Annotated in this window: 215 protein-coding genes, 3 tRNA genes, 3 rRNA genes, 1 other RNA gene and 2 pseudogenes (2 of these 224 cut by a window edge); 87 read left to right on the forward strand and 137 right to left on the reverse strand. The window is 46.4% G+C overall.

All coding sequences use genetic code 11. From position 1 onward, the window contains the following. The 3 genes from aceE to lpdA form a co-directional block, all read left to right on the forward strand. Positions 1-498 carry the end of a pyruvate dehydrogenase (acetyl-transferring), homodimeric type gene (aceE, locus tag ZMTM_RS10200; protein WP_221763750.1) on the forward strand. The gene continues 2157 nt to the left of window position 1, outside the view, so only the last 498 of its 2655 coding nucleotides appear in the window; its start codon lies off the left edge, out of view; it ends in the stop codon at positions 496-498. A 60-nt stretch (positions 499-558) separates the two neighbouring features. Then, positions 559-1896, forward strand: a complete 1338-nt coding sequence (gene aceF, locus ZMTM_RS10205; protein WP_221763751.1) for a dihydrolipoyllysine-residue acetyltransferase — start codon at positions 559-561, stop codon at positions 1894-1896. A 75-nt stretch (positions 1897-1971) separates the two neighbouring features. Next, positions 1972-3738 carry a dihydrolipoyl dehydrogenase gene (gene lpdA, locus ZMTM_RS10210; RefSeq protein WP_221763752.1) on the forward strand — a complete coding sequence of 589 codons (1767 nt, stop codon included), beginning with the start codon at positions 1972-1974 and terminating at the stop codon, positions 3736-3738. Between the two features lie 38 nt (positions 3739-3776). Here lpdA and ZMTM_RS10215 read toward each other — a convergent pair whose 3' ends face one another. From ZMTM_RS10215 to birA, 4 genes are read right to left on the reverse strand one after another with little or no spacing between them, the layout of a single operon-like run. After that, positions 3777-4109, reverse strand: a complete 333-nt coding sequence (locus tag ZMTM_RS10215; protein WP_221763753.1) for a hypothetical protein — start codon at positions 4107-4109, stop codon at positions 3777-3779. 8 nt (positions 4110-4117) lie between these two features. Beyond that, entirely contained in the window at positions 4118-4798 is a 681-nt protein-coding gene (locus ZMTM_RS10220) for an SPOR domain-containing protein (protein ID WP_221763754.1), read from the reverse strand. Beyond that, positions 4795-5595, reverse strand: coding sequence for a type III pantothenate kinase (locus tag ZMTM_RS10225; protein WP_221763755.1), 801 nt, complete (start codon positions 5593-5595; stop codon positions 4795-4797). The genes ZMTM_RS10220 and ZMTM_RS10225 overlap by 4 nt, the downstream gene beginning before the upstream one ends. Further along, on the reverse strand, positions 5592-6572 hold the full coding sequence (gene birA, locus ZMTM_RS10230; RefSeq protein WP_221763756.1) for a bifunctional biotin--[acetyl-CoA-carboxylase] ligase/biotin operon repressor BirA: 981 nt from the start codon (positions 6570-6572) through the stop codon (positions 5592-5594). The genes ZMTM_RS10225 and birA overlap by 4 nt, the downstream gene beginning before the upstream one ends. Positions 6573-6699: 127 nt before the next feature. On the opposite strand from birA, the gene ZMTM_RS10235 reads away from it, so the two are divergent. Genes ZMTM_RS10235 through ZMTM_RS10245 form a run of 3 tightly spaced genes read left to right on the forward strand, consistent with a single transcriptional unit; the run spans position 6700 to position 9828 of the window. After that, positions 6700-8466 (forward strand): glutamine--tRNA ligase/YqeY domain fusion protein, encoded by a 1767-nt coding sequence (locus ZMTM_RS10235; RefSeq protein ID WP_221763757.1) that lies wholly within the window; start codon positions 6700-6702, stop codon positions 8464-8466. A gap of 52 nt (positions 8467-8518) precedes the next feature. After that, the gene (locus tag ZMTM_RS10240; RefSeq protein WP_221763758.1) at positions 8519-9217 is read left to right on the forward strand and encodes a hypothetical protein; all 699 of its coding nucleotides are present in this window, start codon (positions 8519-8521) and stop codon (positions 9215-9217) included. 29 nt (positions 9218-9246) lie between these two features. Beyond that, complete coding sequence (locus ZMTM_RS10245) at positions 9247-9828, forward strand: flavin reductase family protein (RefSeq protein WP_221763759.1); 582 nt, start codon at positions 9247-9249, stop codon at positions 9826-9828. A gap of 33 nt (positions 9829-9861) precedes the next feature. Here the strand turns inward: ZMTM_RS10245 and ZMTM_RS10250 are convergent, their stop codons facing one another. Continuing rightward, entirely contained in the window at positions 9862-12051 is a 2190-nt protein-coding gene (locus ZMTM_RS10250; RefSeq protein WP_221763760.1) for a type IV pilus assembly protein FimV, read from the reverse strand. Positions 12052-12467: 416 nt separating this feature from the next. On the opposite strand from ZMTM_RS10250, the gene corA reads away from it, so the two are divergent. After that, entirely contained in the window at positions 12468-13535 is a 1068-nt protein-coding gene (gene corA, locus ZMTM_RS10255; protein ID WP_221763761.1) for a magnesium/cobalt transporter CorA, read from the forward strand. A gap of 5 nt (positions 13536-13540) precedes the next feature. Here corA and msrA read toward each other — a convergent pair whose 3' ends face one another. Further along, positions 13541-14080, reverse strand: a complete 540-nt coding sequence (gene msrA / locus ZMTM_RS10260; protein WP_221763762.1) for a peptide-methionine (S)-S-oxide reductase MsrA — start codon at positions 14078-14080, stop codon at positions 13541-13543. Positions 14081-14197: 117 nt separating this feature from the next. Between msrA and ZMTM_RS10265 the strand changes: the two genes are divergently transcribed. Together ZMTM_RS10265 and ZMTM_RS10270 are read left to right on the forward strand one after the other, a co-directional pair. After that, positions 14198-15463 (forward strand): DNA polymerase Y family protein, encoded by a 1266-nt coding sequence (locus ZMTM_RS10265; protein WP_221763763.1) that lies wholly within the window; start codon positions 14198-14200, stop codon positions 15461-15463. Then, on the forward strand, positions 15460-16248 hold the full coding sequence (locus ZMTM_RS10270) for a ParA family protein (protein ID WP_221763764.1): 789 nt from the start codon (positions 15460-15462) through the stop codon (positions 16246-16248). Before ZMTM_RS10265 ends, ZMTM_RS10270 begins: the two co-directional genes overlap by 4 nt. On the opposite strand, the gene ZMTM_RS10275 is transcribed toward ZMTM_RS10270, so the two are convergent. The 14 genes from ZMTM_RS10275 to ZMTM_RS10340 all read right to left on the reverse strand — a co-directional run bounded on the left by ZMTM_RS10275 (position 16209) and on the right by ZMTM_RS10340 (position 27929). Beyond that, positions 16209-16421, reverse strand: coding sequence for a hypothetical protein (locus ZMTM_RS10275; protein WP_221763765.1), 213 nt, complete (start codon positions 16419-16421; stop codon positions 16209-16211). The genes ZMTM_RS10270 and ZMTM_RS10275 overlap by 40 nt on opposite strands. A gap of 190 nt (positions 16422-16611) precedes the next feature. Continuing rightward, a 5S ribosomal RNA gene (gene rrf / locus ZMTM_RS10280) occupies positions 16612-16725 on the reverse strand. A 261-nt stretch (positions 16726-16986) separates the two neighbouring features. Beyond that, a 23S ribosomal RNA gene (locus tag ZMTM_RS10285) occupies positions 16987-19877 on the reverse strand. Positions 19878-20267: 390 nt separating this feature from the next. Next, positions 20268-20343: transfer RNA gene (locus ZMTM_RS10290), tRNA-Ala, on the reverse strand. Between the two features lie 26 nt (positions 20344-20369). Next, positions 20370-20446: transfer RNA gene (locus tag ZMTM_RS10295), tRNA-Ile, on the reverse strand. Positions 20447-20539: 93 nt separating this feature from the next. After that, positions 20540-22079: ribosomal RNA gene (locus tag ZMTM_RS10300) — 16S ribosomal RNA — on the reverse strand. The 16S, 23S and 5S rRNA genes sit together here with 3 tRNA genes alongside, the layout of an rRNA operon. Positions 22080-22411: 332 nt before the next feature. Beyond that, positions 22412-22488: transfer RNA gene (locus tag ZMTM_RS10305), tRNA-Met, on the reverse strand. Positions 22489-22724: 236 nt separating this feature from the next. After that, complete coding sequence (gene kdsB, locus ZMTM_RS10310) at positions 22725-23486, reverse strand: 3-deoxy-manno-octulosonate cytidylyltransferase (protein ID WP_221763766.1); 762 nt, start codon at positions 23484-23486, stop codon at positions 22725-22727. Between the two features lie 2 nt (positions 23487-23488). Next, positions 23489-23668 carry a Trm112 family protein gene (locus tag ZMTM_RS10315; protein WP_221763767.1) on the reverse strand — a complete coding sequence of 60 codons (180 nt, stop codon included), beginning with the start codon at positions 23666-23668 and terminating at the stop codon, positions 23489-23491. Positions 23669-23685: 17 nt separating this feature from the next. Next, a complete protein-coding gene (gene lpxK, locus ZMTM_RS10320) occupies positions 23686-24717 on the reverse strand; it encodes a tetraacyldisaccharide 4'-kinase (RefSeq protein ID WP_221763768.1) in 1032 nt (343 codons plus the stop codon). 3 nt (positions 24718-24720) lie between these two features. Continuing rightward, positions 24721-26475, reverse strand: coding sequence for a lipid A export permease/ATP-binding protein MsbA (gene msbA / locus ZMTM_RS10325; protein WP_221763769.1), 1755 nt, complete (start codon positions 26473-26475; stop codon positions 24721-24723). A 109-nt stretch (positions 26476-26584) separates the two neighbouring features. Then, complete coding sequence (locus ZMTM_RS10330; RefSeq protein WP_221763770.1) at positions 26585-27007, reverse strand: ExbD/TolR family protein; 423 nt, start codon at positions 27005-27007, stop codon at positions 26585-26587. Positions 27008-27026: 19 nt separating this feature from the next. Continuing rightward, entirely contained in the window at positions 27027-27632 is a 606-nt protein-coding gene (locus tag ZMTM_RS10335) for a MotA/TolQ/ExbB proton channel family protein (RefSeq protein WP_221763771.1), read from the reverse strand. Positions 27633-27773: 141 nt separating this feature from the next. Then, a complete protein-coding gene (locus tag ZMTM_RS10340) occupies positions 27774-27929 on the reverse strand; it encodes a hypothetical protein (RefSeq protein ID WP_221763772.1) in 156 nt (51 codons plus the stop codon). Positions 27930-28157: 228 nt separating this feature from the next. Here ZMTM_RS10340 and ZMTM_RS10345 point away from each other — a divergent pair, with 228 nt between their 5' ends. After that, positions 28158-28691, forward strand: a complete 534-nt coding sequence (locus ZMTM_RS10345; protein WP_221763773.1) for a hypothetical protein — start codon at positions 28158-28160, stop codon at positions 28689-28691. Between the two features lie 6 nt (positions 28692-28697). On the opposite strand, the gene ZMTM_RS10350 is transcribed toward ZMTM_RS10345, so the two are convergent. The 4 genes from ZMTM_RS10350 to ZMTM_RS10365 form a co-directional block, all read right to left on the reverse strand. Further along, on the reverse strand, positions 28698-29594 hold the full coding sequence (locus tag ZMTM_RS10350; RefSeq protein WP_221763774.1) for a reverse transcriptase family protein: 897 nt from the start codon (positions 29592-29594) through the stop codon (positions 28698-28700). Beyond that, the gene (locus tag ZMTM_RS10355) at positions 29587-29892 is read right to left on the reverse strand and encodes a helix-turn-helix domain-containing protein (RefSeq protein ID WP_221763775.1); all 306 of its coding nucleotides are present in this window, start codon (positions 29890-29892) and stop codon (positions 29587-29589) included. The genes ZMTM_RS10350 and ZMTM_RS10355 overlap by 8 nt, the downstream gene beginning before the upstream one ends. A 635-nt stretch (positions 29893-30527) precedes the next feature. Continuing rightward, positions 30528-31154 carry an AAA family ATPase gene (locus tag ZMTM_RS10360; protein ID WP_221763776.1) on the reverse strand — a complete coding sequence of 209 codons (627 nt, stop codon included), beginning with the start codon at positions 31152-31154 and terminating at the stop codon, positions 30528-30530. A gap of 2 nt (positions 31155-31156) precedes the next feature. Further along, positions 31157-31825, reverse strand: coding sequence for a hypothetical protein (locus ZMTM_RS10365; RefSeq protein ID WP_221763777.1), 669 nt, complete (start codon positions 31823-31825; stop codon positions 31157-31159). A gap of 144 nt (positions 31826-31969) precedes the next feature. Between ZMTM_RS10365 and ZMTM_RS10370 the strand changes: the two genes are divergently transcribed. Both ZMTM_RS10370 and ZMTM_RS10375 read left to right on the forward strand, forming a co-directional pair. After that, positions 31970-32743, forward strand: a complete 774-nt coding sequence (locus ZMTM_RS10370; RefSeq protein WP_221763778.1) for a hypothetical protein — start codon at positions 31970-31972, stop codon at positions 32741-32743. Between the two features lie 164 nt (positions 32744-32907). Continuing rightward, the gene (locus tag ZMTM_RS10375) at positions 32908-33396 is read left to right on the forward strand and encodes a hypothetical protein (protein ID WP_221763779.1); all 489 of its coding nucleotides are present in this window, start codon (positions 32908-32910) and stop codon (positions 33394-33396) included. 116 nt (positions 33397-33512) lie between these two features. Here ZMTM_RS10375 and ZMTM_RS10380 read toward each other — a convergent pair whose 3' ends face one another. Further along, a complete protein-coding gene (locus tag ZMTM_RS10380; RefSeq protein WP_221763780.1) occupies positions 33513-34547 on the reverse strand; it encodes a hypothetical protein in 1035 nt (344 codons plus the stop codon). Between the two features lie 167 nt (positions 34548-34714). Here ZMTM_RS10380 and ZMTM_RS10385 point away from each other — a divergent pair, with 167 nt between their 5' ends. Next, entirely contained in the window at positions 34715-35284 is a 570-nt protein-coding gene (locus ZMTM_RS10385; RefSeq protein ID WP_221763781.1) for a tyrosine-type recombinase/integrase, read from the forward strand. Between the two features lie 97 nt (positions 35285-35381). On the opposite strand, the gene ZMTM_RS10390 is transcribed toward ZMTM_RS10385, so the two are convergent. Next, complete coding sequence (locus ZMTM_RS10390; protein WP_221763782.1) at positions 35382-38420, reverse strand: STAND family AAA ATPase; 3039 nt, start codon at positions 38418-38420, stop codon at positions 35382-35384. Positions 38421-38570: 150 nt separating this feature from the next. Here ZMTM_RS10390 and ZMTM_RS10395 point away from each other — a divergent pair, with 150 nt between their 5' ends. Beyond that, positions 38571-39014 carry a DUF6641 family protein gene (locus ZMTM_RS10395; protein WP_221763783.1) on the forward strand — a complete coding sequence of 148 codons (444 nt, stop codon included), beginning with the start codon at positions 38571-38573 and terminating at the stop codon, positions 39012-39014. 54 nt (positions 39015-39068) lie between these two features. Here ZMTM_RS10395 and ZMTM_RS10400 read toward each other — a convergent pair whose 3' ends face one another. Together ZMTM_RS10400 and ZMTM_RS10405 are read right to left on the reverse strand one after the other, a co-directional pair. Then, on the reverse strand, positions 39069-39299 hold the full coding sequence (locus tag ZMTM_RS10400) for a hypothetical protein (RefSeq protein ID WP_221763784.1): 231 nt from the start codon (positions 39297-39299) through the stop codon (positions 39069-39071). A 31-nt stretch (positions 39300-39330) separates the two neighbouring features. Continuing rightward, positions 39331-40287 (reverse strand): HNH endonuclease, encoded by a 957-nt coding sequence (locus tag ZMTM_RS10405; RefSeq protein WP_221763785.1) that lies wholly within the window; start codon positions 40285-40287, stop codon positions 39331-39333. A 95-nt stretch (positions 40288-40382) separates the two neighbouring features. Between ZMTM_RS10405 and ZMTM_RS10410 the strand changes: the two genes are divergently transcribed. Then, positions 40383-41198 carry a ScaI family restriction endonuclease gene (locus ZMTM_RS10410; RefSeq protein WP_221763786.1) on the forward strand — a complete coding sequence of 272 codons (816 nt, stop codon included), beginning with the start codon at positions 40383-40385 and terminating at the stop codon, positions 41196-41198. Here ZMTM_RS10410 and ZMTM_RS10415 read toward each other — a convergent pair. The 5 genes from ZMTM_RS10415 to ZMTM_RS10435 form a co-directional block, all read right to left on the reverse strand. Then, complete coding sequence (locus ZMTM_RS10415) at positions 41143-42003, reverse strand: DNA-methyltransferase (protein WP_221763787.1); 861 nt, start codon at positions 42001-42003, stop codon at positions 41143-41145. The genes ZMTM_RS10410 and ZMTM_RS10415 overlap by 56 nt on opposite strands. An 84-nt stretch (positions 42004-42087) precedes the next feature. Further along, complete coding sequence (locus ZMTM_RS10420; RefSeq protein WP_221763788.1) at positions 42088-43845, reverse strand: recombinase family protein; 1758 nt, start codon at positions 43843-43845, stop codon at positions 42088-42090. A 45-nt stretch (positions 43846-43890) separates the two neighbouring features. Continuing rightward, entirely contained in the window at positions 43891-44703 is an 813-nt protein-coding gene (locus tag ZMTM_RS10425) for a ComEC/Rec2 family competence protein (RefSeq protein ID WP_221763789.1), read from the reverse strand. Between the two features lie 22 nt (positions 44704-44725). After that, on the reverse strand, positions 44726-45409 hold the full coding sequence (gene lolD / locus ZMTM_RS10430; protein WP_221763790.1) for a lipoprotein-releasing ABC transporter ATP-binding protein LolD: 684 nt from the start codon (positions 45407-45409) through the stop codon (positions 44726-44728). After that, positions 45402-46664: a lipoprotein-releasing ABC transporter permease subunit gene (locus ZMTM_RS10435; protein ID WP_221763791.1), complete on the reverse strand. Its 1263-nt coding sequence runs from the start codon at positions 46662-46664 to the stop codon at positions 45402-45404. Before ZMTM_RS10435 ends, lolD begins: the two co-directional genes overlap by 8 nt. Before the next feature lie 130 nt (positions 46665-46794). On the opposite strand from ZMTM_RS10435, the gene ZMTM_RS10440 reads away from it, so the two are divergent. The 7 genes from ZMTM_RS10440 (at position 46795) to ZMTM_RS10470 (ending at position 52412) form a co-directional block, all read left to right on the forward strand. Further along, entirely contained in the window at positions 46795-47400 is a 606-nt protein-coding gene (locus tag ZMTM_RS10440) for a riboflavin synthase (RefSeq protein ID WP_221763792.1), read from the forward strand. Between the two features lie 21 nt (positions 47401-47421). Beyond that, positions 47422-48507 (forward strand): bifunctional 3,4-dihydroxy-2-butanone-4-phosphate synthase/GTP cyclohydrolase II, encoded by a 1086-nt coding sequence (ribBA, locus tag ZMTM_RS10445; protein ID WP_221763793.1) that lies wholly within the window; start codon positions 47422-47424, stop codon positions 48505-48507. A 63-nt stretch (positions 48508-48570) separates the two neighbouring features. After that, entirely contained in the window at positions 48571-49131 is a 561-nt protein-coding gene (locus ZMTM_RS10450; RefSeq protein ID WP_221763794.1) for a YqgE/AlgH family protein, read from the forward strand. Between the two features lie 38 nt (positions 49132-49169). Beyond that, a complete protein-coding gene (gene ruvX / locus ZMTM_RS10455) occupies positions 49170-49688 on the forward strand; it encodes a Holliday junction resolvase RuvX (protein ID WP_221763795.1) in 519 nt (172 codons plus the stop codon). Next, complete coding sequence (pyrR, locus tag ZMTM_RS10460) at positions 49685-50188, forward strand: bifunctional pyr operon transcriptional regulator/uracil phosphoribosyltransferase PyrR (protein ID WP_404804665.1); 504 nt, start codon at positions 49685-49687, stop codon at positions 50186-50188. The genes ruvX and pyrR overlap by 4 nt, the downstream gene beginning before the upstream one ends. Beyond that, positions 50188-51138 carry an aspartate carbamoyltransferase catalytic subunit gene (locus tag ZMTM_RS10465; RefSeq protein ID WP_221763796.1) on the forward strand — a complete coding sequence of 317 codons (951 nt, stop codon included), beginning with the start codon at positions 50188-50190 and terminating at the stop codon, positions 51136-51138. The genes pyrR and ZMTM_RS10465 overlap by 1 nt, the downstream gene beginning before the upstream one ends. After that, positions 51138-52412, forward strand: a complete 1275-nt coding sequence (locus tag ZMTM_RS10470; RefSeq protein ID WP_221763797.1) for a dihydroorotase — start codon at positions 51138-51140, stop codon at positions 52410-52412. Before ZMTM_RS10465 ends, ZMTM_RS10470 begins: the two co-directional genes overlap by 1 nt. A gap of 3 nt (positions 52413-52415) precedes the next feature. Here ZMTM_RS10470 and ZMTM_RS10475 read toward each other — a convergent pair whose 3' ends face one another. Next, positions 52416-53552 carry a PilT/PilU family type 4a pilus ATPase gene (locus tag ZMTM_RS10475; protein ID WP_221763798.1) on the reverse strand — a complete coding sequence of 379 codons (1137 nt, stop codon included), beginning with the start codon at positions 53550-53552 and terminating at the stop codon, positions 52416-52418. 44 nt (positions 53553-53596) lie between these two features. Continuing rightward, positions 53597-54640 (reverse strand): type IV pilus twitching motility protein PilT, encoded by a 1044-nt coding sequence (locus tag ZMTM_RS10480; protein ID WP_221763799.1) that lies wholly within the window; start codon positions 54638-54640, stop codon positions 53597-53599. 52 nt (positions 54641-54692) lie between these two features. On the opposite strand from ZMTM_RS10480, the gene ZMTM_RS10485 reads away from it, so the two are divergent. The 4 genes from ZMTM_RS10485 (at position 54693) to ZMTM_RS10500 (ending at position 59253) form a co-directional block, all read left to right on the forward strand. Next, the gene (locus tag ZMTM_RS10485) at positions 54693-55385 is read left to right on the forward strand and encodes a YggS family pyridoxal phosphate-dependent enzyme (RefSeq protein WP_221763800.1); all 693 of its coding nucleotides are present in this window, start codon (positions 54693-54695) and stop codon (positions 55383-55385) included. A gap of 61 nt (positions 55386-55446) precedes the next feature. Next, positions 55447-56256, forward strand: a complete 810-nt coding sequence (gene proC, locus ZMTM_RS10490; protein WP_221763801.1) for a pyrroline-5-carboxylate reductase — start codon at positions 55447-55449, stop codon at positions 56254-56256. Between the two features lie 5 nt (positions 56257-56261). Continuing rightward, positions 56262-56837, forward strand: a complete 576-nt coding sequence (locus ZMTM_RS10495; RefSeq protein WP_221763802.1) for a YggT family protein — start codon at positions 56262-56264, stop codon at positions 56835-56837. A gap of 388 nt (positions 56838-57225) precedes the next feature. Beyond that, positions 57226-59253 carry a dynamin family protein gene (locus tag ZMTM_RS10500; RefSeq protein WP_221763803.1) on the forward strand — a complete coding sequence of 676 codons (2028 nt, stop codon included), beginning with the start codon at positions 57226-57228 and terminating at the stop codon, positions 59251-59253. Positions 59254-59293: 40 nt separating this feature from the next. On the opposite strand, the gene rng is transcribed toward ZMTM_RS10500, so the two are convergent. Together rng and ZMTM_RS10510 are read right to left on the reverse strand one after the other, a co-directional pair. Continuing rightward, on the reverse strand, positions 59294-60769 hold the full coding sequence (gene rng, locus ZMTM_RS10505) for a ribonuclease G (RefSeq protein ID WP_221763804.1): 1476 nt from the start codon (positions 60767-60769) through the stop codon (positions 59294-59296). Further along, positions 60766-61371, reverse strand: coding sequence for a Maf family protein (locus tag ZMTM_RS10510; RefSeq protein ID WP_221763805.1), 606 nt, complete (start codon positions 61369-61371; stop codon positions 60766-60768). Before ZMTM_RS10510 ends, rng begins: the two co-directional genes overlap by 4 nt. Positions 61372-61548: 177 nt before the next feature. Between ZMTM_RS10510 and ZMTM_RS10515 the strand changes: the two genes are divergently transcribed. From ZMTM_RS10515 to mnmA, 3 genes are all read left to right on the forward strand, one after another. Next, positions 61549-62184, forward strand: a complete 636-nt coding sequence (locus tag ZMTM_RS10515; RefSeq protein WP_221763806.1) for a YchE family NAAT transporter — start codon at positions 61549-61551, stop codon at positions 62182-62184. Between the two features lie 82 nt (positions 62185-62266). Then, positions 62267-62716, forward strand: coding sequence for an NUDIX hydrolase (locus tag ZMTM_RS10520; protein WP_221763807.1), 450 nt, complete (start codon positions 62267-62269; stop codon positions 62714-62716). A 19-nt stretch (positions 62717-62735) separates the two neighbouring features. Then, positions 62736-63821, forward strand: coding sequence for a tRNA 2-thiouridine(34) synthase MnmA (gene mnmA, locus ZMTM_RS10525; protein WP_221763808.1), 1086 nt, complete (start codon positions 62736-62738; stop codon positions 63819-63821). 3 nt (positions 63822-63824) lie between these two features. Here the strand turns inward: mnmA and ZMTM_RS10530 are convergent, their stop codons facing one another. Continuing rightward, positions 63825-64430, reverse strand: a complete 606-nt coding sequence (locus tag ZMTM_RS10530) for a glutathione S-transferase family protein (RefSeq protein WP_221763809.1) — start codon at positions 64428-64430, stop codon at positions 63825-63827. An 83-nt stretch (positions 64431-64513) separates the two neighbouring features. Between ZMTM_RS10530 and nadC the strand changes: the two genes are divergently transcribed. From nadC to asd, 6 genes are all read left to right on the forward strand, one after another. Next, positions 64514-65395: a carboxylating nicotinate-nucleotide diphosphorylase gene (gene nadC, locus ZMTM_RS10535; RefSeq protein WP_221763810.1), complete on the forward strand. Its 882-nt coding sequence runs from the start codon at positions 64514-64516 to the stop codon at positions 65393-65395. 44 nt (positions 65396-65439) lie between these two features. Further along, the gene (locus tag ZMTM_RS10540; protein WP_221763811.1) at positions 65440-67224 is read left to right on the forward strand and encodes a GspE/PulE family protein; all 1785 of its coding nucleotides are present in this window, start codon (positions 65440-65442) and stop codon (positions 67222-67224) included. Between the two features lie 219 nt (positions 67225-67443). Next, positions 67444-69168, forward strand: coding sequence for an acetolactate synthase 3 catalytic subunit (locus tag ZMTM_RS10545; protein WP_221763812.1), 1725 nt, complete (start codon positions 67444-67446; stop codon positions 69166-69168). A gap of 13 nt (positions 69169-69181) precedes the next feature. Further along, positions 69182-69673, forward strand: coding sequence for an acetolactate synthase small subunit (gene ilvN, locus ZMTM_RS10550; protein WP_221763813.1), 492 nt, complete (start codon positions 69182-69184; stop codon positions 69671-69673). Between the two features lie 54 nt (positions 69674-69727). Further along, positions 69728-70744, forward strand: a complete 1017-nt coding sequence (ilvC, locus tag ZMTM_RS10555) for a ketol-acid reductoisomerase (RefSeq protein ID WP_221763814.1) — start codon at positions 69728-69730, stop codon at positions 70742-70744. Between the two features lie 93 nt (positions 70745-70837). Continuing rightward, on the forward strand, positions 70838-71680 hold the full coding sequence (gene asd, locus ZMTM_RS10560; RefSeq protein ID WP_221763815.1) for an archaetidylserine decarboxylase: 843 nt from the start codon (positions 70838-70840) through the stop codon (positions 71678-71680). A 36-nt stretch (positions 71681-71716) separates the two neighbouring features. Here asd and ZMTM_RS10565 read toward each other — a convergent pair whose 3' ends face one another. Next, positions 71717-72244, reverse strand: coding sequence for an RNA pyrophosphohydrolase (locus tag ZMTM_RS10565; protein ID WP_221763816.1), 528 nt, complete (start codon positions 72242-72244; stop codon positions 71717-71719). A gap of 204 nt (positions 72245-72448) precedes the next feature. On the opposite strand from ZMTM_RS10565, the gene ZMTM_RS10570 reads away from it, so the two are divergent. The 4 genes and pseudogenes from ZMTM_RS10570 to ZMTM_RS10580 all read left to right on the forward strand — a co-directional run bounded on the left by ZMTM_RS10570 (position 72449) and on the right by ZMTM_RS10580 (position 74722). Then, the gene (locus ZMTM_RS10570; RefSeq protein WP_225907012.1) at positions 72449-73444 is read left to right on the forward strand and encodes a YVTN family beta-propeller repeat protein; all 996 of its coding nucleotides are present in this window, start codon (positions 72449-72451) and stop codon (positions 73442-73444) included. A gap of 101 nt (positions 73445-73545) precedes the next feature. Then, a complete protein-coding gene (locus tag ZMTM_RS10575) occupies positions 73546-74082 on the forward strand; it encodes an SRPBCC family protein (RefSeq protein ID WP_221763817.1) in 537 nt (178 codons plus the stop codon). 187 nt (positions 74083-74269) lie between these two features. Next, a pseudogene (locus ZMTM_RS13585) lies at positions 74270-74375 on the forward strand (pilin); the annotation flags it as partial. Positions 74376-74407: 32 nt separating this feature from the next. Next, a complete protein-coding gene (locus ZMTM_RS10580; protein ID WP_404804709.1) occupies positions 74408-74722 on the forward strand; it encodes a pilin in 315 nt (104 codons plus the stop codon). A gap of 91 nt (positions 74723-74813) precedes the next feature. Here ZMTM_RS10580 and ZMTM_RS10585 read toward each other — a convergent pair whose 3' ends face one another. Then, positions 74814-78359, reverse strand: a complete 3546-nt coding sequence (locus ZMTM_RS10585) for a tetratricopeptide repeat protein (protein WP_221763819.1) — start codon at positions 78357-78359, stop codon at positions 74814-74816. Between the two features lie 122 nt (positions 78360-78481). Between ZMTM_RS10585 and ZMTM_RS10590 the strand changes: the two genes are divergently transcribed. Further along, complete coding sequence (locus ZMTM_RS10590) at positions 78482-80308, forward strand: O-linked N-acetylglucosamine transferase, SPINDLY family protein (protein WP_221763820.1); 1827 nt, start codon at positions 78482-78484, stop codon at positions 80306-80308. A gap of 14 nt (positions 80309-80322) precedes the next feature. On the opposite strand, the gene ZMTM_RS10595 is transcribed toward ZMTM_RS10590, so the two are convergent. The 4 genes from ZMTM_RS10595 to ZMTM_RS10610 all read right to left on the reverse strand — a co-directional run bounded on the left by ZMTM_RS10595 (position 80323) and on the right by ZMTM_RS10610 (position 84860). Beyond that, positions 80323-80619 (reverse strand): hypothetical protein, encoded by a 297-nt coding sequence (locus tag ZMTM_RS10595; RefSeq protein ID WP_221763821.1) that lies wholly within the window; start codon positions 80617-80619, stop codon positions 80323-80325. A gap of 30 nt (positions 80620-80649) precedes the next feature. After that, positions 80650-81765 (reverse strand): cyclic nucleotide-binding domain-containing protein, encoded by a 1116-nt coding sequence (locus ZMTM_RS10600; protein WP_221763822.1) that lies wholly within the window; start codon positions 81763-81765, stop codon positions 80650-80652. A 25-nt stretch (positions 81766-81790) separates the two neighbouring features. Then, a complete protein-coding gene (locus tag ZMTM_RS10605; RefSeq protein ID WP_221763823.1) occupies positions 81791-82555 on the reverse strand; it encodes an MBL fold metallo-hydrolase in 765 nt (254 codons plus the stop codon). A 70-nt stretch (positions 82556-82625) separates the two neighbouring features. Then, positions 82626-84860, reverse strand: coding sequence for a CHASE2 domain-containing protein (locus ZMTM_RS10610; protein WP_221763824.1), 2235 nt, complete (start codon positions 84858-84860; stop codon positions 82626-82628). Positions 84861-85034: 174 nt separating this feature from the next. Here ZMTM_RS10610 and ZMTM_RS10615 point away from each other — a divergent pair, with 174 nt between their 5' ends. The 5 genes from ZMTM_RS10615 to folE2 all read left to right on the forward strand — a co-directional run bounded on the left by ZMTM_RS10615 (position 85035) and on the right by folE2 (position 89726). After that, positions 85035-85685, forward strand: coding sequence for an alpha/beta hydrolase (locus tag ZMTM_RS10615; RefSeq protein WP_221763825.1), 651 nt, complete (start codon positions 85035-85037; stop codon positions 85683-85685). Positions 85686-85823: 138 nt separating this feature from the next. Continuing rightward, positions 85824-86093, forward strand: a complete 270-nt coding sequence (locus ZMTM_RS10620; RefSeq protein WP_221763826.1) for an exodeoxyribonuclease VII small subunit — start codon at positions 85824-85826, stop codon at positions 86091-86093. Between the two features lie 9 nt (positions 86094-86102). Continuing rightward, a complete protein-coding gene (locus ZMTM_RS10625; protein ID WP_221763827.1) occupies positions 86103-86999 on the forward strand; it encodes a polyprenyl synthetase family protein in 897 nt (298 codons plus the stop codon). Positions 87000-87017: 18 nt separating this feature from the next. Beyond that, positions 87018-88859: a 1-deoxy-D-xylulose-5-phosphate synthase gene (gene dxs, locus ZMTM_RS10630; RefSeq protein ID WP_221763828.1), complete on the forward strand. Its 1842-nt coding sequence runs from the start codon at positions 87018-87020 to the stop codon at positions 88857-88859. Between the two features lie 60 nt (positions 88860-88919). Next, a complete protein-coding gene (folE2, locus tag ZMTM_RS10635) occupies positions 88920-89726 on the forward strand; it encodes a GTP cyclohydrolase FolE2 (protein WP_221763829.1) in 807 nt (268 codons plus the stop codon). A gap of 69 nt (positions 89727-89795) precedes the next feature. Here the strand turns inward: folE2 and ZMTM_RS10640 are convergent, their stop codons facing one another. The 5 genes from ZMTM_RS10640 to ZMTM_RS10660 form a co-directional block, all read right to left on the reverse strand. Continuing rightward, a complete protein-coding gene (locus ZMTM_RS10640; RefSeq protein WP_221765689.1) occupies positions 89796-90431 on the reverse strand; it encodes a retropepsin-like aspartic protease family protein in 636 nt (211 codons plus the stop codon). A gap of 36 nt (positions 90432-90467) precedes the next feature. Continuing rightward, the gene (locus ZMTM_RS10645) at positions 90468-91637 is read right to left on the reverse strand and encodes an MFS transporter (protein WP_221763830.1); all 1170 of its coding nucleotides are present in this window, start codon (positions 91635-91637) and stop codon (positions 90468-90470) included. A 41-nt stretch (positions 91638-91678) separates the two neighbouring features. Continuing rightward, positions 91679-92752 carry a chorismate synthase gene (gene aroC, locus ZMTM_RS10650; protein ID WP_221763831.1) on the reverse strand — a complete coding sequence of 358 codons (1074 nt, stop codon included), beginning with the start codon at positions 92750-92752 and terminating at the stop codon, positions 91679-91681. An 82-nt stretch (positions 92753-92834) separates the two neighbouring features. Further along, on the reverse strand, positions 92835-93542 hold the full coding sequence (locus tag ZMTM_RS10655; RefSeq protein WP_221763832.1) for a type 1 glutamine amidotransferase: 708 nt from the start codon (positions 93540-93542) through the stop codon (positions 92835-92837). Between the two features lie 80 nt (positions 93543-93622). Beyond that, the gene (locus ZMTM_RS10660; RefSeq protein ID WP_221763833.1) at positions 93623-94159 is read right to left on the reverse strand and encodes a pseudouridine synthase; all 537 of its coding nucleotides are present in this window, start codon (positions 94157-94159) and stop codon (positions 93623-93625) included. A 41-nt stretch (positions 94160-94200) separates the two neighbouring features. Here ZMTM_RS10660 and icd point away from each other — a divergent pair, with 41 nt between their 5' ends. Beyond that, positions 94201-95439, forward strand: a complete 1239-nt coding sequence (gene icd / locus ZMTM_RS10665) for an NADP-dependent isocitrate dehydrogenase (RefSeq protein ID WP_221763834.1) — start codon at positions 94201-94203, stop codon at positions 95437-95439. Positions 95440-95546: 107 nt separating this feature from the next. Here icd and ZMTM_RS10670 read toward each other — a convergent pair whose 3' ends face one another. Next, positions 95547-95750: a cold-shock protein gene (locus ZMTM_RS10670; RefSeq protein ID WP_011480361.1), complete on the reverse strand. Its 204-nt coding sequence runs from the start codon at positions 95748-95750 to the stop codon at positions 95547-95549. 394 nt (positions 95751-96144) lie between these two features. Here ZMTM_RS10670 and pilB point away from each other — a divergent pair, with 394 nt between their 5' ends. Continuing rightward, complete coding sequence (pilB, locus tag ZMTM_RS10675; protein ID WP_221763835.1) at positions 96145-97872, forward strand: type IV-A pilus assembly ATPase PilB; 1728 nt, start codon at positions 96145-96147, stop codon at positions 97870-97872. 27 nt (positions 97873-97899) lie between these two features. Further along, positions 97900-99111 (forward strand): type II secretion system F family protein, encoded by a 1212-nt coding sequence (locus ZMTM_RS10680; protein WP_221763836.1) that lies wholly within the window; start codon positions 97900-97902, stop codon positions 99109-99111. Between the two features lie 2 nt (positions 99112-99113). Here ZMTM_RS10680 and ZMTM_RS10685 read toward each other — a convergent pair whose 3' ends face one another. The 6 genes from ZMTM_RS10685 to ZMTM_RS10710 form a co-directional block, all read right to left on the reverse strand. Beyond that, entirely contained in the window at positions 99114-99851 is a 738-nt protein-coding gene (locus ZMTM_RS10685; RefSeq protein ID WP_221763837.1) for a DsbC family protein, read from the reverse strand. 30 nt (positions 99852-99881) lie between these two features. Next, on the reverse strand, positions 99882-101063 hold the full coding sequence (locus ZMTM_RS10690) for an FAD-dependent oxidoreductase (RefSeq protein WP_221763838.1): 1182 nt from the start codon (positions 101061-101063) through the stop codon (positions 99882-99884). 3 nt (positions 101064-101066) lie between these two features. Then, positions 101067-102248 (reverse strand): FAD-dependent monooxygenase, encoded by a 1182-nt coding sequence (locus tag ZMTM_RS10695; RefSeq protein ID WP_221763839.1) that lies wholly within the window; start codon positions 102246-102248, stop codon positions 101067-101069. Continuing rightward, positions 102245-103537 (reverse strand): aminopeptidase P N-terminal domain-containing protein, encoded by a 1293-nt coding sequence (locus ZMTM_RS10700; RefSeq protein ID WP_221765690.1) that lies wholly within the window; start codon positions 103535-103537, stop codon positions 102245-102247. Before ZMTM_RS10700 ends, ZMTM_RS10695 begins: the two co-directional genes overlap by 4 nt. Positions 103538-103605: 68 nt before the next feature. Beyond that, positions 103606-104313 (reverse strand): N-acetylmuramate alpha-1-phosphate uridylyltransferase MurU, encoded by a 708-nt coding sequence (murU, locus tag ZMTM_RS10705; RefSeq protein WP_221763840.1) that lies wholly within the window; start codon positions 104311-104313, stop codon positions 103606-103608. Then, positions 104314-105354: an aminoglycoside phosphotransferase family protein gene (locus tag ZMTM_RS10710; RefSeq protein ID WP_221763841.1), complete on the reverse strand. Its 1041-nt coding sequence runs from the start codon at positions 105352-105354 to the stop codon at positions 104314-104316. A gap of 214 nt (positions 105355-105568) precedes the next feature. Here ZMTM_RS10710 and ZMTM_RS10715 point away from each other — a divergent pair, with 214 nt between their 5' ends. The 10 genes from ZMTM_RS10715 (at position 105569) to nadD (ending at position 117995) form a co-directional block, all read left to right on the forward strand. Further along, entirely contained in the window at positions 105569-107974 is a 2406-nt protein-coding gene (locus ZMTM_RS10715) for an LPS-assembly protein LptD (RefSeq protein WP_225907013.1), read from the forward strand. Positions 107975-107979: 5 nt separating this feature from the next. Next, on the forward strand, positions 107980-109290 hold the full coding sequence (locus ZMTM_RS10720; protein ID WP_221763842.1) for a peptidylprolyl isomerase: 1311 nt from the start codon (positions 107980-107982) through the stop codon (positions 109288-109290). A gap of 21 nt (positions 109291-109311) precedes the next feature. Continuing rightward, entirely contained in the window at positions 109312-110316 is a 1005-nt protein-coding gene (gene pdxA, locus ZMTM_RS10725) for a 4-hydroxythreonine-4-phosphate dehydrogenase PdxA (protein WP_221763843.1), read from the forward strand. Continuing rightward, entirely contained in the window at positions 110313-111077 is a 765-nt protein-coding gene (gene rsmA, locus ZMTM_RS10730) for a 16S rRNA (adenine(1518)-N(6)/adenine(1519)-N(6))-dimethyltransferase RsmA (RefSeq protein WP_221763844.1), read from the forward strand. Before pdxA ends, rsmA begins: the two co-directional genes overlap by 4 nt. Before the next feature lie 37 nt (positions 111078-111114). After that, the gene (adk, locus tag ZMTM_RS10735) at positions 111115-111768 is read left to right on the forward strand and encodes an adenylate kinase (protein ID WP_221763845.1); all 654 of its coding nucleotides are present in this window, start codon (positions 111115-111117) and stop codon (positions 111766-111768) included. A 149-nt stretch (positions 111769-111917) separates the two neighbouring features. After that, a complete protein-coding gene (gene leuS, locus ZMTM_RS10740) occupies positions 111918-114470 on the forward strand; it encodes a leucine--tRNA ligase (protein ID WP_221763846.1) in 2553 nt (850 codons plus the stop codon). 5 nt (positions 114471-114475) lie between these two features. Further along, entirely contained in the window at positions 114476-114997 is a 522-nt protein-coding gene (locus ZMTM_RS10745) for an LPS-assembly lipoprotein LptE (protein ID WP_225907014.1), read from the forward strand. Positions 114998-115018: 21 nt separating this feature from the next. Then, positions 115019-116044 carry a DNA polymerase III subunit delta gene (gene holA, locus ZMTM_RS10750; RefSeq protein ID WP_221763847.1) on the forward strand — a complete coding sequence of 342 codons (1026 nt, stop codon included), beginning with the start codon at positions 115019-115021 and terminating at the stop codon, positions 116042-116044. Positions 116045-116084: 40 nt separating this feature from the next. Continuing rightward, the gene (locus tag ZMTM_RS10755) at positions 116085-117341 is read left to right on the forward strand and encodes a glutamate-5-semialdehyde dehydrogenase (protein WP_221765693.1); all 1257 of its coding nucleotides are present in this window, start codon (positions 116085-116087) and stop codon (positions 117339-117341) included. A gap of 3 nt (positions 117342-117344) precedes the next feature. After that, positions 117345-117995, forward strand: coding sequence for a nicotinate-nucleotide adenylyltransferase (gene nadD / locus ZMTM_RS10760; protein ID WP_221763848.1), 651 nt, complete (start codon positions 117345-117347; stop codon positions 117993-117995). 5 nt (positions 117996-118000) lie between these two features. Here the strand turns inward: nadD and ZMTM_RS10765 are convergent, their stop codons facing one another. From ZMTM_RS10765 to ZMTM_RS10795, 7 genes are all read right to left on the reverse strand, one after another. Next, the gene (locus tag ZMTM_RS10765) at positions 118001-119935 is read right to left on the reverse strand and encodes a putative bifunctional diguanylate cyclase/phosphodiesterase (protein WP_225907015.1); all 1935 of its coding nucleotides are present in this window, start codon (positions 119933-119935) and stop codon (positions 118001-118003) included. Positions 119936-120033: 98 nt separating this feature from the next. Continuing rightward, positions 120034-120708 (reverse strand): dethiobiotin synthase, encoded by a 675-nt coding sequence (gene bioD, locus ZMTM_RS10770; protein ID WP_221763849.1) that lies wholly within the window; start codon positions 120706-120708, stop codon positions 120034-120036. 19 nt (positions 120709-120727) lie between these two features. Continuing rightward, entirely contained in the window at positions 120728-121633 is a 906-nt protein-coding gene (bioC, locus tag ZMTM_RS10775) for a malonyl-ACP O-methyltransferase BioC (protein WP_221763850.1), read from the reverse strand. 10 nt (positions 121634-121643) lie between these two features. Further along, entirely contained in the window at positions 121644-122459 is an 816-nt protein-coding gene (gene bioH / locus ZMTM_RS10780; protein WP_221763851.1) for a pimeloyl-ACP methyl ester esterase BioH, read from the reverse strand. Continuing rightward, the gene (gene bioF, locus ZMTM_RS10785) at positions 122456-123631 is read right to left on the reverse strand and encodes an 8-amino-7-oxononanoate synthase (RefSeq protein ID WP_221763852.1); all 1176 of its coding nucleotides are present in this window, start codon (positions 123629-123631) and stop codon (positions 122456-122458) included. The genes bioH and bioF overlap by 4 nt, the downstream gene beginning before the upstream one ends. 10 nt (positions 123632-123641) lie before the next feature. Next, a complete protein-coding gene (bioB, locus tag ZMTM_RS10790; protein ID WP_221763853.1) occupies positions 123642-124640 on the reverse strand; it encodes a biotin synthase BioB in 999 nt (332 codons plus the stop codon). A 51-nt stretch (positions 124641-124691) separates the two neighbouring features. Continuing rightward, positions 124692-125078: a hypothetical protein gene (locus tag ZMTM_RS10795; protein ID WP_221763854.1), complete on the reverse strand. Its 387-nt coding sequence runs from the start codon at positions 125076-125078 to the stop codon at positions 124692-124694. A gap of 68 nt (positions 125079-125146) precedes the next feature. Between ZMTM_RS10795 and ZMTM_RS10800 the strand changes: the two genes are divergently transcribed. Both ZMTM_RS10800 and trmL read left to right on the forward strand, forming a co-directional pair. Continuing rightward, on the forward strand, positions 125147-125839 hold the full coding sequence (locus ZMTM_RS10800) for a ComF family protein (protein WP_225907016.1): 693 nt from the start codon (positions 125147-125149) through the stop codon (positions 125837-125839). Positions 125840-125860: 21 nt separating this feature from the next. Next, positions 125861-126325, forward strand: a complete 465-nt coding sequence (gene trmL, locus ZMTM_RS10805) for a tRNA (uridine(34)/cytosine(34)/5-carboxymethylaminomethyluridine(34)-2'-O)-methyltransferase TrmL (protein ID WP_221763856.1) — start codon at positions 125861-125863, stop codon at positions 126323-126325. Positions 126326-126352: 27 nt separating this feature from the next. On the opposite strand, the gene ZMTM_RS10810 is transcribed toward trmL, so the two are convergent. From ZMTM_RS10810 to ZMTM_RS10830, 5 genes are all read right to left on the reverse strand, one after another. Beyond that, complete coding sequence (locus tag ZMTM_RS10810) at positions 126353-127342, reverse strand: NAD(P)H-dependent glycerol-3-phosphate dehydrogenase (RefSeq protein WP_221763857.1); 990 nt, start codon at positions 127340-127342, stop codon at positions 126353-126355. After that, entirely contained in the window at positions 127343-127795 is a 453-nt protein-coding gene (locus ZMTM_RS10815) for an SH3 domain-containing protein (RefSeq protein ID WP_225907017.1), read from the reverse strand. It abuts the gene before it with no gap. A gap of 18 nt (positions 127796-127813) precedes the next feature. Continuing rightward, complete coding sequence (gene secB / locus ZMTM_RS10820) at positions 127814-128284, reverse strand: protein-export chaperone SecB (RefSeq protein ID WP_221763858.1); 471 nt, start codon at positions 128282-128284, stop codon at positions 127814-127816. 101 nt (positions 128285-128385) lie between these two features. Continuing rightward, positions 128386-128652: a glutaredoxin 3 gene (grxC, locus tag ZMTM_RS10825; RefSeq protein ID WP_221763859.1), complete on the reverse strand. Its 267-nt coding sequence runs from the start codon at positions 128650-128652 to the stop codon at positions 128386-128388. A 2-nt stretch (positions 128653-128654) separates the two neighbouring features. Continuing rightward, positions 128655-129080, reverse strand: coding sequence for a rhodanese-like domain-containing protein (locus ZMTM_RS10830; protein WP_225907018.1), 426 nt, complete (start codon positions 129078-129080; stop codon positions 128655-128657). Positions 129081-129334: 254 nt separating this feature from the next. Between ZMTM_RS10830 and gpmI the strand changes: the two genes are divergently transcribed. Next, positions 129335-130900, forward strand: coding sequence for a 2,3-bisphosphoglycerate-independent phosphoglycerate mutase (gene gpmI, locus ZMTM_RS10835; RefSeq protein ID WP_221763860.1), 1566 nt, complete (start codon positions 129335-129337; stop codon positions 130898-130900). Continuing rightward, positions 130893-132368, forward strand: coding sequence for a murein hydrolase activator EnvC family protein (locus tag ZMTM_RS10840; protein ID WP_221763861.1), 1476 nt, complete (start codon positions 130893-130895; stop codon positions 132366-132368). The genes gpmI and ZMTM_RS10840 overlap by 8 nt, the downstream gene beginning before the upstream one ends. Before the next feature lie 18 nt (positions 132369-132386). Here ZMTM_RS10840 and ZMTM_RS10845 read toward each other — a convergent pair whose 3' ends face one another. Further along, positions 132387-132806, reverse strand: a complete 420-nt coding sequence (locus ZMTM_RS10845; RefSeq protein ID WP_221763862.1) for a secondary thiamine-phosphate synthase enzyme YjbQ — start codon at positions 132804-132806, stop codon at positions 132387-132389. A gap of 218 nt (positions 132807-133024) precedes the next feature. On the opposite strand from ZMTM_RS10845, the gene ZMTM_RS10850 reads away from it, so the two are divergent. Next, a complete protein-coding gene (locus tag ZMTM_RS10850; RefSeq protein ID WP_221763863.1) occupies positions 133025-134569 on the forward strand; it encodes an AI-2E family transporter in 1545 nt (514 codons plus the stop codon). 82 nt (positions 134570-134651) lie between these two features. Here ZMTM_RS10850 and ZMTM_RS10855 read toward each other — a convergent pair whose 3' ends face one another. Further along, entirely contained in the window at positions 134652-135167 is a 516-nt protein-coding gene (locus tag ZMTM_RS10855; RefSeq protein WP_225907019.1) for a hypothetical protein, read from the reverse strand. 41 nt (positions 135168-135208) lie between these two features. After that, complete coding sequence (clpB, locus tag ZMTM_RS10860; protein WP_221763864.1) at positions 135209-137794, reverse strand: ATP-dependent chaperone ClpB; 2586 nt, start codon at positions 137792-137794, stop codon at positions 135209-135211. 344 nt (positions 137795-138138) lie between these two features. On the opposite strand from clpB, the gene ZMTM_RS10865 reads away from it, so the two are divergent. Both ZMTM_RS10865 and ZMTM_RS10870 read left to right on the forward strand, forming a co-directional pair. Next, positions 138139-140262 carry a sensor domain-containing protein gene (locus ZMTM_RS10865; RefSeq protein ID WP_221763865.1) on the forward strand — a complete coding sequence of 708 codons (2124 nt, stop codon included), beginning with the start codon at positions 138139-138141 and terminating at the stop codon, positions 140260-140262. A 112-nt stretch (positions 140263-140374) separates the two neighbouring features. Beyond that, entirely contained in the window at positions 140375-141628 is a 1254-nt protein-coding gene (locus ZMTM_RS10870) for an HD-GYP domain-containing protein (RefSeq protein WP_221763866.1), read from the forward strand. An 8-nt stretch (positions 141629-141636) separates the two neighbouring features. On the opposite strand, the gene ZMTM_RS10875 is transcribed toward ZMTM_RS10870, so the two are convergent. Further along, positions 141637-142155, reverse strand: a complete 519-nt coding sequence (locus ZMTM_RS10875; RefSeq protein ID WP_221763867.1) for a hypothetical protein — start codon at positions 142153-142155, stop codon at positions 141637-141639. Between the two features lie 189 nt (positions 142156-142344). Here ZMTM_RS10875 and ZMTM_RS10880 point away from each other — a divergent pair, with 189 nt between their 5' ends. Both ZMTM_RS10880 and ZMTM_RS10885 read left to right on the forward strand, forming a co-directional pair. Next, positions 142345-143670 carry a hemolysin family protein gene (locus tag ZMTM_RS10880; protein ID WP_221763868.1) on the forward strand — a complete coding sequence of 442 codons (1326 nt, stop codon included), beginning with the start codon at positions 142345-142347 and terminating at the stop codon, positions 143668-143670. A gap of 221 nt (positions 143671-143891) precedes the next feature. Further along, entirely contained in the window at positions 143892-145382 is a 1491-nt protein-coding gene (locus tag ZMTM_RS10885; protein ID WP_221763869.1) for a catalase, read from the forward strand. A 61-nt stretch (positions 145383-145443) separates the two neighbouring features. Here ZMTM_RS10885 and ZMTM_RS10890 read toward each other — a convergent pair whose 3' ends face one another. Genes ZMTM_RS10890 through murJ form a run of 5 tightly spaced genes read right to left on the reverse strand, consistent with a single transcriptional unit; the run spans position 145444 to position 151952 of the window. After that, the gene (locus ZMTM_RS10890; protein ID WP_221763870.1) at positions 145444-146094 is read right to left on the reverse strand and encodes a sulfite oxidase-like oxidoreductase; all 651 of its coding nucleotides are present in this window, start codon (positions 146092-146094) and stop codon (positions 145444-145446) included. A gap of 14 nt (positions 146095-146108) precedes the next feature. After that, the gene (lspA, locus tag ZMTM_RS10895; RefSeq protein ID WP_221763871.1) at positions 146109-146585 is read right to left on the reverse strand and encodes a signal peptidase II; all 477 of its coding nucleotides are present in this window, start codon (positions 146583-146585) and stop codon (positions 146109-146111) included. Then, positions 146578-149418: an isoleucine--tRNA ligase gene (ileS, locus tag ZMTM_RS10900; RefSeq protein ID WP_221763872.1), complete on the reverse strand. Its 2841-nt coding sequence runs from the start codon at positions 149416-149418 to the stop codon at positions 146578-146580. Before ileS ends, lspA begins: the two co-directional genes overlap by 8 nt. A gap of 36 nt (positions 149419-149454) precedes the next feature. After that, complete coding sequence (locus ZMTM_RS10905) at positions 149455-150393, reverse strand: bifunctional riboflavin kinase/FAD synthetase (RefSeq protein WP_221763873.1); 939 nt, start codon at positions 150391-150393, stop codon at positions 149455-149457. 2 nt (positions 150394-150395) lie between these two features. Further along, positions 150396-151952 carry a murein biosynthesis integral membrane protein MurJ gene (gene murJ / locus ZMTM_RS10910; RefSeq protein WP_221763874.1) on the reverse strand — a complete coding sequence of 519 codons (1557 nt, stop codon included), beginning with the start codon at positions 151950-151952 and terminating at the stop codon, positions 150396-150398. Between the two features lie 196 nt (positions 151953-152148). Between murJ and rpsT the strand changes: the two genes are divergently transcribed. Next, a complete protein-coding gene (gene rpsT / locus ZMTM_RS10915; RefSeq protein WP_221763875.1) occupies positions 152149-152415 on the forward strand; it encodes a 30S ribosomal protein S20 in 267 nt (88 codons plus the stop codon). Positions 152416-152491: 76 nt separating this feature from the next. Here rpsT and ZMTM_RS10920 read toward each other — a convergent pair whose 3' ends face one another. From ZMTM_RS10920 to rplU, 6 genes are all read right to left on the reverse strand, one after another. Continuing rightward, positions 152492-153634 (reverse strand): 5-(carboxyamino)imidazole ribonucleotide synthase, encoded by a 1143-nt coding sequence (locus tag ZMTM_RS10920; RefSeq protein ID WP_221763876.1) that lies wholly within the window; start codon positions 153632-153634, stop codon positions 152492-152494. Continuing rightward, positions 153631-154143 carry a 5-(carboxyamino)imidazole ribonucleotide mutase gene (gene purE / locus ZMTM_RS10925; protein WP_221763877.1) on the reverse strand — a complete coding sequence of 171 codons (513 nt, stop codon included), beginning with the start codon at positions 154141-154143 and terminating at the stop codon, positions 153631-153633. The genes ZMTM_RS10920 and purE overlap by 4 nt, the downstream gene beginning before the upstream one ends. Positions 154144-154199: 56 nt before the next feature. Continuing rightward, on the reverse strand, positions 154200-155318 hold the full coding sequence (gene proB, locus ZMTM_RS10930) for a glutamate 5-kinase (protein ID WP_221763878.1): 1119 nt from the start codon (positions 155316-155318) through the stop codon (positions 154200-154202). Next, positions 155299-156360, reverse strand: a complete 1062-nt coding sequence (cgtA, locus tag ZMTM_RS10935; protein ID WP_221763879.1) for an Obg family GTPase CgtA — start codon at positions 156358-156360, stop codon at positions 155299-155301. The genes proB and cgtA overlap by 20 nt, the downstream gene beginning before the upstream one ends. Positions 156361-156472: 112 nt before the next feature. Then, positions 156473-156730 carry a 50S ribosomal protein L27 gene (gene rpmA / locus ZMTM_RS10940; RefSeq protein ID WP_221763880.1) on the reverse strand — a complete coding sequence of 86 codons (258 nt, stop codon included), beginning with the start codon at positions 156728-156730 and terminating at the stop codon, positions 156473-156475. Positions 156731-156762: 32 nt separating this feature from the next. Then, positions 156763-157131 (reverse strand): 50S ribosomal protein L21, encoded by a 369-nt coding sequence (gene rplU, locus ZMTM_RS10945; RefSeq protein WP_221763881.1) that lies wholly within the window; start codon positions 157129-157131, stop codon positions 156763-156765. Between the two features lie 301 nt (positions 157132-157432). On the opposite strand from rplU, the gene ZMTM_RS10950 reads away from it, so the two are divergent. Beyond that, positions 157433-158362 carry a polyprenyl synthetase family protein gene (locus tag ZMTM_RS10950; protein ID WP_221765698.1) on the forward strand — a complete coding sequence of 310 codons (930 nt, stop codon included), beginning with the start codon at positions 157433-157435 and terminating at the stop codon, positions 158360-158362. Positions 158363-158368: 6 nt separating this feature from the next. Here ZMTM_RS10950 and ZMTM_RS10955 read toward each other — a convergent pair whose 3' ends face one another. Continuing rightward, positions 158369-158716 (reverse strand): hypothetical protein, encoded by a 348-nt coding sequence (locus ZMTM_RS10955; RefSeq protein WP_404804710.1) that lies wholly within the window; start codon positions 158714-158716, stop codon positions 158369-158371. A gap of 131 nt (positions 158717-158847) precedes the next feature. Between ZMTM_RS10955 and ZMTM_RS10960 the strand changes: the two are divergent. The 5 genes and pseudogenes from ZMTM_RS10960 (at position 158848) to ZMTM_RS10980 (ending at position 161899) form a co-directional block, all read left to right on the forward strand. After that, positions 158848-159730: pseudogene (locus tag ZMTM_RS10960) on the forward strand (prepilin peptidase). A gap of 3 nt (positions 159731-159733) precedes the next feature. Continuing rightward, positions 159734-160342, forward strand: a complete 609-nt coding sequence (gene coaE, locus ZMTM_RS10965) for a dephospho-CoA kinase (protein WP_221763882.1) — start codon at positions 159734-159736, stop codon at positions 160340-160342. A gap of 47 nt (positions 160343-160389) precedes the next feature. Continuing rightward, positions 160390-161148 (forward strand): cell division protein ZapD, encoded by a 759-nt coding sequence (zapD, locus tag ZMTM_RS10970; protein ID WP_221763883.1) that lies wholly within the window; start codon positions 160390-160392, stop codon positions 161146-161148. Between the two features lie 26 nt (positions 161149-161174). Further along, complete coding sequence (locus ZMTM_RS10975; RefSeq protein WP_221763884.1) at positions 161175-161375, forward strand: DNA gyrase inhibitor YacG; 201 nt, start codon at positions 161175-161177, stop codon at positions 161373-161375. 41 nt (positions 161376-161416) lie between these two features. Next, positions 161417-161899: a copper chaperone PCu(A)C gene (locus tag ZMTM_RS10980; RefSeq protein WP_225907022.1), complete on the forward strand. Its 483-nt coding sequence runs from the start codon at positions 161417-161419 to the stop codon at positions 161897-161899. Here ZMTM_RS10980 and ZMTM_RS10985 read toward each other — a convergent pair. The 4 genes from ZMTM_RS10985 to argJ form a co-directional block, all read right to left on the reverse strand. After that, positions 161856-162332 (reverse strand): hypothetical protein, encoded by a 477-nt coding sequence (locus tag ZMTM_RS10985; protein WP_221763885.1) that lies wholly within the window; start codon positions 162330-162332, stop codon positions 161856-161858. The two genes, ZMTM_RS10980 and ZMTM_RS10985, sit on opposite strands and share 44 nt — an antisense overlap. Further along, positions 162325-163278 (reverse strand): Nudix family hydrolase, encoded by a 954-nt coding sequence (locus ZMTM_RS10990; protein WP_221763886.1) that lies wholly within the window; start codon positions 163276-163278, stop codon positions 162325-162327. The genes ZMTM_RS10985 and ZMTM_RS10990 overlap by 8 nt, the downstream gene beginning before the upstream one ends. Next, complete coding sequence (locus tag ZMTM_RS10995; RefSeq protein ID WP_221763887.1) at positions 163275-164201, reverse strand: ATP-binding protein; 927 nt, start codon at positions 164199-164201, stop codon at positions 163275-163277. Before ZMTM_RS10995 ends, ZMTM_RS10990 begins: the two co-directional genes overlap by 4 nt. A 62-nt stretch (positions 164202-164263) precedes the next feature. Continuing rightward, positions 164264-165499 carry a bifunctional glutamate N-acetyltransferase/amino-acid acetyltransferase ArgJ gene (gene argJ, locus ZMTM_RS11000; protein WP_221763888.1) on the reverse strand — a complete coding sequence of 412 codons (1236 nt, stop codon included), beginning with the start codon at positions 165497-165499 and terminating at the stop codon, positions 164264-164266. Between the two features lie 193 nt (positions 165500-165692). Between argJ and ZMTM_RS11005 the strand changes: the two genes are divergently transcribed. Beyond that, complete coding sequence (locus ZMTM_RS11005; protein WP_221763889.1) at positions 165693-168062, forward strand: GspE/PulE family protein; 2370 nt, start codon at positions 165693-165695, stop codon at positions 168060-168062. A gap of 20 nt (positions 168063-168082) precedes the next feature. Here ZMTM_RS11005 and ZMTM_RS11010 read toward each other — a convergent pair whose 3' ends face one another. The 6 genes from ZMTM_RS11010 to ZMTM_RS11035 all read right to left on the reverse strand — a co-directional run bounded on the left by ZMTM_RS11010 (position 168083) and on the right by ZMTM_RS11035 (position 175240). Further along, positions 168083-168259 carry a DUF1289 domain-containing protein gene (locus tag ZMTM_RS11010; RefSeq protein WP_221763890.1) on the reverse strand — a complete coding sequence of 59 codons (177 nt, stop codon included), beginning with the start codon at positions 168257-168259 and terminating at the stop codon, positions 168083-168085. A gap of 59 nt (positions 168260-168318) precedes the next feature. Further along, positions 168319-168678 (reverse strand): hypothetical protein, encoded by a 360-nt coding sequence (locus ZMTM_RS11015; protein ID WP_221763891.1) that lies wholly within the window; start codon positions 168676-168678, stop codon positions 168319-168321. A 2-nt stretch (positions 168679-168680) separates the two neighbouring features. Continuing rightward, positions 168681-170183 (reverse strand): ammonium transporter, encoded by a 1503-nt coding sequence (locus ZMTM_RS11020; RefSeq protein ID WP_221763892.1) that lies wholly within the window; start codon positions 170181-170183, stop codon positions 168681-168683. 193 nt (positions 170184-170376) lie between these two features. After that, entirely contained in the window at positions 170377-171156 is a 780-nt protein-coding gene (locus tag ZMTM_RS11025; protein ID WP_221763893.1) for a hypothetical protein, read from the reverse strand. A 300-nt stretch (positions 171157-171456) separates the two neighbouring features. Continuing rightward, positions 171457-174183: a preprotein translocase subunit SecA gene (gene secA, locus ZMTM_RS11030; protein WP_221763894.1), complete on the reverse strand. Its 2727-nt coding sequence runs from the start codon at positions 174181-174183 to the stop codon at positions 171457-171459. 124 nt (positions 174184-174307) lie between these two features. Then, complete coding sequence (locus ZMTM_RS11035) at positions 174308-175240, reverse strand: M23 family metallopeptidase (RefSeq protein ID WP_221763895.1); 933 nt, start codon at positions 175238-175240, stop codon at positions 174308-174310. Positions 175241-175268: 28 nt separating this feature from the next. Here ZMTM_RS11035 and ZMTM_RS11040 point away from each other — a divergent pair, with 28 nt between their 5' ends. The 4 genes from ZMTM_RS11040 (at position 175269) to ZMTM_RS11055 (ending at position 178188) form a co-directional block, all read left to right on the forward strand. Further along, the gene (locus tag ZMTM_RS11040) at positions 175269-175685 is read left to right on the forward strand and encodes a DciA family protein (protein WP_221763896.1); all 417 of its coding nucleotides are present in this window, start codon (positions 175269-175271) and stop codon (positions 175683-175685) included. 117 nt (positions 175686-175802) lie between these two features. Further along, on the forward strand, positions 175803-176603 hold the full coding sequence (locus ZMTM_RS11045) for a sulfite exporter TauE/SafE family protein (protein WP_225907023.1): 801 nt from the start codon (positions 175803-175805) through the stop codon (positions 176601-176603). Next, a complete protein-coding gene (locus ZMTM_RS11050; RefSeq protein WP_225907024.1) occupies positions 176600-177376 on the forward strand; it encodes an ABC transporter ATP-binding protein in 777 nt (258 codons plus the stop codon). Before ZMTM_RS11045 ends, ZMTM_RS11050 begins: the two co-directional genes overlap by 4 nt. Next, positions 177376-178188 carry an ABC transporter permease gene (locus tag ZMTM_RS11055; protein ID WP_221763898.1) on the forward strand — a complete coding sequence of 271 codons (813 nt, stop codon included), beginning with the start codon at positions 177376-177378 and terminating at the stop codon, positions 178186-178188. The genes ZMTM_RS11050 and ZMTM_RS11055 overlap by 1 nt, the downstream gene beginning before the upstream one ends. 61 nt (positions 178189-178249) lie before the next feature. Here ZMTM_RS11055 and ppa read toward each other — a convergent pair whose 3' ends face one another. The 4 genes from ppa to ZMTM_RS11075 are packed head-to-tail and all read right to left on the reverse strand — an operon-like array spanning position 178250 to position 180823. Further along, positions 178250-178774 carry an inorganic diphosphatase gene (ppa, locus tag ZMTM_RS11060; protein ID WP_221763899.1) on the reverse strand — a complete coding sequence of 175 codons (525 nt, stop codon included), beginning with the start codon at positions 178772-178774 and terminating at the stop codon, positions 178250-178252. A gap of 56 nt (positions 178775-178830) precedes the next feature. Further along, on the reverse strand, positions 178831-179457 hold the full coding sequence (locus ZMTM_RS11065; protein ID WP_221763900.1) for a carbonic anhydrase: 627 nt from the start codon (positions 179455-179457) through the stop codon (positions 178831-178833). A 35-nt stretch (positions 179458-179492) separates the two neighbouring features. Further along, complete coding sequence (locus ZMTM_RS11070) at positions 179493-180392, reverse strand: phosphoribosylaminoimidazolesuccinocarboxamide synthase (RefSeq protein WP_221763901.1); 900 nt, start codon at positions 180390-180392, stop codon at positions 179493-179495. Between the two features lie 14 nt (positions 180393-180406). Continuing rightward, the gene (locus ZMTM_RS11075; RefSeq protein WP_221763902.1) at positions 180407-180823 is read right to left on the reverse strand and encodes a phosphate-starvation-inducible protein PsiE; all 417 of its coding nucleotides are present in this window, start codon (positions 180821-180823) and stop codon (positions 180407-180409) included. A gap of 149 nt (positions 180824-180972) precedes the next feature. Here ZMTM_RS11075 and ZMTM_RS11080 point away from each other — a divergent pair, with 149 nt between their 5' ends. Further along, on the forward strand, positions 180973-181761 hold the full coding sequence (locus ZMTM_RS11080; protein WP_221763903.1) for an SDR family NAD(P)-dependent oxidoreductase: 789 nt from the start codon (positions 180973-180975) through the stop codon (positions 181759-181761). A gap of 36 nt (positions 181762-181797) precedes the next feature. Here the strand turns inward: ZMTM_RS11080 and fba are convergent, their stop codons facing one another. The 7 genes from fba to ZMTM_RS11115 form a co-directional block, all read right to left on the reverse strand. Next, positions 181798-182868 carry a class II fructose-bisphosphate aldolase gene (gene fba, locus ZMTM_RS11085; RefSeq protein WP_221763904.1) on the reverse strand — a complete coding sequence of 357 codons (1071 nt, stop codon included), beginning with the start codon at positions 182866-182868 and terminating at the stop codon, positions 181798-181800. 35 nt (positions 182869-182903) lie between these two features. Beyond that, positions 182904-184337 (reverse strand): pyruvate kinase, encoded by a 1434-nt coding sequence (gene pyk / locus ZMTM_RS11090; RefSeq protein WP_221763905.1) that lies wholly within the window; start codon positions 184335-184337, stop codon positions 182904-182906. Between the two features lie 154 nt (positions 184338-184491). Further along, positions 184492-185673 carry a phosphoglycerate kinase gene (locus ZMTM_RS11095; protein ID WP_221763906.1) on the reverse strand — a complete coding sequence of 394 codons (1182 nt, stop codon included), beginning with the start codon at positions 185671-185673 and terminating at the stop codon, positions 184492-184494. Positions 185674-185690: 17 nt separating this feature from the next. Then, positions 185691-186689, reverse strand: coding sequence for a type I glyceraldehyde-3-phosphate dehydrogenase (gene gap, locus ZMTM_RS11100; RefSeq protein ID WP_221763907.1), 999 nt, complete (start codon positions 186687-186689; stop codon positions 185691-185693). A 150-nt stretch (positions 186690-186839) separates the two neighbouring features. Further along, the gene (tkt, locus tag ZMTM_RS11105) at positions 186840-188825 is read right to left on the reverse strand and encodes a transketolase (RefSeq protein WP_221763908.1); all 1986 of its coding nucleotides are present in this window, start codon (positions 188823-188825) and stop codon (positions 186840-186842) included. A 368-nt stretch (positions 188826-189193) separates the two neighbouring features. After that, the gene (locus ZMTM_RS11110) at positions 189194-190189 is read right to left on the reverse strand and encodes a GGDEF domain-containing protein (RefSeq protein ID WP_221763909.1); all 996 of its coding nucleotides are present in this window, start codon (positions 190187-190189) and stop codon (positions 189194-189196) included. Positions 190190-190326: 137 nt separating this feature from the next. Beyond that, positions 190327-190890, reverse strand: a complete 564-nt coding sequence (locus ZMTM_RS11115; protein WP_221763910.1) for a thioredoxin family protein — start codon at positions 190888-190890, stop codon at positions 190327-190329. A 146-nt stretch (positions 190891-191036) separates the two neighbouring features. Here ZMTM_RS11115 and ZMTM_RS11120 point away from each other — a divergent pair, with 146 nt between their 5' ends. After that, a complete protein-coding gene (locus ZMTM_RS11120) occupies positions 191037-191768 on the forward strand; it encodes a 16S rRNA (uracil(1498)-N(3))-methyltransferase (protein ID WP_221763911.1) in 732 nt (243 codons plus the stop codon). A 4-nt stretch (positions 191769-191772) separates the two neighbouring features. Here the strand turns inward: ZMTM_RS11120 and ZMTM_RS11125 are convergent, their stop codons facing one another. After that, the gene (locus tag ZMTM_RS11125; RefSeq protein WP_221763912.1) at positions 191773-193104 is read right to left on the reverse strand and encodes an Nramp family divalent metal transporter; all 1332 of its coding nucleotides are present in this window, start codon (positions 193102-193104) and stop codon (positions 191773-191775) included. A gap of 194 nt (positions 193105-193298) precedes the next feature. On the opposite strand from ZMTM_RS11125, the gene argA reads away from it, so the two are divergent. Further along, a complete protein-coding gene (gene argA / locus ZMTM_RS11130) occupies positions 193299-194882 on the forward strand; it encodes an amino-acid N-acetyltransferase (RefSeq protein WP_221763913.1) in 1584 nt (527 codons plus the stop codon). 57 nt (positions 194883-194939) lie between these two features. Here argA and ZMTM_RS11135 read toward each other — a convergent pair whose 3' ends face one another. From ZMTM_RS11135 to ZMTM_RS11155, 5 genes are read right to left on the reverse strand one after another with little or no spacing between them, the layout of a single operon-like run. Continuing rightward, positions 194940-195329, reverse strand: coding sequence for a hypothetical protein (locus ZMTM_RS11135; RefSeq protein ID WP_221763914.1), 390 nt, complete (start codon positions 195327-195329; stop codon positions 194940-194942). Between the two features lie 35 nt (positions 195330-195364). After that, complete coding sequence (locus tag ZMTM_RS11140) at positions 195365-195853, reverse strand: Csu type fimbrial protein (RefSeq protein ID WP_225907149.1); 489 nt, start codon at positions 195851-195853, stop codon at positions 195365-195367. Beyond that, entirely contained in the window at positions 195853-198225 is a 2373-nt protein-coding gene (locus tag ZMTM_RS11145) for a fimbria/pilus outer membrane usher protein (RefSeq protein ID WP_221763916.1), read from the reverse strand. The genes ZMTM_RS11140 and ZMTM_RS11145 overlap by 1 nt, the downstream gene beginning before the upstream one ends. Continuing rightward, positions 198197-198937 (reverse strand): fimbrial biogenesis chaperone, encoded by a 741-nt coding sequence (locus tag ZMTM_RS11150; RefSeq protein ID WP_221763917.1) that lies wholly within the window; start codon positions 198935-198937, stop codon positions 198197-198199. The genes ZMTM_RS11145 and ZMTM_RS11150 overlap by 29 nt, the downstream gene beginning before the upstream one ends. 2 nt (positions 198938-198939) lie before the next feature. Further along, positions 198940-199440 (reverse strand): Csu type fimbrial protein, encoded by a 501-nt coding sequence (locus tag ZMTM_RS11155; RefSeq protein WP_221763918.1) that lies wholly within the window; start codon positions 199438-199440, stop codon positions 198940-198942. Positions 199441-199907: 467 nt separating this feature from the next. Between ZMTM_RS11155 and ZMTM_RS11160 the strand changes: the two genes are divergently transcribed. After that, positions 199908-200066, forward strand: coding sequence for a DUF3309 family protein (locus ZMTM_RS11160; protein WP_221763919.1), 159 nt, complete (start codon positions 199908-199910; stop codon positions 200064-200066). Positions 200067-200069: 3 nt separating this feature from the next. Here the strand turns inward: ZMTM_RS11160 and ZMTM_RS11165 are convergent, their stop codons facing one another. Beyond that, a complete protein-coding gene (locus ZMTM_RS11165) occupies positions 200070-201758 on the reverse strand; it encodes a formate--tetrahydrofolate ligase (RefSeq protein WP_221763920.1) in 1689 nt (562 codons plus the stop codon). 126 nt (positions 201759-201884) lie between these two features. Here ZMTM_RS11165 and argB point away from each other — a divergent pair, with 126 nt between their 5' ends. The 4 genes from argB to ZMTM_RS11185 are packed head-to-tail and all read left to right on the forward strand — an operon-like array spanning position 201885 to position 204265. Further along, positions 201885-202769, forward strand: coding sequence for an acetylglutamate kinase (gene argB, locus ZMTM_RS11170; protein WP_221763921.1), 885 nt, complete (start codon positions 201885-201887; stop codon positions 202767-202769). Then, positions 202770-203417 carry a pyrimidine 5'-nucleotidase gene (locus ZMTM_RS11175; RefSeq protein WP_221763922.1) on the forward strand — a complete coding sequence of 216 codons (648 nt, stop codon included), beginning with the start codon at positions 202770-202772 and terminating at the stop codon, positions 203415-203417. It begins immediately after the preceding gene. Between the two features lie 42 nt (positions 203418-203459). After that, positions 203460-204023: a nucleoid occlusion factor SlmA gene (gene slmA / locus ZMTM_RS11180; protein ID WP_221763923.1), complete on the forward strand. Its 564-nt coding sequence runs from the start codon at positions 203460-203462 to the stop codon at positions 204021-204023. Between the two features lie 44 nt (positions 204024-204067). Further along, complete coding sequence (locus tag ZMTM_RS11185) at positions 204068-204265, forward strand: DUF2283 domain-containing protein (protein WP_221763924.1); 198 nt, start codon at positions 204068-204070, stop codon at positions 204263-204265. Positions 204266-204351: 86 nt separating this feature from the next. Here the strand turns inward: ZMTM_RS11185 and ZMTM_RS11190 are convergent, their stop codons facing one another. The 25 genes from ZMTM_RS11190 to rsmI all read right to left on the reverse strand — a co-directional run. Further along, positions 204352-204801, reverse strand: coding sequence for a hypothetical protein (locus ZMTM_RS11190; RefSeq protein ID WP_221763925.1), 450 nt, complete (start codon positions 204799-204801; stop codon positions 204352-204354). A gap of 198 nt (positions 204802-204999) precedes the next feature. Beyond that, positions 205000-206214, reverse strand: a complete 1215-nt coding sequence (locus ZMTM_RS11195; RefSeq protein ID WP_221763926.1) for a multifunctional CCA addition/repair protein — start codon at positions 206212-206214, stop codon at positions 205000-205002. Positions 206215-206220: 6 nt separating this feature from the next. Beyond that, the gene (locus tag ZMTM_RS11200) at positions 206221-207168 is read right to left on the reverse strand and encodes a complex I NDUFA9 subunit family protein (RefSeq protein WP_221763927.1); all 948 of its coding nucleotides are present in this window, start codon (positions 207166-207168) and stop codon (positions 206221-206223) included. A gap of 102 nt (positions 207169-207270) precedes the next feature. Next, positions 207271-209208, reverse strand: coding sequence for a lytic transglycosylase domain-containing protein (locus ZMTM_RS11205; protein ID WP_221763928.1), 1938 nt, complete (start codon positions 209206-209208; stop codon positions 207271-207273). 67 nt (positions 209209-209275) lie between these two features. Beyond that, positions 209276-209458, reverse strand: a complete 183-nt coding sequence (locus tag ZMTM_RS11210; protein ID WP_221763929.1) for a hypothetical protein — start codon at positions 209456-209458, stop codon at positions 209276-209278. 20 nt (positions 209459-209478) lie between these two features. After that, entirely contained in the window at positions 209479-210408 is a 930-nt protein-coding gene (gene lpxC / locus ZMTM_RS11215) for a UDP-3-O-acyl-N-acetylglucosamine deacetylase (protein ID WP_221763930.1), read from the reverse strand. Positions 210409-210571: 163 nt separating this feature from the next. Continuing rightward, complete coding sequence (gene ftsZ, locus ZMTM_RS11220) at positions 210572-211735, reverse strand: cell division protein FtsZ (RefSeq protein WP_221763931.1); 1164 nt, start codon at positions 211733-211735, stop codon at positions 210572-210574. A gap of 92 nt (positions 211736-211827) precedes the next feature. Further along, positions 211828-213066: a cell division protein FtsA gene (gene ftsA / locus ZMTM_RS11225; protein WP_221763932.1), complete on the reverse strand. Its 1239-nt coding sequence runs from the start codon at positions 213064-213066 to the stop codon at positions 211828-211830. Between the two features lie 103 nt (positions 213067-213169). Further along, on the reverse strand, positions 213170-213907 hold the full coding sequence (locus ZMTM_RS11230; RefSeq protein WP_221763933.1) for a cell division protein FtsQ/DivIB: 738 nt from the start codon (positions 213905-213907) through the stop codon (positions 213170-213172). After that, entirely contained in the window at positions 213897-214802 is a 906-nt protein-coding gene (locus ZMTM_RS11235; RefSeq protein WP_221763934.1) for a D-alanine--D-alanine ligase, read from the reverse strand. Before ZMTM_RS11235 ends, ZMTM_RS11230 begins: the two co-directional genes overlap by 11 nt. Continuing rightward, a complete protein-coding gene (gene murB / locus ZMTM_RS11240) occupies positions 214795-215691 on the reverse strand; it encodes a UDP-N-acetylmuramate dehydrogenase (protein ID WP_221763935.1) in 897 nt (298 codons plus the stop codon). Before murB ends, ZMTM_RS11235 begins: the two co-directional genes overlap by 8 nt. Beyond that, positions 215691-217088 (reverse strand): UDP-N-acetylmuramate--L-alanine ligase, encoded by a 1398-nt coding sequence (murC, locus tag ZMTM_RS11245; RefSeq protein WP_221763936.1) that lies wholly within the window; start codon positions 217086-217088, stop codon positions 215691-215693. The genes murB and murC overlap by 1 nt, the downstream gene beginning before the upstream one ends. Beyond that, positions 217085-218182, reverse strand: coding sequence for an undecaprenyldiphospho-muramoylpentapeptide beta-N-acetylglucosaminyltransferase (murG, locus tag ZMTM_RS11250; RefSeq protein ID WP_221765702.1), 1098 nt, complete (start codon positions 218180-218182; stop codon positions 217085-217087). Before murG ends, murC begins: the two co-directional genes overlap by 4 nt. Continuing rightward, positions 218182-219336 carry a putative lipid II flippase FtsW gene (gene ftsW / locus ZMTM_RS11255; protein ID WP_221763937.1) on the reverse strand — a complete coding sequence of 385 codons (1155 nt, stop codon included), beginning with the start codon at positions 219334-219336 and terminating at the stop codon, positions 218182-218184. Before ftsW ends, murG begins: the two co-directional genes overlap by 1 nt. Before the next feature lie 2 nt (positions 219337-219338). Then, positions 219339-220742 carry a UDP-N-acetylmuramoyl-L-alanine--D-glutamate ligase gene (murD, locus tag ZMTM_RS11260; protein ID WP_221765703.1) on the reverse strand — a complete coding sequence of 468 codons (1404 nt, stop codon included), beginning with the start codon at positions 220740-220742 and terminating at the stop codon, positions 219339-219341. 5 nt (positions 220743-220747) lie between these two features. After that, positions 220748-221851, reverse strand: coding sequence for a phospho-N-acetylmuramoyl-pentapeptide-transferase (mraY, locus tag ZMTM_RS11265; RefSeq protein ID WP_221763938.1), 1104 nt, complete (start codon positions 221849-221851; stop codon positions 220748-220750). Further along, positions 221852-223225 (reverse strand): UDP-N-acetylmuramoyl-tripeptide--D-alanyl-D-alanine ligase, encoded by a 1374-nt coding sequence (locus tag ZMTM_RS11270; protein WP_221763939.1) that lies wholly within the window; start codon positions 223223-223225, stop codon positions 221852-221854. Further along, positions 223222-224679 (reverse strand): UDP-N-acetylmuramoyl-L-alanyl-D-glutamate--2,6-diaminopimelate ligase, encoded by a 1458-nt coding sequence (locus tag ZMTM_RS11275; protein ID WP_221763940.1) that lies wholly within the window; start codon positions 224677-224679, stop codon positions 223222-223224. Before ZMTM_RS11275 ends, ZMTM_RS11270 begins: the two co-directional genes overlap by 4 nt. A 94-nt stretch (positions 224680-224773) precedes the next feature. Continuing rightward, complete coding sequence (locus tag ZMTM_RS11280) at positions 224774-226504, reverse strand: peptidoglycan D,D-transpeptidase FtsI family protein (RefSeq protein WP_221763941.1); 1731 nt, start codon at positions 226502-226504, stop codon at positions 224774-224776. Continuing rightward, positions 226501-226815, reverse strand: a complete 315-nt coding sequence (gene ftsL, locus ZMTM_RS11285) for a cell division protein FtsL (protein WP_221763942.1) — start codon at positions 226813-226815, stop codon at positions 226501-226503. The genes ZMTM_RS11280 and ftsL overlap by 4 nt, the downstream gene beginning before the upstream one ends. 27 nt (positions 226816-226842) lie before the next feature. Continuing rightward, positions 226843-227826 (reverse strand): 16S rRNA (cytosine(1402)-N(4))-methyltransferase RsmH, encoded by a 984-nt coding sequence (gene rsmH / locus ZMTM_RS11290; RefSeq protein ID WP_221763943.1) that lies wholly within the window; start codon positions 227824-227826, stop codon positions 226843-226845. Beyond that, a complete protein-coding gene (gene mraZ, locus ZMTM_RS11295; protein ID WP_221763944.1) occupies positions 227823-228269 on the reverse strand; it encodes a division/cell wall cluster transcriptional repressor MraZ in 447 nt (148 codons plus the stop codon). Before mraZ ends, rsmH begins: the two co-directional genes overlap by 4 nt. A gap of 482 nt (positions 228270-228751) precedes the next feature. Continuing rightward, an RNA gene (rnpB, locus tag ZMTM_RS11300) (RNase P RNA component class A) lies at positions 228752-229071 on the reverse strand. A gap of 52 nt (positions 229072-229123) precedes the next feature. Then, complete coding sequence (gene pyrC / locus ZMTM_RS11305; protein ID WP_221763945.1) at positions 229124-230158, reverse strand: dihydroorotase; 1035 nt, start codon at positions 230156-230158, stop codon at positions 229124-229126. A gap of 2 nt (positions 230159-230160) precedes the next feature. Beyond that, positions 230161-230686, reverse strand: partial view of a 16S rRNA (cytidine(1402)-2'-O)-methyltransferase gene (rsmI, locus tag ZMTM_RS11310; RefSeq protein WP_221763946.1) — the 3' portion only. Its footprint extends 332 nt past the window's final position; 526 of the gene's 858 nt are visible here — the last part of the coding sequence; its start codon lies beyond the right edge, outside the window; its stop codon occupies positions 230161-230163.

The raw sequence follows: 230686 nt of genomic DNA on the forward strand, positions 1-230686 counted from the left end.
GGCCCCAAGGTACAGTTAATGGGTAGCGGCGTGATCCTGCGCGAAGTGATTGCTGCTGGCGCATTGCTGGAAAAAGACTGGGGCGTATCCGCCGATGTCTGGAGTGCTACCAGCTTTACCGAGCTGCGCCGCGAAGGCATGGATGTAGAGCGCTGGAACTTGCTCAACCCTGAGAAAAAACAGAAAGAAACCTATGTTGGCAAGTTGCTGAGCAAGGCTGAAGGCCCAGTGATTGCTTCTACTGACTATATGCGCTCATTTGCCGACCAGATTCGCAACTTCATCCCCAACCGCTTTGTTGCACTGGGTACTGATGGCTATGGCCGCTCTGATTCACGCGAAGCGTTGCGTAGTTTCTTTGAAATTGATCGCTACTACATCGTATTAGCCGCATTGAAGGCGCTGGCAGACGACGGCAAACTGCCAGCGAGCAAGGCGACTGAAGCTATCAAGAAATATAATATTGATATTAACCGTGCTAACCCAACCACTATTTAGTGCTGAACCACGCTAGTGGCTTGGTTTAACCTTTAGTTGAATACTGGAAACGATAAAAACATGGCAATTAAAGAAGTTCTCGTCCCCGATATTGGTAATTTTGATAGCGTTGATGTGATTGAAGTGCTGGTGAAAGCTGGCGATGTCATTGCTAAAGATGACTCGCTGCTAACATTGGAGTCTGACAAGGCATCTATGGACATCCCTGCGCCATTTGGCGGCACGGTGAAGGAAGTCAAAATCAAGGTAGGCGACAAGATCAAGCAAGGCGTGTTGATCCTGTTGCTGGATGCTGCAGAAGGCGCAGCAACAGCAGGAAAACCTGCGGCACAGCCATCAACCACACCTGTGGTCTCTGCGGTCAAAGTTGATGACAAACCAGTTGCCATTCCAGAGCCTAGCCTCAAGGTCGCTGAAGTACCTCAGGTCATACAGCCAAAAGCAACACCAAATCCAGTCGCGGCAACTGCAGTAGGCGCTTCAGGCAAGCTCGCTCATGCGAGCCCTTCAGTGCGCAAATTTGCACGTGAACTGGGCGTGAATTTGGCGCTAGTCAGTGGTAGCGGCAGCAAAAACAGGATTCTGCAAGCTGATGTACAAGCCTTTGTTAAAGGCGAGCTCGCAAAACCGCGCTCCGAAAACAGTGGTTCAGGCCTTACAACATTGCCGATGCCAGTGATTGATTACAGTCAGTTTGGTGGTACCGAGATCAAACCATTGTCACGCATCAAGAAACTTTCTGGTGCTAACCTGCATCGGAACTGGGTCACTGCACCGCATGTTACGCAGTTTGATGAGGCTGACATTACCGACCTGGAAGATTTTCGTAAATCCATGGTGGCCGATGCTGAAAAACGTGGCGTCAAACTGACACTGCTGGCTTTCCTCATGAAAGCCGTAGTGAATGCATTGCGCACCTATCCTAACTACAATGCCTCACTTTCACCAGAAGGCGATAGCCTGATCTTAAAGCAGTATTACAACATAGGCTTTGCCTGCGATACACCAGATGGCTTGGTAGTGCCCGTGGTGCGTGATGTGAATACCAAGGACGTAATGGATATTGCACGTGATTTGGCTGACCTCTCCGCCAAGGCACGCGAACGCAAACTTAAAGTGGAAGAAATGCAAGGCGGCTGCTTCACCATCTCCAGCCTCGGTGGTATCGGTGGCACCATGTTCACGCCGATTATCAATTGCCCAGAAGTGGCGATTCTAGGTGTGTCACGCTCCAGCTTCCAGCCAGTTTATGATGCAAAAACCAAGAGCTTTGAGCCACGCCTGATCTTGCCGCTATCGCTCTCTTATGACCATCGCGTGATCGACGGTGCAGATGGCGCGCGCTTTACCAGCCACTTGCGGATGATGCTATCCGACGTTCGCCGCTTGCTGCTCTAAAGTATTAATAACTCAAGCCATTACAAATAAATGCAGATAAAGCCTGAAAGCAGGCTTGTTTGTTAAGGATAGAACATGAGTAATTTAGTTGAAGTATTAGTGCCAGACATCGGCAATTTCGAGAGTGTCGATGTGATTGAAGTACTGGTAAAAGCTGGCGATGTGATCGCAAAAGAAGACTCTCTGATTACGGTAGAGTCTGACAAAGCGTCGATGGATATCCCCTCTTCCCAGTCTGGCACTGTAAAAGAAGTTAAGATCAAAGTAGGCGATAAAGTGGCTAAAGGGTCATTAATTCTGCTGGTTGAAGCAGAAGCCTCTGCAACAGCTACTCCTGCAAAAACAGAAGCTCCAGCGCCTCAAGCTGCAGCAGTTGCCGCACCTACGCAAGCAATCGTGGCAACTGGCAGCAGCGATATCAATACCCAAGTCGTTGTCTTAGGCTCAGGCCCTGGTGGCTACACTGCTGCGTTCCGCGCCGCAGACTTAGGTTTACAAGTTGTTCTGATTGAGCGTTACGCCACGCTAGGTGGTGTTTGCTTGAACGTAGGCTGCATTCCCTCCAAAGCGCTATTGCATACAGCCAAAGTGATCACAGAAGCTGAAGAAACCGCACATCATGGCGTGAGTTTTAGTGCACCCAAGATTGACTTAGATACCCTGCGCAACTGGAAAGCTAACGATGTGGTTGGAAAGCTCACTGGCGGCTTGGCAGCAATGGCCAAACAACGCGGCGTAACCGTAGTTACTGGCCTAGGTAAATTTACCAGCCCGAATCAAATTGCCGTTACTGGGGCTGACGGCAAAGTCACCACTGTAGGTTTTGAGAATGCAATTATCGCCGCAGGCTCACAAGCCACCAAATTTCCAGGTGCGCCAGAAGATGATCGCATCATGGATTCCACTGGTGCGCTGGCGCTGGCCGACATTCCTAAACGTATGCTGGTGATTGGCGGCGGCATCATCGGCCTAGAAATGGGCACAGTATATGATGCTCTTGGCACTAAGGTCAGCGTGGTTGAATTCATGGATGGCCTGATCACTGGTTGCGACCGTGACCTAGTGCGCCCTTTGCAGAAGCGCATGGAGAAACGCTTTGAAAGCATCATGCTTTCAACCAAAGTCGCCAAGATCGAAGCCAAAAAAGACGGCATTCATGTCAGCTTTGAGGGCCAAGGTGTTGAAAATGGTTCTGCACCTAAAGATGCTCAACTTTATGACCGTGTACTCGTGTCTATAGGCCGCAAACCAAATGGCAAGAATATCGGTGCGGAATCAGCTGGAGTAGCAGTCGATGACCGTGGCTTTATCGCCGTGGATAAACAGATGCGCACCAATGTGCCTCACATCTTTGCCATCGGTGACATCGTCGGACAGCCTATGCTGGCACACAAAGCCACTCATGAGGGCAAAGTTGCCGCAGAAGTGATTGCTGGCCACAAGGTTGAGTTCCAGGCTATGGTGATTCCATCTGTGGCTTATACCGACCCTGAAGTGGCATGGGCAGGCATCACGGAAACTGAAGCCAAAGCTAAAGGTATTGAGATTGAAAAAGCCTCATTCCCTTGGGCCGCCAGCGGTCGTGCCCTTTCGATTGCGCGTACCGAAGGCAGCACCAAGCTGATTTTCGATAAAGAAACTCATCGCGTGATTGGTGCTGGCATTGTTGGCGTAAATGCTGGCGAATTACTGGCAGAAGCCGTACTTGCCATTGAAATGGGGGCAGATGCGCATGACTTGGGTTTAACCATCCACGCGCACCCTACCTTGTCTGAAACGATCTGTTTTGCTGCCGAAATGAAGGAAGGTACGATTACCGACCTGTACATCAAGAAGCGCTGAGAAATTACCCAGCATTACATCTTAAACCCCAGGGACTACTAAGTTGCTGGGGTTTCTGTTTTTACAGGAGCTGCTTTGACCACTTTAGGTTTGGCAACTTTTTTAGCAGCTGGTTTCGGCTTTGTAGCAGCAGCGACTTTAGGTTTAGCGGGTGCTTTGGTAGCAGGCGCTTTTGTTGTTGCGGCTTTTGCTGGTGCTTTAGGTTTAGCTGCAGCCTTTTTGGCTGGCGCTACCTTCGCGACTTTTGGTGCAGGAGTTTCAACAGCAGGTTTTGCCTCAGCGCCCTCTAATACTTTAGTAATCACGCGTTTGCCAACAATCACGGCGGCGGCTAGTGCTACTTTTTTTAATACTGTCTTAAAAATTCCCATGCTAACTCCTATTGGCAAGATACCGGTTTAAGTTCACTACCTGCAAAATCTGGCTTGAGTTTATTAATCTCCGACGCCATCTCTGGCGACACATGATTGATTAACAAACTGGCCTGACTTTTTTCGTTGTTACGCACGCCTTTGACTGCTGACCTGACACCACGCGCTTTTAAATCTTCTAACAGTTTAGCTGCTAATTGCTCATCCTTAAAGACACCCAGTGAAATGGCATTACGCCATTGCGGCTCTTTTACGATAAAACTCTCTTGCACGCCCAAACCAGTCAACTCTTCCAGCTTGGCCTGCGCGGCCTCTGGCGACTTCAGCGGTGGCACATAAATCCAGTATCGCACAGATTCAATTGAGGTCACTTGCTTCATAGTAGCTTCTAGTGAAAACTTGGTCAAAACATTGCGCGCTCTTGGCAGGTTGGCTGGCGAGAAACTGCCCCATTCATAACAGCTATAGACCACTGGGGGCGCTTCTGTAATTGGCATTGATGGTTTGATTTCGACACCCATATCACCCTGCTTAGGCATGTCATCCATCTCTTTCTGCGTCAGCAGAATGATTTTTTCGGGATGTAAATCAGTGCCCTGACTGTGCACAACCGCTGGTGTTTGGCTCAAATTGAAATAAGCCAACATGAGTACATTGAGTAATAACAGTATCCATAACAACCACTTCATACAGGTAAACCCTCAGCAAAAGAGCGCTCTAAAAAATACAAACCTTTTAATACCAAATGCTCGGCAAGTACCAGCTGCTTTGCGTCGATGAGCAATTCTGATTGCAAACATTCAATCAATATTGCTGCATCGCCCCCGCTCACAATGCAGAGTGGCGCGAGTCCAACATGCTGCTCTAACTTGTTATACATAGACTTTACAGCCCCTGCCATTGCACTAAGCGCACCCGAGTAGATTGCACTATGGGTATTCAGGGGAAACCTTTGTAAATCGCCAGATTGCACATCTAATGTCGATAAATCTGCCGCCTTTTCAAGCAGGCTTTGTTGCATTAAATGCAGGCCGGGTAAAATTAAACCGCCCAGGAATACGCCTTGCATCGTTTTATCTATATCGAGTGCGTCCAATGTCAATGCCGTGCCTGCGTTAATCACCAATGCTGGTAATACATAGTCATGTCTCACTGCAATCATCGCCAGCCAGCGGTCACTCCCAAGCTTTTCTGGCGACTCATAACGATTAAGCAAATTAGCTGCTTGTTTGGTCGGCACTACCCAACACTGACTGATACTAAGTTGCGCGAGCTTAGCCTTGATTACGGTAGCAAGCCTTGTGCCTGCGACATTAGATATGACTGCCTGTTTGCACGCCTGCCATTCGTGCGGAATACATGCCATCAGGTTCTCATATTGCATCAGCTCACTATTGAGCCAAACGCCGTTTGACTGCATAGCGCCTTGAGCATCAAACACACCCCATTTAGTGCGCGTATTTCCTGCGTCGATAGCTAATATCATATGAGCCCTCGCAGGCTGATCTCACCTGCAGAAAAGCGCTGCTCACCGCTATCAGTATTCACTAGCAAAATGCCATCTGGCGCTACACCATTTACTACACCATGCAACTCGCTACCATTTGGTAAAAGCAAGCGCACAGGCTTATTCTGGTAGGCATGATATTGCGTCCACTCGGCACGCAGATTGGCAAAACCATGGTGTTCAAAATCATGCAAAACGTGACTCAAAGATTGCAATAGCAACGCCAGTAATTCATTTGGATTCACATCTTGTTGCGTAGCGCTTTCCAGATCAATGACTGGCTGATCTATGCAGTTGCGTAGCTCCTGTGGCATACGCAGATTGATGCCAATGCCAATCACTGCGGCGCTCGGGCCATCCATATCGCCCTGCAACTCAATCAAAATGCCTGCCAGTTTCTGGTGGCCGATCAATACATCATTCGGCCATTTCAATTGAGCAGACGCTATACCCAAACCATGTAATGTGCGGATCAACGCCACACCAACAGCCAAGCTCAGACCAGATAAAGCAGCAGCGCCAGACTGAAATCGCCATAACAAAGAGAAAGTCAGGCTGTTGCCAACCCCTGATTGCCAGAGTCGCCCACGCCGACCACGGCCGCGCGTTTGCAACAAAGCAGCAATGCAGGTGGCGCCTGCTATATTTTGCGCAGCTTTTTCCATGAGGTAGGTATTGGTCGATTCCAACTGGTCGTGAATCTCAATATTAAAAGCGCTTTGCTGCTCGCCCAGCGCAGTGATGACACTTGCCCTATCCAGCAAGTGCACTGGTGCTGGCAAACGATAGCCTCGGCCGCGTACAGAGAAGATCGAGACACCCAAAGTCTCAGCTTCTTGCAGCGCATTCCATATGGTTGAGCGCGTTACCTTAAAATGCTTAGCCAACGCCTGACCTGAATGAAAACGGCCATCGGATAATCGACGCAAAATGGGGAATGTGAGGCTGTGTGTCATCTATGCAATGCTTAAAAATTACTTTTATTCGCTAATGTTTTTCAAACCAGATATTAGCACAGCAGCAAGCGCCCACTCATGGGGCTGCACGGTGTAAAATGATGTAACTTCATTTATGCATATTGATATGTCAGCCGATAAAACCCCGATTCCTCCAGCCTCAAATTTCATTCGCAATATTGTTGAACGTGACCTTGAACATGGCACCTATGCTAATCGTCCGTGGGCAGGTGCGCCAGGGGATGCAGCACAACAGACAACGGGCACGACAGACCCGGCGAAAATACGCACGCGCTTTCCCCCTGAGCCTAATGGTTATCTCCACATCGGCCACGCCAAATCCATCTGCTTGAATTTCGGCTTGGCGCGTGATTATAACGGCGTGTGCCACATGCGGTTTGATGACACCAACCCAGAAAAAGAAGAACAGGAATACGTTGATAGCATCACTGATGCCGTACGATGGCTGGGCTTTGGCTGGAATGCCTTTGGCAGTTCACACCTGTATTACGCCAGCAATTATTTTGACTTCATGTACCGCGCGGCTGAATACCTGATTGAATCTGGCAACGCTTATATTGACCAACAAACCGCCGATGAAATGCGCGCCAATCGCGGCACGCTCACCGAGCCAGGTAAAGATTCGCCTTGGCGCAACCGCCCTGCTACGGAGTCGCTACAATTATTCCGCGAAATGCGCGATGGCAAACACGCAGATGGCAGCATGATTCTACGTGCCAAGATCGACATGACTTCGCCCAACATCAATATGCGCGACCCTGCCATCTACCGCATTAAACGGGCTACGCACCACAACACTGGCGACAAATGGTGCATCTACCCGATGTACACCTTTGCCCACCCAGTAGAAGATGCACTGGAGCGCATCACCCACTCCATCTGCACGCTGGAGTTTGAAGACCAACGCCCATTCTATGACTGGCTGCTTGAAAACCTGCGCGATGGCGGCCTGATTGCTGACCCACTGCCTAAACAATACGAATTCGCCCGCCTCAACCTCACTTACGTTGTGCTATCAAAGCGCAAGCTGATTGACCTAGTAGAAGGCCATTACGTCTCGGGCTGGGATGACCCACGCCTGCCTACGTTGGCTGGCGCACGCCGCCGTGGCTACACACCGGAAGGCTTCAGGCTGTTTGCAGACCGCATTGGCGTGAGTAAAGCAGATTCATGGATTGAATACACCATCCTCGAAGACTGCATGCGCGAAACACTGAATGAAAGTGCCGAACGTCGCATTGCTGTGCTCGATCCGATCAAACTGGTAATTGATAACTACCCTGAAGGTCAATCAGAAGATTGCTTCGCTCCCAACCATCCACTCAAACCAGAGCTGGGCAAGCGCACTGTACAACTCTCCAAAGAACTCTGGATAGAGCGCGAAGACTTCATGGAAGAGCCCACTAAAGGCTATTTCAGGCTAGTCCCCGATGGCTTGGTGCGCCTGCGCTACGGCTATGTAGTCAAATGCACGGGCTTTGAAAAAGACGCCGCAGGCAATGTCACCACAGTACATTGCGAATACCTGCCAGACACCAAATCTGGTACACCAGGTGCCGATGCAATCAAGGTTAAAGGCAATATTCACTGGGTTTCAGCCGCCCATGCCTATGCTACTGAAGTACGCCTGTATGACCGCCTGTTCAAAGAAGCACACCCCGGCGCCGGCGATAGGAACTATCTTGACGACATCAACCCTAACTCCATCAACACCATCACCGCACAACTAGAGTTGGCGCTGAAAGATGCAAAACCAGAAGATCGTTTCCAGTTTGAGCGTCATGGGTATTTTGTAGCGGATCAGAAAGACAGCGTTGCGGGAAAGCCTGTGTTTAATCGTACCGTGACTTTGCGGGATGCTTGGCAGAAATGATCTATCAACCATGTTAATAATTTAGAGCTTTATATCTTCTAAGGCGCTATGTATGGCAATCACTAAATGGTTACATTTAGAAGAACGCAGAGGCGACCAATGGCTATTGCCGATTTATTCAGCAATCAGTAATGCTCAATTTGAAGGAAAATGCAAAGCTATTGATATAGATACAAGAGAAATGGGTGTGTACATTTCCACAAAGCTCAACATAATTACTCATGTAATTATTAGGATGAATGAGGGTGTCAGCAAAATTCATGAAAAAATAAAAGATCATGAAGATTTACATGTATTCACAAAATTACAACAAGGATATGCATTCCCTATAGATGATCCTCTCAAATATCAGTTAATAGCAGATATTGAAACATTCTTGTTCCAGATGAATGCCACTTGGGAGTTGATAAAAAAATTTATTGCAAAAATCTATACTCATGCAGGTTATGCAACATCGAGAAAAAACTCTGCCCCTATAATAAAAGTAGTTCACGAAAATAATAATCAAAATACAGATTGGTTTCCTTTATTGGATAAAAATAGAAATTTTATTGCGCATGAAGGAGCAATCTACTTAGCCGTAGATGTATCAGATCAGGACAATTGGGATTTGTTAATAATTAAGAAAAACTTGATGGACTTTGAACTGAAAGATTTATTCTTCACTCAATCTGATCTAGTCAATATCTACCAAGGATTCTTAATAGCAAAGTCATTAATTCAAACAGATTTAATTGAACTGTATCAATAATTAACCCAGCTAGATAACGAAACTTACCAATGATCAAACATATAGAACTAAGTAAAGCCTATCGCCTGCTTAACCATGGCCCAGTGGTATTACTGTCAGCAGCACATGAGGGTAAGCGCGATATCATGGCCGTAGCGTGGAATATGCCGTTGAATTTTAACCCTGCGCAATTATTGGTCGTGCTGGATAAAACCAGCAGTACACGCAAGCTGGTAGAGGCTTCAGGAACCTTTGCGATTTCGCTGCCTACGCGTTCGCAAGTCGACGTGATCATGAATGTGGGCTCAATCTCGGCTAGTCAGTTGCCGTCACAGGATAAGTTTTCACACTGGAATTTATCAGTCACGCCAGCCACGCATATCAATGCGCCATTGCTTGATGGCTGCGTAGGCTGGCTGGAGTGCAAGGTGATACCCGAGCCGCATAATCAAGAGACTTACGATCTGTTTATTGCTGAAGTCGTGGCGGCCTATGCTGATGAGCGTGTTTTTTCAAACGGGCGCTGGCATTTTGATGACCATGATCAACTGCGTACGGTGCATTACACCGCTGGCGGTGCTTTTTTTGCGACGGGCGAGAGTTTTAATGTAGAAAAGGCTGCGACAAGTTAAGCGCAAGTGATCCAATAGCCAGCTTTTAGCTGGCTATTTTTTTGTGCTGGTTTTGCCAGACTTTTTAACAACGACCAGTTCAGGCTCTGGCAGCGTAAACTCCAGAAGATGGTCTTTAGCTTCAATATGTTGCTCGATCGTTGGCAATTGATCTGTGGGTGCCAGTTGTTGGAACCGCTTGGCTGGCGGCGTATTCATTTCTAATGGTGGGAACTCCAACGTTTCTGCCGTGGCTATGGATGCCTCAGAAAATGGGTCTGTATCTTCGTCAGCACTGATATCAGGCTGTACTACTACATTGCTAGCTGGCAATGCTGGCTCGGCATCTGGCGCGTCTGAATGCATGTGTTCAATATCGTAAAGTGGATTTTCTGAATCAAGTTGTGAGCCAAGAATAGCTACCTTGCCCCAAATCACTACATCTTCTTCAGCGCCGCGCTCAGCGGCCTCTTTAACCGCTTTTGCGTAGCGCTCAAACGAGGCAAGATCGTGTCGGCCAGCATAGATCACCAATAATCGATATGAGAGCTCATGGCGCTCTGGCGTGCTTTCCAAAGCATGGGTCAATATGCTTTCGGCTTGCTCGTCACGGCCGTAAGAAATATAGATTTCTGCCTCGACTAATGGGTCGATCTCATCAATATCAATGATGGTTTGATCATGCGGATGCACAGCTTGTGGGAGCGACTCATGCTGAGTATTGACGGCATCTTCATCAGTAGAAGTGACTTCTTGGCCGAATATCGTATCTGCATTTTCTAGCGTGGATTTTGAGGCTTGAATACTGCCAAATACACCCTCTTGTAAGCGCCGCATTTTAGCTTGGCGGCGCTTATTCAATAAAAACACCAACAGAAAGATGCTCACTGGAATCAACATGCCGATGAATATCCACTGCAAATTGCTGAACAAATTTTGGGTAAACGATGGTGGTGTGATGACGGGTGCAATAGCTGGCACTGGAACTTGTGGCGTCGCGACAGATAGCGCAGGCGGAGGTGTTAAGGGGTCTGCTGGTGGAGGCACTTCACTAATAGCAGACTCTACAGGAACCGCCGCAACTGGAGGCTGTGCAACCGAGATGGCGCTTTGTGCATTTGGGGCGGACTGGTTGATACGCGCCTGATTGTTATCCTGCTCATCGCTTTTTGGGTTTGCATCACCTGGCGATATTTTGAGCACATAACCAGCATTAGCATCTGCTGGTTTAGTTGAAATATTTGAGGTATTTTTTGCTGTTGGCTTCACTTCATTACTATGCGCATCAGTATCCGCACGGGTTAACTGTGTGCCCGAAATATCGGGAATACGCAGCACTTGCCCCGCTTTAAGCTGGTTAATATCACCATCTAGGAACGCATCAGGATTCGCTTTATATAAAGCGGCCATGACGTGTTTAAGGCTGATACCTGCAGGCTGGTATTGCTGAGCGACTTTACCGAAAATATCGCCTTTTTGTGTCAGGTAAGTCTGGGCATCACCCGACGCGACTACTACTGACTTGGTTTCTACTGGCTCTGGCTGAATGGGCTGCACATGGCGCTTGGCTTTTACTGGTTTTTCTGCGAGCTGCTCTGTAACTTGCGAGCCTTCTGTAGCCTTATTTGAACCGCTAGTATCTGAACCACCAGACTCCTCACGGGCAGCTCTTTTTCTGGCTTTAGCTGATGCTGCTGGCTGGGCAGCAGATGGGGCTATAACATTCGACGCACCAGATGGATTAATCATCTCGTAAGTACGCGATGCAACAGCTGGTTGATTGGTGCTGGTTGGTAATGGATTACCATCGTCACCTAGCTTGCTGTTAGGCGGATCAAGCAACATGGTGTATTGCCTGACCAAGTGCAAAGTTTCAGAGTTAACACTGATTAAGAGCTCAAGAAATGGCTCATTGATTGGGCGTGTGCTGGTTAAATGCAGAATCCTCACACCATCTGCACGCTGTACTGCGTTGATTTTAATACCTGTGGGAACAACACTGTCTTGCAATCCGGCCGCTACATATTCATCATTATTAGCGATGCGTGCTGTTAACGAAGGTAGCTCATCTGCACTTGTCTCGACTAGTTCGATGTCGGCATCCAGCGTTTCACCCAGATAAGACTTCACTTTTAACTTACCTAAGCCTGCAGCATCTGTGATGGCAGGAATGAGCAAACACATAAACAATACGATATGTAGTTGTTTACCCAACTTTTTGGCAAAAATGTAGAGCGAGATCATGAGTCGATTAGTTCTTGTTTATAGATCTTTTGTTGTTTTAATAGGCACTCATTCAATACTGACAAGTGGTTAACTATTTAGTTTAAGTCATCAGTATTACTAATATTCTAAGGCTTATTACGATATTGCTGTAAGGAATATGTGCTGAAGCCCTGTAATAGCAGCATAGAACATGCCAGAAGGCACGGTTGAACAAACTTGCTATTGTTAGGTCAAGCTTTCTATAAACTGGCACGAATTACTATCAAACTACGATAATTTTGATAAATTTTGTAGTAAATGAATGGCTTTCCTGAGAAAACGTCAATATATCGAATAATCCATGCTGGGAAATCGACAATCATGTTGAAAAGCACGCCAGCAGAAACGCGCTATTATTCAAATATAGACACAACCCTTATAGACGATGACTAAAGATGAAAAAAAGTAAAAAACATAAAATCGGCATGGCTCCAGGCTCACTCGTTTACATGGGCGATATCACTACGGAAAAACCGACATTGAGCCTGATTGATTACTGCGAAGACCATCTGCACGAAAAAATGATAGAAATTGCTGACCTCGCCGACATCAAACCAGATGAAAAAAATAAAATCTGGCTGAATTTATCAGGCATTCAGGATCCCAACTTTATTAGTGAAATAGGCAAACAGTTCAATCTGCACCCTTTGGTACTTGAAGACATTTTAAATACTGACCAGCGACCAAAAGTAGAGAGTTATGGTGATTACTTATACATCGTGCTGCGCAATTTTGAGTTTAAACGCTCTGGCAATTTGTCTTCCAGGCAAGTGAGCTTGATATTGGGCAAACATTTTGTGCTGACATTTCAAGAGCAAGTGACAGAGTGCTTTGAACCTGTATGTGAGCGTCTGCGCAATGGCCGAATCCATATTCGGCAGGCAGGAACGGATTATCTGGCCTATGCGCTGATTGACGTGATCGTGGATCAGTATTTCAGTATCATTGAAGATATTGGCATCCATTGCGAAACGCTTGAAGAGAAGCTACTACGCAAACCATCCCCTACTCTGCTACAAAAAATACAGGTACTGAAGCGTGAAAGCATGGAGCTGAGGCGTGGCGTGTGGCCTACACGTGAAGTCATCAACAATCTGATTCGTAATGATGAAGGCTTTTTTGAGGCCAGCACCGTACTTTATCTGCGCGACATATATGACCATGCCGTGCATGTGATTGAATCGCTAGAGGCCGTGCGTGACCTATTGGCGGGCATGCTCGATATCTACCTCTCAACCATTAGCAATCAGTTGAACAAAGAAGTGCGCGCGCTGACGGTAGTGACCATGATGTTCATGCCAGCCACGCTGATTTCAGGCATATTTGGCATGAATTTCGACAAAATGCCATTGCTTAAAGATACCTTTGGTTTTTGGATTGCAATCGGCATCATGGCCTTGATTGCTATTGTTATGGGCTTACATTTTTTCCGTATGCAGTGGCTAAGCCGTCGTGGTATCTAACCAGCTCAGGCAGGCTTAATCTTTTCAGCATATTTTGCACGTATCTTGGCCACCTTGGGCGCCGCCACTGCCAGGCAATAGGGTTGGTTAGGATTCTTGGCAAAATAATACTGGTGATAATCCTCTGCTGGATAAAAAGTCTCCGCACCATTAATTTGCGTGACAATAGGCCTCGGCCATAGATGTTCTGCATCAACGCGAGCAATCACCGTTTTGGTGATTTCGCGTTGCTCTTCATCCTGACAAAAAACGGCTGAGCGATATTGTGTGCCAATATCGTTCCCTTGCCGATTAGGGGTTGTTGGGTCATGTGCCAGGAAAAATATCTCGAGTAATTCTTCAAATGATATTTTTTCATCATCAAACGTAATCTTGATGCCCTCCGCATGGCCGGTATCACCATTACATATCTCTTTGTAAGTAGGGTTTAAAGTATGGCCGCCGATATAGCCAGAGGCTACACTCTTAACGCCTATTAATTGTGTAAATACAGGCTCGGTACACCAGAAACAACCGCCTGCAAATATTGCGACTTTTTCACTCATTTCATTACTCTCCAATCATGTGCATACAGGTATGATATTAGTCAGACCGATTAGTGCAATCCTTACGCTTTTAATTTTTATTATTCGTCATTCACTATTATTTGAATCCATATATACATGCAGCTAGGCGCTTTATACGTTGATTTTAATTCTTACTTTGCTTCGGTAGAGCAGCAGGAAGTACCACAGTTACGTGGCAAACCAGTTGGGGTTTTACCAGTGATGGCTGAAACCACTTGCTGTATCGCAGCGAGTTATGAAGCCAAAAAGTATGGCGTAAAAACAGGCACTAAAGTGCATGAAGCCCGCAAACTTTGCCCCGAGATGATATTTGTGCAAGCTCGGCCGGAGCTATATGTAAGGTATCACCATAAGCTGATTGATATCGTTGAATCGTGCACACATGTTGAAAAAGTTTTATCCATTGATGAAATGGTGTGCAAACTTACAGGCAGCCAGCAGATATATGAGAATGCCCTAGCGTTAGCGCAGAAAATAAAATCTGCATTGCGACAGCAAGCAGGGGAATATATTCGTAGCTCCATCGGCATTGCGCCCAATACATTCTTGGCCAAACTAGCCTCTAATATGCAAAAGCCTGATGGATGTGTCGTTTTACAAGCGCATGATCTGCCAGAGAAGCTTTACCAGCTACCGATACGTGCTTTAAGCGGTATAGGCAGCAAGATGGAGCAAAGACTACAGGATTTTAAGATTGATTCCATGCAGGCATTATATTCAGCGAATCGCCAACAACTACGCGCAGCCTGGGGCAGTATTGAGGGTGAGGTGATGTATGAAAAGTTGCGTGGATTCGAACCAACTGAACGTAAAAATCCTAGGCGTAGCTTAGGGCACTCTCATGTATTGCCTCCTGACTTGCGCAACCCAGAAGCATCAATTGCCGTACTCCACCGCTTATTACAAAAGGCATGCATGCGCCTCAGAAGTTATCAGCTGCAAGCAACCACTGTTCAAGTGCATATTAGATTTATCAATCGTGAAAGCTGGGCTAACGAAAGTGCGATTGCACCTACAGACGACACATTAATACTCACACAGGCGCTAGAACAGATATGGAAGACCTACCCTGCCAATAGATTTATCCCACTTAAAATCGGTGTTGTACTTAGCGGATTGGTAGAAGAAGGCGTTCGTGCGCTAGATTTGTTTTCACCACAATTTCACGCTCCGCAATTGCCTGCAAAATCAAAATCGTCACTAAATAAAGCATTAGACAAGCTCAATATGCGCTACGGCAAAAATACGGTATATTTTGGTGGTGCCCACAATGCTATTGGTGATGCTCCTATGCGTATTGCTTTCAATCATATCCCTGACCTTGCCATTGAAGATGATGGTGTAGGGACACGTAAACAATGACAAGAATCGCCGTATTCAATCAAAAAGGCGGGGTAGGCAAAACTTCTACTGTACTTAATTTAGCAGCGGCTCTGAACATCAGTGACAGCCCTCCCTTAGTCATTGACATGGATCCTCAAGCGCATCTCACCAATATGCATGCGCAAGCACCACAGAGCCCAAATCAAAGCCTGTTCTCGTTCTATCAAGATAATAAACCCCTGTACCAGCTTGAAATAGACTGGAGTCATTTGGGTCGACTGATCCCATCTCACCGTGAACTCATCAAGGTGGACTCTATATTTGGCAAGGGCCCAGCGGTTCTGAATAAGCTTAAACTAGGTCTTGAAGCATCTGATAAGCAATGGTCACCACGTATTACCTTGATTGATTGTTGCCCTTACCTTGGCGTGCTTTCACTTAGTGCTATCTTTGCTGCAGACCTGCTGATCATCCCTATCGCTTCAGACTTCCTGTCACTACAAGGCGCGCAAAAAGTTGAGCAAACATTGAAAGCTTTAGAGCCTGTCCTAAAGAAACGGGTAAACAGGCGATATTTGATGACTTGCTACGATAGAAGACGAAAAATGACATTTGATGTGCATGAACAAGCCAAAGTCAGCTTTGGTAATGACGTGTGTGAAACTGTGATTTCAGAAAATGTGGCTGTTGCAGAGAGCCCGCAATACAAGCTAGATGTGTTTCGTTACAGCGCCTATAGCACTGGCGCGCAAGACTACAAGGATTTACTGAATGAACTCATCAATCAAGAATTGTTGGATATCAGACTAAGTATATCTTCGTAGCTTGAAGTCGAATTGCGCTCTGGGCTTACGACGCGGGTCTCAAGAATTTCACAATGCCGATACATCTGCTGCAACTTACGTTGCGCATCTTCTTCATCACGGCCATAAATCTGCAAGTTATCTACAATCGCACCGTTACGGCTACGAATCTGATAAATGTATTTTGTAATCAAAGGAGCATGCATAAATATGATTCTCTATAAGACCTTACAATCAATATAGAATAAATAGTTTACAAATACAAGCTATCTCATTGTATTTAATAATCTCATCATATAAGTGTCAATTTTGAGAACTTACATCTCTAAGTCCCGAAAATGAAAAAACCCTATCAGATCACTGATAGGGTTTTTTGTATAAGAAGCCTGGCGTTGACCTACTTTCGCATGCGAAGAGCATACTATCATTGGCGCAGAATCGTTTCACGGCCCTGTTCGAGATGGGAAGGGGTGGTTCCAATTCGCTATGGACGCCAGACATAACCGGTAAGTGCCTGAGTGTTCACGAGAGTTATCCCGCTTAGGCCTCAAGCCCAATTAAGCTGTCGCTTTGACTGAACAATTTGTTCAATCTAGCGTGAAGCTGTATCACCATCACTGGTTGCGCATTAAAACGCGGATACAACTGTCTGTAACAAACAGAAGAAGTAAAGTTTTTGTATTGCAATTGATTGCGTTGCTTTAGAACAACAACCTTAACTTTGCGATTCATTTACATGAACTCAAGTCTTAAGGTTATAGGATCAAGCCTCACGAGCAATTAGTATCAGTTAGCTTAACGCATTACTGCGCTTCCACACCTGACCTATCAACGTCCTGGTCTCGAACGACTCTTTAGCGAGCTTAAAGCTCGGGGAAGTCTCATCTTGAGGCGAGTTTCACGCTTAGATGCTTTCAGCGTTTATCTCTTCCGGATTTAGCTACCCGGCTATGCCATTGGCATGACAACCGGTCCACCAGAGATCCGTCCACTCCGGTCCTCTCGTACTAGGAGCAGCCCCCCTCAAACTTCCAACGCCCACGGCAGATAGGGACCAAACTGTCTCACGACGTTTTAAACCCAGCTCACGTACCACTTTAAATGGCGAACAGCCATACCCTTGGGACCGGCTACAGCCCCAGGATGTGATGAGCCGACATCGAGGTGCCAAACTCCCCCGTCGATATGAACTCTTGGGAGGAATCAGCCTGTTATCCCCAGAGTACCTTTTATCCGTTGAGCGATGGCCCTTCCATACAGAACCACCGGATCACTATGACCTGCTTTCGCACCTGCTCGACCTGTCCGTCTCGCAGTCAAGCAACCTTATGCCATTGCACTATCAGTACGATTTCCGACCGTACCTAGGTTACCTTCGCACTCCTCCGTTACTCTTTGGGAGGAGACCGCCCCAGTCAAACTGCCCACCATACACGGTCCCCGATCCAGATAATGGACCTAGGTTAGAACCTCAACAACATCAGGGTGGTATTTCAAGGTTGACTCCACGATATCTAGCGACACCGCTTCAAAGTCTCCCACCTATCCTACACAAATCTTGTCAAAGTCCAATGTAAAGCTACAGTAAAGGTTCATGGGGTCTTTCCGTCTAGCCGCGGGTAGATTGCATCTTCACAAACATTTCAACTTCGCTGAGTCCCGAGAGGAGACAGTGTGGCCATCGTTACGCCATTCGTGCGGGTCGGAACTTACCCGACAAGGAATTTCGCTACCTTAGGACCGTTATAGTTACGGCCGCCGTTTACCGGGGCTTCAATCAAGAGCTTGCACCCCATCATTTAACCTTCCGGCACCGGGCAGGCGTCACACCGTATACGTCCACTTTCGTGTTTGCACAGTGCTGTGTTTTTATTAAACAGTCGCAGCCACCTTTTCACTGCAACCCCATCGAGCTTCGAGAGCAAGTCTCTACACTCTACCGGGGCGCACCTTCTCCCGAAGTTACGGTGCTAATTTGCCGAGTTCCTTCTCCCGGGTTCTCTCAAGCGCCTTAGAATTCTCATCCTGCCCACCTGTGTCGGTTTGCGGTACGGTTTTTATGTAACTGAAGCTTAGTGGCTTTTCTTGGAAGCTTGGTATCAATCACTTCGTGCACAAGTGCACTCGTTATCACGCCTCAGAATTGACCCTCCGGATTTGCCTAAAGGATCTCCCTACACGCTTGAACCACCTATTCCAACAGATGGCTGACCTAACCTTCTCCGTCCCCACATCGCATTACATAAAAGTACAGGAATATTAACCTGTTTCCCATCAGCTACGCATTTCTGCCTCACCTTAGGGGCCGACTCACCCTGCGCCGATGAACGTTGCGCAGGAAACCTTGGGCTTTCGGCGAGGGTGCTTTTCACACCCTTTATCGCTACTCATGTCAGCATTCGCACTTCTGATACCTCCAGCATTCCTCACAGAACACCTTCGCAGGCCTACAGAACGCTCTCCTACCATGCATACATTCCGAAGAATGCAGCATCCGAAGCTTCGGTTACGTGCTTAGCCCCGTTACATCTTCCGCGCAGGACGACTCGACCAGTGAGCTATTACGCTTTCTTTAAAGGATGGCTGCTTCTAAGCCAACCTCCTGGCTGTCTGTGCCTTCCCACTTCGTTTTCCACTTAGCACGTCATTTGGGACCTTAGCTGTCGGTCTGGGTTGTTTCCCTCTTGACCACGGACGTTAGCACCCATGGTCTGTCTCCCGTAATTGAACTTCTCGGTATTCGGAGTTTGCAATGAGTTGGTAAGTTCTTATGAACCCCCTAGTCATAACAGTGCTCTACCCCCAAGAGTTATATACGAGGCACTACCTAAATAGTTTTCGGAGAGAACCAGCTATTTCCAAGTTTGTTTAGCCTTTCACCCCTATCCACAGCTCATCCCCTAATTTTTCAACATTAGTGGGTTCGGACCTCCAGTACCTGTTACGGCACCTTCATCCTGGCCATGGATAGATCACTTGGTTTCGGGTCTACACCCAGCAACTATCGCCCTATTCGGACTCGCTTTCGCTGCGCCTCCCCTATCGGTTAAGCTTGCTACTGAATGTAAGTCGCTGACCCATTATACAAAAGGTACGCAGTCACGGAACAAGTCCGCTCCCACTGTTTGTATGCATACGGTTTCAGGATCTATTTCACTCCCCTCCCGGGGTTCTTTTCGCCTTTCCCTCACGGTACTGGTTCACTATCGGTCGATTACGAGTATTTAGCCTTGGAGGATGGTCCCCCCATGTTCAGACAGGATTTCTCGTGTCCCGCCCTACTTGTCGTTATCCTAGTTCCACAAACGGGTTTTCGTATAAGGGGCTATCACCCTCTATGGCTGGACTTTCCATTCCATTCTACTAACGCGTCTGCTAAAAATAACAGGCTTTTCCGGGTTCGCTCGCCACTACTTCCGGAATCTCGGTTGATTTCTTTTCCTTCAGCTACTTAGATGTTTCAGTTCGCTGAGTTCGCTCTATTTATCCTATGTATTCAGATAAAAGTACCCTTGCGGGTGGGTTCCCCCATTCGGACATTCCCGGATCAAAGCTTGTTTGCCAGCTCCCCGAGACTTTACGCAGGCTACCACGTCCTTCATCGCCTGTAATCGCCAAGGCATCCACCATATGCACTTATTCGCTTGATCCTATAACGTTAAAACCTGAGCCCTTTTACGGGTCCGCTAAACAACGGTGAAGTTGCTAACTCGCCTTACTCAGTTTCGCGGCAGGGAGTAAATCTGCCAGCTATAGGTTTTCTAAAGCATTACTTCCAACAATACCAAGCAGATATTGTTGAACTTGAAATAACCGTCTTATTACCAGCCTAGTTAGAGAACTAGGCCAGAACTTAACGCGTTAAAACATTTCGATTTTGCAATCAATTACTACCCATTTTGAACACACGAATCTCATCACAAGTATTCATGTGCTCACTTTACTTCTTCCATTTTGTTAAAGATCAGACTAACGCCCTAAGACGTTAGTGATCAATGCTCATCACAAGCATTGATCACTAACTACTTACACTAATTGAATGGTGGAGGATGACGGGATCGAACCGACGACCCCCTGCTTGCAAAGCAGGTGCTCTCCCAGCTGAGCTAATCCCCCATTTGAGGCTATCTTCATGAGGAATCTGGTGGGTCTGGTTGGGCTCGAACCAACGACCCCCGCCTTATCAAGACGGTGCTCTAACCAGCTGAGCTACAGACCCTCGAAGTCTTGTCTTTGAGGACCAATCTTTTAGTGTTGCGCTATTTAAACAACCGATAAGTGTGAATGCTTGCAGCCAAGGATTTTTCTCTAGAAAGGAGGTGATCCAGCCGCACCTTCCGATACGGCTACCTTGTTACGACTTCACCCCAGTCATGAATCCCACCGTGGTAATCGTCCTCCTTGCGGTTAGACTAACTACTTCTGGTGAAACCCACTCCCATGGTGTGACGGGCGGTGTGTACAAGGCCCGGGAACGTATTCACCGCGACATGCTGATCCGCGATTACTAGCGATTCCGACTTCATGTAGTCGAGTTGCAGACTACAATCCGGACTACGATCGGCTTTCTGAGATTGGCTCCCCCTCGCGGGTTGGCAACCCTCTGTACCGACCATTGTATTACGTGTGAAGCCCTGGCCATAAGGGCCATGAGGACTTGACGTCATCCCCACCTTCCTCCGGTTTGTCACCGGCAGTCCCATTAAAGTGCCCAACTAAATGATGGCAATTAATGGCAAGGGTTGCGCTCGTTGCGGGACTTAACCCAACATCTCACGACACGAGCTGACGACAGCCATGCAGCACCTGTGTTACCGTTCTCTTTCGAGCACTAAGGAATCTCTCCCAAATTCGGTACATGTCAAGGCCAGGTAAGGTTTTTCGCGTTGCATCGAATTAATCCACATAATCCACCGCTTGTGCGGGCCCCCGTCAATTCCTTTGAGTTTTAATCTTGCGACCGTACTCCCCAGGCGGTCTACTTCACGCGTTAGCTGCGTTACTAAGAGATTTTACTCTCCCAACAACTAGTAGACATCGTTTAGGGCGTGGACTACCAGGGTATCTAATCCTGTTTGCTCCCCACGCTTTCGTGCATGAGCGTCAGTGTTAACCCAGGGGGCTGCCTTCGCCATTGGTATTCCTCCACATCTCTACGCATTTCACTGCTACACGTGGAATTCTACCCCCCTCTGCTACACTCTAGCCTTGTAGTTTCAAACGCAGTTCCTAGGTTGAGCCCAGGGATTTCACATCTGACTTACAAAACAGCCTGCGCACGCTTTACGCCCAGTAATTCCGATTAACGCTCGCACCCTACGTATTACCGCGGCTGCTGGCACGTAGTTAGCCGGTGCTTCTTATCAAGGTACCGTCATCCTCACCCCGTATTAGGAGATAAGTTTTCTTTCCTTGCGAAAGAGCTTTACAACCCGAAGGCCTTCTTCACTCACGCGGAATGGCTGGATCAGGCTTTCGCCCATTGTCCAAAATTCCCCACTGCTGCCTCCCGTAGGAGTCTGGACCGTGTCTCAGTTCCAGTGTGGCTGGTCGTCCTCTCAGACCAGCTACTGATCGTCGCCTTGGTAGGCTTTTACCCCACCAACTAGCTAATCAGATATCGGCCGCTCTATTAACGCAAGGTCCGAAGATCCCCTGCTTTCCCCCTCAGGGCGTATGCGGTATTAGCTAACCTTTCGGCTAGTTATCCCCCATTAAAAGGTACGTTCCGATATATTACTCACCCGTTCGCCACTCGCCACCAGGAGCAAGCTCCCGTGCTGCCGTTCGACTTGCATGTGTAAAGCATTCCGCCAGCGTTCAATCTGAGCCAGGATCAAACTCTTCAGTTTAAACCTAACTATTACTTAATTTTGACCCTCTTGCGAAGGTCTGTATGTCGCTTTTGCTTAATTCACTCAAATGAATCTTCAGTTCGTCGCTTTGGCTATTGCTAGCCCAAGCTTCTTACAAAGTTCATTCAAGGTGTTAAGACTTGTATCTTGAGTGCCAAGTAACGCAAACTCTCCTGTTAAACCTGCACAGCGCCCTTTAACAAGCACCGCACAAATAACATCAAGCCGTTAAATGACTGCCTCAACTACAAGCACTCACACCTATCGATTGTTCAATTTTTTAAAGAGCGGTTATTACTATTTCAAGCGTGACTTATGTCAGAACAGTTTGGTTGCGGGGACAGGATTTGAACCTGTGACCTTCGGGTTATGAGCCCGACGAGCTGCCAGACTGCTCCACCCCGCGTCCGCTTCGTTATCTAGTTAAATACCTAGCGCCGAGAAGTGAGACTATAGCAAGGAAGCTTGAATATCGTCAAGCCTAATTTGTGAATTTCATTAGGCTAAGGAGTAGATTTTCTTGCGAATTCAGAGCAAAAAACCAAAATAAATTCATTAAAATCAACCCACTTAAATAAGTTAAAAAGTAATGAATAAAAGCATCAAATTATTGCAATTGAACAAGGGCAAAACTTAATGTCTTTAATTTATCCCGGCAAAGTGCTGACGTACTTGTATCAAGTCATGCTCAGTATCAACACCCGTGGCTGGCGCATTATCTGTAATTGCAACGCTGATTTTGTAGCCATGCCATAAGGCACGTAGTTGCTCAAGAGACTCTAGCTGCTCGATATTGGCAGGCTGAAGGGTTGCGTATGTGTTGAGGAATGAAGTGCGGTAGGCATAAATGCCAATGTGTCGATAATGCTTTGCATCTACAGGTAAAGGTTGATTCCCTGCAAAAGCATCGCGTGGATATGGAATCGGCGCGCGGCTAAAGTAAAGTGCATAACCTGCTTGATCCATCACCACCTTCACCACATTAGGGTTAAGCAACACCACATGGTCATGCAGTGGATGACTTGCCGTTGCAATAGAAGCATGAGGATGTTCTTCAAGGTTGGCAGCGACTTCCCTTATCAGATCAGGATCGATTAAGGGCTCATCACCTTGCACATTCACTACAATTGCCTCATCTGGCCAACCAAAAATCTTGGCGACTTCCGCAATACGATCTGTTCCTGATGCGTGATCTTGGCGTGTCATCACAGCAGAAAATCCGCAGGCATGTACTTGATCAGCAATTGCCTGATGATCAGTGGCTACCGTCACCGAGGCTGCCCCGCTAGATAAGGCTTGTTCGAACACGCGTACCACCATCGGCTTACCAGCAATGTCGAGCATTGGCTTGGCTGGCAAACGGCTATTGCCGTAACGTGCGGGAATGACTACATGGAAGTGCAAACCTACACCTCTTCTTCAGCAGCCAATTTTCTGGCTTCGTCTTCCAGCATCACTGGAATACCATCACGTATAGGGTAAGCCAAGCGTGCAGAGCACGAAATCAACTCCTGCGCTTCCTTTTTATAAATCAATGGCCCTTTTGTGACCGGGCAGACCAATATTTGAAGTAATTTTTTATCCATAGATTCTATCCTGCTTGTTATTTACTTAAAGCCTTAAACATGGCTAGTTTACTCATAATCAACGCAGTCAGACGATCTTCCACAATCGCCTCTACTGGCAAAAACCACCAGTTATCTTTTGCAAAGGGTTGACATTTTACAGCGTCTTTTTCCGTCATCAGTATTACTTCAGCGCCTTGAATTTGCAAATCCGCCACCTTAAAAGCGTGATGATCTGAAAATACATGGCGATCAAACCGCAAACCAAGATTCTCAAGTTGCTGAAAAAAGCGTTGTGGATTACCGATGCCAACGACCGCATGTAATTTTTTTCCTGCAAAATCCTTTGCAGTAGCAAACTGTGTATCATCGGCTAAAGATTGAAACTGCTTGCCCTGCAACGACATACCAAAATGATTGGCTGCAGAATCCTGGGTAGGTTGACCACCATTAAAAATCACGGCATCCACTTTTTTCAATCGATCCACCAATTCGCGCAACGGCCCTGCAGGTAACAAATAGCCATTACCAAAACCCCGACTGGCATCAACCACAACCAGCTCAATATCGCGCTTCAACCGATAGTGCTGCAATCCATCATCGCTAATGATCACATTACATTTCGGGTGAACTTGAAGCAGCTTTTGCGCAACCGCAATACGGTCGCCCCCCACCCACACTGGGCATGACGCACGCTTAGCAAGCAGAACAGGTTCGTCGCCTACCAAGCCAGGATTGCTATCTGCATAGACTGGGGAAATTTTGCTGTGGCTGGCCCCATAACCGCGACTGATAATCGCAGGAGAGTATCCTGCATGAATTAGCTGCTCTGACAACCATAGCACCAGCGGTGTTTTACCTGTGCCGCCAATATTGATATTGCCGACAACAACAACAGGCACAGGGAGTTTGTAAGATTTAAAAAGCCCGAGCTTATAAACTACTCTTCGAAAATATGAAAGAAATCCAAATATCCACGAGAGTGGTATTAATAGAACATGCCAGACGCTAAGGCCATACCATCTGCGCTGCAAAGCCTCTTTAAACCATGCGTTGATGGAGGTCGCCATAATTTAATGGAATTGTTTTTGATACAGCTTTGCGTAATGCCCATGCGCCTCAAGTAGCGAAGCATGTGTACCGCTTTCGATGATTTCACCTTGCTCTAGCACCAGTATGCGATCTGCATTCTCAATAGTTGAGAGTCGATGTGCGATAACGATAGTGGTTCGATTGTGCATCAAGGTATCTAGCGCGGCCTGCACATGTTGTTCGGACTCTGTATCAAGCGCTGAAGTGGCTTCATCGAGCAAGAGTATGGGTGCATCTTTCAAAATGGCACGGGCAATCGCCAATCGCTGCCGTTGACCACCAGAGAGGCGTACGCCGCGATCACCGATCTGGCTATATAGCCCATTTGGTAATTGCTGAATGAACTCCCAAGCATGTGCAGCTTTGGCCGCCGCAATCACTTCAGCCTCACTCGCATTACGCAAAAGGCCATAGGCGATATTATTAAATACTGTGTCATTGAAGAGAATGACATCCTGGCTGACCAGCGCAAATTGCTGACGTAGATTTTTGAGAGTTAAAGTACGTACATCAACACCATCAAGCAGCAAATCGCCAGCTTGCTGCTCATAGAAACGTGGCAACAGATTCACCAGGGTGGTCTTGCCGCCGCCGGATCTGCCTACCAATGCAAGCTTTTCGCCTGGTTTAACGCTAAAACTCAATTGATTCAGCGCTGGGCGTTTTGCGTTTTCATATTGCAGCGTCACATGGCGAAACTCGATTTCACCTTTAGCACGGTCGACTGTTTCTTCACCGCCATCAACCTCAGGCACGCTATCCATTAGAGAAAATATACTCTTAGCCGCAGCGAGACCGACTTGCATATCTTCATTCAAGCCCGTCAGGCTTTTAATAGGTGAAATCAACATTAGCAAAGCACCAATAAATGCAGCGAATTCACCCGCAGTAAATTTGCCGACTGCATAATAGACGACAAAGCCCAGAGCCAGCGCGGCTAGAAGTTCTACAACCATACTATTGATGCCCGAGATTCGTGCCAATCGTATTTGCATGTGACGATTTTTACCTACCGCATGACTAAATCGCTGAAACTCATAGTCAGAACCGCCAAATATTTTCACCATGCGCTGGCCTGTCACAGCCTCTTCAGCGACTTGGGTCATCTCCCCCATAGACTCTTGTACCGTGGTACCAGCCTCTCGGAGTTTAGGTGACATTTTCTTGAGATACACCGTCATCAGCGGCGCCATAATGGCGAAAATCAGCGTCAAGCGCCAATCCAGATAAAGCATATAACCGAGCATACCGATAATCGTCAGGCTATCTCGTACTGCGCTGACAGCCGCACTGGTGCTCGCTCTGGCCATTTGCTCGGTATCAAAAGTAAGCTTGGAAGTCACAATCCCAGCTGAATGCGCATCAAAAAAACTCACAGGTAAGCTCATCAACTTGGAAAATGCATCACGACGTAAATTTTCGACAACTCGACGCCCTACCCATCGCATAGCAAAATTGGATAAGAACCCAGCGACCGCGCGAATCGCCAATAGACCGAATAACATAAGCGGCAGGATACTGAGCTTGGCTGAGTCTTGCTTCACAAAGCCTTCATCCGTCACCATTTTGATGGTGGCGAGAAAACCAGTATTAGTAGCCGATAAAATTACGAGTGAAACAACACTCAATGCAAAGACCACCCAATAGCGGGTAGCATATTTGATTAGACGCAGATAAAGCGTCTTTGCGTCTGAGATTGGGGCATTCATTTCAGGTTGGGATGTTTTCTTTGACATACTTTTTAGTGGTTATTAAAACGACAAGAACACATCATTTTGATGTGTTCTTTCAATGCGCAAGTGATTCAAGAACAAACAAAGCCAAGTAATAACATGGCTTTGGATATTAAGAGCCCGATTTGATTTGAGTAGCAAAAGTGATGTGAGTGAAGTTTTCCTGACGGGCTGCTTCCATCACATTCACTACAGACTGATGAGTGCTATTACCATCTGCATTAATCACGATAGTTGGATCTTTACCATCAGGCACGGCACGGCGCAATGCCTCGCCTATGCTCGCCACATTGGGGTCAGATAGTGCAGTGCTGTTCACCGAATAATGTCCTGATGCATCAATATCTACTGTGATTATCAGCGGCTTTTCCTGTTGCGGATTAGCTTCAGCCGTCGGCAGATTAATCTGTAGTTCGCTCACACGTGAGAAAGTCGCGCTGACGACCAAGAAGATGATGATGACCAACAGAACGTCAATCAGTGGCACTAGGTTCATTTCCAGATCTTCGTGCTTTTTTCCGCGTTGAAAATTCATGTCTAGATGGCCTTAATAATTATTTACGAACGCCGTGGATGATTTCAACCAGCTTGATTGCCTGTTGCTCCATTTCGATGATTAAACCATCAACCTTGCCGCGGAAATAACGATAGAAAATCATCGCTGGCACAGCCACCACAATACCGCCGGCTGTGTTGTAGAGCGCAATTGAAATGCCGCGAGCAAACTGTGCAATATCATGGCCTGTAGAAGTGAAGGCGCCGAACAATTCCACCATACCGATGACGGTACCAAGCAAACCAAGCAAAGGGCTAACTGTAGCAATAGTTCCCAGAGCCGTAAGATAACGATCCAATTTGTGAGCAACTGAGCGACCAGACTCTTCAATGGCCTCTTTCATGACTTCGCGTGGCGCATCTATATTGCTCAAAGCACTGGCAAATATTTCACCGAGTAAAGAATGCTGCGCCAATTTGTCACAGGCTTCTTTGGTAATGCTGCCTTGGCTTAAGCCTTTTTGTACTTCTGGTAGTAAATTACTTGGGGCGACGATGTCTTCGCGCAAAGCCCAAAAACGCTCAGCGATAATCGCCAAGGTCACTACAGAAGCGAATATCAGAGGCCAGATTGGCCAGCCAGCCGCTAGAATAATTTCCCACACAGAAGTGCTCCTAAAGGTTCTATAAATTGCCGCTACTTTAGCGCGCGGGCAGATTTTCAGCAAGCACGCCTTATATTAATCGCTGGCATTTACCTTTCTTAACAATCGGTGACCATTCACAACCATAGTGTTCTTCGGTAACTATTCGCTTTGAGCAGTCCAGTAGTGTTTTGCCTGTTGCCGCCATCGTTGAATGATGATGCCCTGCTTTTCAGTAAAATCGAGCAATACCGCGCCATCTTGGTCTGAGCGATATATATGACTACCTATCGCCTCATATTTATCTACGATTTGCACTTTAGGATGCCCAAACCGATTAAGGTAACCGACAGTAAAAACTGCAATTGCTGGCTCAACTGCGGCAACAAACTATGCCGTAGGCACTGCGAAGCAGTCTTAAACAACATTGAGAGACAATATTATTTAATTGATTAAGTGCTACCGTAGGTATGTCATTAAGAGTGTTAATAGGCTTTGCTATTATTAATGCTCAATCAATAGTCTTTTTGAATTAAGGTTTCGATAATGAAGAAAAATAATAATTTGATGCTTTACTTAATAGCACTTTATTTGCTGTTTACATTAGTTGGATGCACGACATTTCCGACAGAAGCACCCACGTTTAATGCTGATTCAATAGCTAACTTAGGGATCAAGTCAGCAGAAATTAAAGCACAAGAAAAAGCATTGTTCGGTGTGACATCACTTGATTCGACTGTCGCAGACCTAAGACCAAGTTATGTCATTCAAACAGGTGATGCACTTTATTTTGTGACTTGGAACGAAGGGCTTAAGCAATATAAGAAAGAGCTATCTTTGCCGTTAGGTCGTATCAATAGTGTTGCTTTGGTTAGATATGGAACGTTCGGACACATAAGGCAGGTTCACATAACGACTGATTCAGAGCTGGTCGTAATGAGTTTTACTGTGGGTGAGAATGAAATCGCTGAGAAGGCATTTTCGACACTAGCTGATGCTGGTGTGAAAGTGTCGGAGAAGAGTCAGTTTGTCAGGGGTGCTAATGATAGCTTAGTTATACCTTTATTTATTTCGAGATAGTAAGAATCAGCTATAAATGAGGGTAGGCTGGTAATCTATCAAACCAGCATTTACCTTTTCAATTTGTTTGGCCTGTTGCAAAGAGCCTTTTAAGGACTTCTTTAATATGACTTTATCAGCTTCTGACACTGCATTTTGAATAGCAATTTTTTTATCACGTATTGTTTTATGCTGTTCATTGGGTAGTAAACATTGATTATATTTGACAATTACGCCTGTGAGTTTTTTGGGTGCATAAGCCGAATAAGTTATGGTTTTTTCAACAGACATGCTCAACCCATAACTAAGAATCATTTTACGAATTTCATACAAGAATGCTCTATTTGCTTGTGAGCCAGATATGGTTAAGTCGTCGACATACAAAGTAAAGCTGCAGCCTGCGGAATTTGCATGTGAGTGAATTTGGTCAAAGAGTTTTTTGCAGGCAAAGAAAGCAACATAACCACTAATCACGCTGCCTGTAGGTAAATGCTTTTGTTGAAAGCAACAAATATTTGCCAATATCTCCGCAATATCTTTGGCACATTTAAACTGTTCGACAAACATTTGTTTAACCATCTGTTTGCTGATACTAGGGAAATATTTTGATATGTCTGTCTTAGCGACTGGATGAATGCCTTTATGTTCATAAGCATTATCTACATATGATCTAAACTTCTGAGAATAGACATAATCAGGAACTCGAATTCGAGCTAAGTAGTAGGCGATTTTGCCGTGCACTACATTAAGCAATCCAACTGGATGCTGTATTGGTCTATTTTTTTTATTTAGAAAAGTACGGTAACTTCCATCTTTCAGTAGCCTATCAAGTCTGTTTAACTTGATATTTAGGCGTTTCTCAAGTTGATTAAGCCCAACAATACGATATAGAGGCGACTGATCAATTGAGTATTGCTTATGCATTAGTCACCAGATCAGTTTCTTCGATCCATTCTAGTAGCTTCAGAACCTTGTCTGCAGCAGCCACTTTTAATTTATCGGTTGGCTTGTAAGGTTTCGCCATTTCTTCTGAAAATAACAAAATGGTAGACACTGGCATTTTGAAAGTTTCGGAATATTTAGTGAGAAGCTCTATCGGCGGAGTTTTGACACCCTTTTCAATTTCGCACAAGTACGTATTCGAAATCTCAAACTTTTTAGCTAAATCAGTTTGAGTATATTGGTGGTATGTTCGAAGCAATTTTAAAGCACGGTTTAACAAAACGTATCCTTTTAGAGAGTTGGGGTGCTGACTAATGCAGTGAATCAATAATACGTAAAACTAAAACAACAAAACGTAATAAAAGTGCTAAAACTTGAATTGTTGTCGGACTACGTAAAATCGACTTCAGTTTACTAATCAACCAATGCCAAACGGTATGCTTCAAATTACACATGGTAATTCTCCTTGTTGTGCCACTGACAACAGTTGCCAGTGGTCGTTGTCCACAATAAGGAAGAGCTATTGGCAAATTTTTACCCCACTACTAACAGCACGTTTGAATAGTTGTCTTCAAACGTGCTTATGCCGACTCATATATCGTATTACATACTGCAATCTGCGTAATGCGACATGTGAGGGACATACATTAGAGTCAAAGACTCCACAGTCAGTTACCTGACCCATACAACACAACGAGTTATGCTCTTTAGCTACATGAGCATTAAAACTCAATTAAGATAGAATGTCAAAACATTATTCGCTATTAGCGAAATATATTATATTTATAGCGAGAAATATTAAGATTTGGGGAAATCAGAAAGCTGGAGAATCGCCCAGCAAATGGCAAAATATTTGAGAAGCCATCAATCAATTTCCCTAAACAAAAAACCCCAAAGAATGGGGTTTTTTGTTTATTACGCTAAAGCAATTTCAAACTGCAATTGTTTAAGCACTTTACGCATATCGGGAAAACAATTACGTACTATTGACTGAATTACGCTTGTATCAGCAGACAGACCCTCGTTCTCAAGTATTTGCTGCGCCCTAACAACCATTTTTTGTCTCAGTAAGAGATCACCACTGTTAAATGTGAAATCAATTGGATGAAGACGTGAATGCAATGCGGCAGACAATTTTTCAGGATTATTTGCAGTGAACACAAACATATTACCGAATGACATTTTTTCAATAGTATTACGCAGACTATTTTGAGCATCAGGTGTTAGTGCATCACTTTCATCCATTACTATTACTCGGAAGTCACTGTAAATAGACGGTGTCATAGCAATTTTTTCAAGCGTTTTTATTGAATCAATGCCTCTGAACATAGAACAATTTGTTTCATAAAAATTGTCATGTAATAAACGTGCAGCAGTTGTTTTACCAGTGCCAGGATTTCCGTGAAAAAGAAGGCTTAACCTTTGTTTTGAGTCACGCATTTTGATTAATCGAGACATAGTGCTGTCAGGCAAAATCATGTCTTCGAGCTTTTGTGGGCGATATTTCTGCGCCCAGTCAGTTTGATTAACTAGGGCGTCCATGTTTAAACCACGCTTTCTGCAGTTAGTTGAAGTTCAGCCAACATATTTTCGAGTATTTTGCTAAAAGCGACACTGCACTTTGCACGTTGCTGGTAAGCATCTACGAATGTTTTAAGTTCCAGTACTTCATGTGAGGTTGGCGTATTTTCGAAGTGAATTGCAATGCAATAACGATTGTCAGCTAATACAGTTTGGTTGCTAGTTGGTAAAGCTGGAGAATCAACAGGCGGCTTTGGGTTCTGAATGGAACTTGAAGGCTTATCGGTAGTTGCATCCACAAGTTTTTGCGCTTCTGCGCCAGTTAGTGAAGTGCTGAGCTTTTGTTGTAAAGCGAGGCTAGTAAAAGCGTCATCGCTAAGTGCTGCAAGTATGTAAAGGGTGGTCCAATTACTTGGTAAATTTACTGCGTGTTGCATAAATAAGTCGGCTTTTGAGCCAATTTTATTTAATTTAACTAAAGCTTTTGACTGGCTATCAAAGCGAATCTGCGAACAGAAAACTTGGTAGTCGGCAGCAGGTAGCTTTTTTGCAGCAACGACAATCTTAGCCATTTCAATGACTGATTCTGTTGATTTTCGCGAAAAATTATTGAAGCTGGTAGCTAAATTTTCTGGGCTATGAATTGGTGATTCGGTTGGTATTGTTACAATTTTATCACTAGTGTTTAACATAAGTTTCTCTCTATAAATTAGTAAGTTACATTTTATTAGTTATTGAAAATTGACTTGAGTTACAAGCCAACTGATATTTTATATGTTTGATATATAAACACTATTGCACTTTGAAACGTAACATATCAGGTGTTAATATTACTTATGACTTGGATACCTGCCTTTTCTTATCCGCCACCTGATTTCTCTTTAACTGACCCTGCGGAACGTTTGAAAAATTGGGAAAATTGTATTTACTATTGGTGGTATGAGTATCTGAAGTGCAACGATGCATATGAAAAATGTTGCGCCCAAAAACGAGACCCATTTTCTCAATCAAAACGACATAAATTGGATAAGCTTTATCATCATATGGGGGACGTTCATTCACTGACATTTGAGGATTGGTGGAATTTAACTCAACGTGGTAATGAGTTGTTTTCGGAACGTGGTTTTAATGACTACTTCACTGTGATTGATGACTACGATGATCTTCTGCCACATGAATTTAACGAAAAAGATGACTTAGTTTTTATTAGAGTTCCACTTAGAACGCAATCGAAGCGCTCATTGAAACAGAGCTTTAGTCAGCTATTAGATGAGCTGCACAGAGGGAAACAGGGGAAACGTACACTAAAGACATCTCAGGCTCTGTATAAGGTGCTGGGAAGACCTAAGATTAAAGCTTTAAAGCTTCATTTAGATATATATAAATTCTGGACGGAAAATCATAAACCTTATGGTGAAGGTATGCCTGATTGGCGGATTTTTCAGGAGTTTGATTTATACACTGAAGATAATAGAGAAGAATACTCAGTTGAAGACCCTGATTCGACAAGTAAATTAGTGATGAGCGTGATAATTAGTCGGCATTTGAAACGCGCAAAAGCCTTAATTAAAAATACTGCGTTGGGGCGTTTCCCTGACTATCAAAATTAAAACTGAAGCAGGCTCATATTGTGAACATGGTTCTATTTGGAACCATGTTCTAAGTATCACGAATTGCATAATGATCTATTGAACGATATTAAAACTTCTTAGGGTCTTAATTAACGGCTGCATTTGCGTCTATTGTTCATATTCATAGAATAGGTAATAAAAAAATGACTTTGAAAATTCAAGGTGGGCGATATCTACTACTAAGCAGTCTTTTAGCATGTCATTTAGCCTTTGCTGGTGATCTACCTGACCCTTTAATTACACCTGGTGCAATTGATTCAAGTATTACTCAGGAAAATATACAAGAGACAGTATGCGTCAAAGGTTATACAAAGACGGTGCGACCACCCGCGTATTACACCAACAAGCTGAAGAAATCGCAGCTAAGAGAGTATGGCTTTGCTGATCAAAACCCTAAACACTATGAAGAAGACCATCTCATTCCACTGAATATCGGTGGTGCACCAGAAGACAGATTGAACCTGTGGCCTCAGACTCGCATAAGTGAATGGAATGCATCTAAGAAAGACGTATTAGAACTGAAGTTGTATAAACTGGTTTGTGATGGCAGAGTGCCTTTAGCAGAAGCGAGACAGGCTATGGCAACCGATTGGATAAAGGCATACAAGCAATACGTACAGAAAACTGATTGAGATAGTCTAATAGGATGTTGTAGAATAAAATCATAACAATTCCCTTGTTATGATTTAAATTTAGAAGTTTAAGACCCCGTAATTGGGGTCTTTTTTTATTCGATAATCATAAAACACTATAGATCATTTGCCTTCGTTTTGCCCTTTTGAGCTTCTGCCGATAATTTACTAGTATGGGCTGCATCGACATAAACCAGTTTCATAAAGCGATCCAGTGTTGGCACAGCAGAGCTAATGTCATTCGTCAAAAAGAAAACAGAGCTATGGTTGGTCGCATAAAGACCAATTTGTCCCGCTGCAAAGGTTATGACAACTTGATCCAATTGCGCTTTATTAAACGCTGAAATTTGTTCATCAGAAACATTCTGGGTCATCCCATACTTATCTGCTAAACCTTTACCCAGAGAAACGTAGCGCTCGTTATTAAATTGCCCCAAATTTAATTCGACGGCGACAAGTTTGCCGTTTTCAACGTAAGGGATAAGTGTTCGCTTCTCAGACATAAACTCAATAGTGCATCCGCCACCAATCAAAGGATTCGCAGAGTTTGCTAACCATTGGTCAACTATACCTGAATCGAAGGTAGCTACTTTGTCGTCGAATGCTTTTCCGTCTGCCTTCACTTGAACGAGTTGTTGCTCTAACTCTGCGGCGTTTGGATGTGCATTAGGGGCTAACTGATTTAACTCTCTTTGTTGCTGCTCATAATCTATAAAATCCTGTCCACCTAAAGCTACTTCGTTATTATGTGCATTGATTAAACATCTATCATGTAAGTAAGTAGGCTTTGAATCGCAATCGTTAGGAATTGGTGGGTGGTTATTTTGATACTCAGTAATCGATTTCTGTAATTCGGCGATTCTGATTTCCTTATTGGTTCGCCCTTGTAAATCAGCTTCTAATTGCTTTACTTTGCGTTCAGTAAAGTCGGATGTAAAAGTCGCTTTATAGTTATCAATACATTCAGGTAGTTTTGCAACATCACTTTTCGACATGCCAAACACAAAATCTTTATAGCCAGATATGGCGCTCGATGCTGCACTCGCAGGTTCAGCAGGCGAGCCAGTTTCATTATTCGCTTGTTCACTCGCTTTATTACACCCCGTCAAACTAGCCAATACCAGTATTGGAAACACTACATTATTAATCATTTTTCGCCCTTTTTATTAGTCTTATTACCTGTATGAATAGTTAAATTCTTAGGTATTGCAGTAGGCCAATGAAATCAAAGGGAATGTGTTGAGCAAAGTTTCAGTAGGAAAGGTATTACCTATGAAATTACACTCAACAAACGAAAAATACGTGTATTGGGGTCAATATGGCACAGGCAAAGTCACTATCAGAAGTTGAGTTAAAACGCGTTTTGGCAGTAGCGGCAGCAGGTCGAAATGCAGCGCGTAACAAGGCAATGGTATTGCTAACGTTCTACGCAGGGATGCGAGTTGGTGAAGTCGCAGCGCTTAAATGGAAGGACATTAAGGACGGTGACGGCTCAATCAAAAACGAGATACGGCTCAAAGCGGAGCAGACCAAAGGCAAACATGGCCGCACGATTATGGTCGGTGAAAAACTCAGAAAAGAGCTTTCGACATACGCGGAGCTAGTTAAATCAACGGACGATACTAAGCCAGTGATTTACTCGCAACGTAATAGAGACGGGTTCAATTCAAATACGCTGTCACAAGAGTTTAAAACGCTCTATAAAAAGGCAGGTATCACAGGTGCGACAAGCCACAGTGGGCGCAGAACGTTTATTACGACATTGGCAAACAAGGGGGTTGGTGTTCGAGTGCTGATGTCTTTAGCTGGGCATCGCAGTATTACAACAACCCAGCTTTATATCGACATTAACGATGAGATGAAACGCAGCGCAGTGAATTTGCTATAGCTGCTTGTGATAGCCAGCGAAACTCGTGTAACGTTTGGCTTATGTTGTTGTAGGGATTCAAACAGTTATCTCGTTACAACGACTATTAACTATTTTCTTAGGTATTTTGTTTACCAATCATTTTCGTTTTACTGTGTAATAAATCAATAGATAGTGATGAGTCCATACTGATCTTCAAATATTTACACAAGTTTTGTTTTTCTTCGAAACTTGTATGAAATAAGTACAAGTGGAATACGCCCAATGATTGAAGAATAGTAAAAGCAAAGGCATTTGGTTGAAGGTCTTCGGATAACTTTCTTATAGTATCCATTGGAATCTTTCCTGCCTGTGTGAGCTTAGTTGCGGCATAAAGAAGTTTTTTAGCATTGGTCGGGTCTTTTTTTACATATGCATCTAAATCTTCTTCTAAAGATTCAGTATTAATATTTTGTGCGGATTTGATTATGAAGTTAGTAGAAACTAATCCTAATAATCTAAATGCAAATTTTCGTGCGGCCTCTTTTTTTCTTGCTGCGTCTAATTTTTCTTCAGGGTCATCAATTAAACCTTCGATTGATTTAACAAGAGCCTCAGGGTCTTCCGTCATTATTTCTATAATTCCTCGGATAAGCCTTAATGGCCCACTTACCACTTGATGCAATAAGTCAGATTTAACCGTTTTTTCTAGTGATCCATAATAATTCTTCAGTATTTGACCCAAAATTTCTGCAGTGCGAAGCATAAGATTAATTTTGCCTATGAATTTCAAATCGTTTGTGTCTGAATCTTCATAGTCATGTTGTTCATTTGTATCCTGCATTTCTCGCAGTTGCATTTGATTCAAGTGAACATTTGGAGCTTCTATCAATATCCCTGTAACTGAATCAATCAAACTATTTAATACATCAGTATCCCCGTTAAACTCCATTGCCTTGTATTCAGGGAAGCAATTTTTTAAGACGTTCGCTACTTGATCGATTACCCATGTGTCATTGCTATGATGTGTTAGAAACAATACCGAATGCGCGTTTGCTCTACGATTTAAGTTTGAACACCAATCCCCAACAATTTGTTTGACCTTGTTGTCAGGATGGCTTAAATGCTCTGCTGCATACATACCTACAAAGTAATAATAAATATAGGGGTAGGTAAAACTATAATAATCATCTTGTCTGGTTAATATTTTTGCTGCCGTTAGTAAATCTAATCGTTCTTTAAGTTGTACCGTAATATATTTATCGGAAAAGATACGGTTGAACTCATTTAACTCGCTCAGAGAAGCCTGATGTATTTCGGTTGTTGAATAAAGCCACGCCAGATTTGCCAAATAATTAAAAAGCTCGTTAAATTTATCAGGCTTCAGCCCGACATCTTTAAGACTTTTGGTAATTAAATATTGGTAATAATAGGCAAAACTACTGTTCTGCAATTCGCTCTGCTGGTGCTGGTCTGCGCTCAATAACAGAATGAGTAAATAAATTGGTTGTGAAGGAACTAGGTTTTTACCAACGACAGTATTTAAGATACTTTCTACTTGATGTACTTTCTTGTCGTAATCCTGAAGATTTGAAATGTCACTGCATTTGCACCATTTCCTCACTAACTGAAGTCTTAAACGTAAGTTAAATCTCAATAACTCATATGTATCGTATGGTTTTAGAATTTCTGCTGCATCTGGGGTTAAGAGTTCTGTTACTTCAAAGCCAATGTCTGCAGTTATGACAAATGCAGAAAAATGTTTCTCTAAATACTGTAAAAGCTTAGCTACAAATTTAGGGCCGCCTTTTAGACGGTCTAAATCGTCGATTAAAATTACCCGTTTTGATTTCTCTGACTGCTCGAAACAATTTACGTCAACATATTGTTGTGCTGCACAGCTTCTTAATGCCTTTAAAATGTCTGTGTCTGTGAATGCATTAATTGATGAAGCTCTTAAATATAATGGGAACAAACCTTTCAAATGACATTCTTTGAACATTTGATAAAGTAGAACTGTTTTTCCAGCCTTCTCTTCTCCGATAAACAATAACTTTGTGCCATCATCAATTTTACTGATTAATTTTTCAGTTGATGTAATAACAGCGGTATTGCCAGGATGACATCTATTTCGGGCATCTGGATATACAAATACATCGTCTAAATTGATTTTTTGTGTGAGGTGAGAGAAGTTACCGCCAGGGTCATTAACTTGAGCTAAAAATTCTTTAGAAACTTTACTTTTAACGACAATATTCTTTTTGTCATCTGTAAATTCCCGAATTTTAGGATTGTCTACCTGAATAATGTTCCCATTAATTATTTCAAACTTATTCTCAGTTACTATTTGCTCTGCAGATTTAAAATCTAAAATTGAGAAAGTTGGAATTGCGCTTCCATGTGGTTGCAATGCTCCCGCTTCAAAATAAACTGTGTCTCCTGAGTCATTATCTAAAACAGAGATGTTAGTTACGTGCTCGTGTCCAGATAGAACAAAATGCGCTTTGCCCTGAAGGCATTTCCTAAAATTTTGGTATGTATTTTGTTCATACCAATTAAACGGCTGATGTAATAGTACAAATCTTAGGTCTGCTGGTTGCTCAAATAGCTGTTCATAGTCATTTACAGGATAAATTAACTTACCTTGTTCCTCTGGTATTTGTGACATCCAGGCGCCGTTTAAAAGAGAAAAACGTATTTTTTGGCCTGTTATTTCAACTTCAATTTCTTTCCATAACTGATCACTATAAATTGGAACAATTTCCAAAATAGTTGATTCAAAATCAAAATAATTTTTTTGTGCTTTGGTACAGTTAGCTACGATTTCGCTATCTTTTGCCAATTCAGGATTTGCAATTATTGATCCAATAATTGTTTCTCTTACAGAATCTATAGGTTTTAATACACAATCGTGATTCCCAGGCACAACTAGAATATTTACGGGTACTTCCGTTTCTGCGGAAACTAGTTCTTTTATTCTTGTAAGAAATTCCAGAGCTATTAAATATTGTGAATGTGAACCACTATAAGCAATATCTCCTGTAACTATAATAAAGAAAGCATCACATTCTCGAGCTGATTGATAGCAAATCCTGGCTATCTCATCGTTAAAGCCTATTATGAAATTTTCTTCATCTGAGAAGTGTATATCGCTTAGGTGAAGTATCGAAATTTGCATTTCGTTTCCTTATTATTGTTCAATCTGTTATTAAGTTTCTGATTCTACCCGACTTTTTATTCGATAGACTGACTAGGAATGTTTAACCTATGAAATTAACATTTGTTCAGGTACAGCCTGCTATGGCTGAATTACCTGAAGGAATTGTAAATGTCATTACTACAAGCATTAAAGATCGTAACAAGCAAACGACCTACCCAATTAACTCCAATTCAACATCGCCGTAACAAGCTAATCAAAAAGCTACATGAACAGTCAGAATGCGCTAAAGCGAGGGCTGAAGGTCGCGATTGCTCATTTAAACGTTATCGCACACTAAAAAATAAAGAAACTGGTGAACGTACGCAAGTTGAACAGCAATATAGTATTAAACAATGGTGGTACACCAATGATGAGGGTAAGACTATTTTTGAAATTCGATATGGCAGTCGTTTAGTAGAAATTGCTAAAGGCAAAACAGGAGTGGAAATTGATAGCCCTGAAAAGCTAGTTGAAACAATTGACCTGCTGAAACGAGCTATTGAAGCAGGTGAATTGGATGAGGGCATCAATGCTTTGGTTGGTGCTTTTGGACGGCAGATTAAGAAGAAATGATGCGTGCAGGAAAGTTGCATTGAAAAGAGCTTTCCTGCCAAATGTAAATCATCTTTAAGTTTCAAAAAATACGGCAACAGCCAGAGTGACTCCAGCACCAGCAGCAAAATAAGCAGCCCATAAATTTTCATTCGCTGAAAGAATTGCGAAAGATTTATAATTTTCTGGAGTCAAATTCTCTAATAGTCTTAACTGACTCTCTGCTGATACTTTCCAAAGCACACCAGAAAGTACGCTCATAGATGCCGATATTGCAATAAGGCTTTTCCTTATTCCTTCATTCATTATGTGTTCCTAATTGTTGATATAAATAAATTCAAAATTTGAATAACTCAATAGATACCTTTGGGTGTAATTCAATTAAAAATTCAAGTAGTGTTTTACGCATTTCTTTTTGGTTATCGGCGTAATGTGCCTTTCGATGATCATTAGGACAAATTGCGACTACATTCCATTCTTCATCTGCTCCATTTTCCGATAATGGAACAACGTGGTGAGTCTCTAAATATATTGAATCCGAAGCAGTCTTAAATCCTTGTTCACCACAATACTCACAAACTCCTTTTGCGCGTTTTAAAACGACATCCCTAACTAATGCTGACCTAACGAAAACTGATCCGACTGCTTCTAGTTTCTTCGGGGAAGTGAATTGATCGATATATTGAATATTGTTTAATGAGTCAGCTGCAATATCAGTGTTTACGTCAGGCTCATCAGATAATGGCAATACATTACGCACTAGTCGAATGGAGCCTGAATCATCATAGCTATGCATGTACCAAAATGCTGTGTCTAATTTTCGGAAATCAACTTCAGAGCGGTCAACTCCGACTTCACTTTTGGATCGGGTTTTGCCTTCTAGTATGATGACTCTTACAGGTTGATTCGTTCGAAAAGCCCTTTGAAGAACTGAATCAAAACGGCGAGCTCTTTTGGCTTGTTGTCTCGCACGAGATTTAACATCTCTGGGTTTCGTTTGATCAATAGCAATCCGATCTAAACTAAGCGCAAAATCCCTAAGGTTGTCTTCATATTCAATCTGACCATCTATCATTTCTAATGACGAGTGCCAAACGCATACTAAAGATGGATTTCCTTCACCACCAAATGCCCACTCAAAACTGTATGCTGGATTAGATGCAGGATTTTTGACGACCCTACCATCATTGGTATATCCCCAATTGCTTATATCAATACCAGCTTCAGCAACTAATTCAATAACGTTTATTGCATTGGTTGGCTTCAATTCATCTAAAACGGAGCTTGTAATCATTTGAGACCTCTATCATTTAGAAACCATAATTAGTTTACAACACGGATTCACTAAGGTAGCTTTCTGATTTTAGGGTCAACATATCGAATATATAAATGTCACCATATGCAACTGCATCAATAGATCAATGGCCTGATATAACTAATCAGCTGATCAGCGACCACCCACTTCATCCAGCCGAAATTCTCGATATTGCACAAGTATGTTGGGAAAGCGTTTGGGAAACGCAAATTGGCTCTGGCTCTACAATAATAAATCTCATCGAAATAAGTCCGCCAGCGACTGTAATTGGTTATTTTTTTGAAAAGCTATTCGCTAAAGAATTGGCCAGAAGATACCCAGCCGAATGGAGAGGTGGTGTCACTGGTAATGATAAAGATTTAGTATGTATTGCTGATAATCAAAAATCCATTGAGATTAAAGCTTCTGGTCAACTAGGTTTGAAAATATATGGAAACCGAAGTTATGGACAGGAAGCAGAAAATGCTCACCTGGTGAAGAAAGATAAAAGTGGCTATTACATTACAGTAAATTTTTATGCCAATGTATTGACGTTAGTCAGATTCGGTTGGATTGATGCTTCAGATTGGCAAGCGCAAAAAGCGGCAACAGGTCAGATGGCTGGCTTAAATCCTAATGTCTATGAATATAAGCTATTACCTTTAAAGGGAAGATATGCTCTTAATGCGCCAATTGGGCTTCTAAGTGGGATTGGTCCTAAACTATCTGGGGAATTGCAGGCAATTGGAATACGACGAGTTATTGATCTGATTCAGTATGATGGCGAAGCAAACAAGTCATTATTGAAAGCGCAAAAAATTGCTCTAACGTATGAAGACCTATTCGCTAAAGAGTTCACAGAGGCTTTTGATGAACCTCAGCCTCCACCAACTTTAGTCGCTGATCAATAAACGAACAATAATCTTTTCGGATTTCAAAACCAATTACAGCCCTACCATTACGTATAGCACTTTCTGCAGTAGTGCCTGAGCCCATAAATGGGTCAAGTAATAAGTTTGATGGATTGGAAAAGCCTTTAACGATTCGATTTATCAGGTCTAAAGGGAACTGAGCTGGGTGAGGGGTTCGTTCGGCAGATGCGCGATTTTCACCAGAAGTAATTTTTGCAATTTGCCATACATCTGATGGGTTTTTGCCAATTGTGTTACATCTTAATTTGCCATTCTTTTTCTGATTCGGATACTTAACATCAGGGTCTCTAATCTCATCGAGATTAAAGGTGTAATTCTGACTATCTTTTACGTACCATAAGAATTTCTCATTGCGTGGTGAAAGGAATTTTTTAGCTGCGACACCAGCTCCGTAATTCCATATGACTTCCTGAATTAGGTAGAATGGAATTTTATCCCATAGCAAATATGTGATCGGTATTGCCTTAGCTTTATTCTCTAAGGAAATATATCCCAGATTTAACCAAAAAGCCCCATCAGGTTTAGTCACTCTGTGAACAGCTTTAATCCATTCTTCACACCAGTCAATATAGGATTGCGTTGATAGGATTTTTTCGTATTCTTTACCAATATTGTATGGTGGGGAAGTAACTACGAGATCAAACAACTCTGGAGGCAATTCATTTAAAGCTTCTAAACAGTCTGTGTTGTAAATCGCATAGTTAGCACCCCTGCACATAGGGCTACCCAGCACGGAGACGATTGACTCAACCGCGCTACTTGGCAATCTGGATAAATCGTTCATTTAGATAGCTTCATAAAAAATGGAATTATACTTTCAATTTTTAATTAAATAGCAGGCTTAGGCTCTTATTCATAACTTACATGCCTATTCAGGACGTAATTTATTCAAATATTCCTCTTCGGTTACTAACTGTCTGTTTTCTCGTACTCCATCTTTTGAAATCGTCGTAACCTCCATATTTTTAAATAGAATCGTCATAAATCTGTTTTCTCGACTGTTGTTTTTATCATAATGATCAAAATATTCGTGAAGTCGACTTTCAGCGAAACCCTCATCCATCATTTTTTTTGTCAGATCATCTCTTTGAAATCTTGTGTATAAGTTTCCACCGGGATACAAAGCAACTTGATGAATAGCACGTTTGATCCTTTGCGCAATTTTGATTCGTAGGTCTCTTAGCTCTTCAGCCTCCAAATCTTCCAATTTATTAAGCAGCTCATTCATCGCCTGCTTTTGTAATAAATTGCCTGATTGCTCTTCTATTTGAATACTTATTTCATGTTCTAAAGATGCCTGTCTGTCTAACAATATAATTTGGGTCTTTTCGAGCTCCGCTACCCGACCAATTATTGAACTAAGCCCATCAACTTGGCCTGATTCGAGCAATCCAACTAGTGCGGCCAATTTAGGCTTATTTTCAGCAATTGCAGATTGCACTTTGATTAGTTCAAGTTGGACAGTCTCCAATAATGTGGCCGCACTGCCTTTATTATTCAATATGTCAGCAAAATCTACTGATTTACAAAACTTTAGAATCTGTTGTTCGATATCTTTATAGTTCCAAATAATGTAGTAGCAGCCTCGCCCTCTTCTGCCAGTACTGCATCCGACAAATTTCTCACTATGAGTTGTTCCATCCCTCTTTCTTTTTGTATGCGCTCCCATATTCATTCGCCCACCACAGTAGCCACATACAAGAAGACCAGAAAAGAGATTGCTTAGTGTTTTACCTTTACTTGCACCGCCTTTTGTCTGTCTCTCTTTCCTAAGTGAGTTAACGTACATCCATTCTTCTTTTGTCATTACAGCAGGGAAGTAATCTTTAATTGGGTCTCCAAAAGCGGCAATAGAACCATCACGCTGAGTATTCATTTGAAACTCGCCATAAATGGCGGTATTGGTAAAAAGCTTCTGAATATAGGATTCGTGCCAACCATCCGTTTTGTTAGAAAAGTTCTTAACTTTCTCTGAGTTTAATCGTTTGACGATGGTGCCATTCCCTAAGCCATCTTTCGCCATTTGAAATATTAACTTTACAGTTTCAACATGTTCAGGAATCAGCTCAAATCCGATGTTGCCAGCTTTTGGCCGCATCCAATAAGGGCAACGAGCAGTTAGCCTCTTATTATCAATATTGGTACGCTTTTGATCCCACGATGCTCGAATGCGCTTACTTTTTACTGCCGACTCCTCAGTTGCCCGACTCATAATTGCAATAGATATAATTAGATTCGACCAATTATCATTGGTGGTTTCTCGGCTATATACCTGCCCATCAGAAAGAGTAACGATGGTAATTCCAGCAGTGAGTATTCCAATAAAAACAACCAATGCATCTAATACCTGTGCACGTGATAACCGATCTAAACTTTCAACAAGTAGATAAGAGCCAACTTTTATGCGGCCAGATTCCACTAGCTTTAAAAATTCGCCAAGTGCACCCTTTGTGATATTGGATTTGTCATATGCAGATAGACCCAAATCTTTAAAACTAAATTTGGTGTCTATTGTTAACCCGTGTTGAGCAGCATAATTCTCAGACAACTCAATCTGTCGCCTTAACGAATCGCCTTTGTTTTGTTCAGCACTCGAAAATCTAATGTAGGAATACGCTATAGCCATTTTTTATCTTTCAAAATATAGCTACATGATATTACGTTTTGACACTTACCAAATACTCATTAAATGATTTGTGCCAGTTTTCAGGAATATTTGCCAATCACTCTGAGAAATGCCACTTTCGTCACCGATTGCCAATGCACGCAGCACGCTTTCATAAGGCTGATTAGCCAACACACGCTGCATGCGCGCACGGATATCTTCCCGAACCGCCTCGACGATATAAGCTGGCCGCATCACAAAATTACTGAGCTTTTGATTATCGTCATCTTTACGCACGTAGCCTGTTGCGCGAATGTTGTGCTCCAGCGCCCACATTTCAAAATCGAAGCCATGTGGGTTTGCAGTGCCATGTGGTTGTTTGAGTCGCACAGTCAACTTCCAGCGTTCGCCCGCATGAAATAAGCTGGTTGGTTTCTCGGCTGGTGCGTTGCTTCCAAACTCGGTGCTGTATTGCGCCAATGAAATATGGGTGGGGACTTTAACGGCTTGATTGCGAGCATCGTCTTGGGTTAATACACGTTCAACATCAAACTCAAAGCGGTCACTACGCTCAAGTTGTTGCGGCATACTGGCGACTACGCCGATGATTTGGATATTCTTGCCCTGCCAGTCTGATGGCAATGCATCTACTAAACTATGATGCGCGTATGAAGATGCCCAAAAGAAACCTGCAGCAAAAGCCGCTAGAAGCAAAAAAGTATTTTTAAAGAATAGGGAGTAAGGGCGTGAGGTTCTTTGAAACAGAAATGAGAGAAATAAACATGGAACCAGCAGCAATGCCCAATAAACACTAGGCAACTCAGGCAATTGCTGTAATACCCAGACACCAAAGACAAACATCAGTGCCAGATAGGTCATAGGAAACTAAACCAAGAAAAAGCTAAGCAGGATTGGCAATCAGCAAGCCATCCTGGAGGCTATATTGTCTCGTCAACTTGCCCGCGAGTTCTAGGTCATGCGTCACCACAATCAGGCTGACGCCTTGCTCACGGTTTAACTCTAGCAGTAAATCAAATACGATATGCGCAGTATGGCGATCTAAATTGCCAGTAGGCTCATCGGCCAATACGCATTGTGGGCTGGTCACCAAAGCACGGGCGACTGCCGCACGCTGGCGCTCACCTCCAGACAATTCGCCAGGCATGTGTTCCAGCCTGTGTTTGAGGCCGACTTTAGTGAGAATCTCGGCAGCCTTTTCAAGCGCTTGTTCGCGCGGTAATCGACGAATTAGCAGCGGCATAGCCACATTCTCGAGCGCTGTAAACTCAGGCAAGAGATGATGAAACTGATAGACAAAGCCTAGCGACTGGTTACGCAACTCACCACGTTTAGCTTCACTCAAGGTTGCTAACGGATACCCCAACACACTGACATCACCTGCACTCGGCGCATCCAGGCCACCAAGCAAATGCAGCAAGGTACTTTTACCTGAGCCAGATGTACCGACAATCGCCACTTGTTCACCCTGATTGACTTGCAGATCTATCCCATTAAGAACGGCAACATCCAAACCTGCATAGGTTTTCTGCAAATTGTTGCAGCTAATAATGGCAGGCTTACTCATATCTTAAAGCCTCTGCTGGATTAATCTTAGAAGCGCGCCAGCTAGGGTACAAAGTAGCCAGCAAACTTAAAACGAACGACATTCCCGTGATGGTTAGCACGTCAGACCAGAGCAAATGCGAGGGCAATTCGCTGATGTAATACACGTCTTTTGCCAGAAACTGCACACCAAACACATGCTCGATAAACGGCACAATCACGTCAATATTCAGCGCAATCAGCACGCCGCCGATAGTGCCAAAAAATGTGCCTATCACGCCAATCAACGCGCCTTGTACAATAAATATCTGCATGATGCTGGCTGGGCTTGCCCCTAGCGTTCGCAGGATGGCAATGTCTGCGCGCTTGTCAGTGACTGCCATCACCAACGTTGAAACAATATTGAATGCAGCGACTGCAACAATGAGCGCCAGAATGACGAACATGACACGTTTTTCCATCTGCACGGCGCGGAAGAAATTGGCATGTTGCTCCGTCCAATCCGTGACGAAGAAATTACCTTTATCGCTCAATTGTTGCGTGATTTGGCGCGAAACCTGCGGCGCTAAAAATAAATCATCAAGCTTGAGCCGGACGCCTGAAACATCACTATCCATGCGGTAAAGCTTAGCGGCATCGTCCATGTGGATCAGTGCCAAGCCTGAGTCATATTCATACATCCCGACCTGAAACAGGCCAACCACTTTAAATTGTTTGATACGTGGCACCAAGCCTGTTGGCGTGAACTGACCTTGCGGTGAGAGCAAGACTACTTTGTCGCCCATGAATACGCCTAGCGATTGCGCTAGCTCTACACCCAGGATAATCCCAAATTCTCCTGACTTTAAATCACTCAATTTGCCAGCGCGCATACTGGCACCCAAATCGGCGACTTTATCTTCATCTTCAGGCAAAACACCGCGAACTATCGCACCCTGAACGGCCTGACCATAAGACAACATGCCTTGCGCCATGATGTAGGGCGCGACTGCTTTAACGTGCGGCGCGTCTTTAACCTCAGCTGCCACATGCTGCCAATCCTGCAGCACATTATCGGGGCCAGTAATCTGCATATGAGAGGCCACGCCAAGTATGCGTGAGCGCAGTTCTTCCTGAAAACCATTCATGACGGAGAGCACGACGATCAGCGCAGCAACGCCAAGACCGATGCCGATCATGCTGGTGAGGGAAATGAAAGAGATGAAGTGGTTACGGCCCTGGCCACCCTTGGCGCGGGTGTAGCGTAAGCCGACAAATAATTCGTATGAAAAAGTCATGCGGCATTCTATCTTGAAATTAGCGCTGCCCCAATCCATTTAAAGCCGTGCACCTAAGCTTTTAAAATTGATAGGCGAAAAAGCCTAGATCAATCACGTCAGATCAATAGCCGTCTGTTAAAATTACGCTATGTTTACAGGAATCATTCAGGCCGTAGGCCAAATATCAACAGTCACTTCCATCGGAGAAGACATCAAGCTCAGCATTGGCACTGGCAGCCTTGACATGTCAGATGTCGCACTTGGCGACAGTATCTGCGTTAATGGCGTATGCCTCACCGCGATAGAGTTTGATGCGCATTCGTTTAAAGCTGATGTTTCAAAAGAAACCTTGAGTTGCACCGTTGGCTTGGATACCGAGCGCGCAGTCAATCTGGAAAAAGCCTTGCGCCTTTCTGATCGACTTGGTGGTCATCTTTTGAGCGGTCATGTGGATGGCGTCGGGCAGATCGTACGTTTTGAGCCAGTTGAAGCCTCAATGCTGCTTTCTGTGAGAGTGCCGCACTCAATCGCGCGCTATATCGCGGTAAAAGGCTCCGTGGCAATTGATGGGGTTAGCCTGACTGTAAATAGCGTAGAAAAAGACACGTTTAGCGTGAACCTGATTCCACATACTCTGGAACATACCTCGCTAAAAAGCTTGGGTATTGGTAGCCGCGTGAATATCGAAGTCGACCAAATCGCGCGCTATTTAGAGCGCATGGCACAATGGAATAATGAAGATGAAAGCGCTTGAACTCTCAAGTGATCAAAAGCAATGATTAGTTCTACCGCAGAAATTATTGAAGACATCCGCCTAGGCCGCATGGTCATTCTGGTGGATGAAGAAGACCGTGAGAATGAGGGTGATCTGGTACTTGCAGCCGAGTTTGCTACGCCAGAACACATTAACTTCATGGCCAGATTTGGTCGTGGCCTGATTTGCTTAACGCTGACTGAAGAACGCTGCCAGCAACTCGAATTACCGCCGATGGTACAAAAAAACGGCGCACAGCTCGGCACTGCTTTCACCATTTCAATTGAAGCCGCCACAGGCGTCACCACTGGCATCTCAGCCGCTGACCGCGCCCGCACCATACAAGTCGCTGTCGCAAAAAACGCCAGCGCGAAGGATATTGTCAGCCCAGGCCATATTTTCCCATTATCAGCTGAAGATGGCGGCGTGCTAGTCCGCGCAGGCCATACAGAAGCGGGTTGCGACCTTGCCGCACTGGCAGGCCTTGAGCCAGCCTCCGTCATTTGCGAGATACTCAAAGACGATGGCAACATGGCGCGGTTGCCTGATTTAATCGAATTTGGCCGACAGCACCAGATCAAAATCGGCACCATTGCTGACTTGATTCGTTACCGTAGCCAGCATGAATCACTGGTAGTGCGCGCTGCTGAGCGCACCATACAAACGCCTTACGGTGAAATGCGGCTGATTGCATATGCCGATAAAATCGCCAATGAAACGCATCTGGCATTAGTCAAAGGCACCCCAAGCGCCGACAAAGAAACTTTAGTACGCGTGCATGAGCCACTCTCTGTGTTCGACTTGCTCGATAGCTCGAGCAACTCACATTCATGGAACACCTTAAAAGCCATGCAAGCCATACAAAAAGCGGATGCTGGCGTGATTGTATTGCTGCAACGCAATGAAAACAGCATGGATTTAATCCATAGAATCCAGCAGGCAGATGAGCCTATCCGCATCAAGCAAGACCTACGCAATTACGGCATAGGCTCGCAGATATTGGTGGATCTCGGTGTAGGTAAAATGCGCTTGATGGCAACACCACGCAAGATGCCGAGCATGGTGGGTTTTGGACTAGAAATCACAGGCTACCTAGAAGCAGAATAAGCACTAAAACATGGGCCAGATTTCCTTGGCTATCATGATGATTGTTATGAGATAATAAGCACTGTGGAAAATGTAAATCTTACTGGTCACTTCCTAATCGCAATGCCCGCATTGGAAGACCCGCATTTCGCAAAATCTGTCACTTATATCTGCGAGCATAATCCAGATGGCGCCATGGGCATTGTCATCAACCGCCCTACCGACATGACGCTCAATGCCTTGTTCGAGCAAATCAATATTAAATTAGAAGATAACCCAATTGCTGCAAAGGCTGTTCACTATGGCGGCCCTGTGCAATCAGACCGCGGTTTTGTGCTGCATCAGCCTGCAGGTAACTGGCAATCATCGATCACCATCCAGGGTGATACTGCCCTGACCACATCCAAAGACATTCTTGAAGCGGTTGCCAATGGCACAGGCCCTGAAAAAATCCTCATCACGCTCGGCTATGCGGGTTGGGGGGCAGGTCAGATTGAGCAAGAGATGGCAAAGAACGCCTGGCTGTCAGTTGAGGCGAAAGACTCCGTGATTTTTGATACAGCAAGCGCAGAAAAACTCAATGCAGCCATGGCTTTGTTGGGCCTTGATTTCGCTAAGCTATCGGAAGATGTTGGACATGCTTAAAGCTAGCGCAACTCCACAGACCTGGGAAAACTAAGCGCATGCAAACTAGCATCAAAGCCATCAATAATGAACCTGCCATACAAGCCCAGTTAAATGGGCAAGGCACTGTGTTGGCATTCGATTTTGGCGAAAAACGCATAGGCGTAGCACTTGGCGAACACATGCTGGGGATTGCCCACCCACTGACCACCATTAATACTGAATCCAACGATGATCGATTCAAGCAGATTGCCGAATTGGTCTCAGAATGGAAACCTGCTTTACTGGTAGTTGGCCTGCCGCTATCGCTTGATGGTGAAGAACACGCAGTCACCCTGCTTTGCAAAAAATTTGCGCGCCGACTAGATGGCCGTTTCAGTCTGCCCGTTGTGATGATTGATGAGCGTTTAAGCTCCATAGAGGCTGAAAGCACGTTAAAAGAAATAGGCATTACCGGGCGTAAACAAAAAACTATGATTGACCAAGTTGCAGCACAACATATTCTGCAATCTTATTTTGACCATATGGCACAAGAAAACCAGATGAGCGCAAACCTGCAAAAAGGCCAGCATCAATGACCATCACGCTTCCAGATGCTGAGTTACTGTTTAAGCAGCTAGTAGAAAAAATTAAGCCTCTAATCACCGCAGATACCGCATTAGTGGGTATTCACAGCGGCGGCGTGTGGCTATTAGAGCGGCTTCTGGCTGAACTGGGAAATGACGTCAAGCATGGCACCCTAGATGTGTCGTTCTATCGTGATGACTTCAACCAGCGAGGCTTGCATGCTGAACCCAAGCCATCCAATATCCCATTTGAGGTTGAAGGCAGCCACATCATCTTGATCGACGATGTGTTTTACACTGGCCGCACCATCCGTGCTGCCATGAACGAGCTGTTTGATTATGGTCGCCCTGCCAGCATCAGCTTGGCTGTGCTAGCCAACCGTGGCGGGCGTGAATTACCAATAATGCCGCAAATCAGCACCTTTGATATTGACTTGGTAGCAAACAAAAATCTGCAACTACTGCGCCATGATGATGGCCGTTTTTACCTGCAACTGGAAGAAAGCGATTAATGCACAACCCGCAACTCAGTGATGATGGCAAGCTGAAACACCTGCTATCGATTGAAGGCCTGCCGCGCAACATATTGAACCAGATTCTGGATACGGCGGAATCATTTGTCGGCGTTGCCGAACGTGAAGTGAAAAAAGTCCCCTTATTACGCGGCAAGACTGTCTGCAATATATTCTTTGAAAACAGCACGCGTACTCGCACTACCTTTGAAATTGCAGCCAAGCGACTGTCTGCAGATGTCATCAACCTCAACGTCAATACCTCGTCGCAATCTAAAGGCGAGACCATATTGGATACGATTGACAACCTGATTGCTATGCATGCCGATATGTTTGTGGTGCGGCACGCGCAGTCCGGCGCAGCGCACTTTATCGCGCGTCATGTTGGGCCACATATCAATGTGATCAATGCTGGTGACGGCCGTCATGCACACCCTACGCAAGGTCTGCTGGATGTATTTACAGTGCGTCATTACAAGCCAGACATGCATAATTTGCGGGTTGCGATTGTGGGCGATGTGCTGCATTCGCGAGTGGCTCGCTCTGAAATACACGCGCTCACCACGCTGGGCGTGCCGGAAGTGCGCGTGATTGCCCCTAAAACCCTGCTACCCCAACATGTAGAAAAACTGGGCGTGCATGTCTATCACGATATGCGCGAAGGGCTAAAAGATGTGGATGTGGTCATGATGCTGCGCCTGCAAAACGAGCGCATGAATGGCGCGCTGCTTCCAAGTGCCCAGGAATATTTTAAATGCTACGGCCTCACACAAGAGAAACTGGATTACGCCAAGCCCGATGCAATCGTCATGCACCCAGGCCCGATGAACCGCGGTGTAGAAATTGACTCTGCCGTAGCCGATGGTAATCAATCCGTAATACTGCCACAAGTGACTTACGGTATTGCCGTGCGTATGGCTGTCATGAGCATTTTGGCTGGGAATTCGTGATGAATATACTGATAAAAAATGGACACGTGATTGACCCCAAAAATGGCCTGGATGCCAAGCATGATATTTATATTGCTAATCACAAAATCGCAAGTGTAGGCAAAGCGCCAGATAGCTTTATCGCAGACCAAACCATAGATGCAACAGGCTTAGTGGTTTGCCCAGGATTAGTCGATTTATCCGCACGTCTGCGTGAACCAGGCTTTGAGTACAAAGCCACTCTGGAAAGTGAATTACAAGCGGCTGTAGCAGGTGGCATCACCAGCTTGGCATGCCCACCAGACACAGACCCCGTGTTGGATGAGCCTGGCTTGGTTGAGATGTTAAAACATCGTGCCAAACAGTTAAATCTAACTAATGTTTATCCGCTAGGCGCACTCACCAGCCAATTAGCTGGCAAGCAGATTACCGAGATGTGTGAGCTAGCTGAAGCTGGCTGCGTAGGGTTTTCACAAGCAGATACTGCGATTATTGATACGCAAGTACTATGGCGTGCCATGCAATATGCGGCTACTTTCGGCTTCACTGTCTGGCTACGTGCTGAAGAACCCTTTATGGCAAAAGATGGCGTAGCGCATGATGGGGAAATTGCTGCCAGACTTGGGTTAAAAGGCATTCCAGCAGCGGCTGAAACACTTGCGCTGGCGGCTATTTTAAGTATCGCCAAAGAAACTGGCGCCAAGGTGCATATCTGCCGCTTGTCTTGCGGCGAAAGCATAGCGATGGTGCGCGAAGCCAAGAAGCAAGGCTTGCAAGTGACTTGTGACGTGAGTGCTAACCATCTGCATTTGACTGAACATGATATTGGTTTTTTTGATGCGTATTTTCACCTTAAACCACCGCTACGCAGCCAGCGTGATAAAGATGCACTGATTGCAGGGCTAAAAGACGGCACGATAGACGCGACCTGTTCAGACCATACGCCAGTAGATGATGATGCGAAACTCGTACCGTTTGGCGAGTCGGAAGCCGGCGCTACGGGCCTTGAGTTGCTGTTACCACTTACCCTGAAATGGGCGACTGAGAACAAAGTTAAACTCGTTGATGCCATCACCCGTATCACGCTAGCACCTGCTAGCATTCTCGGCATTGATAGCGGTCATTTGAGTGTGAATGCCAACGCGGATATTTGCATTTTTGATCCAGAGCAATACTGGAAAATAGAGTCTAAAGCACTACTCAGCCAAGGAAAGAATAGCCCGTTTTTAGGCTTGGAATTAGCGGGGAAAGTGCGGTATACCTTATTGAATGGGCAAGTTGTTTACCAAAACTAACGCTTAAACAATGCCCAGCCCATCAAGCCCTTCAGCCATATTCTTATCCTGCGCGGCGCGGCCTTCAAGCTTGATCTTGAGGCGCACATCGTTCACTGAATCGGCGTTACGCAAGGCGTCTTCATAACTAATATCGCCTGCTTCGTATAGATCAAACAGTGATTGGTCAAATGTTTGCATGCCAAGCTCGCGTGACTTGGACATGATTTCCTTGATTTCATGTACATCGCCCTTGAAGATCAAGTCTGAAATCAATGGCGAGTTCAACATCACCTCAACTGCAGCAGAGCGGCCTTTGCCGTCCACTTTAGGAATCAAGCGTTGAGAAACAAAGGCACGCACGTTGAGGGATAAATCCATTAATAATTGTGCACGGCGCTCTTCAGGGAAGAAGTTGATAATACGATCTAATGCTTGGTTAGTACTGTTTGCATGTAAAGTCGCCATACACAGGTGACCTGTTTCAGCAAAGGCAATCGCATAATCCATGGTCTCGCGATCACGAATTTCACCAATCAGGATCACATCGGGTGCCTGGCGTAATGTGTTTTTCAATGCTGCAAACCAGTTTTCCGTATCCACACCGACTTCACGTTGCGTAATGATGCAGTTCTTATGGTCATGAATATATTCAATCGGGTCTTCAATCGTAATGATATGGCCGTAGCTGTGTTCGTTCCGATAACCAATCATGGCGGCCAGTGAGGTTGACTTACCTGAACCCGTACCGCCCACAAATATCACTAAACCGCGCTTGGTTAGTGCAATGTCTTTAAGTACAGATGGTAGATTGAGCTCCTCAAAATTTGGGATTCTTGATGTAATAGTACGGAATACCAGACCAGTAGAACCTCGCTGCACAAAGGCATTGACGCGAAAACGCGCCACATTGGGAATGCTGATGGCAAAGTTACATTCACGCGTCGCATCAAACTCTGAAGCCTGTTTGTCATTCATGATGGAACGCGCGATTTCGCGGGCATGCTGTGCACTCAAGGCCTGATTGGTGACTGGTGTCATCTTGCCATCGATCTTCATTGCGGGCGGAAATCCTGCCGTAATGAAAAGGTCAGATGCTTTTTTTGCAATCATCATGCGCAATAAATCAAAAACGAATTTTTCTGCCTGGCCTTGATCCATGGTTCTACCTTGAGATTGTTGCTATCTTTATTTGACCAACTGAATTAACCACCAAATGCGTCTTTATTAGCGGCCTTGGAACGCGCTTCAGCATTTGAAATGACATTACGACGCACCAAATCCAACAGGTTTTGATCCAGCGTTTGCATACCAACGTTTTGTCCCGTTTGAATAGCGGAATACATCTGCGCAATCTTATTTTCGCGTATCAAATTACGAATCGCTGGCGTACCAATCATGATTTCATGCGCTGCAACTCGACCTTGTTCATCTTTGGTTTTACATAAGGTTTGCGAGATTACTGCACGCAGTGATTCTGAAAGCATCGAGCGTACCATTTCCTTCTCGGCGGCTGGGAACACATCCACCACGCGGTCAATGGTTTTGGCAGCTGAACTGGTATGCAAGGTACCGAATACCAAGTGACCAGTTTCCGCAGCGCTTAACGCCAAGCGGATAGTTTCCAGATCGCGCATTTCGCCAACCAGAATCACGTCAGGATCTTCACGCAGCGCTGAACGCAAGGCATTTGAGAAAGAAAGCGTGTGCGGGCCGACTTCACGTTGGTTGATCAGGCATTTTTTCGAGGTATGCACAAACTCAATCGGGTCTTCAACTGTAAGAATATGGCCAAATTCATTTTCATTCACATAATCAACCATGGCTGCCAATGTGGTTGACTTACCTGAACCAGTTGGGCCTGTCACCAGAACGATGCCGCGTGGATTTTGTGCGATTTCCTTGAAAATCGGCGGACAGCCGAGCTGTTCCATAGAAAGAATCTTGGAAGGAATAGTACGGAATACCGCACCAGAGCCGCGATTCTGATTAAACGCATTGACGCGGAAACGTGCAAGATTGGGAATCTCAAACGAAAAGTCACATTCCAGTGTTTCTTCATACACCTTGCGCTGGCCATCATTCATGATGTCGTACACCATGTCGTGTACTTCACTGTGATCCATTGATGGCAAGTTGATTTTACGGATGTCGCCATGTACCCGGATCATTGGTGGCAAACCTGCTGATAAATGCAAATCTGATGCTTTATTTTTGACCGAAAATGCAAGTAAATCAGAAATATCCACAAGCTGCTCCTGTATAATTTTTAGCTAGTATAGCGATGAGTGATGACAGATTATGAACACAATTGCAGACCGCTTGCAAGCAGTGCGCACCAGCATAGCCAAAGCTGCGTTAAAAGCGGGTAGAAATATAGATACCGTAATACTTTTAGCGGTGAGTAAAGCACATTCTGCTACCGCTTGTCAGGAGGCATTTGCATCTGGCCAAAGACATTTTGGAGAGAACTATCTGCAAGAAGCCATCCAAAAACAAGCTGATTTAAAGAACCTGCCCATTACCTGGCATTTTATCGGGCCGATACAAAGCAATAAAACCCAACTCATCGCCCAACATTTTGACTGGGTACATGGCGTGGATCGCCTAAAAATTGCAGAAAGGCTGAATGCAGCACGCCCTGAAAACATGCCGCCGTTGCAAATCTGCATCCAGATCAATGTAAGCAACGAAGAAACTAAAAGTGGCGTTTCGGTTGAGGATGCACCCATGCTTGCAGATGCCATCTCAAAACTACCACACCTGAAATTAAGGGGATTGATGGCCATACCCGCGCCAACTAATTCCGTTGAACTGCAACAAAAGCAGTTTAGAATAGTGTCACAATGTTTTGATGCCTTGGTCAAACAAGGCTATGCGATTGATACCCTATCTATGGGAATGTCGGATGATTTTGAAATGGCCATAGTCGAGGGCGCAACGATAGTACGCATAGGTTCAGCAATCTTTGGCGCACGTAGTTATGCCAGCTAAATTTCGCCTAATAGCAGCAAAACTTACCAATTAGTCACAATCCATAAAAAGACAGATATTCATGAAAATCAGTTTCATTGGTGGCGGTAACATGACACGCGCTTTGGTCACCGGGCTCAAGCAAAATGGTTTCAACACACAAGACATTAATGTGGTTGAACCCGATGCAGAAAAGCGTGCCCAGCTTAAAGCTGAATTTGGGGTCAATGTCAGCGAACAGTTGCCCAGCGTAAGCGCCTCTGATGTGATTGTGCTCGCGGTCAAACCACAGCAACTACGTGATTTATCTATATTTTTGGGTAGCCTGTTGAGCAAGCAACTGGTTATCTCGATTGCTGCTGGTATACGCACCCATGATTTAGCGCGCTGGCTGGGTGGTTACCAAGCCATTATCCGCGTCATGCCCAACACGCCAGCACAGATTCAAGCGGGTATTTCAGCTTTGTACGCCATGCCTGAAGTGAGCGCAACCCAACACCAGCAGGCTGAACTCATATTAAGCGCTGTCGGCAAAGTGTTGTGGCTGGATGATGAAGTCAAAATGGATGCAGTAACGGCTATCTCTGGCAGCGGCCCCGCCTATGTGTTTTACTTTATAGAAGCCATGCAGCAAGCCGCATTAGAACTCGGGTTATCGCAAGATGACGCCCGTAACCTGAGCCTGCAAACTTTTATTGGTGCCAGTCAGCTTGCCATGCAAAGCGATGAGAACCCTGCTACTTTGCGTAGTCAAGTGACGTCAAAAGGTGGTACGACTGAACAGGCCATATTGACGCTAGAAGCCGCCTCGGTGAAATCCGCAATCATCAAGGCAGCCAAAGCAGCGGCTGAGAAATCTGCCGATCTCGGCGACATACTGGGTAAGGATTAGATTAAATGATTGTTAACGCATTACAATTTTTGCTGCAAAGCATTGTCGGCATGTTTGCGATTATCGTGTTGCTGCGCTTTTACTTACAATTAGTCAGCGCACCGTTTCAAAACCCTGCCAGCCAGTTTGTAGTGGCTTTAAGTAATTTCATTGTAAAACCTACTAGGCGAATCATCCCAAGTTGGAGAGGCTTTGATTTATCCACGCTATTGTTGGCTTTAATTGCTGAGTGGATTGTCGAGTTTGGCTTGCGTTGGCTTGCAGACTTCCCTTTCCTAGTGGCTGGAACTGGCGTGTGGGTTGCACTTATTGGACTAGCTATCACTGACATCGTGAAGTTGAGTATCTATATCTTTCTTTACGCTACCGTCATTCAGGCGGTATTAAGCTGGGTAAACCCATATTCGCCTGTCGCACCAGTTCTGGATGCACTCACTCGCCCGCTGCTTAAACCACTCAGGCAATTTATACCTCTGATAGGTGGCTTTGATTTGTCGCCGATTGTAGTTGTCATCGGTGCGCAGTTAATAATCATGTTATTCGTCATGCCACTGGAGCTATATTTTTCCAGAATGTTTTAGCCCTTACTACGCTGAATAAGACAGCTTATTTCTGCTGTTAGCACGCTCTTTTCGATCAATAGTTGGCGAATAATTTAATTAGCAGATGAATGGCTTTTTCACCAGATAAACGGTTGATGTATGGCACTCTGACTGGAAATATCACGATAGAATACAAATAGTGCTAAAAAACAGTGTTTTTGATGCAATTTTCTTGGTGTTTTTACTCAATTTGATTTAGAGTTAAATCTAAATTTATAAATAATAATCAATAGTCTATGGTTCGCAATCGATACGAACCAAAATCAGGGGTGAGAGGCAGGGGATTATGAAGATTACAGTCTTGGTAAAACCGTCAAACCAGCCATTTGCTCCCAGTAATCAGGCGTTCAAAAATAAGCCGCGATGAATGAGTGCCGACTTACTTAACCAAATAGGTGCATTTCAGATATGGCGGGACGATGTTTCGCAGACCATCTCTGATTATCGTGATTGGCTAGACGCCACTAAAACCGCTGATGCCTTGCAGGACTTACGCCTGTATGACATGTCAGAGACGCTTAAAAAAGATCAAATTGTATTAGCGTTCGTCGCCGAATTTTCACGCGGCAAAACTGAAACCATCAACGCGCTATTTTTCTCAGACTTTAATCAACGCCTGTTACCTTCCGACCCTGGCCGCACGACCATGTGCCCGACTGAGATATTCTGGTCTGACAAAGAAGAACCGTGTATCAAACTATTGCCGATTGAAACGCGCAAAACTGACGATACACTGACCTACCTAAAGTCCAACCCGAATAATTGGACCAAGATACGCTTGGATCTGAATTCACCCGATTTGATGAAAGAAGCTTTTTCTACCGTCGTACAACAAAAAGAAGTGTCTTTAGATGTCGCGCGCGAACTTGGCCTGTGGAACGAAGAAGACATTGTCATGGTGCAAGCGCTAGCCTCTAAGGGCAAGGTGGATATTCCTGTCTGGCGCCATGCCTTGATTAATTACCCACACCCTTTACTCAAAAGTGGCCTGGTGATTCTAGATACTCCAGGCCTGAATACCTTGGGTACTGAACCAGAGCTCACTTTACGTATCATCCCCAATGCGCATGCCGTGATTTTTCTGTTAGCGACTGATACAGGTGTGACCAAGTCCGATATGCAAATCTGGACCGATTACATCCGCAATCGCGCAAGCCGCAAAATTGCAGTGTTGAACAAGATTGACATCTTGTGGGATGACATGAAGACAGCCGACGAAATCGCCGCCATGATTCAATCACAGATAGATGATACGGCGCGCCAGCTTAAACTGCCGACTTCACTGGTACTGGCAATCTCAGCTCAAAAAGCCTTGGTAGCAAAAATCAAGAAAGATGATGCACTGCTTGTGAGAAGTGGCATCCAGCAAGTGGAGCAATTGCTTGCTGAAAGTGTGATTGGTGCCAAACATGAGATTTTAAGCCATACAGTCATCAACGAAACTACCAACATGCTTAAGGCTTCACGCAAAGTCGCTCAGCAGCGGCTTATTGCAACGCGCGATCAGGCCTTAGAGCTAGAAAGTCTGCGTGGCAAGAATACAGGCGAAGTACAAGCCATACTCTCGAGAGTAGATGCTGACCGCAGACTGTATGAAGGCTCTGTTAGAACCTTCAATGTCGGCAGCCAGGAAATTAACAAGATTGCAGAAAACTTGCTGTCTCAGTTAAATCAGGATTACTTGAATACACTGCTTGAAATGAGCCGTGAAGAAATTGGCGATAGTTGGACTACGATAGGATTGAATCGCGGTCTCAAATCGCTGATCAAGCAAACGACTGAATTGGGCGACAGAATCACGCTGCAAGGCTCTAATATCAAAAAATCTGCAGATGAGCTTTACGAGTTATTTAAAAAGGCCCATGGGTTTGATATTGGGACACCTGCTCCACTTTCTATGGATGGCTTTAATCAGGCCATGCATGGCCTGGATAAACTAACGGAAGAGTTCTGCAACAACCCAGTGAATGTGATGACCGAAAAAAGGTTTTTGGTGAGGAAGTTCTACCATCATATTGGTGGTGAGGTGCAAAGCATATTTGCCAGTGCTTTTAGAGAATGTGAACAGTGGTTCAATATGGTGCTTAAACCACTCAAGCAACAGATTGCCGAGCATAAAGTGATTTTGGATCAGCGTACGCAATCATTGATGCAAGCCCATCAAGACCAGCAAACATTACAAGCTAATCTTGATAAGCTGACCAAAGAATTTGCTCTGCAGAAAGAACAAAGCGCACAACTCGACCAGATGCTGTTAAAACTAGTGAAAGCATCAAAATCAGTTGCGGTTGAAACCACTGCGCCTCAAAGCTCACCAGCAACCGTTGCGCCTGAGTTTATGGATACAATTAAGCTTAATAAATCGCCACTGGCTGATCACCGCGTCACTGTTTAATCCACAAACCTGACTTCAAACAGTTACTCTTGTACAGGCTTTACATCACCGCTTTTTGTCTATTCTCAACCAAGATGATATTGAATGCATCTTGGCCATATTGGTCTTCAATTTGCAGTGAAATTGGCTTACCAATAAACTCAGCCAAGTTGGCCAAGCTCTGTGATTCTGTACTTTGCAGCAAATCAATCACTTTCTTGGCAGCATGTACCCGCAATTCTTTGGCATCAAACTCACGCGCCTGACGCAAAATTTCACGCAGAATCTCATAGCAAACGGTTTGTGCTGTTTTTAATGCACCACTGCCTTTGCAGTAGGAACATGCCTCACACAAGATGTGCGATAGACTTTCTCGCGTGCGCTTTCTGGTCATCTCTACCAAGCCTAGCGCCGAAAACCCGCTAACACTGATTCTTGTTCGATCACTAGCTACAGCTAGATTTAACTCAGCCAACACGGCTGCACGCTGTTCATCATCATCCATATCGATAAAATCAATAATGATAATGCCGCCTAGATTACGCAATCTAAGCTGACGCGCAATGCATTTACAAGCCTCGATATTGGTTCTGAATATGGTATCTGCGAGGTTGATTCCACTTACAAAACCACCGGTATTCACATCTACAGTGGTTAGTGCTTCAGTCTGGTCAATGATCAGATAACCACCAGACTTCAGCTCCACTTTTCGCGACATCGCTTTAGCGATCTCGGCTTCTACATTGTATGTATCGAAGAGTGGGCGCTCACCTTGATAGTGTTCAAGCAGGCTGGCATTAGTGGTTGTATAGCTAGTTGCAAAGGCTAATAGCTGCTGAAAATTCTCGCGCGAATCTACTAAAATACGTTTGGTGTCGGTACTTGCCACATCACGCAACACGCGCATACAGAGATTTAAATCCTGGAATACTAAGGTGCGTGTTGCGGCGCTTTTACTGGCAGATTGTATGTTTTCCTCAACCTTATGCAGATACGCAACATCAGACTTTAAGTCGTCATCAGTAGCATCTTCGGCCATGGTGCGAATGATGTATCCACCTTTGTGATTTTCAGGCAGCAGCTTCACCAAGCGATCACGCAATTTTTCGCGCTCGGCTTCATCTGCAATCCGTTGTGACACGCCAATATGGTCTTGTTGCGGTAGGTAAACGAGGAAGCGGCCGGCAATACTGATTTGCGTGGTGAGCCTAGCCCCCTTGCTGCCAATAGGCTCTTTAATCACTTGCACAATCAGTGATTGACCTTCGCGCAGTACATCCTGAATATTCTTTTGAGTTTCGCCTTCGTTACAATCCACCACATCAGCCACATGCAGGAAAGCCGCGCGCTGCAAACCAATATCGACAAACGCAGACTGCATGCCCGGCAATACACGGCAAACCGTGCCGCGATAAACATTACCCACCAAGCTGGAAGAACTCTGCCGCTCAACATGCAACTCTTGCACGATGCCATTTTCAATAATGGCAACGCGCGTCTCCTGCGGAGTGTAGTTGATGAGAATTTCTTCAGTCATAACAAATAGATGCCTGCTTGTTTAAGCAATTGGCTGGTTTCAAAAATCGGCAGCCCCATCACACCAGAGTAACTGCCATCAATTTTTTTGATAAATGTACTGGCCAAACCTTGTATGCCGTAAGCACCAGCCTTGTCCATAGGCTCACCAGAAGCCACATAAGCGTTTATTTCCTCATCTGCCAACTCAGCGAATTCGACTTGAGTAGAAGATAAGCGACTAAACGTACCTTGGGCAGTTAGTACGGCCACGGCTGTATGCACGTAATGCGATTGACCAGACATGCTTTTTAGCATGGCAACAGCATCCTTAGCATCTTCAGGCTTACCCAGAATGCGCCAACTGTCTGATTTTGGATCATGCAGCGCCACAGTCGTGTCGGCTGCCAGTATCGGCAACACAGGCAATGCGTTGTTTTTTACATAGTTTAAACATGCCAAAGCCTTCTCTTCCGCCAACCGAGTCACATAAGCATCAGGTAATTCAAATGCTTGTACTGACTCATCGATATCTGCTGGCAACACTTCAAAACTGACACCTAATTGCGCAAGGATTTCTGCTCGTCTAGGCGACCGAGATGCAAGATAAATTTTTTTATTCATTCTAAAAACGCTTTTTGCTTCAAACTGTTGCATTAGGCCACTTTAGCCAATTTGAGTCATATGCAACAATCAGAATCAAATCGTTACAATTTATTAACAATTAACTGGATATTAACTGATTGCACCCTACTTCAACAACCAGTTTCCAATTTAAAAGAATCGATTTAAGGGATATTTATGCATGAGTGGTCTGCTTTAACCAAAATCGGCATTGCGCTGTTCGCTATCGTCAACCCAATAGGGATTGTTCCTATTTTCATCAGCGCCACTGACGGATGGAGCAAACAAGAGCGGTCAAGAACAGCCAATACGGTAGCTATCACAGTCTTTTTCGTGTTATTGATTTCGGCTTTTCTGGGCGACCAGATTCTTGATTTTTTCAGTATCAGCATTCCATCGTTTCAAGTCGGTGGCGGCATTCTATTAATGTTAATTGCCATCTCCATGTTGCACGGCAAGCTTACCCACAGCCGCCAGACGCCAGAAGAAGCGCAGGCCGTTTCAGAGCGCGAAGTAATTGCAGTCGTCCCACTAGCAATACCGCTGCTGGCTGGCCCTGGTGCTATTAGCAGCATGATTATCGCGGCGCAGCAAAATAGTAGTTTTGTATGGCATTTATCACTGGCAATCCCTGTCTTTGTTGTGTGCTGCCTAATATGGGTCACGCTAAAACTATCGGTCAGGATCGGACAAAAACTAGGCACTATCGGCATCACCATCGTCACTAGACTGATGGGCTTGATACTCGCAGCCATGGCCGTTGAATTTATTGCGCATGGCTTGATTGGGCTGTTCCCTAAACTTGCAAGCTAATTAGGCTTGCGAGTTAATAATGCAAGCTAGTCTAGTTAGCACTTGCTCTGTAAAATATGCGTTTTAATATAAAGCAGCATCAATGATCTGGAAGCCCAACACTACGGTAGCTGCAGTTATAGAAGTGGATGGAAAATTTCTACTGGTTGAAGAAGACACAACTGATGGCATCCGACTTAATCAACCAGCAGGACATCTTGAAGATGGCGAAACACTGTTGCAAGCGGTAGTTCGTGAAGCACAGGAAGAATCAGCCTACACCGTTCAGCCAGAAGCACTGCTAGGCATCTACCAATGGCGATTGGCCGAAAAAGATATCACCTATATGCGCTTTGCCTTTATTGCTAGCATCATTGCGCATGATGACAAACAAAAACTGGATGCGGGTATCATTCGTGCGATCTGGATGGATGCAGATGAAATCAAAGCCAATCAGCACAGACTGCGTAGTCCGCAAGTATTAAAGTGTGTAGAAGACTATCTGGCAGGACAACGTTTTCCACTCAGTGTAATTACACATATACCGCACTGAAATAAAATGAAAAAAACTCATGGCTAAACAAAAAGTAGTGGTCGGCCTCTCTGGCGGCGTAGATTCATCAGTCACTGCCTTGCTGCTAAAAGAGCAGGGTTACGATGTCACTGGTCTTTTCATGAAGAACTGGGAAGATGACGACACCGATGAATACTGCTCGTCCAAGCAAGACCTGATTGACGCCGTTTCCGTCGCCGACAAAATCGGCATTGAAATCGAAGCCGTCAATTTTAGTACCGAATATAAAGACCGTGTATTTGCCAACTTTCTTTCTGAATACAAGGCTGGCCGTACACCCAATCCAGACATTCTGTGCAATGCCGAGATCAAGTTTAAAGCATTCCTCGATCACGCCATGGGCTTGGGCGCCGACCTGATTGCCACTGGGCACTATGCCCAAGTGCGCGAAAAGAATGGACTGTTCCAGTTACTCAAAGCAGAAGATGGCAGCAAAGACCAAAGCTATTTCCTATACAGGCTGAATCAGGCGCAACTTTCAAAAACCCTGTTTCCGCTAGGCAAGCTGCTAAAACGCGAAGTCCGTGAGATTGCGCGCAAAGCTGGGTTGATCAATGCCGAAAAGAAAGACTCAACTGGTATTTGCTTTATTGGCGAACGCCCTTTTCAAGAATTTCTCGCGCGTTACTTACCGCGTGAACCAGGTGAGATGCAAACACCTGAAGGCAAAGTAGTTGGCCAACATGAAGGCTTGATGTACTACACGCTGGGTCAACGCCAAGGCCTGAAAATCGGCGGCTCAAGGGAAAGTAATGGTGAGCCATGGTTTGTAGCAGCAAAAGACATGGAGAAAAATATACTCACCGTAGTGCAGGGCCATGAACACCCTTTATTGCTTAACGATGGCTTGCAAGCCAGCCAGTTACACTGGATAGCAGGCCACGAACCTGAAACGCATTGGGTATATGCAGCCAAAACACGCTATCGCCAAGCCGATGCGCCGTGTGAAATTGATGCACTAAATAACGACTTCACGGAAATCAAATTTGGGCAGAAGCAATGGGCGATTACGCCTGGGCAGTCAGCTGTGGTTTACGAGAGCCAGGTTTGTCTAGGTGGCGGCATTATCACTGCCGCCATTTAGCGCTTAAACCGGGGTGGTATCGGCGAAGGCTTTGCGCTTCATCAACTCAGCATAATGCCTTGCCAAATTTGGATATTGAGCCGCCAAATCGATTTCAGGCATGCGTAAAGCCAAGTAACCAAGCATGCAACCCAGTGAAATATCCGCAAGACTGAAACTATCGTCCACGCACCACTTGCTGTCACCAAGCTCTTGATTCAAGGCAGTCAATCCGCGCTCTACTTTGCCATGTTGTTTCGTGATAACTGTCGCATCTTGTTTATCTTCAGGCCTGCGACTTTCTTGTATAGCTAATATCGCTGCATCGCAGACACCATCTGCTAGTGCTTCCCAACGCCTAACCTGTATTTTCAAGGTGTGGTCTTGCGGAATCAGGTGTGCGACTGGAGTGCGGTGATCAAGATATTCAACGATCACGCGAGAGTCAAATAGGCTATCGCCGTCATCCAGAATCAATACGGGAATTTTACCGAGTGGGTTATGCTGAGTGACTGGGGAGTCAGTGGCGGCCAGCACCACAGGTACCATCTCGATTTCAATACGTTTTTCACTAGCGACGATGCGCACTTTGCGTGCATAAGGGCTGCCGAGGGAGTACAAAAGTTTCATAAAGTTGATTTCATCAAGAATTGAATTAGGCTTGAGGGCTTTAAGCTATCGATTAGAACCTAGTGCACATTATAATAGAAATCATGAGCAAACAATTGTTAAGCAATCTTTCGGCGGAACTTCAAACGGCATTACTCAACAACGTAAGAGATGCGCTGGCAGAAGACATATCTACAGGCGATTTAACCGCACAACTCATCCCTGCCACACAAATAGCTCACGCCACATTGATCAGTCGCGAGAATGCTGTGATCTGTGGCTTGCCTTGGCTCGAAGCCTGCATAGACCAAATTGATCCTACAGTGAGCATTCAATGGCATATCGCCGAGGGTGAAACCGTTGAGCCCAATCAAGCAATATGTGAGTTACAAGGCAATGCACGCAGCATATTGACTGCTGAACGTGCAGCACTTAATTTTGTGCAGTTGCTTTCAGCGACCGCTACACAAACCAGACTATATGTTGATGCAATCAAAACGACAAAGGCGCGTATTCTGGATACCAGAAAAACATTACCTGGATTACGTCTGGCACAAAAATATGCGGTGACTATTGGCGGGGGATTGAATCAACGACTCGGGCTATATGACGGTATCTTGATCAAGGAAAACCATATTGCTGCGGCTGGCAGTATTGAAGCTGTGTTAAATGCTGCAGATGAAGTCAGAAAAACATCGGATACTAATATTACAGTGCAAATAGAAGTTGAAAATCTGCATCAACTCAAAACCGCGCTGGATGCCGGCGCGAAGCTGATATTGCTGGATAACTTTGATATCCCAGCATTGGCTGAGGCCGTCAAATTGAATGCAGGCAAAGCCATTCTGGAAGCCTCTGGTGGCATCAATCTGGATAACGTGCTGGCCATCGCGCAAACTGGCGTGGACAGAATCTCGATAGGGGCCATCACTAAACACGTAAAGGCCATAGATTTATCTTTACGTTTTAAAGAGATAACGCTTTAATTAGAATAGAATTTGAGTAAGTTAACCATTGAGAGACTGCGCGCATGAGTAAATCAGCCACCATCGTAAAAACACTTGAGGGGAAATTAACCCTTGGGGACGTATTACGCTTGCTGGTGAATGACGGCCTGATCGACAAAGACCAAGCCGAAAAACTCTATAAAGATCGCAAAATGGATAGCACCAATTTGCACCCGATTGTGATTATCGGCGAGCAAAAGTGGAAAAACCTCTCTGCACCTGCAAAAACCCTGACCGTTGAAGCACTTACCATCTGGCTGGCCAAGCATGCTGATCTCGATTATTACCATATTGACCCACTGAATATGGATTTTGGGTCTATTGCTAAGGTTGTCTCAAAAAATTACGCCGAACGCCTCAAAATCATGCCCGTAAAAGTGGGAAATGAACAGGCAACCATTGCAACTGCGGAGCCTTTCCAGATTGACTGGATTCCTGATCTAGAGCGTATTCTGCGCATGAAAATCAAGCTGGTAGTGGCAAACCCTTTGGAAATCACACGCTATTTGCCTGAGGTTTATAACCTTGCAAATTCAATCAATGTAGCCACTATCGCCAAGGCTGGCCAAATATTAGGTGTACAAAATTTCGAACAGTTAGTTGAGCTAGGCAAAAACAAGAATCTGGATGCGAACGAACAGCACATCGTCAATATTGTAGACTGGTTGTTCAAATATGCGTTTGAGCAACGCGCCAGTGATATTCATTTAGAGCCACGCCGCACGCTTGGTGTGATGCGTTTCCGTATCGACGGCGTGTTGCATCAGGTCTATCAACTACCTTCCACCATCATGAATGCCATCACCAGCCGCATCAAGCTACTGGGGCGCATGGATATGGTGGAAAAACGTAGGCCGCAGGATGGCCGTATCAAGACCGTCACCGCAGAAGGCTCGGAAGTTGAGTTACGTCTATCCACCATGCCAACAGCTTTTGGCGAAAAACTGGTGATGCGGATATTCAGGCCAGAAATTATCGTTAAGAACTTTGTTGAGCTTGGGTTTTCTCCAGAGCAGGCAGCCCAGTGGAATGATTGGACGCATAACCCAAATGGCATCATCCTAGTTACTGGTCCTACAGGTTCTGGTAAAACCACTACGCTGTATTCAACGCTCAAGAACCTTGCAACTTCAGAAGTGAATGTATGTACGGTAGAAGAGCCGATAGAAATGGTAGAGCCTGCATTCAACCAGATGCAGGTTCAGCCGAACATTGACCTCACGTTTGCGCATGGTATCCGCACGCTTTTGCGACAAGACCCAGACATCATCATGGTCGGCGAAATTCGCGATCTGGAAACTGCCGACATGGCGATTCAAGCAGCGCTTACTGGTCACTTAGTACTATCGACCCTACACACCAACGATGCCCCATCGGCAATTACCCGCTTGCTTGATTTGGGCGTACCTTCGTACCTTATTCAATCAACACTGCTAGGCGTGATGGCACAGCGTTTGTTACGTACACTTTGCCCTAATTGCAAAACACCATACGCAATGCCTGAACATGAGTGGCATGATCTGATCAAACCCTGGGAAATGCCACCGCCAGCCAATGCTCATGGCAAAGTCGGCTGTATGGACTGCCGGAATACGGGCTATCGTGGCCGTAGTGGCATCTATGAGATGCTCTCCGTTACCCCTGAAATCAGAAAGCTGATTACACCAACAGCCGATTTAGCAAAAATCCGTACACTGGCTTACAAGGAGGGTATGCAACCCCTCCTCATTAATGGGGCGGAAAAAATCGCAGCAGGCATTACTACCATAGAAGAGTTACTCAAAGTTGCTCCGCCACTTGAGGATTAACGTTTTAAAGACAAGTCTGTAATTACCAATACGCGGTTAAAACACAGTATTAATAGCTTCAAGTAGTCTAGCAATCCAAACTTTGCCTCAGAGGCAGTCCCATCCACGTCATCCGAAATCGGTAAATAAAGACGATTTAAACACTATCAATCTTGACCAAATACCCGCAAACGGTTACTGTGCAGGGTTCACCAACATCAGCAAAATTAAGTCCGATTTATGGAAGACCGCAACACTCAGATCACTGGCGCAGAGATCGTCATCCGTTGCTTGCAGGAAGAAAAAGTCAAGTTCGTGTTTGGCTACCCTGGCGGCGCGGTACTCAACATCTACGACGAAATATTCAAGCAAGATTCATTCAAACACGTACTCGTGCGCCACGAGCAGGCTGCTGTGCATGCAGCCGATGCCTACTCGCGCTCCACAGGTGAAGTCGGTGTTGCACTAGTCACGTCTGGCCCTGGCGCTACTAACGCAGTGACTGGCATCGCCACCGCTTATATGGATTCAGTACCTATGGTCGTTTTAAGCGGCCAGGTGCCTACCCCTGCAATCGGCATGGATGCTTTCCAAGAAGTCGACATGATCGGCATCACACGCCCGTGCGTGAAGCATAATTTCTTGATCAAAGACATCAAGGACATTGCGCCGACCATTAAGAAGGCGTTTTATATCGCTGCCACTGGCCGCCCTGGGCCTGTAGTGGTTGATATCCCTAAAGACATCACCCAACAACTTTACCATTTTGATTATCCAAAATCGGTAGAGATGCGCTCATACAGCCCAATATTGAAAGGCCATACTGGCCAGATCAAAAAAGCGGTCAAGCTAATGCTCGAAGCTAAACGCCCTATGATCTATAGTGGTGGTGGTGTGATCTTGGGCGATGCAGCAGATCAACTGATCAAGTTAACTCGCCGTTTAGGTTCGCCTATCACCAACACCCTGATGGGTTTAGGTGGCTACCCTGCAACGGACAAGCAGTTCCTTGGGATGCTAGGCATGCACGGCACGCTTGAAGCCAATATGGCCATGCAGGAATGTGATGTGCTGATTGCGATTGGTGCGCGTTTTGATGACCGCGTGATTGGCAACCCTGAACACTTTTTTAGTAAAAACCGTACGATTATCCATATCGACGTAGACCCGTCTTCGATTTCGAAGCGCGTTAAGGTTGATATTCCTATCGTCGGTCACGTACAGTCTGTACTCGGCGAAATGAATGAGTTACTTGATCTGGAGAAGACACCAGATACACAAAGGCTGGAATCATGGTGGAAACAGATTGAAGAATGGCGTAGCAAGAAATGCCTAAACTTTGATCGTACCAGCGACATCATCAAGCCCCAGGCCGTTGTGGAAAAACTTTGGGAAGTCACCAAAGGCGATGCCTTTGTGACCTCAGATGTTGGTCAGCACCAGATGTGGGCTGCGCAATACTATAAATTCGACAAACCACGTCGCTGGATCAACTCGGGCGGCTTGGGCACGATGGGCGTTGGCTTACCTTACGCGATGGGTGTTCAGTTAGCACATCCTGAGGCACAAGTTGCCTGCATCACAGGCGAGGCTTCTATCCAGATGTGCATACAGGAGCTATCAACCTGTAAGCAGTTCCATCTGCCGATCAAGGTCATTACCTTGAATAATCGCTATATGGGTATGGTGCGTCAGTGGCAGGAGTTTTTCTACGGCAACCGTTATTCAGAATCATATATGGACGCGTTGCCTGATTTCGTGAAACTGGCAGAGGCTTATGGCCATGTTGGCATGCGCATCGAGAAACCATCTGATGTTGAAGGCGCTTTGAAAGAAGCCTTTAGCCCCGCATTGAAAGAGCGCTTCGTCTTTATGGACTTTTTAACAGACCAAAAAGAAAACGTGTTCCCTATGGTACCGAATGGCAAGGGCCTTTCTGAAATGATCTTGGCTGAAGAGTTATAAGCAGAATACTAAAATGAAACATATCATCTCATTACTGATGGAAAACGAAGCTGGCGCGCTTTCACGTGTGGCCGGCCTCTTTTCTGCGCGTGCATACAATATTGAATCACTGACCGTGGCGCCCACCGAAGATGCCACGTTGTCACGCATGACCATCGTCACCTCCGGATCGGACGAAGTGATCGAGCAAATCATCAAACAGCTCAACAAGCTGATTGATGTGGTCAAGGTGCTGGACCTGAATGATGGTCGACATATCGAGCGCGAGCTCATGCTGGTCAAGGTCAAGGCAACTGGCGTTTTCCGCGACGAAATGAAGCGGATTTGCGATATTTTCCGTGGTCGTATCATTGATGTTGCTGATGGCAGCTACACCATAGAGCTCACGGGCTCGGGTAACAAACTGGATGCTTTTTTGGAAGCTCTGGATAAAACCGCTATTTTAGAGACAGTCCGCACTGGTGCTTCTGGCATTGGTCGTGGTGACCGTATCTTAAAAGTTTAAAACCACACAACTATTAAATCTAAATAACTACGAGATTTGTTCGAAAGGTAAAGCATGAAAGTTTATTACGATAAAGACGCTGATCTGTCTATCATCAAGAAGTTAAAAGTCACCATCATTGGTTACGGCTCACAAGGCCATGCCCACGCGCAAAACCTGAAAGACTCAGGCGTTAAAGTCACTGTTGGCGCACGCAAAGGCGGTGTTTCATACGCGAAAGCTGAAAAAGCTGGCCACAACGTAGAAGAAATCAGCAAAGCCGTTAAAGGTGCTGATTTGGTAATGATTCTGTTGCCAGATGAAAACATGGCACAGATTTTTGAAGCTGAAGTTGCACCTAACCTGAAAAAAGGCGCTGCGCTTGCTTTCGCTCACGGCTTTAACATTCATTACAACCAGATCATTCCGCGTGAAGATCTTGATGTGATCATGATTGCACCAAAAGGGCCAGGCCACACTGTCCGTTCTGAATACCTCAAAGGCGGCGGCGTACCATCACTGATCGCTGTTTATCAGGATAAATCAGGCAAGGCTAAGGACATCGCCCTTTCTTACGCTGCGGCCAATGGCGGCACAAAAGGCGGCGTAATTGAAACTGACTTCCGTGAAGAAACAGAAACCGATTTGTTCGGCGAACAAGCAGTACTCTGTGGCGGCGCGGTTGAGTTAGTTAAGGCGGGCTTTGAAACCTTGGTGGAAGCTGGTTATGCGCCAGAAATGGCCTACTTTGAGTGCTTACACGAACTGAAGCTGATTGTGGATCTGATGTATGAAGGCGGTATCGCCAACATGAACTACTCTATCTCAAACAATGCTGAGTATGGCGAGTACGTTACTGGCCCTAAGGTCATCAATGATGAATCTCGCTGGGCAATGAAAGAAGCTTTGGCCAACATTCAAAATGGCGAATATGCGAAGAAATTCATTCTGGAAGGCCGTACCAACTATCCAGAAATGACCGCACGTCGTCGTTTGAACGCAGCACACCCAATCGAACAGGTTGGCGGCAAGCTACGCGCGATGATGCCTTGGATCAGCAAGAACAAGCTGGTTGACCAATCCAAGAACTAAGTATTAAAAATCGTTCCGGGCTGGATCTCAGGGACTGCAGATATCTGTAGTGTCTGGTTCCAGCCCTTTATTACTTATAAATACCGGATCATCATGCCAAGACTTGCTGTATTAACCCAGTACCTATTGCCCAAGCAAGCTATTAATGTACTTGCTGGAAAAGTCGCTGGAGCGCATGCTGGTAAAATAACTACCGCTATCATTCGATGGTTTGTTGGTCGCTATCAAGTCAATATGCAGGAAGCTGCTGAACCTAATATTGCAGCTTATTCAAGCTTCAATGAATTCTTTACCCGGGCGCTACGTGCCGATGCCAGGCCAATTGCCAAAGCCGATTTCATCTGCCCAGTTGATGGCGCAATCAGTCAGTTTGGCGATATTGAGTTAAATCAAATTTTTCAGGCTAAAGGCCATTATTACAGCACCGAAGCCCTCCTCGCTGGTAACCAACCTTTGGCTGATTATTTTATCGATGGTAAGTTTGCAACGCTGTATTTAAGCCCTAAAGACTACCATCGCATACACATGCCATGCGCTGGTCGGTTGAAAAAGATGAGCTATGTACCAGGCTCACTATTCTCGGTAAACCCAGTGACAGCTGAGGGTGTACCAGGATTATTTGCGCGCAATGAGCGTGTGATCTGCGAGTTTGAATCTCAACATGGCAAGTTTGCCTTGATTCTAGTTGGCGCAACGATTGTGGGCAGCATGGAAACAGTTTGGCACGGCGTCGTTAATCCGCCACGCAGCCGCGATATACGCACTTGGGAATATGCAGATCGCGCCATCAATTTGCAGCAGGGCGAGGAAATGGGCAGGTTTTTGCTGGGCTCTACTGTCGTATTGCTTTACCCAAAAGACGTGTTGGCATTCAACACAGATTGGCGTGCAGGCAAAACAGTTAAGCTTGGTGAAGCAATGGCGAATTCGCTTTAAACCCCAGATTCTAATGGTAAGAATCTGGGTGAAAAGTTAGGCTCCGCCCACCGTAATCACGTCAGGATGGCTTCGGTGCTTCTTTCTTTCTTCCTGCGTAAGGTGTATAGATAATTCATTGAGTGCAAGCTTATAAACTTCACGCTTGAACTCAATCACATTGTCCAGTGGCACCCAATACTCACTCCAACGCCAAGCATCGAATTCAGGGTGCGAACTCGCGCGTAAGGAAACATCGCAATCACGACCAGTCAGCCGCAGCAAAAACCATATCTGTTTTTGGCCTTTATAGCTGCCGCGCCATTCTCTTTTTACCCAGTTTGAAGGCACGTCATAGCGTAGCCAGTCACGTGTGCGGCCCAGAATTTTTACATGTTCCGGGCGCAAGCCTACCTCTTCCATCAGTTCCCGATACATAGCCTGTTCAGGCGACTCACCTTGCTTGATGCCACCTTGCGGGAACTGCCAGGAATGTTCACGAATGCGCTTACCCCAAAACACCTGATTGTTGCCATTACATAAAATAATGCCAACATTCGGGCGATATCCATCGCGATCTATCATGACATTACAACCTTAATAATATTGTGTGATTTTTTCACACTTCGGCCTGTAATGAAAGTCAGGAATGCAATGCATGCCTCATAATCGTGCAAATGTCCTTAGAATCTAGCCTTGACGCTGTTTAGCAAGGCCTTTTATACTGTTTCGTCAACTGTTTGCACAATCACTCGTTTATTGAATACGCCTTAACTTAATATCCAACTTTTGAATCTCAAACTCAATCCTGCTGTTTCGCTTAATGTTTATTTGTACCTGCTGCCGCTAGCGATACTTATCACATTGCTATGCACTAACAGCGCACATGCCGGCAATCTGGCATTCATTACGAATCAGGCCAGCAATGATGTATCAGTGATTGATATTGACAATAAAACCTTGCTTGCCACCGTTGCCGTAGGCAAATCTCCGGTTGGTGTTGCTGTATCAAAATTGAATCAGCGTGCTTACATCTCAAACGTTGAAGGCAACTCTGTCTCAGTGATGGATACCAAAACTTATCAAGTGATAGATACGATAGACACAGAAGGCTCACCCGTTGGACTGGTCATTTCTCCTGACAATAATGTGCTCTATGCCGCAGACTGGTATGAAGACCGAATTTGGGCGATTGACCTTAACAACACCAAACAAAAACGTGAGATACAGGCTGGCAAAGCCCCTGCAGGTATGGTTGTGAGCCCTGATGGCAGAAAATTATATGTTGCAAATCGCGATAGCAACGATATTGCAGTGATTGATACAGCAAGCCTCGCAACCCTATCACGAATAAGAGTAGGCCATCACCCGTATGGGCTTGCCTTAAGTCACGATGGGGCTGAGCTATATGCAGTCAATGTCTATGGCAACAGCATTAGTGTGGTCAATACCAATACTGAAGAAACACATAGCATCCCCGTAGGCAAGCACCCTTACTGTGTGGTCGCAAACCCCAATGGGCAATACGTCTATGTGAGCAACACACAAGATGACACTATTTCAGTCATTGATCTCGCGCAAAGAAAAGTGATTGCCACCATATCCGTGGGCGGATTCCCTGAAGGCCTAGATTTTGATGCTAAAACACAACAAATTCTGGTCGCCAACTGGTCAGATAACTCAGTTTCGGTGATAGATGCATCTACTAATAAACTAGTCACGAGTATAGCTACGGGCAATCAAAGCCGCGCTTTTGGCCAGTTTATTCTGGAATCATCACATTGATTTAACTTACCCCATCAAGGATACTGTGACATTGCAATGGGATTATTGATTTACGTTAATTGCACTAATAAGTTTTACCTTTATCAACTGGAGAAATTTGTATGAAAAAGATTCTTGCGCTATTAACACTGGCCATTTTGCCACTTACTGCTGCAGCACACGGCCCATCACCACAAAAGGTTGAGGAGTCTGTTGTAATCAAGGCAGATCCAGCAAAAGTATGGGCGCTAGTCAAAGATTTCGGCAACTGGCAAAAATGGCATCCAGCAGTCGTATCAACCAAGCTGGAAACCAAAAAAGATGAAGACGGTACTGATGCCACTTTCCGTACAGTCACCCTTAAAGATGGCGGCACGCTTTATGAAAAGCTCACTGGCATTGACGACGGCATCATGAAGATCAAATACGAACTGGAAAGCGGCGCTTTACCTGTATCTGATTACTATGCCTATGTAAGCGTAAAAGCCGGCCCTGGCGCTGGTGAAACAACAGTCACCTGGTTTGGGCGATTTTATCGCGTTTACAAACTAAACCCACCAATCCCACCAGGTCAGGATGACGAAACAGCAATCAATGCAGTTACTGGCGTTTACCAAACCGGCCTGGCCAACCTCAAAAAAGTCGCTGAAGGCTTATAATTCGCCATACGAATATGCTAAAGTGCCAATGACATTTTTTGTCATTGTGTATGTAAATGTATGTTAAGTATTACTCAGCTTATTTTTATAAGTTAGTATCAGTACATAGGGTAGTATTATTTATTACCAATTAAATAATACTTAACCTTAACGGTTAAACAATTAATTAAGTAAAGGGGTTCTTATTATGAAACAGATTCAAAAAGGTTTTACGCTAATTGAACTGATGATCGTAGTTGCGATTATCGGTATTTTGGCTGCTGTAGCAATTCCTTCTTACCAAGATTACATTACACGTGCTCAAGTTTCAGAAGGCTTTGAGTTGTTGGCTGGTATTAAGTCCCCAGCGGCTGAATTTGGTGCCAATACAAATTCGTGGCCAGGCCTGATAGCACAAGCGTCTGGAGCAGCTCCTGCAGTTTCTGAAATTGCAGTTACTATGGTGGGTAAATATGGTAGTGTGGCTCCTACTATTGGAGGTACATATCCAGCTGGTACCATTACATACAATTTCTCAACTGGTCGTGCCTCAGGTACAGCGGCAGGAATTGTAACAGCTGACGGTGGCGGTGGTTGGACATGTAATAACGCAACTGCAACTACGGTGCTCAGCAAATATCGTCCACAAGCTTGCAGATAATGTTTAAAACTTGTTGTTACTAAAAATAAAAGCCCCTAATGGGGCTTTTATTTTTAGTAACAACATATATTTAGGAGATAAAGCATTTATATTAATCATTCACCCAATGCTCTAGTCTAGCTAAAACCTGTTGAATCACTGGTTGCCATGTATAACGTTGATCTTGTCTGAATAAAAGCGCAGTCGGGTACCATGGGCTATCATGCCTGTTAGTCAGCCAGCGATAATCAGAATTGTAAGCCAGCAATATCCATACTGGTTTACCTAGCGCCCCAGCCAGATGTGCTACTGCAGTATCCACAGTAATCACTAAGTCAAGCTGCATAATTAAGGCCGCAGTATCTGCCATATTTGAAGTTAAGTGCATTTTATCAATGAGCTTTATGCTATCAGGCAAACTACCTTGAAAATCTTTTTGCAGACTCCACCACTCCACTTTATTAAATCCCATTAATACTGGTAGTAAATCAACTGGGATAGAACGTCTTTGGTTACTGGCAAGCACCTGATTACCTGTCCAAGCAAAACCAATACGCTTTTTAGTGTTTCTATCTCCAGTGAGCGCCTCCCATTTTGTTAGATAGTCATGCGTGATATTAAGATAGGGTAGCTTATTCGGAATAGTATCAAGCGTAGTATTAAAACGCAGTGGTATGCTCATTGCTGGAATTCTCACATCATGTTTAGGAATCTCATCGCATGACACTTCTAAATCTTCTGCGCCTTCTACCATTTTTGCGATTGTAACGAGCGGCTTGTGGATATGAATAACAATACGCTTAAACTTTGGTTTTAATAGAGGAATATATCGCATACACTGGATCATATCTCCTAACCCTTGCTCACCATGTACAAGCAATATAGATTCAGGCATGTCCATGCCATTCCATATATCAGCCGTATACTTTTTCTGGTCTTCTCGTGCGACCTTCAACCTACTCTCCAATAGTCTCCAGCCCTCTTGCAGCTTTCCTTGTTTCAGATACACAAACCCTTGAGTCAATTGTGACTCAAGGTTATCTGGATTTAACTTTGCGGCGAGCTTGGCAGCTTCTAGTGAACAATCCAGCTCACCCATTGAAAACAGCAACTCTGCCTCTTCGGCAATTAGGGAGTCATCTTCCTGGGCAGGGTAGGAAAAAGCGCGCTGTAAAGCTACTTGCGCTGCCGTCGAATCGCCAGACTCTGCCAATAGCAAAGCATAATTGACCCAACCCAACCTGTGATAAGGTGCAAATTCAAGCCCAACACTCTGCACCTGCAACCCTTTTTTAATATTAAATGTTTCCCATAAAAGTGAAGCGAATTTGTAAGCGACCTCGGGATTAGTGGAATCAATACGCCAAGCTTCATCAAAATACTCAATAGATTCTTGATGATTTTTATAGTCTGCCGCAATGCATGCTAGGTTATAGTAGGCACCAGCATCATTTGGATTGAGCACAAGCGCTCGTTTGTAACAAATCCTTGCGATTGCAGCCCTATCAAGCAGTTGATTGGCAAGGCCCAAGTTATACCAAGCATTTACCAAGTCAGGTTTTAATACTATCGCTCTCTCAAAAGCAAGTTTTGCATTTTCATAATCATCTTCAGCGTAAGCCACTCTTCCAATAGCCAAATAATGCTCTGCCTCAGACATTAAATCTCTTGAAGGCGCTAATAATGCTGTGCAACGCAATTCACCATCAGCGCTTGCAACCGTCTCAAGAGTAGTTGCCATCTTCAGAAAAACTTCATCCCAATTACGGCTTCTAGTTTGTCTAAATAGTCTTGCTGTGGGATACCAAGGATTATCTTCGCGCTCTAAGAACCAGCGATGATCTGGAAAAAATGGTAATAATACCCAGACGGGTACAGCTAGGGCGCCTGCTAAGTGAGCAACTGAAGTATCTACAGAAATCACCAAATCGAGCTGGCTCACAAACGCAGCAGTATCAGCAAAGTCAGTAATATATTCTGTAAAATCTATCAACTCCGCACCTTGAGGTACATCTATTTTTTGTTCTGATTGTGGGCCTAATTGCAAACTAAAAAAAGCCACATTTTTCACATCGAATATCGGCGCAAACTGAGATAATTTAGTTGAACGGTTATAGTCCCCTTTGAATACTGCTCCACCTGCCCAGACCAAACCTACTTTAAGTTGATTTGCCCATGGCTTCAAGCGTTCGTTCCAAGCCTTGATTAGCGCACTCTCAGCGCTTAAATATGGTACCGCATTAGGTATAGTCGCAAGCTCTGTTTTAAATATCATGGGTAGAGACATGATCAAAATCTGGTAGTCTGCGTTAATCACCTCCTCGATAGAAGATGCTAATGTAATATCAGGTACCGAACTAAATAAGCGCTCTAGATTAGGATTGCATATCAAAATTACTTTATCTACACGCGCTTTGAGTAATGGAAGATACCGCACAAAATGTATGGTATCCCCCACGCCCTGTTCAATAACAACCACCAGCGTTTTATCCGGGATGGGGGCACCATCCCAAAATGGCAATGGAATCAGGCGACTGGTATGCAATATACTGTCCTTCATCTGCTTGTCGATTGTACGAGCCTCGTAGGCTTGCCACCCTTCCTTATAAAAACCTAATAATAGAAACGCCAATGCCTTATTTACTTCTGCGATTGTGTTTTCTGGGTTTTGTAGTTTGAATAGTTCTAACACCGTAATGGCTTCTACAAACTTGTGATCTCTTAAGTAATGCACTGCATCATTCAAGTGCGTCGCTTCAGGCGCCAATTTATCCACGATACTTAAGTGATATGCAATTTCTTCGTCTTTGCCATACAAATGCGCACAGATGTGCATCATCTGTCTGTGTGCGTCAACCATTTCAATATCACAAACTTTTAAGCCTAGCTGCTGGGTCTCGTAAGCCTCGAGAAATAGACTTTCGGCCAATTGGGTACCAGCAAGCCCGAAATAACCATTAGGGTTCTTTGAATTTATCGCCATGAGCTTATTGAATATGTTTTTTGCTTCAGTATAATTTTTTGACTCGAGATACATCATGCCAAATTCATACAGCATGTATTCATTTCTAGGCTCTAAATCCAGTGCTTTTTTAAAAACGATTTCGGAGTCGCCAAATTGGCTAATATCTGACAAGCAGACGCCTTGTTTACATAATAATTTAGCATCATCTGGTTTGAGATTTAGCGCTTTTGCATAAATAGTTTGTGCTTCTTTTCGCCTTTGCAGACTAAAGAGAAGATCGGCAAGCTTGATTAGTGCATCTAAATTATCGGGTTGAAGTTCAATGGCCTGTTCAAGATAGCTTACCGCTTGAGAAAACTTATTTAATGCAATGCTGGTCAAGCCTAAACCGAGATAGCTATCAGCACGATGCGGCTCTAGCTCAAGCGCTCGTAAATAACATGTTTCAGCCTCCTCTGGATTTTTACCTTTGAGACAAACACCTAGCAATTCCCAAACCTCAGCCTGATACATATCACTTAAAAGAAAATCTCGCGTCAACACCTCCGCTTCTTGCTCTCGTTCAGATAAAAGTGAATCTCGTATTTCTTGAATTTTGGCTTTATAAGCCACTAAATCCATAATACGATTTTTTGACTTCTTGGCTGAGGCCTGTGATATCTTATTTTTTAATGACGCAATCCAACTATTCATTCTGAGATTATTCCGTTATCGATTGTATTGATGGTGCTGACTTACCGAATCCCTATTATAAGAACATTTATAATAAAGATTCGAGAGATTATGATTCGGTTTATTACTTATCAGGTGCGAACATGTTGGGTTGGTTAAGAGGACTATGGATTGGCAAAAAAAAACAGGAAATCTTATCAAAAGAATTAATCGAGGAATCTATCAACGTAGATGAAACAATGCGCTCGGGATTTGCGTTACACGAAGCAGGTAAGTTTACTGAAGCATCAGAGCTATATCAAAAAATCCTAGAGATTGACCCGAATCACGCGGACTCACTATATTTCTTAGGGCTGATCAGACAACAGCAAGGTAATCGCGAAGTTGCAATAGATCTAATTAAAAATGCAATTGAAATTAATAATACTGAGCCTGCATTTCATAAATCACTAGCATCTATCTTAAATGAGCTACAACTTAAAATAGCGGCTATCGAAAGCTATGAATCAGCACTAAATCTTGACGCTAATGATGTAGAAGCTTTATTCGCATTAGGGTCTATATATGAGGAGGTGGGGCAATTAGGAAAAGCTGAAGAAAAGTTGCTGTTATGTTTAAAGATTTATCCAGATTTCTGGCAAGCACTTAATATTTTAGGCGAAACTTATCTTCAACTTGGAAATGTAGAAAAAGCTGTCGAGTTACTTAGAAAATGTCACGAACTGAATCCTAAAAGTCCGGCACATTTCAGTAGTTATCTGTTCTCACTGAACTTCCATCCCAAATTTTCTGCGGATTATATATTTTCAGAACATCAACGTTATGGGAGTTTGTATTGGACTAATCAGACTGAGATTTATAATAAAAACTATCAAGTAAACCAGAAGCTACGAATCGGATACGTTTCTCCCGACTTCCGCGCGCATCCTGTATCTCGTTTTATTATTCCCGTCCTAGTGCACCATAATCGTGATGAGTTTGAAATATATTGCTATTACAACTACCCAAAATCAGATGATGTAACTCAGCATATAAAAATATTGGTCGATCATTGGAGAGACTGTGCCAATAGGAGTAGCGAAGATTTAATTAGTAAAATACGAACTGATCAGATTGATATACTAATCGATTTAGCTGGCCATACATCGAATAACAGTCTGGAAGTCTTTTTAAGTAAACCAGCACATATTCAACTTACATGGCTGGGTTACATCAATACAACTGGATTAAGCACAATCGATTATCGGATAGTTGACGCTTATTCAGATCCTGTTGGTATCACGGAGAAATTCCATAGCGAGGCATTATTACGACTGCCGAATTGTCAGTGGTGTTATCAAAAACCTAGTCAGTTGATTAATGTATCGGCTTTGCCTGCCCTTACTTCAGGCAATATTTGTTTTGGCTCATTAAATAGATTTACTAAGTTGTCTTCAAAGATACTTGATCTATGGGCAAGACTATTGATTGAAATACCAGAATCAAGACTAATGATTGTAGGAATCCCTCATGAAAAACATCTAGATATATTCAATCATTTTGATACTTTCGGTATATCTAATGAACGTATAGAACTGTATACGCCTGTTGGACTAGACCAGTTCAGAGAATTACATCACCAGATTGATATAGCATTAGATAGCCATCCATATAGCGGTGCAACGACAACCTGCGATTCCGCATGGATGGGGGTTCCGACTTTAACACTTGTTGGAGGGACATCTATATCGCGAAGTACTTCCAGCATACTACTTAACTTGGACCTAAACGATTGGATTGCACATAATGAAAATGAGTTTATTACATTAGCAAAAAAACAAGTTAATGACTTAGACAATCTCTCAAAATTACGCGCCAATTTAAGAGGCATCCTTGAATCTTCTCCAATCATGGATGCAGCAAAATTTACAGTTGATCTTGAAAAAGCTTACCGCGGAATATGGGTAAAGAAATGCGCCGAAAATTTATAATTGATTTGAATTGACTAAAGGCGAAGCAGTATTTGCTTAGTTAAGCTATCAACAATATCAGCAGCAAATCCAGCCTCCAATAGTTTCCATTTAAAAGCGTTACCTAGTTTTGCTTTCTTATAAAAGTTCATACTATGCTCTGATTTAAACTTATCAATCTTACGTACCATCTCATTGAGCACTGCTCGTCTGTTTGCTTTTGATATTACTCTCTGATTTTCTTCTTCTACTAACGGGATTCTTCTTGCAAAAAACTCTGCCAGCGACTCCCCAAACTCTACTGCTTCTTTAGCGTTCAACCACTTGATCACAAAAACTCTCCAATAATCTATATTTAATGCTTAAACTTTTGATCCTCGAGTTCCACCTTGTAATACTTGTACCCTAAACCCCTGCTCAACCAAAACAAAGGCCGAGGCTGAACTGCGTCTGCCTGTCTGGCAATAGACGATATATTCTTTTTGTTTATCCAAAGTCGGAATCAAGCTGCGCAGTTCGTTCAAGGGAATATTAATAGCTTTGGGAAGATGATCAAACTGATATTCAGAAGGAAATCGGACATCCACCCATATTGAACCATTTGCTGTGAGTTTACGGGCTTCTTCCATAGTAATCTGGCTGATGAGGGGCGCTTTTAATAACTCAATGAAGTCTGTTTTTTTCAGCTTGAGTAATGCCCCTTCAGTTTTCATGGTGATGGTTGCATTGCGCTTATTATCTGAGACCAGCGCCTCTTCGCCAAAAGCATCCCCCGCATGAAGTTCAGCCAATATAGTAGGTGGTTGGCCAGCTTCTGTAATTCTGCTGACGACTGCTGTGCCATTTTCTATTAGATAGTAATAATCACCTTCTGCACCTTGATGAATGATGACTTGACCTGCCTTGACATCAACTGAAGTCATGCGATTAAACATTTCTTCTATATTGGCTGAGGGCAAACGGCTAAAGACCCCCGTTTGCAATTTGCTAGCACTGAATACACCAGTGTCACCCATCCAAGAAGTTGCTGCTCGGGCGGGCTTTGCTAATGAATGACCAGCATTATCTGAAGTTTTTGTTGTATCCGACTTTTGTGCTTCATTTGTGGAAGGCTTCTCAAAATCTGAAAGCTGATCCCAGGTCATCATGATATCTAGCAGGTCAAGATCAATACGAACTATCTCAATGTCTGTCAGCGCGATGGCCTCAACAAGCCCAGCACTTGCATCTACGGCGTGTTTAGAAGCTTCACTACCGCCGCGCATGATTTTCTTATTGCCATTAGCGTATCTCAGACCAAGTTCACCACTTAACAGATAAAGCGCTTGTGCCGCTTTACTTACATTCATGCGAAATGGGTTGATGTCCTTGCTAACTTTTTCTACAAAGCACAAACCAGCAAGCTCCTTCAATCGCCCGGGGGATAGCGTTGATATTGGTTGTAACTGATCAATGATGCTGGTTTCTATAGATGCCATACTGGATAAAATTCTTTAGTTAATCTCACAACTGAAATACATGTTGGTTTTGTAATGCCTTTGGCTTGAACTCATGCTTACTTTGTTCAATTTCTTGCATAATAACTTCGCCTTCACCTGGCTTCAGGTGCGTGATATAAATTTCGGCTGCTCGTGTCAATTTATTCAGTTCATCAAACAACAGGGATGGACATAAATGTTTTGAAATCTTGGCTAATTCAATCTCACCATTGCTAAAAGCGGTTTCAATAATAAGATACTTTAAATTTTCGATGGCATTCACATGTTGCCAGAGTTTATCGCAAGTGGTTGTATCCCCAGTGAATACCAAGCTGCTTTCTCCACTATCAATATGATAGCCCACTGCAGGCACTACATGGTTCGCTGGAACTGCTGTAATGCTTCTTTGGCCCAATGTAGTTACCTCGCCAAGCTTGATTTCACTGTATTGTAGAAAAGCTTCTTCTGCATTTGGAATCACATTAAAATCAGGCCAGACTTTCCAGTTAAAAATATGCTCCTTTAGCACCTTGATTGTTTCTGCCGTAGCATGCACTGTGACAGGGTCAGTGCGCAAACCCATCACGGTATCCATGAGGAATGGGATAGATACAATGTGGTCAAGATGCGAGTGGGTAACGAAGATGTGATCAATCAACAATAACTCATCTATCGTCAAATCACCAACGCCAGTGCCTGCATCAATCAATATATCCTCATCAATCAATATAGAGGTTGTGCGCAAACTATCGCCAATACCGCCACTACACCCTAGTATTTTTACCTGCATTCGCGCGGTTCCATTTGATCAGTGCTTATAAATTGATAGTACTGCTGCATATATATTAAATTCATCCCTATTATTTTGACTGATGAGTGAATACGCCATCCCAATCATCGCCAGGCGGGTTTGCTCTATAAAACGCCACGCGTTCAAGATACATTGGGTACAAGTAACGATTTGGATATTGGTTCTTCAGATTGATGAATTGCAGCTCTGCGATATCCCAATTCTGGGCACGATATAATTTCAGAGTCTCTCGATAGAGTTTGAGTTCATCTTTGATGGCTTTGTCTTCTTTTCCTGCTTCACATATGGGCTCAAATATGGTGACTGGCTTATCTTTACCTTTAACACGTACCAGATCTAGCTCACGGTAAATATATTCAGGTACTTGTTCTTTAGTGTATTCGCTCACAATGATATAGACGCCATAGTTTTTGGTTAGGCTTTCAAGCCTAGAACCTAAATTCACTGCATCACCCATCACGGTATAAGCCATACGGAATGATGAACCCATGTTACCCACAGTCATCGGACCAGTATTGAGACCAACACCTATTTTGATTTCTGGCCAACCGCGTTTTTTAAATTCCTCTTGTAATACTGATAGGCTATCCATCATGCCCATTGCAGCATCAAGGGCATGTTTAGCGTGCTGCACATCATGCAGTGGTGCTCCCCAGAACGCCATAATGGCATCGCCCATGTATTTATCAATCGTACCGCGACTGTGATGGATCACATGGGTCATCGGCGTTAAAAATTCGTTCATGAGTTGCGTGAGCTCTTTAGGCTCTAGCCCTTCAGAAATAGTGGTAAAACCACGCACATCTGAAAACAATACCGTCAATTCCCGACTTTCGCCTTCTAGACTAAATGCATCGGGGTCTTTGGACATCTCGTCTACCAACTCTGGTGGCACATATTGCCCAAATAAACCAGCCAACTGACGTTTACCACGCGATTCGACAAAAAACCCATACGCCATATTCAGCACATAAATAGCAGCAATCATCAGCAATATTGATGCCAATGGCAGTACCAGATTGCCAAACTGCCAAACAATCAGATTAAAAATAATGCTCAAGAAAAATACAGCAAAGGCAAGTGCTGTCGCCATGACTGGGTTTAATACGGGCAACAATATAGCAAGCAACAGACCTGTTATTAGAATGAGCACAAACTCAGCGCCCATCGTATATGCAGGTTTTTCTTTAATATTCTGATCGAGAATGCCTGAAATCATATTGGCGTGAATCTCAACCCCTGGATAAATGTTCTGTACAGGTGTTGCCCGCAAGTCCATCAGGCCTGGGGCTGTAGTGCCAAGCAACACGATTTTGTTGTCCAAAACTTCTGCAGGGACTTTGCCTGTAAGTACGTCGGTAGCAGATACATAGGGGAAACTACTTTGTTTTCCACGATAGGGGATTAGGGCTGCGACATTAGCATCTACAGGAATTTGCCTGTCACCAAGCTTTAACCATTCCAGACCTGCGTATTTGCTGCTAACGCCTAAACCCTCAGCAAATTTGGCTTCAAGCTTGGGATTACCTAATGCAACGCGGGCAACAGCGACTGACAATGCCTCATATAAATTATCTTTATATTTAAGCAACATGGGCACTTTGCGCGATATACCGTCTTCATCAGGGTCTGGGTTAAAGTGGCCAGCGGTGTATGCGTTTTTTTGCAATACATCAAGGTTTGCACCAAAGCCTGCCACTTCGGTGAATGGAATATTTTTACCTTTAAAGCTGCCATCCACAAATGAGGCTGTTGGCAATAATCCCACACTTTCATCTTTACCGTTCTGGCTAAAGTAATAACCAAGCACCACATTTCGGCCTTTGAGGCTATCTGCAAATACTTGGTCGTAATCAAGCTTAGGCCTTAATTCATCAATAGTACGCTTGAAAAGATCATCACCACTCAGGTATTTGCTTTGAATCTCTTCTATGCTTTTAAGGCCAGAACTATCGTCTTTTTCAGCAAATACAACGTCGAATCCCATGACTTTGATTTTATATTGATCAAATAGCTTATCAACAAGGCTGGCAAGTTTATTCCGCCCCCAAGGCCAGCGCCCTTGCTCCTGCAGGCTTTTTTCATCAATATCGACAATCACGATGCGATTATCTACTGTGCCTGGCATCATGAGGTTTAAGCGCACATCGTAGGTAAAATGGTCTAGGCGCTTAATAAAGCCCATGTGCAGTAAGTCAGTAGTAGTGAGCAAGAATAAAGCGACTACCGCAAGACCTAAGCCTATACGGATAAGATGACGAGTGAATATTTCAGGAAGGCGCATAAGTTGTTCTAATAATTGTAAAGCCCTGATTTACATCAAGCATATAGCAAAATCATAGCATATAACAACCATACGAAAATTCAGGTGGGATATTCGGGCATAATCGCCTGACTGACGGTTGATTTGATACATAAATTTATTCAAAACAAGCTACAAAAATAGTGGGGGTAATTCATGTTGGAATCTCTTGTCATTGAAACTTCGGCAGAAATAAATGCCAGCGTTATCTGGCTACATGGCCTAGGTGCCGACGGCCATGACTTTGCGCCGATTGTTGAAGAGCTAGGCATTCCCAATATGCGCTTCATATTGCCACATGCACCCGTGAGGCCAGTCACCATTAACAACGGCCATGAAATGCCCGCATGGTATGACATATATGGCTTGAATAACGATAGCCAGCAAGATGAATCAGGCATACGCGCGACCGAAACCAAGATTGCCGAATTGATCGCACATGAATTATCGCAAGGTATTCCAGCTAACCGTATTGTAATTGCAGGGTTTTCACAAGGCGGTGCCATTGCCTTGCACACAGCGTTACGCTACCCGCAGCGATTGGCTGGGTTATTGGCACTATCTACTTATTTACCGCTTAAATCCACGTTGCTGGCAGATAGGCATGCTGCTAACCTTGATCTACCTATTTTTATGGCGCATGGTGAATTTGATAGCGTGATTACATTGGCAACCAGCCAAGCATCCCAAGCTGTGTTGACGTCGGCGGGTTATGTTGTCGATTGGCATGAATATGCAATGGCTCATTCAGTGTGTGCAGAAGAAATTGACGATATACGCAATTTTCTAAGCCGTATATTGGCTTAATTCAACCTTCATTAATTAGAAATGCGAGATAAACTGCTGATATCGCGCTAAAATAGTAGAAATAATAATAAAGCTGGCGAGGGGATGATAAGTCGTCTTCGTAATGCTGGCATTTAAACCATATACCAACCATTATTCATGCCTAAAAATACAAAAACCGCTGCCTCTAATATTGAAAACTCTGGTTCGGAAGACAGGCCGAGTTTCGATACAGCACTTTCTGAGCTTGAGTCACTTGTGCAGCAAATGGAATCTGACCAGATGCCACTTGAACAATCCCTAGCTGCCTATAAACGTGGAACTGATTTATTACGTTTCTGCCAAAAAACGCTGGCAGATGTAGAGCAGCAGGTGCGTATCCTTGATGATAAAAATCAGTTGCAAACTTATACAGATAGCGAAGATTGAGTTATCGCAATGACTGACTTTACTACCTGGGCGCTGGATATTCAGCAGCGTACCGAACACGCACTTGAGCAACTTCTACCGAAGGCAAATATCGCCCCTCAGCGCCTGCATGACGCCATGCGCTATGCACTGCTCGGTGGCGGCAAGCGAGTCCGGGCATTGCTGGCGCATGCCGCTGGTTCGCTATGTGACGCAAATGCTAACAAAGTAGATATAGCTGCCAGTGCTGTAGAGATGATTCACGCTTATTCCCTAGTACATGACGACATGCCCTGCATGGATGATGATGATTTACGCCGCGGCAAACCTTCGTGCCACAAACAATATGATGATGCGACTGCGCTACTGGTTGGCGATGCGTTGCAAACACTGGCATTTCAGACCTTGGCAACAACAGAGCAAAACCTAGATTTCACCCCTGAACAACAACTCAAAATGCTCTCAACACTTACAATTGCAAGCGGCTCACGCGGCATGGCAGGTGGACAGGCAATTGATTTAGCTAGTGTTGGTAAAGAGCTGACGCAACTTGAACTTGAATATATGCATATTCATAAAACTGGGGCTTTGATCCGCGCAGCCGCCCTGCTGGGTGCTTACTGTGCAAATCAAGAAGACAAAGCAAAAATCGCCGCTATCCAACAATATGCTGAAGCAATAGGTTTAGCTTTTCAGGTAGTCGATGACATTTTGGATACTGAAGCAGATACAGCAACGCTAGGCAAAACTGCTGGCAAGGATGCCGATAGTAATAAACCTACTTATGTCACTATACTGGGCATCACGCGTGCCAAAGCCTTGGCCAATGAGCTTTACGAAAATGCACTTGCTGCACTCAAACCCTTTGGAGAGGAAGCTTTGCGTTTGAGACAGCTAGCCCAATTTATTATGCAACGCAGTTTTTAAAGACCGCTTTTAACCACCATGTACCCATTATTAGATACGATCAATTCACCTGACGAATTAAGACAACTTGATCGCAAAGACTTACGCGAGCTGGCAGAGCAACTGCGTATGTTCTTGATTGATAGCGTCTCTAAAACTGGCGGCCACTTGTCATCAAATCTAGGCGTAGTCGAGCTCACAATTGCATTGCACTATGTATTCAACACCCCTGATGACCGTCTGGTATGGGATGTAGGCCATCAAACCTATCCGCATAAAATACTTACAGGCCGACGTAAAGCCATGCAAAACCTGCGTAAACCAAGCGGGATTGCAGGCTTCCCCAGGCGCAATGAAAGTGCTTATGATACCTTTGGTACGGGACACTCAAGTACATCAATATCAGCCGCTCTTGGCATGGCGATTGCTGCCCAGTTAACAGGCTCTGAGCGTCGCGCTGTAGCGATTATCGGCGATGGCGCCATGACTGCCGGCATGGCATTTGAAGCATTGAATAATGCCGGGGCGATGGATGCAAACTTGCTCGTCGTGCTCAACGATAACGATATGTCTATTTCACCTAACGTTGGTGCACTGCAACATTATTTAGCCAAGCTTCTATCTGGCCGCTTTTATGACAGCGTACGCCGCTCTGGTGAAAAAATGCTGGGTGTGATGCCACCCGTTCTGGAATTCGCAAAACGTGCTGAAGAACATGTTAAAGGCATGGTGACGCCAGGCACTTTATTTGAGGAATTCGGCTTCAATTACATTGGGCCCATTGATGGCCATGATCTGGATGTGTTGGTTACCACTTTAAATAATATTCGCCATCTAAAAGGGCCACAGTTCCTGCATGTGGTCACACAAAAGGGGCGTGGTTACGAGCCTGCAGAGGATAATCCCGGTAAGTTTCATGGTGTTGGAAAATTTGACCCTGCCAATGGTTATGAAGCGCCAAAATCCAGCACTAAAACCTACACGCAAGTATTTGGTGACTGGTTGGTCGATATGGCGGCAAAAGATGAGCGACTGATCGGCATCACACCTGCGATGTCTGATGGTTCAGGCCTGAATGCTTTTGCCGAAGCCTACCCAAAACGTTTTTTTGATGTGGGCATTGCTGAACAACATGCGTTGACATTTGCAGCAGGCATGGCGTGCGATGGCATGAAGCCTGTCGTGGCCATCTATTCCACATTTCTCCAGCGTGCTTATGACCAACTGATTCACGATATTGCATTGCAGAACCTGCCTGTCGTATTTGCAATTGACCGTGCCGGCCTAGTAGGGGCCGATGGCCCAACCCATGCAGGCAGTTTTGATATCAGCTATATGCGCTGTATTCCCAACCTCATCATCATGACACCGAGCGATGAAAACGAATGCAGGCAGATGCTTTATACCGCCTATATGCAGAATGGCCCAACTGCAGTGCGTTACCCACGCGGCGGCGGCACTGGTGTAGAGATTAAAAGCGAGATGCATGCACTGCCGATTGGCAAAGGTGAGATACGCCGCCAAGGCAAGAAAATTGCGATTCTTGCTTTTGGCAGCATGCTCAAACCAGCACTGGAAGCTGGCGAACAGTTGAATGCTACCGTCGCCAATATGCGTTTTGTGAAGCCGCTGGATATTGCCCTGATTACCGAATTAGCTGCTAGCCATGATTTATTGGTCACGGTAGAAGAAAACGCTGTCATGGGCGGTGCAGGCGCTGCTGTGATTGAAGCCCTGCAACATATCAACCAGAAAATTGCGACCTTATCGCTAGGTTTGTCCGATACATTTATTGAACATGGCGTGCATGAAACCATGTTGGCAAACTGTGGTCTAGATGCTCAGGGCATTATTGCTGCAATTGAGAAAATATTAACCTAGTGTTATACTCAAGTATTAAAGTTACATCATTTGCTTGAGTAACCATTATCGAGAATCTAAATGAACCAACCCATATTACCTACGATTGAAGATGTCCAAAATACCCCAGATATACGCCATTTGGCGATTGATAAGGTGGGCATCAAGTCAATCCGCCACCCAGTCAAAGTCAAAGATAAAACAGGTGGCGTGCAACACACGGTAGCCATGTTTGATATGTATGTGCATTTGCCGCATAACTTCAAAGGCACCCATATGTCTCGTTTTGTTGAGATTCTCAACATGAATGAGCGTGAGATTTCAATTGAGTCTTTTGAGAGTATTTTGCGCGAGATGGTGAAACGTCTTGAGGCCGAATCTGGCTATGTGCAGATGACATTCCCATACTTCATCAACAAGGCAGCGCCTGTATCTGGCGTGCAAAGCTTGCTGGATTATGAAGTTAGTTTTATTGGTGAGATTAACCAAGGTAAGTTTGATATTACGGTCAAGGTCTTAGTGCCTGTCACCAGCCTTTGTCCTTGCTCGAAGAAAATATCTAACTATGGTGCGCACAATCAGCGTTCGCACGTAACGATTACAGCACTCATCAATGATTTCATCTGGGTTGAAGACCTGATCCGTATTGTTGAATCACAAGCTTCTTCAGAGCTCTACGGTTTATTGAAGCGTCCAGACGAGAAGTACGTAACAGAGCATGCTTACGACAATCCAAAATTCGTTGAAGATATGGTGCGTGATGTAGCAGCACAGTTAATCGCCGAAAAGCGCATTGATAAATTTGTGGTGGAGTCAGAGAACTTTGAGTCTATCCATAATCACTCAGCTTACGCATTGATTGAGAGCGATAAGCGCATAAAGAAATAAGCTGAGTAACCAGAATAAAAAAGCCGCATCTGTATGCGGCTTTTTTATTGTCTCTCGAGGTGAGGCCTTTCAATACTTCTTGGTCAGCGTCATTGTGGTTGCATCTCGCTTCATATCCATGCGATTAAGGGCAGTCATACCCAGCAACACGACTGATGGCGAGCCGCCTTCAAGCACTAGCGCATTCACCTGATTCAATACCAATCCGCCAATTTTAAGGGTATTGATGACTACATTGTAGCCAACCACAGTACCGCTTGCGGTTTCAAGCAACTCCTTTTTGCCTCTTTTGTAATCAAGCCCAGCATAAGCTGCATCACCACTATTCAGCGCAACAGCGGTTGCTCCAGTATCTACAAGAAACCTCAACGAAGCGCCGTTCACATAGCCATCTGCAAAATAATGCCCCGCAGAATCGGCATACAAGGTCACATTTCCAGCACTAGGAGAATTTCCACCAACCGAGGCCGCTTGACCCATGCCCAGCTCTTTCTGCTTACCCTCAACCTCAAATACCGCTTTGGCACTATCGGCTGAGATCAGTTTTACGCCTTGCACTGTTTGCCCAACAGAAAGCGTTTGCGGCTTACCCGCATTGATAATGACCACTGCCTTGCTACTAAAAAGACCAACCACATTGATGCTGGTATCCGCAAAACCGAGCGTCGAGATTGTGGAAAGAAGCAAAAAAACGTTGAATTGGATGAGTAATTTCACTAAGTTCTCTCTAAATACGATTGATTAAGCGCTATGTACTTGATTCGATATTGCGCCATGTTTTGGCATCATGCATGCGAATAAAACAAAGCCTAGCATAGCGCAGCAGGCGGACAGCGTAAACGTCCAACTTGGGCCCAGCGACTCCCAGCAGAATCCGCTCATCATGGCGCCAAATGTTCCACCTAGTCCGTAAGAAACACTGGTGTATAAACCCTGCCCCTTGGATTGGTGTTTGCCTTTGAAATAATGATGCGTGAGGGCAACTGCGGTAGCATGGTAGGTGCCAAATGTAGCCGCATGCAGGGTTTGCGCCAGTAAAATCAACATCCAGAAATCAATCGCCCAACCGATGATTATGAATCGCACAAAAGCCAATAGTAGGCTAGCCAGCATAATATTGCGCAAACCAAATTTGGCGGTCAGGCGAGGCATGTAGATAAATATCAAAATCTCACACATGACGCCCACACCCCAAAGCCAGCCGACTTGAGCTGCCGTGTAGGCGTGGTCTACCAGATAAATCGAGTAGAAGGTGTAATAGACGCCATGTGCCGCAGCCATACTAAAACAAGCGGCCATTAAGGCAATGACCTGTGGCTGCCGCATGATTGTTGCCAGACTGCGGTGTTCAGTGTGAGGTTTTAGAAGTTTGGGTTCAGGGAGGTTGATGGAGCAGGAAAAAACGCCAACCAATAAGCCCAATATGACCCAAAGCAACGATTTGATAGTCGTGTGCTCAACAAGATAGCCAAGCCCAACAACAGCAAGAATAAAACCTACAGAACCCCACATGCGAATATGTCCATAGCGGCCAAACTTGTCGCCCAAGTGCCCCATGGTCACCACTTCAATCAGCGGTAATGACGCACTCCAGAAAAAACTAAGGGTAATCATGACCGCGAACAGCCAACCAAAAGACTCGCCGAAAAAGACACCAACGTAAGAAACCAGGCTAAGCCCTGCCAGCAACTGGATAAGCCTGACGCGCTGCCCGGTGTGATCGGCCACCCAACCCCAGACCCCCGGCGCAAAAATACGGGCAATCTGAAATAGCGACATCAACGTTGCAATTTGAAAAGCCGTGAAAGCGAGAGATTTTAAATACAAGCCCCAGAATGGGCTGAATGCACCAACAAAACCAAAGTAGGCGAAATAAAAACCAGATAATCGCCAATAAGGGAGTTGCTTCATCAATAGTGTCCGAGGCTTGAGCCTCTATAAATTAGATTTGCCTAGGTATTGATGACATCAGCACATTGCGCCCTGTGCCTGAGCGCATGATCCATCAGCACCAACGCCAGCATGGCTTCGGCAATCGGGGTTGCACGCACACCAACGCATGGATCATGACGGCCATTGGTTTGCATGGTCACGGCATTACCTTGCTTGTCTATCGACTGCCTGCCTTGTGGAATACTAGAAGTTGGCTTGAGTGCGATATTGACCGTGATATCTTGCCCACTTGAAATTCCACCCAATATGCCGCCTGCATGGTTGCTGGCAAAGCCTTGAGGCGTCATTTCATCACTATGCACAGAGCCGCGCTGTGCCACACTGGCAAAGCCTGCGCCAACTTCAACACCTTTAACAGCATTGATGCTCATCATGGCATAGGCAATCTCTGCATCCAGCCTGTCGTAAACTGGCTCACCCCAACCCACTGGCACGCCTTGCGCAATCACACTGATGCGCGCACCAACTGAATCGCGTTCAGCGCGAATCTTATCCAGATAGCTTTCTAACTCAGGAACAATCTCGGCATTCGGTGAGAAAAATGGATTCTGGTTAACGAAATCCAAACTTTGGAATGGAATATCGATTTCGCCCATCTGGCTCATGTAGCCATGAATAGTCACACCATAACGTTCAGACAACCATTTCTTGGCAATTGCACCACCCGCAACACGCACTGCGGTTTCGCGAGCACTTGAGCGACCACCACCACGATAATCGCGAATACCATACTTTTTCCAATAGGTGTAATCGGCATGACCAGGGCGAAAAGTATCGGCGATATTGCCATAATCCTGGCTGCGCTGGTCTTCATTACGAATCAGCAAGCCGATAGGCGCGCCTGTGGTTTTCCCTTCAAACACACCAGATAGAATCTCGACGGTATCAGACTCTTTACGCTGCGTGACATGGCGTGAGGTACCAGGTTTGCGTCTATCCAGCTCAATCTGGATGTCGGCTGCTGTCAATGCTAACCCTGGTGGGCAGCCGTCAATCACGCCACCTATGGCTGCGCCATGAGATTCGCCAAATGAAGTCAGGGTAAATAATGTGCCGATCGTGTTGCCAGACATTTCAATCTCTTAAAGTAAATAATTTAATTAGCTATGAGTCTACCATAAGCCAATAGTGCTATCGGCTCGGGTACCAGCAAAATCAAGGCTTCAAACCTTGAATCCAACGCTCATAAACACCATGTGCAATGCTATTTAATTGAGCGATTCTGTTCTCAAGATCATGCTGAATTTCTGCTACTTGCAACACACCTGGACTAGCGCTCGATTCTGCGATCTCTTTCTCACCATTTTCGCACCAGGCATTGACCAACTCTTCAGTCATCTCTATGTGGCACTGCAAGGCCAGATGTTTACCAATCGCATAAGCTTGATTCTCACAATATTGACTGGCAATTAAATGCGTGGCGTTTTCTGGCAGCGTAAATGTTTCGCCATGCCAATGAAAACTGTTGAATTTATCCAAGTCGCCAAACCATTGCTTCGCTACTGAACTCTTGGTGACACTCACTTCACCCCAACCGATTTCCTTGACTGGATTACTGCCCACCACCCCGCCAAGCGCTTTGCTGATGAGCTGTCCGCCGAGGCAATGCCCTAACACTGGAATATCTAAACTTACAGCCTCACGAATCAACTCAAGCAGATGCGGAATCCATGGCAGAGGGTCGTTCACACTCATTGGGCCGCCCATAAAAACAATTCCACTAAAAGCCTTGGCTGAAGGTGGCAATGGCTCATTCTCATCCACTTTTATTGACTTCCAAATAATACCTTTCTCAGTCAAAAACTTGCCTAAGTAACCTGAGCCTTCGATCTTGGCATGTCGAAAAATAACAACTGGCTTCATAACGCTTTTTCCTACATTTATATAATTAAGATTTAACCTTAAATGGTTAACGATTACTACGTCATTTCATGTGTTAACTACTAGCTTTCAATAACTTTCAACTCACCTAATTTCAGTCCATCAAGCGAATGCTGCCCAACCGCATACCTGATGAGGCGCAAAGTCGGGAATCCAATTTTTGCCGTCATGCGTCGTACTTGGCGATTTTTGCCTTCGCTAATCTTAATCTCAAGCCAGCTAGTTGGTATGGACTTACGCTCGCGGATAGGAGGGTCACGTAACCAGAGATTCGCCGGCTCTTCCATTATTCTAAGTTCGGCAGGCTGTGTCACGAAATCCCCCAGATCAACACCTTTTCTCAAAGGCGCTAACTCTTCATCGCTCGGTACACCTTCAACCTGCGCCCAGTAAATTTTTGATTCTTTATACTTTGGGTGCGCAATTCGATGTTGAAGCGCACCATCATCAGTTAGAATAAGTAAACCTTCGCTGTCAGTATCCAAGCGGCCTGCTGCATAGACATTCGGAATGCTCACAAAGTCTTTAAGTGTTGGGTGCGACTCATGCGCGCTGAACTGGCAGACAACACCATAAGGTTTATTGAACAAAATTAGCATGCAAATTGCTTCAACATAATTTTCTAATTGGGATGAATTACATGTCTACAAAAATCGTCGTGCCCAGTCAGGGTGAAAAAATCACTGTCAATGCGGATAATTCATTGAATGTGCCAGATAACCCGATTATCCCATTTATTGAAGGTGATGGCATTGGTATTGATATCACGCCGCCCATGATGCAAGTCATTGATGCGGCCGTGAACAAGGCCTATGGCGGCAAACGAAAAATTTCATGGATGGAAGTATATGCAGGTGAAAAATCCCTCAAAGTCTATGGTGAAAACCAATGGCTACCTGAAGAAACCATGCAGGCGATCAAAGACTATGTCATTTCAATCAAAGGCCCGCTGACAACGCCAGTCGGTGGAGGCATCCGCTCATTGAACGTGACTTTGCGCCAAGAGCTCGATTTATATGTCTGTTTGCGCCCTATCCAATATTTCACTGGTGTGCCCAGCCCAGTTAAAGCACCTGAAAAAACTAATATGGTGATTTTCCGCGAAAACACAGAAGATATTTATGCTGGAATTGAATGGGCAGCAGGTAGCGACGAAGTTAAAAAGGTCATCGCATTCTTGAGTGATATGGGTGCACGCAAGAAAATACGCTTCCCAGAGTCATCAGCCATCGGCATCAAACCCGTATCTATCGACGGCAGCAAGCGCCTGATTCGCAAAGCCATTGAATACGCCATTGATAACAATCGCAAATCGGTCACGATTACCCACAAAGGTAACATCATGAAATTCACCGAAGGTGGATTCAAAACATGGGGTTATGAGCTGGCTAAAGAAGAGTTTGGCGCGGTCGAGATTGACGGCGGGCCTTGGTGCAAGCTACCGAATGGCATCATTATCAAAGACTGCATTGCCGATGCATTCCTGCAGGAAATTTTGTTACATCCAGAAGATTATGATGTGGTAGCAGCGCTCAACCTGAATGGTGATTATATGTCTGATGCCTTGGCAGCTCAGGTTGGTGGAATTGGCATTGCCCCTGGCGCCAACCTCTCTGACACTACAGCAATGTTTGAGGCCACCCATGGAACAGCACCGAAGATTGCGGGTAAGGATATTGCTAACCCAAGCTCATTAATACTTTCAGCAGAAATGATGCTGCGTCATCTGGGCTGGGTTGAGGCTGCTGATTTAGTCATTTCAGGCGTAGCAAAAGCCATTAGTGCCAAACGCGTGACTTATGACTTTTCATCACAGATGGAAGGTGCGACCAACGTTTCAAGCTCAGCATTCGGCAGCGAAATCGTCAGCCATATGTAGCGTTATTGAAACCACCTAGAATTAATGCACAAAAAAAGCGCCGAAGTTTTAACTTCGGCGCTTTTCTAAAGATTCAACAATCTCAAATTCAAAAGAATTCTAATTAACTAGGCTTTTTGAATATTTGACGCTTGTTTACCTTTTGGACCTTCAGTCACGTCAAAGCTTACGCGTTGACCTTCTTTAAGACTCTTATAGCCAGCTTCAACAATCGCAGAGAAGTGTGCAAATAAATCATCGCCGCCATCATCTGGAGTAATAAAGCCGAAGCCTTTAGAATCATTAAACCATTTTACGGTACCAGTTGCCATTTCAGACTTCCTTACTAAACATAAGGGGAGGCGACCCCAAAAGTTTGTACTTCAAGAACTTAAGTCGGTAGTGCCGGCTACTATGAGCTCGAATTTCAAACGCCTAGCCAGATTTTTACTTGCGTTATTTAAATAAGTCAAGGATTTTTATGATTATTTTAAAAAAGATAATCCCACTATTAAAAGTTTTCTTGAATTATGCTGTTAATTGTTGATAATTAAGAAAACCTTGCTTAAAGCAGTTCGATACAAGCCACTAAAAAAATGCTATCTTTGCAAAGAAATGATGGCTTAGCATGAAGCTTGCATACTTTCTTATTAGGTTTGGTTTTAATAGTGCATCATCGCTCACCATGAGCTTGGGCATTTAATTCTGGGAAATCATACTATTTAAATGGCTACTACATCTTTACCCAATAAACTCGGCGGACTTGCAAGAATGTTAATGCAAGAAAAGCTGCTTTCAGAAGATGAAGCCAATGCCATCCAGACTTTAGCGCTATCACAGCAATCAACCTTTGTTACCCAACTTGTAAAAAGCAAAAAAATCTCAGCCATTAAAGTTGCAGAAACTGCTGCCAACGCTTTTGGCTTTCCACTATTTGATTTGGACGCATTAAATATAGATTACGTCCCCGCTAAAGTCATTGATTCCAAGCTGATGCAGTCTAGCCGCGTCATGTCACTACAAAGTCGCGGCAATACACTATTTGTGGCGCTGTCAGACCCAACTAATCTACATGCATTAGACGATGTGCAGTTCCAAGTAGGCATGGCGCTTTCTCCTGTAGTGGTTGAGGATGACAAGCTCAGCAAGTGGATAGACAAGATCGTAGAGTCCAGCGATACCAGCTTGAAGTCTATGGATATAGGCGATGGTGACTTTGACCTAGATATTGAAACTGACAGTTCTAGCGCTGAAGCAGATGCAGCTACTAGCGCTGAAGTTGATGATGCCCCGGTCGTTAAATATATCCAAAAGATTCTCTTAGATGCTATCAATCTTGGTGCATCCGATATTCATTTTGAACCATATGAAAAGTTTTACCGAATTCGGTATCGCGTTGACGGCATATTAAAAGAAGTAGCCCAGCCACCATTGGCAATTAAAGAAAAAATGGCTTCTCGTATTAAAGTCATCTCAAGCTTGGACATTGCCGAAAAACGTGTCCCTCAAGATGGGCGAATGAAATTAGTTTTGTCCAAAACCCGCAATATTGATTTTCGGGTTAGCACCTTGCCTATGATTAATGGTGAGAAAATCGTGATGCGAATTTTGGACCCAAGTAGCGCCACCCTCGGCATCGAGGCATTGGGCTATGAGCCTGCACAAAAAGAAGCTTTACTGAGTGCAGTAAGCCGCCCATATGGCTTGGTCTTAGTAACTGGCCCTACTGGGTCAGGTAAAACTGTTTCGCTTTATACCTGTTTGAATATTTTGAATAATCCAGGCATCAATATATCCACGGCGGAAGACCCTGCTGAAATCCCACTGCCGGGCATCAATCAAGTTAACGTTAACGATAAACAAGGCCTCACTTTCGCCGCCGCATTAAAAGCCTTCTTGCGGCAAGATCCTGATGTGATTATGATCGGCGAAATACGCGATCTTGAAACTGCTGATATGGCTATTAAAGCAGCATCCACAGGCCATATGGTGCTATCTACGCTGCATACTAATGATGCGCCATCAACCCTTACTCGCCTGATGAATATGGGCGTTGCCCCGTTCAATATCGCATCTGCGGTTTCACTGATTACCGCGCAACGTTTAGCTAGGCGTTTATGCAAACATTGTAAAGTCCCGATTGATGTGCCGAAAGAAGCTCTGCTAAGTGTCGGATACACCGAGGCAGATTTAGATGGGAGTTGGCAACTATATGGCCCGAAAGAAGGTGGCTGCGACATGTGCAATGATGGCTACAAAGGACGCGTTGGCATTTATCAAGTCATGCCTATTTCAGAAGAAATGAGCCGTATCATCATGAAAAACGGTAACGCGATTGATATTGCCGACCAAGCTAAACGCGAAGGCATAAGTGATTTACGAAAATCTGGTCTACTTAAAGTAAAACAAGGGCTCACTTCGATTGCAGAAGTAGAGTCTGTTACCAACGAATAATAGTTAGTCATTAGCTGAGGGATTGTTATGGCCGTTCAAGCCACTAAAGAAGTGACCTATGCCTGGGAGGGCACTGACAAAAAAGGCAAACGCATCAAGGGGGAGATGAAGGCCACAGGTGAGGCTTTTGTTAATGCCACCTTACGTCGCCAAGGCATCACAGTTCTCAAAGTAAAAAAACAAAGCGGACTTAAAAGTGGCGGTAAAGTTACGGAGAAAGATGTATCTCTGTTCACCCGACAACTAGCTACGATGATGAAATCTGGCGTGCCTTTGCTACAGGCGTTTGACATTGTTGGAAAAGGTCATAACAACCCAGCAGTTTCAAAACTACTTAGTGATATTAAAGGCGATGTGGAAACAGGAAGTAGCCTGAGTCAGGCATTTCGTAAATACCCACTTTATTTTGATGCGCTATATTGCAATCTCGTTGGTGCGGGTGAACAAGCGGGCATTTTAGATTCATTACTTGATCGATTGGCCACTTACAAAGAAAAAATAATCGCGATTAAAGGAAAGATTAAGTCTGCCCTATTCTACCCAGTGTCGATTATCGTGGTCGCCTTTGCCATTACGGCAGTAATTATGATTTTTGTGGTGCCTGCATTTAAAGAGCTTTTTAGCAGTTTTGGCGCAAACCTACCAGGACCCACACTATTCGTGATGGGAATATCTGACTTTTTTGTCAGCTACTGGTGGGCAATTTTTGGATCTATCGGCGGCGGCGGCTGGTTTTTCTTCTATACTTGGAAACGATCAGAGAAGATGCAAGGCACGATGGATAGACTGTTGCTAAAACTACCTATATTTGGCGAGTTAATCAGAAAAGCAACAGTTGCTCGATTTGCGCGTACATTAGCCACGATGTTTGCGGCGGGCGTACCGTTAGTGGAGGCTTTGGATTCAGTGGCAGGAGCTGCTGGCAACCGTGTTTACTATGATGCCACTAAAAAAATACAGAGTGAGATTAGCACTGGTACAAGCCTGACCGTAGCCATGCAGAACGTAGAGATATTCCCTAATATGGTACTGCAAATGGTTGCCATCGGTGAAGAATCGGGTGCACTAGACTCAATGTTGGGGAAAGTGGCTGACTTTTACGAGGGTGAAGTAGATGACGCCGTTGACGCCATATCAAGCCTGATGGAACCAGTGATTATGGTAGTGCTAGGAACATTGATTGGCGGTTTGGTCGTCGCAATGTACCTACCAATTTTCAAAATGGGTTCAGCAGTTTAACCTTACTTTTTATTACTTGGCTGACCGCTCATAGCCTTCTCAATATCTTTTGCTGGGTAAGCGCCTAACATGCGCTTACCATCTGCAAATATAAGTGTTGGCGTGCTGGTAATGTTGTACTTTTTGCCTAAGTCTGCAATTTTATCTATCGGCGTATCGCAAGTAGAAGTGGTTTTAGGCAACTGGCCGTTATCGATCCAGTCCTGCCATGCGGCGGCTTTATCTGGAGCGCACCAGATAGCCCGGGCTTTATTGCCAGCGTCAGGGTGTAGTTGCTCAAGTGGATAAAGGAAGGTATAGACCGTCACGTCAGTGATATTCACCAACTCATTCTGTTCTAAGCGCTTGCAGTAAGGACAATCTGGGTCTGAAAATACCACCAGCTTTCTACTGCCATTGCCTTTAACTACCTTAATCGCTTGGTCAAGTGGCAAACTTGCAAAATCAACCTTCGTAAGTTCCTCCATACGCGCACCCGTAATATCGCGCTTGGTTTTTGGATCGATCAGACGACCTTCTGTAATCAAAAATGATAGTTTCTCATCTGCATAAAGAATCTGGCCATCAATAAACACTTCATACAATCCGCCAAACTGAGTTTTGGTAATGCTTTCGATTTTCACTTTAGGATAAGTTGCCTCAATTGCCTTACGCAAACTGGCTTCATCCGCAAATGCAGAACTTCCGATCAAGCTAGTTAATAATGTGGTCAATAAAACGCTTTTGATTTTTTTAATCATGATGATCCTGAGATTTAATTACCTGAAATTTTAAATAACTGCTTGCTTAATTAGATACTGCTTAAGCGTGGGTTGCTGATTGACCCATTCTAAGCCAAAACTGCGTAGCTTTTTCACAAATGGAATTGAGCTACCAAATAAATCATGTAAGCCGTGTGTGACTGATTCTAGGGCTAATACATCAGCTTTCCTTGCCCGTGCATATTTACGCAGCAACATAATATCGCCAATATCTTGCTTCACATTTCGTTTTGTTAACACATTATCAAGTTCAATCACATCTCGAAAACCAAGATTCACGCCCTGCCCCGCGAGCGGGTGAACCTGATGGGCTGCATCGCCCAGCAAAACCACCCTATGCTCAACCACGCTTTCAGCTTTCAACTTTGCAATTGGAAATACCTGGGGCTGACCTATTAAACTCAGCTGGCCAAGGCAATGACCACCAGCTTGAGCTACTTTCGTGGCAAGCTCATCTGGAGACAATTGGCTCAAACCTTTTGCCTCTTCAGTTGACCAGACGATCGATATTTTATGATCAGGAAGCGGCAACCATGCCAACACGCCATCTGCATCAAACCACTGGCGCGCGATATTTTGATGAGATTGTTCAGTAGCAAAATTGGCGACCAATGCCTGTTGTGCATAGAGTTCGCGATTAACAGTGATTCCTGCTTGAGCCCTAACCCATGAATTAGACCCATCGGCTGCAATAAGCAGTTTGCTCTTAAATAGCTGGCCTGAACTTGTTGCGACAATAGCGAAATCATCAGAGAATTTGAGTGAAGTGCAATCAGCGCCAGTTTCAATATGCACAGCAACACTTTGCATCTTTAACCAGAGCGCCTGCTGTAGCAATCGGCTTTCAATGATATCGCCCAGACTATTTAAATGAGCTTCATATGAGGAAAAATTGAGTGGCTCCCGATCACTATCTGCCCAAACCTGCATATTCTCTATTGGGCAAACTCTACTAAGGTCAAGAGTATTCCAAACACCTAGCTTTTTTAACCAATTACGATTACCAGGAGTGATTGCGTAAATGCGCGCATCCCAATCATGATCATCTTGGGTTGGCGGATTAAATACTGGCGTTAGCCTATCCAGCAAGGCAACGCTTAATCCTTGTTGCGTCAAAGCAATCGCAGCAGCAGAACCCACCAGCCCACCACCCACGATCACAACATCAAATTCTTTTGTCAGGCCTATCATTGTTTAGCCTTGGCTACCAAAACTCATTTTACTGACAAAATGTTGTTTGGCAGGCTTTACAAAATCCAGCAATCCAATCGCAAGCCCACGCGCAGGACTGATGCCGATCAAATCATTGGAAAATAAATTCACCATAAAATCAGTGATGAGCATCCCTCTTTTAGTGTCCGTTTTACGGCCGCGCTGATAAGCCGACAGCATGGCTTCATTGCCAAGCTCATCCATAGAGCTTGCCGATATTGCTTGTGCCAGCTGCCAGGCATCGCGCATGCCCACATTAAAGCCCTGTCCTGCGACTGGATGCATAGTTTGTGCTGCATTGCCAATAACAGCTAAGTGCGGCGCAGTGACTTGCTCAAGATAAGAAAGCTTAAGCGGAAAACACAAGCGCTTTTCTACCTTCAAAAAGTGTCCAACACGATCACCAAAATGGTCATGTAACTGATTTAAAAAAGTAGCATCATCAAGCGTCAATAGTGCCTTGATATCATCAGTTTTTCCAGTCCAGACCAGCGAGAAATCTCGCGCTCCATTTGGTAGCAAAGCCACGGGACCTGATGGAATAAAACGTTCATAGGCAATATTGTCATGCGGATATTCAGCGCTCACTTTAGTCACCAGCGCATCGTGCCCATATTCCTTAGTGTTACGTTTTAAGCCTTCTATTTCACCCAATCTTTTGCCGCCGTCGGCCAATACGACTAATGTGCTTTTATACTCGTGGGCAACATCCTCATGCTTGAACACAACCGAGGCTTCTCTGGTACCAGGGCTAATCGACTCAGCATTGGCACCATACAAAATATTCACTTGCGGTAATTTAGATAGCGCATGATCAAGTGCAGCACTTAAATCACCATAAGCAACCACATAGCCAAGAGCATCTTGCTCATAGTCTTGCGCCTTTAGCCGTGAGCGGCCGAGACTACCGCGCTGGGAAATATGAATAGTATGAATAGGGGTCACTTTACGCTTGAGTTCAGCCCAAAGCCCAAGTCGTTCAAGAATCAGGCGGCTGCCGTAAGACAGCGCCAACGCGCGCTGATCTGCATGCGCGGCACCTTGCGGCCTTGCTTCTAATAGCGTGACGCTGAGGCCAGATGCTTGAGGCGTCCAATGCTGTAACGCCAAAGCGAAAGTTGCACCAACAGGACCACCACCAACAATCAGAATAGACTCACTCATCGTTGCATAATCGCTTCTATATCAGCGACGGTTTTAGGCGCAGATAAGGTGAGTATCTCGCAACCTTGCTCGGTGACGAGGGCATCATCTTCAATACGAATGCCGATATTCCAGAAGTGCTCAGGCACATTATCTGCAGGCCGCACATAGCAACCTGGCTCTACCGTCAACGTCATGCCTGCCTCAAGTTTGCGCCATTCACCATTAGCCTTGTATTCCCCCGCATCGTGAACATCCAAACCCAGCCAGTGCCCAGTGCGATGCATATAAAACTGTCGATAATCGCCAGACTCCAGCACCGCTTCCGGGCTGCCTTTGCACAAGCCAAAATCAATAAATCCACGAATTAATACATCCAGCGCCGCTTCATGTGGAGCGTTCCAGTGACTGCCTGGTTTCACTTGTGCAATAGCCGCAGCTTGTGAGGCTAGCACCAATTCATACAGGTCTTTTTGGGCTGCACTGAATTTCCCGTTGACAGGGAAAGTACGAGTAATGTCTGAAGCATAACCATCCAGCTCACAGCCTGCATCTATCAACAACAAGTCACCATCATTGAGTTTTGCATTATTGGCGTTGTAGTGCAGCGTGCAGGCATTCGCACCACCAGCCACGATTGACGTGTAGGCCGCCGCCTGCGCGCCGTTTCGGTAGAACTCATGCAGAAACTCAGCTTCAATCTCAAATTCCATTTTATTAGGCTTGGTGACTTGCATCGCACGTTGATGCGCTATTCCAGCAATCCTGCCTGAGCGTCGCATGATATCTATCTCGTAGGCTGATTTATACAAGCGCATTTCATCAACTAATTTACGTATATCAGCGATTTCATCTGGCGCGCTAATACCCGTGCGACCTTGCGAGCGGAGCTGGTTGAGCCAGCCAGTCATTCGAGCATCCCAGCTTGTATCAGCACCCAAGCTGTAAAAAAGTTTGGGCTGATTCGCTAATAACTTGGGCGCAATTTCATCTAACTGATTAATGGAATAAGCTTCATCAAAACCAAATTCTTCCAACGCACCAGCGGGGCCATAACGAAAGCCATCCCAGATTTCGCGCTCCATGTCTTTATCACGGCAGAACAAGACACTCTTTGGTTGATCGCCGCCAATTAATAGCAATAATGACTCTGGCTCTTTAAAAGCTGTCAGATAGTAAAAGTAACTGTCAAAACGATATGGATAATGACTATCGCGATTTCTTATAGACTCTGGCGCAGTCGGAATGATAGCCACGCCCTCGCCCATAAGCTTGATGAGCTTTTGCCTTCTTGCCTTAAATTCTGCGATGTCTATTTTCAATCTTTACATTCACTGTTCTTGAATAAATATGGTCTTAGCATTTCAAACTAAAGTCACTATTGATTTGTATGCAAACTGTTCATTAGGTTCAGTCGCGTATCTAATTCGGCTAAGCGCTCAGGCGTACCGATATCATGCCACACACCTTGGTAATGTTCCGCTGTCACCAAACCCTTAGCAATCGCTTCTTTCAATATAGGCGCTAATTTGGCGGCCTCTCCACGTATGACATTCTGAAACAAATCGGGATGATAAACACCGACACCTGAGAACGTCAGTTTGGGCTGACCTTCTACCAATAATTTTCCATCCAGGTAAGCAAAGTCGCCATCTGGATGCTGTGGTGGATTATCTACCATGATCAAGTGAGCTAGATTTGAATACGCCCCATTTTCTGGATTCAAAGCATCGGTTAATTTAAAGAAATCTATTTCAGTAAAAATATCGCCATTCACGACCAGAAAAGGTAGGTCGCCTAACAAGGGTAATGCTTGAGCAATACCGCCAGCCGTTTCTAGCGCTGAAGTTTCTGGGCTGTAATGAATAGACAGCCCCCACTGATCACCGTTACCAAGTGCAGCTTCGATCTGTTGCCCCAAATATGCGTGATTAATGATGACCTCGCTGAATCCAGCCTTAGCCAAGCGCTCCAAATGCCAGACGATCAAAGACTTACCGCCAACCTTCAATAGTGGCTTAGGTGTATGGTCAGTCAAAGGCCGCATGCGTTCGCCACGGCCTGCAGCAAGTATCATCGCTTTCATTTAGAACGTATATCCAACCTGTGGAGACTGGCCTTGCAGCTCATCCAGCAGTCTCAGCATAGGCCTCAACTCCACATATCTTGCGCAGACTCGGCGTAGATACTCCATCACCAATGGCATATCTTTGAGATAAGCATCCTTGCCATCACGATGATACAAACGCGCGAATATTCCAAGCACCTTGATATGACGCTGTGCGCCCATCCATTCAAAATCACGGTAAAAATCACCAAAATCATTAGGCACAGGAAGACCTGCCTTTTGTGCGGATTGCCAATAACGTATCGTCCAATCCAGCACTTGTGGCTCTTCCCAGGCGATATAAGCATCTTTAAGCAATGACACTAGATCATAGGTGATCGCACCATAGACCGCATCCTGAAAATCGAGAATGCCTGGGTTCTGCTCACAGACCATGAGGTTGCGCGCATGGTAATCACGGTGAACGAAGACTTGTCCCTGTGAGAGAATATTTTTATTGAGTAGGGCAAAAGTATTGCTCAAAACAGCAGCTTGTTTTTCATTCAAAGTGAGCCCCAGATACTTTAAAATATACCAGTCAGGGAATAATTGCATTTCACGACTTAGCAATTCTTCATCATAATCAGGGAATGCGTCTTCACGGCTCGCAAGTTGTAATTGAATGAGTGCGGCGCTTGCATCTGAATATAGCTCTGGGGCGCTTTCATCATTGAGTGCGCTCAGGTAGGTCGTGTTGCCCAAATCGCTCAATAATAAAAAACCTTGGTCTAAGTCTTGCGCAATCACTTTAGGCACATTTAGGCCAGCAGCTAGAAACACTTCAGCAGCATGTACAAAAAGCGCGCAGTTTTCTTGGGGTGGCGGCGCATCCATAGCAATAATGGTTTGGTCATTGTGCCCGATTCGGAAATAGCGACGAAAGCTCGCATCAGCAGATGCTGTTGCAAAGCTATAATCACGGCCGCCCAAAACGCCAGCCAGCCATACATGCAAATACTGAATTCTGCTATCTGTCACAATTGCATCACTGACTTGTTGTGCTAATTTATCTGCTTCCATTTTCACCACGCGTCGTCCCTAACCAATCATTACGATGTAAATCTAAAAAACGATTCCATTAAATTCAAAGAGCACAAAATTATTTCACTTATAATTCAATGCCAAAGCCGAAAACACCTGAATTTATGGATTGCCTAAACCACGAAATTATGCGATTTTATCATCCATAAAGAAACACGCCCCACACTTTAAAGTCTGCATAAAAATACTCACCGTGAAAATTCACTCAACCACATTAGCTATATGCCTTATTTTCACTGCTTATGGCTCGGCATATGCAGAACAAACATCCGATACAACAGAGGCTATCAAGCCTATCGTTGACGCAGAGACTAGTCCAGATAGCGTGGTCATCGAAGGTGACCAATTACAGATACAGATGAATCGTAAATTCAAATCCATCGGCAATGCAGTATTGCATCAGCAAAAACAGGATATTTACGGCGATACCATTGAGTACGATATTGAAAATAAAGAATTGCATGCCATTGGCAATGTGCGCCTAATCACTAGCGGTGGCAGTGTAACTGGCCCTGAATTACGCATGCAGCTTGAAGAAAGCACAGGCCGTATTGATGATGCCAAATTTAGCATGAATAAGGCCCTAGCACTCCCCTCTGCCAAGAGCTCTAATTTAGCAATTGATCAAAGTGCGAGTTTGGTAGGTGCAACACAACAACTCAGTAGCCCTTCAAATGATCAGCCATTACCCTCTGCGTCCAAGCAGCAGAATGGAGCACGCGGTGATGCAAGAGTCATCTTGCTTGAGGGCGAAGATAAGAAGCGATTCAAGCATTCACGCTACACCACTTGCGATGCCAATTCAGACGATTGGTACATTAAGTCTAGCGATCTGGTCATTGATAATTACACCAAAACAGCAACTGCACGTAATGCTGTTGTTGAGTTCCAAGGTGTACCTATCCTTTACACACCATGGATTGACTTCTCTTTCTTAAATCAAAGAAAAAGTGGCTTGCTAACTCCGACAGTTGGCACGACCAGTAAAAGCGGATTTGAAGTGCTTACTCCGTTTTATTGGAATATTGCTCCCAACATGGATGCCACGTTGGCAACGCGCTACCTAAGCCGTCGGGGCCTACAATACCAAGGTGAGCTACGCTATGTCACAGAGACATACTCTGGTATTGATAATATTGAATATTTAGATAACGACGACACCACAGGCAAAGCTCGCTACTACGCAAAACTCAAACATACCCAAAACTTTGGTAATGGCTGGTCTGGCGGATTTAGCGTAGAAAAAGTATCTGATAATCAATATTTCTCAGATTTAAGCACACGGATTACAGCGACTAGTGTTGTGAACTTACCGCAACAAGGCTCATTAAGTTATGTAGATGATGCCTGGAATTTTAACGCTCTAGTGCAAAAGTACCAGACACTTGACGGTGTATCTTTTCCATATGAACGCCTACCTCAGCTAACGCTTACCAGAAATGATGACTTCGGCTTACTGAGTAGTAACGTCTACTCACAATGGGTCAGCTTTAATCGAAATTCTAGCGCACCGCTCACCACGCTTACACCCAGTGGGGCATCTATCAGCACAGCGGTAACTGGAAATCGATTTGTGGCTTATCCAAGCATCAGTCTGCCGATGGCACAACCTTACGGCTATATCACGCCTAAATTAGGCGTGCGTTACTCAAGTTACAGTTTAAATAATAGTGCTTATTCAGTGACTGACGCGAGTGGAGTAACGACCGCAGGAAACTATGAGTCAACCAGCCAGAGCATTCCAACCTTCACGCTTGATAGCGGTCTCTTTTTTGACCGCAATGCGAGGGTTGTGAACAATTCATACACGCAGACTTTAGAACCAAGACTTTTCTACGTATATATTCCATACAAAGATCAATCTATGCTGCCCGTGTTTGACTCATCAGACTCAGACTTAAACATGGGTTCGTTGTTTCGTGAAAATCAGTTCATCGGCAATGATCGAATAAATAATGCCAATCAACTGAGTTTAGCAGTGACGACCCGTATGATTGACAATAAAACGGGGGAGCAGCGTTTGGCAGCATCCTTAGGACAACGCTTTTACTTTGACGATCAGAAAGTATTTATCCCTGGCACACCAGTTCGCTCTGGTAACTCATCTGATATTGTGGCCGCACTCACCGCTAAACTTTTGAGCAAATGGAGCGTAGATGCCGCATGGCAATTCAACACGGATACTGGCAAGGCGGTTAAATCCAACATTGGCACACGCTACAGCCCTGAACCTGGTAAAACATTGAATCTAAGCTATCGCTATACAGAAAATTTCCTTGATCAAATCAATGTTTCTGGACAATGGCCATTGACTCCAAACTGGTATGGCTTGGCACGCTACAATTATTCATTTAAGGAAACTCAGCCGATTGAAGGCTTGGCTGGGCTTGAATATGATGCAGGTTGTTGGGTAGCCCGTGGTGTATTCCAACGTGTGTCAACTGCAACAGCCAATGCCAACTACGCGATTTTCGTTCAGCTTGAATTAGGTGGTTTAACTTCCATCGGCTCTGACCCACTCTCCCTGCTTAACCGCAGCATTCCTGGCTATACCAATAGCAGCTTGATTCCCAATTCCGTTCAGCAACCCACTTATTGAGTATTATGTCCCCCAAATTCTTAGCTACACGCTTTCTATATGCTGCATTTTTGGCAATCACTTTCTCAACCGCACTCCATGCAGAAGAATCCAAAATTGACCGCATTGTGGCGGTGGTTGATCAGGGTGTGATTACTGAGAATGAGCTGAATGACCGCATTCGTATTGTGACCACTCAGCTTGAAAAACAAGGCAACCCACTGCCGCCCCAGGCTGTATTACAGAAGCAGATTCTTGAACGTCTAATCAATGACCGCCTACAGCTGCAATACGCTGCACAGACTGGATTGCGCGTGGATGATGCACAACTGGATAAAACTGTTGAGCGGATCGCTGACCAAAACAAAATGAGCGTGCCTGACTTCCGCCAAGCGCTTGCCGCTGAGGGTATCGGCTATCGCAAATTCCGCGAGGATATTCGTAACGAAATCATCCTGGCAAGACTGCGTGAGCGCGAAGTAGATAACAAAATCAATATTACTGAAGCTGAAATCGACAATTATTTCACCACACAATCATCGCAAAATAATGAGGCTAAGGATGAGTACGAAATCTCGCATATCCTAATTCGTACACGTGAAGACAGCAGCCCTGAGGATTTACAAAGATTACGTACCAAAGCTGAACAAGCGCTCAAGCAATTGCAAACGGGCACTCCATTTTCTCAGGTATCTGCTAGCTTCTCAGATGCTCCCAATGCATTGGAAGGTGGTGCCTTAGGTTGGAAAAACAGTGGTCAGATTCCTGCACTATTTACTGACGCGCTGAAACAATTGCAACCGGGGCAATTAACCCCAATATTACGCAGTCCGAATGGCTTTCACATCCTCAAGCTCACCAATCGCCGCGGTGGGTCATCGCCAACCGTCATCCAGCAAACGCATGCACGCCATATACTGATTAAGCTCAGCGAAGTCGTCTCTGAAAGTGATGCTAAACACCGCATGGATGATATTAAAGAACGGCTGGATAATGGTGGTAATTTTGCCGACTTGGCACGCCAATACTCTGAAGATGGCTCTGCCTCAAATGGTGGTGATCTCGGCTGGCTGAACCCAGGGGATACCGTGCCTGAATTTGAAAAAGCCATGAATGAGTTGAAAGATAATGAAATCAGCCAACCGATACGCACACCGTTCGGCTGGCATATTATTCAAGTGCTAGAGCGCCGCAATCAAGATATGTCCAAAGAATCCGCACGCCTCAAAGCGCGTCAGGAAATCCGTACACGCAAAGCAGATGAAGCCTATCAGGACTGGGTACGTGAACTGCGTGACCGCGCCTTTGTTGAAATTCGGCTAGAAGATAAATACTAGTCGCCGCTATAGACTCGTGCCTTGAGCGCTCAAAATCATCCTCGTATCGTCGTCACTGCTGGTGAGCCCGCAGGCATAGGCCTGGATTTGTGTGCCATGCTGGCGTGGAAAGCTATACCAGCGAGCATCGTCGTGATTGCCGATCACAATGCATTGAAGAACCGAGCCACGATGCTGAGCTTAAGCTTGCAAATTCAAGATTTCAAGCATGGTGATAGCATCCCGCAACATGCAGGTAATGGTCAATTGTATGTATTGCACCAGCCAGCATCAGCGGCCGTTTCTGCTGGAGAACTCAATCCAGTCAATAGCACTTATGTATTAAAAACCCTGACTACGGCGATTGATGGCTGTGTGAATCATGAGTTTGATGCCATGGTCACAGCCCCAGTACACAAGGGTGTCATCAATGATGCAGGCATCGCATTTACAGGCCACACCGAGTTTCTGGCCGAATACACCGACACATCTCAAGTGGTGATGATGCTAGTTGGCGGCGGCATGCGCGTGGCGCTTACCACTACGCACCTGCCACTCAATGCGGTGAGCGCTGCGATTACTCAAGAAAGTCTGGAAAATACCATCCGCATTTTGCACCATGACTTGGTCACTCGCTTCGGCATCAAAACTCCGAAGATTCTTGTTGCAGGGCTTAATCCTCACGCTGGTGAGAGTGGTTATCTAGGCTATGAAGAAATCGAAACCATCACGCCAGTACTTGAGAGGTTACGAGCTGAGAACATGCAACTGATAGGCCCATTACCCGCCGATACGCTCTTCACGCCACATCACCTTGCCAATGCAGATTGCGTATTAGCCATGTATCACGACCAAGGCTTGCCTGTACTCAAATATGCAAGCTTTGGCGGCGGCGTCAATGTTACGCTTGGCTTGCCCATTATTCGCACTTCAGTTGATCATGGCACTGCGCTAGATTTAGCGGGCAAAGGCAATATCGAAATCGGCAGCCTTTTAGCTGCGATTGATTTAGCAATCGAACTCGCTCAAAGACAATCAACTCAATGAAACACATCGCCAAAAAACGCTTCGGCCAAAACTTCCTTACTGACCAGAGCATTATTCACAGCTTGGTTGAAGCGATAGACCCGAAAGCCCAAGATATTCTGGTTGAAATCGGCCCTGGTTTAGGCGCGCTCACCCAGCCGCTCACTAAAAAAATGCCGCACTTGCATGTAGTCGAGATAGACCGTGACATTATTGCCTGGATGCAAAATCACTATAAAGCAGGCAGCCTCACGATTCATGAGTCGGATGCACTGAAGTTTGATTTTTCCAAGCTGGGTGAAGCTATTCGAGTGGTTGGCAACCTGCCCTACAACATATCAACGCCCATCCTGTTTCACCTGCTTGATAATGTAGCCAATATCATCGACATGCACTTCATGCTGCAAAAAGAAGTAGTTGAACGCATGGTAGCAGCACCATCCACAGCCGCTTATGGCAGGCTATCCGTGATGCTGCAATATAGGCTTCAGATGGATTATCTATTCACCGTACCGCCAGAGGCTTTTGACCCAGCACCAAAAGTAGAATCGGCATTTGTAAGAGCCGTGCCACATAGCACCCTGCCATACGTAGCAAAGGACGAAGCCTTATTCGCAAAAATCGTGGTCAATGCGTTTGGTCAACGTCGCAAAACCTTGCGCAATACACTCAAAGGGCTGCTGGACGATGAAGGCTTTGCCACACTTGCCATAGACTCACAATTGCGTGCCGAGAATATATCCGTGGCGCAATTCGTTGCCATCGCCAACCATTTAGCCTGATATAATTTGCGTTTTTATTTCACACAAAACACTCGATATGAGAATCATCTTATTAGGCGCTCCAGGCGCTGGTAAAGGCACCCAAGCCACCCACATCAAAGAAAAGTACAACATCCCCCAGATTTCAACGGGCGATATGCTGCGCGCTGCGGTAAAAGCAGGTACGCAACTTGGCCTAGAAGCCAAGAAATTCATGGATGCAGGTGGTTTAGTACCCGATGAAGTGATTATCGGCTTAGTCAAAGAACGCATCAAAGATGCTGACTGCCAAGCAGGCTTTTTGTTTGATGGCTTTCCGCGCACCATTCCACAGGCTGAAGCCATGAAACAAGCTGGTGTTGGCATTGATTACGTGGTGGAAATTGATGTTCCTGATGAAGCAATCGTAGAGCGCATGAGCGGCCGCCGCTCACACCCTGCTTCTGGCCGCACCTATCACGTTAAATTCAATCCACCAAAAGTAACGGGCAAAGATGACATCACAGGTGAAGACTTGGTACAGCGTGAAGACGATAAAGAAGAAACCGTGCAGAAGCGTTTACAGGTGTACCACGAACAAACCAAACAGCTGGTTGGCTACTACTCCAATTGGGCGAACTCTGGTATTGGCAGCGCGCCTAAATATGTGAAAGTGAATGGTTTGGGCGACATGGAAAAGATACGCGACAATATCTTTGCTCAATTAAAATAATCACTGCTTACTTACTTCGAAAAAGCCCGCATTGCGGGCTTTTCTGTTTTAGTACTCATGCCTATGTTTTTCCAGCATGCGCTCAACATGGCTTGCCGCTTCAAGGTATAATTTTACCTTTATAAATCATTACAAAAGCGCCATTCGTCATGCAGCAGCAGTATCCATTTCGCGAAATAGAAAAAACCGCGCAAACCTTCTGGGAAACCAACAAAACATTCGCCGCGAGTGAAGTTTCAGACAAACCCAAATACTACTGTTTGTCGATGTTTCCCTACCCTTCTGGCAAGCTGCACATGGGGCATGTACGCAACTACACCATCGGCGACGTACTGAGCCGTTTTCATCGCATGCGTGGCTATAATGTGATGCAACCTATGGGTTGGGATGCCTTTGGTTTGCCTGCTGAAAACGCTGCTATCAAGAATGAAACCGCGCCTGCAGCCTGGACATACAGTAACATCGAGCACATGAAAACCCAGCTCAAGCAGTTGGGCTTGGCTGTAGATTGGGATCGCGAGATTGCCACCTGCAAACCAGAATACTATCGCTGGGAACAATGGCTATTCACCGAGCTCTTTAAAAAAGGCCTGATCTACAAAAAAACCTCAACAGTAAACTGGGATCCTGTTGACCAAACCGTGCTGGCCAACGAGCAAGTGATTGATGGTCGTGGCTGGCGCTCTGGCGCAGTGATTGAAAAGCGTGACATACCGCAATACTTCATGAAAATCACGGCCTATGCCGATGAGTTATTGAGCGACCTCGATAAGCTGGACGGCTGGCCTGAGCAAGTCAAAACCATGCAGCGCAACTGGATAGGCAAAAGCTTTGGCTGCGAAGTCGAGTTCCCGATTGTTGGGGGCGAAGGCAACTTAAAGGTTTACACCACACGCCCAGATACCCTAATGGGTGCAACTTATGTGGCTGTTGCAGCAGAGCACCCACTAGCTACGCAAGCTGCGCAAAATAACCCAGCCCTGCAAGAATTTATCGCCGAGTGCAAACGCGGCAGCGTGGCAGAAGCCGATGTAGCTACTGCTGAGAAAAAAGGCATGGATACAGGGTCATTTGTGACGCATCCACTCAATGGCGAACAACTACCAGTTTGGGTCGCCAACTATGTGCTGATGGGCTATGGCGAGGGCGCTGTGATGGCGGTGCCAGCGCATGATGAGAGAGACTATGCGTTTGCAAAGAAATATCACTTACCATTCAAAGCTGTTATTTCTTCAAGCAGGTGGAAAGGGGCTGAATTAGATACAGTTGGTTTATTCGAGCAAGATGGTAAAACCAAAAAAAACTACCCTCTAATAACTAATAAAGAAAATGGTGAAGTATTAGCTTGGGCATTATGGAATGAAGAATTTTCAGATCATGGAGTGTGCATTAACTCTGGCGAGTTTAACGGCTTAGATTTTGATGCTGCATCTTCCGCAATCGCTGCAGTATTAAACGCAAAAAATCTGGGCAAACGGCGCACCCAATATCGCCTACGCGATTGGGGTATCTCACGTCAACGCTATTGGGGCTGCCCTATCCCTATCATTCACTGCACAAGCTGTGGCGAAGTGCCTGTGCCAGCAGATCGATTACCAGTCGTGCTACCCGAAGATGTAGTGATGGATGGTGTTGGTTCGCCAATCAAGAAAGACCCATCATTTTACGAAACCACTTGCCCAACCTGTGGTGGCAAAGCCACTCGCGAAACTGATACGCTGGACACCTTCTTTGAGTCGTCATGGTACTTTGCCCGCTACGCCAGCTATGACTGCGATACAGCCATGGTGGATGAACGTGCCAATTACTGGTTGCCAGTGGATCAATATGTAGGCGGCATTGAGCATGCGATCTTGCATCTGTTGTATGCGCGCTTTTTCAACAAGTTGATGCGTGATGCGGGGTTGCTGAAGAATGATGAGCCATTCACCAATCTGCTGACCCAAGGCATGGTGCTGAAGGATGGCGCCAAGATGAGTAAGTCCAAGGGCAATACAGTCGATCCGCAAGCGCTGATCGATCAATATGGTGCTGATACCTCACGTTTATTTATGATGTTCGCTGCACCACCAGAGCAAAGCCTGGAATGGTCAGATGCTGGTGTTGAAGGTGCGCACCGCTTCTTGAGACGCTTATGGAAAGCCGTGTTTGAGCATGTTGAGCAAGGCTTGGTCAGCAGCAGCATAGTCGGCGAATTAAACGCCGAGCTTAAAACCTTGCGCCGCCAATTGCACCAGACCATAGAAAAAATCACTGACGATTACGCACGGCGCCACTCTTTCAACACCGCGATCGCCTCGGTAATGGAACTGATGAATGCACTCGCTAAAATTGAAAGCAACGACCCGCAAACCCGTGCATTGCGTCAAGAGTCATTGGAAGCTGCTGTGTTATTGTTATCGCCAATTGTGCCGCATATCAGCGAGGCGCTATGGACAGAGCTTAAACCAGGCAGCAGTATTCTGGATGCTAGCTGGCCGAGTGTAGATGCGTCTGCATTGGTACAAGATGAAATCGAATTAGTCATACAAGTAAACGGCAAACTGCGTGGCAGCCTCACTGTGAGCCGCACAACGGAGAAAGCCGAGATTGAGAAGCAGGTAGTTATCCAGCCTTGCGTGCAAAAATATCTGGAAGATGGCGCAACTGTGCGTAAAATCATTGTAGTGCCGAACAAACTCATTAACGTCGTCGTGGGATAACACGTATGCATATGCTTAAATTTAACCACCTTAGATTCACCCATTTATGGATTGCAATTTTTGCATTGACGCTTGCTGCATGCGGCTTCCAGATGCGCGGCATGGCAGACCTGGCCTTTCATACGCTATATATCAAAAATAACTCCCTCAGCATTTCTAAAAGCCTGAAGAAAACGCTAGCGGTCAATGGGGTGACCATCGTCAATAATCCAGAAAAAGCAGAACTGATGCTGGAACTGATGGATGAATCGACCCAAAAGAAGATTCTGTCTCTGAGCGGTGGCGGTCTGGTTCGCGAGTTTGAAATATACTATCGGCTGAATTTTCGCCTGCGCGACCCTATTAACGAGCTATGGGGCCCAATGCAAACGCTTGAAGCGCGTCGTGACTACACCTACGATGATACGCAATTGCTAGCGAAACAATCTGAAGAAGGTGCTCTTTATGATGATATGCGTAAAGATGTAGTCAATGAGCTATTACGCCGCCTCATCGTACAAAAACCTAAATCAGCAGTTTCGCAATAAATCCATTCAGCGGAACATGCAATGCGTTTGCAACCACAACAACTGCTTAAACATTTAGAAGGCGGCTTACAACCGCTTTATGTGCTGGTAGGTGACGAACCGCTTGCGCAGGGTGAGAGTCTGGATGCGATTCGCGCCGCTGCGCATAAACAAGGCTTTGAAGAACGCACCAGCCTGATTGTAGAGCGCAGTTTTAAATGGGAAAGCTTAAAAGAGTATAGCCAGTCGCTGTCTTTATTTGCCAGCCAGCGTTTGCTGGAAATCAGCATTCCATCTGGCAAGCCGGGCACTGAAGGCAGCAAGGCACTACAAGCGGTAGCCGATAAAGCGATACCTGATACGACGGTAGTCGTGATTCTACCAACCCTGGATCGCGATGGTAAAAATAGTGCATGGTTTTCTGCCCTTGAATCAACCGCTGTGACCCTCACATTGCAAGAAGTAGAGGCCAACCAGTTACCGCAATGGATTGCGAAACGCTTGGCGCAGCAAGGTCAACAGACTGACGATGAAACACTGGAGTTTCTTGCGCATCAGGTAGAAGGTAATCTGCTTGCCGCCCATCAAGAAATACAAAAACTGGGCTTGCTGTTCCCAGAGGGCGAGCTAAGCGCGCAATCAGTGCATGAAGCCGTACTTAATGTATCACGCTATGACGCGTTCCAGCTTGGCGAAGCCGTGCTAGCTGGCGATGTTGACCGCACTGTACGAATACTGCAAGGTTTACAAGAGGAAGGTGCACAGCCGGTGGCGGTGATGAACCCGCTACTATGGGTGATTCGACCTTTAGTGCGAGTGAAGCAGGCGGAAGCCCGTGGCGAAAATGTGGCGAATGCGATGCAGCAAGCCCGCATTTATGGCGATAGGCAAACGCTAGTACGCCGTGCACTTACACGATTGAGTTTACGCCAATTGCAAGCTGCACAACTGAAACTGGCCGAGATCGATAAAACCGCCAAAGGCCTGTTACGCGGCAATGCATGGCTTGAGATTTCGCGCCTGTGTTTCGGCTTGGCAAAAGTTGGCGCGCAAAAACGCAGTCATTAACAGTTACTCAAGAAATTAATAGAGCATTTCGGGAATCATGATGGATATCAAAGCATACATGCAGAACATGGGCAAAGAAGCTAGAGCAGCTTCTCGCCTAATGGCACGTGCAGACACTGTCACCAAAAACTTGGCGTTGACCACAATCGCCCAAGCAATCCGTCGTGACAAAGCTGAGCTGCTTGCTGCCAACAAAGCTGACATGGAAGCCGCACGTGCTAATGGGCTAGAAGCAGCCATGCTAGACCGTCTGACACTCACTGAGAAATCCATCGCCACCATGGCAGAAGGCCTTGAGCAAATCGCGGCATTAGCAGATCCAATCGGCGAGATCAGTGACATGAAATACCGCCCAAGCGGCATTCAGGTCGGCAAGATGCGCGTGCCTTTGGGTGTCATCGGCATTATCTACGAAGCACGCCCAAATGTGACGGTAGATGCCGCCGGGCTATGTATCAAATCTGGTAATGCGACCATTCTTCGTGGTGGTTCAGAAGCCATTCAATGTAACCGTGCGCTGGCGAAAATTGTCCATGAAGGCCTGAGCGCTGCTGGATTGCCAAGCTCGGCCGTACAAGTAGTTGAAACCACAGACCGCGCTGCAGTTGGCGAGCTCATTACGCTCAAACAATATGTCGATGTCATCGTGCCACGCGGCGGCAAGAGCCTGATTGAGCGTGTTTCAAAAGAGGCCACTATCCCTGTCATCAAGCATCTGGATGGCAATTGCCATGTGTATGTAGATGAAGATGCTGATTTTGCCAAAGCAGTGCGTATTCTTGAGAACTCCAAGGCACAAAGACTAGGCACTTGCAACACGGCCGAATCACTCTTGGTAGCGCGCTCTGTTGCTGCAGAAGTATTACCAACTCTCGCTGCCATGCTCACTAAAAACGGGATTGAGATTCGTGGTTGTGCGGAAACTCAAGTGATTCTGCCTGAGGCTAAACCTGCCACCGAAGAAGATCATTACACCGAATACCTGGATGCGATCATCTCTGTAAAAGTCGTCGCTGATGTGGATGAAGCGATTACGCACATCAACCAATACTCCTCGCAACACACCGAAGCGATTGTCACCGAGAACTATACCCATGCACGCAAATTCTTGCGTGAAGTAGACTCCAGCTCAGTGATTGTGAATGCCTCTACCCGCTTTGCCGATGGCTTTGAATATGGCTTGGGCGCTGAAATCGGTATCTCTACAGACAAGCTGCATGCACGTGGACCTGTAGGGCTAGATGGCCTGACTTCACTCAAATACATCGTATTGGGTGACGGGCAAGTACGCGCTTAATACATGGCTGAAAGAGTATTGATTGGCATGATGGGGGGCACGTTCGACCCCATCCACTTTGGTCATTTGCGCATGGCGCAAGAAATCTCTGATTTGCTCGCATTAAGTCGCGTGCACTTTATTCCCTCAGCCACGCCGCCACACAAGACACAGACTACTGTCTCTGCTAAGCACCGTACAGCAATGGTCAATCTGGCGATTGCTGATAATCCTCAATTCAAGCTGGATTTAAGAGAGCTGGAGAGAGAAGGAGCGTCTTACAGCATTGACACCCTGCATAGTTTGAGGGCCGAATTAGGTGATGAAGTGTCGATCTGCCTGCTGTTGGGTAGCGATGCTTTCATCAAGCTCAATACATGGCATCGATGGAATGAGTTATTGAATGTATGCCATATCGTCTTGGTACAACGACCACACACCAATATACAAGAAGCGCTGCCCGAAGAGTTGCAGGCGGTGTTGCACAACCATTATTCTGAGCATATAGAAGATTTGAGTTTGACGCCGTCAGGGCATATCACCATGCAGCCCATCACTGCGCTGGATATTTCCGCGACTGCCATTCGTGAAGACATCAAGCATGGCAGAAGCCTGCGTTATTTGATGCCTGAGCCTGTTATTAGCTATATCCAGTCCAACCAGCTATACATCTAAAGCAATCAGCCCGAGAAAAACATTGCCTCGAATTGCCTGGCTGGAAGAGGCTTAGAAAACCAATAGCCTTGGCCGTAATCGCAACCTGCTTCGAGTAATAAATCTCTCTGCGCGATGGTCTCAATGCCCTCGGCAATGACTTTCATACCCAGCTTATGCGCCATCACGATAATGGCCTCACACAAGGCCATGTCACTTGAGCCAGGCTTGATATTGGAAGTAAATGATCGATCAATTTTTACGTAATCAATGCTGAATTTCCTCAAATATGCGAGTGATGAATAACCCGTACCAAAATCATCAATGGCTATTTCTATGCCTGCATTGCGGAATACTTCCAGTTGTTCTACCACCACATCTCTGGCGTCTAGTAATAAGCCTTCAGTAATTTCCACGATAATACTTGAGCCGTTCAGCCCCAATGAGCCTAGGTACGCTGCCCAGGTAACACAGCTCTGGTTGGCGCTTCTAAATTGCACTGGAGATTTGTTCACACTGATCTGAAAATCAGGCTCAAATGCTCTCCAGCTTAAAACCTGGTTTGCTGTTTGCTTAAAAACCCAATCGCCGATTTCGTTAATCAGGCCTGTGTCTTCCGCCACTGAAATAAATTCAAGAGGGCTCACCACACCACGTTCAGGGTGATGCCAGCGAATCAAAGCCTCGGCTTTATAAATCCGATTAGACGCAAGTGCGACAATAGGTTGGTAAAACACCTCGAACTGGTTGTCTTTAGTCGCCTGGCGTAAATCAGTAATGAGTTGCTTGCGCTTCAATGCATCGGCTTGCATCCCTTGGGTAAAGTAGTGGTAGCAATTGCCGCCTATTTCTTTTGCCGCATACATGGCTTGGTCTGCGCTTTTGAGCAAGGCTTCAATAGCAATGCCATCATCTGGGTAAATACTGATACCAATACTGGCGGTGATATACACCGATTCGCCGTCTATCTCAAAAGGCTCCGCCAGCGTTTCCAGTATGTTTTGCGCAATACGTTCAGTGACTTTTTCACTTTCTGAATCGTTTAAGATCACCGTAAATTCATCCCCGCCTAATCTGGCAACGGTATCCATTTCTCGCACGCTACCAAGCAAGCGCTGTGCGGCTTCTTTGAGTAACAAATCCCCTTTGTCATGCCCAAGCGTATCGTTCACTTCTTTGAATTTATCAAGATCAAGAAACAATACCGTGACTGTTTGATGCGCACGGTTACTCTTTTTAATCGCTTGATTAAGCCGATCTATGAATAAAACCCGATTGGGCAAACCAGTCACCGGATCGTAATGGGCTAAACGCACAATTTCGGCTTCGGTTTGTTTGCGCGAACTAATGTCGGTATGAATGCCGATTTTGCGTACGGCCTTGCCTGTCAAAGGGTCCCTGAAAACCTTGCCACGGCTTAATGTCCATTTCCAGCTACCATCTTTACATTTGAGCCTGAACTCAGAATGGTAAACCTCAGTCCGGCCCTGGAGATAATCTTCAATCTCTTTCACTGCCTGCTCAAGATCATCTGGATGCATCAGCTGACGACCGGCCTGCGGCGTTGGCTCTAAATCATTCTCGTCATAGCCATATATCTCACGCCATCTAGCTGAACGAAACACCTGGTTGGTTTCAAGATCCCAATCCCATACACCATCGCCGGAGCCTTCCAGTGCAAATTTCCAGCGCTCTTCACTCGTTTGCAGGGAACTCTGAAACACTGCGTGTTGATTAAATGTTTTACGCATCAGGAAGAACAGCAATATCGCGGTAAACCCAATGAAAGCCCAGCCCTTGAATATGCTGTACTCAGTAAATTTCTTAGGGTCGGGAATAATGATTGCGAGTATTGAATCGCTGAAAAATATCCAGCCCATGCCAAAAACAAGATAGATCAGCACAACCCGAAAAACCATGACGTCTATTTTTGCGAGTTTTTTGCTAAGGAGACTTTTCACTGCAACGACCTTTTGCTGATTGATAGAACTACTGCGTCTATTTTACAGTGCAAAATTAGAATTTAAGCAAAGCTAAAGAACTAGCTTTAGGGGTCTATTCAAATTGGCAGTTTGCTTATTAACGCTGGAGTATTCTGGTGAAGTGGCTGTGGGCTCCACGGAACCATACCCAAATACGGTGATTTTATTTGTAACTTTAGAGTGGCGATATTTTCTTCAAACACAGGCATATCAGGGTCTAGCTGGTTAGCGACCCAGCCAGCCAGTTTCAAGCCCCGCGACTGTATAGCTTCAACCGTCAACAAGGCATGGTTGATACACCCGAGCCGCATACCTACCACCAAGATAACGGGGATATTGAGCTTGACCGCTAAATCGGCCATCGTGGCATGGTCGTCTAATGGCACACAGAAACCGCCTGCGCCTTCCACAATCACCACATCGGCTAGCGCGCTTAATTGCATAAAAGCATCGGCAATCACATCAAGGGAAATAGTCGCTCCAGCTTGTTGAGCCGCAATGTGCGGGGCAATTGGCGGAGCAAAAGCATAAGGGTTAACCAGCTTGACTGGTGCCTGCACATTGCTAGCGGCAATCAGTTGGGTCACATCTTCATTCACAAAGTTACCATCGACCAGTTCACAGCCAGCCGCGATGGGTTTCATGCCAAGGGATTTTAAATCCTGCTGTGCAAACTGATACACCAGCGCGCTGGCAATCAGGGTTTTGCCAACCCCCGTATCGGTGCCCGTCACAAAATAAGCTTGCTTCATGAATGGTGGCTAATGCGGATTAACTACGTGGACGAAAGGTGATTGGCGCAACGCCATCATCGAAATGTAGCTTGGGTTCGGGTTTCCATGCATGGGCATAGACCACTTCAAAAGTCGCTGGCAATTTACCGCTAGCTTGCCGGAATTGTTCGTAAGCTTGCGTCAATTTCTGTAAAAACCCACGACCCTGCAAGCCACGTCTGCGGCCTTGAGCCGAGTTATGCGCGCCGATCGCCTTGAGGTCGCGCATCACGCCCATCACATCATCGTAAGTGAGCTCAAACCGCTCAACATCCAGCACAGGCGCTGTGTAACCAGCACGCATAAGCGCATCGCCAATGTCGTGCATATCAATAAAACGACTGACATGAATGTAATCAGCATCCACATTTGAAGCCTGGCGTAGCTCTTTCAAAGTATCAGGACCAAAGGTACTGAACATGAAAAGACCGCCTGGCTTTAACACGCGATGGCTCTCGGTAAATGCAAGATCAAGGTCATTGCACCATTGCACGGCCAGATTAGACCAGATCATATCCAGGCTCTGGTCTGCGATAGGCAGTTGTTCGATGTCTGCGCAGACTGCTTGCTGCTTGACCATGCCAAGTAAACGCAGCACCGTTGAGTATTGTGCTGCCGTCTTTTTCAGCATACTGGTTGCAATATCCAGCGAAATCACCTGACTTTTGCTATAGCGCTTGCCTAGCTCAAGGCTGGCGTGCCCAGTACCACAACCTGCATCCAAGATAATCTCTGGATTAATTTTGATTAAATCCAGCCGACTGAACATACGCTCGCGCACTTCAGTTTGCAGCACGGCAGCGGCATCGTAAGTTTGCGCCGCACGGTCAAACGAAGCACGTACCCGCGCTTTATCAATCTGGTAAACGTCTTGTTCTATTGCTGGTGTGATGCTTGGTTTCATCTGATTCTAACTAGGTATTCAACTTGATTGCTGGTGCTGGCTCGAGAAACTGCACGAGCGTTTCAACAAACTGGTCAGCATGCGACAAAAACGGCGCATGTGAAGCACCTGCAATCACGCGTAAACGTCCGAATGGCAAATGTTGCGCCATCCAGTGTGCTGCTTGCACGGGGGCTAGCGTGTCTTTGTCGCCATGAATCAGCAAGGTCGGCCTTCTGATGTTTTCCACTTCTGTGCGCAAATCATTATCGAGCAATATATTCAGGGCTTTTTGCAATGCGCTCATGGTTGGCACTGGCCGCTCTTCAAAACTGGCACGCAGCTGCTTGATGGTTGCTCTGGCATCTTCTGAACGCATGCATTGCAGGGTTAAGAATTTGAGCAAGGTGGCTTGATAATCGTTGCTCACATCATCGGCAAAATGACGAAATACTCGGCCATCAATACCATCTTGCCAATCTTCACTATTCACAAAGCGTGGTGTGGTAGAAACCAGCACCAATCGGCGCACCATATCGGGCTGCAACAATGCAATAGACATGGCAACCAGCCCGCCAAGCGACCAGCCACAGATATCAGCATTGGCAGGCAGCATTTCAGCCACTTTCTCCGCCACGGCCTGCAAATGATTAGGCTCAATAGGCGGACTAAAACCCATACCCGGCAAATCGATAATATGCAGATTGAAATGTGGCTCAAGCTTTTTGATGATGGGGTGCCACACTCCACCATGCATACCCCAGCCATGAATGAGCACCAGATTCTGCTTGTTATTGGTGGCTGCTTGATTCGCATCTGCTGGAAATTTTTCTACATACAGGCTCATGCTGGTAACTCCTTTTCAGCCTGGTGCAGGGCAGCAATCAGCTGCCTCACATCCTCTTCGCTGTGCGCAGCCGAAAGTGAAATCCTGAGCCTTGCCGTGTCTTTTGGCACGGTAGGCGGACGTATCGCTGGCACCAATAAACCCTTGGTGAGCAAATACTCACTTAACGCTAAAGCATCATGATTACTGCCCACCATGAGGGGCTGTATCGCTGTGATGGATGGTGCAAGTTGCCAGCGTTTTAATTGCAAACCAGATTTCAACAAGCTAATTAAACGATGCAAATGGGCGCGTCTGCCATAATCCTGCTCAATCACTTTAAGCGAGGCCCGCAAGGTAGTAGCGATCGCAGGCGGGGTAGCCGAGGTGTATATGTAGGTGCGAGCATGTTGTACCAAATAATCAATCACTACCGCATCTGCCGCGACAAATGCGCCAAACACACCTGCAGCTTTGCCTAGCGTTGCCATGTAAATAATGCGTGGTGATTTGAGATCGAAATGCTCAAGTAGTCCAGCACCCTTTGCGCCCAGCACGCCGAATCCATGCGCATCATCCAGCAACAGCAATGCGTCATATTTTTCGCATAGAGCAAGTAGTTCAGGCGCGGGGACAAGGTCACCATCCATACTGAATACTGCATCGGCTAATATCATTTTGCGCGGCGCATGGCTGGTTTTTAGCATGCCTTCTAGCGCTGCCAAATCATTGTGCGGATAACGGTGTAACTCTGCACGGCTGAGTAAGGCTGCATCATTGAGACAAGCATGGTTGAGCTTGTCGGCAAACACCGCATCACCGCGCCCCATCAGAGCAGTGACCACACCGATATTGGCCATATAGCCAGTAGAAAACAACAAGGCTTTAGGCAAGCCAACAAACGCGGCAAGTGCAAGCTCAAGCGCTTCATGCTGAGCGTGATGGCCAGTGATGAGGTGTGACGCGCCGCTGCCGACACCAGCCTCCGCCGCACCTCGCTGCCATGCTTCAATCAAGTCTGGATGATTCGCCAGGCCAAGATAATCATTGCTGCAAAATGAAATAACGGCCTGGTCGTCACACTGAATATGCGCGGTTTGTGCGGTTTGCAACAGGCGACGACGGCGAGTTAGTCCAGCCGAAGCGCGTTCATCGAGTTCGGCCTGCAGGCTGGCAAATAGTTTATCTGACACTGGCGTGGAATTAAGCGGGGTGTATGCCCAGTTTGGCGAACAATTTTTTATCAGTTTCAGCTTCTGGATTGCCAGTGGTCAGCAGCTTTTCACCGTAAAAAATCGAATTGGCGCCAGCAATAAAGCACAGCGCCTGTATGCCTTCGTGCATGCTCTGGCGACCCGCAGAAAGGCGGACATAGCTCTTAGGCATGGTGATTCGTGCCGCTGCAATGGTGCGCACGAACTCAAATAGCTCCAACTCTTCAGTGCCATGCAGCGGAGTGCCTTCAACTTGCGTCAACAGGTTGATCGGCACGCTTTCTGGTGGGCGCTCCATGTTAGCCAACTGCGCCAACAAACCTGCGCGCTGGTTACGAGATTCGCCCATGCCGATAATGCCGCCGCAGCAAACGTTGATGTCAGCATCGCGCACACGATCAAGCGTATCGAGACGATCTTGATAAGTGCGGGTGGTAATCACATCACCATAGAATTCAGGCGCGGTATCCAAGTTATGGTTGTAGTAATCAAGGCCAGCATCTTTCAGCTGTTCGGCTTGGCCATCTTTCAACATACCCAGAGTAGCGCATGTTTCCAGACCCATCGCCTTTACTTCGGCAATCATCTTGAGCACTGGGTCAAGGTCGCGCTGTTTCGGGCCGCGCCATGCAGCGCCCATACAGAAGCGGCTAGCGCCACTTTCTTTCGCGGCACGTGCTGCGGCAACCACATCCTCCAGCGCCATTAAATCTTCGTTCTCAACTTCCGTATGGTAGCGAGCGGCCTGCGGACAGTAACCGCAATCTTCGGAACAACCGCCAGTTTTGATAGAGAGCAAGGTGCTTACTTGCACAGCATTTGGGTCAAAGTTTTCGCGATGTACCGTTTGCGCGCGATGAATCAAATCGCTGAATGGCAACTCAAACAAAGCAACAATCTCAGCCACGCTCCAACGTTGTTCTATTTCAGGTTTTTGCATCTGGTTGTTTTTAACTATCGCGCTGGTATCAATCACGGTTTCAAGCATCGTTTTTCCTTGAGTATAGGTACTTTAAATTTGTTAGATATTTAAGGCGAATTATTCAGTTTCTAATTGCATTTCTTGCCATGGTTCACGCTCGGCTCTCATAATGTCGCGAATAGCTAAGGGAACTACTATTAGAATGCCTGCAATCCAAATAATAATTGCCAGACTCCAGTAGCCACCCGCCCATTTAGCCAATTGCGAACTAAAATTGTAAATAACAACGATAGTGCCTACTAAGCCATAAAAACGGTAGCCAGCAGGAATTAGATAATCCCTAACTCTTTGATTGGGATGATTAGCAACAGCTGCATAAACAAAAATTGAAGCAGCTATCCATATAAAAATCAGAACAGGGATGACAACAGCAATACTGGAAAAAAACGCAAACGCCTGTGCAGAGCGCATTTGTTGTTTCGCAGAGATGATGCTTGTCGTCATGCCACACCTAGCTTCGTATATGTGTATAAAGCTGGATTATACCTTGTCAACCAGAAAGGCCACAATTGTTGGACAGATGGTTAAAATTTAATCAACTCATATTCCCACAAGCTTGTATGCTTTGCGCTACAAGTGATGGCGGCGAGTTAGCCATTTGCGGCGATTGTCTTGCAGATTTACCCCGACACATTACAGACCAATGCCCACAATGTGCCTTACCAGCCTATCAAAACCAGCTATGCGGCCATTGCATCGCCTCGCCACCTGCATTTGATGTCACACATGCCTTGTTTCGCTACGAATTCCCAGTTGATGCCATGTTGCAACGCTATAAGTATCAGCACCTGCTCAACATGGCGCAAACCTTTGCGCAGATGATTATTACCGATTTACCTAATGCCAATCTACCCGACCTCATCATACCCATGCCTTTGCATCCGCTGCGGCTGAAAGAACGCGGCTTTAACCAATCTCTCGAGATAGCTCGCATAGTCGGCAAATCACTCAATATAAAAGTAGATACGCAAGCATGCAGCCGTATCAAGTCTTCGCCGCCACAAGCCAGCCTGCCATTGAAAGAGCGCGTAAAGAATATGCAAGGCGCATTTACCTTCAACACGCAGCTAGATGGCCTCAATATTGCCCTGATCGACGATGTCATGACCACAGGCGCCAGCCTTAACTCGTTAGCGAAAACAGTCAAAAAAGCAGGAGCGATTAACGTAGAATGCTGGGTAGTTGCGCGCACCCTGCCAAGATGAATCTAAATTAAAAGCCTGAACATGTTCCACATCGTCCTTTTTGAACCAGAAATACCGCCCAACACAGGCAACATCATCAGGCTATGTGCCAATACTGGCGCACAGTTGCATCTGGTTAAACCACTTGGATTTACGCTGGAAGACAAGCAACTCAAACGTGCAGGACTGGATTACCACGAGTTTGCAACGCTGAAAGTCTATGAAAATTGGCTTGAATGCAAAGCCGCATTGGCTGGTAAGCGCTTATTCGCACTCACTACCAAAGGCAGCACGCGGCATACCAAGATTGCGTTTCAGCCAGACGATGTATTTGTATTTGGCCCAGAAACGCGAGGCCTGCCTGAAGAAATACGCAATGAATTTGCCCCTGAATATCGGCTACGCTTGCCGATGCTGCCTGACAGTCGTAGCCTGAACTTATCTAACTCCGCCGCTATATTGGTGTATGAAGCCTGGCGGCAGAATGGGTTTGCGGGTGGGAGTTGAGTAACTGCAATAAGTAGCGCTAAAGAACTAAACAGTCTCTGATTTTTGCTCACGTCCGAGCAAGTCTTCAACCGCAGCCCTTGGTGATTTTCCGTGTGAAAGCACTTGGTCTACCTCGTAGGTAAGCGGCATATCAACACCCATTTGCTTGGCACGGCGAATGACTTCACGTGTCGTGTTCACACCCTCTGCCACATGACCAAGATTTTTTAGAATATCTTGCAACGATTTACCCTTGGCGAGTTGCAGCCCAACTTCGCGATTACGCGAATATTGGCCTGTACAGGTCAAGATCAAATCACCCGCACCTGCCAAGCCCATGAATGTTTCCTTTTGACCACCAAGGCTTGCGCCAAAACGTGTCATCTCAGCCAAGCCACGTGTAATGAGCGCTGCACGGGCGTTGTTACCAAACTCCATACCATCGCTAATACCAGAGGCAATCGCCATCACGTTTTTCAGTGCGCCGCCAACGGCCACACCAGCCACATCGGTACTGGTATATACACGGAAATTGCCGCCGTGCATTATCGCGCCTGCTTGCGTGGCAAACCCTTCATCGTTGGCCGCTAACGTAATCGCGGTGGGTAGGCCACGCACTAATTCAGCGGCGAAGCTAGGGCCTGAAAGCGCACCCCAAGGATAATCTGCGCCTAACTCTTCAAGTGCGACTTCATGCGGCAATTTAGCGGTCTCTGGCTCCAGGCCTTTGCTGGCCCAGATGACAGGTAGCTGGCAACCAAGGTTTTTGATATCTTTGAGTATCTGGCGAAAGCCAGCAGTAGGAACAACTGAAAGGATTAAATCAGAATGCGATAAAGCGGGTTTAAGATCGCTCTCAACCGCAAGATTATCATTGAACGGGAAGTCGCCCAGATACAGCGGATTACAACGTGCTTTACGCATGCCAGAGACATGCTCGATATTGCGCGCCCACAGTGATACTTGATGACGCTGGCTGATTTGCATGGCCAGTGCAGTACCCCAGGCACCTGCGCCTAATACTGTGACTTTCAATCAGATACCCCAAACAGATGCGGCGAGCACGTAGCCGACAATGCCATCACGATGATGCACCTTGACCCAACCATTGCTGGGTGGCTCCATCAAATCCAATGTGACGTCTTTTTCAAGTTTGCAGAGTATGGCTGCAGATGCATCGGCAGATTGCCTGATTTCAGCTTGATCCACATTCACAAGTACGCTGCGCTTGGTGGTGAGTTGCTTCGCATCAATCCAATTCAGGCTACCTTGGCGATCCCGTATTTTGACCCAGTCACCCAGATCCACAATCACTTCGACCGGGTAACCCTGGCCAATCAGGAACAGTTTTTTACCCTGTGCCGATGGCACATCGTAAAGAATGGCCTTGGGAACTGAAACAGTGCGGTAATCAATCGCTGATGCGATGGCTGGCATCAGCGAGATAACTACTGCGACTGCAACAAAAAACCTTGGGCTTATCTGCACGATTAACTTAAGGTTAATTTAGTGTGTAGTAGCTTCAGGTTGCTGCTTTTGTTGCGCGTAAAGCGCTTCAAAATTGATTGGGTTGAGCAGCACAGGTGGGAAACCAGCACGTACCACGATGTCTGAAACCGCTTCGCGAATGTATGGGAACAGGATATTTGGGCAAGTCACGCTCAAAATTACTTCCAGGTTTTCAGCAGGGATATTACGCACTTGGAAAATACCCGCTTGGGCAACTTCAACCAGGAATACGGTTTTGTCTTCAATTTTTGAAGTCACTGTAACTGTTGTCACTACTTGGTAAACGCCTTCATCAATCTGCGTAGTCGCGTTTGAAAGCTCGATACCAACTTGTGGTGCTTCGCGCTGGATGAAAATCTGTGGCGCATGTGGAATTTCTAAAGACAAATCCTTGATGTAGATTTTTTCGATGCCAAAACTAGGGGTTTGGTCTTGTGCTGCTTGTTGTGCTAAATCGTTCTCTGCCATGTCTCTTCCTAAAATCGCTCAACCTGGTGGTTTGAGCTGGGTTATTTTTGCTTTGGTTGGTGTAATTACTGGTTTTCTTTTGAGACCGACATTCTAACCGCTTATGGTATGTTTTTAAACAACAAAGGCTCTAATCCACCAGCTAAATCAAGCGCACGCAAATCATCAAAGCCGCCGATGTGTTGATCATCAATATAAATCTGCGGCACGGTACGACGACCTGTTTTTTCCATCATCTCAATGCGCAAGGCGGGCTCGAGATCCACACGGATTTTATCGATCTCTTTTACGCCCTTATTCGTCAATAGGCGTTCGGCATTATTGCAGTATGGGCAGTAGGCCGTTGTGTACATTTTAACGTGCGCCATGATTAGCTCTTTACGATAGGCAACTTTGCTTGCAACCATGTATTAAGACCGCCTTTAAGGTTATGCACCTGGGTGAAAGCGCCTTTACTGAGCACGTCACAAGCTTTGGCTGAACGCACGCCACCCTGACAATGCACCAGGATTGGCTTGCTTTTATATTTTGCCAGCTCTTTTAAACGGTCTGGCAATTGCACTAGCGGAATATGCTTTGCATCTGGAATATGGCCTGCCGCAAATTCAGCATCGTCACGCACATCTAGTACCAAGGCATTTTGGCGATTGATTAGCAATACTGCATCTACCGGGTTGAGGTTACTGCTACCGCCGCCAGCAAGGGCTGACTTAACATAAGGCCAGAGCAACAAACCAGCTGAACCAACGGCCAAACCAAACCAGATAATATTATGTTTCAGAAATTCCAGTTCCACAGATGAAAGCCTTTCAATGAGGTGAGTAGCGTGTGTTTGAGACACGCCAGCGAATACAAGATTCTGCGTGCGCGGCCAATTATTCGCAAGCTGTGTTTCTATAAGGTGAAAGATGGATGCTTTCGCGACAGATTCAATAGCGTTCCATGCTGAAATTACGCATGGTTGATGTAAATACTTCTAAAATATTTCGTATAAGTTGTTCAATCGCTTTAAAATTAGCCATTAACCGCATTACTCTGGAATAAATACCTATGAACGTCACGCCCGTGATCCTGCTGATTCTCGATGGTTTTGGATATCGCGAAGAAACCACCGATAACGCCATTGCCCAGGCCAAGATGCCTAACTGGAATAGGTTGTGGAAACAATATCCGCACACCACGATTAACGCCTCTGAGAACTTTGTCGGCTTGCCGCATGGGCAAATGGGCAACTCTGAAGTCGGTCATTTGAACATGGGCGCGGGGCGTGTGGTTTTCCAGGATTTTGAGCGTATCAACAATGCCATCGCTACTGGCGATTTTTACCAAAACCCAACTTTGCTTAAAGCGGTTAACACGGCAAAAAATGCGGATAAAGCCCTGCATATTTTTGGTCTACTGTCTGATGGTGGCGTGCATAGCCATCAGGAACACATTTATGCCATGGTCAAAACGGCAGCAATGGCGGGCCTAAGCAAGATTTATATCCATGCGTTTCTGGATGGCCGCGATACGCCACCAATCAGCGCTGGGCCATATATCGAGAAGCTCGAAGCAGCATGTGCAGATATTGGCGCGGGCAAAATCGTGAGCGTGACTGGCCGCTATTACGCGATGGACCGTGACAAACGCTGGGAGCGTGTTGCTCCTGCTTATAAAGTGATCACCGAAGGTATAGGCGAATTTACTGCGCCAACTGCACAATCAGCGCTTGAAGCAGCTTATGCGCGTGGCGAGAACGATGAGTTCGTCAAAGCCACAGCGATTGTCAAACCAGGCGAAACCCCAACGCATGTTGAAGATGGCGACGTCATCATATTCATGAATTTCCGCTCTGACCGTGCACGCCAACTAACGCAAGTGTTTCTCGATGATAGCTTCGATGGTTTTGCGCGCACTGTACGCCCAAAACTAGGCGGCTATTACACGCTGACTACCTATGACAAAAACGACATCAAATCCAAAGCTGTATTTGGCCCGGCGACTTTAAGTAATAGCCTGGGCGAGTATTTATCAAACCAAGGTTTGACGCAATTACGCATTGCCGAAACCGAAAAATACCCACACGTCACATTCTTCTTTAACGGTGGCGAAGAGCAAGTATTCGCAGGTGAAGACCGCATCATGGTGCCGTCACCGAAAGTGGCGACATACGATTTAAAACCTGAAATGAGCGCTTTTGAAGTCACCGATAAACTTGAAGAAGCGATTCTCAGCAAAAAATATGATGCAATCATCTGCAACTATGCCAACTGCGATATGGTGGGCCACAGCGGCAACCTGCAAGCGGCCATCAAGGCCGTTGAGGCAATTGATATTTGCATTGGTCGCGTAGTCGCCGCCATGCAAAAAATAGGTGGTGAAGTCATCATCACCGCTGACCACGGCAATGTGGAGTTGATGCAGGACGTAGCAAATAACCAGCCGCATACGCAACACACTACCAACGTAGTGCCTTTGCTATACATAGGCCGCCCAGCCAACATGGCGAGCACTGGCGCACTTTCGGATATTTCACCTACATTGCTCAAGCTTATGGGTTTGGCACAACCAGCTGAAATGACGGGGCACGCATTGGTCACATTTACGGCAACTGCTGGCAGCGCGCATGTCTGATTTTTTGCGGCATTCATGCATTGCCGCCATCGTTTTTTCTTTGTTAGTTGCTAGTGGGCAAGTGATATCGGCTGAAAGCACGAGCACTACCAAAAAAACCGCACTACAAAAAAGTAGTTCGCAAGACAACAAAAAACAAACGACTAAAAAATCAGACGCAAAAAAAGATGAAGGAAAAAAACAGGTAAAGAAACCTGCTGCTGAGAAAGCAATCACGCAAAAAAAATCCTCATCGTCCAGCAAGCAATCCCCAGCAAAACAAGACCCAAAGAAAACAGATGTTGAGCAACCCAAAGAAACGCTCAGTCAGATACACGCTCGCATTGAGGCCTTATCCAAAGAACTGGATACCAATACTGAAGCGCATGCCGATGCCACCGATGCTTTAAAAGAAAGTGAGCAATCGATTAGCGAGACCAATCGAAAACTCTATGAACTAAACCAGCAGCAGTCGCAAAACCGTAGCTCGTTAACTACCTTGCAACAGCAAAAATCACAGCTTGAATCCACCATACAGCAGCAAAAAAAACTGCTGGGTGCACAGTTGTACCAGCAATATCTGAGTGGCCAGCAAAGTTACTTGCAGGTGTTATTGCAACAACAAAACCCCGCGGCCATTTCAAGGCAACTGCAATATTTTACGTATGTGTCACAAGCACGCGCTAAAGCCATCGCCAGCATGCAAAAGAACTTGGGGAAAGTCGCCCAGTTGAATGACCAAACGGCAGATACCCTCAAACAGATTAATGACCTTAAGGCCGATGAGGAACAATCACGCAAAGCGCTACAAGCAGAAAAAGACTCACGTAGCCAATTACTTAAAACGCTCTCTGCCAAGATAGATGCACAACGCAATGAGATCAGTAAACTCAAGCGTGATGAAAAAAGCCTGTCTGATTTAGTTGAACGGCTGGCTCGCGCAGCGGCACAAGCAGCTGCCCAGGCCGCTCGTAAACCAAAACCGACAAGACCAGAACCTGCAGATAACACCAAACCAGAGGTTGCGCCAACTAACCAGCAGCCAGTTGCTCGCAATGACACCTTACCGATTCCAGGTTTTGATGGCGGCAACTTCGCTGCTTTGCGTGGCAAACTCAACCTGCCAGTGCGCGGTGACGTGACGAATCGCTTTGGTGCATCACGTGAAGATACAGGGGTTTCGTGGAAAGGCCTCTTTATCAAGGCAGTTGAGGGTGCAGAAGTTAAATCGATTGCCAGTGGCCGCATCGTGTTTGCTGACTGGATGCGCGGCTTCGGCAACCTGATCATTGTGGATCACGGTAATGGCTATATGAGCCTATACGGCAACAATCAAGCCTTGCTGAAAAAAGCAGGCGATTTGGTTAATTCAGGCGATACGATTGCGGCGGTGGGCAATACTGGCGGCAATCAGGATAACGGTTTGTATTATGAATTACGTTACCAAAGCAAACCGCTAGACCCATTAAGCTGGAGTGTTGCGCGCTAGTTTTTTATTTAGACAGCTTTATTCACCAAGCAGGTGCAAAATCACTCGCCGCTGCGCCGACATCAGGCGGTGTTCATACAGAAAAATCCCCTGCCATTGCCCTAGTGCAATCGCTCCATGCACTAATGGAATTGAAAGACTGGTCTGCGTTAAGGCACTGCGTACATGCGCTGGCATATCATCGGGCCCTTCTGCGGTATGAATAAACAACGGGTCACCATCTGGTACTAAGCGGGCAAAAAAGCGCTCCATATCCACCAGTACATCAGAATCATAATTCTCGTTAATGAGTAAACTCGCCGATGTATGCTGGATATAAAGGGTTAGCAGCGCAGTTTGCAAGCCCGAATCTTTCGCCCAAGCAATTACCTGCGGCGTGATGTCGTACAAACGGCGACCATTGGTTTTAATACTTAGTTGATGTGTATATTGCTTCATCGCGTTGATCTCTTGGATTGAACTTGTCTTTTGAATTGAATCGTCATCAAAACATGACTATATCAGCATGATTATTGCTTGCTGCATCTTTAAACCAGATTTGGACTGTTTATGGTTATCCATTAAACTGGTTAAATAATAATATTCTTAAAATAATCATCAAGAAAACCAATTTAATGCTGTTGCGCTATTTCCGCCGAAATAAAGAGCCCACTCACTTGCGCATTTTGCGCGATGTGCCGCTGTTTTCAGGCCTGCAATGCCATGAGTTGATTACACTAGATAGCTTGCTGCACCAGCGCAAGTATGTCGCTAATGAAGTCATTTTTGACCAAGATGAAGAAGGCCAGGCGATCTACTTCATCCTCTCTGGAAAAGTCGAGATTTTCCGCAAAAACCGTGCTGAGCCAATTGCCTCACTAGACACGGGTGAGTTTTTTGGCGAACGTGCATTATTACAAAATGTCTCTCGCGTAGCGCAGGTTAGGGCTGCTGAAGATTGCGTCCTAGCTGTACTTTTCAGGGATGACTTTTTAAGCCTGCTACATACACACCCGCAAATTGCGGCGCAAATTACAGAACATAACAGCCTCATCAATGCACGTGTGCAGAGCGAGTTTGAAGTCGTTTCGCCAGAAGTACTATCTAACCCACATAACACGCCAGGCATCATTACCTGGGCAGGCATCATCGCTTCAACTTGCTTGCTATTGCTGATATTCAAAAATATTTTGTGGCTGATCGTGCCTTTCCTGCTGGCATTCATGCTCTATTACCTGATGGCACCTCTAGCTAAAAAAATGGTGCAGTCAGGGTTAAGTCAACAGTTTGCTGCCCACTCGCTTAGCGGCGCATTGCTGCTGCTGATAGGTCTGGCGGTGCTGCTGTTCTACCCACTAACAATAGCCCATGCCGCTGATTGGCAAATTGCCCTGACCCGCTATTTATCTGGCGGCGCAATGTTGCTCGAGCAACTACTGCACGGCTTACAACAACAATTCTCATTTTTGAACAGCACCCATTTTGGTAATGACTATTACCAAGAAGTCAGGGATTTTTCTGAGCATTTTTCAGATAAATACCTAGCTAATATCGTATTTGGACTGGCCGCTTGGCTGCCCTCATTGCTGCTTGCCCCGCTGATCAGTTTTTTCCTGCTGAAAGACGGCGCATTTCTGCGCAAGATGGTTGGCAATACAGTACCGAATGCTTTTTTTGAAAAGACGCTGTATCTGTTCCATGCAGTGGATCGCACCGCACGTATGTATTTTCTTGGCCTGATTAAAATCGCAGCGCTGGATGCATTGCTGTTGAGCCTGGCATTCTGGATTCTCGGCATTACGCCAGCTCTGGTGCTGGGCATATTAGTGGCCGTACTAAGCTGGATACCTTACCTTGGTCCGTTAGCGGGATTCGCCATTGTGATGATGGTAGCCGCCTCAAATGACCCAGGCAACCTGCCGCTTTATTACTCCATCATCGGCGTATTCATCACCATGCGGATTCTGGATGATTTTGTATTCCTGCCTATGGTGGTCGGCAAAAGCCTCAAGATTCACCCATTGCTCACCATCATGATGTTTCTGGTCGGCGAGTCAATCGCAGGCGTGCCTGGTTTGATGCTAGTGATTCCACTGCTCGCCATTGTGATGGTGCTAGGCGAAACGCTAGGCATCATCCTCACCGATAAACGCCTGCAGGCACGCCATAAATTTGCGCAAAAACTGCGCTGGCAGGCTGCCAATCATGGGCTGGAGAAGTGATGGAATTTATATATTAAGAAGCAAAATCAAATAAAAAAGCAGAACTTTATGTTCTGCTTTTTTATTTGGCTTTACTTTTTACTTACCAATGACGCCTGTAACTTGGTCTATAGTAAAACGAAGGCCCCCACCCACCACGATAACCGCCATATCCCCATGGGTCATAGTAATAACGGGATTGGTAATCGCGGATGATTTGCTGCTGTTCCAGCCTTTTCTGGGCTTCGCGGCGATTGATTTCGTCCGCTACGCTATCCCGTACAGATTGCTCACGCGCCTGATGAATGTAGTCCAGTACTTTGGCATCTACACCCTTTTTACTCAGATCCAGAGTTTGTGATGGCGTCAGGTCATATTGCGAATTGCTAGCCTTGATTTGCGCAATCAACTCATCCGGCGGCGTAATCTTGGAGAGACTCACTAGGTCATCCAGACTGATGGTGGGCACTGGCTTGGGCATAATACGATCAAGCTCTTCAGGTGAAATACGTTGTATCTCTGCTTGTTTTTGCGGCGTAGAAGCGCAGCCTGTTAGCAGCATTAATGCTGCTAACAGGCTGCCAAACATTGAAAGTCTGAGTAATTTTTTAACATTCATTGCCATCTCCTACGCTAAAGTCTTCTAGCCAATTATGACCACTAAACTTTGCTAAAGTGCATTTTTCCGCCTTTGAAGTCCACCTTGATCGTGTCTTTCGCAGCAAAACTACCCGCCAGAATTTCTCGCGCCAAAGGGTTTTCAATCTCTGACTGAATCGCGCGCTTAAGTGGTCTTGCGCCATATACCGCATCAAAACCAGCACTCGAAATCTCAGCTAGTGCAGATGGCGTTACTTGCAATTGCATATCCAAGGCAATCAGGCGATTGGTCAGGTTTTGCAATTGAATACCTGCGATGGACTTCACTTGTGCTTCGCCCAAGGCATGGAACACCACGACTTCATCAATACGATTGATGAATTCAGGGCGGAAATGCGTTTTCACCTCACCCATTACTGCAAGCTTGATCACTTGATAATCATCGCCTGTCATGTTTTGGATCATCTGGCTACCAAGGTTGGAAGTCATGATTATGACCGTATTCTTGAAATCGACTGTACGACCTTGGCCATCAGTCAAGCGACCATCATCCAGCACCTGCAACAGCACGTTGAACACATCTGGGTGCGCCTTTTCAACCTCATCCAGCAGAATCACTGAATAGGGTTTGCGGCGCACGGCTTCGGTCAATGTACCGCCCTCTTCATAACCTACGTAGCCAGGAGGCGCGCCAATCAAGCGTGAGACAGAATGTTTCTCCATAAACTCACTCATGTCGATACGAATCAGGTGATCTTCACTATCAAACAGGAAGCCAGCCAATGCTTTAGTCAGTTCAGTTTTACCAACCCCTGTTGGCCCCAAAAACAGGAACGAACCGTAGGGACGATTGGGATCAGACAAACCTGAACGCGAACGACGGATAGCATCGGAGACCAAGCGCACAGCCTCATCCTGGCCAACCACACGCTCATGCAGCTTATCTTCCATATTCAGCAGTTTTTCGCGCTCGCCTTGCAGCATTTTGGACACAGGAATCCCCGTTGCGCGGCTTACGACTTCGGCAATTTCTTCGGCGCTTACCTGAGTGCGCAATAGCCTGTTTTTAGAGGGCGCGCCATTAGCCTCTTCATTTGAGGCGGCTTTCAACTGGGCTTCTAACTGCGGCAACTTTCCATACTGCAACTCGGATACTTTTTGCCATTCGCCTTTGCGCGTGGCCTCTTCCATCTGCTGCTTGATTTTCTCAATGGATTCCATGATGTGTGCGGAGCCTTGCACCTGCGCTTTTTCTGCACGCCAGATATCTTCAAGATCAGCCGACTCTTTATCCAGTCGCTTGATTTCGTCTTCTATCAGGGCAAAGCGCTTTTTAGAGCCTTCATCTTTTTCACGGCGTACTGCTTCGCGCTCAATTTTGAGTTGGATCAAACGACGATCCAGCTTATCCAGCGCTTCGGGTTTAGAGTCGATCTCCATACGCACGCGTGAAGCAGCCTCGTCGATCAGGTCAATCGCCTTGTCTGGCAAGAACCTATCGGTGATGTAACGATGTGATAACTCAGCCGCTGCAACAATCGCAGGGTCTGTAATTTCAACGCCATGATGCAGTTCGTACTTTTCCTTAAGGCCACGTAGAATCGCAATCGTCGCTTCAACATTCGGCTCATCCACCAACACCTTCTGGAATCGACGCTCTAATGCTGCATCTTTCTCAATGTATTTACGATATTCATCGAGCGTTGTTGCACCCACGCAATGCAGCTCACCGCGCGCCAATGCTGGCTTGAGCATATTGCCAGCATCCATCGCACCTTCAGCTTTGCCCGCACCCACCATGGTGTGTAATTCATCAATAAATACGATGGTCTGGCCTTCATCCAAGGCCAGTTCTTTCAGCACACTTTTCAGGCGCTCTTCAAATTCTCCACGGTATTTTGCGCCCGCCAAGAGTGAGGCCATATCGAGAGATAACACACGTTTGTTTTTAAGTGTTTCAGGCACTTCGCCATTCACAATACGCTGTGCTAAGCCTTCAACAATGGCAGTTTTACCAACACCAGGTTCACCAATCAGAACAGGATTATTTTTGGTGCGACGTTGCAATACCTGAATGGCGCGGCGAATTTCATCATCGCGACCAATCACTGGGTCTAGCTTGCCTGCACGAGCACGCTCGGTGAGGTCAACTGTATATTTTTTCAGTGATTCACGGTTGCCTTCAGATTCTTGATCATTCACTTGGTCGCCACCGCGCACCGCCTTGATAGCGGCATCCAGCGCTGACTTATTCAAGCCTGCTTTTTTCAATAGCTTGCTGGCTTCACCTTTGTCGTCTGCCAGTATCAGCAAGAACACTTCACTCGCAATAAAACTATCGCCTAGTTTTTGGGCTTGCTTATCAGTGAGATTGAGCAGGTTGGTAAGGTCGCGCGAAATAGAAACTTCGCCTGCGTTATTTTCAATTTTTGGCAGTTGGCCAAGTGCTTGTTGTAGCGAGGATTTTAGCGGCTCGATATTGACGCCAGCTCTGGCAAGCAGTGATTGCGTACTGCCATCTTCTTGGTTCAGCAATGCTGCAAGCACATGTTGTGCTTCTATGCTTGGGTTATCGTTACCGACAGCCAGACTCTGTGCATCATTCAGCGCCTGCTGAAACTTGGTCGTAAGCTTGTCAAAACGCATGGTATTCTCCAGATAAAAAACGAGTTATCAATAAGGTGGGGGAGCATTGATTGAATTCAAGTTGCGAGTAAGTTACCCCCTTAGTTTTACATCAGCATAACTGACATTTCAAGCAGACTGAGCCTGCTTGAATCATCTTAATTTCAAAGTTAATAATTTTCTTTGATTATCATCAAAGTTTTCTTACTATTTCATCTGAGTTTTGCCTTATGATGAGCATCGGTGCGGTAAGCAGACCCATTTGATTGTTGAGTTTAGTTTTATTATTACCACTAATAAGAACATATAAATACGTAATCTAGCCATGAGCAAAATCATCACTATCAGAAACCCATATTGCGAACATGAAACCTAGCGATAAGTTACTCATTGAGCGCGTGCTAGCAAGCCTTAACCGAGTCGCGGTGGTGTTTGCTGATGAGGCGTTAAATCTGCATTACATCAACCCTTATGGTTTCGAGTTATTTGATTTAGCAGTACCAGACAATCATTCCCCTGAACAATCAATATTCAGCACAGATACTCCAGTCAAATTGCCAGATGCTGTGATTGAACGTATTTCTCACGAAATCAGCCAACACCAGCATGACTTTATTGCAGAATTTAACTTGGGCAAGCAAGGTTCTGCTGAGCAACAAAAAATCCTGCAATTTTATATCGCGCCCCTGCCCTCACTCCTTGGAATATCAAGCTTCTCTGACAACCTGAAGAAGAACAAAGCCACCCAAAAGCCGGGCTATCTATTTCAGGTCTATGACATCACCGAATCTGAAGCCACAGGCAAGCGTTTGCAACAGGCAAAAATCGCCTTTGAGAGCGCAGCTGAAGGCATCATGATCATGGACGATAAAACCCGCATTATCGCCATGAACAAAGGCTTTACAGATATCACTGGCTTTTCTGAAGATGAAATGATGGGTGAGATTCCCAATGTGTTTCATGGCGAAAAATATGACGCTGTTTTTTACCAGTCGCTATGGCACAACCTCAAGTATGAGGGCTACTGGCGCGGCGAGTTATGGAACACGCGCAAGAATGGTGAGCAATATTCTGAGTGGTTAACGCTCACTACCGTTAAAGACCGTCAAAATAATGTCGTTAACTATGTAGGCGTGTTTGCTGACATATCCGAATTAAAGCATTCGCAAAACCGTCTGAATGAACTGGTGAACCACGACTCACTCACAGGCTTGCCTAACCGCACCTTGTTGAATGAGCTGTTGAGCCATGCAATTAAACGCGCCGAGCGCGAAGAGAACCAGTTGGCTGTGCTGTTTATTGATCTTGACCGCTTTAAGGCAATCAACGACAGCCTTGGCCATCAGGTAGGCGACAAGTTGTTATACGAAGTTGCAAACCGTATCAAATTAGCAGTGCGAGAAAGTGATGTAGTTGCACGGTTAGGTGGTGACGAATTTCTGGTCATGATGGACATGATCAAACACAAACAAGATGTGGAATTAGTCACCAAGAAAATTATCAAGGCATTACAAACTGAATTTGTGATTGATGGACGCGACCTTTTCATAGGCGCCAGTGTGGGAATAGCGCTCTACCCAGAGCACAGCATTGAAGTAGATGGCCTGGTGAACGCCGCAGATATTGCGATGTATCACGTAAAGAACAGCGGTAAAAACAGCCATTGCTTTTACTCAGCTGACTTGAGCAAGAATGCCAACGAGCTGTTTATGATGGAAAACCATCTGCGTCGCGCATTAGAACGTGATCAGCTTGAAGTGTATTACCAGCCGCAAGTACGGATTAAAGACGGCAAGATTATTGGCGCTGAATCGCTTTTGCGCTGGCGGCATCCTGAGCTTGGCATGGTATCCCCAGCCAAATTCATACCGCTTGCAGAAGAAACAGGGCTGATTTTACAGATAGGCGAATGGGTGTTGCGTGAATCGGCGCTGCAGGCCTCGCGCTGGGCACATGCTGGCTACGATTTAAATCGGGTTTCGGTGAATGTGTCGGGCGTACAGATACAACGCAGCAACTTTGCAGATACGGTGTATGGCGTATTGATAGAGACAGATTGCAACCCCAGACTGCTAGAGCTGGAAATCACTGAAAGTACAGTGATGCACAACACAGAGTTTGTGATTAGTGTATTTAACCGTATTAAGAATTTGGGCTTGAAACTGGCGATTGATGACTTTGGTACAGGCTATTCATCGTTATCACATTTAAAGCGTTTGCCATTAGATAAGCTTAAGATTGACCAGTCTTTTGTTAGAGAGTTACCAGGTAATGCGGATGATGCAGCGATTGCCAATGCTATCCATGCGATGGCAAACAGCCTGGGCTTTAACGTGATCGCAGAAGGTGTAGAAACTGAAGCGCAAGCCGCATTTTTACTGGATATGGGATGCGAAATAGCACAAGGTTATTTATACAGCCGGCCAGTCACTGCGACTCAATTTACAGCACTATTAGAGGCAGAGCGTGTGAAAAATAAAACTGAGTAGAATTCACAAGCAGAACGAATAAGGAAAAAGATTTACTAACTCATACAAAATATATCATCGAAACAATTGCCTATTGCCGCACAGACAAAACCAATAATACTAAAGAACTATTATGCCTAGCTCGCAATATCATTTTATAGACATCAGCCAGATTCGGATTGGCTTGTACATCCATCTGGATTTAGGCTGGATGGATCATCCGTTTACCTTCAGCAATTTCAAAATAAAAGACACAGAACAACTCGCTAAAATCAGGGAAACTGGCTTAAAAAAGTTACGTTATGACCCTAAGCGTAGTGATTGCGAACCATTGCCTGTAGGTTCATCGCCAGAACATATCGCCATGCCCGCTACGGAAGATGTAGAGCGCACCAAGCAAAGACGTCTGCGCGAACTGCATCTGGCGATTGATGAGAGTGAAAAAAAGTTTTTACTCGCTACGCAAACCGTGCGCCAAGCCCTGCGTAACCTTGAAGAAAAACCTCAAGCTTCGATTGAACAAGCACAGCAGTTGGTGAATGACATTGCGCACAATGTGATTACAGAACCGGATATTGCAGTACACGCAGTGAATGGTAATCGCTCTGCTGATGAAAATTACCTGCACCCGCTCAATGTGACGATGCTAAGCCTCATGCTTTGCAAGTCTTTAAGCATGATAGAAGCTGACGCTAAAGCCATAGGCATGGCCGCTATTTTTCATGACATTGGTAAAGCCAAAATTGCGGATGCTATATTGCTCAAAGAAACGCCACTGGATGAAGAAGAATTGGCCGAAATGCGCAAGCATTGCGAATACGGCGCACAAATGGCCAAAGAATCTGGGCTCTCAGAGCGGATAGGTCGCGTGATTCTGCAACATCATGAATATGCAGATGGCTCAGGCTACCCACATCAATTAAAAGGCACCGATATTGACCCACTGGCAAGGCTGATTGCTATTGTGAGTGCCTACGACAACCTGTGCAATCCCCAACATGGCGGCCATGCCCTCACGCCCTACGAAGCGCTGAGCCACATGTTTAGCCATCAGCGCTCAAAGTTTGATGAGTGGATACTCAAGCAGTTTATTAAATCACTGGGCGTCTATCCGCCAGGTAGCGTAGTACAGCTTTCCAATGGCGCGCATGGTATCGTGATTTCGGTGAACCCAAATAAACCGCTCAAACCTTTTGTCATGGTGCATGACCCAGATAAAGAACGAGATGCACCACTGGTGATTGATTTACGCCAAGAGCCATCACTCGCCATTAATCTATGCTTGCGGCCACATCAATTACCACCAGAATCGCTCATATATCTCAACCCTCGTCACCGAGTAAGCTATTTTATTGATAAAGATTTAGCCGCTGGCAGGTCTGCGTAATCAAACCATTACCAGTTGCGGCCTTCATCTTCCGAAGTAATGCTAAAGGTTTCTGCTTGGCTATTTTGGCTGGCATAACCATTTAAAGTCACTTGCTCATTTTTAACCGTCAATTGCAGCACATCAGCATTGGCTTCACTGATACGTTTAGCTGGTGTTGATACCCAGGCTTCACCATCCATGCGGCTGTAATAGACACCAGGTTTGTCATTAAGCATCCAAGCTAGATGCCAACCCCAGTCACCACCTTGAGCGATGGCAACAGCTTTGTAGAAGCAAGATTGTTCGCTAGGCTTAGTTAAATTGGGCTTACCAGAATATGTGACGCGTTTGATTTCTGGTTTCTCAATATTAGTCATCACCAAGTCATGCACACCATGCTCAAACTCATACTCTTTAAAAATCAAAGTTTGACCATTTGCAGCCTGCACTTTGGCTTGTGGGCACTGCACGCTTTCACCAGCAAGTGTTTTATCTGCAGCGAGCAAAATATCCAGCAATAGCAGAACGAGCAGATATTTTTTCATCGCGGGCTTCATTGTTAGATTAAACATTATTGTTCTGTATTTTAGCTATACTTCGGTTATTGAATCAGCATGATTTGCTAGATAAAAAATCATGCTAAAAGTGCCAAGTGCACTCGGTAAAATATTTTTGTATCAACACCCCTGCCACCACAAGAAAGGAAAAGAGCGCTGCCCAGCAGTGCTCTACAAATGGGCGGTAATCTGTTACTCATTGTTATAGCGTTTTTATTAGTCGTATTAAATGGTTTTTTTGTAGCCGCCGAATTTGGCTTAGTCAAATTACGGCAAACTCGCGTAAGAGCGATTGCCAAAAACTTTGGCTGGCGCGGCAAGATTCTCGCTAAAGTACATGGCAACCTTGATGCCTATTTATCTGCCTGCCAGCTCGGCATTACCTTGGCATCCCTGGGTCTGGGATGGATAGGGGAACCTGCTTTCGCCAAACTGATTGAGCCTTTGATGACTTATGCAGGGGTAGATAACGAAAAAATCCTCCACGGCCTCTCTTTTGTCATTGCATTCTTTACTATTTCTTATTTGCACATTGTCATTGGTGAGTTAGCGCCCAAGACACTTGCCATTCGCATGGCCGAAAAAGTAGGCCTGATCACAGCGCCTGGTCTCTATGGTTTCTATTGGTTGATGTACCCTGCGATTTGGGGACTCAATCATAGCGCTAGCTTTGTGTTGCGATTATTGCACCTTGATAACGTGAACCATCAGGACAATCACTATACCGCTGACGAACTCAAGCTGATCTTACGCAGCTCGCATGCGGACGATAAATTCAGCCGTGAAGAATGGCGCGTGCTAGCGCAAGCGATTGATTTCCGCGAGCTGGATGTGGCTGACTTAATGCAACCTATTCGCGAAGCCGTAGTGCTATCTGCCGAAGACTCATTAGAAGCCAATATAGAGCGCATGCTGCAACACCGCTACAGCCGTTACCCATACATGGATGCTTCTGGTGAGATTACAGGAGTGATTCATATTAAAGACCTGTTTCTAGCGTCGCAAAAAGCTGATGAAGATGAAGCCGTTGAACTGGAAAGTCTGTTACGACCAATTCTAACCGTATCGCCAGAGCTTCCTGCTACCGAGTTATTTCGCCAGTTTCAGCAAGGTGCGCCGCACTTTGCGATTGTGAGTTACAAAGGGGGTGAGCCACTCGGCTTCATCACTATTTACAATTTACTTAGCGCACTCGTGGGTGAAATTCGTGATGAATTCCGCCCGCAACAGAATGAATGGCGCAAGCTGGATGACGGCTCATTACTCGGCAAAGCCAGTTTGCCTATCCCCACCCTGGAACGTACGCTTGGTATTGATATTGAAGATATTGAATCAGCTGAGGCCGATACGGTAGGCGGCCTTGTGCTCTGGAAACTAGGTGAGATTCCTGAAGAAGGCCAAAAAGTGAGCTTTGAGCAATTTGATATCGTGATCAAAAAAATGATTGGGCCACGCATACTTTTAGTACGCGTTTATCCTAAGCAAGAGCAAGATATTCAGTAAGTTTTAGTTAGATTAGCTAAGCTCCAGTTTGGAGCTAAAGCTTCAACTAGCATCTAAACTGCATACCAATAGCTAATATTTATCATAGCAATTAAAACAATTGATTTTTATTATTGTGCAACCTTGCCTACTATCTGTTGAAGCGCCAAAACGAATACGCTTCACAAGTGAAATATTCATTGGCTAAACTTAAAACCAGTTGATCCAGACAGGAGAAAAACATGAGCAAAACAACTTTAACCACATCCGTTGGCGCACCAGTGCCAGACGACAATAACAGCATCAGCGTTGGTGCGCGTGGCCCACTCACTTACGACAACCATTACTTGTTTGAGAAACTTGCGCACTTTAACCGTGAGCGCATCCCCGAGCGCGTAGTCCATGCTCGTGGTACGGCGGCTTACGGCACATTCACAGTGACTAAGAGTTTGAAGGATTACACCATTGCCAGCTTCTTGCAAAATGTTGGTCAGCAAACCGAAGTGTTCTTGCGCTTTTCAACTGTCGGTGGCGGGCAGGATTCTAGCGATTACGCTCGTGATCCGCGCGGTTTTGCGGTCAAGTTTTATACCTCTCAAGGCAATTGGGATATGGTCGGCAATAACACGCCAGTATTCTTTTTGAACGACCCGATCAAGTTTCCAGACTTTATCCATAGCCAGAAAAAAGATGCGCGCACCAATTTACCTAACCCTGTCAATGCATTCGAGTTCTGGGCGAATCATCCGCAATCATTGCATCAGATGACGATTTTGATGTCTGACCGTGGTATTCCATTGTCATATCGCCATGTGCATGGTTTCAGCTCACACACATTAAGTTTTTATAATGCCAAGGGTGAGCGTTTCTGGTGCAAATGGCACTTCAAAACCAATCAGGGCATCAAAACCTTGACCAATGAAGAAGCCGCAAAAATGCCAGCCAACGGCGCACAAAAAGATTTAGTGGATGCGATTGACCGTGGTGAGTTTCCATCATGGAAAGTTGAAGTACAGATCATGACAGAAGCCCAAGCCAAGACTTACCATATCAACCCGTTTGATTTGACCAAAATCTGGCCTTACAAAGATTTCCCTGTCATTGAAATCGGCAAGCTTGATCTCAATAAAAATGTGAATAACTACTTTGCCGAAACCGAGCAAGTAGCGTTTGCACCCAGCAATTTTGTGCCTGGTATCAATGCATCACCAGACAAAATGTTGCAAGGTCGTTTATTGGCTTATCAAGATGCACACCGCTACAGAATCGGGGCGAATTTCAACCAGATTCCAGTGAATGCAGGCAAGTGCCCAGTCAACCATTACCAGCGTGATGGCGCGTTTGCTGGCATGGGTTGCCCAGTTGGTCACTCAAGTGACCAAGCCAGCTATACTAATGCCGCTCATACAGTGAGTGCATCTAACTTCTACCCAAATGACAGGGCAGCTACAGGCGCGCCAGTGCCAGCACCAGAAGTGGCCGTACCGCCAATGCCAGTGTTGGAAGACGCATGGATTAAGGCTTACGACCAAAGTGAAGAGGATTATCACTCCCAGGCTGGTGACTTATTCCGCATCATGAACGATGACCAGAAGCAGCAATTGTTTAACAATATTGCTGGCGGCTTATCGCAGGCCAGCAAGTCGATTCAAGAGCGCATGTTGGCTCAATTTGCAAAAGCTGACCCAGCGTATGCAGAAGGTGTGAAGAGCGCCATTGCTGCGATTAAGTAATTAAGCTGTACTACCATAAAAACAAAGCCCGCAATTGCGGGCTTTGTTTTATTAGACTAGATCAATCGTTAGAAAAGCGCTGCTCTAACCAAGGGTCAGCCTCGTTGTGGTATCCACGCTGCTCCCAAAAACCTGGCCTATCTTCGGCATGTATCTCTATAGATTTCAACCATTTTGCACTTTTCCACGCATAGCGTTTAGGTACTACCATGCGCACAGGTCCGCCATGCTCGGCGGTCAAAGGGTGACCCAATACACTATGCGCAACAAGCACATCATCATCCAGCAAGGCTTCAAGCGGCAGATTGGTGGTGTAGCCATCGTAGCTGTGTAAAGTCACATATTTAGCCAGTGGCAAAGGTGCGGCCTGCATGAGCAATTCGCTGGCGGAGACGCCCTCCCAATCCATATCAAGCTGTGACCAGCGGGTGACACAGTGAAAGTCTGAAACATCCTTGATTTGCGGCAGCTTGCGAAACTCACCCCAGTCTAAAGACAGTGGATTTTCAACCAAGCCAAATATGCGCAGATTCCAATTAGTGGTGTTGATATTAGGACGGATACCAAGATCAAGCACAGGGAAAGTGGTCACGCGCGTTTGACCAGCAGGAATGCGCTCATCATTGCTTGGCTTGCTGGGCTTTACTCCCTGCAATTTAGCTTTCACAGCAAGTGCTACCTTGCCTGCGATCATTTTCTTCCAGTCTGGCATTCGGCTTCCTTTTTCTAGGTGGGCACTTTTTGCTTTTTGAAGCTATCCAGCAACAATAACATCACGCCGCCAGTAATCGCCGAATCTGCCATATTGAACGCAGGCCAATAGTAGGTTTCATAATGGAAAAACAGGAAATCGACCACATATCCCAAAGTCAGTCTGTCATACAGATTACCCAAGGCACCGCCTAATATCATCGCCAGCCCGAAACAGAAAAGCTTTTGGGCTGCATGTTTACGCAGTAGATAAATGATTACGACAGAGGCAAACAGCGCAATCGCACTGAAGAAAACGCGCTGCCAACCGCCAGCCTGGCTTAAAAAGCTGAACGCTGCGCCCTGATTGTGATAACGAACCAAGTCAAAAAACGAGGTGATTTGCACATGGTCGCCATACTCAAACGCCTGAACCACTAGGTGCTTGGTATAGAGATCAATCACTATCACCACTGCGCTCAGGGCCAGCCACCGCAGAAAATACTTATGCATATTTTCGTGGCTCACCAGCACCAAACAGATTGCTTAAACAACGACCACAGATCGTTGGATGCTCAGCATGCGAACCAACATCCGCACGGTAATGCCAGCAGCGGTCGCATTTTCTATATTTACTAGGAGTCACCTCAACCTTCTGCTCTCCTTGGTGCACAGTTGCTCGCGAAACTAGCAATATGTATTTTAGTTCATCCTCAAAACTAGCAAGGCTTGTATAAGTATTACCAGTTCTCCAAATATCAACTTCAGCAGCTAATGAAGAGCCAATCTTACTTTCTGCACGTTCATTTTCAATTAGCTTATTAATTGTTTGTTCACGCAGGTTTCTAACAAATTGCCATTTAGCGATTTCGTCATCATCTAGCTCATGTTTTGGCAATACATACCAAACCTCCTCAAACACAGTTGCATCCTGATTCAAGCCCAACGTCTGCCAGATTTCATCTGCAGTAAAACTCAGAATCGGCGCCATCAAGCGCATCAACGCGTGAGTGATATGGTACAAAGCGCTTTGGGCCGCACGTCTTGGATGTGACGTTTCGCCAGTGGTATAGAGGCGATCCTTTAGTATGTCGAGATAGAAGCTACCCAAATCTTCAGAGCAGAAAGCAACAAACTTTTGCACAGCCAAATGGAATTCGTAACGGTCATAATCTGCCAGAATTTCAGCCTGCATTTTCTCGGTCAGCACTAGTGCATAACGGTCTATTTCCAGACATTCACTGACAGGTAACAAGTCTTTACTAGCATCAAAATCAGCTAAATTAGATAACAAGAAGCGCAAGGTGTTACGTATACGGCGATAACTATCAGCAACACGTTTCAAGATTTCCTCAGAAAGAGAAATCTCTCCTGAGTAATCAGTAGATGCAATCCAGAGGCGCAACATATCAGCCCCCAAGCGGTTGCAAATGTCCTGTGGTTCGATGCCGTTACCTTTTGATTTCGACATCTTGTGGCCTTTTTCATCCACGGTAAAACCATGCGTCAGCAATGCCGCATATGGCGCATGCCCATCAATAGCACAATCAGTCAACAGTGATGACTGAAACCAGCCACGATGCTGGTCTGAACCTTCAAGATAAAGGTCTGCCGCTGGCCTGCCTTCAGCTACCCGTTTTTCCACTTCGTCTTTATAAGCTTCATGTGAACGCAACACTGCAAAGTGCGTAGCACCGGAATCAAACCAAACGTCCAGTGTGTCGGTCACTTTTTTGTATTGCTCGGCATTTTGCGGGGCATGCTGTGCCAAGAAGGCAGTACCATCCAGGCTAAACCAAGCTTCAATGCCCTGCTGCTCAACCTGTAAAGCTACTGTCTCGAGCAACTCCAATGTCAATGGATGCAATTCACCGCTTTCCTTATGCACAAACAATGGCATAGGCACGCCCCAGTTACGCTGGCGTGAAACACACCAGTCTGGCCGGTTTTTGATCATGGCCTCTAAACGTGCCCGACCCCATGACGGATAGAACTCTGTATGGTCTACTGCATTGTTTGCATACTCGCGGAGGGTTTTACCAGATACGCCTTCTACATTCATACCGATGAACCATTGGTGAGTGGCTAACTGCATCAATGGGGTTTTATGACGCCAGCAGTGCGGAAAGCTATGGTTCAACCTGGCGCTAGCTAACAAAGTGCCATTGTCCCGCATCACAGAAAGAATGACCTTATTTGCCTCTTGCCTTGATAAACCGCGAATTGCTTCAAGCTCAACCAAGTCGCTGGTGAAGAATTTACCATCACCCCCAATAAGGATTTTTGGCTTTTCATCGGGGAAATTAGCACGCATCACCAACCAATCATCATTGCCATGCGCCGCTGCGGTATGCACTAAACCAGTACCCGCTTCAGTTGTTACATGCTCCCCCGTGATGATAGGCACTTGGCGCTTATCGAATGGATGATTCAACAATAACTTGTTTAATGTAATTCCTTTGGTAGTAGCTAATACTGTGTAGTTTTCTTCACCATATCTAGCGAGCGTAGCTTCAGCTAAATCATGGGCAAGAATCATCAGCCCTTTGCTAGTTTGTATCAAATCGTAGTCAAAATCAGGATGCACGCTGACCGCCTGATTTGCTGGCAATGTCCACGGGGTAGTCGTCCAGATAACAGCATAAACATTGCTTGTGACTGGCACACTAAACACTTTACTCAACGCTGTGTTATCTGCCACTGTAAAACCTACATCAATCGCCGGTGAGTTTACATCTTCATATTCCACCTCAGCCTCAGCCAATGCCGATCCGCAATCCACACACCAGTGCACAGGCTTGCTGCCCTGATACAGATAGCCATTTTTATATATCTCGCCCAAAGCACGCATGATATTGGCTTCGGTAGTGAAATCCATGGTCAGATAGGGATGATCCCAGTCACCCAGAATGCCAAGGCGAATAAAGTCTGCCTTCTGCTTCTCTACTTGCTCAAGCGCATATTCACGGCATAGTTCGCGAAACTTTGCGGCAGGGATATTCTTTCCGTGCAATTTTTCTACTACCAACTCTATGGGCAAACCATGACAATCCCAGCCGGGCACATATGGCGCATCGAAACCAGACAGGTTTTTCGACTTGACGATGATGTCCTTAAGTATCTTGTTTACTGAGTGTCCGAGATGAATCACTCCATTGGCGTAGGGAGGGCCATCATGGAGAATAAACTTACCCTTAGGCGAGTTCTTGCGCGCTTCACGAATACGCTGATATACCTTTTTTTCTTGCCACTGTTTCAGCCATAAGGGCTCACGCTTGGCGAGATCGCCGCGCATGGGGAAAGGAGTTTCAGGCAGGTTCAGTTTATATTTTGCTTCATCAGTCATTTAAAATCTCAACACATTCTATGGTTGTCATTGCCATCAGGCAGCAATGACGGAATTATGAAAATCTCTAGCCACTCGCGCATCCAGGGAAATTTGTGCCTTTAAGGCTTCAAAGTCAGGGAATTTCTTCTCATCACGTATTTTGTGCAAAAAGCTCACGTGCACGTGCTGGCCATATAAATCAGCATCAAAATCAAACAGGTGAACTTCAAGCGATAACTTTGGAATACCTGCCACTGTTGGGCGCACGCCCATATTGGCCACACCAGCATGCACATTCAGCGCCGCATCGGTCAATTTTACAGCATACACACCCGTTAGCGCAGGCCGTTCGTGCCGCATATGCACATTGGCTGTAGGGAAGCCCAATTGTCGGCCACGCTTGGCGCCATGTACGACTTTGCCACTGATGCTGTAATTGCGGCCAAGGAATGATTTAGCTTGTAGCAAAGCGCCCACTTTCAAGGCATCGCGAATACCTGTACTTGAAATACGCACATCACAAAACTTCACTTCAGGCACGCTGATGATGTGAAACCCCGCATCGCGTAAATCGACTATTCCGCCGTGGCGCTTGGCGCCAAACCTGAAGTCATCACCGACCAATATTGCCTTTGCATTCAGCGCAGTTTTAAGAATGTCTTGCATGAATGATTCTGCAGTTATCGCCGAAAAACGCTGGTTGAAGCGGCAGATATAGATCTGCTCTACACCTGCATCAGCAAAAAACTCCAGTTTTTCGCGTAGCGAGGTAAGACGCGCAGGCGCTTGCTCTGGCGTAAAGAATTCACGCGGATGCGGCTCAAAAGTCATGACGACAGACTTCAGATTTTGCTCGTGAGCAGTATGCACAAGCTTTGCAAGCAAAGCTTGATGTCCAAGATGCACGCCATCAAAATTGCCAATTGCCAATGCACTTGGGGCAATTTTAGCTGGGCCTGAAATATCTTCAGGGAAATGACGATGTACCTGCATAACTAAGCCACCGTGCGCCGCGTAAAGTCTTTAAGGCGAAAGCCTAATAGCCACAACATAGCAAAGTAAACAACCGCGCCCAGCGAAACCAGCGCTGTTAGCCTAGACAGTTTTTCTACTAAGCCATATTTCAACCAAAGCGCATTCGCGCCTGCTCCGTAAAACAATATGGCGGCCATTATGCTTACGGCAACTAGCAGCTTGAGCAGAAATACGGTCCAGCCAGCTTGTGGTTTATATATATTGGCGCGGCGCAGATGGTAATAGAGCAAGCCAGCATTCAGGCAAGCGCCCAAACCAATCGCCAGTGCCAGACCAGCATGTATCGGCAACTCCGCTTGCTTAAATGCATAGTAAAACAAGATATTCATGAGCTGAGTAGCAGCCAACGTGAAAATGGCAATTTTCACTGGGGTTTTAATGTTCTGCCTTGAATAAAATGCGGGGGCGAGTACTTTAACCATGATTAGCCCTAGCAGGCCTAGGCTGTAAGCAACCAAAGCATACTGTGTCATGAACACATCCTTCTCCACAAAGGCCCCGTATTTAAACAGGCTAGCAACCAAAGGCATTGAAAGTACGGCTAAAGCGACACTGGCTGGCAAGGCAAGCATAAAGGTTAAACGCAAGCCCCAATCCATGAGATGCGAGTATTCGCTATCATCTTTATCGGCAAACGATTTAGATAAGCTTGGCAACAGCACTGTACCCAATGCCACCCCTAATATACCCGTCGGAAACTCCATCAATCGATCGGCGTAATACAGCCAAGAAACACTACCCGTGACCAGAAATGAGGCGAAAATCGTGTTAATCAACAATGATAATTGGGAGATCGAAACCCCAAAAATAGCAGGCCCCATTAGCTTGAGTATGCGCCAAACGCCTTCGTCATGCAGATTCAGGCTGAACCTCGGCATAAACCCGATTTGCATGAGGAACGGTATCTGGAACGCCAACTGCAATACGCCGCCAGCAAATACCGCCCAAGCCAGCACCTTGATCGGCTCATCAAAATATTGCCCAAAAAATAAGGCTGCGACGATAAAACTAAGATTGAGCCAAGCAGGCGTAAATGCTGGCACTGAGAATTTGCTATAGGTATTCAGCACACCGCCAGCCAATGAAGTCAGCGAAATGAAGAAAATATAAGGGAATGTAATCCGCAACAAATCGACTGTAAGCGCGAATTTATTGGCATCTTTCTCAAATCCTGGCGCACTCAGATATACCACCCAAGGCGCTGCCAGCATGCCGAGTATGGTAACGACAATGAGCGCAAGACCAAGTAATGTTGCTACATGGTTAATTAAGTCATGTGTTTGCTCTGTGCTGCGTGTTTTTTTATATTCCGCTAAAACAGGCACGAATGCTTGTGAAAACGCGCCTTCGGCAAACATCCGACGTAAAAGATTGGGGATTTTAAAGGCGACAAAGAACGCGTCAGTATAAGCGCCAGCACCGAAGATGCGTGCAATCAGGGTATCGCGCACGAAGCCCAAAATACGCGATAAAAACGTCATACTGCCAACAGCAGCTAATGCTTTTAGCAAATTCATTCAACACACATCATAAGAGAGTCTTAAAATTATAAGGTTAGCTTAAAACAAAGCGGGATTAGATTCGGTTAAGTGCTTTAAACAACTGTTGATTTTAACATGACAGTCACACAAGCTCTAATAGATACCTTGCAAACAATCCTAAAAAACGCTAATATGCTCGGCTTCGTATTTTATAACTCATTTAGGAAAAAACATGGCCAATAGCGCACAAGCTAGAAAACGTGCCCGTCAGGCAGTAAAGCAACGCGCTCACAACGCTAGCTTGCGCTCTGCCCTGCGCACTGCTGTTAAAAAGATCATTAAAGCTGTTGAAGCTGGCGATAAAGTCGCTGCCCAAGCTGCTTACAATGAGAATGTAAGCGTGATCGACCGTATTGCGGATAAACAGATTATTCACAAGAACAAAGCTGCTCGTCATAAGAGCCGCCTGAGTGCTTCTATCAAAGCATTAGCTGCTTAATAGAACTACCAGAAATAAAAAAGCCGAACTTGATGTTCGGCTTTTTTATTGTCCTAATTCAGGAAAATTCCTAAAACTAAACACCTATCCCAAGCACTGCTCGAGCCGTCATTGCCTGACTAAGGGCAGTCTCTGCTTTATCGGTGACTACCGTAAAGTGACCCATCTTACGGCCGGGCCTAGGCTCATGTTTACCGTATAGATGCAACTTAAGTGCAGTTCTGGCAAATAGCTGATCCCACTCAGGTTCGCCATCTTTCCAGACATCGCCCAGAATATTCACCATCACCGCCTGGCTATGCAGCCTTGCATCGCCAAGTGGCAAGCCAGCAAGCACGCGCACTTGCTGCTCAAACTGATTGGTGATGCAGGCATCAATCGTGTAATGGCCCGAGTTATGCGGTCTTGGCGCCATTTCATTGACCAGCAATTCACCATCGCAGACAAAGAATTCCACGCCCAGCACGCCAACATAATCCAATTTTTCAGCCAACTTAATGGCGAGTTGTTGGGCGCGGCTTTTAATAATCTCACTACCACGAGCGGGGACGATGCTGACATCCAGTATGCCGTTCAGATGCTGATTTTCAGCGGTAGGGAAGGGAGCAATTTTGCCTTCTGCATCACGCGCCAGAACCACAGATACTTCATAATCCAGCGAGAGCATTTTCTCTAGCACACAGACTTCCTGCTTGAAACTGGCAAATGCTGCGACCGCTTCCGCCTGTGACTTGACCCGTGCTTGGCCTTTGCCATCGTAGCCAAAACGCGCCACTTTAAGAATCGCGGGATAAATCGCATCATCATCTGCAGGAATATCGCTCACCTGATTCACCACTACAAAAGGTGCCACTGGCAGCCCAGCATCACGGATGAAATTCTTTTCAAGCACACGGTGTTGAGCAATTGCGACCGATTGCGCGGCTGGCCTTACAACAGTTGCTTGCGCCAGATACTCCATTGTGGAAGCTGGCACATTCTCGAATTCGGTCGTGACTGCGGCACAGGTCTGCGCCATCTTTTCCAGCGCTGCTTGATCAGCATAATCCGCACATAAATGCACATCGGCAATTTTGCCTGCTGGGCTATTCTTATCAGGGTCTAGTACGGTAACGCGATAGCCCATTTCGTGGGCAGCAATCACAAAAAAGCGGCCGAGCTGGCCGCCGCCGAGCATACCCAGCATGGCCGGGGGGAGAATCAATGCATTAGAACTCAAGGCTGCTCCGTCAATGTCATGTTCAATACTTTTTCAGTTTGCGTATTACGGAATGTGACCAGTTTTGCCGCTAGTGTAGCGTCACTAATCGCTAATATTGAAGCGGCGAATAAACCAGCATTGGCTGCCCCAGCTTCACCAATAGCAAAGGTGGCAACTGGAATACCTTTGGGCATTTGCACAATAGACAGTAGGGAGTCTTGACCTTGCAGATGTTTTGAAGCAACAGGCACACCCAGCACAGGCAATGTAGTTTTTGCAGCAACCATCCCTGGCAAATGCGCGGCGCCGCCAGCGCCAGCAATAATGACTTTAAACCCTTGGTCGATGGCATTTTCAGCAAACTCAAACATTAAATCTGGGGTACGGTGCGCCGAAACCACTTTGGCTTCGTAGGTAATGCCAAAATCAGCCAGCATTTTTGCAGCCGCTTGCATCACAGGCCAGTCGCTATCTGACCCCATGATAATCGCCACTTGTGGCTGATTGTTTGTTTTTTGTTGTGACATAGTCGCTCCCAATTCAGAACCAGATTTATGCGTGCTTGCTTAGGCTTTGTACAGGCTTATATTAGAATCAAATTATCTCGGTGTATCAACTCAGCTTCATCAATATAGCCAAGAATACGTTCTATTTCACTGGATGGTTGGCCTAATATCCGTGAGGCTTCAAGCGAAGTATAGTTGACTAATCCACGGGCTATTTCATGGCCTTGTGCATCGACACAAGCCACTACTTCGCCACGCTCAAAACTACCCTCTATTGCAACCACGCCAATTGGCAACAGACTTTTACCATCTTGCGTCAAAGCCTTGACTGCTCCATCGTCTAACACAACTCTACCAGATAAGCGCAAATGATCTGCCAACCATTGTTTCTTGGCGAGTGTCTTGATTTGGCCTGCACGCAAATGCGTACCTATCAATTCACCATTTGCTAAACGTATCAACACATCATGTTCACGGCCAGAAGCAATCACGGTATGAGCACCACTGCGAGCAGCACGCTTGGCTGCCAGTATTTTAGTGAGCATGCCGCCAGTACCTACTGCACTGCCAGCACCGCCTGCCATTTTTTCAAGCTCTATATCACCAGCCATGCCTTGCTGGATAAATCTGGCATCTGCATGTTTACGTGGATCAGCAGAATATAGACCAGGCTGATCTGTCAGGATCACTAGCGCATCGGCATCAATAAGATTAGCTACTAGCGAGCCTAATGTATCGTTATCGCCGAAACGGATTTCTTCGGTAGCCACCGTGTCGTTCTCATTGATAATCGGGATCACACCCAAATCCAATAAGGTGCGTAAGGTACTACGTGCATTGAGATAGCGCTTACGGTCTGCCAGGTCTTCGTGCGTTAAAAGAATTTGGGCGGTGTGCATGCCATGCAAGCTAAAGCAGCTTTCGTACATTTGCACCAAACCCATTTGCCCAACAGCAGCAGCAGCCTGCAACTCATTCACTAAGGTTGGGCGTTTTTTCCAACCCAAACGCTGCATGCCTTCTGCCACGGCGCCGCTTGAAACCAGCACCACGTGTTTGCCCTGTTTAACGATACGTGCAATTTGGTCAGCCCAGGCCGCAATCGCTTTTTGATCCAGGCCTTCGCCATTATTGGTAACGAGGCTGGAGCCTACTTTTACGACCAGATAATTGGCATCAACCAGCAGCGACGTCATCTTGTTGCCCTGAAGTTTGGGTATCTAATTCTGCATCTCTTGTTTGCTCGAGGTGTTCCATAATCGCGTAAGTCAGCTCTTTACAGCCGATTCCGCTGATTGCAGAAATCGCAAACACACGTCCTTCCCAGCCAAATTCTTTAACGAACGCTTTCACCTTATCTGAAACATCAGCAAGCATATCGACCTTATTCAGCACTAGCCAGCGTGGCTTGGTATAAAGGTCTTCATCATATTTTCTAAGCTCTTCGATAATCGCACGTGCCTCTTTAACTGGATCAATGCTCTCATCAAATGGCGCAAGATCAACTAGATGAAGCAGCAAACTTGTGCGTGCCAAGTGACGCAGGAATTGATGCCCAAGCCCAGCACCTTCAGCGGCGCCTTCAATCAAGCCTGGAATATCGGCAATCACAAAACTGCGGTTGGTATCCACACGGACTACGCCCAGATTAGGATGCAAAGTCGTGAATGGATAATCCGCTACTTTAGGTTTGGCGGCAGAAACTGAACGAATGAAAGTTGATTTACCAGCGTTAGGCATGCCAAGCAAGCCAACATCGGCAAGCACCTTGAGTTCAAGGTAAAGCTCAAACTCTTCGCCTGGGTCACCTTTGGTACATTGACGTGGTGATCGGTTGATACTGGATTTGAAGTGGATATTACCGAGGCCGCCATTGCCACCTTTGGCTATCATGACTCGTTGACCGTGCTCAGATAAATCCACCAGCATTTGCTCACTGGCTTTGTCACTAATAACGGTGCCAACTGGCACACGCAACAACATATCTTCGCCACCCGCGCCATAGCGATCAGATCCGCGACCATTTTCGCCACGCTGCGCACGAAATACACGGCTGTAACGATAATCTACCAGCGTATTGATATTGCGGTCGGCCTCAACGATGATAGAGCCGCCACGGCCACCATCGCCGCCGTTTGGCCCACCCATAGGCTCATATTTCTCGCGGCGAAACGTAGCAACGCCGTTGCCGCCATCGCCGGCGTAAACTTTAATGGTGGCTTCGTCTATGAATTTCATAATGAATCACTTGAGCCTGTCTTTATTTTTGAGTGCATATTCTAAAACGCACCCTGTGAAACAAAAAAGCCCTACCAAACAGATAGGGCTTTTTGATAACTTGATCGCTTACTTAAGATGGGATGATATTAACCAGTTTACGGCGCAAAGCACCTTTAACCGTGAAAGCTACTTTACCATCTACTTTTGCAAACAAGGTGTGGTCTTTACCCATACCGACGTTTTCGCCTGCATGCATACGGGTACCACGTTGACGAACAATGATGCTGCCAGCTGAAATCACTTGCTCACCAAACGCTTTAACACCTAAACGTTGTGAGTGTGAATCGCGACCGTTGCGGGAGCTACCGCCTGCTTTTTTGTGTGCCATTTCGAGTCCTTTATTTAGTCAATCTGCTTTAATTAAGCAGTTGCTTCTGTTTTTGCTGCCTTAGCGGCTTTGGCTGGCTTAGCTGCTGTGCTAGCACCAAGTTCACCAATTTGGATTTCAGTATAAGACTGACGATGACCTTGGGTTTTACGATAGTGCTTACGGCGACGGAACTTAAAGATCATCACTTTATCGCCACGACCATGCGAAACCACGGTTGCTTGCACAGTTGCGCCAGCAATCAGAGGTGCACCAATGGTGACATTATCGCCATCAGCCAGCATCAATACTTGGTCAAGGGTAACGCTGCTACCAACTTCACCGATTAATTTTTCAACCTTAAGCTTTAAGCCAGAGGTTACGCGGTATTGCTTACCGCCCGTTTTAATTACTGCGTACATGTTCAGCCTCGTTCGCTACACATTCAAATGAATCAAGCATTATACGGATAATTCAATTCTAAGCAAACCAAAATATGCGGATTTTCTAACATAATCAATGCATATCCCAGACCCCGTGCCGCCTTAAGCGAGATATGGGCAAAATCGATGCTTAACAAGCCGGCAATTAAGGCTATATATAATGATGACTAGATCATGATGAGTACAAGCCTTGCCTGTTGCTCTATGTTAAAATTATTGCAATTTCTTCTGGTAGATTTTTGTGTCCTCAGCTTTTAATCAAGCCTGTATTGCCGCAGACATGGAAGCGGTTGATGCGGTCATTCGCGCCTCCCTTCATTCTGATGTGGCACTTGTTAATCAAGTGGCCAATTACATTATACATAGCGGTGGCAAGCGTTTAAGACCCGCACTCGTGCTGCTATCTGCAGGTGTCTTCGGCAAAATAAATCCCCAACATCATTCACTAGCTGCAGTGGTTGAGTTCATCCACACCGCGACCTTGTTGCATGATGACGTTGTTGATGAGTCTTCAAAACGCCGTGGACGTGCTACCGCAAATACCCTGTTTGGGAATGCTGCGAGCGTATTGGTGGGAGATTTCATCTATTCACGTGCTTTTCAGATGATGGTCAGTGTGCAAAATATGCGCGTGATGGAAGTGTTGGCAGAAGCCACCAACATCATTGCCGAAGGTGAAGTATTGCAACTGCTCAATGTGCATGATGCCGATGTCACTGATGAAGCTTATCTCAAAGTGATCCACTACAAAACGGCCAAACTGTTTGAAGCAGCCACTCGACTCGGCGCAATTATCTGCAATGCCACAGAGCAAGATGAGCAAGCACTTGCAGAGTACGGCATGCGTTTAGGCACTGCATTTCAGCTGATTGATGACGTGCTGGATTTCAGTGGCGACTCAACAGAAATCGGCAAGAATCTTGGTGATGATCTAGCGGAAGGTAAACCGACACTGCCCTTACTATATGCAATGCGCCAAGGTACCGAAGCAGAGCGCGCTGTCATTCGTAACGCGATTGAGCATGGCGGCCTTGAACAGCTAGACGCTGTGATGCAAGCTGTCCATGAAACAGGGGCTTTGGAACACGTAAGAAAAGTTGCTCAAAATGAGGCTGAGATTGGTTGCGCAGCAATTGCGCATCTGCCTCACTCGGAGTTTCATCAAGCGCTGATTGATTTAGCCAGCTTCGCAGTACAGCGAAACTCTTGACGCTAATTAATTCAGCGTAATAAGCTCGCCGCTGTCAGCGCGATAGTAGCTGAGGTGAGCACATTCACTGGTTGCTGTGGTCAGTGCGCCTTCAAATATTGCGCGTCCATCTACATCCACCACAGCATAGCCAGTGTGGTACAAAGTGACTTCCGCATTTTGACGACCCTGACGCATGGCAAAGGTCATATAGGCATCATCTTCCTGCTCATCGTAGACCTGCCAATCATCACGGCCTGTCAATTGAGACATCCATGCAGGTAAATCCACCTCAACTCGGCAAACCACTGGCGTATCCCAAGATTGTTGCTGGCTAATCTGGATCGCGTCTGCATGAAGATTTTCGCTGTTAATCACTTGCTATCCTTTCAAAGGTTTGTCACAGCTTTAATTGGTGCCTGTTTTGCATAATTCAAGCGGCATACTTTATTGCCATACTTATATATCGGTGCGATGATGACAAAAGTTTAATGAATTGAGAAAAAATGCCAGATTTTATTGTTGACCTTGTCGAGCTGTTCAAAGAAATGCCGACTCTATTCATTATTTTTTCGGTCACTTTCGGACTCATGGTTGGCAGTTTTTTGAATGTTGTCATTTATCGTTTGCCACGCATGATGGAGCTTGAATGGCAGCGCAATTGCGCCGAGTTACAAGGCCAAGAGAATCAATCATCCGCAACTGAGCCAACAGTAAGTCCTAAATTCAATTTGGTAGTACCGCGCTCCGCATGCCCCAGCTGTGGCCATAAAATTACCGCACTTGAAAACATCCCGATCCTCAGTTTTTTGTTTCTAAAAGCCAAATGTAGCGGATGCAAAGCTCCCATCAGCATTCGTTACCCACTGGTTGAATTATTCACAGGGGTATTAATAGGATTAGTCAGCTGGAAATTTGGTTACTCAAGTGCCGCATTCGCAGCCTGGATATTCTGTTTTGCTTTAATCGCATTAAGCTTTATTGACTTAGACACATTTCTTTTGCCAGACAGCATTACGCTACCATTGCTATGGATTGGCATTCTGTTTAACTTGAATGGTGGCTTTACCGATATTCACTCTTCGATTGTCGGCGCAGCAGCTGGTTACCTCAGCCTATGGTCGGTATATTGGCTATTCAAGCTAGTCACAGGCAAAGAAGGCATGGGCTATGGTGACTTCAAATTGCTGGCCGCGATTGGCGCGTGGTTTGGCTGGCAATTACTGCCTGCTTTCATCAATCGCGGGGTCAATCATCGGCATCGGTATGATTTTATTGGCCAAACATGGGCGCAATGTGCCGATTCCGTTTGGGCCCTATTTGGCCCTTGGCGGTATTGCCGCTCTGTTCTTTGGGCCACAGCTCGCAAGATTATATTTAGGAGGTTGAGTCATGTATGTCATTGCATTAACTGGTGGTATTGGTGCTGGTAAAAGTGAAGCCGCAAAAATATTTGCCTCTTTGGGCATACCTATTGTCGATGTGGATGTGATTTCGCGACAACTCACCACCGCAGGCCACCCAGTCATGACCAAAATAGCAGACGCTTTTGGTAGAGACTTTGTGACTGCCGATGGCGCACTTAATCGCCCTGCCATGCGCGAACGTATTTTTGCTGTTGATGCAGATCGCAAAAAATTAGAATCCATATTGCACCCTGTAATTCACGAAAAAGCCTTACAGGAACTTGATAAACATCGCGACGCGCCTTATCAAGTCTTGGCGATTCCACTGTTTTTTGAGACCAATCGCTACAGCGGCGTCGTCAAACGTACATTGCTGGTAGATTGCGAAGAGGCTCAGCAAATCAGCCGTACCATGCAACGTAGCGGTATGACTGAATCGACTGTACGCTCGATTATTGCATCACAGGCTTCACGTAGTTATCGACGCGCGTTGGCAAACGATATCATCGACAATACGGGCACTTTTGAAGAGCTCGCAGAAAAGGTCAAAGAAAAGCATGAAAAATATATGCAAGCTTGCGTGGATAGTGAATAAATCCCATAATCTAGTGCTATATCAACAAGCAAAGTAAGCGCCCGCACGTGCCAAGCTACGACTACCCCTTCAACGAACGTATCAGGACGCTACTGCGCCTTGAAGACTTATTCTCAAAAGTCTTGTTCAACGTTGAAGCTGGCCATGAATTCAACCATCACTGTGCCCTGCTATCTATATTCCAGATACTGGATGTGATTGATCGCGCCGAACTCAAGGCAGACTTGTTACAAGAATTAGACCGCCAAAAAATAGTGATGAATGGGCTACTCGGTAACCCTTCGATTGCAGAAAATGTGTTGCGCAACGTCATCAGTGAAATTGAGACGACTTCATTAGCATTGCGCAGTAACGCCATCAAGCTTGGGCAAACATTGCGCGATAACGAATGGCTGATGAGTATCAAGCAACGCGCAGGTATTCCAGGTGGCGTATGTGAATTTGATTTACCGTCTTACCACTTCTGGCTAGGGCTTGATGCGGATAGGCGCAAGGACGACTTTGATATTTGGCTGAAACCCCTGCTACCTATTTGTGATGGCCTGCGGATTATCTTGCAGATTTTAAGAGGTAGCGGTGTCACTACTAACCTAGTAGCCTTTAACGGGGCTTATCAGCAAATGCTGGGTGGCACAAAACCAGCGCAGATGTTGAGAGTTGAGTTGAGCGATGATGACAAATGTTTCCCTGAAGTCAGCGCTAACAAATATGCGATTAATATTCGCTTCAACAAACTAGATTTCACCGAACGACCGAAACAATGCGATGTGGACGTTAAATTTACGCTCACATTGTGCAATCTCTGATTAAACCTTTAAGTCTTATATCCATCATGCAATCCCAATTAAAACTCGCTAAACAACGTATCGTTACCTGCCCACAATGTAGCGGCCCTTCAGTGTTCAGCCCAGAAAATACTTATCGGCCATTTTGCTCAGAACGCTGCAAACTGATTGATTTGGGGCAGTGGGCGACAGAAAGCTATACCATCGCAGAGCCAATTAAACCTGGCGACTTAGATATGCTGGATTAGTTTAATGACCGCTCAATAAGTTAAAGCAAAGGCTAACAACCATGAAAAACTTGATGCAATCCGTAGTTATAACAATCGCAGCCATGGCATTCTCAGCGACGGTTTCAATGGCTGCCGAGCAGAACGACCCCTCTATTAACGTACATCAAGCATGGGCTCGTGCCACAGCACCAGGGCAAGATGTCGGGGCGGCTTATCTGATGATCGTTAGCAAAAAAGACATTACCTTAGTCAACATCACCACAGATGCCGCAGAACATACGCAGATTCATAGCATGACCATGGACAATGGCGTGATGAAAATGCGCGAACTCGAATCACTCGCCATACCTGCGGGTAAGATGGTCAACCTTGCGCCTGGTGGCATGCACCTGATGTTAATGGGGTTGAAAAAGCCATTAAAAGTGGGCGGGCAATTGGCGCTGACTTTGCAGTTTAAAGACAATGCGGGCAAGCTAAGTAGCGTAAATATTCAAGCGCCTATTCAGGCTGGCGTAACCGAGCCTGACCACCACTCGATGTAAATGAAAGCTGATAACGCTTGGTTGCGTGCGGCTTTGTGATCTCAATATCAACCAGCCAATCACTTCGAGATTGCACACAAATCGGCAAGATGATTTCTGCAATCCAATTTTCTGGAGATTGCTGTAGAAATCGATAGCGATTCAAGCCCATCTGCATCCCTACCATCGCAAAACTAGCAGAGACACCCTGCGCATCAACGGTTTGTAAGTACAAATGGAATGGTTGCATGACCTGTGGTTGGCGATCAAACCTAATGTGTACGTCATCAACATCACAACCACGTACTAAATCATCACAGGTCACATGCTCAATCGGCACATCGTTGAATGCAGCCCGAGAATATTGTGATTGCACATAATAAACTGCGACTAGTGCAAAAATGAGTAAGCAGCAGGCCGCAGCTTTAACTACCCACTTCAGTCGATTAGTCATTGCCTGATATCCAAGCAGCACGCTGCATTGCAATACCATGCGCACCATGTTGCCATGCAGTCAATAAATGTTCCTGCTGCATGCCGCCAAGGGCATAGACTGGCAAAGGATAATCAACGAGATAATTGCTAAAAGATGCCCAACCCAGAGTATCAGCATCAGGATGGCTTTGCGTTGCTAATACTGGAGATAGCAGCACAAAATCCAATCCAAGTTGCTTCGCGTGCGCCAATTCCAGCTCATTGTGGCATGAAGCGCCAAAAATCATGCCCTCTGGCTTAGTCTGCATTTGCATCAACTGATGGCTATTGATCTGCACGCCATCCGCCTCTAATGCCTGCGCTAACTCAACATCTGAATTCAGTAACACTTTAGCGCCATAAGGTTTTGCCAGCGCAATCACTTTGCTGGCAAACGTTCTTAGCGCTGCTTCAGATAGCTGTTTTTCGCGCACCTGTATCATTCGCAACTCCTTATCAAGTGCGGTTTGCAGGCGTTCAAAAAAGACTGCCTCACCAAGCTCTTGCATATTGGTAATCGCATACACATCGGGCAAACAAAGCGCACTCAGGATAGGTGCATTAGCAGGTAACATGGGGCTGACATTAAGGCCGTAAGGATATTGCCATGACAATATCTGCCCCTCGCAACCTTGTGGCTCACCCGACCAATCACGTACCATAAAAAAATGCAGATTTACCTGGCGCTCGGGATAATCAAAACTTCGGGTAAGCCATGGATAGGCTGCTAAGACTTCAATCCCTAGCTCTTCTTGCAATTCGCGCTTCAATGCAGCTAACGCACTTTCCCCTTGTTCGATCTTGCCGCCTGGAAACTCCCACCAGCCAGCCCACGGCTTACCTTCTGGACGTTGCGCCAGCAACACCTGCCCATCTGCTCGCCGCAAAACTCCTACGGCGGCGTCTACCGTTTGCCGTGTACTCAAGTCGTTTGTTTCTTTGCTGTTTTAGTAGCTGTTTTCTTATTCAGCTTTTTGGCTAATCCAGTACGGCCTGCATAGTCACGCGCAAACTGGTAAGCCACACGGCCGCTACGTGCGCCGCGCGTATGCGAGAATGAAAGTGCGGACTGGCGGATTTCATCCGTCATCTTCTTGATGCCATAATGCTTGAGCCATTGCTCTGCCACGCGCAGATATTCATCTTGGTCAAACGCATAAAATGAAAGCCAGAGGCCAAAACGTTCGGAGAGCGAAACCTTTTCTTCCGTGGTATCGCCTGGGCGGATTTCCTCACCCACGTACTGCGTCTCAAGATTTTCAGACATGAATTCGGGCATCAGGTGGCGACGATTAGAAGTCGCATACACCAGCACGTTATCGGAGGTAGCAGAAATGGAGCCATCTAATACAACTTTCAGGGATTTATAGCCTGGGTCATTTGCCTCAAAAGACAGGTCATCACAAAATATAATAAAGTGCTCTGGACGATTTCTTAGCTGAGACACAATCTCTGCAAGTGCCACCAAATCCTGCTTATCTACTTCGACCAAACGCAGGCCGTCCTTAGCGAATTTACCAAGCACTGCTTTGACCAGTGAAGATTTACCCGTGCCACGTGCGCCCGTTAATAGCACATTATTAGCGGGCAATCCGTTTACAAATTGTTCAGTGTTGCGAACAATTTCAGCTTTTTGTTCGTCTATATTGCAAATATCGTCCAACTGAATCATGTGCGGATGCGGCACCGCTTGCAGATAGCCATGTCGGGCATTGTTTGCCTGGCCACTATTCACCCAGCGCCATGCAGTAGCAGACCAATCTGTCTCAACTGGTGAAGGCGGCAACAAAGCATCTAGGCGTGCAATGAGAGATTCAGCGCGACTAATTAATTGTTCAAATTTTTTCATTTTTAGAACTACCCACCATTATTTTTGCAACGAACATCAAGACGGCTTATTAAGTGCGATGCTTAAGAACGATAGTCAGCATTGATTTTGACGTAATCATATGAAAAATCACACGTCCACACAGTGGCTTCAGCACTACCGCGATTAAGTACTACGCGCACCGTGATTTCTGGCTCTTTCATTACCGCTACGCCCTGTGCTTCTTCATAGCTAATGGCACGTCCACCGTGTTCGGCAACCAGCACATCCCCCAGATAAAGCTGCAGCGTATTCACATCCAGATCATCAATCCCTGCATAACCGATTGCAGCCAAGATTCGGCCCAGATTCGGATCTGAGGCAAAAAATGCGGTTTTAATCAATGGCGAATGTGAAATGGCGTATGCAACTTTCCTGCATTCGGCTTCATCTCGGCCGGCCTCAACTTTGACAGTCATAAATTTAGTCGCGCCTTCACCATCACGCACAATGGCTTGGGCAAGCTGTATTGCCACTTCGGTAATGGCTTGCCTGATGACCGCATAATCGGTGTTGTCTGTGGTAATTTCAGCGAGGCCTGATTGACCTGTCGCCATGATGATGAGCGAGTCATTGGTCGAAGTGTCGCCATCGACCGTGATGCAATTAAATGAACGATTCACTGCATACTGGATAATGTCATCAAGCGTAGCTTGGCTGATGGCAGCATCGGTCGCAATATAGCCCAGCATGGTTGCCATATTTGGGTGAATCATGCCAGAGCCTTTGGCGATACCCGTAATCGTGATCGTTTGGCCGCCCAGAAAAATCTGCTTTGATACGCCTTTAGCCACAATGTCTGTGGTCATGATAGCTTCTGCCGCACGCAACCAGTTATCTTCACGCAAATCAGCCACAGCTTGCGGCAAGCCAGCTAATATGCGATCCACTGGTAAAGGCTCAAGTATCACACCTGTTGAGAATGGCAAAATGGCTCCCACTTCACAATCCAGCAATTCAGCTAAAGCAACACAAGTTTGCTTGGCACGATGCAAACCCTCTTCGCCCGTCCCAGCATTGGCATTGCCAGTATTCACGACTAGTGCAGTAATTTCTTGCCTGGCTGGCGATTGGGCAAGATGTTCTTTGCATAAAATAACAGGCGCTGCGCAAAAACGGTTTTTGGTAAAGACGCCCGCGACTTTTGTGCCTGGGCTTAGCTTGATTACCAGCAGGTCTTTGCGATTAGGTTTCTTGATATGTGCTTCAGCAATACCAAGCGCCAAGCCTTTCACTGGATGCAGTTGCTGTGCTTCTGGGGCTGATAAATTCACAGGCATAATGGGCTCTCAACAAACGAACAAAGATAAGATTTTACCCCATTCATTCTTCATCACCGCATTCATATGGCTACTGAATGTGAAAGGTTGACATTAGGGCATGCTGTGGTACTGTTTTGGCTATATAAAATTTCTTGAATAACAGACGCTTATGTCACCACAAGCGCTAAATCCGCAACCATTAAGGTAGCTAATGAACACTCCAGACAAAGAGGCCAAAAGCTTGGCCGAAATGGGCAATAAGCTAGCCTTTACCAAGAAACTGCAAGCGGTCACTAATAAAATCCACGCCACGCGCAATATTGATGAAATCATCATTGAGGTCAGCGAAGATATACGCGCCTTGTTCGAGGCAGAACGGCTCACTCTTTATGTGATCAGCGCTGACAATACGGCGATTGTGTCCAAAGTAAAAACTGGTCTCAATGAGTTCAAAGAACTCAAATTACCAATCAATGCGCAAAGTATCGCAGGCTATGTGGCAGTAAATAGTACAACTGTGAATATCGCTGATGTATACGACGAGCAAGAGCTTGCAAAAATCAGCCCAGAAATTCGTTTTTTAAAAGAAGTCGATAAAAAAACAGGCTTCCGTACCAAGCAAATGCTGGTGTTTCCTATTTTAGATGCACAAAACAATACTCTGTTAGGTGTCGTACAAGTGATCAACTCACTTACAGGATTGCCTTTCCAAAGTGTTGCCGAAGAAGGCGCAATCGAGTTGGCTAAAACCCTGGCAATTGCCATGACGCAACGTCAGCAGACCACGAACCTAGTAAAAATAAAATATGATCTACTCGTATCGCAAGGCATTATTTCAAATGGAGAGTTAGAGCTTGCGCAACGCTCAGCCAGAAAAAAAGGACTTGATCTCGAAGACGTGCTCATTGAAGAGTTTGAGGTAAAACCAGCAGACATCAGTAAATCTATCTCTGCGTTCTTTGGCGTTTCTGTTGAACCCTTCAAACACGACCGCATGAAGCCCATGGATTTATTGAAACCGCTCAAGCGAGAGTACGTTGAAGCCAATGGCTGGTTACCGATAGATGATACTAAAGAAGATGGTTTGGTCATTCTGACCGCAGATCCAGAGCGCATCAAAAGCTCGCATATTGTGAGCAATATATTCCCTAAACATAACAAAATTAGCTACCGCACATGTTTATTGCGTGACTTCAAACTCACTGTAAACCAGTTCTATAGCGCTAGCGGCATGACCGGCAATATCGGCGATATTTTATCCACAATGGATGAAGATGATGACGCAGGCTATGGCAGTAGCGGCGAGGATATGTCAGCTGCCAGCGATAATGAGTTGGTGCAGTTGGTCAATAAAATCATTATTGATGCTTACAATCAAGGGGCTTCGGATATCCATATTGAGCCCTACCCTGAAAAGGGAAAAACTGAAATCCGCTTTCGTAAAGACGGCACATTGGTCAATTATATTGAAGTACCGCCAAGCTACCGTAACGCATTGGTAGCACGCATTAAAATCATGTGTGACCTTGATATTTCCGAAAAACGTAGACCGCAAGATGGGAAAATAAAATTCAAACGCTTTGGCCCGCTGGATATAGAGCTGCGCGTCGCAACCATTCCAACGGCAGGCGGTATTGAAGACATCGTCATGCGCATATTGGCGGCAGGCAAGCCGATACCGTTGGATAAACTTGGCCTTTCGGCACATAACAATGCCAAACTTAAAGAACTGGTTGCCAAACCTTATGGCCTATTCTTCGTCTGCGGCCCTACAGGCTCTGGCAAAACAACTACACTGCACTCTGCGCTTGGTCATATCAATACGCCAGAAACTAAAATCTGGACCGCTGAAGACCCTGTTGAAATTACGCAAAAAGGTCTGCGTCAGGTACAAGTTAACAAAAAAGCTGGGCTGGATTTTGCCATGGTCATGAAAGCCTTTTTGCGCGCTGACCCAGATGTAATCATGGTAGGTGAAATGCGCGACAAAGAAACAGTCGCGACGGGCATCGAAGCCTCACTCACAGGCCATTTGGTATTTGCCACGCTGCATACCAATAGTGCGCCAGAATCCATTGTTCGCTTGCTGGATATGGGGATGGATCCGTTCAACTTTGCCGACGCGTTGCTCGGCATTCTGGCTCAGCGGCTTGGTAAACGTCTATGTGAATGCAAAAAACCCTATACACCAGCGGCAGATGAACTCAAAGCCATGCTGACTGAATACTGTGTTGAGCTACAGAACACGATGAGCTGGAAAAAAGACCCTGAGGGTAGTTTCAAAGCGATTTACCAAACCTGGCAAAAAAACTTTGCTAACGAAAAGGGGCAATTCACGTTATATAAAGCAACAGGCTGCGACAAGTGTAGCAATACTGGCTATAAAGGCCGTGTAGGCTTGCATGAGCTGATGGAAGGCACAGATGCAGTGAAGAAAAATATTCAGGAACATGCCCGGGTTGCTGAAATGTTTGCTACGGCACTGGAAGATGGCATGCGTACCTTGAAACAAGATGGCATTGAGAAAGTGCTTCAGGGCATTACAGATATGAAACAGGTGAGAGCGGTGTGTATTAAGTAGTGATAGTTATTGTTGCTACTCTAATCAAAGAGTGATTGCTCACGCTCTGATAGTTTAGTCATCACATCGCTACGTTGGGCATTCGTCATATCCCACCATTGCGCAATTTCTTCAATATTGCGATAACAGCCTTCGCATAAACCACTGACTTCATTCATTGCGCAAATGCCAATGCATGGCGATTGTATTTCTTGCATTGTTAAATTCTTAATCTGTAGTTATCTGAATAAGCTAGTTAGCCATACCGCTTTAAATATTAACGTAGACTACCAACATAACGACTAGGAGGTGGAGAACCACCGCCGTCATCATCGTCCGTGGGCTCTTCATATCGAGGTTTTGGCGGAGGCTCTGGTGCCATTGGTTTAGGGGTTACAGCTACAGGCGCAGCAGCGACTGCTGTAGCAGCTGTGCCACCGCCACCAAACATCAACCCCTCGTACAAATCAGCATAATGGGTTAAATCCTCTGCGCCCTGCTGCCGCGCTAAACTCAGAATCGCTTTTGCATATTCTTCGTTTTTGCTCATCCACTCAACGTCAATCACCCGGTTTGCGACGCGTCGCATGGTGACATAAAGATGTGCAGCGACAGCAGTTTTGTCAGAGTCACTCATTATTAGGCTAGCCTTTCAGCATGTTGCGAAATATCAAGACCATCCTGTTCGTCTTCTGGATTAACGCGCAGTCCGATCGTCCAATCAATGATTTTCAGGATGATCAAGCTACCAATACCGCTATACACCAGCGTGACCAGCACGCCTATAGATTGCGATATCAGGCTACCCTCACAATTACAGATTGATTTGCTGGCAAGTACGCCTGTCAGTAACGCACCAACAATACCGCCTACACCGTGGATACCAAACACATCCAAGGCATCATCTGCGCCAAGAATACGTTTAAGCGCAGTTGCACCCCAGTAGCAAAATAAACCAGCAGCTACACCAATGATAAGTGCACCTTCAGTATCAACGAAACCTGATGCTGGCGTAATCGCTACCAGGCCAGCAACAGCACCAGAGCATGCACCCAACAAGGTAACGCGTGATTTTCTAACCCATTCGATCATCATCCAGGTTAATACTGCCGTTGCGGTAGCGACTTGTGTCACCAGCATTGCCATACCTGCACGACCATCAGAAGCTACTGCAGAACCTGCATTGAACCCGAACCAGCCCACCCACAGCAATGAAGCGCCGATCAGGGTGTATACCAAGTTATATGGAGGGAACGGTTCTTTACCATAACCGCGACGTGGGCCCAATACGTAAGCGCACATCAGGCCAGCAATACCTGCGTTGATGTGAACGACTGTACCACCTGCGAAATCAAGCACACCTTGGCTGGCAAGCAAACCTGCTGGCTCCCATACCCAATGTGCGATTGGTGCGTAAATCAGGATAGTCCAGAATGACATAAAGATCACCATGGCAGAGAATTTGATACGTTCAGCGAATGCGCCTGTAATCAACGCTGGCGTAATAATCGCAAAGGTCATCTGGAACATGACAAACACTGATTCTGGAATCGTTGGAGCAATATGGCTAACAGTCAGTTGGCTAGTCTCTTTCACGTAAGCAAGACCATGTAACAACAAACGGTCCAGGCTACCGATATACAAATTGTTAGGCGTAAATGCAAGGCTGTAACCAATCACCACCCATAGCACGGTAACAATGCAGCACACAGCAAAACTCTGTAAAACGGTAGAAAGTACGTTTCTCTTGCGTACCATACCGCCATAAAATAACGCTAGACCAGGAATCGTCATCAGCAACACTAAGGCTGTAGAAGACAACATCCATGCAGTATCACCAGCACTGATTTTGTCAGTGCCTACCATTGAAGGCTCAGTGGTAGAAGCTTCACCAGAAGCAGGTGCTTCGGCGACTGCTGGCGCAGGAGTAGGTGCTGCTGTTTCAGCCGCCACTGGGGCAGGGGCTTCAGTTTCGGCAGGTGGCGTTGCGGTTGCGTCGGGGGCTGCATCAGCGGCTGGTGCCGCAGTCTGCTCTTTAGCGGCTGGGGGTGGCGTATCTGCAATTGCATATCCCGATGTCAATACCAGCCCATTCAAGATTAGCGCGAATGAAATCCACTTTTTAAACCCATTTACATTCATAAATTACCCCGTATGTTTCAATTATTTTAGTTTAAGCAGAAACTGATTTTTTCTACTTAGCTTGATACATGCAGCCAAACTTTAACAGTAACATCACCTGATTATTATTGTAACTTCGCAAGTGCAACCTTCAATTAATTTAGCTTATCAGTTTAGTTAACTAGCAAGTCACATACCAACCATCATTGCTTAACTATTTCACGAACAATTTTGGCGCGTAGTCACTGGCATACGATGATTTAGCCGCTGTCGCTAGCGCTTGCTCAATCGCAAGCGCACTTGCAGGCTTGCCAATATTATCATCCAGCCAAGCTTTCAAATGGCCAAACATCGTCTTCAATTGTCCTGCGCGATATGACCTGGTTTGCACTGTGCTTCCTGTATCAACCAAGTTGATTAGTTGTTGTTGCTGCGCTTCTGACCAAGGCAAATGGCTGACAACTTCTCGAATAAAGTCACGACATTCAAGACCAGTCGTTGCGCTCTGCTTATCTACATGCTCCAGCACTGCCAGTAGCAATACTTGAAACGTCTGGAATTCAGGCGTAATAGTGGCGGTGTCGCCATAGTTCGCTGCAGGTGTGACAGGCGCAGCAGCCACAGGAGCGGGCTTACTCAATGATTCTAATATTTCGCTGGCTTCCGATTGAGCGGTGATTGGCGTAGCTGTTGGTGCCGATTCAGGTAATGGGGTCAAGTCACCCGACTTTGCAATGAGCGCACGATTAATAGCCTGGCTCAACTCACGTTGCGCTTCTATTTTCCCAAACTGCGTACATACATCTCTGACATACACATTTAAACCACTAAAGACTGATTTGGATTGACTGGCGTTCTCATCCCAAATCGCAAGCGCAGCAAATGCTTCGGCTTCCGTCAGCACACTACAGAGGCCATGATAAACGGCTCTACGCTGGCGTAATGTTTCTGGGTTTACCTCTTTAGTTTGCATGGATGTGACTAACTCGCTCAATATAATAAATTCTGGATATTCAATTTATGCTTGCTCTATAAAAGAGCGATAGCTCATATCTGGTGCACTTAACGCCGACCAATACAAAGCCTAGCAAAGTTAAAGGCTATTAAACCACCAAAAATCTTAGCTAGCAGAACTTGTTTACACTCGTATGACGCATACGCAAAACATGTGCCAAAAAATTTTCTGCCCATGAAAAAAGCCTAGATCGCTTACGCGATTAGGCCTTTTTTGCATATACGTCTTTTTACTTAGATTTAGCTTTGAGCCTCAAAACTCAGGACCCAACATAAAAATTTAAGATAAAGCCCCGTGACATTGTTTATATTTTTTACCAGAACCACATGGGCAAGGGTCATTGCGCCCTACTTTAGGTGTTTCACGAGTCACTGGCTGTGCAGAAATATCTGGCATTGCTGACTCATCAATTTCCGCCTGAGCAGCCTCTTCATAGCCAGCATGCTGGTATTGCACATTCTCCAGCTCTACTGGTTTTTCAACAGCCTCAACATCCGCTTCATTGTTCACTTGTACCAGCATGGTGACCTGTGTCACTTCACTTTTCACTGTGTTGAGCAAGGTAGCAAACAGCTCAAAGGCTTCGCGCTTGTATTCTTGTTTTGGGTTCTTTTGCGCATATGACCTCAGATGAATACCTTGTCGCAAATGATCCAGCGCAGCCAAATGCTCACGCCAATGATTATCAATAGCTTGCAGCATCACAGCACGCTCAAACTGACGCATGACATTTGCACCAGCACGCAGTTCTTTGGCCTGATAAGCTTCTTCCGCCGCTGATTGCACATGCTCACGCAAGGTTTCTTCGTGCAAATCTGGGTTGTCGTCCAGCATTTTCTGCAATTGCAGTACCAAACCAAACTCTGATTGCAGTGCCCGCTCTAATGCAGGTACGTCCCACTGCTCTTCAACACTACCAGGCGGAATATACGTTGAAATCACGTCATTAATGACATCGCTACGCATGGCCGTAATCGTTTCGCCAACATCTACAGCTTCAAGCAACTCATTGCGCTGCTGATAAATCACTTTACGCTGATCATTCGACACATCATCGTATTCTAATAACTGTTTGCGGATATCAAAGTTGCGGCCTTCAACCTTGCGCTGCGCATTTTCAATCGCACGTGTGACCCAAGGATGCTCAATCGCCTCACCCTCTGGCATTTTTAGGCGTTCCATAATGGCTGAAACACGGTCAGAAGCAAAAATACGCAGAAGCTGATCTTCCAACGAGAGATAAAAACGACTAGAACCAGGGTCGCCCTGACGGCCTGAACGGCCACGCAGTTGGTTATCTACACGACGGGATTCATGGCGTTCAGTACCGATGATATGCAAGCCGCCTGAAGCCAAGACTGCGTCATGTCGATGTTGCCACTCTGATTTAATGGTTGCGATCTGCGCTTCTTTTTCAGCATCAGACAAAGCATCGTTCGCACGTACCAGCGCGATATCAGGCTCAGGATTACCGCCCAGCACAATATCAGTACCACGGCCTGCCATATTGGTAGCAATCGTAATCATGCTAGGACGGCCAGCCTGCACGATGATATGCGCTTCGCGCTCATGCTGTTTAGCGTTAAGAACTTGATGCTCCAGACCAGCTTTGGTCAACAGCGCCGCAATCAATTCTGAGTTTTCAATTGAAGTGGTACCAACTAACACTGGCTGACCACGTTTCTGGCAATCTTTAATATCCTCAATCACCGCTTGATATTTTTCTTGCGCGGTACGATAAACCTTGTCCATCTGGTCTTTGCGCTGCATGCCTCGATGGGTAGGAACAACAACTGTTTCGAGGTTATAAATCTGGTTGAATTCGTAAGCTTCCGTATCGGCTGTACCTGTCATGCCCGACAATTTTTCGTACATACGGAAGTAATTCTGGAAGGTAATAGAGGCGAGGGTCTGGTTTTCTTTTTGAATCGCTACACCTTCTTTTGCTTCTACAGCCTGATGCAAACCATCTGACCAGCGGCGACCAGTCATCATACGGCCAGTGAATTCATCCACAATCACAATTTCGCCATCACGCACTACATAGTTCTGGTCACGATGGAATAATGAACGAGCACGCAGCGAAGCATAAAGGTGATGAATCAGCGTAATGCTGGCAGCATCGTACAAGCTTGCGCCTTCAACCAGCAGCCCCGCATCGGCCAACAATTGTTCGGCATGTTCATGACCAGCTTCTGAAAGGATTACTTGCTGGGCTTTTTCATCTACCCAGAAATCGCCTTCGCCTTCTTCTTCTTTTTGTGCCACTAGTTTGGCTGCAACCACGTTAATCTGCGTGTACAAATCAATGCTGTCATCGGCTTGCCCTGAAATAATCAGCGGCGTACGGGCTTCATCGATCAAGATTGAGTCAACTTCATCAATCAGGGCGTAGTTCAAACTGCGCTGAACACGCTCTTCTGCGGTATAGACCATGTTGTCGCGCAGATAATCAAAACCAAATTCGTTATTAGTACCGTAAGTAATATCAGCCGCATACGCTTGCTGTTTTTGGTCATGCTGCATCTGTGAAAGATTGATGCCGACAGTTAGACCAAGAAAGTTATAAAGACGCGCCATCCACTCAGCATCACGCTTTGCCAAGTAATCATTAACCGTGACCACATGCACGCCTTTACCTGAGATCGCATTCAAATAGGCAGGCAGCGTTGCGACCAAGGTTTTACCTTCACCCGTACGCATTTCAGAAATCTTGCCCGCATGCAATACCATGCCGCCAATCAACTGCACGTCAAAATGGCGCATTTCCAATATACGGCGACTGCCCTCGCGTACAACAGCAAAAGCCTCAGATAACAGCTGATCTAATGTTTCGCCCGCCAGATAGCGTTGCTTGAATTCTTCAGTTTTAGCACGTAACTGCTCATCGCTGAGCGCTTGCATCGCGGGCTCAAGATCGTTAATGGCTTGTACGTTTTGTGCGTATTGTTTGACCAGTCTATCGTTACGACTGCCGAATAGTTTTTTGAAGAACGTGAATAACATGAAAGAACACCGACTTTCCGCGCAATGCGGAAACCTCTAGGTTAACTTGGAAAAATGTAGGGAATATGACTTGTTTTGCAATACTCTAATTTGATATTTATGCTCTATTAATCTAACGCTTACCTTATTTGGGGGTCATTGCCGCCTGATTCAAGGTCAAGTAACTACGCGGGTCTAAAGGCGCGCCATTCAACCTTACTTCAAAATGCAAATGAGGCCCTGTAGAACGGCCTGTATTGCCCACTTGCGCAATCATTTGCCCCTTCTCTACGCGGTCTCCAGCTTTTACCAACATCATTGAAGTATGGGCATAACGTGTTTCAAGGCCTGAACCATGATCAATCTTGATTATTTTACCATAATCAGGCGTTTGCTCGGCGCTTGTAACAATGCCGCCAGCAGCAGCATAGATGGGCGTACCAACTTCCGCCGTAAAGTCCAAACCTTCGTGAAAGGCCATCTTCCCGGTGAATGGATCAACGCGCCAACCATAGCTGGATGAGTTATACGCGCTATTGACTGGCATGGTGTTGGGGATGGCATTTTTCTGCATACTTTGCTGTACCAGCAAGGTTTCAAGCATGCTCAAGCGATCACTTTTATGCTCGACCTCCAACATCAGTTCATTTATTTTTTCATTCAATTGCTGCTCGGTTAGCCCATACTCTTTGACTTGCGGACCACCTTGGCCTGGTGGCAGCAATTTGCGACTTGGGTCTGCCATGCCTGAATCCTTGCGCTCAGCATCTTTATCCTTGATGCCTGCCATCGTTGATAAACGGTCACTTTGCGCATCCAAACGCATCACGCGCGCCTGTATTTCGCCGAGTTGGATAGCCAAGGCATCAATATGCTCTTGCGAATTAAGTAATGGGATATGCAGTGCGGATGGGATGAGTGATTTAACTCCTTGGTGCTGGGAGTTTGATTGTGGCAAAATCAGTAATACGGTAAAAACAATCACTAGTGCCAGTAGGAATGCCAAGGCTGCAATCAATTGCGGCAGCGTAAATACTCTGGGCTTGGCCATACTGTTAGATACAAAAATAATATTCAAGCAATTCCCCTTGTTGGAGGTTTTAAGCGTGCGGCAAATCAAAGCTTTATTCAAAGACAATGCCGAGCTTTTGGCCTTATCTGGCCAAGCGGACAGTTTGACTGCCTCGCAAACAATCTGGAACACTATCGTGCCCGATGCGTTGAAACCTCATACACAAGCGGGCAATGTAAAACATAAGCGTTTAACGGTTTATGCAAATAACGGCGCAGTAGCGGCAAAAATTAAATTGTTGCTACCAAGCTTACTGACCAAGCTGCAAAAACAAGGTATCGAAATTACTTCAATTCGGGTTGAAGTGCAAGTGCAATCTACCGTGCGCCTCAAGCCCAAAAAACAGCGCTTAGTCAGCCCAACTGGTGTGCAGTGCCTGAGCGAACTGGCTAAAAAGCTTGGTGATTCGCCATTAGGTGAAGTGTTGGCAAGACTTTCAAACAGAACTTAAACTTTCATCAAGTATCATCAGGGCACGTCGAAAGAATCAAACCATCTTGCAACTATCTCCACGTATTAACCTCCTATTTACCCATTCCTGTTTATTTTATTTTGGTAGTTTTAACGAGTGATTGACACAGACTTCTTACTTTACTTTGGCGCGGGTGCTTTTACAGGCGTGCTCTCTGGCTTGCTAGGTGTTGGTGGTGGCACTGTGATTGTACCTATCCTGGTATTCATATTTACCGCACAGCACTTTCCTGATGCTTACATCATGCACATGGCACTTGGCACCTCGCTGGCCACCATCATCTTCACCTCAATGTCATCGGCACGTGCCCATCAACGTAAAGGCAATGTGGACTGGCAAGTGGTCAAGCGTATTACGCCAAGTATTGTAATCGGCACTATCATTGGCGCCCTGTTAGCAGCCCAGATGCACAGCTTCTGGCTCAAGGCTATATTCGCGGTATTCGTCTTGGGTATTGCCACACAAATGATCATGAATTTCACTCCCAATGCACAACGAAAAATCCCAGGCAGCATAGGGATGAATGGCATGGGCGGATTTATTGGCGTAGTCTCCAGCCTTGTTGGGATTGGTGGCGGCACAGTGACTGTGCCTTTCTTGATTTATTGCAATTTTAATCCCAGGTTGGCAATCGGCTCATCTGCCGCCATCGGCATCCCAATCGCCATCACGGGCACCATTGGCTATATCTATTCAGGCTTCTCAGTGGCTGATTTACCTGCCTATAGCTTGGGGTTTATCTATCTGCCAGCATTCATCGGCATTACAGTCACCAGCATGCTAACAGCCGCATTCGGCGCAGCGCTTGCGCAAAAGCTAGCTACCCAAACACTGAAACGAATATTTGCAGTCCTGCTCTATATCGTCGGCTTTAAAATGCTATGGAGCCTGTTTTGAGCAGTCTGTCGGAAACAAAATCAGTCATTGAGGTTGACGCGCTTTTTAAACAGTTTGACCAAGTCATGGCCGTCAATGGCATTAGCTTCAAAGCAGAACGTGGGCAGACTACGGCTTTGCTAGGCGGCAACGGCGCAGGAAAAACCACCACGATTGCCATGCTGCTTGGCCTGCTGATACCAAGCAGCGGTCGCATCACCATACTTGGCGAAGATTTATTATTGAATCGCCATCGCTTGCTGCACCGCATGAATTTCTCATCGCCTTATGTCGATTTGCCACAGCGACTCACCGTGAAAGAAAACCTCACAGTCTATGGTCATCTGTATCGCTTGAAAAATCTCAAATCACGCATCGCGCAGATTAGCGATGAGCTTAATCTGGGTGAGCTACTTAATCGCCGCTATGGGCGCTTGTCAGCAGGGCAAAAAACTCGCGTTTCACTGGCTAAATCACTACTGAATGAACCCGAGCTTCTATTGCTGGATGAACCTACAGCGTCACTAGATCCTGATACCGCCGACTCCATTCGTACCTATCTTGAACAATACCAGCAACGCACAGGCGCGAGCATACTACTGGCCTCACACAACATGACTGAGGTAGAGCGTATGGCTAAACAAGTCATCATGATGCGAAAAGGAGAGATCGTGGATTCAGGCACGCCAGATTCGCTGGTAGCCAAATATGAAAAGAATTCGATGGAAGAAGTGTTCATTGATATCGCACGCAATGGTGAGATGAGCGATACAAGCAATAAGGATAGTCGCTGATGTCTGTGCAAGATATACCGTTCTCACCACGCCGCATTGGAGCGATTGTACTGCGTCACTTATACCTGATGCGCACCTCCTGGCCACGGCTGGTCGAGATGGTGTATTGGCCAACCGTACAAATGGTCTTGTGGGGGTTCATCAGCGTATTCCTGCAACATAACAGCAGCTATATTGCACAGGCTACGGGCGTGCTGCTATCTGCGGTATTGCTGTGGGATGTGCTGTTTCGTGGGCAACTTGGCATCGCGCTGATATTTCTGGAAGAAATCTATTCGCGCAATCTGGGGCACCTCTTTGTCAGCCCGCTACGCCCAGGCGAGATGATCTGCGGCCTCATTATATTGAGCCTGATACGCACGCTGATAGGCGTTGGTGGAGCATCCATTGTCGCCATTCCACTATTCCACTTCAATGTATTTGATATGGGGCTACCGCTAATTGCCTTCTTTTTCAACCTAGTCATCATGGCATGGGGCATAGGCTTGGTGATTGCAGGTGTGTTGCTAAGATTTGGATTGGGCGCAGAAGGTATTGCTTGGGCCGCAATCTTTGCACTGCAGCCTATTTGTGCTGTGTTCTACCCAGTCTCAACTTTGCCAGCCTGGCTACAATCCGTGGCTTGGTGCTTGCCAGCCAGCCATGTATTTGAAGGCATGCGTGAGTTACTGTTTAACCACACGTTTAACAACGAACAACTCATTACTGCCAGCCTGCTAAATATTGTCTGGCTGGGCGCTGGCATATTGATATTTCTGGCATTCTTTAGAGCAGCAAGAGAACGTGGATTGCTACTGCAAATCGGCGAGTAAAAATGAAAGAGGCCTCTAATCAGAGGCTTCGTTCATTGTTTAAGAGCTGGCTTCTAATAGACTATTTAGCTCTTTCCACACTTGCCACAATCTCAGCATTCGCTTCTTCAACACCTTGCCATTCGCCAACTTTGACCCACTTACCCTTTTCAAGGTCTTTGTAGTGTTCAAAGAAATGGGCAATAGGCGCCAACTGGAATTCAGGCAGATCTTTGTAGCTCTTAATATCTTTGTATTGTGGGCAGATTTTATGGACTGGTACAGCCAGCACTTTGGCATCAATGCCAGACTCATCTTCCATGGTCAGCACACCGATGGCACGGCAACGAATCACGACGCCTGGCTGCAAAGGGATCGGTGTAATCACCAGTACATCGGTTGGGTCACCATCCAGTGAAAGCGTTTGTGGGATATAGCCATAGTTACATGGGTAATGCATGGACGTGCCCATGAAACGATCCACGAATACCGCGCCAGACTCTTTATCCACTTCAAATTTAATCGGTTCACCACGCATCGAGATTTCGATGATGACGTTGAAGTTATTCGGGATATCCTTGCCGGCTGGCACATTATTTAAAGACATGACTAATCCTTTTTACTTGGTGGGTATTGTTTGGTTGATTCAAAAAAAACAGGATTTTACGCTAAAGGTACGAATTTGAGGCTTTCAGTATCGTAGGCGCTCATTTCGCCGCTGACGATATCGAAATACCAGCCATGCAATTGCAAAGTGCCTTCCTTCAGTCGCGATTTGATCCAGGGGAATGTTTGCAGGTTTTCCATCGAGACAATGATGCCGCCCATCTCACAGGCACAAAGTTTGTCGGTCTCCCAAGTATGTGTGTGGTCGGCATGCACACGATCCGCCGCACGCTTGGCCATACTCACCCAAGGCATGATGAACTCGCCTTGCATGTCATCAGGGATACCTTCAAACAGGGCTTTGATACCACCGCACTGCCGATGGCCTAGTACGATAATGTGCTCCACATTTAAGGCACAAACACCAAACTCAAGCGCAGCACTCACACCGTGATAACCGCCGCCCTTTTCATAAGGCGGCACCAGATTCGCTACGTTGCGCACAACGAATAAGTCACCTGGTTTGCTATCCAGCACAATCGCTGGGTCAGCACGTGAATCAGAACAGGCGATCACCAGTGTGCTTGGTTTTTGACCTTGCGCCAGTTCGGCAAACAGTTCGCTATCATTAGCAAAGTAGCTGTCATGGAAACGTTTGTAACCTTCTATAAACTTTTCGATCATGGATTTAATTTCTCTCTCATTCAGTTACTTAATCTTTAAGATACAAAAGCCTTACCCGTAAGACGCTCATAAGCCTCTCGATACTTCTCGCCCGTTTTCAAGGCCACGTCAGCTGGTAACTCTGGTCCGGGGGCAGTTTTATCCCAACCCGAAGCCTCTAGCCAGTCACGCACATATTGCTTATCAAAACTTGGTGGATTTTTACCTACAACATATTGATCGGCGGGCCAGAAACGGGATGAATCTGGCGTGAGCACTTCATCGATTACGTAAAGATTACCTGCATCATCCAGCCCAAATTCGAACTTGGTATCGGCAATAATAATGCCACGTGTGAGCGCATACGCTGCAGCTTCTTTATATAGCTGGATACTGGCTTTTGCGACTTTTTCTGCAAGCTTGTCACCAAGTATCAGCGCACATTTCTCCAGCGTGATATTTTCATCGTGGTCACCTACTTCAGCCTTGCTAGATGGCGTAAAAATAGGCTCTGGCAGTTGCGATGCTTCTTGCAAACCTGCAGGCAATGGAATGCCACAAACGGTGCCGCTGGCTTTATATTCTTTCCAGCCCGAACCTGCAAGATAGCCACGTACGATGGCTTCAATCGGCAATGGCTTGAGTTTCTTCACAACCAAAGCACGTTTACCTAACTGGGCTTTTTCGGCTGGGTCAGTCACCAAAGAGTCAGCTGAAACACCAGTCAAATGATTGGGAATCACATGCTTGAGCTTCTCAAACCAGAAGTTGGCGATTTCAGTGAGAATGGCGCCTTTGTCTTGAATCGGTGTAGGCAAAATTACGTCAAATGCAGAAAGCCGATCTGTAGCAATCAGCAACATTGTGTTTGCATCTACATCATAAATATCGCGTACCTTGCCTTGATGAATCAGTGGCAGGCTTTTAATGCTGGATTGTTTGAGCGCTTGTGACAATTCAATATCCTGTTTTATTGTTTGGATTGGAGGTCGGTACCATCAGTGTAGGGGAATTTCACATGACCAAAACGCACGATCAATATCGCCATGGCAATAAGGAAAATAGAGCCAGATAGCGCCATAATGCGCCATGCGTCTAGATCTGCGACATCAAGCACCAGATACCGTGCAAGCGCAATAATGCCGATATACAGTGGGTATCGAACAGGTAAATTGCCCGAACCAAGGTAATGGTTAAGCATGGACATCACTTCGAGATACAGGAATAAAAGCAGAAGATCGCCCACGCTAATCGCTCGCGCTTCCCAGATATGAAATATGGCCTGAAACACCGCGAATATGGTCGCGCCAGCAATCACAATCAGAACCACTTGCTCAACGATACCTAATCCACGCTGGGTTACTTTGCTAAATCTGTTGGGTATCATGTTTATCCAGTAGCTGGCTTATTAATGCCGCAATTATACATCATGGCATAGGCAGTAAAACGAGCAGCCTTTTGTACTAGAAATCTAACTTGCATTCATGAACACATGCCCTCATGTAATGTTTAATATTCATTTAAAAAGGAGTCGTCATGGATTTACAGCTCACCAACAAACTCGCCTTGGTTTCTGGCAGCACAGCAGGCATAGGCTTTGCGATTGCAGAAGCGCTAGCAAATGAAGGTGCCAGCGTCATCATCAATGGTCGTACTCAAGCAGCTGTCGATACAGCAATTGCAAAACTGAAAGACGCCAAAGGTAAAGCATTCGGTTTTGCTGGCGATCTCAGTCAGGCCGATGTTGCAAATGCATTGGCAAAACAATTTCCGCAAGTCGATATTCTGGTGAATAACCTCGGTATTTTCGAACCCAAGGCATTTCTGGATATTCCTGATGAAGACTGGCAAAGGTTCTTCGATGTCAATGTCTTGAGTGGCGTTCGTCTATCCAGGCTATTTCTACCAGCAATGCAGGCCAAAAACTGGGGACGGATTATCTTCATCTCTAGCGAAAGTGCCATCCAGATACCTGAAGAAATGATTCATTACGGTATGACCAAGACTGCGCAAATATCCGTGGCGCGAGGTTTGGCTGAACTGGTTGCTGGTACTGGCATCACCGTTAACAGCGTATTGCCTGGCCCAACCAAATCACGCGGTGTTGGCGACTTTGTCGATACCTTGGCAAAAACAGAGAACAAGACAGCGGCTGAATTTGAAAAAGAGTTCTTTGAAAAAGTACGCCCTACTTCACTCATCAAGCGTTTTGCAACACCAGAAGAAGTCGCAGCAATGGTTGCTTATATCGCCAGCCCGCTCGCATCAGCCACGACTGGCGCGGCACTGCGCGTAGATGGTGGAACGATTAAAAGCGCTTTTTAATTAAAAGTATTTATAGCTGAAGCCCTGAATTGGCGGCTATTTAATCACTGCCGCCAATTCGCCCTTTTTATAGCGCACTGCCATCTGCTCGCAACTAATCGGCTTGATCTTGCTAGCCCAGCCTGCTGAGCCAAACGCCTCATAGCGTGCGGTGCAGATGCCTTGCATGGCAGTAGTTGCCAAGCCCAAATATTTGCGCGGGTCGAAATCGGCTTTATGCTGCTCTTGCGAAAAGAATTGACGCAAAGAGCCTGTCATTGCCATGCGCAAGTCAGTATCAATATTGACCTTGCGCACACCATGCTTGATACCTTCAACGATCTCTTCAACTGGCACGCCATAAGTCTGGTGAATATCGCCACCATTCTGGTTAATGATTTTTAACCATTCCTGTGGCACGGATGATGAACCGTGCATCACCAGATGGGTATTGGGCAAGCGAGCATGGATTTCTTTGAGCCGCTTGATGGAGAGCACTTCACCTGTGGGTGGTTGCGTAAATTTGTAAGCCCCATGTGAAGTACCAATCGCAATGGCCAATGCATCCACGCCAGTTTTTGCGACAAAATCTGCGGCTTCTTCTACGCCAGTCAATAATTGCGAGTGGTCTAACTTGCCGACTGCGCCGCCGCCATCTTCTTCACCCGCCAAACCTGATTCAAGCGAACCAAGCACACCTAGTTCAGCTTCTACGGAAACACCGATGGCATGGGCAATCTCCACCACTTTTTTAGTCACATCTAGATTATATTCATAACTTGAAGGGGTTTTTGCATCCTCCATCAGCGAGCCATCCATCATCACGCTGGAGAACCCTGAGCGCATGGCCTGGATACAGACCGCGGGCGATGGACCGTGGTCTTGATGCATGACCACTGGAATATGCGGATAAGCCTCGATAGCTGCAGCGATTAAATGCCGTAGAAATGGCTCACCCGCATACTTTCTGGCACCAGCCGAAGCTTGCATAATCACTGGGCTATCACAGGCATCTGCCGCCTGCATGATGGCATGGATCTGTTCCAGATTATTCACGTTGAATGCTGGCAGGCCATAGCTGTGTTCCGCAGCGTGGTCTAACAATTGCCTTAATGAAACGAGCGCCATAATGAATCTCCTTTAACCAACATTAAGCTCTGAAGTTATCTGGAGCGATGTTCGCCCACTTTGATGATCTTCATCGTATTCGTGCTACCCGCTGTACCAATCGGTTCGCCTATTGTCACCAGAATTAAATCCCCTGATTCGACCGCTCCACGGTTCAATAATTGCGTTTCAGCTTCTGCCAATATTTGATCTCTGTCGGTACCGATGTCCATACGATATGGATAAACGCCACGATACAAGGTCAGTTTTCGACGTGTAGATTGCTCCGGAGTCAGTGCATAAATCGGTACATTATTATGAAAACGCGAAAGCCAAAGCACCGAAGCACCAGACTGCGTAAGTGCAACAATCGCTTTCACCTTGAGATGGCGGGCGGTATAGACGGTTGCCATCGCAATCGACTCATCAATAAATTTAAACTCATCATTGACCAGATCACGCGGATTATTGATTTCATAAACAGTTTCAGCTTCTTTACAGACGCGATGCATGGCAGCAACCGATTCCACTGGATACAAACCAGCAGCAGTCTCAGCAGAAAGCATCACAGCATCCGTGCCGTCTAGTACCGCATTGGCCACATCGGAAACCTCTGCGCGCGTAGGAATTGGGTTGCTGATCATGGACTCCAGCATCTGCGTTGCAGTAATCACCACTTTGTTCTGCGTGCGCGCCATACGTATCATGCGCTTTTGCAAGCCTGGCACGGCGGCATCGCCCACTTCCACGCCTAGATCACCGCGCGCAACCATGATGACATCTGCAGCATCAATAATCTCTTCCAGCGCATCGATGGCTTCCGCACGTTCTATTTTGGCGACGATATGCGCATGACCGCCCGCGGCGCGCACTAAGCTGCGTGCCAGTCGCACATCATCGCCACTGCGCGGGAATGAAATGGCAACGTAATCCGCATTCAGCGTAGCGGCGGTTTTAATGTCTTCGCGGTCTTTGTCTGTCAACGCTTCTGCCGCCAAGCCGCCGCCTTGCCGATTGATGCCTTTGTTATTAGAGAGCGTGCCGCCAACTATGATGGTGCAATCAATCTCTGAGCCTGATACTGATTCCACCCGCATGACGATGCGGCCATCGTCCAGTAGCAATACAGTTCCAGGCCCCACTTCAGAAGGCAAAGTCTTGTAATCCAGTCCGACCCGATGCTGGTTACCTAACGGGCACTGGGCGTCCAGAATGAATTTATCACCTGCATTCAACAGGATTTTTCCATCCTCAAATTTTCCGATACGGATTTTAGGGCCTTGCAAATCGCAGAGCACACCAACGGAACGATGTCGTGCATGGGCAAGTTCGCGCACCAGTTGTGCACGGTCAATATGGTCTTGTGCTGTGCCGTGGGAGAAATTCAGTCGCACCACGTCAACGCCCTCATCCAGCATGCGCTCAAGCACTGCGCGCGAGTCGGAAGATGGCCCTAATGTTGCGACAATTTTGGTTTTACGTAACGCCATAACGCCTCATTTTAAGATGTTAGTTAAGACCAATAAACCAGACTAAAGTGACATCAGAATTAATGAATATAAAAACAGAATAGTCCAAAAGAAAAAAGGGGACGAAAATCGTCCCCTTTATCATAGCCCTTCAGCGCTCAAACTAAGTCACTCATTAACCTAGTGCACGTTGCTCAAGAATTTCTACTGCTGGTAGCTTTTTACCCTCAAGAAACTCAAGGAAAGCGCCGCCCGCTGTAGAGATATAGGAAACATCATCGTAAATATCATACTTCTGGATGGCGCAGATGGTGTCGCCGCCGCCAGCCAGTGTAAATGCCTTGGTTTTGGCGATTGCCATGGCAATCGTTTTAGTGCCTTCACCAAACTGGTCAAATTCAAATACACCAACTGGGCCATTCCAGACCACAGTGCCTGCTTTTAATATAATCTCTGCTATTTCATTAGCAGATTTTGGGCCAATATCAAAAATCATGTCGTCACTGGCCACGTCATCGGCATCTTTGGTGACTGCAGGTTCGTTTGCATCAAATTTCTTGCCACAAACCACATCTACCGCAATCGGCACAGCCGCACCACGCTTGGACATTTTCTCCATCAACGCTTTAGCGGTGGGCACCAAGTCATCTTCACTTAATGACTTACCAATAGGATGACCTGCTGCTTTGAGGAATGTATTAGCAATACCACCGCCAACTACGAGTTGATCGACTTTCTCGGACAAGCTTTCCAATACGGTCAACTTGGTTGAGACTTTTGAGCCGCCCACAATTGCGACCATTGGTTTTGCTGGGTTAAGCAGCGCTTTGGTTAAAGCTTCCAATTCGCCAATTAACAAGATGCCTGCTGCAGCTACTGGTGCAAACTTCGCTACACCATAAGTTGAGGCCTCGGCACGGTGCGCGGTACCAAATGCATCCATCACGAATATATCGCAGAGTTTGGCATACGCCTGCGAGGTTTCATCGACATTCTTTTTTTCGCCTTTGTTGAAGCGGCAATTTTCCAGCAAGACGATCTCGCCATCAGCCACTTCAAATCCGCCATTCACCCAATCTTTAATCAGGCGGACAGGTTTACCAAGTTTGGCACTTAATACATCCGCTACAGGCTTGAGTGAATTTTCTTCAGAGTAGATGCCCTCTTCAGGTCGGCCAAGATGCGACGTCACCATGACTTTTGCGCCAGCTTTGGCTGCAAATTCGATTGTCGCCAAAGATGCCGTAATGCGGGCATCTGAGCTTACACAATTATTTTGAATGGGCACATTGAGATCCGAGCGGATAAACACACGCTTACCCTTGAGATCAAGATCGGTCATTTTAATTACGGACATGGTCTTTACTCTCGGAGTTAGGCGATATGTTGAACAAGGCGCATCAGGTTGCAGGTATAGCCATATTCGTTGTCATACCAGGCGACCACTTTCACGAATGTTGGATCAAGTTGAATACCAGCATCTGCATCGAATACGGATGGACAGGTTTCGCCACGGAAATCGGTAGAAACTACTTTTTCTTCTGTATAACCAAGCACGCCTTTAAGCGGGCCGCTTTCAGAAGCAGCTTTCATCGCGGCGCAGATTTGCTCGTAGGTTGCTTCTTTATTGAGCTCAACAGTTAAATCGACGACAGAAACGTCAGAGGTAGGAATACGGAAAGCCATACCCGTGAGCTTTTTATTGAGCTCAGGGATCACTTTACCGACTGCTTTAGCAGCGCCTGTAGAAGACGGAATAATATTCTCAAGAATACCGCGGCCACCGCGCCAATCCTTGTTGGATGGACCATCAACAGTTTTCTGTGTGGCAGTAGCCGCATGTACTGTAGTCATCAAACCACGTTTAATACCAAAGGTATCATTCAACACCTTGGCTACTGGCGCCAAGGCATTGGTGGTACAGGAAGCAGCAGAAACAATGGCTTCACCCTTATAAGTGCCATGATTCACGCCATAGACAAACATCGGGGTGTCATCTTTGGATGGGGCAGATTGCACTACCTTTTTAGCGCCTGCATCGATGTGCTTCTGGCAGGTATCAAGCGTCAGGAAAAAGCCAGTACATTCGATAATGATATCGGCACCCACTTCATCCCATTTCAGGTTGGCTGGGTCTCGTTCTGCGGTCAGGCGAATAGTCTTGCCATTCACCACCAGATTGTTTCCACTCACAGAAACATCGCCCTTGAACTTGCCGTGTACCGAATCATGCTTAAGTAAGTAAGCCAGGTAATCTGGCTCGAGCAAATCATTGATGGCAACTACCTCAATATCAGTAAAATCCTTGATTGCTGCGCGAAACACCATGCGACCGATGCGGCCGAAACCATTGATACCCACTTTGATTGCCATTTGATTTCCCTTGCCCTGATTCAATGAATTGAGATGATTATAATTATGCAGCGAATATAAAATAAATGCGCTTTAAAAAAACGACCATGCTTATAAAACATAAAGGCACCCACGGGTGCCTTTATGCTCAGTAATTACTGCAAATAACGCTTACAGAACTGATTTAACTGTCTTAACTACGTTCTCAACAGTAAAACCAAATTCCTTCAGAAGTACGCCACCAGGAGCTGATTCACCAAAGGTGTCGATACCAACAACAGCGCCATCCAGACCTACATACTTGCGCCAGAAGTCAGGGTGAGCAGCTTCAACAGCCACACGCTTAACACCTGCGGTCAATACGCTATCCTTATAGGCTTGATCTTGACGGTCAAATACGTTGGTAGATGGCATAGAAACCACGCGCACCTTGGTACCAGCAGCATTCAACTCAGCAGCAGCTTTCACTGCCAAATCAAGTTCTGAACCGTTAGCGATGATAATGACATCAGCCTTGCCAGCCACATCAGAGAACACATAACCACCCTTGCGGATCAGGTCAAAGTGCGCTGTGTCGTGCTTGATACCAGCGACATTCTGACGGCTCAATACCAGGCTTGAAGGACCATCTTTACGCTCAACAGCCGCTACCCATGACACTGCTGTCTCGGTAGAGCTACCTGGACGCCATACATCCATACGAGGGATGTAACGCAGGCCAGAAGTATTTTCAACTGGTTGGTGAGTTGGGCCATCTTCACCTTGACCGATAGAATCATGAGTCAATACAGCAATGGTGCGTTGTTTCATCAATGCAGCCATACGCAATGCGTTCTTGGCGTAGTCTGAGAACATGTGGAAAGTACCGCCGAATGGCAGCAAGCCACCGTGCAATGCCATACCGTTCATGATTGCGAACATACCGAATTCACGCACACCGTAAGAGATGTAGTTACCTGGCTCTTTAGCAACCACATGCTTAAAGCTAGGGGCGCTGGTCAGGTTAGAACCAGTCAAGTCAGCTGAGCCGCCTAGGAATTCAGGCAGGATTGGCGCCAATGCGGTAATCGCATTTTGTGAAGCCTTACGTGTAGCAATGCCTTCAGCTTTTTCGTTGGTAGCAGCAATAAACGCATCAGTTGCTGATTTCCAGTTTGCTGGCAAGTCACCTGCCATACGACGTTTGAATTCTGCTGCTTCAGCTGGGAACGCTTTTGCATAAGCTGCAAATTTAGCATCCCATTCGCCTTCAAGCTTAGCGCCCTTGGCCTTGCCATCCCAACCTGCGTAAACGTCAGCAGGGATTTCAAATGGAGGATAGTTCCAGCCGATAGCGGCACGGGTTGCAGCAACTTCAGCATCGCCCAGTGCAGAACCATGGCAATCATGGCTACCTGATTTGTTTGGTGAGCCTTTACCAATGATAGTTTTGCAGCAAATCATAGATGGCTTGTCGGTCACTTTTTTCGCAGCGTCAACAGCAGCGCTGATGGCAGCTGAATCATGACCGTCTACTGATTGGACATGCCAGCCGTATGCTTCAAAGCGCTTAACGGTGTCATCAGTGTACCAGCCTTCAATGTGGCCGTCGATCGAGATACCATTGTCATCCCAGAATGCAATCAGCTTGCCCAGACCCCATGTACCAGCTAGCGCACATGACTCGTGGGAAACGCCTTCCATTAAGCAGCCATCGCCGAGGAAACAGTAGGTGTAATGGTCAACGATATCGTGGCCTGGCTTGTTGAACTGGTCAGCCAGTAATTTTTCAGCCATCGCAAAACCAACTGCATTGGTAATACCTTGGCCTAGTGGGCCAGTGGTGGTTTCAATGCCAGGTGCATAACCATATTCAGGGTGGCCTGCACACTGTGAATGCAATTGGCGGAAAGTCTTGATCTGGTCCATCGGCAGGTCGTAGCCTGTCAGATGCAGCAAAGAATAGATCAACATAGAACCGTGGCCGTTTGACAAGATGAAGCGGTCGCGGTCAGCCCAGTTAGGGTTAGTTGGGTTGTGACGCAGATGGTGATTCCAAAGTACTTCTGCGATTTCGGCCATCCCCATCGGGGCGCCTGGGTGTCCAGAATTAGCTTTCTGAACTGCATCCATTGATAGTGCACGGATGGCATTGCATAAGTCGTTACGAGTTGCCATTACATTCTCCACGTTTATAAAGTAAAAGGTAACTTGCCGACCACTTAAGATTGCAGTCAGGAAAGGTAACCCCGATTTTGAGTGCCTACTTGAAATTCATCGGATTCAGGATGTTGCGACCGATTATTTGATACTTTTCTGCTGTATCGCCACGCATTAAATATCGGTTTTTCTTATAAATTCAGACGCGAATTATTGCTCAGTTAGGCATTTTGAGCAATACCGCAAAAAACCAAGACCTGAATTCTATCAGGGTTAATTTATATTAGGTATAGCTAGCGTGAGATTGATGCTGGAATGTGGGACATTGATACGAGAATCTGAAAGATTCGAGTCGACTACCAAGCAAACCCTAAAGCAAATTAACCTTAAAAAAGCTCTATATCGCCTTCAATTTTATTTTCTTGCAACAAGCCGGCCTCAACAAGCTCTTCATAATTTGAGACCTGATTACGCCCATGATTCTTAGCGTAATAAAGTGACACATCAGCTCGGTCAATAATTTGTGATGAAACATCATAGCCAGATATTTCAGTAAAGCCTGTACTGATTGTCACCTGACCAACCTGCGGGAAAGGAAATACTTCAATCTTGCCCCTGAAGCGCTCGAGCACCATTTTCATCTCATCAATATTGCGGCACTCAAACACGCCGACAAACTCTTCACCACCAAAACGGAACAACAAGTCTTTATCGCGCAAATTTAGCGTCATCAACTGTGAAAAACGCAGCAAGACTTCATCCCCAACCAAATGGCCGTATTGGTCATTCACATTCTTGAAGTGGTCAATATCAAAAATGGCAAAAAACTGTTTATGCTCGCCATGATCTTCTTCACGATTACTCAGGTGCTGGATACGCGTAATGACCTTGCCAATTTTGCGCTCAAAGGTTTTACGGTTAAGCAGGCCCGTTAATGTGTCGCGCTCATTGTCATTCATCAGCTCCATAAAGTTCTGGTAAATCTGCAGCAGCATGCCCGTGACTTCGCGGAATTGTGACTCATGCTCTGGTGACTGAATGGCTACAACGGCTACTGGCTCATTTTTGCTACTTTTAAGCGGGTAAAGCATGACCAAGGCTTGGCCTTCATCTTGGTATTCGCAGGCATTACCCGACTTGATACATTTCTCTAGCGCATGCAACAAAGGCCGTGGAATGATTTCCTGAAAAGGCGCGCCATCAATCAAGGTGGCGGAAAAGATGTGTTGCTCAATATTCAATGCGCGATAGATCACCACCGCACCTGGCGCCACCAAATCAAACAAAGTCTGCGCCAAGGAGATTTCAAGAGAGTGTGTCTCTCTTTCACCAGTGAGTGTGATCAACTTGGATAATACGGATTTAATACTAGGTGATTGCAAAATAGTTTTTTTATGCTTTTTTAATTAAAATTAATGGATATGTGATGAATGATGGTGATGCTTACGCAAACCCACATTCTTATTTATATTACATTCCCTGAATCCATCTTCGCTGCCTAGTTTCTAACTAGCAAGCACTATGCCTGACTTTCACTTCTCCATTTGATTGAGCATCCCATACTTGCAATCTGCTCACGCGGGCCTTGGCCAGTTTCTGCAACCTGCTGCATCGCCTTGAACAAATCGCGCGTACTTTCAGGCGCAAGCTCTTTACGAGACTCATCAAAACGACCTCGGTACTGCAACTCTAGTTTGGCATTAAACCCAAAAAAATCAGGCGTACAGATTGCACCATAGGCTTTAGCAACGGCCTGCGTTTCATCTAAAACATAAGGAAAAGAAAAATCAAATTCGGCAGCGATTGCCTTCATGTTATCGAACGAATCTTCTGGGTAATCGGCCACATCATTGGACATAATCGCAATGGTATTGATACCCAGCGCCTTTAACTCACGCACATCTGATACCAAGCGCTGACGGATAGACTTTACGTACGGGCAGTGGTTACAGATAAACATGACCAATGTGCCTTTTTCGCCCTGTATGTCGGCCAGCTGCCAATACTGATCATCGGTGCCAAGCAGATTGAAGTCAGGCGCTTTCCAGCCAAAATCACATACAGGTGGTTGAACACTTGCCATCTGTTTAACTCCTTACCATTCAATACAATGACCCGAACATTACATGCAACGCTTTTAATAGTAATCTAAAATACACACTCCCAATACATTGGCTGACAGTTTTTCGATATTTTTGACTAACTATTGGCATTCAACTGGATATTTAAATGGCGACCCCAAGATTTTATTGTCCCAAAAAGTTTTCGACAGGTAGCAACCTTGAGTTACCCGAAAATGCAGCTACGCATGCAGCTAGGGTATTGCGTATGCAGGCAGGTGACAAAGCCATCTTATTTAACGGCGACGGCTTTGACTATCTAGCCGAACTGACTTCTGTCAGCAAGAGCCAAGTGGGTGTCAAAATCATTTCCAGTCAACTTATTAGCAATGAATCGCCTTTAAAGATTACCTTGCTGCAAGGCATCTCAGCAGGTGACCGTATGGATTTCACCATACAAAAAGCCGTTGAGATGGGAGTGAGTAGCATCCAGCCAATCTCAACCCAACGTAGCGTGGTCAAACTATCTGCAGAGCGCGCAGAAAAACGCATTGAGCATTGGCAAAACGTCATGATCTCAGCTTGCGAACAATCTGGTCGCGCCATTGTTCCTGAGATTGCAGCACCCGTTTCATTGGCACAGTGGTTCAGTAAAAAACCCTCTTTTGACTTGGGTATTACCCTCGCACCGAGTGCTACACAAAGCTTGAAAGAGCTGTCCAAACCCACAGGCAATATTTGTTTATTGATAGGCGCAGAAGGCGGATTAACTGACGATGAGATTAATCTCGCCAGCTTACAAGGCTTTAAACCTGTGACGTTAGGTAAGCGCATACTTCGCACAGAGACGGCAGCTTTGGCGGCGATAGCAGCCATGCAGACTTTATGGGGTGATTTTTAAACTGCTATACGAAGAATTGGTAAATCAGCCAAACATTTAGTGCTGAGATCAACACAAACAAACTCCAAGCCAGCATTTTAGCCAACCAGCCCGTCGCAAACTCGCCCATGACGGCACGATTCCCCGTCAATTTAAGCAGCGGGTAAATCGCAAATGGTAGTTGCATACTCAGCACCACTTGGCTCAACACCAATAGCTTGCCAACTGCGCCCTCGCCCCAGACCAACACACCAATAAGCGCTGGAATCAATGCCAAAAAACGGGTGATTAAGCGGCGCTGCCAGCATGGGATTTTCAGGTCAAGGAAACCTTCCATAATCACTTGGCCTGCAATGGTGCCAGTGAAGGTTGAGCTTTGCCCTGCCGCCATTAGTGCCAAACCGAAAATGATGCCCGCAAATGCCGAGCCGACAACGGGGTCTAATAAATGGTAGGCGTATTCTATATCCGCCACACCAATATGGCCGTTGGCGTGAAACGCAGACGCTGCAAGGATCATGATGGCAGCGTTGACGAAGAATGCCAGGCTTAGCGATACCAGGGTACCAATCGTTGAAAGCTGAATCGCTTCGCGCTTATCTTCAATACGGTCACTGACCACACGCGTTTGCACAATTGACGAATGCAGATATAAATTATGCGGCATGACTGTCGCGCCTAATATCGCCACTGCCAGATAAAGTGACTGCGTGTCAGCAAGGGCATGCAGTGAAGGAATCAAGCCTTTGGCAGCCATCGCATAATCTGGTTGAATCAATATTAATTCAATACAAAAACACAATGCAATAGTCAAGATCAGCCCGAGCACAATGGCCTCCACCTGGCGAAAACCACGCCCCTTCAGCCCAAGCACGATCAAAGTATCAAATGCCGTGAGTAAAACCCCGACCAATATGGAGCAGCCAAATAAGAGATGAAATGCCAATGCGGTACCTAACACTTCGGCCAAATCACAAGCAATAATGGCAAGCTCTGCCATTAACCACAGTACCTTTCCTACGCGCGGGCTGTAGTGCTCACGACAAAGCCTTGCCAGATCTTTCCTGCTTGCAATCCCCAACCTCAAACACAAGGTTTGCAGAAATATAGCAATCAGGCTTGAAAGCAAAATGACAAATAAAAGCCCATAGCCATACCGAGAACCAGCCTCAATATCGGTTGCCCAGTTGCCTGGGTCCATATAGCCAACGGAGACCAGCAAACCAGGGCCCGCAAATTTAAGCAGCTTTTTCCAGAACGACGTGCCTGCTGGAATATTTATGGTGCCACGCACTTCAGACGGGCAAAATGGTGCCGTGGCGGTGCGAGGTAATCTATTGAGGATGGCTTGAAACATAGAGATTTGTCATGAAGGTTTAAAATATAGACGCGATAATGAATATGCGATTTATAGCATTTATTCAAGGCAAATAAAATTAAGCCAGACAAAATCTCGCCACAATTAATATGCTAAAAACATGAATTATATTTTGCCAAATATGCATAATATAATTAAAATATGCTTTTAATACATAATTTGGCGCAAGAATAATGTCTGTTGGATTAGCAATACGTAAACGTCGCAAATCGCTCAACCTTACCCTGCAGGCACTGGCGCAACTGGTCGATGCCGATAGCGGCAATCTTTCGCGCATTGAGCGTGGCACCCAAGGTGTTTCTGAAAGCATGTTACGCAAGCTATGTATTGCGCTTGACTGCACACCAGCGCACCTCTATGCCCAAAGCGAGCCAACAACCAGCGCATCATTACAATCAGCATCGCCGCTGCAACTGACCAAACCACAAGACTTCGTTCGCTGGTTTCGTTCTGCTACGCCTTACATCCACGCCTTTGGTGGCCGCACTTTTGTTATCGCATTTGGTGGTGAAGTGGTCGATGACAAACAATTTGTCGCGCTTTCGCACGACCTCAACCTGCTTGCCAGCCTTGAAGTAAGGCTGGTGTTGGTACATGGCGCACGCCCACAGATTGAATCTCGCCTCAAGCGTAACAAGCTAGAAACTAGACTAGTCGGCGGCCTGCGTGTCACCGATGATGAAGCCATGGAAGCTGTAAAGGAAGCTAATGGCGCTATTCGTGTGGAAATCGAAGCCTTGCTCTCCATGGGTATTATCAACTCGCCTATGGCAGGCTCTGACATACGCGTTGCCAGCGGCAATTTTGTCACCGCAAAACCAGTTGGCGTGCTTGAAGGTGTGGATTTGCAACACACGGGAGAAGTACGCAAGGTCGATGCCGTTGGCATACAAAAACGTCTGGATGATGGCGAGGTAGTATTGCTATCCCCGCTCGGTTATTCATCGATTGGCGAAGTATTTAACCTCACGCTGGAAGATGTAGCCGTGAGCGCTGCAATTGCGCTGGACGCAGATAAACTGATCTTCTTGATGGATTCAACAGGCGTACACAACGCCCGTGGTGAGCTATTGCGCGAAATGACCGCAGATAAAGCCAAAAACATGCTGCGTAATATTGAGAACAATGTCGCCCAGAATACCGATGTGAAAAACTTCACCGAAGATGAAGGCTACTACCTGCCTGCCGCCATCCGTGCCTGCGATAACGGAGTGGCGCGTACACACTTGATTAGCCGCCATGTAGACGGCGCGATACTGCAAGAGCTATTCACCTATGACGGTATCGGCACCATGATTACCGAAGCATCGCTCGAATCCATACGCCCTGCTGAGATTGGCGATGTGGGCGGGATATTGCAGCTCATAGAACCGCTAGAAGCAGAAGGCGTATTAGTACGCCGTGGACGTGAGCGGCTAGAGATGGAAATCAACTGCTTTCATGTGATGGAACATGATGGCCGCATCATCGGCTGCGCTGCGATTTACCCTTATCTTGAAGAAAAAACAGCAGAACTCGCTTGCATGGCTATACATCCGTCATTCAGGCGCGGCGGGCGTGGTGACAGGCTATTGAACTACTGCCTGGAAGTAGCAAAAGAGCAAAAGCTGAAATCCGTGTTCGTGCTCACTACCCGCACTGAACACTGGTTTATTGAACGTGGATTTATCGAAAAAGATGTAGATGCCTTGCCGCAAAACCGCAAAGCCCTTTACAACTTGCAGCGCAGATCCAAGATTTTTATTAGGGCTCTGTAATTTAGATAAGAGTCACAGAACCAAGATCAATACTGGTAACTATCTGTATGTCAGACATTAGTTAACCATCGTTGGAATCAGGGTCAAAGTGACCGTTTTCTGATCGCCGATATAGACGATGCATTCCACTTTGATCTTGGCGCTAGCATTAAAATTGGTATGGCAAACCGCGATGGTATCTTTACCTTCATAGCGCGAACCAGGCAGCTCTGTCGCAGCACCCTTGTAATTACTTTCCATCACGCCTTTAATCATTTGCGCACCATCAAACAGGATGATAATACTCAAGTCCTGGATTAAATCTTCATCCAGTTCAGCACGTCCCGTAATGCTTATATCGTGTGAAGCACCTTTGATTTTATAGGTCTGGGAATCTGGTAGCTTGTTATTCATATTCAGTGTGCAAGCTGAAATAAAGATAGCCATTAGCATGATTAATTTCTTCATTATGACTCCCAAATATTAAAAATTAATCCCTATTACTAATACGTTATCGTTGCGTTGATGGTATCTAGATAAACACCAGCAACTACGGCCTGCCGTGCTGGAATCTGTACATATACCGGATAGGATTTGAGAATAACGCCAGCCCCCATCGTATAACTATCACTCACCATCGCAGTACCAGAGCCGCCATTACCCCAGATAATGCTGTATGCGGGATCTGTATATAAGTTATAGACCAAAGAATTCGTCACTAGAAACCGCATGTTGCGCGCCAGATAATTATTGCTAAAGCCTTGACTAAGTTGTATCTGGTAAGCCACTCCAACGGTGCCGAGACCGACATAGGTGCAAGTAACGCTAATGCCACCCAGACCTGATCTTGGCGCAGAATCAGCAGGGTCATAAATAATAATAGGGCCAAGAGAAGTAGCCAGGCATGTAGCATCTGCCTGGGCATCGGAGAGAAAACCCAGCCCAGCCAACAGCAGTAGGCATCGTAACAAACAACCAGAATTTCGCATCATCACTGGCACACAAACTCCCCCAGCTCAGGCAGGGGATCATCCGTTTGCGGGTAAGCAATATCCACCTCGCAAAGCTGATCCTGCCAGTGACCCTTGATATGGTTATTTTCCTTGAGATGCTTGAGAAATAGCATGCCATCGTCCGAAACAATGAATGGAGTAGTACTATCGTTCACTTCAAACAAGGCACCAGCAGGCACCGGCGTCTGGTCTTTTTGCAGCACACGTAATGTCGCAGCTTTTTCTTTATCGATAGGGAATTTCACATAGGCACCGCTACGATAGTAGGGAACGGCATTGACTTCAGCAGATTCCAATTGCGAATCGAATGGGATATCCGTAGGGTCAATCGTAATCATGTTCGACTGATAAGAACGCAAGTTAGGGATAGCCCTGAGACCATTGCTATCAGTCTTACCTATCAGTTGATTCTCGGCATAGACTTTCACATTAGGATAGCCGCTCACATCAACCACACCAAAGGCATCGCCAATGCGGCGAGTCATCAGAACATTACCCCTTGAAAGAATCACCCCACCACTCACGGTAGCACGATAGGCATTTTCCCCACGAGTCTGTGCGGCCTCAACTGAATATGTGCCTACATCATTCTGCGCACTAAGCCCAGCCTGGGTTTGGTTCAAATCACCCTGCCCCGCCAGCACACGATATCCAACGCCCTCACCGACTGGCAGGCTGCGTTGCACTTGCACCGTATTCTCTGAGTAGCCACGACTACGATTCAGCATAGCGGTAGCACTCGTTCTTTCATCTATCGCCTTAATAAGGTTAATACTCAGCGTATAGCCCTGACTATCCTCTATGTTTTTAAATGCATTCACATTCAAAAACCAGCTATCAAAAACCGTTTTACTGTAATTCAGGTTCAACAGCTTGGCTGAGGGCACTTCTCGATTCTCCTGATCAATATAGTTAACCCCAAACGAACCAAAACGGGGGTGATTCCATGCAACAAACATGGTATTCATCCTTGATGGCACCGAAATAGAGTCTGACAAACCAAGCTGGCTAAATCCTTTATTAGCAAGCTGCGTACGGACCCCATAACTCCAACCTACTGCCTGACGTTCAAAACCAGCTGAGACTGACTGACCAGCACCACGATTCTGATCCGTACTCAGCGCCACAGTACTATCAACGATACCAATCCTAGGTATAAGCCACACGCTAGCCGCACTCGCTGTTTGTTGCTGAGCTTTTATCTCGCCGTGTGCTTCGATAGTCAGGTTATCGCTCCAGCCATATCTCTGCGTGGCTGAGGCAAAAAAATCGCGGTAATCATTGCTCACTAAACCGTAGCTAAAACGCTCAAACCCAGCCTCATAGGAGTAATCATTCAATCCTTTTCTTAAAACGCTGCGGCTGGCGTAATAAGGCTGCGTAATCAACTGCTCTCGCCCGAATAGATCCCGTACAACAAGCCTGGCCTCGCCGCTACCAGTTAAAAGCGGCAGATTGTTAATTGAGAATGGCCCAGGGGCAACCTGCTGGCTAAATGTCTTGATGTTGTTGATATAAAGATCAACAGTTGAAGGTAAAGCCGCACTGCCATTAAGCCCAAATTGCGGGAAGCTAATAAAATCGGGTTGTGTGGCAAAATTGGTACTGAATTGAATGCCGCCAAACCTGATAGGCCTGCCCACACTGCCGCCCCGGTTGATAGAGTCACCATAGCGCCAGCTGGCAAGATTTTCTGGCTGATCTACCGTCCAGTTCGAATCGAGGCGAATCAACTTCTCTTGCCCATTGAAGCTATTTGCCAGCATGCTCGAAATACCAACGCCATAATGATTAAAAACGCCTAGCTCGAACCTGCCATCGAACTGCGAGCCAATATTGTCTTTTTGCGCAAATAAATCGTAATTCAGAAAAGCGCCTTGTTCCAGTTGTGGTGGAAACTTAACTGGCTTTCTGCTCTCGATTTGGGTCGCATTGAAAGTAGCGGCGGGCAACGTCATTTTCACTTCCCCTCGTTGTTCATCGACTTCCAGGTTGGTTTGCTGTAATTGATTAATAGGCACGAAGTAATCGCCCTCATATTCAATAGCCTGGACATTCGGTGGCACTACAACACGTGATTGCTTCAAAAAATTGCGCGAAGCCAACAGATAGCCACTCTCCGTCCGCAAGAAAACGACCGTTTCCTGCTGGGCTTGGTGATTGATATTGGCTTCATAGGCAACCTCCTGGAACAAGGTTTTTGCCATGCGCAGATGTGGTCTTGGGAGAATATTTGCCGAATCGCCTACCTCTGGTACAGCGATAATAAAAATCTCTTCGGCACTTCCAAGCTCAATCGAAAGCATCACTAATAAGAAAAAACTAAGGGCGCTCCAGTGCAACTTTCTCACGGAGTTCCCCATTATCCGTTTTGGCTACAACAGTGAGACTAGCCCCCAGACTATCGATCGCATCGATATCAAAAACCCATTGCCGCTCATTTTCCGACAGCACATAAGCCATTTGCGTTTGCTTGATGACATTACCGCTCGTATTTTCCAACTGAAAAGATGTCACCTGAATATGGCTATCACCTTCATTTTTCAGGGCAACTGCCAGCTTCCTCTCATCCAGTTTTTTTGCCTCCCAGATCAGCTTTTGCTCCGGTTTATTGGCTGGGTTAATAAATACCGGCAAACTAAACCCAAGCAATACCCTGACGCCTTGTTGTGTCGGATCTGGATTTACCTGATCAGCCACCTCCCGCAATACTAGGCGATAAGTGATTTCTTTTTTATCTTGAGGTTGGATACGAATCAATGCCCGCAATATTTGCTCACCCCCAGCCTTTACAGTAAAGACTGGGGGGCTGACAAGCACATCGCGAGAAGGCTCTAAAACATCCTGTCCGTTTTGCTGGGCCCAGCGAAATATTTGCGCTTGTACCAGACTAGGAGAATCTCCACGATTTTTTACCGTAATCGTTGTGGAGGGCAGTTTGGTAGAGAACTCAATCCGCAATGGCGATATCTGCAATGCCGTACCACTAAGTGCAGAGCCAGAAAGCAAGACGAAAGCACCCCACACAGTGGCAATAGCCACTATTTTTGACGCGCGCTGCATACTTAATATGTCAGGGTAACGGTAATACTATCGGTATAAGCACCCGCATTCGGGCTTTGCCCAGCTGGGATTAATCCATAGACAGTGTTGTTAACACTTCCAAGCAGCCCCGTGCCAGTTACCTGCCCCGTGCCTGCAGTGCCATCACCCCATACTGTGGTGTGCGCAACAGTGGTGTAAACGGAGTAGTTAAGCGTCGACGCCCCAAATGTCATTTTGCGTGATGCAAAAGTAGCACCAGTGCCTGCGCCAGCATTCATCGATAGCGTATAGCTGGAAGCACCAGTACAAACGGTAGTAGTGGTACTAGTGGCTGCAAGAGGGGTTGCTGAGTTGGGGTCGTAATTGCCAAAAACTAGGGGAGTAGCAGTGACCAGACAACTTGTGAGAACAGTGGCCGTAACGGCCATAGTAGTTGTCGCAGTGGCGGCACTAGCTTGCGTAGAAGATAAGAACAGGATAGTACTTAAACTTAAAACGATTATTTTTAGTTTTTTTTCCATTTTGCTTCACCTCAAATTAAATTACATTTAAAGGCATGCAATCTGGTCGGTGTCATATCAGTTGTGAACTGAAAAAACGCGACGGCATCGGCTAGAATGTATGTTTATCTCATTGATTTATTTTCCTTAATGCTGACATTTTCAATATCAGCAACCTTAATTGTTACGAGATGTAACAATATTTGGTGATATTGAACCCGATAAAAAAAAATTTCAAGTGAATTTTTACAATCGAATCAGTGTAATGCGCATCTTTGAATAACCAATAAAAAGCCATTCATTATTCAAAGTTATCTATTGCAACTGATCTATATGGTTGCACCACGTTCTAAAACTTCTGCGCCATGTCCTACATCAATATCAGCCTAGACCTATATTCATTCCTGCATAACAAATCATAATTTAATCAGTCCTCTAGAAAATCTAGGGGGTTAATCAAAATATGAATTTTCGTGAAAGGGATTACTATGTCATTAACAACAATTTTACTGATAGTACTTGTACTGGCTCTATTCGGCGCTATTCCAGCATGGCCTCATAGCAGAGGTTGGGGCTATGGTCCAAGCGGTGGTCTTGGACTAGTTGTTTTAATCTTGCTTATCTTGCTGCTAACTGGGCATATCTAACTGCTAGAAAATACCGACCACCTTGCCATCTGCATCAATATCAATGCGGGTGGCACATGGATCTTTAGGCAAGCCTGGCATGGTGACCATGTCGTCACAAATCATCACGATGAATTCAGCACCTGCGCACAAGCGCACCTGTTGAATGGTCACAATATGGCCTGTAGGCGCGCCACTTAGTGTTGGGTCAGACGCAAATGATGATTGCGTTTTAGCGATACAAATCGGGTAATGGCCATAGCCATCTGCTTGCAATTTTTCTATTTGGGTTTTGATTTTGCGTGAAGCAGCGATGTCAGCCGCGCCATAAATCTTGGTGGCGACTTTACGCATTTTTTCCCACAAAGTATCTGTATCGTCATATACATATTTAAGCTTGCTGGTATTCGCTTCGATCTGCTTAACCACTTCGTTCGCCAGGCGCTCTGCACCTGCACCGCCTGAAGCCCAATGCTCAGCAAGTACGACTTTCACTCCCAAACTCGCCATACACTCACTGACAACCGCAAACTCAGCCTCAGTATCGGTAGTAAACTGGTTGATAGAAACAATGCAGTGCAAACCATAATGCTGGGTGATATTTTCTACATGTTTTTCCAGATTAACCAAGCCAGCCTTTAGCGCAACCAAGTTCTCTTGTGAGCAATCTTTCACGTCAACGCCACCGTGATATTTGAGCGCACGTATCGTCGCCACAATCACGCAGGCATCTGGTCTCAGGCCAGTTTTTCTACATTTGATATCAATGAATTTCTCAGCACCCAAGTCAGCACCAAAACCTGCTTCGGTGACCACATATTCCGCGAGCTTTAACGCAAGGCGCGTTGAAATCACCGAGTTGCAACCGTGTGCAATATTGGCAAATGGACCACCATGGATGAATGCAGGCGTGTGTTCCAGGGTTTGTACCAGATTAGGTTTGAGCGCATTTTTCAATAGCACCGTCATCGCGCCATCGGCTTTAAGGTCACGCGCAGTGATAGGTTGGCCTTCAAAACTATAGCCTATAACAATATTGCCCAAGCGCTGTTTGAGGTCATTCAGGTTCTCGGCCAAACAGAAAATCGCCATGACTTCAGAGGCCACAACGATGTCAAAACCGTCTTCCCTCGTCTGCCCATTGGCCTTGCCACCAAGCCCAATCACCACCTGCCGCAATGCGCGGTCATTCAGCTCCATCACCCGTTTCCAGCTGACTTGAGATGGATCTATACCAAGCGCATTGCCTTGATGAATGTGGTTATCAATCATGGATGAAAGCAGGTTGTGCGCAAAAGCAATCGCAGAAAAATCCCCCGTAAAGTGCAGGTTAATGTCTTCCATCGGCACCACTTGAGCATAGCCCCCTCCTGCCGCGCCGCCTTTGGAGCCAAATACAGGGCCCATACAAGGTTCGCGCAAACAAATCATGGCTTGCTTGCCTATGCGATTCAACGCATCGCCCAAACCAACTGTCGTCGTGGTTTTACCTTCACCAGCAGGCGTCGGGCTGATGGCAGTCACCAGAATCAGTTTGCCGTCTGGTCTGCTAAAAATCTCGTTTTGCTGCGCTGTACTCAAACTGGCCATATCAAGCTTGGCCTTGTAATGCCCATATTGCTCAACCACATCCGCTGGCAAACCAAGTGATGCGGCAATCTCAGTGATTTTCTTCATCTGGGCTTGCTGGGCAATTTCAATGTCGCTGGGCATAAGCTTCCTTGAGGGCGTGCAGAGTAATTTCAGTTTGATTATAAAAGACTGTCTGCACTCTATGCCGACTAATTCACGTTTCAATGTAAAATATGTTTATCTACTATTCACCCGTTGAGAGCATTAATGTCCAACCACACAACTCCCGCGCAAAAAGCGCTTACGCTGGCCGAGGCACTGCCGTATATCAAGCGTTTTTTTGATAAAACCATCGTCATCAAATACGGTGGTAATGCGATGACAGACCCTTACCTGAAAGAATGTTTCGCCAGCGACGTGGTGCTGCTTAAACTCGTCGGCATGAACCCAGTTGTGGTTCACGGTGGTGGCCCGCAGATCAATGAAATGCTGGATAAGCTCGGCAAAAAAGGCGAGTTTATCCAAGGCATGCGGGTGACTGACGATGAAACCATGGACATTGTAGAAATGGTACTTGGCGGTCATGTAAACAAGGAAATCGTCAACCTGATTAACCGTCATGGCGGTAAAGCCGTAGGGTTAACAGGCCAAGATGGCAATTTGATTCATGCAGAAAAACTGCTAATGGCTAATAAAGATAAGCCAGAAGAAATGATCGATATCGGCATGGTGGGTGATATTGTCGGTATAGACCCAAGCATTATCAGCTTTCTTGATAGCGGTGATTTCATCCCCGTGATCGCCCCTATCGGCGTAGGTCCAGATGGTGAAACTTACAACATTAATGCCGATGTAGTCGCAGGCAAACTGGCAGAAATCTTGGGCGCTGAGAAATTGATATTACTCACCAACACCCCTGGCGTTCTTGATAAGAATGGCGTTCTACTGACTGGCCTCACGCCCAAGCAGATTGATGAGTTGGTTGAAGATGGCACGCTCTCTGGCGGGATGTTGCCTAAGATAAGCTCCGCACTTGATGCTGCCCGCAGTGGCGTGAAATCAGTCCATATTATTGATGGTCGGGTTGAGCATGCACTCTTGCTAGAAGTCCTAACTGATGAGGGCGTTGGCACGCTGATCAAGGCAAAGTAATTGAGCAACCGTGATAGTGCATCACGCGTCTGGGTTTTCGATCTGGACGACACCTTGCACGATGCGTCCTCTCATATATTCCCCGTGATGAATCGTGCCATGACGCAGTACATCATGGATACGCTGGAAATGGATGAACCTACGGCCTTTAAACTCAGGCAGCACTATTGGCGGGTTTATGGCGCCACCATGAAAGGGCTGATGCGCCATCATGGTGTAGACCCTGCGCATTTTCTGCTTACAACCCACGATGTGCTTGATTTGCCAAACATGGTGTTACAAAACAAAGGCCTGCAGGAATCAATTTTGCGTTTGCCTGGCCGTAAAGTGATCTTCACCAATGCGCCCAGAAAATATGCGCTAGCTGTTCTGGAGTTGCTTGGTATAGCTCATCTGTTTGAAATCGTGTTCAGCGTTGAATCGAGCCGCTACCATCCCAAGCCTTCAATCCGTGGATTCAGGCAGCTATTAAAAAAAATTAAGGCAAACCCAGCTGACTGCGTGATGCTTGAAGACAATGCGCCAGCGCTGATGACTGCAAAACGCATGGGCATGAAGACCATACACATCACAAAAAAACTGCATAAACCAGTGTATGTGGATGCCAGAATTGGCAATGTTCTGGCATTATCAAGGCTTAAAATATAAACGCTTTAACATTCTAAAAAAGCTTAATTCAAAGGAACCAGCATGGCCGGGGAACGTAAACAACAAATACTTGAAACACTCGCCAAGATGCTCGAAGCACCCAAGCGCGAGAAAATCACCACCGCATCACTCGCAGCAAAGCTCGATGTAAGCGAAGCAGCGCTATACCGCCACTTTGCAAGCAAAGCGCAAATGTTTGAAGGCCTGATTGAATTCATCGAACAATCCATTTTCGGCCTCATCAATAAAATCAGCACTGAAGAAACAGATGGCATGAAGCAGATTCAGCGCACCATCACCGTACTGCTTTTGTTTGCCGAAAAGAACCCTGGCATGACACGTGTATTGATAGGCGATGCATTGGTGAATGAAGAAGACAGGCTACAAGTACGCATCAACCAACTCTATGACCGCCTGGAATCAACACTCAAACAAAGCCTGCGTATTGCTGAAACTCAAACGGGCAAACAGTTAGTACCAGAAGCACAGGCAAACTTGCTCATCTGTTTTGTCATCGGTCGCTGGCAACAATTCGCCAAGAGTGGGTTTAAACGTAAACCCATGGAACTCATACAACAGCAACTACCATTACTACTGAGTTTTTAAGCTTCACAGAACATAAACTTAAATGTGCTCACAGGAGGTTTTCAATGAAAATCAAATATTTTGAGGATACAGACACGCTGCATATCAAATTTAACGATGAAGCAATTTCTGTCAGCATCAACCTAGATGAAAACATGCAAATTGACTTGGATGGTGAGGGCAGTGTCTGCAAAATCACGCTAGAGAATGCCAGCCAGAGAACGGATATATCAGAGTTTGCGTTCGAGAAAATAGCTGACTAATCAATCCTTGCATCTCTAAAACATTAAATTTTCAAAATAAAAAGGGCGCCAGTAGCGCCCTTTTTATTTATAACAAATTTTGTTAATTAATGCCGATCATGATCTGGGCCATGGCCTCGACCTGGGCCATCATCGTGTCCGCGATCAGGTCCACCGCGTCTATCTCCATGGTCGTCACGATCATAACGTCTACCGTCATCACCATGCTCATGGTATTCGCGATAACGTGGTGCATAGGTGTTGTTGTACCAGTCATCTCTTACAAAATATACTGGGCGACCACAAGCTTCATAGCGACCGCAGTATTTGCGCCAGTTTTTGGCATGACCTGGAGGCACATGCAGGTAAAGTGGCTCGTATTGTGCTGGGCCTGGTTGAATAACTACAGGCTGCGGATATAAAACCCGAGGTGCTGGATAGCTATCACCTATTTCAATCTGTCCAAAAAAACCTGGTTGACCAACGCTGACTGACACGCCTGCATTGGCATTCGCGGCTAACAACAAACCAGCTAGTAAAAACGTGATACGTTTCATGATGTGCTTCTTTCTCAAAATATTAGTTTCAAACCTGATCATCTCTAAATATTTACAATCAGGATTTGTGAGCAAATATTAGTGGATGGCAAGATGTGGAATCATCCGCGTAGTACTGAATCAGTTGTCAGAATCGTCTGACAAGCTAACTTGACCAACACTCTGAAGATGCTGAGTACCCAGAATTTCCAGCTCCAGCTATGAAGGCATGCTGTGTTTAAGGGCTTCTAATCGCGCCTCGTACACTGCCAGCTTGATTTTTTCAGGCTCAGTTTGGGTTTTGGCAACGGCACCAGCATCTACTTGCATCACTACCTTCAGCGCCATACTTAGCATATCTGCCTCGGGCATTAACACTTGCTCAAACCCAGTGCGACCGCGTGAATCACATTCACAGGCACGTAAAAAATCATTGAATCTTGCTGGCTGGCGGATTGCATCGAGCTCAATCAAAAAAGTCAGCAAGGTTGCAGCGCGCATTTCATGCACCTGATGCATTTTTCCGTGGAACTTGGCGACGATATGCGCGAGCTCTTTGCAATCGTTTGGTACGCGCAAGCGCTGGCTTAATTCTTTGAGCAGTTTGACGCTGCGCTCTTCATGGCCCATGTGGCGCGGCAACACATGGGCTGGCGTAGTGCCTTTACCGAGATCATGCGTAAGCCCAGCAAAACGCACAGGTAGTGAGTAATTCTGTGAAGCAGCATAATCAATCACCATCATCACATGCACGCCAGTATCAATCTCTGGATGATGCAAGGCGGGTTGCGGTACTCCCCACAGGCGATCCACTTCGGGCATGATTTTTTTCAGCGCGCCACACTCACGTAACACCGCAAACATGCGGCTGGGTTTGGCTTCCATCAAGCCTTTTGCTAATTCTTGCCATACGCGCTCTGCGACCAAGGCATCTACTTCGCCATCTTGCACCATTTTCTGCATCAATTTCATGGTTTCAGGTGCTACGATGAACTCGGTAAACCTGGCAGCAAATCTGGCAATACGCAGAATACGTACGGGGTCTTCAATAAATGCATCGCTGACATGGCGCAATACCTTGGCTTGAATATCAGCGACACCGTTGTACGTATCTATTAGTTGGCCGTCACTACCTTTGGCAATGGCGTTAATCGTGAGGTCGCGCCGCGCTAAATCTTCTTCTAGCGTCACATCTGGCGAGGCATACACCTTAAAACCCTTGTAGCCTTTAGCGGTCTTCCGCTCAGTGCGCGCAAGCGCATATTCTTCGTGCGTTTTGGGGTGGAGGAATACAGGGAAATCTTTGCCTACAGGCTTAAAACCAGCGGCTTCCATCTCGGCTGGCGTGCTACCGACAACGACATAATCATGGTCTTTGACTGCTAAGCCGAGCAACTCATCACGCACTGCGCCGCCAACGACAAAGACTTTCATGTGCCTTTACCGTCCGGCAAGTCCACGAAACTTGTTGTAAGCGTTACGTGGATTATCGTTAGCCAGATAGTCAGGAACGATAGCTTCAAGTGCGGTTGGCTGAAAACCAAAAACCTTTGGGAACTCGCCATTCGTCACGCTATCAACCTCCATCGAGTAGATGTTATCTCGCGTCATCAGCTTGATTGGCATTTTCTCCAGAGCATAGGCTTGCAGGTAAGAGAGCTTGTCGTTGAGGCCGACGATCTTGCGTTTTTTACCCAGCAAAAAGACGACGAATTGCACTATCCCTTTAAGGCTGTAGATACGTGGGCCGCCTAAATCATATTGCTTGCCATAGGTATCAATATTTTCAAGGCTGCTCACAAATGCTTGCGCAACATCTTCAACCCAAATCGGCTGAAACTTGGCATCTGGCTTGGCCAAAGCGATCACTGGCATAAGTTTCACGAGCTTGGCGAACAGATTGATAAAGCCATCGCCACGCCCAAAAATCACTGAAGGGCGGAATATCGTAATCTGGGTGTTACCTTGATGCGCCATCAGTGCTACTTCGGCTGCACCTTTGGAGCGCAGATAAGCGCTAGGCGCATCCACACTGGCTTGCAGGGCACTCATATGCAAGAAACGACAGACGCCCAAACGCTCACAGATGCCAAGCAGACGAATCGGTAAATCAGTGTGAATAGTCTTAAAAGTGAGATTTTTGTCTTCATGCAGAATGCCGATGAGGTTAATTACGGCATCGCTACCTGCCACCTGTTGCGCAAGCGCAGCGTCGTTCATCACATCACATTCAATGACTTGCACGTAAGGCAGCAGAATCAAGTGTTTGCTGGCTTCACGACGGCGCGTGAGCACTTTAACGTTATAACCTGCGGCACTCAGCCTGTGCACCAGCGCGCTGCCGACAAAGCCTGAACCACCCAATACACAGATATCTTTAATACGCATATTTACCTTGGCCAGTTTTCTTAATTTGGGTTTTGATAACACTTTTTTTACTATTATATGCAGTTTTGCACTGCTTGATGAAGTTGAGCGATCAGAGCAGTTTTATTGCTCAGCCTCGTCCACCGTTAATGTACCGCCTGTGCCAGCGATGACACCTAATCTTTGTTTTAGTGTTTGCACTTTGGTACCCAAACGTTGGGCATAAAAATAGGCGTTGCCCATTACTTTTTGCACATAGTTGCGCGTCTCGCTGAATGGAATAGTCTCGGCATAAATTGCGCCTTCCATCGGCTTCTCATCCGCCCAGCGTTTCGCGCGGCTAGGGCCTGCGTTGTAGGCTGCGGTTGCCATCAAGGTTTGGTCACCCATCGAATCCAGCACATAACGCATGTAATAAGTACCCATTTGAATATTGGTATCCATCTCATGGATCATGCTGTTGTTATAGGTGCCCCAACCCAGGCGCTTGGCGATCCAATTAGCCGTAGCAGGCATCAACTGCATTAAGCCAGAGGCGCCGACACCAGATTTTGCATAATGCATGAAACGACTTTCTTGCCGTGTCAGCCCGTAAATCCAGGCTTCATCCAGCGACTGATCTTTAGCAGAGCTGCGCACTTTGTCCAGATAAGGCGTAGGGTAACGCAACGCATAATCATGTACAAAAGTGGTCTTATCGGCGGTATTGATGCCTAGGTCGTACCAGCCTTGGCGGATTGCCAATTCAGCCGCAGCGATTTTCTGTCTATCGTCAAAATCGCGTGTTGCTTGTTGCCACTCAATCTTAGCCTCCCAGCGCATATCGAATTTTTGCAGCTCCATTGCACGTTGAATACCCGCCATGCTGGCGACCGTTTTCACCTCATCTTCTGAGGCTTTGTAACTAATAGGCAGGCCCGTCACTACATCACCCAGCTCTTCCATTGCCAGAACACCGTAATAGCTTAGTTCTCTGGAGAGTGGCACCAGAATAATATTCGCGGCTGGTATTTCTTTCTTCTCTTTAAGTGCGCGTGCTTTCCAGTAACGCCAGGCAGACTCGTCCTGTTGGCTTTGAGACATATCAGCGACAGTATCCAGTACCGCATTCCAGTTTTTAACACGCAAAGCGCTACGCGCCTTCCATGCCATTTGTTCGTTATCCAAGGTACCTTTTTGCGCACGCGCCAGCCACTCGTAAGCACCTGGGTCATGCCTGCGGGCAGCATGCAAACCAAACCTGCCCCAAAAATAACTGCGTTCTTCTGATTCAAAGTTTGGCTGTAACTTCTGCCACATATCCAGCGCAATAGTCGGCTGGCTACGCGCCAGTTTATCCAGTGCATACAGATTCAATTCACGCCCGTAACGCGTTTTGTAACTACCCGATTTCTTATCAAGAAATTTCTGAGGATTTTTAACCGCGCCATCTATCGATTTAAGATTTGCAGCATCAATTCCAGGCGCACGTAATGCTATGGCATTAGCCAGCGGTATTTTATCTGCCTGCATGGCAAGCCTAAACCTTGCCCACAGCTCCTCTGCCGTTAATACCTTCGCTGCCTGCATGCGGTCAAATAAACTTGCACAGTTGGCTGGTTGTTCTGTTGCGCTACGCCAGATCGTAAGCCCTTTGGTTAAGGCAGAGGCATCTCCATTTTGCGCCTGATAATCCAGAGCATAGCAAGTGACAGCAATATCCTCGCGTTGCAAATTAGGATATTCAGCCGAGAAAGCCTGCCAGTCGCCACGTTTTGCGAGAATTTTTAACCACTCGCCACGTAGCCGGTCAGTAAAAGGCATGTCGGCATATTTAGTGAGAAAAGCTTGTACGGTCTGGTTATCAGCAGTATTGAGGCGTAACAATAGCAACCAGTAGTCCGCATAAGGCGCCAATATATAGCCTTGCGCCTGCATCTGTTGAGTGTAGTTAGATAAAGCAAAATCGTTTCTGGTCTTGTAAGCATCACGCGCACCATTGAACATGTCGTCAGTATCCATTGCACGAACGGGTGCAATGCTAACAAGAAACAATATGAAAAACGCTGACAAGAATTGCATTGATGACCTATGAAACATGCATGGATATTGGTTCAGACAAGGTTTAGACAGCATGATTCTGAACCAATTAAAAAAGAATAATGCGCCCCATGGAGATGACCAGCAGCGTGATCGCGATCAGCACCAGCGTGAATTTGATGAGCTGCCATGAAAAACGCAAGTAGCGTTTATCGCCAGTCAATAAGTAGATGCCAAAAGAAATTGCGACTGAAATAACGCCTAAAATGCCCAATAATCGCAGTATCAGCATAGGCTGTTAGCGGACAGTCATTAAGCGTAATGTAAGACTGGCGCTACGCCAATCGGGCTTTGAAAACCACTCGGAGCCTCTTCAAAACGGTCAAACGTGGCGTATTCCCAAGCACTCTCGTCAGCCAGCAAAGTACGTAGCAATTGGTTGTTAAGCGCATGACCAGACTTGTAAGCTGTGAATGCGCCAATCAGCGGATGACCGAGTACATATAAATCGCCAATCGCATCTAGCACCTTATGCTTGGCGAATTCGTCGTCATAGCGCAAACCATCGTTGTTCAGGATGCGGTACTCATCCAGCACAATCGCATTATCTAAACTACCGCCACGCGCAAGCCCCATGGAGCGCAGGGCTTCAACCTCATGCATAAAACCAAAGGTGCGCGCGCGACTGACTTCTTTAATATATGAATTATCAGCAAAATCGATCTTCACATTCTGGCCAGAGTGCTCAAATACCGGGTGGTCAAAATCTATCGTAAAATCAATCTTGAAGCCAAAATATGGCTCAAAGCGCACCCATTTGTCGCCGTCATGTACTTCTACGGTTTTCTTGATACGGATGAATTTCTTGGGCACAGGTTGCTCAATGATGCCCGCTTGTTGTAGCAGGAATACGAACGGCCCAGAACTGCCATCCATGATAGGCACTTCACCCGCACTTAATTCAACGTACACATTGTCAATACCTAAACCAGCAAATGCAGACATGAGATGCTCAACTGTCGCAACCCGAACCTCCTTGTGTACCAAGGCAGAACACAAGCGAGTATCGGTGACATAGTGAGGCGCGACTTTGATTTCTGCTGAACCGGGCAGATCGGTTCGGCGAAATACAATGCCGGTATCAGGCGCAGCGGGACGCAAGGTCAATTCAACCTTGTCACCTGTGTGCAACCCAACGCCAGTGGCGCGAATTAGATTTTTAAGTGTTCTCTGTTTGAGCACTGTTTTCTCTTTTCTTTTATTTCTTGAGCTTAATCAACTGCTAAGCTGCAAGAAATAATCTCACTATATTGTTACGAAATGATAGCACATATGCAGCATTTACTGGCACAAAGGCAATTATTTCTCTTTTATAACAAGCACATACAAACTAACAATTTAGCGCTTAATCAGCCTGCTTACGCAAAAATGCTGGGATGTCATACTCTTCAACCCCTTGCATCTTCATGGCTTCAACCTGTGAACGACGGCCATTTGAGCTGAATACAGCTGGTGCTTCATCCTCTACTACACCGCTGTAAATTGGCTGATTGGTCGTACCATCACGTACTTGTGTCATGACGCGCAATTCAGGTTTTTGCTGGCGGCGTGCCATCGCAGCATTCAAACCTGTTGCAACCATAGTCACACGCAACCCATCACCAATAGATTCGTCAAACACGTTACCCACGATGACAGTAGCATCTTCAGCGGTGAACGCCTTGATGGTGTTCATCACATCGTAGTATTCCTTCATCTTGAAAGAACTGCTGGCGGTGATGTTCACTAGAACGCCGCGCGCATTGGCTAGGTTGACATCTTCCAGCAATGGGCTGGCAACCGCTTGCTCTGCTGCGATAATCGCACGATTAGGGCCTGTAGCCATTGCTGAACCCATCATCGCCATACCCATTTCAGACATGACGGTACGTACGTCAGCAAAGTCGACGTTGACCATGCCTGGGCAATTAATGATCTCGGCAATACCAGCAACCGCGTTGTGCAATACGTCATTCGCTGCCTCGAACGCTGCAAGGAAAGGCACATCTTCGCCCAATACTTCCATCAGCTTTTCGTTAGGGATAACAATCAGAGAGTCCACATGGCGAGAAAGTTCTTCCAGGCCTTCTTGCGCAATCTTGGTACGCTTGCCTTCAAAGGCGAATGGCTTGGTAACCACAGCTACTGTCAGTATGCCCATTTCTTTCGCGACTTCAGCGATGATAGGTGCAGCGCCAGTACCAGTGCCGCCGCCCATACCCGCAGCGATGAACAACATATCTGCACCATCAATGATTTCGGCGATACGGTCACGGTCTTCAAGCGCAGCATCACGGCCAACTTGTGGACGTGCGCCTGCCCCTAAGCCTTTAGTAATATCAGTACCAATCTGCAAAATAGTTTTGGCCTGGCTCTTTTTAAGCGCTTGCATATCGGTATTGGCGCAAATGAATTCCACACCACCGACCGCTTTTTCGATCATGTGGGCGACTGCGTTACCACCGCAACCACCGACACCAATCACTTTAATTACCGCCTCTTGCGAGTCTCTATCCATAATCTCAAACATTGTGTTTCTCCTTGGTTTAACTATCTAACGTTTATCTAGCTACTTGCTTCTGCCTGACTACTTTTCTGCCCTACTTTTACTACTGCCTACTACTAAAAATTACCCTGAAACCAGCTCTTCATCTTGCTGAATATCTGGCCAAACGAGTTCGAATCCATCTGCCCTAATAATTGCCGCTCCACCTGCGCCTTGCCCATTAATACGAGGCCGACGCCTGTGGCGTAACGTGGATTGCCAACAACTTCAGATAAGCCGCCCACATAACGTGGCATACCCAAACGAACTGGCATGTGGAAGATTTCCTCACCCAGCTCGACCATGCCGCGCATCATGGAGGAACCCCCTGTGATAACGATGCCAGAGGCAATCATTTCCTCCATACCGCTTCGACGCAGCTCACCGAGCACAAACTCATACAGCTCGACCACACGAGGCTCGATCACTTCAGCCAGCGTTTGTAGCGAGAGCTGGCGGGCTTCACGGCCATCAACACCTGGCACTTCAACCACTTCGCGTGCATCGGATAACTGGCGCAGTGCGCAGCCATACTTGATCTTGATTTCTTCGGCAGACTGGGTCGGCGTGCGGAACGCCACAGCTACGTCATTGGTAATCTGATCGCCAGCAATCGGCACCACTGCGGTATGGCGAATCGCGCCTTGTTTGAACACTGCGATATCAGTCGTGCCGCCGCCGATATCCACCAGGCAAACGCCCAGCTCTTTTTCGTCTTCCGTCAACACAGCTGTGCTTGAAGCCAGAGGCTGCAAAATCAAATCGCTGACTTCTAAGCCGCAGCGCTTGATACATTTGACGATGTTCTGTGCCGCCGCCACTGCGCCAGTGACGATATGCACTTTCACTTCAAGCTTCATACCGCTCATGCCGTAAGGCTCACGCACATCTTCTTGACCATCGATGATGAATTCCTGCGTGAGGATATGCAGAATCTGTTGGTCAGACGGCAGTGCAATCGCTCTCGCGGTTTCGATCACACGCTCAACATCAGCCTGCGTCACTTCCGCATCCTTGATCTTGACCATGCCATGTGAATTCAGGCTCTTGATGTGGCTGCCGGCAATGCCTGTAAACACGGTGCTGATTTTGCAGTCCGCCATCAACTCAGCTTCTTCCAGCGCACGTTGTATAGCTTGCACAGTGGAATCAATGTTGATCACCACGCCCTTTTTCAGGCCGCGTGAGGCATGCTGACCAAGCCCGATCACTTTGAGACTGCCGTCCAGCTGCAACTCAGCCACAATGGCCACAATCTTGGATGTGCCGATATCCAGGCCAACAATCAGATTTTTATCATCCCTAATTTTGCTCATTCGGCGCTCCAGTGTGCTTTGATAGTGTCTAGCTTGTTGCTAACGTTTGTTAGTTCCATCATTTCCCCTTTGCCTGATTTCAGGCCTATTGCTTTATATTCATTCATGCTGCGCCTGCTTTAGCAGCTGCTGGCGCGCTATTGGTTGGTGCTGGTTTACGTACTGAAAAACCGTTTGGATACCGTAAATCAGCGTAGCGAACCGTATTGCCCAAAGGCGCAATTGCGTTGGCATATACGCTGACAAACTTGTTCAGTCGCGCATCCATCTCTTCACGCCCCAGCTCAATCACCATGTCTTTATCTGTCTTGATCTCCCAAGCGCGGCGCGGCGTAAGCGCAAGCTCGGCGACTTTCATGCCCGTAGGTGCCAACAGCTTGCTGTATTCGCTGTAGTGCTCAGCGACTTCACGGACGCCATCGCCCGGGCCGTAGAACACAGGTAAATCGCTATCCGAAGCCGCTTGAAACAATTCCCCATAAGTATTCACCAAAGCAATATTTCCCCAGCGTGCCAATTCCTGATGTTCTTCAACAACCACTTCCAGTCTGTCTGGCCAGCGGCGACGAACGCTGACGTTCCGCGCCCAAGGCAGCTTCTCAAAGGCATCACGCGCATGACGTAAATCAAGCGTGAAAAAATTACCTTGCAGATGCTGCGTCACAATCAACTTCAACTGCTCACGCGTCACATGCTTGAGTTGCCCATCCACATGCACTTCGCGCAGCGGGAATATGGGCAAGTGCACCACCACATAAAGCGTGCCGTAGAGCATGAGCACAGTTGCCAACGCAAACAGGAAGTTAGCAATCCAGTTGAGAATTTGTGGTTTATCCCACACGGGCTAACTCCAGAATATTCAGCACTAATTCATAAAAACTGAGGCCAGAAGCCTTAGCCGCCATCGGCACCAGGCTATGGTCTGTCATGCCGGGCGAAGTATTTACCTCAAGGAAATAATGCTGGCCAGCTTCATCCATCAGGAAATCAACACGTCCCCAGCCACGCCCACCAATCACCTTGAAGGCCTGTAAAGCTTCAGCCTGAATCTGCGCTTCTTTTTCGGCAGATAAGCCACAAGGGCAGAGATACTGGGTGTCGTCACGCAGGTATTTCGCTTCGTAATCGTAGAATTCGTTGGCAGGCACGATACGGATGATGGGCAACGCCTTGTCACCAAGAATGCCTACGGTATATTCACCGCCACCAACAAACTGTTCCGCAATGACCAATGGATCTGACTTGGCAGCCAGTTCGTAAGCGGCCTTTAGATCACCAGCCTTTTTAACCTTGCTGATACCGATGCTCGAGCCTTCATTGGCTGGCTTCACAAACAAAGGTAAGCCGAGCTGTTGTTCTATCGCTGCAAAATCAGAACTTTCATTAACCAAGGTGAATTCTGGTGTCGCAATGCCAGCAGAGCGCCACAGCAGCTTGGTACGCCATTTATCCATACCGACGCTAGACGCCATGACTCCACTACCTGTGTAAGGAACGCCCATCAGCTCCAATGCGCCCTGAATAGTGCCGTCTTCACCATAGCGACCATGCAGGGCAATGAATACGCGATCAAACGCAACAAGCTCAGCTAATGGACGTGCGGCCGTATCAAAAGCATGGGCATCAACGCCGCTACGCAGCAAGGCAGCCAACACGGCATTGCCGCTATTCAACGAAACTTCACGCTCGCCAGAGCGGCCGCCCAATAACACCGCTACCCGCCCAAAATTACGCATTTGAGAATTCTCCAATCACCCTGACCTCTTGTTCTAAATCCACACCATGTTGCTGCTTGACCACGGCCTGCATATGCGCGATCAACTGTTCTATCTCGGCCGCAGTTGCGTTGCCTGTATTCACAATAAAATTGGCATGCTTTTCTGATACTTGCGCGCCACCAATGCTGTAACCTTTCAACCCACTCACCTCAATCAACCTTGCGGCATAGTCGTTTGGCGGATTACGGAAAGTAGAGCCCGCATTCGGCAGATTCAGTGGCTGCGTTGCCAAACGCTTGGCAAGTAGCTGCTTGATTTTGAGTTCAGAGGCAGATGTATCTCCGCTTTCAAGACAAAACCATGCGGCCAAAAACCACTCCTGAGCTGGCATATCTACATGGCGGTATGTCGCAATAAATTCAGACTTTTCACGGGCATGCACCACACCGTGCTGGTCTATGGTTAATACTTTTTGCACGATGTCCCAAGTCTCGCTGCCGTGGCAGCCAGCATTCATGGCAAGTGCGCCGCCCACTGTGCCTGGGATGCCTGCAAGGAATTCCGCACCTTGTCGTGATTGTTTGGCTGAAAATTTGGCCACTTTTGCGCAAGTCACGCCTGCTTCGGCGTAGAGCAAACCACCTTCGATTTGCAGGCCTGTCAGCACGTTGTGCATCAACACCACTGTGCCGCGCACGCCACCATCGCGTATCAACAAGTTAGAACCCAGCCCAATAAAATGCACAGGTTCTGTCTGTGGCAGTCCACTCAAGAAACCCTGCAAATCTTCCAGCCCAGCAGGGATGTATAAACGATCTGCAGCACCGCCCACACGCCAGCTGTTGTAGCGTGTCAATGGCTCGTTCAGGAGCAATTGACCTGTGGAAGGAGTGAGTCGTTGTGCCATCACGCTGTTGCTGCCTCTTTGGTATTAGCGGCGACCTGGCCTATGCTGCCCGCGCCCATGACGATCACGACATCGCCATCTTTGGCGATACCCAAAATAGCTTCTGGTAATTCAGCAGTAGTTTCTACAAACAGTGGCTCAACTTTGCCTAGCACACGTAATGCACGCACCAAGGTGCGGCCGTCGGCGGCGATGATTGGTGTCTCGCCGGCGGAATAGACTTCTGTCAGCACAACAGCATCAGCACTGGAAAGCACCTTCACAAAATCTTCAAAACAATCGCGGGTGCGCGTGTAGCGATGAGGCTGAAAAGCCAGCACAAGGCGACGATCTGGAAACGCCCCACGGGCAGCGGCAATCACGGCCTGCATCTCTACTGGGTGGTGGCCATAATCATCGATCAAGGTGAATGAGCCGCCTTGCTTTGCTGGCACTTCGCCATACCGCTCGAAACGGCGGCCTACGCCTTTGAATTCTTTCAGCGCTTTGATAATCGCAGCATCTGGCACATTGAGCTCGCTGGCGACGGCAATGGCAGCCAGCGCATTCAATACATAATGATTGCCAGGCAGGTTAAGCGTGACATCAAAGGTGGTTGTCTTGCCGTTGATGCGTTCTACGGTGAAGTGCATCTTGCCGTCATCGGCGCGCACATTGCTGCCACGCACGCGGGCATCTTCTGAAAACCCATAGGGCATTACAGGCTTGGTAATGCTAGGCAAAATCGCGCGGATATTCGCATCGTCGATACACACCACTGCCATGCCGTAAAAAGGCAGTTGCTGCAGGAACTCAATGAACGCGCCCTTAAGCTTCTCGAAGTCGTGGCCATAGGTGTCCATATGGTCAGCATCAATATTGGTCACCACGGAAAGCACTGGCGTAAGGTGGAGAAATGAGGCATCGGACTCATCGGCCTCGGCCACGATAAACTCGCCTGTACCGAGCTTGGCATTGGCATTGGCTGATTCCAGGCGGCCGCCGATGACGTAGGTTGGATCCATACCCGCCTCAGCAAGAATGCTCGCAATCAAGCTGGTGGTTGTGGTCTTGCCATGTGTGCCTGCAACTGCAATGCCCTGGCGGAAACGCATCAGCTCAGCCAGCATGATGGCGCGCGGCACTACAGGGATATTGCGGCTACGTGCCTCAACAATTTCAGGGTTACTTTCGTTCACCGCGCTGGAAACCACCACCACATCAGCCTTGGCGAGATTTTCTGTTGCATGACCTTGATAGACTTTTGCGCCCAATTTCTTCAGGCGTTGAGTTGTGCTGTTATCTGCCAGGTCAGACCCAGTAACGCTAAAGCCCAAATTGATCAACACCTCTGCAATACCGCTCATGCCTGAGCCACCAATACCGACAAAATGGATGTGTTTTACTTTATGTTTCATGATCTCTGGCTTTCTGGCAATGCAATGGCTTCTAGCTCAGCCACAATCGCATCCGTTGCCTGTGGTTTACCAAGCCTGCGCGCAGATTGCGCCATGCCTAGCAATTGTTCGCGTGTGATGGTTCTTAACAGTTCTGCCAGGCCATCTGCTGTCAATTCATCTTGTGGCAGGTAGATAGCCGCGCCATGTTCGGCCAGCCAGCGTGCGTTATCTCGTTGATGCGAGGTGGTTGATACAACTAATGGCACCAGTACACTAGCCACGCCTGCCACCGCAAGCTCACTGACGGTAATCGCACCTGCGCGACAAATCACTAAGTCAGCCTCGGCATAAGCCGCTGCCATATTTTCAATAAAAGGGATTACCTGTGCTTCAACGCCCACAATGCTGTAACCAGTTTGGAGGGTAACAATATGTTTCTCACCAGATTGATGCGTCACCACAGGGCGCGGATATGGCAATAAGCTCAATGCTCTTGGCAACAAATCATTAAGTGCCTGCGCACCGAGACTGCCACCCACAACCAGTAATTTGAGTGGTCCTGTGCGCCCAGCCATACGAAGCTCTGGGCTTGGGATTTGATTAATTTCAGCGCGCACTGGATTACCCGTTACACGCGCCTTTTGTTCCAAGTCACCTGATCTTGCATATTCGCCGTCGAAGCCAAACAATATGCGTTGGGCGGAGCTGACCAGCGCTTTGTTTGACATCAGCAATGCGGCATCTGCATTCACCACGGCCAAAGGCAACTTGCGCAGGCGCGCAGCCCAGCCGCCTGGTACTGTCACATAGCCGCCCATGCCCAATATGACTTGTGGGCGCAGACGCCCCATCAGCAGCCAAGCTGCTATCGCAGAAAATAACAGCTTGAATACTCCGCGGAATGTGTGCACCAAGCCTTTGCCACGTAAACCAGAGAAATCAATCGTGGTCATAGCAATACCAGTAGGCGGCACCAGCTTGTTTTCCATGCCGTGTTTGGTGCCTAGCCAATGCACATTCCAGCCACGCGACTGCATGGCTTTTGCCACGGCTAGCCCCGGCATAATGTGTCCACCAGTGCCTGCTGCCATAATGAGTATGGTCTTGGCCATCATACTGGCAAGCCTTTCTCGATTCGCCTGTTTTCCCAATCAATACGGAGCAGTACAGCGAGCGCGATGCAATTGGCCAAAATGCCGCTACCACCATATGAGAGCAGGGGCAGCGTCAGACCCTTGGTTGGCAACACGCCCATATTCACGCCCATATTGATAATGCCCTGCACACCCATCCAGACGCCAATCCCCTGTGCCAGCAAGGCAGAGAAATAACGCTCATTGGCAACGGCTTTTTTGCCGATTGAAAACGCGCGCAATACCAACCATGAAAACAGCAATATCACGGTGACCACGCCAACGAAGCCTAGCTCTTCGGCAATCACCGCCAGCAAGAAATCGGTATGAGCTTCAGGTAGGTAAAGTAGTTTTTCAACACTGGCACCAAGCCCAACGCCAAACCATTCTCCGCGACCAAACGCAATCAGCGCATGTGAAAGCTGGTAGCCTTTGCCGAATGGATCAGCCCATGGATCCATAAAGCCCACCACGCGTTGCAGACGATATGGCGAGCTCCAGATAAGCCCGATCACAGCAATCGGCAATAAACCGAGCAGCCCAGCGAATATCTTGCCGTTGATGCCGCCTAGCCAAAGGATGGAAATAGAAATTGAGGCAATCACGGCGAACGCCCCAAAATCAGGCTCGCGCAGCAGCAGCAGGCCAATCACGAACATCACGCCTACCATCGGCAAAAAACCGCGCGTGATGCTATCCATCAAATGCGCCTTGCGGATGGCATAGTCAGACACATAAATCGCGGCGAACAGCTTCATGAATTCGGAAGGCTGCAGATTGAATACGAACAGTGATAACCAGCGCTGGCTACCGTTCACATTGCGGCCAAATACCAACACCATGATGAGCATGGCAATACCTGCCAAAAACAGGTAAGGCGCGAGTTTTTGCCAGGTTTGCGTGGGGATCTGAAACGCAATAAACGCGGCAACCAAACTGATGACGATATACACCGCTTGACGTACCAGGAAATAAGTGGACTGGTGACCCGTGGCTCGATCAGCCTCGGCCAATGCGATTGAAGCCGAATACACCATCACCAGGCCAAATCCCAGCAATATCAAGGTCACCCACATCAATCCCTGATCATAGGGCGATGTGCTGATGTGATTGCGGCTGCTCAGCATGTACATGATTACACGCCCTCCATCTGAGCTTGACGCATGCTCAAATCTTTCACGGCGGCGATGAAGACTTCAGCCCGATGCACATAATTGCGGAACATATCAAAGCTGGCGCAAGCAGGGGAAAGCAATACCGCATCGCCTATTTGGGCAGCAACAAAGGCTTTTTTCACAGCGTCTTCCATTGAGCTAGCCTGGATTTGTGGCACTGGAATGCCTGCCAACGCAGCAGCAATCAGCTCGCTATCTCGCCCAATCAGCACCACGGCACGCGCCTTATTTTTGACGGGAGCTCTAAGTGGTGAGAAATCCTGCCCTTTGCCATCGCCACCTGCGATTAAAACCACTTTTTTATCACTAGCTGCATTCAGCCCAGCAAGCGCAGCGCATGTTGCGCCTACATTGGTACCTTTTGAATCATCATAGAATGCAACGTTGGCAATCTCGGCCACCCATTCCACGCGATGTGGCAAGCCTTTAAAGCGACGTAATACCACTAATAACGGTTCAAAATCAATGTCGATCGCACGACACAATGCCAGCGCTGCCAGCGCATTGGCGGCATTATGCAGGCCAGCGATTTGCAACTCGCTCACAGGCATTAAGGCCTGCTGGCCGAACGCTAGGCTTAACTTTCCATCTTTCGATAACAAGCCATAGTCGGTAGTGACTTTAGGCACATCGGCACCAAAAGTGATTTGATCGAGCTCAGGCAGCGCCATACCGTCTGACCACACATCCTGGCGATTGAGTACTTGCAGATTCGCGTGCTCAAAAATCCGCGCCTTGGCCGCCGCATAGTCGTGCAGACTCTCGTAGCGATCCATGTGATCTTCGCTGATATTGAGCACGGTGGCGGCATCTGCAATCAATGAATTGGTGGTTTCCAGTTGAAAGCTGGAGAGCTCGAGCACGTACACATCTGGTGTATCGCCAGCTTGCTCAGCCTGAAACAAGGCATCCAAAACGGGCAAGCCGATATTGCCCGCTACGACCGTTTTCAGCCCCGCAGCTTTGCACATTTCACCTACCAAAGTTGTCACTGTAGTCTTGCCGTTCGAGCCGGTAATCGCGATCACTTTGGCAGACGGGTTGCGGTACTGGGCGAACAACTCAACATCGCCCACCACTTTCACGCCGCGTGCAATCGCAGCTTGTACTTCTGGCTCAGCCAACGCCACCCCCGGGCTAATGACTATCAGCTCAGCATTAGCAAACGTCTCAGGCTTGAATGCCCCTAACGTGATGCTCACTTCTGGCATTTCAGCTTGCAGCTTATGTACGCTTGGCAGCACTTCACGGCTATCCGCGACAGACAACACGGCGCCGCGGCTTTTCAGCCAGCGCAGTGCCGAGAGGCCGGTATCACCTAGCCCTAGCACCAACACCTGTTTGTTTTCGAGAGATAGCATCATTAGTTTTATCGCAACTTCAATGTAGATAATCCGACCAGCACCAGCATCATGGTGATGATCCAGAAGCGCACCACTACTTGTGTTTCTTTCCAACCTTTTTGCTCATAGTGATGGTGCAAAGGCGCCATGAGGAAGATGCGTTTTCCTGTACCAAATCTATATTTGGTGTATTTGAAATAAGTCACCTGAGCAGCCACAGACAAGGTTTCGACGACAAACACACCACCCATGATAAACAGCACGATTTCTTGCCTTACGATCACGGCTACCACGCCAAGAGCAGCGCCGAGCGCCAATGCCCCTACGTCACCCATGAACACTTCTGCTGGGTATGCGTTGAACCAGAGGAAGCCAAGCCCTGCACCGCCGATGGCCGCACAAAATACAGCCAGTTCACCTGCGCCCGGCACATAAGGAATACCCAGGTATTTGGAGAAGTACACATGGCCTGAAGCATAAGCAAAAATAGCCAGTGCACTTGCCACCATCACAGTCGGCATGATGGCTAGGCCATCAAGACCATCGGTCAGATTCACTGCATTGCTGCTACCGACGATCACCAGATAGGTCAGCAAAATAAATCCGAACGCGCCCAATGGCAGCACTAGCGTTTTGAAGAAAGGAAATATCAGCGTGGTTTCCGCAGGGATTGTGGATGTGTACCAGAGATAAACCGCAGCGCCAAAGCCAATCACGGTTTGCCAAAAGTACTTCTCTTTGGCCGACAAACCTTTGGGATTGCGATAGACCACCTTGCGCCAGTCATCGACAAACCCAACGATACCGAAGCCCAAGGTCACGATCAGCACCACCCAAACGAAGCGATTACCTAGATCAGCCCACAACAGCGTAGAGATAGCGATTGCCACCAGAATCAGCGCGCCGCCCATGGTTGGCGTACCTGCTTTAATCAAGTGAGTTTGTGGGCCATCATCGCGTACCGATTGGCCAACTTTATATTGTGTGAGCTTGCGAATCAGGCCTGGGCCGACTACAAATGAAATGGTCAGCGCCGTTAATGTCGCCATCACCGCACGCAGCGTGATGTAATTGAATACATTAAATGCGCGGATGTCGTGCCCCAGCAAGCGTGCTAGTTCTAACAGCATCTAGTGTTTCTCCCTATCTTTTGAATCTTCGGATTTTTCCAGCAATTGTTCGACGACCCGTTCCATTTGCATGAATCTGGAACCTTTCACCAACAAGACTGTTTGTGGATTCAGCAGCGATTTAACGCTCGCAGACAGTGATTCAGCACTGTCAAAATGATGCGCATTTTCACCAAAAGCAGCAGCAGTCTCGCGACTCAGATCACCCAACACATACAGTGCAGGGATTTTGGAAGCTTTAGCATAACGACCGATCTCAGCGTGCAAACTTGCGGCTTCATCGCCAAGCTCACCCATATCGCCCAATACCAGTATCTGGTTTTCACTACGCGCAGCTAGCACATCAATTGCAGCCTTCATGGATGATGGGTTGGCGTTGTATGTATCATCAATGACTAGCGCGCCGTTGATGCCGCGCTTCTGCTGCAAACGGCCTTTAGCACCTTTGAATTGCGCCAAGCCTTCTGCGATCTTTTCGAGGCTGATGCCCATCGCCAGAGCAGCTGCTGCAGCGGCCAACGCATTGCGCACATTGTGCTCACCGGCAGCTGGAAGTTGCAGACTGATATCGCCTTTGGGAGTCTTGAGTTGAATGTCGCTGTAATCGCTAGTGAGTGAAAAACTGGCAGTCACATCAGCAGGCTGGGTCAACCCAAATGTGGTCACTGCATATTGACCAGCCAATTTTTTCCATAATGGCGCGAATGTGTCATCAGCATTGATGACAGCAATACCGTCTTCGGCCAAGCCTTCAAAAATTTCGCCCTTGGCCTGGGCAATCGCTTCTACCGAGCCCAGGTTGGCGATATGTGCTGTGCCTGCGTTATTTACTAAAGCCACAGTGGGGCGGCCGATTTTGGTCAGGTAACTGATTTCCCCTGTGTGATTCATGCCCATTTCAATCACCGCAAAACGGTGGGTGGGCTTAAGTTGAAACAGGGTCAATGGCAGACCGATGTCATTATTGAAATTACCTTTGGTGGCCAGCACTTCATCGACACTGGATGCTGCGACCAGAATAGTCGCCAGCATCTCTTTTACTGTAGTCTTGCCGCTGCTACCCGTGATTGCGGCGACGGGGATATCAAATTTATTACGCCAATGTGCGGCAAGCTCGCCTAACCCCAAGCGAGTATCTTTTACCAACACGCCTGCACCAAGCTTAAGATGAGCGTCAGATACCATCACGCCGGCAGCGCCTTGCTGCAAGGCCTTTTCGGCATAATCATGACCATCGAAATTTTCGCCGCGCAATGCCACAAACAGCTGGCCTTTTACCAGCGCACGGCTGTCTGTGCCTATGCTGTTAAATACAGCATCATGGCCGAGCAATTTGCCGCTGGTCGCAGTGATGACTTCAGATAATGTCATCATGTATTTGCGCCCTCCCTGCTTTCATACTGGGCGAGTGCAAGCCTGACTACAGCTTCATCACTGAATGGATATTTGATGCCAGCGATTTCCTGGTAATCCTCATGGCCTTTACCAGCGACCAGCACCACATCACCTGTATGTGCCTGGGCAATGGCATTATGGATAGCGATTTCTCTATGCGTTTCCACCTGATAAGCGCTGCTAATGCCCGCAACAATCGCTTTGATAATGTCTGCAGGGTCTTCATCGCGTGGATTGTCAGTTGTGACAATCACTTCATTCGCCAATCGGGAAGCCACTTCGCCCATCAACGGGCGCTTGCCTTGATCACGATTACCGCCGCAACCAAACACGCAGATGAGCTTGGCTGTGGTTTGTCCACGCAAGGCTGACAGTGCTTTCTCAAGCGCATCTGGCGTATGTGCGTAATCAATAACCACTAGCGGCTTATGTCCGCCGCCATAGCGTTGCATGCGGCCCGCAACAGGCTGTATATGCTTGATCGCATTCACCGCGTCGTTCAATTTGACGTCGCTGGCTAACAAGCTGGCTAATACCGCAAGCACGTTGTAGGCGTTAAAACGGCCAACCACAGCAGCTTGAATCTCGGCATTGCCCCATGGCGTTTCAACTGTCATGAATAAACCTTGGGAGTCAAAGTGCAGGCGGCTACCGCGCACATCACCTTCCACCAAGCCATAGGTGAGCACCTTTTTGCCTGCCGTACGTAAACTCACGGAGATGGCTTCGCCGAATGGATCATCCAAATTCAGCACGGCACATTCCAGACCATCCCAATCAAACAATTTGCGCTTGGCATCCGCATAGGCGGCCATGTCACCGTGGTAATCCAGATGATCACGCGAAAGATTGGTTAACACCGCGAGGTTGAAATGCACACCGTTCAAACGACCTTGATCGAGGCCGTGGGAAGAGACTTCCATGGCAACAGCATTTGCCGCTTCATCCAGATAATCCGCCAGCATTCCATGCAGCACTATTGGGTCTGGCGTGGTGTTAATGGCGGCAGACAATGCGCCGGGGAAGCCATTACCGAGCGTGCCTACAACAGCCGTTTTACGACCAAGCGCATTCAGCGCTTGTGCCAGCCAATGCGTGCATGATGTTTTACCGTTAGTACCAGTAACACCTATCATCCACAGCTTTTGCGATGGTTGGCCATAGAACTCATCGGCGATATTGCCAGCGAGCTTTCTTAAGCCTGGCACTGGAATATTCAGCACTTGCCAATCAGCATCCCATGCAAACCCCTCCGCCTCCCAAGCCACTGCTGATGCGCCTTGTGCAATAGCTTGCGGGATATATGCGCGCCCATCATTGCTTTCACCCGGATAGGCAACAAACAGATCGCCTTTGCCTACCTTGCGACTATCGGAAGTCAGGCCACTGATTCTTACGCCATTCTCGCGCAGCATAGAGAGAGGAGTCGTCATACCACCTCGCGCCAATTAAAGCTGCCATGAAATTGAAACGCCTCTGCTGGCGCTCCCCAGTGGCATTCCCGCACCAGCGCTTCGCGATACCGTGTCATACCACTTCCTTCACTTCTGGCGCATTTTCAGGCGGTATCACGATATTATTATTCGGTGCATCCTGCGGCACAGCCAGCATACGTAGCACGCCACTCATGACAGCATTGAATACTGGCGCAGCCACTGCACCGCCGTAGTATTGACCATCACTTGGTTCATCGATCATCACCGCGATGATGAATTTAGGGTCAGATGCTGGTGCCATGCCAATAAATGACGACACGTATTTATCAGCTTGATATCCGCCAACGCCCAGCTTGTGCGCTGTGCCTGTTTTACCCGCAACGCGATAGCCCACAATCTGCGCCCGCGGGGCTGTGCCGCCAGGCTGCACAACCAGCTCCAGCATATCTTTAAGGTCATGGGCTGTTTGTGCGGTAAACACCTGCTGCCCGATTGGTAGCTCTTTTTGCTTGAGTAATGTCACTGGGCGCAACTCGCCATCATTGGCAAATACGGTATAAGCATGCGCAAGCTGTAGCAGGGAAAGACTAATGCCATGACCATAAGCCATGGTTGCCTGCTCAATTGGCCGCCATGTTTTATAGTCGCGCAATCTGCCTGAAGCTTCGCCAGGGAAACCAACATGAGTCGGGCTACCGAAGCCCAATTCGTTGAAGAATCCCCATAAATATTGGGGTTTCATGGTCAGCGCTATCTTCGCAGCACCTACGTTGGAGGAAACCTGTATCACACGAGATACGGTGATCAAGCCTTGCGGGTGCGCATCATGCACAGTGGCTGGGCCGATATTGATATAGCCAGGCGCGGTCTGAATCAGTGTATCTGGCTTGTAATTACCAGTTTCCAATGCAGCTGCTATGGTAAATGGCTTGAGGGTTGAGCCTGGCTCGAAAATATCCACGATGGCACGGTTGCGCGAGCGTCCATCTACATTCCTGTTAAGCGGATTATTCGGGTTATAAGTCGGCACGCTGACCATGGCCAGGACTTCACCTGTTTTGGCATCAAGCACTACTGCCGTGCCAGCTTTTGCCTTATGAATATCGACGGCTTTTGCCAACTCACGATAAGCCAGATATTGAATTCGACGGTCTATAGACAGCGTCAGGTCATGACCATCCTGCGGCACTTTAACGGCCTCTAAATCCTCGATGATATGGCCTTGGCGATCTTTGATCACACGGCGACTACCAGATTTGCCCGAGAGCCAATCCTGATACTTCAGCTCCATGCCTTCCTGGCCGTTTTCATCCACACCAGTAAAGCCAACAATATGCGCTGCCACTTCGCCATCAGGATAATAGCGGCGATATTCACGCTGCATAAAAATGCCAGGCACGCCTACATGCATCACTTGTGCTGCCACTTCTGGCGGAATGCGGCGCTTGATGTAGATGAATTCGCGCTGAGTGTTGACCAACTTGCCAGCAAGGTCAGCTGGTTTCATTTCTAATAACTTTGCCAATCTAGCTACTTGCTCAGGACTGGCTTTCACATCGCTCGGGTTCGCCCAGATAGACTCCACAGGCGTGCTGATTGCCAAGGGTACGCCATAGCGGTCGGTAATCATGCCGCGATGCGCTGATAAGGTCAGTGAGCGGCTGTAACGTGCATCCCCTTCTTTTTGCAAGAAGCCCTTATGCAAACTCTGCAAATACACACCGCGCCCAATCAGCAGGCCAAAGCCCATCAAAACGACCACCAACAGCACGCGGCGGCGCATGACTGGCAGCCTGATCATCACCTGCTGATGCGCTTTCATGGTTTGACCTCGCTATTATTAGCAGGCTTCGCAGTTATATTTTGAGGTGCATTTTGTACCAACACCTGTATGCGCTTGGCATCGGGCACTTGCATATGTAATTGCTGGGTAGCAATATCTTCAATGCGCGCATGCATCGCCCAGGTACTTTGCTCCAGCTGTAATTGCCCCCACTCAACGTCATATTGCTTGGCGGCATCTTCATGCTGCTGCAACTCAATATAGAGCTTGCGCGATTTATGCTGCGCGCTGATCGTGCCGAGTGCGGTCAAAATCAAAAGCGCAAACAGGATGAGATTCAGCCGCGTCAATTGCTTTGCGCCTGAAAAATAGAGTAGTTAAGCGACATTGGTACGCTCCGCCACTCTCAATACGGCACTGCGCGATCTTGGATTACGCTTAACCTCCGCCGCACTTGGCTTAATTGTTCTACCAATGGCCATCATGCGTGGCTGCGGTAAATCTTTTGCGCGCACGGGGAAATTGCCTGGCAGATCATCTCTATCCTGCTCATCACGAATAAAGCGTTTAACGATGCGATCTTCAAGCGAATGAAAGCTGATGACGACCAGACGACCAGTAGGTGCCAGTAATTCCAAGCATTGCGGCAATACTAACGATAACTCTTCAAGCTCTTTATTGATGTAAATCCGTAAAGCTTGAAATGTACGCGTCGCCGGGTCTTGCCCAGGCTCGATTTTGGGGACCGCGCTTGCCACGATCTTGGCAAGCTGTCCTGTAGTGGTGATGAAATCCCCCCCAACGCGTGCCGCAACAAGCGCCCTTGCAATCTGTTTAGCAAACCGTTCTTCACCATAATCTTTGATTACCCCTATTAATTGTTGCTCGGAAGCCACCGCCAGAAACTCAGCCGCTGTTTGTCCACGACTTTGGTCCATGCGCATATCCAGCGGACCATCAAACCTGAAACTAAAACCACGCACACCTTCGTCTATCTGCGGCGATGAAATGCCGAGGTCGAGCAAAATGCCATCTACTTTATTGATATTGATTTCCTGCAGAACTTCTTTGATCGCCGCGAAATGGCTATGTTGGATTTGAAAACGTGAGTCTTTAATATTGCCAGCAGAGGCAACAGCGGCCAAGTCGCGATCAAGGCCTATCAAACGACCTTGTGCGCCCAGTTGCTCGAGGATTTTGCGGCTATGTCCACCGCGACCGAAAGTACCATCGACATAAATACCATTGGGCTTGATGGCCAGCGCATCCACGGCTTCATCCAATAGCACTGTGATATGTGGCGAAACTGAAGCAGTTGGCAAAACAGAGGTGGTTGGCGAGTTGTGAGCAGAAACGCTCACAGCGAGAAACCCTCTAGCTCGGTGGGCAGCGTTAAGCTGTCATTGGCAATCGCATTCTCAAGCTGCGCTTTCCAGGCATCCATACCCCAAAGTTCGAAATGGCTACCTTGTCCAACCAGCATGGTTTGCTTTTCTAAACCCGCAAAATCACGTAACACGTTAGATACCAGCATACGGCCCGCTGCATCCATTTCAACATCTTCGGCAAAACCCACAAGCAAACGCTGCAAGGAACTGGACTGCTTATCAAAGCTCGAAAGCGACATCATTTTGGCCTGTATCGGCTCCCATGCAGGTTGCGGGTACAAAAGCAGGCAGCGATGCGGATGTGCGGTCAACACCAAATGCCCAGCGCATTGCGCCTGCAGGGCGTCACGATGCTTGGCAGGTATTGCCAACCTGCCTTTTGCATCAAGACTTAAAGATGTTGCACCACGAAACATGAAAACCCTTTATTTTTGCGCTATTGAGTTTGGCGGGCGCAAAACAATTGCTGATTAAAGACGGAGATGAGACCAAACTTTAATCAGCAATTCCCCACAAAAACCCACTTTTCTCCACTTGCACTCACTATAGATAAAAAAAATGGGCGATGCAAGCCCTTTTTTGTGATTTTTCCTTTATAGGACAATGACTTAGCTAATTTTTACAATAAATAATTTATCCTTATAAATTAGATAGATAGCCATTTAAGTGAAAGTGGTTTATTAGAACAGCGCTGGAACTGGTTGAATTGGGGTGGCGGGTTCTTGGACACATTGGAAGTTACTTAAAATACGCAGAAAATTTAAGATTGCAGAATTTTAGATATAAAGCCCGCAACGGCCTCCCCTATTTACTAAGGCGCTGAGCCCGTAAAGGGCTTCACCGCTCCACTAAGCACTAAAGTGCAAAGTGGTAGCGCGAAAGTCGCAAGTAAAGAGTGAAGTGAAGCTGGCCGATAAGCCGGGTTCTGTCGTGGACAGTCATTCATCTAGGCGTATCGTTGCCAATACGCTCGAGCAACCTACCCGCTGGCAGCGCGAACCACGCCTTATTACTTACGTAAAATGCCAGCCTATTTGGTCTTGCTGCGGATGGAGGTTACCGCGTTTCACCGTAACTAAATACGCTCGTCTCTGTGGCCCTATTCCTCGCCTTATACCTTGCGGCTTTCAACGTACGGCCGTTAGCCGTCATCCCGTTCTATGCAGCCCGGACTTTCCTCCCCCTGCTTACGCAAGCGGCGACTGTCTAGCCAGCTTCATCTATATTTTAGCACGCCGCACAAACAGCCTTGCTATTAAAGGCTTGGCGCTTATTCAAGCTTCCACTCTATTGATGCGCTGGCACGCAGCGGTACCAACGCATCATCAGGAAAAGGCAAGCTATCAGGCACTTGCCAGTTTTCTTTCACCAAGGTGATCTTTTCTACATTCCTGGGCAGGCCATAGAAATCAGCGCCATAGAAACTGGCAAAGCCTTCAAGCTTATCCAGCGCACCTGCAGCTTCAAACGCTTCAGCATACAGCTCAATACCCGCATGGGCGGTGTACATGCCCGCACAACCACAACTGGCTTCCTTAGTCGATTTAGCATGCGGCGCGCTATCGGTACCCAGAAAGAATTTTGGGCTACCTGAAATAACGGCTTTAACCAGCGCCAACCTGTGCTCTTCGCGCTTGAGCACTGGCAGGCAGTAATGATGTGGGCGCATGCCACCAGCGAACATGGCATTACGATTCATTAGTAGGTGATGTGCCGTAATAGTCGCTGCAACATTGCTCGAAGCACCCGCTACGAACTCAGCAGCTTCGAGCGTTGTGATGTGCTCGAATACCACACGCAAACTAGGGAAACGCGCGATCAGCGGAATCATATTGCGCTCAATAAATACACGCTCGCGGTCAAACACATCGATATCAGCATCGGTCACTTCTGCATGCACCAGCAATGGCAGGCCCAACTCTTCCATAGCAGCAAGCGCTTCTACGCAATGGCCTATATTGGTCACGCCAGAATCCGAATTAGTGGTTGCACCTGCTGGGTAGAGCTTAACGCCATGCACAATACCGCTGGCTTTTGCCAGCCTGATCTCATCCGCAGTAGTTTTATCAGTGAGGTAAAGCGTCATCAAAGGCTCAAACTTTACCCCTGCTGGCAGTGCATCGAGAATACGCTGGCGATAAGCCTGCGCCTGCGCAGTAGCAGTCACGGGCGGACGCAAATTGGGCATGACGATGGCACGGCCAAAACGGCGAGCTGTGTCAGGTAATACTGCATGCATGGCTGCGCCATCGCGTAGATGCAAATGCCAGTCGTCTGGGCGGGTGATGGTAATTTTATTCGTCATCTTTATACTTCTTCAGAATCGTTTTTCAGCTTCAGGGCAAACTCATAAATCAGGTTCTTTTTAACCCCTGTAATCTCCACCGCTAATTTTACCGCTTGTTTCAGTGGCAAGTCTTCCAGCAGCAACTTTAATACGCGTTCAGCCTCATCGCTGATTGGTGCCAATTCTTTAATTGGTGCGGCCTCTACGAGCAACACAAATTCACCACGTTGTTGATTAGGATCAGCTTGCAGCCATGCAGCAGCGTCATTAAGCAAGCAACGGTGAAATGTTTCAAAGGTTTTAGTGAGTTCACGCGCAATGGTCAAACGCTGGTCTGACCCCAATATCAAGGCCATATCAGTAACACTTTCTATCACGCGATGTGGCGCTTCGTAAAACACAAGTGTACTGGTCTGCCCTTTTAATGCTTCAAGCGCGTGGCGGCGCTGTGAACCACTGGCTGGCAGAAAACCGTAAAAAGTAAAACTGGTATTGGTAATGCCAGAAGCAGAGAGCGCGGCAATCACAGCGCTAGCGCCAGGAATC

Origin of the sequence: Methyloradius palustris (assembly GCF_019703875.1) — a bacterium.
Lineage (GTDB): Bacteria > Pseudomonadota > Gammaproteobacteria > Burkholderiales > Methylophilaceae > Methyloradius > Methyloradius palustris.

Excerpts from the sequence above, each read along its gene's own strand:
- lspA (WP_221763871.1), bottom strand. The coding sequence starts at position 146,585 with ATGCATAAGTATTTTCTGCGGTGGCTGGCCCTGAGCGCAGTGGTGATA.
- ppa (WP_221763899.1), bottom strand. The coding sequence starts at position 178,774 with ATGTCTTTAAATAATGTGCCAGCCGGCAAGGATATCCCGAATAACTTC.
- ZMTM_RS10240 (WP_221763758.1), top strand. The coding sequence starts at position 8,519 with ATGGCAATCACTAAATGGTTACATTTAGAAGAACGCAGAGGCGACCAA.
- bioB (WP_221763853.1), bottom strand. The coding sequence starts at position 124,640 with ATGCTTGAAACCGTGATTGATACCAGCGCGATAGTTAAAAACAACCAG.
- ZMTM_RS10590 (WP_221763820.1), top strand. The coding sequence starts at position 78,482 with ATGTTGGGTTGGTTAAGAGGACTATGGATTGGCAAAAAAAAACAGGAA.
- ZMTM_RS10530 (WP_221763809.1), bottom strand. The coding sequence starts at position 64,430 with ATGAAACTTTTGTACTCCCTCGGCAGCCCTTATGCACGCAAAGTGCGC.
- ZMTM_RS10375 (WP_221763779.1), top strand. The coding sequence starts at position 32,908 with ATGACTTTGAAAATTCAAGGTGGGCGATATCTACTACTAAGCAGTCTT.
- ZMTM_RS11235 (WP_221763934.1), bottom strand. The coding sequence starts at position 214,802 with ATGCGTAATTTTGGGCGGGTAGCGGTGTTATTGGGCGGCCGCTCTGGC.
- ZMTM_RS10330 (WP_221763770.1), bottom strand. The coding sequence starts at position 27,007 with ATGAATTTTCAACGCGGAAAAAAGCACGAAGATCTGGAAATGAACCTA.
- ZMTM_RS10390 (WP_221763782.1), bottom strand. The coding sequence starts at position 38,420 with ATGCAAATTTCGATACTTCACCTAAGCGATATACACTTCTCAGATGAA.
- nadC (WP_221763810.1), top strand. The coding sequence starts at position 64,514 with ATGAGCAAACAATTGTTAAGCAATCTTTCGGCGGAACTTCAAACGGCA.
- ZMTM_RS10880 (WP_221763868.1), top strand. The coding sequence starts at position 142,345 with ATGGGCGGTAATCTGTTACTCATTGTTATAGCGTTTTTATTAGTCGTA.
- ZMTM_RS10420 (WP_221763788.1), bottom strand. The coding sequence starts at position 43,845 with ATGGCTATAGCGTATTCCTACATTAGATTTTCGAGTGCTGAACAAAAC.
- ZMTM_RS11010 (WP_221763890.1), bottom strand. The coding sequence starts at position 168,259 with ATGCAAGAAATACAATCGCCATGCATTGGCATTTGCGCAATGAATGAA.
- ZMTM_RS11160 (WP_221763919.1), top strand. The coding sequence starts at position 199,908 with ATGTCATTAACAACAATTTTACTGATAGTACTTGTACTGGCTCTATTC.
- ZMTM_RS11140 (WP_225907149.1), bottom strand. The coding sequence starts at position 195,853 with ATGATGCGAAATTCTGGTTGTTTGTTACGATGCCTACTGCTGTTGGCT.
- gap (WP_221763907.1), bottom strand. The coding sequence starts at position 186,689 with ATGGCAATCAAAGTGGGTATCAATGGTTTCGGCCGCATCGGTCGCATG.
- ZMTM_RS10615 (WP_221763825.1), top strand. The coding sequence starts at position 85,035 with ATGTTGGAATCTCTTGTCATTGAAACTTCGGCAGAAATAAATGCCAGC.
- ZMTM_RS10245 (WP_221763759.1), top strand. The coding sequence starts at position 9,247 with ATGATCAAACATATAGAACTAAGTAAAGCCTATCGCCTGCTTAACCAT.
- ZMTM_RS10855 (WP_225907019.1), bottom strand. The coding sequence starts at position 135,167 with ATGAATGTTAAAAAATTACTCAGACTTTCAATGTTTGGCAGCCTGTTA.
- ZMTM_RS10670 (WP_011480361.1), bottom strand. The coding sequence starts at position 95,750 with ATGGCAACTGGTACCGTAAAATGGTTTAATGATTCTAAAGGCTTCGGC.
- ZMTM_RS10485 (WP_221763800.1), top strand. The coding sequence starts at position 54,693 with ATGAACACAATTGCAGACCGCTTGCAAGCAGTGCGCACCAGCATAGCC.
- ZMTM_RS10395 (WP_221763783.1), top strand. The coding sequence starts at position 38,571 with ATGTCATTACTACAAGCATTAAAGATCGTAACAAGCAAACGACCTACC.
- ZMTM_RS10510 (WP_221763805.1), bottom strand. The coding sequence starts at position 61,371 with ATGAATAAAAAAATTTATCTTGCATCTCGGTCGCCTAGACGAGCAGAA.
- ZMTM_RS10605 (WP_221763823.1), bottom strand. The coding sequence starts at position 82,555 with ATGCAGGTAAAAATACTAGGGTGTAGTGGCGGTATTGGCGATAGTTTG.
- ZMTM_RS10625 (WP_221763827.1), top strand. The coding sequence starts at position 86,103 with ATGACTGACTTTACTACCTGGGCGCTGGATATTCAGCAGCGTACCGAA.
- pyrC (WP_221763945.1), bottom strand. The coding sequence starts at position 230,158 with ATGACGAATAAAATTACCATCACCCGCCCAGACGACTGGCATTTGCAT.
- ZMTM_RS10680 (WP_221763836.1), top strand. The coding sequence starts at position 97,900 with ATGGCCGTTCAAGCCACTAAAGAAGTGACCTATGCCTGGGAGGGCACT.
- ilvC (WP_221763814.1), top strand. The coding sequence starts at position 69,728 with ATGAAAGTTTATTACGATAAAGACGCTGATCTGTCTATCATCAAGAAG.
- purE (WP_221763877.1), bottom strand. The coding sequence starts at position 154,143 with ATGTCACAACAAAAAACAAACAATCAGCCACAAGTGGCGATTATCATG.
- ZMTM_RS10465 (WP_221763796.1), top strand. The coding sequence starts at position 50,188 with ATGCACAACCCGCAACTCAGTGATGATGGCAAGCTGAAACACCTGCTA.
- secA (WP_221763894.1), bottom strand. The coding sequence starts at position 174,183 with ATGTTATTCACGTTCTTCAAAAAACTATTCGGCAGTCGTAACGATAGA.
- ZMTM_RS10385 (WP_221763781.1), top strand. The coding sequence starts at position 34,715 with ATGGCACAGGCAAAGTCACTATCAGAAGTTGAGTTAAAACGCGTTTTG.
- ileS (WP_221763872.1), bottom strand. The coding sequence starts at position 149,418 with ATGACTGATGAAGCAAAATATAAACTGAACCTGCCTGAAACTCCTTTC.
- argA (WP_221763913.1), top strand. The coding sequence starts at position 193,299 with ATGTCTGTTGGATTAGCAATACGTAAACGTCGCAAATCGCTCAACCTT.
- ZMTM_RS11055 (WP_221763898.1), top strand. The coding sequence starts at position 177,376 with ATGTCTGTGCAAGATATACCGTTCTCACCACGCCGCATTGGAGCGATT.
- adk (WP_221763845.1), top strand. The coding sequence starts at position 111,115 with ATGAGAATCATCTTATTAGGCGCTCCAGGCGCTGGTAAAGGCACCCAA.
- ZMTM_RS10435 (WP_221763791.1), bottom strand. The coding sequence starts at position 46,664 with ATGACTTTTTCATACGAATTATTTGTCGGCTTACGCTACACCCGCGCC.
- murD (WP_221765703.1), bottom strand. The coding sequence starts at position 220,742 with ATGATGCTATCTCTCGAAAACAAACAGGTGTTGGTGCTAGGGCTAGGT.
- ZMTM_RS10870 (WP_221763866.1), top strand. The coding sequence starts at position 140,375 with ATGCCTAGCTCGCAATATCATTTTATAGACATCAGCCAGATTCGGATT.
- ZMTM_RS10645 (WP_221763830.1), bottom strand. The coding sequence starts at position 91,637 with ATGAAGCAACTCCCTTATTGGCGATTATCTGGTTTTTATTTCGCCTAC.
- ZMTM_RS10400 (WP_221763784.1), bottom strand. The coding sequence starts at position 39,299 with ATGAATGAAGGAATAAGGAAAAGCCTTATTGCAATATCGGCATCTATG.
- secB (WP_221763858.1), bottom strand. The coding sequence starts at position 128,284 with ATGGCAGAGAACGATTTAGCACAACAAGCAGCACAAGACCAAACCCCT.
- ZMTM_RS11080 (WP_221763903.1), top strand. The coding sequence starts at position 180,973 with ATGGATTTACAGCTCACCAACAAACTCGCCTTGGTTTCTGGCAGCACA.
- ZMTM_RS10710 (WP_221763841.1), bottom strand. The coding sequence starts at position 105,354 with ATGGAAGCAGATAAATTAGCACAACAAGTCAGTGATGCAATTGTGACA.
- ZMTM_RS11155 (WP_221763918.1), bottom strand. The coding sequence starts at position 199,440 with ATGGAAAAAAAACTAAAAATAATCGTTTTAAGTTTAAGTACTATCCTG.
- ZMTM_RS10585 (WP_221763819.1), bottom strand. The coding sequence starts at position 78,359 with ATGAATAGTTGGATTGCGTCATTAAAAAATAAGATATCACAGGCCTCA.
- ZMTM_RS11210 (WP_221763929.1), bottom strand. The coding sequence starts at position 209,458 with ATGCTGATACTGCGATTATTGGGCATTTTAGGCGTTATTTCAGTCGCA.
- ZMTM_RS10370 (WP_221763778.1), top strand. The coding sequence starts at position 31,970 with ATGACTTGGATACCTGCCTTTTCTTATCCGCCACCTGATTTCTCTTTA.
- ZMTM_RS10235 (WP_221763757.1), top strand. The coding sequence starts at position 6,700 with ATGTCAGCCGATAAAACCCCGATTCCTCCAGCCTCAAATTTCATTCGC.
- ZMTM_RS10985 (WP_221763885.1), bottom strand. The coding sequence starts at position 162,332 with ATGACTAATCGACTGAAGTGGGTAGTTAAAGCTGCGGCCTGCTGCTTA.
- folE2 (WP_221763829.1), top strand. The coding sequence starts at position 88,920 with ATGAACCAACCCATATTACCTACGATTGAAGATGTCCAAAATACCCCA.
- ZMTM_RS10695 (WP_221763839.1), bottom strand. The coding sequence starts at position 102,248 with ATGAGTGAGTCTATTCTGATTGTTGGTGGTGGTCCTGTTGGTGCAACT.
- dxs (WP_221763828.1), top strand. The coding sequence starts at position 87,018 with ATGTACCCATTATTAGATACGATCAATTCACCTGACGAATTAAGACAA.
- murU (WP_221763840.1), bottom strand. The coding sequence starts at position 104,313 with ATGAAAGCGATGATACTTGCTGCAGGCCGTGGCGAACGCATGCGGCCT.
- mnmA (WP_221763808.1), top strand. The coding sequence starts at position 62,736 with ATGGCTAAACAAAAAGTAGTGGTCGGCCTCTCTGGCGGCGTAGATTCA.
- trmL (WP_221763856.1), top strand. The coding sequence starts at position 125,861 with ATGTTCCACATCGTCCTTTTTGAACCAGAAATACCGCCCAACACAGGC.
- ZMTM_RS10745 (WP_225907014.1), top strand. The coding sequence starts at position 114,476 with ATGCATATGCTTAAATTTAACCACCTTAGATTCACCCATTTATGGATT.
- rsmA (WP_221763844.1), top strand. The coding sequence starts at position 110,313 with ATGAAACACATCGCCAAAAAACGCTTCGGCCAAAACTTCCTTACTGAC.
- holA (WP_221763847.1), top strand. The coding sequence starts at position 115,019 with ATGCGTTTGCAACCACAACAACTGCTTAAACATTTAGAAGGCGGCTTA.
- ZMTM_RS11280 (WP_221763941.1), bottom strand. The coding sequence starts at position 226,504 with ATGAAAGCGCATCAGCAGGTGATGATCAGGCTGCCAGTCATGCGCCGC.
- corA (WP_221763761.1), top strand. The coding sequence starts at position 12,468 with ATGAAAAAAAGTAAAAAACATAAAATCGGCATGGCTCCAGGCTCACTC.
- ZMTM_RS10475 (WP_221763798.1), bottom strand. The coding sequence starts at position 53,552 with ATGGATCAAGGCCAGGCAGAAAAATTCGTTTTTGATTTATTGCGCATG.
- ZMTM_RS10315 (WP_221763767.1), bottom strand. The coding sequence starts at position 23,668 with ATGGATAAAAAATTACTTCAAATATTGGTCTGCCCGGTCACAAAAGGG.
- bioD (WP_221763849.1), bottom strand. The coding sequence starts at position 120,708 with ATGAAGCAAGCTTATTTTGTGACGGGCACCGATACGGGGGTTGGCAAA.
- ZMTM_RS10720 (WP_221763842.1), top strand. The coding sequence starts at position 107,980 with ATGTCCCCCAAATTCTTAGCTACACGCTTTCTATATGCTGCATTTTTG.
- murB (WP_221763935.1), bottom strand. The coding sequence starts at position 215,691 with ATGGCACAACGACTCACTCCTTCCACAGGTCAATTGCTCCTGAACGAG.
- ZMTM_RS11205 (WP_221763928.1), bottom strand. The coding sequence starts at position 209,208 with ATGCAATTCTTGTCAGCGTTTTTCATATTGTTTCTTGTTAGCATTGCA.
- ZMTM_RS10265 (WP_221763763.1), top strand. The coding sequence starts at position 14,198 with ATGCAGCTAGGCGCTTTATACGTTGATTTTAATTCTTACTTTGCTTCG.
- cgtA (WP_221763879.1), bottom strand. The coding sequence starts at position 156,360 with ATGAAATTCATAGACGAAGCCACCATTAAAGTTTACGCCGGCGATGGC.
- ZMTM_RS11120 (WP_221763911.1), top strand. The coding sequence starts at position 191,037 with ATGGCGACCCCAAGATTTTATTGTCCCAAAAAGTTTTCGACAGGTAGC.
- ZMTM_RS10520 (WP_221763807.1), top strand. The coding sequence starts at position 62,267 with ATGATCTGGAAGCCCAACACTACGGTAGCTGCAGTTATAGAAGTGGAT.
- ZMTM_RS11185 (WP_221763924.1), top strand. The coding sequence starts at position 204,068 with ATGAAAATCAAATATTTTGAGGATACAGACACGCTGCATATCAAATTT.
- ZMTM_RS11275 (WP_221763940.1), bottom strand. The coding sequence starts at position 224,679 with ATGACGACTCCTCTCTCTATGCTGCGCGAGAATGGCGTAAGAATCAGT.
- rplU (WP_221763881.1), bottom strand. The coding sequence starts at position 157,131 with ATGTACGCAGTAATTAAAACGGGCGGTAAGCAATACCGCGTAACCTCT.
- ftsW (WP_221763937.1), bottom strand. The coding sequence starts at position 219,336 with ATGTACATGCTGAGCAGCCGCAATCACATCAGCACATCGCCCTATGAT.
- ilvN (WP_221763813.1), top strand. The coding sequence starts at position 69,182 with ATGAAACATATCATCTCATTACTGATGGAAAACGAAGCTGGCGCGCTT.
- ZMTM_RS10215 (WP_221763753.1), bottom strand. The coding sequence starts at position 4,109 with ATGGGAATTTTTAAGACAGTATTAAAAAAAGTAGCACTAGCCGCCGCC.
- ZMTM_RS11075 (WP_221763902.1), bottom strand. The coding sequence starts at position 180,823 with ATGATACCCAACAGATTTAGCAAAGTAACCCAGCGTGGATTAGGTATC.
- ZMTM_RS10575 (WP_221763817.1), top strand. The coding sequence starts at position 73,546 with ATGAAAAAGATTCTTGCGCTATTAACACTGGCCATTTTGCCACTTACT.
- ZMTM_RS10360 (WP_221763776.1), bottom strand. The coding sequence starts at position 31,154 with ATGGACGCCCTAGTTAATCAAACTGACTGGGCGCAGAAATATCGCCCA.
- ZMTM_RS10875 (WP_221763867.1), bottom strand. The coding sequence starts at position 142,155 with ATGAAAAAATATCTGCTCGTTCTGCTATTGCTGGATATTTTGCTCGCT.
- ZMTM_RS10600 (WP_221763822.1), bottom strand. The coding sequence starts at position 81,765 with ATGGCATCTATAGAAACCAGCATCATTGATCAGTTACAACCAATATCA.
- murJ (WP_221763874.1), bottom strand. The coding sequence starts at position 151,952 with ATGAATTTGCTAAAAGCATTAGCTGCTGTTGGCAGTATGACGTTTTTA.
- ZMTM_RS10655 (WP_221763832.1), bottom strand. The coding sequence starts at position 93,542 with ATGAAGCCAGTTGTTATTTTTCGACATGCCAAGATCGAAGGCTCAGGT.
- ZMTM_RS10440 (WP_221763792.1), top strand. The coding sequence starts at position 46,795 with ATGTTTACAGGAATCATTCAGGCCGTAGGCCAAATATCAACAGTCACT.
- fba (WP_221763904.1), bottom strand. The coding sequence starts at position 182,868 with ATGGCGCTCGTTTCATTAAGGCAATTGTTAGACCACGCTGCGGAACAC.
- nadD (WP_221763848.1), top strand. The coding sequence starts at position 117,345 with ATGGCTGAAAGAGTATTGATTGGCATGATGGGGGGCACGTTCGACCCC.
- ZMTM_RS10840 (WP_221763861.1), top strand. The coding sequence starts at position 130,893 with ATGTCTGATTTTTTGCGGCATTCATGCATTGCCGCCATCGTTTTTTCT.
- rng (WP_221763804.1), bottom strand. The coding sequence starts at position 60,769 with ATGACTGAAGAAATTCTCATCAACTACACTCCGCAGGAGACGCGCGTT.
- argJ (WP_221763888.1), bottom strand. The coding sequence starts at position 165,499 with ATGCCTGTGAATTTATCAGCCCCAGAAGCACAGCAACTGCATCCAGTG.
- ZMTM_RS11065 (WP_221763900.1), bottom strand. The coding sequence starts at position 179,457 with ATGATCGAAAAGTTTATAGAAGGTTACAAACGTTTCCATGACAGCTAC.
- ftsZ (WP_221763931.1), bottom strand. The coding sequence starts at position 211,735 with ATGTTTGAGATTATGGATAGAGACTCGCAAGAGGCGGTAATTAAAGTG.
- ZMTM_RS10905 (WP_221763873.1), bottom strand. The coding sequence starts at position 150,393 with ATGCAGGTACATCGTCATTTCCCTGAAGATATTTCAGGCCCAGCTAAA.
- ZMTM_RS10515 (WP_221763806.1), top strand. The coding sequence starts at position 61,549 with ATGCATGAGTGGTCTGCTTTAACCAAAATCGGCATTGCGCTGTTCGCT.
- ZMTM_RS10410 (WP_221763786.1), top strand. The coding sequence starts at position 40,383 with ATGTCACCATATGCAACTGCATCAATAGATCAATGGCCTGATATAACT.
- msrA (WP_221763762.1), bottom strand. The coding sequence starts at position 14,080 with ATGAGTGAAAAAGTCGCAATATTTGCAGGCGGTTGTTTCTGGTGTACC.
- ZMTM_RS10980 (WP_225907022.1), top strand. The coding sequence starts at position 161,417 with ATGAAAAACTTGATGCAATCCGTAGTTATAACAATCGCAGCCATGGCA.
- ZMTM_RS11020 (WP_221763892.1), bottom strand. The coding sequence starts at position 170,183 with ATGAATGTAAATGGGTTTAAAAAGTGGATTTCATTCGCGCTAATCTTG.
- ZMTM_RS10795 (WP_221763854.1), bottom strand. The coding sequence starts at position 125,078 with ATGACGACAAGCATCATCTCTGCGAAACAACAAATGCGCTCTGCACAG.
- proC (WP_221763801.1), top strand. The coding sequence starts at position 55,447 with ATGAAAATCAGTTTCATTGGTGGCGGTAACATGACACGCGCTTTGGTC.
- ZMTM_RS10620 (WP_221763826.1), top strand. The coding sequence starts at position 85,824 with ATGCCTAAAAATACAAAAACCGCTGCCTCTAATATTGAAAACTCTGGT.
- murG (WP_221765702.1), bottom strand. The coding sequence starts at position 218,182 with ATGGCCAAGACCATACTCATTATGGCAGCAGGCACTGGTGGACACATT.
- pyk (WP_221763905.1), bottom strand. The coding sequence starts at position 184,337 with ATGGCGTTACGTAAAACCAAAATTGTCGCAACATTAGGGCCATCTTCC.
- pilB (WP_221763835.1), top strand. The coding sequence starts at position 96,145 with ATGGCTACTACATCTTTACCCAATAAACTCGGCGGACTTGCAAGAATG.
- lpdA (WP_221763752.1), top strand. The coding sequence starts at position 1,972 with ATGAGTAATTTAGTTGAAGTATTAGTGCCAGACATCGGCAATTTCGAG.
- ZMTM_RS10225 (WP_221763755.1), bottom strand. The coding sequence starts at position 5,595 with ATGATATTAGCTATCGACGCAGGAAATACGCGCACTAAATGGGGTGTG.
- pyrR (WP_404804665.1), top strand. The coding sequence starts at position 49,685 with ATGACCATCACGCTTCCAGATGCTGAGTTACTGTTTAAGCAGCTAGTA.
- ZMTM_RS10365 (WP_221763777.1), bottom strand. The coding sequence starts at position 31,825 with ATGTTAAACACTAGTGATAAAATTGTAACAATACCAACCGAATCACCA.
- slmA (WP_221763923.1), top strand. The coding sequence starts at position 203,460 with ATGGCCGGGGAACGTAAACAACAAATACTTGAAACACTCGCCAAGATG.
- mraY (WP_221763938.1), bottom strand. The coding sequence starts at position 221,851 with ATGCTGTTAGAACTAGCACGCTTGCTGGGGCACGACATCCGCGCATTT.
- asd (WP_221763815.1), top strand. The coding sequence starts at position 70,838 with ATGCCAAGACTTGCTGTATTAACCCAGTACCTATTGCCCAAGCAAGCT.
- ZMTM_RS11095 (WP_221763906.1), bottom strand. The coding sequence starts at position 185,673 with ATGTCCGTAATTAAAATGACCGATCTTGATCTCAAGGGTAAGCGTGTG.
- ZMTM_RS11165 (WP_221763920.1), bottom strand. The coding sequence starts at position 201,758 with ATGCCCAGCGACATTGAAATTGCCCAGCAAGCCCAGATGAAGAAAATC.
- ZMTM_RS10405 (WP_221763785.1), bottom strand. The coding sequence starts at position 40,287 with ATGATTACAAGCTCCGTTTTAGATGAATTGAAGCCAACCAATGCAATA.
- ZMTM_RS10890 (WP_221763870.1), bottom strand. The coding sequence starts at position 146,094 with ATGCCAGACTGGAAGAAAATGATCGCAGGCAAGGTAGCACTTGCTGTG.
- ZMTM_RS10885 (WP_221763869.1), top strand. The coding sequence starts at position 143,892 with ATGAGCAAAACAACTTTAACCACATCCGTTGGCGCACCAGTGCCAGAC.
- argB (WP_221763921.1), top strand. The coding sequence starts at position 201,885 with ATGTCCAACCACACAACTCCCGCGCAAAAAGCGCTTACGCTGGCCGAG.
- ZMTM_RS10270 (WP_221763764.1), top strand. The coding sequence starts at position 15,460 with ATGACAAGAATCGCCGTATTCAATCAAAAAGGCGGGGTAGGCAAAACT.
- leuS (WP_221763846.1), top strand. The coding sequence starts at position 111,918 with ATGCAGCAGCAGTATCCATTTCGCGAAATAGAAAAAACCGCGCAAACC.
- coaE (WP_221763882.1), top strand. The coding sequence starts at position 159,734 with ATGTATGTCATTGCATTAACTGGTGGTATTGGTGCTGGTAAAAGTGAA.
- rpmA (WP_221763880.1), bottom strand. The coding sequence starts at position 156,730 with ATGGCACACAAAAAAGCAGGCGGTAGCTCCCGCAACGGTCGCGATTCA.
- ZMTM_RS10470 (WP_221763797.1), top strand. The coding sequence starts at position 51,138 with ATGAATATACTGATAAAAAATGGACACGTGATTGACCCCAAAAATGGC.
- lpxK (WP_221763768.1), bottom strand. The coding sequence starts at position 24,717 with ATGGCGACCTCCATCAACGCATGGTTTAAAGAGGCTTTGCAGCGCAGA.
- ftsA (WP_221763932.1), bottom strand. The coding sequence starts at position 213,066 with ATGAGCAAAATTAGGGATGATAAAAATCTGATTGTTGGCCTGGATATC.
- ZMTM_RS11270 (WP_221763939.1), bottom strand. The coding sequence starts at position 223,225 with ATGATGACATTATCTGAAGTCATCACTGCGACCAGCGGCAAATTGCTC.
- ZMTM_RS10495 (WP_221763802.1), top strand. The coding sequence starts at position 56,262 with ATGATTGTTAACGCATTACAATTTTTGCTGCAAAGCATTGTCGGCATG.
- ZMTM_RS11115 (WP_221763910.1), bottom strand. The coding sequence starts at position 190,890 with ATGGCAAGTGTTCAACCACCTGTATGTGATTTTGGCTGGAAAGCGCCT.
- ZMTM_RS10380 (WP_221763780.1), bottom strand. The coding sequence starts at position 34,547 with ATGATTAATAATGTAGTGTTTCCAATACTGGTATTGGCTAGTTTGACG.
- ZMTM_RS10540 (WP_221763811.1), top strand. The coding sequence starts at position 65,440 with ATGAGTAAATCAGCCACCATCGTAAAAACACTTGAGGGGAAATTAACC.
- bioH (WP_221763851.1), bottom strand. The coding sequence starts at position 122,459 with ATGAGCCTGTATGTAGAAAAATTTCCAGCAGATGCGAATCAAGCAGCC.
- lolD (WP_221763790.1), bottom strand. The coding sequence starts at position 45,409 with ATGAGTAAGCCTGCCATTATTAGCTGCAACAATTTGCAGAAAACCTAT.
- ZMTM_RS10565 (WP_221763816.1), bottom strand. The coding sequence starts at position 72,244 with ATGATAGATCGCGATGGATATCGCCCGAATGTTGGCATTATTTTATGT.
- ZMTM_RS11150 (WP_221763917.1), bottom strand. The coding sequence starts at position 198,937 with ATGCAGCGCGCGTCAAAAATAGTGGCTATTGCCACTGTGTGGGGTGCT.
- ZMTM_RS10415 (WP_221763787.1), bottom strand. The coding sequence starts at position 42,003 with ATGAACGATTTATCCAGATTGCCAAGTAGCGCGGTTGAGTCAATCGTC.
- ZMTM_RS10995 (WP_221763887.1), bottom strand. The coding sequence starts at position 164,201 with ATGAAAAAATTTGAACAATTAATTAGTCGCGCTGAATCTCTCATTGCA.
- mraZ (WP_221763944.1), bottom strand. The coding sequence starts at position 228,269 with ATGTTTCGTGGTGCAACATCTTTAAGTCTTGATGCAAAAGGCAGGTTG.
- gpmI (WP_221763860.1), top strand. The coding sequence starts at position 129,335 with ATGAACGTCACGCCCGTGATCCTGCTGATTCTCGATGGTTTTGGATAT.
- ZMTM_RS10950 (WP_221765698.1), top strand. The coding sequence starts at position 157,433 with ATGGAAGCGGTTGATGCGGTCATTCGCGCCTCCCTTCATTCTGATGTG.
- aceF (WP_221763751.1), top strand. The coding sequence starts at position 559 with ATGGCAATTAAAGAAGTTCTCGTCCCCGATATTGGTAATTTTGATAGC.
- ZMTM_RS10250 (WP_221763760.1), bottom strand. The coding sequence starts at position 12,051 with ATGATCTCGCTCTACATTTTTGCCAAAAAGTTGGGTAAACAACTACAT.
- ZMTM_RS10220 (WP_221763754.1), bottom strand. The coding sequence starts at position 4,798 with ATGAAGTGGTTGTTATGGATACTGTTATTACTCAATGTACTCATGTTG.
- ruvX (WP_221763795.1), top strand. The coding sequence starts at position 49,170 with ATGCAAACTAGCATCAAAGCCATCAATAATGAACCTGCCATACAAGCC.
- proB (WP_221763878.1), bottom strand. The coding sequence starts at position 155,318 with ATGACGTCGCTGCTGGTTGATGCCAATTATCTGGTCGTAAAAGTAGGC.
- ZMTM_RS10500 (WP_221763803.1), top strand. The coding sequence starts at position 57,226 with ATGAGTGCCGACTTACTTAACCAAATAGGTGCATTTCAGATATGGCGG.
- ZMTM_RS10610 (WP_221763824.1), bottom strand. The coding sequence starts at position 84,860 with ATGCGCCTTCCTGAAATATTCACTCGTCATCTTATCCGTATAGGCTTA.
- msbA (WP_221763769.1), bottom strand. The coding sequence starts at position 26,475 with ATGTCAAAGAAAACATCCCAACCTGAAATGAATGCCCCAATCTCAGAC.
- bioC (WP_221763850.1), bottom strand. The coding sequence starts at position 121,633 with ATGAAACCAAGCATCACACCAGCAATAGAACAAGACGTTTACCAGATT.
- ZMTM_RS10660 (WP_221763833.1), bottom strand. The coding sequence starts at position 94,159 with ATGCTAATTTTGTTCAATAAACCTTATGGTGTTGTCTGCCAGTTCAGC.
- ZMTM_RS10865 (WP_221763865.1), top strand. The coding sequence starts at position 138,139 with ATGAAACCTAGCGATAAGTTACTCATTGAGCGCGTGCTAGCAAGCCTT.
- ZMTM_RS10425 (WP_221763789.1), bottom strand. The coding sequence starts at position 44,703 with ATGACCTATCTGGCACTGATGTTTGTCTTTGGTGTCTGGGTATTACAG.
- rpsT (WP_221763875.1), top strand. The coding sequence starts at position 152,149 with ATGGCCAATAGCGCACAAGCTAGAAAACGTGCCCGTCAGGCAGTAAAG.
- ZMTM_RS11125 (WP_221763912.1), bottom strand. The coding sequence starts at position 193,104 with ATGTTTCAAGCCATCCTCAATAGATTACCTCGCACCGCCACGGCACCA.
- murC (WP_221763936.1), bottom strand. The coding sequence starts at position 217,088 with ATGAAACATAAAGTAAAACACATCCATTTTGTCGGTATTGGTGGCTCA.
- ZMTM_RS11135 (WP_221763914.1), bottom strand. The coding sequence starts at position 195,329 with ATGAAGAAATTAATCATGCTAATGGCTATCTTTATTTCAGCTTGCACA.
- grxC (WP_221763859.1), bottom strand. The coding sequence starts at position 128,652 with ATGGCGCACGTTAAAATGTACACAACGGCCTACTGCCCATACTGCAAT.
- ZMTM_RS10755 (WP_221765693.1), top strand. The coding sequence starts at position 116,085 with ATGGATATCAAAGCATACATGCAGAACATGGGCAAAGAAGCTAGAGCA.
- ZMTM_RS11190 (WP_221763925.1), bottom strand. The coding sequence starts at position 204,801 with ATGAAACGTATCACGTTTTTACTAGCTGGTTTGTTGTTAGCCGCGAAT.
- birA (WP_221763756.1), bottom strand. The coding sequence starts at position 6,572 with ATGACACACAGCCTCACATTCCCCATTTTGCGTCGATTATCCGATGGC.
- ZMTM_RS10350 (WP_221763774.1), bottom strand. The coding sequence starts at position 29,594 with ATGCATAAGCAATACTCAATTGATCAGTCGCCTCTATATCGTATTGTT.
- ZMTM_RS10685 (WP_221763837.1), bottom strand. The coding sequence starts at position 99,851 with ATGATTAAAAAAATCAAAAGCGTTTTATTGACCACATTATTAACTAGC.
- ZMTM_RS11195 (WP_221763926.1), bottom strand. The coding sequence starts at position 206,214 with ATGAAAGTCTTTGTCGTTGGCGGCGCAGTGCGTGATGAGTTGCTCGGC.
- aroC (WP_221763831.1), bottom strand. The coding sequence starts at position 92,752 with ATGTCTGGCAACACGATCGGCACATTATTTACCCTGACTTCATTTGGC.
- ZMTM_RS10975 (WP_221763884.1), top strand. The coding sequence starts at position 161,175 with ATGCAATCCCAATTAAAACTCGCTAAACAACGTATCGTTACCTGCCCA.
- ZMTM_RS11015 (WP_221763891.1), bottom strand. The coding sequence starts at position 168,678 with ATGAGTGACTCTGACAAAACTGCTGTCGCTGCACATCTTTATGTCACC.
- tkt (WP_221763908.1), bottom strand. The coding sequence starts at position 188,825 with ATGGCAACTCGTAACGACTTATGCAATGCCATCCGTGCACTATCAATG.
- ZMTM_RS10545 (WP_221763812.1), top strand. The coding sequence starts at position 67,444 with ATGGAAGACCGCAACACTCAGATCACTGGCGCAGAGATCGTCATCCGT.
- ribBA (WP_221763793.1), top strand. The coding sequence starts at position 47,422 with ATGATTAGTTCTACCGCAGAAATTATTGAAGACATCCGCCTAGGCCGC.
- ZMTM_RS10690 (WP_221763838.1), bottom strand. The coding sequence starts at position 101,063 with ATGATAGGCCTGACAAAAGAATTTGATGTTGTGATCGTGGGTGGTGGG.
- ZMTM_RS11200 (WP_221763927.1), bottom strand. The coding sequence starts at position 207,168 with ATGCGTATTAAAGATATCTGTGTATTGGGTGGTTCAGGCTTTGTCGGC.
- ZMTM_RS10845 (WP_221763862.1), bottom strand. The coding sequence starts at position 132,806 with ATGAAGCAATATACACATCAACTAAGTATTAAAACCAATGGTCGCCGT.
- icd (WP_221763834.1), top strand. The coding sequence starts at position 94,201 with ATGTCTACAAAAATCGTCGTGCCCAGTCAGGGTGAAAAAATCACTGTC.
- ZMTM_RS11005 (WP_221763889.1), top strand. The coding sequence starts at position 165,693 with ATGAACACTCCAGACAAAGAGGCCAAAAGCTTGGCCGAAATGGGCAAT.
- clpB (WP_221763864.1), bottom strand. The coding sequence starts at position 137,794 with ATGCGTTTTGACAAGCTTACGACCAAGTTTCAGCAGGCGCTGAATGAT.
- ZMTM_RS10345 (WP_221763773.1), top strand. The coding sequence starts at position 28,158 with ATGAAGAAAAATAATAATTTGATGCTTTACTTAATAGCACTTTATTTG.